Origin of the sequence: Shinella curvata, from assembly GCF_022899935.1 — a bacterium.
Taxonomy (GTDB): domain Bacteria; phylum Pseudomonadota; class Alphaproteobacteria; order Rhizobiales; family Rhizobiaceae; genus Shinella; species Shinella curvata.
The window spans coordinates 57,672-284,840 of the sequence record NZ_JALJCJ010000006.1; the positions used below are offsets into that span (position 1 = coordinate 57,672).

Annotated in this window: 213 protein-coding genes, 1 pseudogene and 1 other annotated feature (2 of these 215 running past the window's edge); of the genes and pseudogenes, 92 read left to right on the forward strand and 122 right to left on the reverse strand. The window is 62.9% G+C overall.

The genetic code is table 11. From position 1 onward, the window contains the following. On the forward strand, positions 1–252 hold the 3' end of the coding sequence (locus MUU55_RS21100; protein ID WP_244762756.1) for a quaternary amine ABC transporter ATP-binding protein. The gene continues 783 nt to the left of window position 1, outside the view; the window shows 252 of its 1,035 coding nt (coding positions 784–1,035); the start codon falls outside the window, past its left edge; its stop codon occupies positions 250–252. Positions 253–319: 67 nt separating this feature from the next. Here MUU55_RS21100 and MUU55_RS21105 read toward each other — a convergent pair whose 3' ends face one another. Then, positions 320–2,347, reverse strand: coding sequence for an oxidoreductase (locus tag MUU55_RS21105; RefSeq protein ID WP_244762757.1), 2,028 nt, complete (start codon positions 2,345–2,347; stop codon positions 320–322). A 66-nt stretch (positions 2,348–2,413) separates the two neighbouring features. Beyond that, a complete protein-coding gene (locus MUU55_RS21110; RefSeq protein WP_244762758.1) occupies positions 2,414–3,409 on the reverse strand; it encodes an ABC transporter substrate-binding protein in 996 nt (331 codons plus the stop codon). 171 nt (positions 3,410–3,580) lie between these two features. On the opposite strand from MUU55_RS21110, the gene MUU55_RS21115 reads away from it, so the two are divergent. The 5 genes from MUU55_RS21115 (at position 3,581) to MUU55_RS21135 (ending at position 9,587) form a co-directional block, all read left to right on the forward strand. After that, a complete protein-coding gene (locus MUU55_RS21115) occupies positions 3,581–4,606 on the forward strand; it encodes a GlxA family transcriptional regulator (RefSeq protein ID WP_244762759.1) in 1,026 nt (341 codons plus the stop codon). 191 nt (positions 4,607–4,797) lie between these two features. Beyond that, the gene (locus tag MUU55_RS21120) at positions 4,798–5,703 is read left to right on the forward strand and encodes a dihydrodipicolinate synthase family protein (RefSeq protein ID WP_244762760.1); all 906 of its coding nucleotides are present in this window, start codon (positions 4,798–4,800) and stop codon (positions 5,701–5,703) included. A 2-nt stretch (positions 5,704–5,705) separates the two neighbouring features. Then, complete coding sequence (locus MUU55_RS21125; protein ID WP_244762761.1) at positions 5,706–7,205, forward strand: aldehyde dehydrogenase; 1,500 nt, start codon at positions 5,706–5,708, stop codon at positions 7,203–7,205. Beyond that, positions 7,202–8,548, forward strand: coding sequence for an NAD(P)/FAD-dependent oxidoreductase (locus MUU55_RS21130; protein ID WP_244762762.1), 1,347 nt, complete (start codon positions 7,202–7,204; stop codon positions 8,546–8,548). Before MUU55_RS21125 ends, MUU55_RS21130 begins: the two co-directional genes overlap by 4 nt. Before the next feature lie 28 nt (positions 8,549–8,576). Then, positions 8,577–9,587, forward strand: a complete 1,011-nt coding sequence (locus MUU55_RS21135) for a GlxA family transcriptional regulator (RefSeq protein ID WP_244762763.1) — start codon at positions 8,577–8,579, stop codon at positions 9,585–9,587. Here the strand turns inward: MUU55_RS21135 and MUU55_RS21140 are convergent. Beyond that, positions 9,480–10,082: a histidine kinase dimerization/phospho-acceptor domain-containing protein gene (locus MUU55_RS21140; RefSeq protein ID WP_244762764.1), complete on the reverse strand. Its 603-nt coding sequence runs from the start codon at positions 10,080–10,082 to the stop codon at positions 9,480–9,482. The two genes, MUU55_RS21135 and MUU55_RS21140, sit on opposite strands and share 108 nt — an antisense overlap. Positions 10,083–10,368: 286 nt before the next feature. Next, on the reverse strand, positions 10,369–11,700 hold the full coding sequence (locus MUU55_RS21145; protein ID WP_244763124.1) for an NAD(P)/FAD-dependent oxidoreductase: 1,332 nt from the start codon (positions 11,698–11,700) through the stop codon (positions 10,369–10,371). A 135-nt stretch (positions 11,701–11,835) separates the two neighbouring features. Here MUU55_RS21145 and MUU55_RS21150 point away from each other — a divergent pair, with 135 nt between their 5' ends. Genes MUU55_RS21150 through MUU55_RS21170 form a run of 5 tightly spaced genes read left to right on the forward strand, consistent with a single transcriptional unit; the run spans position 11,836 to position 15,573 of the window. Then, on the forward strand, positions 11,836–12,474 hold the full coding sequence (locus MUU55_RS21150; protein ID WP_244762765.1) for a sigma-70 family RNA polymerase sigma factor: 639 nt from the start codon (positions 11,836–11,838) through the stop codon (positions 12,472–12,474). Next, positions 12,471–13,124 (forward strand): ChrR family anti-sigma-E factor, encoded by a 654-nt coding sequence (locus MUU55_RS21155; RefSeq protein ID WP_244762766.1) that lies wholly within the window; start codon positions 12,471–12,473, stop codon positions 13,122–13,124. Before MUU55_RS21150 ends, MUU55_RS21155 begins: the two co-directional genes overlap by 4 nt. Before the next feature lie 3 nt (positions 13,125–13,127). Then, positions 13,128–13,943, forward strand: coding sequence for a DUF1295 domain-containing protein (locus tag MUU55_RS21160; RefSeq protein WP_244762767.1), 816 nt, complete (start codon positions 13,128–13,130; stop codon positions 13,941–13,943). Continuing rightward, positions 13,940–14,977 (forward strand): SAM-dependent methyltransferase, encoded by a 1,038-nt coding sequence (locus MUU55_RS21165; RefSeq protein WP_244762768.1) that lies wholly within the window; start codon positions 13,940–13,942, stop codon positions 14,975–14,977. Before MUU55_RS21160 ends, MUU55_RS21165 begins: the two co-directional genes overlap by 4 nt. After that, on the forward strand, positions 14,974–15,573 hold the full coding sequence (locus MUU55_RS21170; protein ID WP_244762769.1) for a hypothetical protein: 600 nt from the start codon (positions 14,974–14,976) through the stop codon (positions 15,571–15,573). Before MUU55_RS21165 ends, MUU55_RS21170 begins: the two co-directional genes overlap by 4 nt. On the opposite strand, the gene MUU55_RS21175 is transcribed toward MUU55_RS21170, so the two are convergent. Next, positions 15,538–15,939, reverse strand: coding sequence for a DUF2177 family protein (locus MUU55_RS21175; protein ID WP_244762770.1), 402 nt, complete (start codon positions 15,937–15,939; stop codon positions 15,538–15,540). The genes MUU55_RS21170 and MUU55_RS21175 overlap by 36 nt on opposite strands. Positions 15,940–16,059: 120 nt before the next feature. Here MUU55_RS21175 and MUU55_RS21180 point away from each other — a divergent pair, with 120 nt between their 5' ends. Both MUU55_RS21180 and MUU55_RS21185 read left to right on the forward strand, forming a co-directional pair. After that, positions 16,060–16,440 carry a DUF2147 domain-containing protein gene (locus MUU55_RS21180; protein ID WP_244762771.1) on the forward strand — a complete coding sequence of 127 codons (381 nt, stop codon included), beginning with the start codon at positions 16,060–16,062 and terminating at the stop codon, positions 16,438–16,440. Positions 16,441–16,460: 20 nt separating this feature from the next. Further along, positions 16,461–17,285, forward strand: coding sequence for a DUF1365 domain-containing protein (locus tag MUU55_RS21185; RefSeq protein ID WP_244762772.1), 825 nt, complete (start codon positions 16,461–16,463; stop codon positions 17,283–17,285). Between the two features lie 131 nt (positions 17,286–17,416). On the opposite strand, the gene MUU55_RS21190 is transcribed toward MUU55_RS21185, so the two are convergent. Next, on the reverse strand, positions 17,417–18,454 hold the full coding sequence (locus MUU55_RS21190) for a LacI family DNA-binding transcriptional regulator (RefSeq protein ID WP_244762773.1): 1,038 nt from the start codon (positions 18,452–18,454) through the stop codon (positions 17,417–17,419). 103 nt (positions 18,455–18,557) lie between these two features. Here MUU55_RS21190 and MUU55_RS21195 point away from each other — a divergent pair, with 103 nt between their 5' ends. The 5 genes from MUU55_RS21195 to MUU55_RS21215 all read left to right on the forward strand — a co-directional run bounded on the left by MUU55_RS21195 (position 18,558) and on the right by MUU55_RS21215 (position 30,437). Then, positions 18,558–19,394, forward strand: coding sequence for a phytanoyl-CoA dioxygenase family protein (locus tag MUU55_RS21195; protein WP_244762774.1), 837 nt, complete (start codon positions 18,558–18,560; stop codon positions 19,392–19,394). A gap of 327 nt (positions 19,395–19,721) precedes the next feature. Then, a complete protein-coding gene (gene otsA, locus MUU55_RS21200) occupies positions 19,722–21,140 on the forward strand; it encodes an alpha,alpha-trehalose-phosphate synthase (UDP-forming) (RefSeq protein ID WP_244762775.1) in 1,419 nt (472 codons plus the stop codon). Positions 21,141–21,392: 252 nt separating this feature from the next. Beyond that, positions 21,393–22,673: a GGDEF domain-containing protein gene (locus tag MUU55_RS21205; protein WP_280519063.1), complete on the forward strand. Its 1,281-nt coding sequence runs from the start codon at positions 21,393–21,395 to the stop codon at positions 22,671–22,673. Between the two features lie 205 nt (positions 22,674–22,878). Further along, positions 22,879–28,665, forward strand: a complete 5,787-nt coding sequence (locus MUU55_RS21210) for a beta strand repeat-containing protein (protein ID WP_244762776.1) — start codon at positions 22,879–22,881, stop codon at positions 28,663–28,665. A gap of 159 nt (positions 28,666–28,824) precedes the next feature. Further along, positions 28,825–28,880 (forward strand) — a sequence feature (sul1 is cis-regulatory element that is thought to sense ions involved in sulfur or methionine metabolism; They are found in Alphaproteobacteria). Positions 28,881–28,949: 69 nt separating this feature from the next. Further along, on the forward strand, positions 28,950–30,437 hold the full coding sequence (locus MUU55_RS21215; protein WP_244762777.1) for a SulP family inorganic anion transporter: 1,488 nt from the start codon (positions 28,950–28,952) through the stop codon (positions 30,435–30,437). A gap of 331 nt (positions 30,438–30,768) precedes the next feature. Here MUU55_RS21215 and MUU55_RS21220 read toward each other — a convergent pair whose 3' ends face one another. The 8 genes from MUU55_RS21220 to MUU55_RS21255 all read right to left on the reverse strand — a co-directional run bounded on the left by MUU55_RS21220 (position 30,769) and on the right by MUU55_RS21255 (position 40,452). Beyond that, positions 30,769–32,244, reverse strand: coding sequence for a UdgX family uracil-DNA binding protein (locus tag MUU55_RS21220; protein WP_244762778.1), 1,476 nt, complete (start codon positions 32,242–32,244; stop codon positions 30,769–30,771). Beyond that, complete coding sequence (locus MUU55_RS21225) at positions 32,241–33,473, reverse strand: putative DNA modification/repair radical SAM protein (RefSeq protein WP_244762779.1); 1,233 nt, start codon at positions 33,471–33,473, stop codon at positions 32,241–32,243. Before MUU55_RS21225 ends, MUU55_RS21220 begins: the two co-directional genes overlap by 4 nt. A 372-nt stretch (positions 33,474–33,845) precedes the next feature. Continuing rightward, positions 33,846–35,009, reverse strand: coding sequence for an iron-containing alcohol dehydrogenase (locus MUU55_RS21230; RefSeq protein ID WP_244762780.1), 1,164 nt, complete (start codon positions 35,007–35,009; stop codon positions 33,846–33,848). An 18-nt stretch (positions 35,010–35,027) separates the two neighbouring features. Continuing rightward, entirely contained in the window at positions 35,028–35,864 is an 837-nt protein-coding gene (locus MUU55_RS21235) for an ABC transporter permease (RefSeq protein ID WP_244762781.1), read from the reverse strand. Then, a complete protein-coding gene (locus MUU55_RS21240) occupies positions 35,861–36,736 on the reverse strand; it encodes an ABC transporter permease (protein WP_244762782.1) in 876 nt (291 codons plus the stop codon). Before MUU55_RS21240 ends, MUU55_RS21235 begins: the two co-directional genes overlap by 4 nt. A 2-nt stretch (positions 36,737–36,738) precedes the next feature. Then, the gene (locus MUU55_RS21245) at positions 36,739–37,833 is read right to left on the reverse strand and encodes an ABC transporter ATP-binding protein (RefSeq protein ID WP_244762783.1); all 1,095 of its coding nucleotides are present in this window, start codon (positions 37,831–37,833) and stop codon (positions 36,739–36,741) included. Between the two features lie 77 nt (positions 37,834–37,910). Continuing rightward, entirely contained in the window at positions 37,911–39,068 is a 1,158-nt protein-coding gene (locus tag MUU55_RS21250; protein WP_244762784.1) for an ABC transporter substrate-binding protein, read from the reverse strand. A 40-nt stretch (positions 39,069–39,108) separates the two neighbouring features. Continuing rightward, the gene (locus MUU55_RS21255; RefSeq protein WP_244762785.1) at positions 39,109–40,452 is read right to left on the reverse strand and encodes a glutamine synthetase family protein; all 1,344 of its coding nucleotides are present in this window, start codon (positions 40,450–40,452) and stop codon (positions 39,109–39,111) included. 124 nt (positions 40,453–40,576) lie between these two features. On the opposite strand from MUU55_RS21255, the gene MUU55_RS21260 reads away from it, so the two are divergent. Further along, entirely contained in the window at positions 40,577–41,371 is a 795-nt protein-coding gene (locus MUU55_RS21260; RefSeq protein ID WP_244762786.1) for a helix-turn-helix transcriptional regulator, read from the forward strand. A gap of 9 nt (positions 41,372–41,380) precedes the next feature. Here MUU55_RS21260 and MUU55_RS21265 read toward each other — a convergent pair whose 3' ends face one another. The 4 genes from MUU55_RS21265 to MUU55_RS21280 all read right to left on the reverse strand — a co-directional run bounded on the left by MUU55_RS21265 (position 41,381) and on the right by MUU55_RS21280 (position 46,162). Next, complete coding sequence (locus tag MUU55_RS21265; RefSeq protein WP_244762787.1) at positions 41,381–42,268, reverse strand: branched-chain amino acid ABC transporter permease; 888 nt, start codon at positions 42,266–42,268, stop codon at positions 41,381–41,383. Positions 42,269–42,290: 22 nt separating this feature from the next. Then, positions 42,291–43,025 carry an ABC transporter ATP-binding protein gene (locus tag MUU55_RS21270; RefSeq protein ID WP_244762788.1) on the reverse strand — a complete coding sequence of 245 codons (735 nt, stop codon included), beginning with the start codon at positions 43,023–43,025 and terminating at the stop codon, positions 42,291–42,293. A gap of 88 nt (positions 43,026–43,113) precedes the next feature. Beyond that, positions 43,114–44,268, reverse strand: coding sequence for an ABC transporter substrate-binding protein (locus tag MUU55_RS21275; protein WP_244762789.1), 1,155 nt, complete (start codon positions 44,266–44,268; stop codon positions 43,114–43,116). A gap of 19 nt (positions 44,269–44,287) precedes the next feature. After that, positions 44,288–46,162: a branched-chain amino acid ABC transporter ATP-binding protein/permease gene (locus MUU55_RS21280; RefSeq protein ID WP_244762790.1), complete on the reverse strand. Its 1,875-nt coding sequence runs from the start codon at positions 46,160–46,162 to the stop codon at positions 44,288–44,290. A 168-nt stretch (positions 46,163–46,330) separates the two neighbouring features. Here MUU55_RS21280 and MUU55_RS21285 point away from each other — a divergent pair, with 168 nt between their 5' ends. Genes MUU55_RS21285 through MUU55_RS21305 form a run of 5 tightly spaced genes read left to right on the forward strand, consistent with a single transcriptional unit; the run spans position 46,331 to position 51,422 of the window. After that, on the forward strand, positions 46,331–47,212 hold the full coding sequence (locus tag MUU55_RS21285; protein ID WP_244762791.1) for a MurR/RpiR family transcriptional regulator: 882 nt from the start codon (positions 46,331–46,333) through the stop codon (positions 47,210–47,212). Positions 47,213–47,255: 43 nt separating this feature from the next. Further along, positions 47,256–47,918 (forward strand): cysteine hydrolase family protein, encoded by a 663-nt coding sequence (locus MUU55_RS21290; RefSeq protein WP_244762792.1) that lies wholly within the window; start codon positions 47,256–47,258, stop codon positions 47,916–47,918. Between the two features lie 21 nt (positions 47,919–47,939). Next, positions 47,940–49,283, forward strand: coding sequence for a glutamine synthetase family protein (locus MUU55_RS21295; RefSeq protein ID WP_244762793.1), 1,344 nt, complete (start codon positions 47,940–47,942; stop codon positions 49,281–49,283). A 10-nt stretch (positions 49,284–49,293) separates the two neighbouring features. Next, positions 49,294–50,109 carry an N-formylglutamate amidohydrolase gene (locus MUU55_RS21300; RefSeq protein ID WP_244762794.1) on the forward strand — a complete coding sequence of 272 codons (816 nt, stop codon included), beginning with the start codon at positions 49,294–49,296 and terminating at the stop codon, positions 50,107–50,109. A 2-nt stretch (positions 50,110–50,111) separates the two neighbouring features. Next, complete coding sequence (locus tag MUU55_RS21305) at positions 50,112–51,422, forward strand: aspartate aminotransferase family protein (protein WP_244763126.1); 1,311 nt, start codon at positions 50,112–50,114, stop codon at positions 51,420–51,422. Here MUU55_RS21305 and MUU55_RS21310 read toward each other — a convergent pair. Beyond that, positions 51,402–51,767: an ArsR/SmtB family transcription factor gene (locus MUU55_RS21310; protein ID WP_244762795.1), complete on the reverse strand. Its 366-nt coding sequence runs from the start codon at positions 51,765–51,767 to the stop codon at positions 51,402–51,404. The two genes, MUU55_RS21305 and MUU55_RS21310, sit on opposite strands and share 21 nt — an antisense overlap. Positions 51,768–51,780: 13 nt before the next feature. Between MUU55_RS21310 and MUU55_RS21315 the strand changes: the two genes are divergently transcribed. Both MUU55_RS21315 and MUU55_RS21320 read left to right on the forward strand, forming a co-directional pair. Further along, positions 51,781–53,040 (forward strand): MFS transporter, encoded by a 1,260-nt coding sequence (locus tag MUU55_RS21315; protein ID WP_244762796.1) that lies wholly within the window; start codon positions 51,781–51,783, stop codon positions 53,038–53,040. Positions 53,041–53,224: 184 nt separating this feature from the next. Further along, positions 53,225–53,512: an HAD hydrolase-like protein gene (locus MUU55_RS21320; protein WP_342346070.1), complete on the forward strand. Its 288-nt coding sequence runs from the start codon at positions 53,225–53,227 to the stop codon at positions 53,510–53,512. Between the two features lie 99 nt (positions 53,513–53,611). Here MUU55_RS21320 and MUU55_RS21325 read toward each other — a convergent pair whose 3' ends face one another. From MUU55_RS21325 to MUU55_RS21355, 7 genes are read right to left on the reverse strand one after another with little or no spacing between them, the layout of a single operon-like run. Then, positions 53,612–54,751, reverse strand: a complete 1,140-nt coding sequence (locus MUU55_RS21325; RefSeq protein ID WP_244763127.1) for a fumarylacetoacetate hydrolase family protein — start codon at positions 54,749–54,751, stop codon at positions 53,612–53,614. A gap of 14 nt (positions 54,752–54,765) precedes the next feature. Then, complete coding sequence (locus MUU55_RS21330) at positions 54,766–56,301, reverse strand: sugar ABC transporter ATP-binding protein (RefSeq protein ID WP_244762798.1); 1,536 nt, start codon at positions 56,299–56,301, stop codon at positions 54,766–54,768. Further along, positions 56,291–57,265 carry a sugar ABC transporter substrate-binding protein gene (locus tag MUU55_RS21335; RefSeq protein WP_244762799.1) on the reverse strand — a complete coding sequence of 325 codons (975 nt, stop codon included), beginning with the start codon at positions 57,263–57,265 and terminating at the stop codon, positions 56,291–56,293. Before MUU55_RS21335 ends, MUU55_RS21330 begins: the two co-directional genes overlap by 11 nt. 23 nt (positions 57,266–57,288) lie before the next feature. After that, positions 57,289–58,245: an ABC transporter permease gene (locus MUU55_RS21340; protein ID WP_244762800.1), complete on the reverse strand. Its 957-nt coding sequence runs from the start codon at positions 58,243–58,245 to the stop codon at positions 57,289–57,291. Positions 58,246–58,255: 10 nt separating this feature from the next. Further along, positions 58,256–59,026 carry an enoyl-CoA hydratase/isomerase family protein gene (locus tag MUU55_RS21345; RefSeq protein ID WP_244762801.1) on the reverse strand — a complete coding sequence of 257 codons (771 nt, stop codon included), beginning with the start codon at positions 59,024–59,026 and terminating at the stop codon, positions 58,256–58,258. Between the two features lie 8 nt (positions 59,027–59,034). Next, complete coding sequence (locus tag MUU55_RS21350; protein WP_244762802.1) at positions 59,035–60,183, reverse strand: type 2 periplasmic-binding domain-containing protein; 1,149 nt, start codon at positions 60,181–60,183, stop codon at positions 59,035–59,037. A gap of 2 nt (positions 60,184–60,185) precedes the next feature. Then, positions 60,186–61,379 carry a CaiB/BaiF CoA transferase family protein gene (locus MUU55_RS21355; protein WP_244762803.1) on the reverse strand — a complete coding sequence of 398 codons (1,194 nt, stop codon included), beginning with the start codon at positions 61,377–61,379 and terminating at the stop codon, positions 60,186–60,188. A 238-nt stretch (positions 61,380–61,617) separates the two neighbouring features. Here MUU55_RS21355 and MUU55_RS21360 point away from each other — a divergent pair, with 238 nt between their 5' ends. The 6 genes from MUU55_RS21360 (at position 61,618) to MUU55_RS21385 (ending at position 67,531) form a co-directional block, all read left to right on the forward strand. After that, positions 61,618–62,814, forward strand: a complete 1,197-nt coding sequence (locus MUU55_RS21360; protein ID WP_244762804.1) for a substrate-binding domain-containing protein — start codon at positions 61,618–61,620, stop codon at positions 62,812–62,814. Between the two features lie 74 nt (positions 62,815–62,888). After that, complete coding sequence (locus MUU55_RS21365) at positions 62,889–63,719, forward strand: ATP-binding cassette domain-containing protein (protein WP_244762805.1); 831 nt, start codon at positions 62,889–62,891, stop codon at positions 63,717–63,719. Further along, positions 63,712–64,473 carry an ATP-binding cassette domain-containing protein gene (locus MUU55_RS21370; RefSeq protein WP_244762806.1) on the forward strand — a complete coding sequence of 254 codons (762 nt, stop codon included), beginning with the start codon at positions 63,712–63,714 and terminating at the stop codon, positions 64,471–64,473. The genes MUU55_RS21365 and MUU55_RS21370 overlap by 8 nt, the downstream gene beginning before the upstream one ends. Next, positions 64,470–65,447 carry an ABC transporter permease gene (locus MUU55_RS21375; protein ID WP_244762807.1) on the forward strand — a complete coding sequence of 326 codons (978 nt, stop codon included), beginning with the start codon at positions 64,470–64,472 and terminating at the stop codon, positions 65,445–65,447. Before MUU55_RS21370 ends, MUU55_RS21375 begins: the two co-directional genes overlap by 4 nt. Next, positions 65,444–66,400 (forward strand): ABC transporter permease, encoded by a 957-nt coding sequence (locus MUU55_RS21380; protein WP_244762808.1) that lies wholly within the window; start codon positions 65,444–65,446, stop codon positions 66,398–66,400. Before MUU55_RS21375 ends, MUU55_RS21380 begins: the two co-directional genes overlap by 4 nt. A 9-nt stretch (positions 66,401–66,409) precedes the next feature. After that, complete coding sequence (locus MUU55_RS21385) at positions 66,410–67,531, forward strand: M24 family metallopeptidase (RefSeq protein ID WP_244762809.1); 1,122 nt, start codon at positions 66,410–66,412, stop codon at positions 67,529–67,531. On the opposite strand, the gene MUU55_RS21390 is transcribed toward MUU55_RS21385, so the two are convergent. The 11 genes from MUU55_RS21390 to MUU55_RS21440 form a co-directional block, all read right to left on the reverse strand. Then, positions 67,528–68,517, reverse strand: a complete 990-nt coding sequence (locus MUU55_RS21390) for a LacI family DNA-binding transcriptional regulator (protein ID WP_244762810.1) — start codon at positions 68,515–68,517, stop codon at positions 67,528–67,530. The genes MUU55_RS21385 and MUU55_RS21390 overlap by 4 nt on opposite strands. 53 nt (positions 68,518–68,570) lie before the next feature. Continuing rightward, positions 68,571–69,662 (reverse strand): lactonase family protein, encoded by a 1,092-nt coding sequence (locus tag MUU55_RS21395; RefSeq protein ID WP_244762811.1) that lies wholly within the window; start codon positions 69,660–69,662, stop codon positions 68,571–68,573. A gap of 78 nt (positions 69,663–69,740) precedes the next feature. Then, on the reverse strand, positions 69,741–70,538 hold the full coding sequence (locus tag MUU55_RS21400; RefSeq protein WP_425314211.1) for an SDR family NAD(P)-dependent oxidoreductase: 798 nt from the start codon (positions 70,536–70,538) through the stop codon (positions 69,741–69,743). Then, positions 70,535–71,716 carry an aldose 1-epimerase family protein gene (locus MUU55_RS21405; RefSeq protein ID WP_244762812.1) on the reverse strand — a complete coding sequence of 394 codons (1,182 nt, stop codon included), beginning with the start codon at positions 71,714–71,716 and terminating at the stop codon, positions 70,535–70,537. The genes MUU55_RS21400 and MUU55_RS21405 overlap by 4 nt, the downstream gene beginning before the upstream one ends. 77 nt (positions 71,717–71,793) lie before the next feature. After that, positions 71,794–72,708: a sugar phosphate isomerase/epimerase family protein gene (locus MUU55_RS21410; RefSeq protein WP_244762813.1), complete on the reverse strand. Its 915-nt coding sequence runs from the start codon at positions 72,706–72,708 to the stop codon at positions 71,794–71,796. Between the two features lie 22 nt (positions 72,709–72,730). Then, positions 72,731–73,825 (reverse strand): Gfo/Idh/MocA family protein, encoded by a 1,095-nt coding sequence (locus MUU55_RS21415; RefSeq protein ID WP_244762814.1) that lies wholly within the window; start codon positions 73,823–73,825, stop codon positions 72,731–72,733. Positions 73,826–73,851: 26 nt separating this feature from the next. Beyond that, positions 73,852–74,910: an ABC transporter ATP-binding protein gene (locus MUU55_RS21420; protein WP_244762815.1), complete on the reverse strand. Its 1,059-nt coding sequence runs from the start codon at positions 74,908–74,910 to the stop codon at positions 73,852–73,854. Between the two features lie 3 nt (positions 74,911–74,913). Continuing rightward, entirely contained in the window at positions 74,914–76,008 is a 1,095-nt protein-coding gene (locus MUU55_RS21425) for an ABC transporter ATP-binding protein (RefSeq protein WP_244762816.1), read from the reverse strand. A 3-nt stretch (positions 76,009–76,011) separates the two neighbouring features. After that, positions 76,012–76,962: a carbohydrate ABC transporter permease gene (locus MUU55_RS21430; RefSeq protein ID WP_425314217.1), complete on the reverse strand. Its 951-nt coding sequence runs from the start codon at positions 76,960–76,962 to the stop codon at positions 76,012–76,014. Between the two features lie 2 nt (positions 76,963–76,964). Continuing rightward, positions 76,965–77,825, reverse strand: a complete 861-nt coding sequence (locus MUU55_RS21435; protein ID WP_244762817.1) for a carbohydrate ABC transporter permease — start codon at positions 77,823–77,825, stop codon at positions 76,965–76,967. Positions 77,826–77,902: 77 nt separating this feature from the next. After that, on the reverse strand, positions 77,903–79,519 hold the full coding sequence (locus MUU55_RS21440; RefSeq protein WP_244762818.1) for an extracellular solute-binding protein: 1,617 nt from the start codon (positions 79,517–79,519) through the stop codon (positions 77,903–77,905). Positions 79,520–79,804: 285 nt separating this feature from the next. On the opposite strand from MUU55_RS21440, the gene MUU55_RS21445 reads away from it, so the two are divergent. After that, complete coding sequence (locus MUU55_RS21445) at positions 79,805–80,824, forward strand: LacI family DNA-binding transcriptional regulator (protein WP_244762819.1); 1,020 nt, start codon at positions 79,805–79,807, stop codon at positions 80,822–80,824. Between the two features lie 275 nt (positions 80,825–81,099). On the opposite strand, the gene MUU55_RS21450 is transcribed toward MUU55_RS21445, so the two are convergent. The 9 genes from MUU55_RS21450 to nirK all read right to left on the reverse strand — a co-directional run bounded on the left by MUU55_RS21450 (position 81,100) and on the right by nirK (position 88,936). After that, positions 81,100–81,804: a cytochrome c3 family protein gene (locus MUU55_RS21450; protein ID WP_244763130.1), complete on the reverse strand. Its 705-nt coding sequence runs from the start codon at positions 81,802–81,804 to the stop codon at positions 81,100–81,102. Between the two features lie 2 nt (positions 81,805–81,806). Next, positions 81,807–82,298: a nitrate reductase cytochrome c-type subunit gene (locus tag MUU55_RS21455; protein WP_244762820.1), complete on the reverse strand. Its 492-nt coding sequence runs from the start codon at positions 82,296–82,298 to the stop codon at positions 81,807–81,809. Further along, positions 82,268–84,772, reverse strand: coding sequence for a periplasmic nitrate reductase subunit alpha (napA, locus tag MUU55_RS21460; protein WP_244763131.1), 2,505 nt, complete (start codon positions 84,770–84,772; stop codon positions 82,268–82,270). Before napA ends, MUU55_RS21455 begins: the two co-directional genes overlap by 31 nt. Then, positions 84,747–85,034 (reverse strand): chaperone NapD, encoded by a 288-nt coding sequence (locus MUU55_RS21465; RefSeq protein ID WP_244762821.1) that lies wholly within the window; start codon positions 85,032–85,034, stop codon positions 84,747–84,749. Before MUU55_RS21465 ends, napA begins: the two co-directional genes overlap by 26 nt. Continuing rightward, complete coding sequence (gene napF / locus MUU55_RS21470) at positions 85,027–85,527, reverse strand: ferredoxin-type protein NapF (protein ID WP_244762822.1); 501 nt, start codon at positions 85,525–85,527, stop codon at positions 85,027–85,029. The genes MUU55_RS21465 and napF overlap by 8 nt, the downstream gene beginning before the upstream one ends. A 10-nt stretch (positions 85,528–85,537) precedes the next feature. Continuing rightward, the gene (gene napE, locus MUU55_RS21475) at positions 85,538–85,717 is read right to left on the reverse strand and encodes a periplasmic nitrate reductase, NapE protein (RefSeq protein WP_425314218.1); all 180 of its coding nucleotides are present in this window, start codon (positions 85,715–85,717) and stop codon (positions 85,538–85,540) included. Positions 85,718–85,980: 263 nt separating this feature from the next. Further along, positions 85,981–86,676: a Crp/Fnr family transcriptional regulator gene (locus MUU55_RS21480; protein ID WP_244763132.1), complete on the reverse strand. Its 696-nt coding sequence runs from the start codon at positions 86,674–86,676 to the stop codon at positions 85,981–85,983. Positions 86,677–86,747: 71 nt separating this feature from the next. Continuing rightward, on the reverse strand, positions 86,748–87,662 hold the full coding sequence (locus tag MUU55_RS21485) for an SUMF1/EgtB/PvdO family nonheme iron enzyme (protein WP_244762824.1): 915 nt from the start codon (positions 87,660–87,662) through the stop codon (positions 86,748–86,750). Between the two features lie 131 nt (positions 87,663–87,793). Continuing rightward, a complete protein-coding gene (gene nirK, locus MUU55_RS21490) occupies positions 87,794–88,936 on the reverse strand; it encodes a copper-containing nitrite reductase (RefSeq protein ID WP_244762825.1) in 1,143 nt (380 codons plus the stop codon). A 218-nt stretch (positions 88,937–89,154) separates the two neighbouring features. On the opposite strand from nirK, the gene MUU55_RS21495 reads away from it, so the two are divergent. After that, positions 89,155–90,372 (forward strand): NnrS family protein, encoded by a 1,218-nt coding sequence (locus tag MUU55_RS21495; protein ID WP_244762826.1) that lies wholly within the window; start codon positions 89,155–89,157, stop codon positions 90,370–90,372. Positions 90,373–90,409: 37 nt separating this feature from the next. On the opposite strand, the gene MUU55_RS21500 is transcribed toward MUU55_RS21495, so the two are convergent. Genes MUU55_RS21500 through MUU55_RS21515 form a run of 4 tightly spaced genes read right to left on the reverse strand, consistent with a single transcriptional unit; the run spans position 90,410 to position 92,895 of the window. Then, a complete protein-coding gene (locus tag MUU55_RS21500) occupies positions 90,410–90,709 on the reverse strand; it encodes a metal-sulfur cluster assembly factor (RefSeq protein WP_244762827.1) in 300 nt (99 codons plus the stop codon). Positions 90,710–90,714: 5 nt separating this feature from the next. Continuing rightward, on the reverse strand, positions 90,715–91,230 hold the full coding sequence (locus MUU55_RS21505; RefSeq protein ID WP_244762828.1) for a DUF2249 domain-containing protein: 516 nt from the start codon (positions 91,228–91,230) through the stop codon (positions 90,715–90,717). Continuing rightward, positions 91,230–92,588 carry a hypothetical protein gene (locus tag MUU55_RS21510; protein ID WP_244762829.1) on the reverse strand — a complete coding sequence of 453 codons (1,359 nt, stop codon included), beginning with the start codon at positions 92,586–92,588 and terminating at the stop codon, positions 91,230–91,232. Before MUU55_RS21510 ends, MUU55_RS21505 begins: the two co-directional genes overlap by 1 nt. 25 nt (positions 92,589–92,613) lie before the next feature. Next, positions 92,614–92,895, reverse strand: a complete 282-nt coding sequence (locus tag MUU55_RS21515) for a DUF2249 domain-containing protein (RefSeq protein ID WP_244762830.1) — start codon at positions 92,893–92,895, stop codon at positions 92,614–92,616. 225 nt (positions 92,896–93,120) lie between these two features. Here MUU55_RS21515 and hemN point away from each other — a divergent pair, with 225 nt between their 5' ends. Beyond that, complete coding sequence (gene hemN / locus MUU55_RS21520; RefSeq protein ID WP_244762831.1) at positions 93,121–94,473, forward strand: oxygen-independent coproporphyrinogen III oxidase; 1,353 nt, start codon at positions 93,121–93,123, stop codon at positions 94,471–94,473. A 75-nt stretch (positions 94,474–94,548) separates the two neighbouring features. Here hemN and MUU55_RS21525 read toward each other — a convergent pair whose 3' ends face one another. From MUU55_RS21525 to MUU55_RS21550, 6 genes are all read right to left on the reverse strand, one after another. Beyond that, entirely contained in the window at positions 94,549–96,447 is a 1,899-nt protein-coding gene (locus MUU55_RS21525) for a nitric oxide reductase activation protein NorD (protein WP_244762832.1), read from the reverse strand. Between the two features lie 9 nt (positions 96,448–96,456). Continuing rightward, entirely contained in the window at positions 96,457–97,260 is an 804-nt protein-coding gene (locus MUU55_RS21530) for a CbbQ/NirQ/NorQ/GpvN family protein (protein ID WP_244762833.1), read from the reverse strand. Positions 97,261–97,328: 68 nt separating this feature from the next. Further along, the gene (locus MUU55_RS21535) at positions 97,329–98,675 is read right to left on the reverse strand and encodes a nitric-oxide reductase large subunit (protein WP_244762834.1); all 1,347 of its coding nucleotides are present in this window, start codon (positions 98,673–98,675) and stop codon (positions 97,329–97,331) included. Positions 98,676–98,686: 11 nt separating this feature from the next. Beyond that, on the reverse strand, positions 98,687–99,139 hold the full coding sequence (locus tag MUU55_RS21540) for a c-type cytochrome (protein WP_244762835.1): 453 nt from the start codon (positions 99,137–99,139) through the stop codon (positions 98,687–98,689). A 157-nt stretch (positions 99,140–99,296) separates the two neighbouring features. Further along, a complete protein-coding gene (locus tag MUU55_RS21545) occupies positions 99,297–99,572 on the reverse strand; it encodes a cytochrome C oxidase subunit IV family protein (protein ID WP_244762836.1) in 276 nt (91 codons plus the stop codon). Between the two features lie 10 nt (positions 99,573–99,582). Continuing rightward, positions 99,583–100,143, reverse strand: a complete 561-nt coding sequence (locus MUU55_RS21550; protein WP_244762837.1) for a cytochrome c oxidase subunit 3 — start codon at positions 100,141–100,143, stop codon at positions 99,583–99,585. A 99-nt stretch (positions 100,144–100,242) separates the two neighbouring features. Between MUU55_RS21550 and MUU55_RS21555 the strand changes: the two genes are divergently transcribed. Together MUU55_RS21555 and MUU55_RS21560 are read left to right on the forward strand one after the other, a co-directional pair. Then, positions 100,243–100,398: a hypothetical protein gene (locus tag MUU55_RS21555; RefSeq protein WP_244762838.1), complete on the forward strand. Its 156-nt coding sequence runs from the start codon at positions 100,243–100,245 to the stop codon at positions 100,396–100,398. Positions 100,399–100,406: 8 nt separating this feature from the next. After that, complete coding sequence (locus tag MUU55_RS21560; protein ID WP_244762839.1) at positions 100,407–100,868, forward strand: hemerythrin domain-containing protein; 462 nt, start codon at positions 100,407–100,409, stop codon at positions 100,866–100,868. 8 nt (positions 100,869–100,876) lie between these two features. Here the strand turns inward: MUU55_RS21560 and ubiV are convergent, their stop codons facing one another. From ubiV to ubiT, 3 genes are read right to left on the reverse strand one after another with little or no spacing between them, the layout of a single operon-like run. Further along, a complete protein-coding gene (gene ubiV / locus MUU55_RS21565; RefSeq protein ID WP_244762840.1) occupies positions 100,877–101,809 on the reverse strand; it encodes a ubiquinone anaerobic biosynthesis protein UbiV in 933 nt (310 codons plus the stop codon). An 11-nt stretch (positions 101,810–101,820) separates the two neighbouring features. Then, positions 101,821–102,798 carry a ubiquinone anaerobic biosynthesis protein UbiU gene (ubiU, locus tag MUU55_RS21570; protein ID WP_244762841.1) on the reverse strand — a complete coding sequence of 326 codons (978 nt, stop codon included), beginning with the start codon at positions 102,796–102,798 and terminating at the stop codon, positions 101,821–101,823. Continuing rightward, positions 102,789–103,295: a ubiquinone anaerobic biosynthesis accessory factor UbiT gene (gene ubiT, locus MUU55_RS21575; RefSeq protein ID WP_244762842.1), complete on the reverse strand. Its 507-nt coding sequence runs from the start codon at positions 103,293–103,295 to the stop codon at positions 102,789–102,791. The genes ubiU and ubiT overlap by 10 nt, the downstream gene beginning before the upstream one ends. Positions 103,296–103,403: 108 nt before the next feature. Between ubiT and MUU55_RS21580 the strand changes: the two genes are divergently transcribed. Together MUU55_RS21580 and MUU55_RS21585 are read left to right on the forward strand one after the other, a co-directional pair. Next, positions 103,404–104,915 (forward strand): UbiD family decarboxylase, encoded by a 1,512-nt coding sequence (locus MUU55_RS21580; protein ID WP_244762843.1) that lies wholly within the window; start codon positions 103,404–103,406, stop codon positions 104,913–104,915. Then, positions 104,912–105,505: a UbiX family flavin prenyltransferase gene (locus tag MUU55_RS21585; protein WP_244762844.1), complete on the forward strand. Its 594-nt coding sequence runs from the start codon at positions 104,912–104,914 to the stop codon at positions 105,503–105,505. Before MUU55_RS21580 ends, MUU55_RS21585 begins: the two co-directional genes overlap by 4 nt. A 69-nt stretch (positions 105,506–105,574) precedes the next feature. On the opposite strand, the gene MUU55_RS21590 is transcribed toward MUU55_RS21585, so the two are convergent. Further along, entirely contained in the window at positions 105,575–106,210 is a 636-nt protein-coding gene (locus MUU55_RS21590; protein WP_244762845.1) for an NrsF family protein, read from the reverse strand. A 1-nt stretch (position 106,211) separates the two neighbouring features. After that, positions 106,212–106,766 (reverse strand): sigma-70 family RNA polymerase sigma factor, encoded by a 555-nt coding sequence (locus tag MUU55_RS21595; RefSeq protein WP_244762846.1) that lies wholly within the window; start codon positions 106,764–106,766, stop codon positions 106,212–106,214. A gap of 222 nt (positions 106,767–106,988) precedes the next feature. Here MUU55_RS21595 and MUU55_RS21600 point away from each other — a divergent pair, with 222 nt between their 5' ends. The 5 genes from MUU55_RS21600 (at position 106,989) to MUU55_RS21620 (ending at position 110,393) form a co-directional block, all read left to right on the forward strand. Continuing rightward, positions 106,989–107,270, forward strand: coding sequence for a BufA1 family periplasmic bufferin-type metallophore (locus MUU55_RS21600; RefSeq protein ID WP_244762847.1), 282 nt, complete (start codon positions 106,989–106,991; stop codon positions 107,268–107,270). 67 nt (positions 107,271–107,337) lie between these two features. Continuing rightward, the gene (gene bufB / locus MUU55_RS21605; protein ID WP_244762848.1) at positions 107,338–108,192 is read left to right on the forward strand and encodes an MNIO family bufferin maturase; all 855 of its coding nucleotides are present in this window, start codon (positions 107,338–107,340) and stop codon (positions 108,190–108,192) included. Beyond that, entirely contained in the window at positions 108,189–108,980 is a 792-nt protein-coding gene (locus tag MUU55_RS21610) for an HvfC/BufC N-terminal domain-containing protein (RefSeq protein ID WP_244762849.1), read from the forward strand. The genes bufB and MUU55_RS21610 overlap by 4 nt, the downstream gene beginning before the upstream one ends. Then, positions 108,973–109,452 carry a DoxX family protein gene (locus MUU55_RS21615; protein ID WP_244763133.1) on the forward strand — a complete coding sequence of 160 codons (480 nt, stop codon included), beginning with the start codon at positions 108,973–108,975 and terminating at the stop codon, positions 109,450–109,452. The genes MUU55_RS21610 and MUU55_RS21615 overlap by 8 nt, the downstream gene beginning before the upstream one ends. A 200-nt stretch (positions 109,453–109,652) precedes the next feature. Further along, positions 109,653–110,393 carry a response regulator gene (locus tag MUU55_RS21620; RefSeq protein WP_244762850.1) on the forward strand — a complete coding sequence of 247 codons (741 nt, stop codon included), beginning with the start codon at positions 109,653–109,655 and terminating at the stop codon, positions 110,391–110,393. 27 nt (positions 110,394–110,420) lie between these two features. Here MUU55_RS21620 and MUU55_RS21625 read toward each other — a convergent pair whose 3' ends face one another. The 5 genes from MUU55_RS21625 to MUU55_RS21645 all read right to left on the reverse strand — a co-directional run bounded on the left by MUU55_RS21625 (position 110,421) and on the right by MUU55_RS21645 (position 116,733). Continuing rightward, positions 110,421–110,849, reverse strand: a complete 429-nt coding sequence (locus MUU55_RS21625; protein ID WP_244762851.1) for a globin family protein — start codon at positions 110,847–110,849, stop codon at positions 110,421–110,423. Between the two features lie 82 nt (positions 110,850–110,931). After that, the gene (locus tag MUU55_RS21630; RefSeq protein ID WP_244762852.1) at positions 110,932–112,500 is read right to left on the reverse strand and encodes a hybrid sensor histidine kinase/response regulator; all 1,569 of its coding nucleotides are present in this window, start codon (positions 112,498–112,500) and stop codon (positions 110,932–110,934) included. A 133-nt stretch (positions 112,501–112,633) separates the two neighbouring features. Next, positions 112,634–112,987, reverse strand: coding sequence for a hypothetical protein (locus MUU55_RS21635; RefSeq protein ID WP_244762853.1), 354 nt, complete (start codon positions 112,985–112,987; stop codon positions 112,634–112,636). A 146-nt stretch (positions 112,988–113,133) separates the two neighbouring features. Further along, complete coding sequence (locus MUU55_RS21640) at positions 113,134–115,359, reverse strand: methyl-accepting chemotaxis protein (protein WP_244762854.1); 2,226 nt, start codon at positions 115,357–115,359, stop codon at positions 113,134–113,136. A 183-nt stretch (positions 115,360–115,542) separates the two neighbouring features. Beyond that, positions 115,543–116,733 carry a GGDEF domain-containing protein gene (locus MUU55_RS21645; protein WP_244762855.1) on the reverse strand — a complete coding sequence of 397 codons (1,191 nt, stop codon included), beginning with the start codon at positions 116,731–116,733 and terminating at the stop codon, positions 115,543–115,545. Between the two features lie 207 nt (positions 116,734–116,940). On the opposite strand from MUU55_RS21645, the gene MUU55_RS21650 reads away from it, so the two are divergent. Further along, positions 116,941–117,708 (forward strand): SDR family NAD(P)-dependent oxidoreductase, encoded by a 768-nt coding sequence (locus tag MUU55_RS21650; protein WP_244762856.1) that lies wholly within the window; start codon positions 116,941–116,943, stop codon positions 117,706–117,708. A gap of 44 nt (positions 117,709–117,752) precedes the next feature. Here the strand turns inward: MUU55_RS21650 and MUU55_RS21655 are convergent, their stop codons facing one another. Continuing rightward, positions 117,753–118,457 (reverse strand): SDR family oxidoreductase, encoded by a 705-nt coding sequence (locus tag MUU55_RS21655; RefSeq protein WP_244762857.1) that lies wholly within the window; start codon positions 118,455–118,457, stop codon positions 117,753–117,755. Between the two features lie 104 nt (positions 118,458–118,561). Beyond that, positions 118,562–119,467 (reverse strand): transcriptional regulator GcvA, encoded by a 906-nt coding sequence (gene gcvA, locus MUU55_RS21660; RefSeq protein ID WP_244762858.1) that lies wholly within the window; start codon positions 119,465–119,467, stop codon positions 118,562–118,564. Positions 119,468–119,598: 131 nt separating this feature from the next. Between gcvA and MUU55_RS21665 the strand changes: the two genes are divergently transcribed. Further along, positions 119,599–120,162: a pyridoxamine 5'-phosphate oxidase family protein gene (locus MUU55_RS21665; RefSeq protein WP_244762859.1), complete on the forward strand. Its 564-nt coding sequence runs from the start codon at positions 119,599–119,601 to the stop codon at positions 120,160–120,162. Positions 120,163–120,177: 15 nt separating this feature from the next. On the opposite strand, the gene MUU55_RS21670 is transcribed toward MUU55_RS21665, so the two are convergent. The 6 genes from MUU55_RS21670 to MUU55_RS21695 form a co-directional block, all read right to left on the reverse strand. Then, complete coding sequence (locus MUU55_RS21670; protein ID WP_244762860.1) at positions 120,178–120,675, reverse strand: hypothetical protein; 498 nt, start codon at positions 120,673–120,675, stop codon at positions 120,178–120,180. 62 nt (positions 120,676–120,737) lie between these two features. Beyond that, positions 120,738–121,490, reverse strand: a complete 753-nt coding sequence (locus MUU55_RS21675) for an ABC transporter ATP-binding protein (protein WP_244762861.1) — start codon at positions 121,488–121,490, stop codon at positions 120,738–120,740. After that, on the reverse strand, positions 121,487–122,320 hold the full coding sequence (locus tag MUU55_RS21680; protein WP_244762862.1) for an ABC transporter ATP-binding protein: 834 nt from the start codon (positions 122,318–122,320) through the stop codon (positions 121,487–121,489). Before MUU55_RS21680 ends, MUU55_RS21675 begins: the two co-directional genes overlap by 4 nt. Further along, complete coding sequence (gene nikC / locus MUU55_RS21685) at positions 122,317–123,234, reverse strand: nickel transporter permease (protein ID WP_244762863.1); 918 nt, start codon at positions 123,232–123,234, stop codon at positions 122,317–122,319. The genes MUU55_RS21680 and nikC overlap by 4 nt, the downstream gene beginning before the upstream one ends. Further along, positions 123,231–124,298 carry an ABC transporter permease gene (locus MUU55_RS21690; protein WP_244762864.1) on the reverse strand — a complete coding sequence of 356 codons (1,068 nt, stop codon included), beginning with the start codon at positions 124,296–124,298 and terminating at the stop codon, positions 123,231–123,233. Before MUU55_RS21690 ends, nikC begins: the two co-directional genes overlap by 4 nt. A 17-nt stretch (positions 124,299–124,315) precedes the next feature. Beyond that, the gene (locus MUU55_RS21695; RefSeq protein ID WP_244763134.1) at positions 124,316–125,965 is read right to left on the reverse strand and encodes an ABC transporter substrate-binding protein; all 1,650 of its coding nucleotides are present in this window, start codon (positions 125,963–125,965) and stop codon (positions 124,316–124,318) included. Between the two features lie 222 nt (positions 125,966–126,187). Here MUU55_RS21695 and MUU55_RS21700 point away from each other — a divergent pair, with 222 nt between their 5' ends. The 5 genes from MUU55_RS21700 to MUU55_RS21720 all read left to right on the forward strand — a co-directional run bounded on the left by MUU55_RS21700 (position 126,188) and on the right by MUU55_RS21720 (position 129,575). After that, on the forward strand, positions 126,188–126,562 hold the full coding sequence (locus MUU55_RS21700) for a CidA/LrgA family protein (protein WP_244762865.1): 375 nt from the start codon (positions 126,188–126,190) through the stop codon (positions 126,560–126,562). Further along, positions 126,555–127,253 (forward strand): LrgB family protein, encoded by a 699-nt coding sequence (locus tag MUU55_RS21705; protein WP_244762866.1) that lies wholly within the window; start codon positions 126,555–126,557, stop codon positions 127,251–127,253. The genes MUU55_RS21700 and MUU55_RS21705 overlap by 8 nt, the downstream gene beginning before the upstream one ends. 92 nt (positions 127,254–127,345) lie before the next feature. Next, positions 127,346–128,581: a DUF2325 domain-containing protein gene (locus tag MUU55_RS21710; protein WP_244762867.1), complete on the forward strand. Its 1,236-nt coding sequence runs from the start codon at positions 127,346–127,348 to the stop codon at positions 128,579–128,581. A gap of 86 nt (positions 128,582–128,667) precedes the next feature. Then, positions 128,668–129,147 carry a DMT family transporter gene (locus tag MUU55_RS21715; protein ID WP_244762868.1) on the forward strand — a complete coding sequence of 160 codons (480 nt, stop codon included), beginning with the start codon at positions 128,668–128,670 and terminating at the stop codon, positions 129,145–129,147. Then, the gene (locus MUU55_RS21720; protein WP_244762869.1) at positions 129,147–129,575 is read left to right on the forward strand and encodes a DMT family transporter; all 429 of its coding nucleotides are present in this window, start codon (positions 129,147–129,149) and stop codon (positions 129,573–129,575) included. Before MUU55_RS21715 ends, MUU55_RS21720 begins: the two co-directional genes overlap by 1 nt. A gap of 59 nt (positions 129,576–129,634) precedes the next feature. On the opposite strand, the gene MUU55_RS21725 is transcribed toward MUU55_RS21720, so the two are convergent. The 10 genes from MUU55_RS21725 to MUU55_RS21770 are packed head-to-tail and all read right to left on the reverse strand — an operon-like array spanning position 129,635 to position 138,895. Continuing rightward, positions 129,635–130,390 (reverse strand): SDR family NAD(P)-dependent oxidoreductase, encoded by a 756-nt coding sequence (locus MUU55_RS21725; RefSeq protein WP_244762870.1) that lies wholly within the window; start codon positions 130,388–130,390, stop codon positions 129,635–129,637. A gap of 15 nt (positions 130,391–130,405) precedes the next feature. Further along, positions 130,406–131,164: an SDR family NAD(P)-dependent oxidoreductase gene (locus tag MUU55_RS21730; RefSeq protein ID WP_244762871.1), complete on the reverse strand. Its 759-nt coding sequence runs from the start codon at positions 131,162–131,164 to the stop codon at positions 130,406–130,408. Positions 131,165–131,169: 5 nt separating this feature from the next. Beyond that, positions 131,170–132,201, reverse strand: a complete 1,032-nt coding sequence (locus MUU55_RS21735; protein ID WP_244762872.1) for a proline racemase family protein — start codon at positions 132,199–132,201, stop codon at positions 131,170–131,172. An 11-nt stretch (positions 132,202–132,212) separates the two neighbouring features. Further along, complete coding sequence (locus tag MUU55_RS21740) at positions 132,213–133,688, reverse strand: aldehyde dehydrogenase family protein (RefSeq protein ID WP_244762873.1); 1,476 nt, start codon at positions 133,686–133,688, stop codon at positions 132,213–132,215. A gap of 11 nt (positions 133,689–133,699) precedes the next feature. Then, positions 133,700–134,938 (reverse strand): NAD(P)/FAD-dependent oxidoreductase, encoded by a 1,239-nt coding sequence (locus tag MUU55_RS21745; RefSeq protein WP_244762874.1) that lies wholly within the window; start codon positions 134,936–134,938, stop codon positions 133,700–133,702. Positions 134,939–134,992: 54 nt separating this feature from the next. After that, positions 134,993–135,868, reverse strand: coding sequence for a dihydrodipicolinate synthase family protein (locus tag MUU55_RS21750; RefSeq protein WP_244762875.1), 876 nt, complete (start codon positions 135,866–135,868; stop codon positions 134,993–134,995). Positions 135,869–135,878: 10 nt separating this feature from the next. Continuing rightward, positions 135,879–136,544 (reverse strand): amino acid ABC transporter permease, encoded by a 666-nt coding sequence (locus MUU55_RS21755; protein WP_244762876.1) that lies wholly within the window; start codon positions 136,542–136,544, stop codon positions 135,879–135,881. A 10-nt stretch (positions 136,545–136,554) separates the two neighbouring features. Beyond that, complete coding sequence (locus tag MUU55_RS21760; RefSeq protein ID WP_244762877.1) at positions 136,555–137,217, reverse strand: amino acid ABC transporter permease; 663 nt, start codon at positions 137,215–137,217, stop codon at positions 136,555–136,557. A 9-nt stretch (positions 137,218–137,226) separates the two neighbouring features. Beyond that, complete coding sequence (locus MUU55_RS21765) at positions 137,227–138,003, reverse strand: amino acid ABC transporter ATP-binding protein (protein ID WP_244762878.1); 777 nt, start codon at positions 138,001–138,003, stop codon at positions 137,227–137,229. Between the two features lie 58 nt (positions 138,004–138,061). Next, positions 138,062–138,895: a substrate-binding periplasmic protein gene (locus MUU55_RS21770; protein WP_244762879.1), complete on the reverse strand. Its 834-nt coding sequence runs from the start codon at positions 138,893–138,895 to the stop codon at positions 138,062–138,064. Between the two features lie 202 nt (positions 138,896–139,097). On the opposite strand from MUU55_RS21770, the gene MUU55_RS21775 reads away from it, so the two are divergent. Both MUU55_RS21775 and MUU55_RS21780 read left to right on the forward strand, forming a co-directional pair. Beyond that, positions 139,098–139,817: a GntR family transcriptional regulator gene (locus MUU55_RS21775; RefSeq protein WP_244762880.1), complete on the forward strand. Its 720-nt coding sequence runs from the start codon at positions 139,098–139,100 to the stop codon at positions 139,815–139,817. A gap of 2 nt (positions 139,818–139,819) precedes the next feature. After that, positions 139,820–140,602, forward strand: a complete 783-nt coding sequence (locus MUU55_RS21780; RefSeq protein ID WP_244762881.1) for a pyrroline-5-carboxylate reductase — start codon at positions 139,820–139,822, stop codon at positions 140,600–140,602. A gap of 30 nt (positions 140,603–140,632) precedes the next feature. Here the strand turns inward: MUU55_RS21780 and MUU55_RS21785 are convergent, their stop codons facing one another. Next, positions 140,633–140,824 (reverse strand): hypothetical protein, encoded by a 192-nt coding sequence (locus MUU55_RS21785; protein WP_244762882.1) that lies wholly within the window; start codon positions 140,822–140,824, stop codon positions 140,633–140,635. Positions 140,825–141,089: 265 nt separating this feature from the next. Here MUU55_RS21785 and MUU55_RS21790 point away from each other — a divergent pair, with 265 nt between their 5' ends. From MUU55_RS21790 to MUU55_RS21800, 3 genes are all read left to right on the forward strand, one after another. Continuing rightward, a complete protein-coding gene (locus MUU55_RS21790; protein WP_244762883.1) occupies positions 141,090–141,578 on the forward strand; it encodes a hypothetical protein in 489 nt (162 codons plus the stop codon). A 172-nt stretch (positions 141,579–141,750) separates the two neighbouring features. Continuing rightward, on the forward strand, positions 141,751–142,626 hold the full coding sequence (locus tag MUU55_RS21795; protein WP_244762884.1) for a hypothetical protein: 876 nt from the start codon (positions 141,751–141,753) through the stop codon (positions 142,624–142,626). Further along, complete coding sequence (locus tag MUU55_RS21800) at positions 142,626–144,113, forward strand: glucosamine inositolphosphorylceramide transferase family protein (protein WP_244762885.1); 1,488 nt, start codon at positions 142,626–142,628, stop codon at positions 144,111–144,113. The genes MUU55_RS21795 and MUU55_RS21800 overlap by 1 nt, the downstream gene beginning before the upstream one ends. Here MUU55_RS21800 and MUU55_RS21805 read toward each other — a convergent pair. Both MUU55_RS21805 and MUU55_RS21810 read right to left on the reverse strand, forming a co-directional pair. Beyond that, positions 144,026–145,183, reverse strand: coding sequence for a glycosyltransferase family 4 protein (locus tag MUU55_RS21805; protein WP_244762886.1), 1,158 nt, complete (start codon positions 145,181–145,183; stop codon positions 144,026–144,028). The genes MUU55_RS21800 and MUU55_RS21805 overlap by 88 nt on opposite strands. Next, the gene (locus tag MUU55_RS21810) at positions 145,180–146,535 is read right to left on the reverse strand and encodes a lipopolysaccharide biosynthesis protein (protein ID WP_244762887.1); all 1,356 of its coding nucleotides are present in this window, start codon (positions 146,533–146,535) and stop codon (positions 145,180–145,182) included. The genes MUU55_RS21805 and MUU55_RS21810 overlap by 4 nt, the downstream gene beginning before the upstream one ends. A gap of 189 nt (positions 146,536–146,724) precedes the next feature. Between MUU55_RS21810 and MUU55_RS21815 the strand changes: the two genes are divergently transcribed. From MUU55_RS21815 to MUU55_RS21825, 3 genes are read left to right on the forward strand one after another with little or no spacing between them, the layout of a single operon-like run. Then, the gene (locus MUU55_RS21815) at positions 146,725–148,887 is read left to right on the forward strand and encodes a GumC family protein (RefSeq protein ID WP_244762888.1); all 2,163 of its coding nucleotides are present in this window, start codon (positions 146,725–146,727) and stop codon (positions 148,885–148,887) included. Next, a complete protein-coding gene (locus MUU55_RS21820) occupies positions 148,884–150,005 on the forward strand; it encodes a glycoside hydrolase family 5 protein (RefSeq protein ID WP_244762889.1) in 1,122 nt (373 codons plus the stop codon). The genes MUU55_RS21815 and MUU55_RS21820 overlap by 4 nt, the downstream gene beginning before the upstream one ends. A 1-nt stretch (position 150,006) precedes the next feature. Further along, positions 150,007–151,554: a hypothetical protein gene (locus tag MUU55_RS21825; RefSeq protein ID WP_244762890.1), complete on the forward strand. Its 1,548-nt coding sequence runs from the start codon at positions 150,007–150,009 to the stop codon at positions 151,552–151,554. On the opposite strand, the gene MUU55_RS21830 is transcribed toward MUU55_RS21825, so the two are convergent. The 3 genes from MUU55_RS21830 to MUU55_RS21840 all read right to left on the reverse strand — a co-directional run bounded on the left by MUU55_RS21830 (position 151,504) and on the right by MUU55_RS21840 (position 154,386). Continuing rightward, entirely contained in the window at positions 151,504–152,289 is a 786-nt protein-coding gene (locus MUU55_RS21830; RefSeq protein WP_244763135.1) for a WecB/TagA/CpsF family glycosyltransferase, read from the reverse strand. The genes MUU55_RS21825 and MUU55_RS21830 overlap by 51 nt on opposite strands. A 485-nt stretch (positions 152,290–152,774) precedes the next feature. Next, complete coding sequence (locus MUU55_RS21835; RefSeq protein ID WP_244762891.1) at positions 152,775–153,395, reverse strand: pentapeptide repeat-containing protein; 621 nt, start codon at positions 153,393–153,395, stop codon at positions 152,775–152,777. A gap of 79 nt (positions 153,396–153,474) precedes the next feature. After that, positions 153,475–154,386 (reverse strand): LysR family transcriptional regulator, encoded by a 912-nt coding sequence (locus MUU55_RS21840; RefSeq protein ID WP_425314212.1) that lies wholly within the window; start codon positions 154,384–154,386, stop codon positions 153,475–153,477. Positions 154,387–154,495: 109 nt separating this feature from the next. Between MUU55_RS21840 and MUU55_RS21845 the strand changes: the two genes are divergently transcribed. After that, on the forward strand, positions 154,496–155,362 hold the full coding sequence (locus tag MUU55_RS21845) for an aldo/keto reductase family oxidoreductase (RefSeq protein ID WP_244762893.1): 867 nt from the start codon (positions 154,496–154,498) through the stop codon (positions 155,360–155,362). A 42-nt stretch (positions 155,363–155,404) separates the two neighbouring features. Here the strand turns inward: MUU55_RS21845 and MUU55_RS21850 are convergent, their stop codons facing one another. Genes MUU55_RS21850 through MUU55_RS21870 form a run of 5 tightly spaced genes read right to left on the reverse strand, consistent with a single transcriptional unit; the run spans position 155,405 to position 160,659 of the window. Then, on the reverse strand, positions 155,405–156,061 hold the full coding sequence (locus tag MUU55_RS21850; RefSeq protein ID WP_244762894.1) for an SGNH/GDSL hydrolase family protein: 657 nt from the start codon (positions 156,059–156,061) through the stop codon (positions 155,405–155,407). Positions 156,062–156,088: 27 nt separating this feature from the next. Next, entirely contained in the window at positions 156,089–157,039 is a 951-nt protein-coding gene (locus MUU55_RS21855; RefSeq protein WP_244762895.1) for an ABC transporter permease, read from the reverse strand. 2 nt (positions 157,040–157,041) lie between these two features. Further along, positions 157,042–158,013 (reverse strand): ABC transporter permease, encoded by a 972-nt coding sequence (locus MUU55_RS21860; RefSeq protein WP_244762896.1) that lies wholly within the window; start codon positions 158,011–158,013, stop codon positions 157,042–157,044. 16 nt (positions 158,014–158,029) lie between these two features. Beyond that, positions 158,030–159,523, reverse strand: coding sequence for a sugar ABC transporter ATP-binding protein (locus MUU55_RS21865; protein WP_244762897.1), 1,494 nt, complete (start codon positions 159,521–159,523; stop codon positions 158,030–158,032). Between the two features lie 59 nt (positions 159,524–159,582). Further along, a complete protein-coding gene (locus MUU55_RS21870; RefSeq protein ID WP_244762898.1) occupies positions 159,583–160,659 on the reverse strand; it encodes an ABC transporter substrate-binding protein in 1,077 nt (358 codons plus the stop codon). A gap of 265 nt (positions 160,660–160,924) precedes the next feature. On the opposite strand from MUU55_RS21870, the gene MUU55_RS21875 reads away from it, so the two are divergent. The 4 genes from MUU55_RS21875 (at position 160,925) to MUU55_RS21890 (ending at position 165,794) form a co-directional block, all read left to right on the forward strand. Next, entirely contained in the window at positions 160,925–161,575 is a 651-nt protein-coding gene (locus MUU55_RS21875; RefSeq protein ID WP_244762899.1) for an SGNH/GDSL hydrolase family protein, read from the forward strand. Positions 161,576–161,628: 53 nt separating this feature from the next. After that, positions 161,629–162,702: an ROK family transcriptional regulator gene (locus MUU55_RS21880; protein WP_244763136.1), complete on the forward strand. Its 1,074-nt coding sequence runs from the start codon at positions 161,629–161,631 to the stop codon at positions 162,700–162,702. 126 nt (positions 162,703–162,828) lie between these two features. Beyond that, positions 162,829–163,722, forward strand: coding sequence for a DMT family transporter (locus MUU55_RS21885; protein ID WP_244762900.1), 894 nt, complete (start codon positions 162,829–162,831; stop codon positions 163,720–163,722). 116 nt (positions 163,723–163,838) lie between these two features. Beyond that, positions 163,839–165,794, forward strand: coding sequence for a methyl-accepting chemotaxis protein (locus MUU55_RS21890; protein WP_244762901.1), 1,956 nt, complete (start codon positions 163,839–163,841; stop codon positions 165,792–165,794). A gap of 52 nt (positions 165,795–165,846) precedes the next feature. On the opposite strand, the gene MUU55_RS21895 is transcribed toward MUU55_RS21890, so the two are convergent. Then, positions 165,847–166,854: a magnesium and cobalt transport protein CorA gene (locus MUU55_RS21895; protein ID WP_244762902.1), complete on the reverse strand. Its 1,008-nt coding sequence runs from the start codon at positions 166,852–166,854 to the stop codon at positions 165,847–165,849. Positions 166,855–167,186: 332 nt separating this feature from the next. Here MUU55_RS21895 and MUU55_RS21900 point away from each other — a divergent pair, with 332 nt between their 5' ends. Together MUU55_RS21900 and MUU55_RS21905 are read left to right on the forward strand one after the other, a co-directional pair. After that, positions 167,187–168,227 carry a glutamine synthetase beta-grasp domain-containing protein gene (locus tag MUU55_RS21900; RefSeq protein WP_244762903.1) on the forward strand — a complete coding sequence of 347 codons (1,041 nt, stop codon included), beginning with the start codon at positions 167,187–167,189 and terminating at the stop codon, positions 168,225–168,227. Positions 168,228–168,493: 266 nt separating this feature from the next. After that, positions 168,494–169,162, forward strand: a complete 669-nt coding sequence (locus MUU55_RS21905; protein WP_244762904.1) for a TetR/AcrR family transcriptional regulator — start codon at positions 168,494–168,496, stop codon at positions 169,160–169,162. Here MUU55_RS21905 and MUU55_RS21910 read toward each other — a convergent pair whose 3' ends face one another. Then, on the reverse strand, positions 169,163–169,486 hold the full coding sequence (locus MUU55_RS21910) for a hypothetical protein (RefSeq protein ID WP_244762905.1): 324 nt from the start codon (positions 169,484–169,486) through the stop codon (positions 169,163–169,165). It lies immediately after the preceding gene. 222 nt (positions 169,487–169,708) lie between these two features. On the opposite strand from MUU55_RS21910, the gene yghU reads away from it, so the two are divergent. Both yghU and MUU55_RS21920 read left to right on the forward strand, forming a co-directional pair. Further along, positions 169,709–170,620, forward strand: a complete 912-nt coding sequence (gene yghU, locus MUU55_RS21915) for a glutathione-dependent disulfide-bond oxidoreductase (RefSeq protein WP_244762906.1) — start codon at positions 169,709–169,711, stop codon at positions 170,618–170,620. A 5-nt stretch (positions 170,621–170,625) separates the two neighbouring features. Further along, positions 170,626–171,009 carry a hypothetical protein gene (locus MUU55_RS21920; RefSeq protein ID WP_244762907.1) on the forward strand — a complete coding sequence of 128 codons (384 nt, stop codon included), beginning with the start codon at positions 170,626–170,628 and terminating at the stop codon, positions 171,007–171,009. A 6-nt stretch (positions 171,010–171,015) separates the two neighbouring features. Here MUU55_RS21920 and MUU55_RS21925 read toward each other — a convergent pair whose 3' ends face one another. Genes MUU55_RS21925 through cyoA form a run of 5 tightly spaced genes read right to left on the reverse strand, consistent with a single transcriptional unit; the run spans position 171,016 to position 175,905 of the window. Further along, positions 171,016–171,753, reverse strand: coding sequence for an SURF1 family protein (locus MUU55_RS21925; protein ID WP_244762908.1), 738 nt, complete (start codon positions 171,751–171,753; stop codon positions 171,016–171,018). Positions 171,754–171,760: 7 nt separating this feature from the next. Continuing rightward, the gene (gene cyoD, locus MUU55_RS21930; protein WP_244762909.1) at positions 171,761–172,159 is read right to left on the reverse strand and encodes a cytochrome o ubiquinol oxidase subunit IV; all 399 of its coding nucleotides are present in this window, start codon (positions 172,157–172,159) and stop codon (positions 171,761–171,763) included. Continuing rightward, on the reverse strand, positions 172,156–172,779 hold the full coding sequence (cyoC, locus tag MUU55_RS21935) for a cytochrome o ubiquinol oxidase subunit III (protein ID WP_244762910.1): 624 nt from the start codon (positions 172,777–172,779) through the stop codon (positions 172,156–172,158). The genes cyoD and cyoC overlap by 4 nt, the downstream gene beginning before the upstream one ends. A gap of 3 nt (positions 172,780–172,782) precedes the next feature. Then, the gene (gene cyoB / locus MUU55_RS21940; RefSeq protein WP_244762911.1) at positions 172,783–174,786 is read right to left on the reverse strand and encodes a cytochrome o ubiquinol oxidase subunit I; all 2,004 of its coding nucleotides are present in this window, start codon (positions 174,784–174,786) and stop codon (positions 172,783–172,785) included. 60 nt (positions 174,787–174,846) lie between these two features. Then, positions 174,847–175,905 carry a ubiquinol oxidase subunit II gene (cyoA, locus tag MUU55_RS21945; RefSeq protein ID WP_425314219.1) on the reverse strand — a complete coding sequence of 353 codons (1,059 nt, stop codon included), beginning with the start codon at positions 175,903–175,905 and terminating at the stop codon, positions 174,847–174,849. Between the two features lie 322 nt (positions 175,906–176,227). On the opposite strand from cyoA, the gene MUU55_RS21950 reads away from it, so the two are divergent. Continuing rightward, positions 176,228–177,556, forward strand: a complete 1,329-nt coding sequence (locus tag MUU55_RS21950) for an MFS transporter (protein WP_244762913.1) — start codon at positions 176,228–176,230, stop codon at positions 177,554–177,556. A 399-nt stretch (positions 177,557–177,955) separates the two neighbouring features. Here the strand turns inward: MUU55_RS21950 and MUU55_RS29150 are convergent. Further along, positions 177,956–178,095: pseudogene (locus MUU55_RS29150) on the reverse strand (hydantoinase/oxoprolinase N-terminal domain-containing protein); the annotation flags it as partial. A gap of 348 nt (positions 178,096–178,443) precedes the next feature. On the opposite strand from MUU55_RS29150, the gene MUU55_RS21960 reads away from it, so the two are divergent. From MUU55_RS21960 to dhaL (MUU55_RS21995), 8 genes are all read left to right on the forward strand, one after another. Then, positions 178,444–179,922: a sugar ABC transporter ATP-binding protein gene (locus MUU55_RS21960; protein WP_244762914.1), complete on the forward strand. Its 1,479-nt coding sequence runs from the start codon at positions 178,444–178,446 to the stop codon at positions 179,920–179,922. 54 nt (positions 179,923–179,976) lie between these two features. Continuing rightward, entirely contained in the window at positions 179,977–180,981 is a 1,005-nt protein-coding gene (locus tag MUU55_RS21965) for an ABC transporter permease (protein WP_244762915.1), read from the forward strand. A gap of 84 nt (positions 180,982–181,065) precedes the next feature. After that, positions 181,066–182,052: a substrate-binding domain-containing protein gene (locus MUU55_RS21970; RefSeq protein WP_244762916.1), complete on the forward strand. Its 987-nt coding sequence runs from the start codon at positions 181,066–181,068 to the stop codon at positions 182,050–182,052. A 59-nt stretch (positions 182,053–182,111) separates the two neighbouring features. Continuing rightward, positions 182,112–182,885: an SDR family oxidoreductase gene (locus MUU55_RS21975; RefSeq protein WP_244762917.1), complete on the forward strand. Its 774-nt coding sequence runs from the start codon at positions 182,112–182,114 to the stop codon at positions 182,883–182,885. A gap of 11 nt (positions 182,886–182,896) precedes the next feature. Then, on the forward strand, positions 182,897–183,889 hold the full coding sequence (locus tag MUU55_RS21980) for a dihydroxyacetone kinase subunit DhaK (RefSeq protein WP_244762918.1): 993 nt from the start codon (positions 182,897–182,899) through the stop codon (positions 183,887–183,889). Positions 183,890–183,903: 14 nt separating this feature from the next. Then, entirely contained in the window at positions 183,904–184,545 is a 642-nt protein-coding gene (dhaL, locus tag MUU55_RS21985) for a dihydroxyacetone kinase subunit DhaL (RefSeq protein WP_244762919.1), read from the forward strand. Between the two features lie 135 nt (positions 184,546–184,680). After that, the gene (locus MUU55_RS21990; RefSeq protein ID WP_244762920.1) at positions 184,681–186,798 is read left to right on the forward strand and encodes a bifunctional sugar-binding transcriptional regulator/dihydroxyacetone kinase subunit DhaK; all 2,118 of its coding nucleotides are present in this window, start codon (positions 184,681–184,683) and stop codon (positions 186,796–186,798) included. 27 nt (positions 186,799–186,825) lie between these two features. Continuing rightward, a complete protein-coding gene (gene dhaL, locus MUU55_RS21995) occupies positions 186,826–187,461 on the forward strand; it encodes a dihydroxyacetone kinase subunit DhaL (protein ID WP_244762921.1) in 636 nt (211 codons plus the stop codon). A gap of 35 nt (positions 187,462–187,496) precedes the next feature. Here the strand turns inward: dhaL (MUU55_RS21995) and MUU55_RS22000 are convergent, their stop codons facing one another. The 3 genes from MUU55_RS22000 to oiaX all read right to left on the reverse strand — a co-directional run bounded on the left by MUU55_RS22000 (position 187,497) and on the right by oiaX (position 191,957). Beyond that, the gene (locus tag MUU55_RS22000) at positions 187,497–189,287 is read right to left on the reverse strand and encodes a diguanylate cyclase (protein WP_244762922.1); all 1,791 of its coding nucleotides are present in this window, start codon (positions 189,285–189,287) and stop codon (positions 187,497–187,499) included. 108 nt (positions 189,288–189,395) lie between these two features. Continuing rightward, a complete protein-coding gene (locus tag MUU55_RS22005; RefSeq protein WP_244762923.1) occupies positions 189,396–190,697 on the reverse strand; it encodes a four-carbon acid sugar kinase family protein in 1,302 nt (433 codons plus the stop codon). Between the two features lie 3 nt (positions 190,698–190,700). Next, on the reverse strand, positions 190,701–191,957 hold the full coding sequence (oiaX, locus tag MUU55_RS22010; protein WP_244762924.1) for a 3-oxo-isoapionate-4-phosphate decarboxylase OiaX: 1,257 nt from the start codon (positions 191,955–191,957) through the stop codon (positions 190,701–190,703). A gap of 150 nt (positions 191,958–192,107) precedes the next feature. Between oiaX and MUU55_RS22015 the strand changes: the two genes are divergently transcribed. After that, positions 192,108–192,824: a transcriptional regulator NanR gene (locus MUU55_RS22015; protein ID WP_244762925.1), complete on the forward strand. Its 717-nt coding sequence runs from the start codon at positions 192,108–192,110 to the stop codon at positions 192,822–192,824. Between the two features lie 3 nt (positions 192,825–192,827). Here MUU55_RS22015 and apnL read toward each other — a convergent pair whose 3' ends face one another. The 15 genes from apnL to MUU55_RS22090 all read right to left on the reverse strand — a co-directional run bounded on the left by apnL (position 192,828) and on the right by MUU55_RS22090 (position 211,580). Next, on the reverse strand, positions 192,828–194,690 hold the full coding sequence (apnL, locus tag MUU55_RS22020) for a D-apionate lactonase (RefSeq protein ID WP_244762926.1): 1,863 nt from the start codon (positions 194,688–194,690) through the stop codon (positions 192,828–192,830). Continuing rightward, positions 194,687–195,721, reverse strand: coding sequence for a Gfo/Idh/MocA family protein (locus tag MUU55_RS22025; RefSeq protein ID WP_244762927.1), 1,035 nt, complete (start codon positions 195,719–195,721; stop codon positions 194,687–194,689). Before MUU55_RS22025 ends, apnL begins: the two co-directional genes overlap by 4 nt. A gap of 2 nt (positions 195,722–195,723) precedes the next feature. Further along, entirely contained in the window at positions 195,724–196,791 is a 1,068-nt protein-coding gene (locus tag MUU55_RS22030) for an ABC transporter permease (RefSeq protein WP_244763137.1), read from the reverse strand. Continuing rightward, entirely contained in the window at positions 196,791–198,335 is a 1,545-nt protein-coding gene (locus tag MUU55_RS22035) for a sugar ABC transporter ATP-binding protein (protein ID WP_244762928.1), read from the reverse strand. Before MUU55_RS22035 ends, MUU55_RS22030 begins: the two co-directional genes overlap by 1 nt. 1 nt (position 198,336) lies before the next feature. Then, positions 198,337–198,975 (reverse strand): DUF2291 family protein, encoded by a 639-nt coding sequence (locus MUU55_RS22040; protein WP_244762929.1) that lies wholly within the window; start codon positions 198,973–198,975, stop codon positions 198,337–198,339. Between the two features lie 69 nt (positions 198,976–199,044). Next, positions 199,045–199,986 carry a D-ribose ABC transporter substrate-binding protein gene (locus MUU55_RS22045; RefSeq protein ID WP_117370182.1) on the reverse strand — a complete coding sequence of 314 codons (942 nt, stop codon included), beginning with the start codon at positions 199,984–199,986 and terminating at the stop codon, positions 199,045–199,047. 124 nt (positions 199,987–200,110) lie between these two features. Further along, a complete protein-coding gene (locus MUU55_RS22050; RefSeq protein ID WP_244762930.1) occupies positions 200,111–200,938 on the reverse strand; it encodes a phosphogluconate dehydrogenase C-terminal domain-containing protein in 828 nt (275 codons plus the stop codon). Between the two features lie 303 nt (positions 200,939–201,241). Further along, positions 201,242–202,942: a dihydroxyacetone kinase family protein gene (locus MUU55_RS22055; RefSeq protein WP_244762931.1), complete on the reverse strand. Its 1,701-nt coding sequence runs from the start codon at positions 202,940–202,942 to the stop codon at positions 201,242–201,244. Between the two features lie 90 nt (positions 202,943–203,032). Beyond that, complete coding sequence (locus tag MUU55_RS22060) at positions 203,033–204,697, reverse strand: glycerol-3-phosphate dehydrogenase/oxidase (protein ID WP_244762932.1); 1,665 nt, start codon at positions 204,695–204,697, stop codon at positions 203,033–203,035. Between the two features lie 14 nt (positions 204,698–204,711). Then, positions 204,712–206,232, reverse strand: coding sequence for an FGGY-family carbohydrate kinase (locus MUU55_RS22065; RefSeq protein WP_244762933.1), 1,521 nt, complete (start codon positions 206,230–206,232; stop codon positions 204,712–204,714). 68 nt (positions 206,233–206,300) lie between these two features. Continuing rightward, the gene (locus MUU55_RS22070; protein ID WP_425314213.1) at positions 206,301–207,155 is read right to left on the reverse strand and encodes a DeoR/GlpR family DNA-binding transcription regulator; all 855 of its coding nucleotides are present in this window, start codon (positions 207,153–207,155) and stop codon (positions 206,301–206,303) included. A 115-nt stretch (positions 207,156–207,270) separates the two neighbouring features. Then, positions 207,271–208,218, reverse strand: a complete 948-nt coding sequence (locus MUU55_RS22075) for a D-ribose ABC transporter substrate-binding protein (RefSeq protein WP_117370188.1) — start codon at positions 208,216–208,218, stop codon at positions 207,271–207,273. A gap of 119 nt (positions 208,219–208,337) precedes the next feature. Beyond that, a complete protein-coding gene (locus MUU55_RS22080) occupies positions 208,338–209,378 on the reverse strand; it encodes an ABC transporter permease (protein WP_117370189.1) in 1,041 nt (346 codons plus the stop codon). A gap of 13 nt (positions 209,379–209,391) precedes the next feature. Then, complete coding sequence (locus tag MUU55_RS22085; RefSeq protein ID WP_244762935.1) at positions 209,392–210,933, reverse strand: sugar ABC transporter ATP-binding protein; 1,542 nt, start codon at positions 210,931–210,933, stop codon at positions 209,392–209,394. Further along, positions 210,930–211,580, reverse strand: coding sequence for a DUF2291 family protein (locus tag MUU55_RS22090; RefSeq protein ID WP_244762936.1), 651 nt, complete (start codon positions 211,578–211,580; stop codon positions 210,930–210,932). The genes MUU55_RS22085 and MUU55_RS22090 overlap by 4 nt, the downstream gene beginning before the upstream one ends. A gap of 790 nt (positions 211,581–212,370) precedes the next feature. On the opposite strand from MUU55_RS22090, the gene MUU55_RS22095 reads away from it, so the two are divergent. From MUU55_RS22095 to MUU55_RS22145, 11 genes are all read left to right on the forward strand, one after another. Continuing rightward, on the forward strand, positions 212,371–213,921 hold the full coding sequence (locus MUU55_RS22095) for an FGGY-family carbohydrate kinase (protein ID WP_244762937.1): 1,551 nt from the start codon (positions 212,371–212,373) through the stop codon (positions 213,919–213,921). A gap of 50 nt (positions 213,922–213,971) precedes the next feature. Continuing rightward, complete coding sequence (locus tag MUU55_RS22100; protein ID WP_244762938.1) at positions 213,972–215,483, forward strand: glycerol-3-phosphate dehydrogenase; 1,512 nt, start codon at positions 213,972–213,974, stop codon at positions 215,481–215,483. A gap of 7 nt (positions 215,484–215,490) precedes the next feature. Beyond that, positions 215,491–216,426 (forward strand): sugar phosphate isomerase/epimerase family protein, encoded by a 936-nt coding sequence (locus tag MUU55_RS22105; protein WP_244762939.1) that lies wholly within the window; start codon positions 215,491–215,493, stop codon positions 216,424–216,426. 73 nt (positions 216,427–216,499) lie between these two features. Then, complete coding sequence (locus MUU55_RS22110; protein ID WP_244762940.1) at positions 216,500–217,444, forward strand: sugar-binding transcriptional regulator; 945 nt, start codon at positions 216,500–216,502, stop codon at positions 217,442–217,444. Positions 217,445–217,522: 78 nt separating this feature from the next. Then, positions 217,523–218,308: a DeoR/GlpR family DNA-binding transcription regulator gene (locus MUU55_RS22115; protein ID WP_244762941.1), complete on the forward strand. Its 786-nt coding sequence runs from the start codon at positions 217,523–217,525 to the stop codon at positions 218,306–218,308. After that, positions 218,305–219,075, forward strand: a complete 771-nt coding sequence (locus MUU55_RS22120; protein WP_244762942.1) for a triose-phosphate isomerase — start codon at positions 218,305–218,307, stop codon at positions 219,073–219,075. Before MUU55_RS22115 ends, MUU55_RS22120 begins: the two co-directional genes overlap by 4 nt. 14 nt (positions 219,076–219,089) lie before the next feature. Then, positions 219,090–219,548: a D-erythrulose-4-phosphate isomerase gene (gene derI / locus MUU55_RS22125; RefSeq protein WP_244762943.1), complete on the forward strand. Its 459-nt coding sequence runs from the start codon at positions 219,090–219,092 to the stop codon at positions 219,546–219,548. A 468-nt stretch (positions 219,549–220,016) separates the two neighbouring features. Beyond that, positions 220,017–220,772 (forward strand): septum site-determining protein MinC, encoded by a 756-nt coding sequence (minC, locus tag MUU55_RS22130; RefSeq protein ID WP_244762944.1) that lies wholly within the window; start codon positions 220,017–220,019, stop codon positions 220,770–220,772. A gap of 28 nt (positions 220,773–220,800) precedes the next feature. After that, positions 220,801–221,616, forward strand: a complete 816-nt coding sequence (gene minD / locus MUU55_RS22135) for a septum site-determining protein MinD (RefSeq protein ID WP_117370198.1) — start codon at positions 220,801–220,803, stop codon at positions 221,614–221,616. Further along, a complete protein-coding gene (gene minE / locus MUU55_RS22140) occupies positions 221,613–221,876 on the forward strand; it encodes a cell division topological specificity factor MinE (RefSeq protein WP_244762945.1) in 264 nt (87 codons plus the stop codon). Before minD ends, minE begins: the two co-directional genes overlap by 4 nt. 119 nt (positions 221,877–221,995) lie before the next feature. Further along, entirely contained in the window at positions 221,996–222,184 is a 189-nt protein-coding gene (locus MUU55_RS22145) for a hypothetical protein (RefSeq protein WP_244762946.1), read from the forward strand. A 52-nt stretch (positions 222,185–222,236) separates the two neighbouring features. Here MUU55_RS22145 and MUU55_RS22150 read toward each other — a convergent pair whose 3' ends face one another. After that, entirely contained in the window at positions 222,237–223,568 is a 1,332-nt protein-coding gene (locus MUU55_RS22150) for a dicarboxylate/amino acid:cation symporter (protein ID WP_425314214.1), read from the reverse strand. Positions 223,569–223,789: 221 nt separating this feature from the next. On the opposite strand from MUU55_RS22150, the gene MUU55_RS22155 reads away from it, so the two are divergent. The 3 genes from MUU55_RS22155 to MUU55_RS22165 form a co-directional block, all read left to right on the forward strand. Then, the gene (locus tag MUU55_RS22155) at positions 223,790–225,631 is read left to right on the forward strand and encodes a sensor histidine kinase (RefSeq protein WP_244762947.1); all 1,842 of its coding nucleotides are present in this window, start codon (positions 223,790–223,792) and stop codon (positions 225,629–225,631) included. After that, positions 225,628–226,983, forward strand: a complete 1,356-nt coding sequence (locus MUU55_RS22160) for a sigma-54-dependent transcriptional regulator (RefSeq protein WP_244762948.1) — start codon at positions 225,628–225,630, stop codon at positions 226,981–226,983. Before MUU55_RS22155 ends, MUU55_RS22160 begins: the two co-directional genes overlap by 4 nt. Positions 226,984–227,105: 122 nt before the next feature. Continuing rightward, a protein-coding gene (locus MUU55_RS22165) for a GNAT family N-acetyltransferase (protein ID WP_244762949.1) crosses the window boundary here: on the forward strand, positions 227,106–227,169 show its start. 473 nt of this gene lie beyond the right edge of the window; 64 of the gene's 537 nt are visible here — the first part of the coding sequence; it begins with the start codon at positions 227,106–227,108; its stop codon lies beyond the right edge, outside the window.

Consider the following 227,169-nt stretch of genomic DNA (forward strand, 5'->3'; position numbering starts at 1 on the left):
GATGACTATGTCGCCAACTTCGTCAAGGAAGTGAACCGCGGCCGCGTCGTCCATGTCGAAGCCGTCATGACGCCGGCCACGTCACCCGTCTCGGGCAAGCCCGCCATCCCTATCGGCACCACCGTCGAAGACACTCTGCGCATACTCTCGCGAGAAGTCGCCGACGAGGGCGTCGTCGTCTCGCCCACAGGCGCGCCCCTGGGCATCGTCAGCCTCCGCCAACTCTCTGGCGCCATGGTCAATGCCCACTAGCGCTAAATAAAATGACCGCCCCCGAAAGGGCGGTCATCGTCAATTCCCATCTCGCCAAGTAACCTTTTCAGGCGACACGGGTCTCGTTTAGGGTCTCCGCAGCCGCGGCCTTGATCGCCATGCCGGCGCGCCGCCCCTCGTAAAAGGCATAGGGCGCCTGGCGCGGCGCCACGCCGTCGCCGATCTCGACGAAGGGTATGCTCAGTTCCGCCAGTTCCAGCGCCAGCCAGTTCGCCGCGACATTGGTCGTAGCGAAGACCAGGCTGTCGGCTTCGATCGTCTCGTGTTTTCCCGTCAGATGCGAGACGAGTGTCGCCGCATCGCCATACCAGCTCTCGACGCTCGTTTCCGTGCGGAACACGACACCGAGCTGGCTCAGCGTGCGGCGCAGGGCAACATCGGCGGCGGTGCGTTGCAGTTCCTTGCCGACCAGCGCATCTGGCGTCACAATGGTGACGTCATGGCCCTGCTCGGCAAGCTTCCAGGCCGTGCCACACCCTTTCCATCCCCCGATTTCGTCCACCACCACCACGCGGCGGCCGAGCCGCGCCTGCCGGGCCATGACACTTTCGGCGGAAAACACGTTGCCGCGCGCGATACCGTCGAGCGACGGATGATCCGGCCGCGCCTTCTGGAAACCGGTTTCCAACGGCAGGGAGCCGGTGGCGAGGATGACGACGTCAGCGCCGATCTCCACGACGTCACCCCCTTCCAGATAGGCGTTCAGCCGAACTTCGACGCCGAGTTTTTCGAAGCGAGTTTCGTACCAGCGGATGAGATCGAGAATCTGCGCGCGGCGCGGCTGCTCGCCGGCAAGCCGGAAGGCGCCGCCGAGCTTGTCGGAGGCTTCCGCCAACACGACGCGATGCCCCCTTTCCGCCGCGACCCGCGCGGCCTCCAGCCCGGCCGGCCCACCACCGACGACCAGCACGGATTGCGGATCCGCCACACGCTCGAACCGGTCACCACCCCATTCGGCCTCCCGGCCGACCGAGGGGTTGATGAGACAGCTGATCCAGTAATCCCGCGACCGCCGCCCCCAGCACATCTGGTTGCAGGATAGACAGCCGCGAATGTCTTCCGGCGTGCCGGCCCTCGCCTTGTTGGCAAGATGCGGATCGGCGATCTGGCCACGCACGATGGAAACGAGATCGGCGGCCCCCTCGCCCAGCGTGATCTCGGCATTCTCGGGGGTCCGGATGTGGCTCTCGGCGGTGACCAGGGCGCGGCTGACGACCTTTTTCAGCCGTGCCGAAAGCTCGATCCCGAGCCGTTCCGGATAGAGGAAGGTCGGCATCAGGCTGCCATAGTCGAAATAGCCACCGGAACCGCAGGTGACATAGTCGATCAGCCCATCCGCATCCAGGCCGGCGACGATTTCCGTGATCTCGTCGCGCGCAACGGCGGTGGGACAGCCCGGCTCGTCGCTGACCGTCAGACCGACGATGAAATCCGGACCGCAGAGCCGGCGGATACGACTCAGGATTTCGCGGGAAAACCGCATGCGGTTTTCCAGGCTGCCGCCCCATTGGTCCTCGCGCCTGTTGTAGTAGGGCGTCCAGAACTGATCGAGCAGGCCGCCATAGGCCGCCCAGACCTCCACGCCATCGAACCCAGCCGCCTGACAGCGCCGTGCCGCATTGACGAAGGCCGCGATGGTCTCCTCGATCTCGGCTTCCGTCATCGCGTGGGAGCCGTCGCTGTCGTGGTAACTCGCAGCACCTGATGGCGACCAGTGCGCATGAAAGGACAGATCGGAATCGCCATGGCTGCCGACGTGATAGAGTTGCTGGATGACGACCGCGCCATGTCGCTTCACGCTCTCCGTCAATTTGCCGAAGGCTGGGATCACAGAATCGTCGCAGGTCCGAAAATTGCCGCGCGTCAGCACGGTCGCCGGATGCACCGGCATCGGCTCGACAACAATCATCGCCGCACCGCCAAGCGCCCGCTCGACATAATAGGCGATCGTCTGTTCACTCGGCAGTCCATCAATGGACATGTTGGCAGTGTGCGCACCGAAGACGATCCTGTTGCGCAGCGTATGGCCGGCGAGCTTGATTTCGGAAAAGGTCTTGGGAAACGGAGGAGTCATCTTGGTTCCTGAAAGATGTCGGGTACGATGCGGTTGCGCGGGCCCCGAAGGACCCGCGCCACGAACTCAAAGGGCAGCGGAAATCTTGTCCGCGACATCGGTGCTCAGCCAGGATTTCCAGAGGTCCGGATTCCCCTTGAAGAAATGCACCGCGCCATCCTCGCCGCTCGCCTGCGTATCGGTCATCCATGACATGACCGCGCTGACGGTCTGGTTGTCCCACGACCGCTTGCGAAGATAGTCGATCACACCAGCATTGCCACTGTCGGCGAGGCGTTGCGAGACAAGCGTCACGACATTGTCCTTCGGCCATTCGTTCTTCTTGGGATCGGCACAATCGGCGACGGTGTTGCAACGCTTCCACTCCGCCGCATCATGGGTCACGCCGGCATCGAGGCGCACCATTTCGTATTTTCCGAGCAGCGCCGTCGGCGACCAGTAATAGCCCATCCAGCCCTCCTTGCGCTCGTAGGCCTTGGCCATGGCACCGTCGAGACCGGCCTGGGTACCGGGGTCAACGAGGTCAAAACCCTTGGCCTCACCGCCATAGGCCTTGAACAGCTGCGCACTGACCACGGAACCGCCAGAACCCTGCGGGCCGTTGAACACCGCACCCCGCGCGGCATTCTCCGGCGCCGGGAAAAGCTCTGGATGGGCGAAGGCGTCGTCGACGGTCCTGATGGCGGGATGGGCGTCGACGATGAATTTCGGAATGTACCAGCCTTGGATACCGCCGTCCGAAAGCGCCGGTCCGATATTTACAATCCTTCTCTCGTCGACGCCGCGCTTGACGATTTCCGGAACGAGGTCCACCCAGGACTCGCCGGCAATGTCGGGCTGGCCCTTTTCAACCATGGACGTGATCGTCGGCACGGTATCGCCGGGCACGAATTCGACCTGACAGCCGAAGCCATGCTCCAGAATGAATTTGTCGACATGCGCGAGAAGTTCACCGCTTTGCCAGTTCATGTTCGCCACGGTGACCGTGCCGCAATCGGCATGGGCGCCATGGGCGAAACCAACGGTCAGCGCGACCGTCGAAAGTGCGAGAAGCTTGTTCATCCTGTTCCCCTATTCGCATTTTTGATGAATTTGCCTGGCGGGGCGGAAACGGCTGTTTCCGGGTCCTGCATCGCGCCTTTCCACGCCCTTCCAACGCGAAACCAATGCTATTTGCCTTCATCAGCGTCGTATTGTACGTTTAGGACAATTTCGGTGGCACGGAGACCCATCTTGCAGCGTGACTACGCCCCGCTGGGACCAAGCAAGCCACCACCGGATATCGCCCCACCGCTCCGGGTCGGCATCGTCGTCGCCCCGAATTTCACGCTGATGCCACTCGGCTGCTTCACCGATTTCCTGCGGCTGGCCGGCGACGAGAGCGACTACAGCCGGCGGATCTATTGTGACTGGGATCTGCTGTCGCACACGCTCGACCCCGTGCGCGCGAGTTGCGGGCTGGAGTTGACGCCCGGCCGGACCTATGGCGACCCGCGCGACTATGATGTCATCGTCGTACACGGCGGTATCCTGCATGGCGGGCATACGGTCCCGCAGGCACTTTACGAGTTCGTGCTTTCCGCCGCGCGCCTGGGTGTTCCCGTCGCCGGAAACTGCTCGGGGAGCTTCATTCTGGCAGAAGCGGGCTTGCTCGCCGGCAAACGGTGCGCGGTGCATTTCTCGCTGGCTGGCGCTCTGCGTCAGACCTTTCCCGATGTCATTCCCGTCACGGACAGGCCGGTGGTGGCCGATGGCAACATCATCACCTGCCCCGGCGGCCTGGCATCAATCCGGCTTGCCATGTATCTCGTCGCCAATGCCTGCGGCGAATCCCGTGCTCACAAGGCCTTCCACTATCTGCTCGGCAACCAGGGTTTCGAGCAGAATGCGGCGGTCGAGGAACAGGATATCGGCCTCAAATGCGAGGATCGCCGCGTGGCCAATGCCATCGGTCTGATGCGCCAGAAAATGTACGAGCTCTGTTCCGTCGCCGAGATCGCAGCAAGCGTCGGCACGTCGGAGCGGGAATTATCCCGCCTGTTCCAAAGGCACCTGCAGGTGGCGCCCAGTCAATACTGGCGGCAGATGCGGCTGAAAGCGGCAAAATGGATGGTTCTGAACAGCGACCGTTCCATCGCCCAGATCGCCTATGAATGCGGCTTCACGGATTGCGCTCACCTCGTCAACTGGTTCCGGCGTACCTATCACATCACACCCGCAAAGCTGCGCCGCGAACACCGCGAACTCGGCCTGCGCTGATCACTCTCCCAGAACCGAGAGCCGGCACCGAATGCACGCGCCTGCGCCGGTCGGCGCAGCGCGTCTCGATCTGTGTATTTTTATTGTAGACATTATGTCTTCTATCGCGCTACAGTAAGTCTATTCCGATTGACCGATGAAACGGGGAAACTCCGGCTCGGCTATCGAACCGACAATCCAGGAGGAAATCCATGAATTTTGACGGCATCTACACGCCGGTCATCACGCCGCATCGCGCGGATGGTTCGATCGATCGGGACGCCTTCGGCCGCATGATCGAGCACCTGATCGCTTCCGGCGTTCACGGCCTGATCAATGGCGGCTCGACGGGCGAATATTACGCCCAATCGATGGACGAGCGCGTGGAGATGGCCAAACTTGCCAAGGACGTGATCGGCGATCGCGTGCCGCTCGTGGTGGGCACCGTCGCAATCCGCCTGGAAGATTCGATCGTCATGGCAGAGACCGCAGCAAAGATCGGCGCAGCCGCCATCCTCGTCGGCTCGCCGCCCTATTCGGTGCCGACGGAGCGGGAGAATGCGTTGAACGCGCTGGCCATCGACCGCGCCGCCGACCTGCCGATCATGCTCTACAACTATCCCGGCCGCATGGGCATCAATATGGGCGAGGAATTCCTCGACCGCGTCGGCCGCAGCCGCAATTTCCAGTCGATCAAGGAAAGCTCGGGCGATATCAACCGCGTGCATCTGCTCGCCCGCGACTATCCGCATATCCAGATGTCCTGCGGCATGGACGACCAGGCGCTCGAGTTTTTCGCCTGGGGGGCCCGGAGCTGGGTCTGCGGCGGCTCGAACTTCCTGCCCGCCGAACACATCGCGCTCTACAAGGCCTGCGTGCTCGAAGGCAACTTCGCCAAGGGCCGCCGCATCATGTCGGCGCTGATGCCGCTGATGCGCGTGCTCGAACAGGGCGGCAAGTTCATCCAGTGCATCAAGCACGGCTGCGAGATGAACGGCTTCGTCGCCGGCCCGCCGCGCGCGCCGCTCAAACCGCTGAACAAGGATGACATGCGGCAACTGGAACAGGTGGTGCGCGTCGTCAAGCGCACGATTGCACAGATCGAAGCGGAGGCATGAGCATGGGCGATCTTATGACACACGACGAATACAAGGCGATTGCCGAAACACTCGAATTCCCGACGCAGGCCTTCATCGACGGCGCCTTCCGGCCGGCGATCTCGGGCAAGACCTTCGAGACGACCAACCCCGCCACCGGCAAGGTTCTCGCCAAGATCGCCGCCTGTGGCCCCGAGGATGTCGACTTCGCCGTGTCCAAGGCGCGCGATGCCTTCGAGGACGGTCGCTGGTCGCGCCTGCATCCGACGGCACGCAAGGAAATCCTCATCGGCTTCGCCAGGCTCCTGAAGCGCAATGCCCGCGAACTGGCGGTGCTGGAAAGCCTCGACAGCGGCAAGACGATCTATGACTGCGAGAATGTCGACGTTCCCGAGACCATCCATTGCCTGACCTGGCATGCCGAACTGATCGACAAGATCTACGACCAGGTATCGCCGGCTTCCGACAATCACATCGCCCTGGTGGTGCGCGAGCCCGTCGGCGTCGTCGGCCTCGTGCTGCCGTGGAACTTCCCGCTTCTCATGCTCGCCTGGAAGATCGGCCCGGCACTCGCCGCCGGCAACTCGGTCATCGTCAAGCCGGCCAAGGAGACCACGCTGACGGCGCTGCGCGTCGCCGAACTCGCCATGGAAGCCGGCATTCCGGCCGGCGTGTTCAACGTGCTGCCCGGTGGTGGCGCCGATGTCGGCGAACCGCTCGGCAAGCACATGGACGTCGACATGGTGTCGTTCACCGGCTCTACCGAGACCGGCCGCCGCTTCCCGCGCTATTCGGCCGAGTCCAACCTCAAGGAAGTCACCCTCGAAATGGGCGGCAAGAACCCGGCCGTGGTGCTTGACGATGCGGAGAACCTCGACCGCGTCGCCGCCCACCTCGTCAACGGCGCCTTCTGGAACATGGGCGAAAATTGCTCGGCCTCCTCGCGCCTGATCGTCCAGCGCGGCATCAAGGACGAACTCCTGAAGCGCATGGTGGCGCATGCCCGCGAGTGGCCGATGGGCGATCCGCTCAACCCGGAAAACCGCGTCGGCGCGCTCGTCTCCAAGGCGCATTTCGAGAAGGTCGCATCCTATCTCGAAAAGGGCCAGAAGATCGTGCTCGGCGGCAAGGCCAAGGACGGCTTCGTCGAGCCGACGATCATCGATGTCACCGACCGCGAGGCCAAGGTCGTTCGCGAGGAAATCTTCGGGCCGGTCCTGACCGTGCTGACCGTCGAGAGCTACGACGAGGCCATCGCGCTCGCCAACGACACGGAATACGGCCTTGCCGCCTCGATCTATACCGCCAATGCCAAGCGGGCGATCCGCGGCGCCCGCGCCATCCGCGCCGGCACCGTGACCGTCAACTGCTTCGGCGAGGGCGACATCACGACGCCGTTCGGCGGTTTCAAGTCATCCGGCTTCGGCGGTCGCGACAACGGGATCCATGCGCATGACCAGTACACGCGCATCAAGACGATCTGGATCGACCTCACCGACGATGTCGACGAGGCTGTGGCGTGACCACCCTTGAGGCCAGAAGACTGCCGGTCCATCGCGGGCCGGCAGCCTGGAGCGCTATCCTTCCCGATCAGCCGCTGCCGGTAAGGATCGAGGAAAATTACGCGGTCGACGTCGCTATCGTCGGCAGCGGCTTTGCCGGCCTCTCCGCCGCGCGCCGGCTTCATCAGATCGATCCCAAAATCCGTGTCGCCGTGATCGATGCGGGACGGCTGGCGGAAGGCGCATCGGGGCGCAATTCCGGCTTCATGATTGACCTGCCGCACGATGTCTCCTCTGAGGACTATTCCGGCAAGGGCCTAGAGGCCGACCGGAAGACCATCGATCTCAACCGAGCGGCTATCGCCTTCGCACGGTCCGCTGTCGAAGAATACGGCATCGATCCCGCCTGGTTCGACCCGGCCGGCAAGATCAACGGTGCGGCGAGCGGCAAGGCCCATGCCCTGAATGCCAGCTACGCCGCCCATCTCAGGCACCTCGGCGAGGCAAGCGAAATACTCGACGAGAAGGCGATGCTTGATGTGACCGGCAGCCGGCATTATCGCTCCGGCCTCTATACGCCCGGCACGGTCATGATCCAGCCGGCGGGCTATATCCGTTCCGTCGGCGAAGGGCTGCGCAAGGCGGGTGTTCTTATCTTCGAGGAATCCCCTGTCTCACGCATCGCCCAGACGGGACAGAGTTGGGAACTGACGACGCCGCGCGGGAAAGTCAGCGCCGCCAAGGTGATCCTCGCCAACAACGGCCACCTTGAAAGCTTCGGTTTCAAGCGCGGCCGGCTGATGCATATCTTCCTCTACGCCTCGATGACGGCGGAACTCGACCGCAGCACGCTTGCAAAGCTTGGTGGCCAGCCGCGCTGGGGCATCACGCCCTCCGATCCGATGGGCACGACCATGCGCAAAATCGATACCGCCCAGGGCGGCAACCGCATCGTCACCCGCACCTGCGCCACCTTCCTGCCGGGCATGGTCGCGCCGGAAGCCGCTCTCGCCCGCACCGCGCGCGTCCATCGGCGCAAGTTCGCCGATCGGTTTCCAGCTCTTGCCGATGTGCCGATGGAGTTCACTTGGGCCGGCCATCTCTGCCTGACCTGGAACGGCGTCTCGGTCATGCGGGAACTGGAGAAAGGCCTGTTCTCGGCCGTCGGCTGCAACGGTCTTGGCACCGTGCGCAGCACGTTGTTGGGCATCGGCGCGGCAGATCTCCTCGCTGGCAACCCCTCGGACGCCTCAGCCCATTTCCTCGCCGAAGACGAACCGGCAAAACTCGCCCCATCCCCTTTCGCCCAAATTGGCGCAAACCTCTACATGAAATGGCGGGAATGGCTGGCGCGCCAGCAATAGCGCCGCCTCTGCGAAGGGAGCCGCAACAATGATCAAAGCCGCCCAGAACGCGCCCGCCCTACGGATAGGTTTCGTCCTGGCCAAGCGTTTCACCCTGTCGGCCATGGCGCTCTTCGTCGACACGTTGCGCCTCGCCGCCGATCAGGACGACGGCTCCCGCAAGATCCGATGCGATTGGGACGTGCTGTCTCATGGCCGCGGTTTCGTCACATCAAGCTGCGGCGTGCAGGTCGCCTCCAACGCCGAATTGATCGACCCGCGCAAGTACACCCATATCGTTGTTGTCGGCGGCCTGCTGAAGGTCGAAGAGCCGCTCGACGCCGCAATGACCAACTATCTTCGCAAGGCCGCACAGACCGGCGTCGGCCTTGTCGGCCTGTGTACGGGCAGCTTCCTTCTCGCCGAGGCCGGGCTCTTGAAGAACCACACAGCCTGTGTCAGTTGGCTGCATCACAAAGAATTCACGCGGCGCTTTCCACATTTGAAGGTTACGAGCGAGCAGATTTTCAATCTCGACGATCGCCTCGCGACCTGTGCGGGAGGAAGCGCTTCGGCCGATCTCGCCGCCGCCCTTGTGCGGCGCCATATCGGCGAAAGCGCCGAGAGAAATGCGACCGAGATTCTGCAAATTTCACACCGGCGGGAAGCGACTGACGCCCAGGCGCGAAAACCCCTCGGCATCGAGGTTGGCGACCGCCGCGTGCACCAGACGCTGCTGCTGATGGAGCAGCATATGGAGGATGTGCTGCCGGTGGGCGCGCTTGCAACACTCATCGGTCTTTCACGACGCCAACTGGAGCGGCTTTTCCTCGAATGCCTCGAGGCGTCGCCCAGCGCGATCTATCTGCGCCTGCGCCTGGAGAGTGCGCGGCGCATGATGGTTGACGAACCAAAGCGCCCACTGATCGACATCGCGCTCGCCAACGGTTTCTCAGGACCGTCGCATTTCTCCATCCGCTTTCGCGCGCACTTCGCCATCAGCCCGACGGAAGCCCGACATCTCGACAGTCTGGGGAAGATGAAAAGCCAGACGCAGTGAGCAGACATTTCGCGACTCCGAGCCGCACCTCGCAGACAGAAAGGCTGGGCAACCTGTTTGTCCTTTGACAGACGCGCAGCCATGGTGCGCCGTCCGAGATCGGCGTTGTTGTTGCGGAGATGTCGGGGCTTCAGGCCGCTTAGATTTGAATCGGATGGTAAGTTGAGACACATCGCGCGGGTCGCTGACGCGATATCGCTTACCCCAGCTTATTGAAACTATTGACGAACAGCCCCTCAATGCGGAGATTGCCGCCCGACCGAGGTGGGAAAATGTCAGGAGGTCATCGACAAGCTCACCCGCGGCCAGAGCCGACTCGGAAATCATCTGAAGATAGTGGCGCGAGCGCTTGCCGAGATTCTTCTCCCGCTCCGTAAGGAGCTGGGAGAAGCCGACGATATGGCGGAACGGCGCCCGCAGGTCATGCGAGATCGAATAGGAAAAGGCTTGCAATTCCTTGTTGGACTTCTGGAGGTCAGCGGCAAGCCTGGCCATTTGCTCGGCCAGACGGCATCGCGAAGAACGTGATCCATCGCAAAGCGAAATCTGCCGAGAAAGGCGAGATATCGGCGATATTCCTCAACGCTTTCAAATGCGCCGACTGCGGAGTCTAGCTTCTCGTGCTTGTCTCGCGTTCGACCCCGAAGCGCGAACCGCCTTTCACTGTGCCTCATGTGCCCCCGTTGAGAGAAGCGGATCGTCCTTCAACTGCGTGGAAATATTTCCCACGCGATGATCTTACCAGAATGAAGGGCCGGAAGCACCTGAAAAGCTTAAACGATTAGGCGCTCTGCAAATTTCGGAATATTCGATCCGATTCCCCTCGGACGGACCAGGGCCGCATAACTCCACCCAGGCTTTCGCCAACAGCCAAGCCCGCCTGAATGGCATCCTCATGGAAGCCGGATCCGAAATAGGATCCGCAGAACCATGTATTGGCTTCGCCCTGCAGCGACCAGAGCTGCTTTTGCGCGGCAAGCGTCGCGGCATTGAAGAGAGGATGCTGGTAAAGCCCACGCCAGATCACCTTGTCTTCGGCGGGGGCATGTAGGGGGCTCAGCGTGACGAAGTAGGGATGCGGATCGGAAATTCCCTGCAAGCGGTTCATCCAGTAGGTGACACAGGGCTTGCGCCACGTCGCGCCATCACGTCCCGACTGCGCGAGGTAGTTCCAGCTTGCCCAGACACGCTTGCGGTTTGGCATCAGGGTTTGATCTCGGTGGAGGACCGTCTCGTTGTCGCCATAGGCGAATGTGCTCAACAGTTCTGCTTCGCGTTGAGAGCGATCGGCAAGCATTTTCAGCGCCTGGTCGGCATGAGCGCCGATCACGACATGATCGAACCATTCAGCCTCGGCGCCATCTATGGAAACCTCCACCGCGCCGTTGACGCGGCGGATCGCTCTCACCGGCGTGTTGGTCCGGATCCTCTCGCGGAATGGCTCCGTCAAGCGCTCGACATAGGCGCGGCTGCCGCCATCGACTGTCCGCCAGATGGGCCGCCGCACGAATTTCAGCAGACCGTGGTTCTCACAGAAGCGCACGAAGGAAAGCGCCGGATAGTTGCCGATCTCAAGCGCCGGCGTCGACCAGATTGCAGCCGCCATCGGGTAGAGATGGTCTTCTCGAAACGCCCTCCCGAAGCCGGCGCTGTCAAGATAGTCGTCGAGGCTCGCGGAAGGATCGAGTTCGCGCACGCCGCTTGGTGCCTGACGGTAGAAGCGCACGAGGTCGCGCAGCATTGACCAGAAGCGCGGGCTGGCAAGGTTGCGTCGCTGGGCGAAAAGGCCGGCAAGGTTCGTTCCGGCATATTCCAGTTGCCCGCCGTCCATCGACACGGCAAAGGACATATCCGACGCCTTCGTCGGCACCTCTAGATGCGCAAACAGAGCCGTGAGATTGGGGTAGGTCACTTCGTTGTAGACGATAAAGCCCGTATCGACCGGGGCGCCGCCCGTGTCCACCGTGTGAGAATGGCCGCCGATACGATTGTCGGCCTCGAAAACAGTGACTTCGTGGCGCTGCGACAGCAACCACGCCGCTGAAAGGCCGGCAATGCCCGTTCCGACAACCGCGATTTTGAGTGGCCGGTCCGATTGAGGAAAATGGCGCATGACGATCCTTTTGCGGCTTTCGAACTCTGGACATTTATCTGTATCCTTTACGAGCGCAGGGATCTGACGGATCACTGCGGAAGACCTATTTCGTGGCGTGTGATCCGCTTGCGAAACCGCCGCGTAGAAGGACCCATGAATGAAGTTTTCAGCCCGATACAGTTTGACCGCAAACCAGATGTGCCGACAGGCCGGCGGCTTGCCGTGGTGAGTTCAAGGGACGTACAACAGCCCCCCTCGCCCGATGCACTGGTTGAAATGATGCTGAAGGTCGCGCAAGCTCGGGACCGGCAGGCTTTTGCCCTTCTCTTCCGCTACTTCGGACCGAAGCTGAAGACTTTCTTCCTGCGCTGGACGATGTCGTCCCTCGTGGCGGAGGATCTCGTGCAGGAGACCATGCTGACCGTTTGGCGCAAGGCATCGTATTTCGATGCGGATCGTGCGGGAGTGGCGACCTGGATTTTCACGGTCGCGCGCAACATTCGCATCGACCACCTGCGACGGCACAGAGATCCATCGGCTCTGCCGCCAGATCCTGAGACAGCGATGGATACGGTCGAAGATGGAATGCTCGGAGCCGAACGGGATGCGGCGGTGCGCGACGCACTGACCGTCCTCTCGTCCGAGCAACAGACCATCATCCGACTGTCGTATTTCAGCGAGAAATCTCAGACCGAAATCGCCGATGAACTGGGTATCCCGCTCGGCACCGTGAAATCTAGAACACGCCTGGCCATGAACCGGCTTCGCGCGCTGCTGGAAGACAAATCATGACCACCACACATCACGCAACCGACGAGACCTTGATGCGCTATGCCGCCGGCACGCTTGCCGCGGCGCCCGCCATTGTCGTCAAGGCGCATCTGGCAAGCTGCCCGGCCTGTCGCGCCCGCGTCGGCGAATATGAGGCGCTGGGCGGCGCGCTCCTGGAAGAAACGGAACCGACGCAGATGTCGGCAACCGCGCTGAACGACGTGCTCGCCATGCTCGATGAAGAAGATGCCCCCGTCTCCTTCGCACCGCCGCCGCTGGCGCCGGTGGAGATTGAAGGCATTCGCCTGCCGGACGCTTTGCGCGGCTGCGATATCGGACGCTGGCGCTGGATTGGACCTGGCATGAAGATGAGCCGGGTTGGCGTGCCGCAGGATCCGGATGCCAATCTCATCCTGCTCAAGGTCGGCCCCGGTCGCGCTCTTCCCGACCACGGCCATGTCGGCACCGAGTTCACCTATATCGTTTCGGGATCATTTTCGGACCGTTTCGGCCGTTTTCTCCCAGGCGACCTTGCTGAAATGGATGAGGATGTCGAGCATCAGCCGATCGTCGACAAGGATGGCGAGTGCATCTGCCTCGCCGCCATGGAGGGCAAGATGCGCTTCAAGAACGTAATCGGCCGCATGCTGCAGCCGATCTTCGGAATCTGAATCATGTCGGTGGCGGCGCTCTTCCTCCTTCTCGCCGCTGCCGTCTCGCTGGGCATGACAGCTGTCTGGCTCGCGGTCATGAAGGGGGCGGGATCGGGCTGGGTCGATACCGTCTGGTCCTTTCTCGTCGGCGCGGTCGGGGTCGCCGCAGCACTTGTTCCGGTTTCGGGCTGGGAGGGCGACTGGCATCGACAGCTTCTCCTGGCCACGGTCGCAGCCCTCTGGTCCTTCCGGCTTGGCCTGCATATCCTGCGGCGCACGCTGAGGGGTGGTGAGGATCCTCGCTATGCGAAACTGCAGGAGGAATGGGGCGAACGCTGGCGCTGGCGTCTCTTCCTGTTTCTGCAGATCCAGGCCGCCGCCGCGTTTCTCCTCACCACGACGATCTTCGCCGCGGCACGCAACCCGGCGATGGGCTGGCAATGGAGCGATATCGCCGGCATTGCCATGATCTTCACTGCCGTCATCGGGGAAGGTATCGCCGATGCCCAGCTGGCGCGGTTTCGCGGTGGCGGCACCAACAGGGGCGAGGTTTGCGATATCGGGCTGTGGGGGCTGTCGCGCCATCCCAACTATTTCTTCCAGTGGCTTGGATGGGTGGGCTACGCGGTCGTGGCTATCGGCCCAGCCGGAGGTTGGGCCTGGGGCTGGCTCGCGCTTGCAGGCCCCGCCCTGATGTATTGGCTGCTGGTGCATGTTTCTGGAATTCCTCCGCTTGAAGCGCACATGCTCCGTTCACGCGGCGATGCTTTCGTCGCCTATACCAGGCGGGTCAATGCCTTCTGGCCTGGCGCGCAAAAAGGGGAGAAGACGACATGAATTTTGCCCTGACTGCCATCACCGCCGCCGAGCGGCTGCCATTGCCTGATCAGGCCCTGCGCTTCGGCATCAGCCAGCTGGTTGGCCGCACCCGCCGGCTCCTGGCGGATAGGGCCGGCCCGACGGACCGGGACTTTGCGCGCTCCATGAGCGAATGGCCCATCGCCGTGCACACAGATGACGCCAATGCCCAGCACTACGAGCTACCTGCGGCGTTCTTCTCGCTGGTGCTCGGCCCGCGCCGCAAATATTCATCCTGCCTCTATGCCTCGCCCGCCACGACACTCGCGGAGGCGGAAGTCGCGGCCTTGGAAGAGACGTGCCTTCACGCCGATCTCGCCGACGGGCAGGATATCCTCGAGCTCGGCTGCGGCTGGGGTTCCCTCTCGCTTTTCATGGCGGAGCGATTTCCGTCCAGTCGCATCGTCTGCGTTTCGAATTCGTCGTCGCAGCGTTCCCATATCGAAGTGGAGGCCACGCACCGTGGCCTTCGCAATCTGACCGTGATCACCGCTGACATGAACATGTTTTCACCGGTGGGCACCTTTGACCGTATCGTGTCGGTGGAAATGTTCGAGCACATGTCCAACTGGCACTCCCTGCTCAAGCGTGCACGCGGCTGGATCCGCGACGACGGCCGGCTTTTCCTGCACGTCTTTTCCCATCGCAAGACGGCCTATCGCTTCGACCACGCCGACAAGTCGGACTGGATTGCACAGCATTTCTTTACCGGCGGCGTCATGCCCAGCCACGGACTGGTCCGCGAATTCGGCGACAGTTTCACTGTCGAACAGGACTGGCGCTGGAACGGCAGACATTACGAGCGCACCGCGCGGGACTGGCTCGATAATTTCGACCAAAACCGCGGCGCTGTCCGCGCCGTCTTCGAAGCGACCTACGGCAAGGACGCCGCCGTCTGGATGCGGCGCTGGCGGATGTTTTTCCTCGCCACGGCCGGTCTCTTTGGCCATGCCGACGGGGAAGAATGGGGTGTGAGCCACTACCGCCTCATCCCGGCCGACGCAGGCCGGTGATCTCCACCTTTAAACGACTGACCGCGATGGCGCGGGCCTATGCGCACCACCCCGACCCGCGTGTCGCTGCGGCGAACATGATTTCCTTGCTGGTCGCGTCGAACCAGCCGTTTTACCCGCTCTATCTCTGGTGGCTGATGAGCGCCGACATCACAGCCGCCTGGTTCACGTTTCTGTCGACGCCTTTCTTTCTCGCCGTGCCGGCTGTGGCGCGCCGAAACAGCATTGCAGGGCGGGCTCTTCTGCCGCTGGCGGGGATCGGAAATACCGTGCTTTCGGCATGGCTCTTCGGCACCGCTTCGGCGGTCGAAATCTTCCTCGTCCCATGCGGGATCATCGCGCTGCTGCTGTTTCGTCCACACGAGCGCGTGTTTTCCCTGGCGCTTACAGCGCTCGCCTTCGGTGTTTTCCTGTTGTTGCACGACACTTACGGTCAGCCCCTCGCGCTCTACGACGCGACCGAATATGCGGCTCTTGCGCGGCTCAACCTCGTGAGTGCCAGCATGCTCACGGCCTTCGTCACCATCCTATTTTCGGGTATTCTTGCGCAGGCCGAACGGTCAGCTGACGCGACTGGCCACAAGAAAGCCGGCTGAAGCGCCGACGGCGGTGACCAAAGAACCCCATGGAATATCGGCGAGCGTAATGGAAAGCGGCCAGTCCCTGAGCGTTGCCTGATTGGTGAGGTCATAGGTCGCATATGCCACAAGGCCGAGGACCGCACCGTTCAGCGCAGCTTTGCCTAGCCCGCCCTCGCTGAGCGCGGGCATCACGGCGAAAAACACGATACCGGCAACATAGATCAGATAGAAGACAACGGCCGGCGCCAGATGAAACTGCGGTGCCAGCTTGTCACCCAAGAGCGGCCGGTAAAGCATATCCGCCATCGTGGAAAGCCAGATGGCATCGACGATCAGAAAGGCGATGCCGGTCGCCAGATAGGCGATGACGATGGTTTTCATACCGGTGTCTCCCAGGACGTTTCTCGACATTTCTACGACTTGATAGTCCTGACGGATCACCTCAAGTGAACCGATTCCCCAGCCCGTGCGTAGTCAACGGAGAGCAACGAGGATGGACCGATGAGGATAGCCGTTCTGACTGCATTTTCCGCCCTGATGTTGACTGCTGCGGAGTCCCACGCACAGCAATCCGCAGATCCAAGCGGCATATGGCTGCGCGACGACGGCAATGCCCGTGTCCGCATCGCGCCATGCGGCCGCAATATCTGCGCGACGAATCTCTGGATTCGGGACACCAGCAAGGGCGAAGAGGCTGGTGATCGTCTCGTCATGTCGCTTCAGCCAAAATCGTCGGATACCTTGTCCGGCACCGCCTATGATGAGAAACGCGAGCGGACCTATTCGATCACAGTGCAGGTTTCCGACAATTCGCTTCTGACGCGTGGCTGTATTCTCGGTGGCGTGCTGTGCAAGAACGTGCGCTGGCAGCCGGCACGATAACGAGCGGAAAGAAGCATGGCATGAAGCAAATCCGGATCACCAGCATGGGTGACAACGGTCCGCCGCCGTCAGCGGCCGGCACGCTCTATCCCGGAAAGGTGATGCACCAGAGGCTCCACCCCTTCGGCCATCGCTTCAGCTACAACGTCTTTTCCATCCTGGTCGATGTTGACCGGCTTGCCGATCTTGACGAACTGACCCGTCTTCTCGCAGTGAACCGTGCGGGGATCCTGTCGTTCCATGAGCGCGATCATGTCGAAGCGGATGGCGAGACGCTGCGGCAGTTCGCCGACCGTCTGCTGGCACGCGCCGGTCTCGAAAGGCCTGCGGCGCGAATTCTGCTGCTCGCCTACCCGCGCATGTTCGGCTATGTCTTCAATCCGCTCTCGACCTATTTCGCCTATGACGATGAAGGCCGGCCGATTGCCGTCATCTATGCGGTGAGGAATACCTTCGGTGAACGGCACAGCTACGTGGCGCCGGTCCTTGCGGGCGAGATCAGTGCCGCAGGCATCCGCCAGACGCGGACGAAGGTCTTCCACGTTTCCCCTTTCATGGACATGGGGCTGCGCTACCACTTCCGCATCCTCCCGCCCGGCAGGACTGTCCGGCTGCGAATTCATGAAACTGCAGGCGAAGAGCCGGTCATGGCGGCCACGTTCAATGCGGATGCGGTGCCGCTGACGGACGCCACGCTGGCGCGCTGCCTGATCCGGTTTCCCTTCATGACGATGAAGGTGGTCGCCGGCATCCATTGGGAAGCCTTGAAGCTGTGGCTGAAAGGCGCGCGCTTCCGGACAAGCCCCCCACCGCCGGAGACGGCAAGTTTCACGGACGCCGCGTGAAGACATCATCGTCGCGCCAGCATCCTGGACACGCGCACGCATCTCCCGCGAAAACCCTCAGTCTGGAGCAGCTTGCGGGAAAGATACGTTGTGGTTGATAGCTAGGCGCTTCCGAAGGCGATGGCGTCATATCAGGCCGGTTCGCGACCGATCGAGCCACGCGCGACAAATGTGCAACCAACCTTGTGAGGGCCGTGACGCCTCGTCTGGGGTTTCCTCGCGAGTTGCTCGATGGCCCAGGCCCCCATGGGCCGATGCGGAAGCTCAAGGGTCGTCAGTTGCGGCCGCAGATGACGCGACAGCTCGTCGTCATCGTAGCCGACGACAGAGATGTCCTGGGGGATGCGCAGGCCGGCTTCATTAATCGCGGTGAAGCAGCCCATTGCCATCTTGTCATTCTGACAGAATATCGCCGTTGGTGGATCACCAAGCGACAGGAGCTTTCGGGTAGCGTCGAATCCGGATGTCGGTGTCCAGTTTCCTTCGGCGACCAGGCCATCGTCGTAGATGAGCCCCGCCTCCATCAGCGCCTCGCGATAGCCGGCAAGGCGGTCCTGCGCTGCCTCCATGAAGCTCTCCCCGACAATCGTCGCGATGCGCTTATGCCCTTTCCTGATGAGAGCCGTCGTCGCCATGCGCCCACCAGTTACCTCGTCGGGGACCACAGCAGGAAACCGATTGTCACTGGTATAACAGTTGAGCAGGACGAGCGGCACGGGGAGACCGTCGAAGATCGTATCGAGCGATACGCGACGCGTGAACACCGACATGTAGACGATGCCCTGGGCCCCGGCTTGCAGAAGGCGGGCCACCGCCTTGCGCTCGTGTTCGGCCCGTCCTTGCGTCTGCGCCACGAGAATCGTGACATCGTTCTCCCAGGATGCATGTCGGGCGCCTTCGATGGCATTGACCGCCTCCGGCGTTGTCGCAAGTTGATCGACGATGAAGCCGATGCAGCCACCGCGAAGATCCTCAAGGCCCGCGCGGCGAATGGGGCTTGCGAGCCCGTAGCCGAGCTGTGCCGCGACGTCGAGAACGCGTGCGCGAAGATCCGGTGAGATCTTGATATCCATGACGTTATTGAGAACGACCGAGACCGTCGCCTGCGAGCAGCCCGCCGCCTTGGCCACATCCATCATCGTCACACGCTTCGTTTTCCCGCCGTTCATGTCGCCCCCGTTTCATCCCTTTCTACATCACCTAATAAAATTCGGCCATTGACTAATAATTATTAGTCAATGTAGCCTCCCGATAAATCGGGAGGAAAACCGCATGAACACGACATCAGCATTCGACTACGACATCACCGCGCAGATGGCGCAACTGACAGCCGACGGCATCATCGGCCTGAAGGGCGCCTTCAGCCCGGCCTGGGCCGACGAGATGCGCGAAGACATGATGACGGCCTTCTGGTCGGCCATACAAAGGCCCGGCGGCGCGGTGGGCCGTGGCCCCCGGCGCTGGTATGTCGAGATCCATCCGCAGGCCTTCCGCGGTTTCGTCGATCTCATCACCCATCCCTGGGTCGTGGATGTCTGTACCAACGTGCTCGGACCGGACTACCAGATCGTAGAGATCGGCCTCGACGTGCCGTTCCAGGGGGCAAAATATCAGCCGTGGCACCGCGACTTTCCCTCGCCCGTCGATACCTACCGCGACCGCCAGATCACGTCGCTTGCCTTCAATCTCACCGGCGTTGATGTCACCGAGGACATGGGACCGTTCGAAGTCTCACCGGGAACACAATATGATGACGGCCGCGAATGGAAACATGAGATGTTTCCTGACAAGGCGATATGGGGCCGTTTCCAGGAGCGTGCGACGCGGAAATATCCACAGCGCGGCGATATTTCCTGCCGCTCAGCGCTGACGGTCCATCGTGGTACGGAGCATCGGTCTCCGATTGCACGGCCCGTTATGGTGCTGGGTGTCGACAGGCCTGGCGCCGGGCATGCCGAGCTGCATGACATGATGGTCACGCAAGACTGGTACGATGCCCTTCCCGAGATCGGCAAGAAGCACCTCGTCTGCCGTGTCGTGGATGAGCTCGTGCCGATCACACAGAAGCACGATATCGAAGGCCTGGTGATGGGGGCGGACCCGGCATAGGACTTCTTGTTCCTATACCAGCCACGGCACCGAATGCCGATCCGGCAGAACCGCCCCGTCAGGCGCTGCACACTCGCTGTTGGGGCGACAGAGCCCGAAAGCCCGTGACCAAATGACTTCAACGAGCGTCCGCGTTTTCCGCGGCGGGCGCTCCCACCGCCGCCGCTAGAGCGATCAATGTGCGGTGATCGTGGAACTTTTTCGCCAGCGACAGGTTTTCGTTGCATTGCAATAAAACCGTAACGGCATACTCGCACCAGCGAAATCCCTTTTCGCAGACCACACATTCCGCGAGATTATGCCTTGCTCAAACTTGGTGCTGTGAGAATGAGTCGTCTAATCGTCGTTTCCAACCGCGTTCCCATTCCGGACGAAAAAGGGGCGGCGCCGGCCGGCGGACTGGCGGTCGCGCTTCAATCCGCGCTGGCCGCTCGTGGTGGATTATGGCTAGGCTGGTCAGGTGAATCCCGCGCGGATGACGCCATCGGACCGCTCAAGATGCTTCGAGACGGGAACATCGATTATGCGCTGACGGATCTGACCGAGCGCGATGTCGAGGAATATTACCAAGGCTTCGCCAATCGCGTTCTGTGGCCGATCTGTCATTACCGTCTGGATCTCGCCGAGTATGGCCGGCGAGAAATGGCAGGCTATTTCCGCGTGAACCGTTTCTTCGCCAGCCGCCTCCTGCCTCTCATCGCGGACGACGACCTTATCTGGGTCCACGACTATCACCTCATCCCGCTTGCGGCGGAACTGCGTCGGCAAGGTGTGAAGAACCGGATCGGCTTCTTCCTTCACATTCCCTGGCCAGCCCCTGATGTCTTCATGGCCATGCCTGTGCACGAGGAAATCCTTTCAAGTCTGACGGCATATGACGTCCTGGGCTTCCAGACCGAGCACGACCGCGAGAACTTCGCCGACTGCCTTGCCCGACAAGGTACTGGCATGCGGAGTGGTCCCGGGCGTTTTTCGGTTGGAGATCGGACATTCACGGCGAAGTCCTATCCGATTGGAATCGAAACAGAGGAATTCGCGACGCTTGCCCAGCGAGCAGCGGAGACCAGTCTCCACAAGCGCATGCTGCAAAGCCTTGACGGCAAGGGCCTCATCATCGGCGTCGATCGGCTCGACTATTCCAAGGGCATCACCCAGCGCATCGATGCCTTCGAGAGCTTCCTAAAGCGCAATCCCGACAGCCAGCGCAATGTCACGCTGCTGCAGATTACTCCGAAATCCCGCTCGGAAGTCCCGGAATACGAAGCAATGCAACGGGCGGTGGCTGAGCAGGCGGGACGGGTCAATGGTGCGGTCGGCACCGTGGACTGGGTGCCGATCCGCTATATTAATCGCTCCTTGCGACGACCCGCGCTCGCCGGGCTTTACCGAATGGCGAAGCTAGCCCTCGTGACGCCGCTTCGCGACGGCATGAACCTCGTCGCGAAGGAATTTGTGGCAGCGCAAAACGAGATTGATCCGGGCGTTCTGTTGCTATCCCGCTTCGCTGGCGCCGCGCAGGAATTGCAGGAGGCGGTGCTCGTCAATCCCTATGATGTGGAAGGGACGGCAGATGCGATGGCGCGCAGTTTGGCCATGCCGGTGGAAGAACGTCGTGACCGTTGGAGAGCGATGATGAAAACACTACGGGCCAACGACGTCTTTACATGGTGCGACACCTTTCTGCACGATCTCACGACAGATCAGAGCGAGCGGCCAACGCGATGGGTGGATACACAACGCGCCTAACGGGCATAAGCACATAGGCCTAGAACATCGCATGCATGACGCGGTTACAACGAACCAAGGGGTAAATTTCTGCTCGAAACTTGGAATCGTCGGTCGGTCATAAGGGGCTCACCATGCCGCACATGTATCGATCCGGAACACGGTTTCGCCTCATCGGCTCCCGAATATCGGTCGTTAAGCGAGATGGGGTCACCTATCCTTCGCCTGGATGACTGTTCTTGCCATCGGCACGCCGGCCTCTAATTCCGGAACATGGACACGCACCGAGCATCAAATGTCTTCAGCACCGGTGACAGCGACGCGCGAGCCGCGCTTCAACGCGTGACGCCGGAGGTCGCCTGTGAGGTCGACCGGCTTCTCGCGGGCCGGACGCGCGACATTCGTCTCAACGCCGAACTCGTTCGACTTTTCCGCATTCGATCGTGGCCGCAGACATCGAAAATCATTCGCGCCTGGATGCTATGGGTAGTCGTCCTCGATATCCTGACGCTGGCGGTGAATGCAGCCCTATTGCCACCGGATATCGTGATGGCAATGCTCCCGCCGGCCTCCATCCTGCCGCCTGCCGCTCTTGCAACCGCAACCGTGTTCTTGAAACCACGCCCGCCGTGGATCGAGGGCGTTGCGGTTCATTTGGGCGTTTTCCTGATCCTGCTGTCGGTTGCCCTGGTCGGGGTAAACGCCGGAGGCGAATACTATGAGCGCCACCTCACGATCATGCTCTTTGTCGCCGTGACGGCGATCATCATCTTTCCGATTCCGCTTGAGTGGTCGATCTCGATCGCCGTTTTAGCGCTCGGTCTTTACCTTATGCTTCAACTGCAAAACCATGATATCACTCCTGGAAACGCGGTTGCTGGCGCACTTTTTTTCGCAAGCGGCGTGGTCGCGACCGTGGTGGCACGTCGCACGGCAAACATTCTGGCGCACAAGACGTTTCTCCTTGAGTTGCGCGACCGGGCGCGCCTTGCGGAACTCACGGACGCCAATGCGCGTCTGGAATTGCTCGCGAGGACGGATCCTCTCACCGGCATCGCCAACCGGCGCTGGATGATGGAAACACTCAAAAAGGTCTGGAGCGAAGGGGTGAGCAAATCGGTGGGCCCTTCGATCTTGATGTGCGATATCGACCATTTCAAGCAACTCAATGACAGTCTCGGCCATGCCGAGGGCGATCGCTGTCTTGTGAAGGTCGCCGGCATCATCCAGAGCAGCTTGCGCGACGATCGCGATCAGGTCGCTCGTTATGGCGGGGAGGAATTTCTCGTTCTCCTTCCTGAAGCCGATGAGCAGGACGCCTTGTTGGTGGCCGAGCGCATTCGAAGCCGCGTGGAGACCGCGTTGTTGCCCAATCCGAGATCATCGGTCGGCGCTTACGTCACCGTCAGCATCGGCCTTGCGGTTCTAACGCAAGGAACAGAGGTGATATCCTCCGAAACGTTGCAGCGGCAGGCTGATGAAGCTCTCTACATGGCCAAGGCGAAGGGCCGCAATCAAGCATTGCTCCACGCGCCACCGTCCAACTCCGGTTAGTTCCGGCTGACCTTGGCATCCACCGCGCGGATGCCAAGCAACGGTTGCAAGCGGCATTTTGGCGGCGCTCGGGCGCTTTCGTTGGTATGTTAAGGCAATTGCGACAACTTTATCGCGAATTTCCGTGTACTTTCAAATAATGTGCAAAGAATCGTCTGTTATGCGGCGAGCGTATCTACGTGAAGACATTTCATTTTCGGGCGGCATGACGCTTGGCACCACGCTGCCTTGCCGGAGATGCGGAGCGCCTGCTGATTTCAGAATTGGTTTGGAGGGCGCTGTGAAGTTCAAAGGCACGGACAAGGTAGACACTTTCGTCGGAAAGGCCAATGTTGCCGACATCTTTCAGTTCACGCCGAAGACGCTGAGCGCCTCTGACACGGTATCGGGCGGTAGCGGGACGAGCATCGACAGATTGCAATTCACGCAAGCGGGCACGATCGCTGCCGCAAGCTTCGCCAAGGTTTCCGGCATCGAGCAGATCATGCTGGCCAATGGCAGCAACAAACTGACCATCACCAATGCGCTGGTCGGTTCAGCTTACGGCGATATGCTGAAGGTGACGGGTGGCTCGGGCAACGACGTGATCAATGCCGCCGGCGTGACCACAGCGACGAACCGCGTGCAGATCACCGCCGGCGAAGGCAATGACAGGTTGACTGGCGGCACGGGGGCAGACAGTTTCCGCGTCAAGGCGCATGATCTGACCGGCAGCGACAAGATCGTCGGTGGCGAAGGCAGCGCGGTAGACCAGCTTGTCTTCACCACGGCTGGAACGATCGCGACCTCCGCCCTCGCCAAGGTTTCCGGTATCGAGCAGATCGTGCTGGCCAACGGCGCCAACAACCTGACCTTGACCAACACACTGGTCGGCTCGGCTTACGGCGACATCCTGAGAGTGACGGGTGGCTCGGGCAATGATGTGATCAATGCCGCTGCGTTGACGACAAAAAGCCATCGGGTGATCATTTCCGGGGGCGCCGGGAACGATACGCTCATCGCCGGCAACGGTGCCGATAAGCTGGACGGCGGTGCCGGCGCGGACATTTTCAGATTTACTGCGGCAAGCCTCACCGGCAGTGACAGGGTCATCGGCGGCGAAGGCAGCGCAGTAGACCAGCTGGTCTTCACTACGGTCGGAACAGTCGCGGGCTCCGCCTTCGCCAAGGTTTCCGCCATCGAGCAGATCGTGCTGGCCAATGGCAGCAACAAACTGACCATCACCAATGCGCTGGTCGGCTCGGCTTACGGCGATATCCTGAAGGTGACGGGCGGCTCGGAAAACGACGTGATCAACGCCGCGGGCGTGACCACTGCGACAAACCGCGTGCAGATCACCGCCGGCGCGGGGAACGATACGCTGACCGGTGGTGCCGGAGCAGACAGCTTCAGCTTCACAGCCCCGAACCTGACCGGCAGCGACAGGATCGTTGGCGGCGAGGGCAGCGCGCAGGACCAGCTCATTTTCACGACATCAGGAACGATCACCGCAGTGGCCTTCGCGAAGGTTTCCGGCGTCGAGCAGGTCGTGCTGGCGAACGGCAGCAACAACCTGACCCTGACCAACGCCCTGGTCGGGTCGGCTTACGGCGACATCCTCAAAGTAACGGGTGGATCCGGCAATGACGTGATCAACGCAGCGGCCGTGACCACAGCGACAAACCGCGTGCAGATTATCGCTGGTGCAGGCAACGACACGCTGTCCGGTGGCGCCGGGGCAGACAGCTTCAGTTTCACGGCTTCGAACCTCACCGGCAGCGACAGGATCGTTGGTGGTGAAGGCAGCGCGCAGGATCAGCTTGTCTTCACCACATCAGGAACGATCGCCGCGGCGGCCTTCGCGAAGGTTTCCGGCGTCGAGCAGATCGTGCTGGCCAACGGCAGCAACAACCTTATCGTAACCAACGCCCTGGTCGGCTCGGCTTACGGCGACATCCTCAAAGTAACGGGTGGGTCCGGCAATGACGTGATCAACGCAGCGGCCGTGACCACCGCCGCCAATCGCGTGCAGATCACCGCCGGCGCGGGTAACGATACACTAACCGGCGGTGCCGGGGCAGACAGCTTTCGTTTCACCGCCCAAGACCTCACCGGCAGCGACAAGATCGTTGGTGGTGAAGGCAGCGCGCAGGATCAGCTCATCTTCACTGCCGCCGGAACGATCACCGCAGCGGCCCTCGCCAAGGTTTCCGGCATCGAGCAGATCGTACTGGCCAACGGCAGCAACAACCTGACCTTGACCAATGCTCTGGTCGGCTCGGCCTATGCCGATATCCTTAAAGTGACGGGTGGTTCGGGCAATGACGTGATCAACGCAGCGGGTGTGACGACCGCCGCCAATCGCGTGCAGATCGCTGCCGGCGCGGGCAACGACACGCTGACCGGCGGTGCCGGGGCAGACAGCTTCAGCTTCACGGTCACGAACCTGACCGGCAGCGACAAGATCGCTGGTGGCGAGGGCAGCGCGCAGGACCAGCTCATTTTCACGACATCAGGTACGGTTGCTGCATCGGCCCTCGCCAAGGTATCCGGCATCGAGCAAATCGTGCTGGCCAATGGCAGCAACAATCTGACCTTGACCAATGCTCTGGTCGGCTCGGCCTATGGCGATATCCTCAAAGTGACGGGTGGATCCGGCAACGACGTGATCAACGCAGCGGGCGTGACCACTGCGGCCAATCGCGTACAGATCACCGCCGGCGCAGGCAACGATACGATCATCGCCGGTAGCGGTGCCGACACGCTGGACGGTGGTGCCGGCGCGGACACTTTCAGGTTCGCGCCCGTGAACCTGACCGGCAGTGACACGGTCATCGGCGGCGAAGGTAGCGCAATAGACCAGCTGGCCTTCACGACGGCAGGAACAATCGCGGCCTCCGCCTTCGCTAAGGTTTCCGGCATCGAGCAGATCCTGTTGGCCAATGGCGGCAACAACCTGACCTTGACCAACGCCCTGGTCGGCTCGGCCTATGGCGACATCCTCAAAGTAACGGGTGGGTCCGGCAATGACGTGATCAACGCAGCGGCCGTGACCACCGCGACGAACCGCGTACAGATCACCGCCGGTGCGGGCAACGACACGCTGACGGGTGGTGCCGGGGCAGACAGCTTCAGCTTCACGGTAGCGGATTTGACGAGTTCCGATAAAGTCCTCGGTAACGTCGGCGACCGTACCGAACTCGTCACCCCGCGCGACCAAATTGTCTTTACCACAGCCGGCACGATCACAGCGGCAGCGTTTGCCAACATTGCCGGCATCGAACGGATTGTGCTGGCGAACGGCAGCAATCAACTGACCGTGAGCGATGCCCTGGTCGCATCGGTCGATTGGGAATGGACCGAGTCGGGTGGCTGGGGAACGCTCGTCTGGCTGCTCGACGTGGTCGGCGGCTCCGGAAATGATACCATCAATGCTGCGGGTGTGACCACGGACATGCACGCGCTACGAATCATCGCCGGTGCCGGTCACGACACGTTGACTGGTGGAGCGGGTTCAGACAGCTTCAGTTTCACCACCAAGGATCTCACCGGCAACGACAAGATCGTCGGCGGCAACGGGTGGGACCAGCTCGTCTTCACGACATCAGGAGCAATCACCGCGTCCGCCTTCGCCAATGTTTCCGGTATCGAGCAGATCGTGCTCGCAACTGGCAGCAACACCCTGACCGTAACCAACGCGCTGGTTGGCTCGGCCCATGAGGATGTGCTGAATGTGCTGGGCGGATCAGGCAACGATGTGATCAACGCTGCAGCGCTGACGACCGCTGGAAACCGTATGCAGATCACCGCCGGTGCCGGGAACGATACGCTGACTGGCGGGGCCGGCGCTGACAGCTTCAGCTTCACGGCAAAGGACCTTACTGCAAACGACACGGTCGTCGGTGGAGCAGGAAGCTCCGTCGATCGGCTCGTCTTCACCACCGCGGGAACCATCGCGGCTTCCGTTTTCAGTAAAGTGTCCGGCATCGATCAGATTGTTCTGGCGAATGGCACGAATAATCTTACCCTGGCCAATGCGCTGATCACCTCGGCGAAGGGCATGATGCTGGACGTGGCGGGCGGTTCAGGAAATGACGTCATCAATGCTTCGAATGTGACGGCAACCGGGCAACGGATAACCGTTTCGGGAGGTGAAGGCGACGACACGATCTTTGGCGGTGCCGGCGCCGACATCCTCGATGGCGGCAAGGGCAGCGATACGCTGGTGGTCACCGGCTCGGCCAATTTGATCGTCAGGCTGGATGTTGACGAGGAAGTCGACCAGACGGTGGGCGACACGGACATCGTGCGCAACTTCGAGAACTTCAACGGTTCAGGGATATCGGCCGCGTTGACGATCACCGGATCCGGCGACGCCAATAGGCTGACCGGCGGAAGCTCGCATGACATCATAGACGGAAAGGGCGGCGAGGATATCATTTCCGGCGGAGGTGGAGACGATAGAATATACCTTCGCGAATGGACGCTCAGCCTGAATGGCGGCTCTGGAAACGACATGCTGGTTTTCGATGCGATGTGGGTCGCGTCCATTGATTTTTCCGCTGCCAATCAAAGCCTTGATGACACTATGAGCATAACGGGTTTCGAGAACTTCGACGGCTCCGGTGCAAACAGTTCTGTATGGATTATCGGCAGTTCGGCGGCAAACTACCTGGTCGGAGGGGGCTATGGCGACACGTTCGTGGTCGGCGCCGGTGATACTGTCTTCGGCGGGGCGGGAGACGATACCGTGACCGTCAGCGCAAACGGCAGCGCTCCCGTCTACCTGCACGGCGGCGATGCCGCGTGGGACAGGCTTGTCTTGTCGGGCGGATACGATTTCTCCGCGAGTACAATTACAGGTTTTGAGGTCCTGAACCTGAAGGCCACGGCCAAAGTGACTTTCACGGCGGCGCAGTGGGGACAATTCGAGGCTCTCTCGATTGACGACTCGGCCCCGGTAACAACGTTCAACATCGTTTTCACGGAAGCCGGCACGCTTGACGTGTCGACCTCGGAGCCAAACGACAACAACAACAACTACAACATTACGGGATCAGCCGGGAACGACACCATTCGTGGCTCAACCTTGTCGACAAGCACAATCCGCGCCGGCGAAGGCGACGATGTCATCACACTGCGAGGCGGATACGCAAACGGTGTCCAGGACAAAATCTACGGCGAAGCCGGCAATGACAGAATCGAATTGGTTTTCGGGGTAGACGAAGCAACCGCGCCATTGTTCGATGGTGGAACCGGCAGCGATACTCTGACCTCGACACGGGACCCGGCGATCATTGACCTGAATTCACCTGCTGGCACCAGCCAGGTCACGACTGCATCTGCTTACGCATTTGTGAGGAACTTCGAAAATGTCGATTGGACGGGCAATACCCATTTCGTAAGGGCATATGGAAGCAGCGGCGCCAACACGCTGATCGGCGGCCTGGGCAACGACATTCTCGAAGGTCGGGGTGGCGACGATGCGATCGACGGCGGCGCCGGTAACAACACGATCGACGCAGGAGACGGTCAGGACATCATCACGATTTCGATCGTCAATGGCGCCACGACGATCACGGGTGGGAGCGGCTCGGACATTTTCAGCTTTACCGAGCCCAACTTCGTCGCAGGTTTGACGACGATCACAGACTTCACCGATGGCGAAGACGTATTCCGGTTCAAGTACATGGCCTATATATCGGACGGGCCGTTTGTCACCACGGACGGAGCATCACTCGCAGGCGAAGTCGACATCAGCGACACCGACCTGCTGCGTATCGATGGCGGAGGCGTGGCCCAGGATACAATAAAGACATATCTTGAAGAGAATTCGACGACGGCGGATGGCGAGGGCTTGTTCGTAGTGGGTCGCATTGGCGGCGTCGGCAGCAGTGTTCATCTGTATTTCGTTGCCGATGCGGGAGATCCTACAGAGATTGTGCAGGTTGCCTCCTTGGGCGCGAACTTCAATCCAGGAACGCTCGACGGAGCGGATTTCCAGTTCCTCTAGCCCCTTTGGCCGATTGACGGGGCCGGCCGGCAACGCCTTCCTGCGGAGTTTCCAAAGCACGCCCCGGTCTTGGTTCCAGCGTCTCACTCCGCATCGCGACGGGCGTGGCCGACGCGAGTTGCTCTTCCACGCCCGACACTCTATACGTCAAGCATTCGCCCCGGACCCGGTGAAACTCCGGGTGGCTCTTCTGGCCGCCGATCCGCCAGACAACGCAAAGCATCAAACCTGTTCACGAGGCCGGATCACGTCCGGTCCGGATGCGCTTCTTTGCGGACTTCTTCATGTTCAATCTGACGGCCTACAAGCGCGAGTGGTTCTCCAACATTCGCGCCGACATTCTCTCCGGCGTCGTTGTCGCGCTTGCCCTCATCCCCGAAGCCATCGGCTTTTCCGTCATCGCCGGCGTCGATCCTAAGATTGGCCTCTTCGCCTCCTTCGCCATCGCCTGCGTCTCCGCCTTTCTCGGCGGACGGCCCGGCATGATCTCCGCCGCAACGGCGGCAACCGCCGTGCTGATGGTCACGCTCGTAAAAGAGCACGGCCTCGAATATCTCTTCGCCGCCACGCTCCTGATGGGCTTGCTCCAGATCGGCGCAGGCTTGCTGAAGCTCGGTCGCGTCATGCGCTTCGTCTCGCGCTCCGTCATCACCGGCTTCGTCAACGCACTGGCGATCCTCATCTTCATGGCGCAGCTGCCGGAACTCGTCGGCGTGCCGGGGCTGACCTATGCGATGATCGCGGCGGGCCTCGCGATCATCTATCTCTTTCCCTATGTCAACAGGACCATCCCGTCGCCGCTGGTCGCCATCCTCGTCCTGACCGGGATCGCCTATTGGGGTGGCCTGGACCTTCGCACGGTCGGCGATCTCGGCGAACTGCCCTCCGCGCTGCCGATCTTCGCCCTGCCGCAGGTGCCACTGACCTTCGAGACGTTGCAGATCATCTTCCCCTATTCCATCGCGCTGGCCGCAGTCGGCCTGCTGGAATCGCTGCTGACGGCGCAGATCGTCGACGACATGACGGATACGCCGAGCTCCAAGAGCCAGGAATGCATCGGCCAAGGGGCGAGCAACATCGCCTCCAGCCTCATCGGCGGCATGGGCGGCTGCGCCATGATCGGCCAGTCGGTGATCAACGTCACCTCCGGCGGCCGTGGGCGCCTCTCGACCTTCGTCGCCGGCGCCTTCCTGCTGTTCCTCATCCTCGTGCTGGACGATCTCGTGCGCATCATCCCGATGGCCGCCCTGGTCGCCGTCATGATCATGGTCTCGGTCGGCACCTTCTCCTGGCGTTCCATGCTCGATCTGCGCCGCAATCCGCTCTCGTCTTCTATCGTCATGCTGGCAACGGTCGCGACCGTCGTCGGCACGCATGACCTTGCCAAGGGTGTATTGGTCGGCGTTCTCCTCTCCGGCGTGTTCTTCGCCGGCAAGGTCGCCAAGCTCTTCCACATCCGCTCGACACTGAGCGCGGACGGCACGGAACGCACCTATCATGTCGACGGCCAGATTTTCTTCGCCTCGACGGAAAGCTTCACGGCGGCTTTCGATTTCACCGAGACGCCGCGCAAGGTGACGATCGATGTCACGCAAGCGCATCTCTGGGACATTACCGCAGTCGGCGCACTCGACAAGATCGTCCTCAAATACCGTCGCCAAGGCGTCGAGGTCGCCGTCGTCGGCGTCAATGAAGCGAGCGCACATATGATCGACCGCTTCGCCCTGCACGACAAGGAACATGCCGCTTTCTCCGCATCGGGCGGACATTAAGGCGTGATGGATCGGTCCAGAGCCCAGAGTCGCCTACGTTGGCATTGAGAACGCTCAAAACCACCGTCGTAGTGGTTTTGAGCCATGTCACGTATATGCCCGGTGGTTCGGGAACTTGACCAATTCCGGGAAGACTGCCATCGCCAATGCTCGAAACGGGTTCAACTACCCTGATCAGCGTCATGAAAGCAAAAAGACAACGGTGTGCATTGGGAATATGAGATCATCTTTCGCATGACGCGACGAGAGCGAGAGTTCCCTTCCCCTTGAAGCGTTGGAAGCGGCTTCGTGTCTGGCCGAAAGCCGCCGATCAGACAGTGACGCATACGCTTCACGCTGCAAGCCTGCCGATCTGGCACATATCCTCTCGGAAGCGTTTTATCTCTTCGTCGCGTCGCATCTGATCGGGGATGCGCAACAAGTAGGATGGATGAACCGTGACGAACAGAGTTCGCGTCTCATCCATGACAAGTGGCCGGCCGCGGATATCCTCCAGACGATCCTTGCGATCTGTCAGGGAAAATAGCGCTGTCGCTCCCATGGCAACCACCAGACGGGGCTGGACCAAATCGATCTCGCGCGTCAGCCACCATCGGCACCGCTCGACCTCGCCCGCATTCGGTCGTTGGTGGATACGACGCTTGCCCCGTGGCTCGTATTTGAAATGCTTGACTGCGTTGGTGACGTAGAGTGCGCGCCGATCCAGGCCGGCAAAGGACAGAGCCTCGTCGAATACCCGGCCGGCGGGTCCGACAAACGGCCGACCCACGAGGTCCTCGTGATCGCCCGGCTGCTCACCGACGATCATGACCTTCGCGTCGGCAGGACCTTCCCCGAATACAGTCTGCGTTGCACGAAAGCAGAGGTCGCATCGTGTGCAGCGCCTCGCCTCCCGGCTTAACGCCTCGATCGTACCTGCCTCGGCCACCGGCGCCTCCGGCACACGTGCTGCTGCTTCCTGCAGACGATGGTAGAAAGGAAGCGGTTCGGTTGGTTGCCGCCGTCCCATATCGATAAGCTTCGCCTCGGCGCGGGCTATCAGGTTCGGAATAAGTTCCGCCTCCGGCAGGTTCTTCCAGTACTTCTTCGGCATCTCCGTCATCATCATCTTCACCTTCAACCGTGCAGGATTGAAAATGGAAGCGTAATAAGTACGCCAGAGCTCGTCGGTCTCGTCGGAAATGTCAGGCTTGTGCGCAGGTTCCTTCGAGGTCAGCAAGGTTTCGCCATCCCAGGACGCCGACCCGCGTGGCGTCGCAATGATCCAGTCCATGTCGTTGAAACGGCGCTGAAAGAATGGTGCAACGCGAGCGACAATGAAGTGATCTGGCTCGAACCAGGCAAGGAAGCGCCTCCGCCCGGCGACCTCCACAGGCAGTGGCATTTCCTTGAACCGCACGAAGGCCGTCATCTTGTGATAGTCGCGACCCACGGATTTTTGCATGCGATGGGCCAGACCTACGTCGATATCCGTCTTGACGTCGAGCAAATGGCGCTCCTGCCCGAGACGAAAAAGAAGCCGGTAAAGCAGCGCAAACCGGCCCGGATCGGAGTGACATACGACGGCGTCCGCAAGCCGAATGAAGGCGGGTGGGACCGACATTTGTGCCGTGACTTTTGTGGCCACAGGCGCGGCGCCGCTTTCATTGGTTGTCAGGCTTCCATCATCGCCGAACAATTGTTGCTCTTCACTTATCAATCGCCATTCGATTGCCCAGGGTTCGATCCTTGCTGCCAGGAAACGTCGTGCGGCATCGCGCCATTCAGATAGATCGCCACGACCTTCCAGAAAGCAAATTTCGGTCATAGCAATGACAGTTGTTCCGGTTTCGGCATGAACATCGATCGCAGGTCAGCACGATCGATCAGACGATGCGGCGTCCAGCCCTCGGCGGTGATGAAGGCCTGCACCTTTTTCACCGATACACCGAGCCTCCCCAAATCCTCCAGCCGCAGTCGTCTGAACCGGCGTGTCGACAGAATGGACTTCACCGTCTTTGTGCCAAAACCAGGCACGCGTAGCAGCGTTTCCTTGTCGGCGCGGTTAACATCGACCGGAAAGCGATCACGATGGCTGAGTGCCCAGGCCAGTTTTGGATCGAGGTCGAGATCGAGCATCCCGTCAGGTCGGGACGATGTTATGTCTGCGATGTCGAACCCGTAGAAGCGGTAGAGCCAGTCTGCCTGATAAAGGCGATGCTCTCGCATCAACGGCGGTTTGATCAACGGAAGGTTTTTTGTTGAGTCGGGAATCGGGCTGAACGCGGAATAATAGACCCGCTTCAGACCATAGCTGCCGTAGAGCCGCGCGCTTGTGCCGAGGATGGTCGCATCGTTCGCAGCGTCGGCGCCGACAATCATCTGCGTGCTTTGCCCAGCCGGCGCGAATTTCTTCCGCCGCTTGGTCTGCAGCGTCGGCTCCCCCATCTCTTCAATCTTCAGACGCAGATTGCCCATCGATTGACGAATGTTGTCCGGGCGCTTTTCCGGCGCCAACTTGCCGATGCCAGCATCGGTCGGCAATTCGATGTTGATCGAAAGCCGATCGGCATAGAGCCCCGCCTCCTCGATCAAATGCGGCGATGCCTCGGGAATGGACTTCAGATGAATATACCCCCGGAAATTATGCGTCGTGCGCAGTTCGCGAGCAATCCGCACCATCTCCTCCATTGTATGGTCGGAAGAGCGAATGATACCGGAGGACAAAAAGAGGCCCTCGATGTAGTTGCGGCGGTAGAATTCCAGCGTCAGCCAAACGACCTCCTCGGCTGAAAACCGTGCCCGCTCCACATTGCTCGAGGACCGATTGATACAATACGCACAATCGTAAATGCAGAAGTTGGTCATCAGGATCTTGAGAAGAGAGATGCACCGCCCGTCCGGAGCGTAGGCGTGACAAATGCCGGATCCTTCGGTCGAACCCAAACCGCCGGACGCGGAAGAATTTCGCCTCTCAGTCCCGCTGGACGCACAAGACGCATCGTACTTTGCTGCATCTGACAGGATGGCCAGACGTTCGTTTAGCGACTTCTTCATGCTATGTTCACTAAATGTTCTCATGCCGTTTGTCAATGAAACCGGAGAGGACATCCGATCGCATGACGTCGGGGCCATCGCAGATCTGAAAGATCTGTGCTGCAATCGACGCCATCAATACGGACGCAACAGCGGAGCTCATGCTGGGCAGCGGCGGTAGGAATGAAGATGATCCTGGCCCGGTTTGCCGGCTTTCGGTCTTTTTTAGCATGGCATGAGAAGCGCGCCGGCGGCTGGGGTCTAGAAGGGCAATCTGGCAATGCAGACCCAATTCTGCTGACGCTCCTTCGACCCCACTCTTCGTTGCAACATGAACAAAGAGTGGATGCCGAGAACATCATGATGCACCCTCGCCGCATGCGAGAAATGCAATCACAGCGCTGCGGACAGAAGCTGCCGGATGTTTTTCTCGTCCAGCTTGACGGGATTGCCGCCGGCACAGGGATCGAGCAGGCTCATCGTCGCAACCCTGTCGATATCGACATTTACAACGCCCATTCCGGAAAGCTTTTCCGGGATGGAGAGATCTCGACGAAGTTCGATGATCCAGTCCACGACGCCCTGCGCATCCTTGCGCGGCAGGTCGATGACACGCGCCAGCAATTCGAGCTTGTCCGCGATGGCCGGGGTGTTGAACTCGACCACGTAGGGCATGAGCACCGCGTTCAGAAGACCATGATGGGCATCGTGAAGGGCGCCGAGCGGATGGGCTAGCGCGTGGATGGCGCCAAGTCCCTTCTGTAGGGCCACGCAGCCCATTCCCGAAGCGATCAGCATCTGGCCGCGCGCCTCGAGATTGCCACCATCGTGCGTGGCGACCGGCAGCCATTTGCGGATCAGTCGCAGCGCGTTGAGCGCGATGCCCTCCGCCATAGGATGGAAGGATGGTGCGCTCAGCGCCTCCAGCGCATGCGACAGCGCATCCATGCCCGTGGCTGCGGTGATGTGCGCCGGCAAACCGGTGGTGAGTTCGGGATCCATGATCACGATGTCCGGCATCATGCGCGGATGAAAGACGATGACTTTGCGTTTTTCGATTTCATGCGTGATCACCGAGGAGCGGCCGAGTTCGGAACCGGTGCCGGCGGTAGTGGGAATGGCGATGACCGGCACGAGGCCCACGGTATTGGCGCGCTTCCAGTTGTCGCCGATATCCTCCAGTTCCCACATGGGGATCGTCTGGCGGGCCATGAAGGCAATCGCTTTTGCCGCATCCAGCGCGCTCCCGCCGCCAATTGCCACGACCAGATCGTGGTTTCCGGCGCGAAACGCATCAACGCCGTCGGTGACATTGCCGCCGGTGGGATTGGGCTTCACGTTCGAATAGAGTTCCGCGGCAAGGCCCGCACTTTTCAGCGTGTCAAGGGTGCGCTGCACCGGATAGAGATCCTTCAGCCCCGCATCGGTAACGACGAGCGGGCGGCTGGCGCCGAGTTCCCGCACCATGTCGCCGAGCCCGGCAATACGGCCGTTGCCGAAGCGCACGGCGGTGGGAAAGCTCCAGTTGCTGGTAACGGCGGGCGTGTCGATGGGCATGGGTGCGGACCTTGCTTGTTAGGATGCGGAAATGCCGGAAGCCTGTCGCTTCAGTGCCCGGCGGCGCAGCACTTCGGCGATGATCACCAATAGAAGTGCCGGTACGAGATTGATGGTGGCGAGCGCCGGATAGATCGGCGAGGAGCCGACAGCGATGCCGCTATAGACAAAGATCGGCAGCGTGCGCGCCGTGCCCGCAAGCGAATAGGAGACGTAGAAATTCCCCCAGGACAGCAGGAACGCGAAAATGGCGGCCGAGAAAATGCCGGGCCAGAGCAGCGGGAAGGTGATTTCGCGAAACACCTCCCACCCGCTCGCGCCCGCATCACGCGCGGCATCCTCGAGCGTTTCATCGAAGCCGTAGACCTGTACGGCGACCACGACGAGCGCGAAAGGCGTGATGTAGACGACATGACCGATAATGACGGTCACGAGGCCCGTCGAGAACCCAAGCCAGCTGCCGAGCACCGAGAACCACAACAGCATGACCACGCCGAGCAGCAGTTGCGGAAACAGCAGGGGTGCGAAAGTCAGCGCACGGAATGGTCCCTGCAGGCGGAAACGATACCGGATCCAGGCGACGGCGCCTGCTGTGCCGAGCACGGTCGCGAAGAGGGTTGAGACGGTTGCGACAGCCGCAGAATTTCGAACGGCGGGCCAAAAGTCCGGCTTGCTGAACAGGTCGCCGTACCATTGGAGGGAAAACCCTTCGATCGGCAGCGTGAGCACGCGGCTGGACGTGAAGGAAAAGGCGACCAGCGTGGCGATCGGCGCATAGAAAAACACCAGCAGAAGGACGACCGTGCCGACGAGCATCGTATCGACAAGCGCGTTGCGCATGCGTTGCGACATCATGCGGACCTCCCGGTTGCAGACGTGCGGCGAAGGGCGAATGCCGCGCAGGCGACAAGCATCAGCGCGCCGATCGCGATCAGCACTACGGTGAGGGCAGCACCGAGCGGCCAGTTCACCCGCGTCTCGAAACTCTGGCGGATCAGTTCGGAGGCGAGCGGCGACGTGCCGCCGCCAAGCACCTTGGGCTCGAGAAACGCGCCGAGGCTGAGCACGAACACCAGCACCGCGCCTGAATACAGTCCCGGCCGAGAAAGCGGCAGCGTGACTTCGAAAAAGGTCCGGACGCGCGAAGCGCCCGCATCATAGGCGGCCAGGATCAGGTCGCGGTCGATACGCACCAGCGAGAGATAGATGGTGAACATCGGATAGGCCACGAGATTGTAGACCATGCCGATCATCGTACCGGCCGGCGTGAACAGGAGGTTCAGCATTTCCGGCGGAAGGCCGACATGCATCAGCAGCCAGTTGGCGACACCGTTTTTATCGAGAATGAGGATCCAGCCGAAGGTCTTGAGCACCGCATCGGTCAGGAAGGCGAAGATGATGAGGATCTGGATCTGCGTCTTGAAGGTCCTCAGCCGGGTCGCCAGCGCATAGGCGGCGGGAAAGGCGATCAGCACCGTCAGCACGACGCAGACGAGCGCCATCGCCACCGTGCGTATCATGATCGTCCAGTAATGCGGCTTGGAGAACACTTCGGTCCAGATCTTCAGGTCCCATGTCCAGACAAGACGGTAATATTGCGTGGTCTGGAAGGTCAGAACTGCCGTCATCAGCAGGGGAACAAGAAGGAACGCGACCATGACCAACGCCAAAGGCGCGACGGTTGCGACGAGAACCGGATCATTCCAGGATTTGCGTTCGATCCTCATGCTCACTCCGACAGCAGGAAGGCTTGCGCGGGATCGAAACCGATACGCACCGCCTCGCCGACGATAGCCGGCAGCACAATCGATCCGGGAAGGTCCATGATGACGGCGGCGTCGAGCCCATGGATGCGAATGCGGTATTGGGTGGACGCCCCCTTGATGAAATGCTCCTCCACCTGCCCATCCAGCAGCCATTCGCCGGGCGCGGCGTCTCCCCTCACAAAACGGATTGTTTCGGGACGCACGAGAAGCGCCGTGCCGTTGGTGGAGAGCGACGGCGACACATGCTCGGGCGCAATGGTCGTCTTGCCGGCGGCAACCAGCGGCGACACGACATCCATGCCTTCGCCCGAGGCGGTTGCGGTCACAGGCAGAAAATTGGTCTCGCCGATGAACCCTGCGACGAACATATTGGCCGGGCGATAGTAGATGTCCGTGGGCGTTCCGACCTGAACGACATGCCCTGAGCGCATCACGCAGATGCGGTCGGCCAGCATCATCGCTTCTTCAAGGTCATGTGTGACGAGCACGAAGCTCGTGCCAAGCTCGCGGTGCAGCTTCTTGAGCTCCGCCTGGAGGGACTTCTTGAGCTTGGCGTCGAGTGCGCTCATGGGTTCGTCCAGCAGCAGAACGCCCGGCTGAGACACCAGCGCGCGGGCAAGAGCCACGCGCTGCTGTTCACCGCCGGAAAGCTGTGCGGGATAGCGTTCGAGATAGTCCGGCTTGAGATGCATCAGGTCGAGCATCGCACGAATGCGCCTTTCGGCTTCCGCCTTCTCCACCTTCTGGAGCTTCAGGGAAAAGCCGATGTTTTCGGCAACCGTCTTGTGCGGAAAGAGCGCGAGCTTCTGGAAAACCATGCGCGTGGGGCGGCTTGCGGCCGGCACGCCGTGCATGTCCCTGCCCTGGATTTCCAGCCGCCCGCCGGTCGGATCCTCGAACCCAGCGAGAATTTTGAGGAGTGTCGTCTTTCCGCAACCGGAAGGACCGACAAGCGCGACGAATTCGCCGGTGCCGATCTGTAGCGAGACGCCGTGCAGCGCGCGCACCGCTCCGTAGTCTTTCACAATGCCGGACGCGTCGATGATGGGGCTGGTCAAGCGCAATTCCTTGAGTCTGCAATGGGAACGGACAGGCCGACCCTTCGGGACAGCCTGTCGTTTGCTTTCACGCGAAATCAGCGCGCGGCGAGCTCTTCCTGCCAGATCGCCAGCATGTCATCGATGTTGGGCGCCACGGTGTGGAACTGGCTGTTGTCCCAGGCCGTCCACATGTAGTCCATCTGGAGGGCCTTCTTCTCCTCATCGGAGAACAGGGCTTCCGCCTTGCTGTTCGGCACCAGATTGCAGGTGGCCTCGGTGATCGCGAGCTGCTTGGCCACATCCGGCGAGACGATGTACTTCAGGAAGTCGGACGCGATCTGCGAGTTCTTGCCGTTGTCGATCAGACCGGTCGCCTCCATCCATATGATGCCCTGCTTCAGGCCGTTCTTCGGCTCGGGCACGATGGACTGGATGTAGTCGTGCCCCTTCATGCGAAGGGCCGAGGTCGCATAGGTACCACCACCGATGAGGGCACGGAACGAGCCGTCGATCAGCCCCTTCTGCGCCACGGCCAAGTCCGCGACGATGGCGCGCGTGTTCTTGAAGGCAGCACGCAGAACTTTGCGGACCTCTTCGAGTGCGGCCGCGTCCAGTTCCTCATAGGGATTGACGCCGGCGTAAAGCGCGAGCGGCATGATCGGCCAGTCACCCCAGTCCAGAAGGCAAATCTTGTCCTTGTAGGCGCTGTCGAACACCGGCGCGTAGCTCGACCAGGTTTCTAGCTTGTCGAACTTGGTGTTGACGGTGGGGCCAACCCAGCCCCAGCGGGTCGGAAGGCCGGTTGCCTTGCCCTCGAAGGCGAGCGGCTCGAACGGCGCGCGGAACTGCGGATAGAATTCCGCGAACTGATCGGCGAAATCCGCCTCGTCGATGTAGCGGCAGAATCCTGCCGGCCCCATGCGCTGGATCCAGGGGCTGTCGGACGAGACGAGGTCGAAATCGCGTGACGCACCGGCAGCGAGTTTGGCAAAGCCGCCGGCGGAATCGGTGATCAGGTCGATCGAGATCGAGGCATCCTTCGATTTCTGGAAGGGCTCGATGATGCTCGGGGCATTGTAGCCTTCCCAGCACATGTAGTTGAGGCTTTCGGCCGCCGACGCATAGCGCCGCGACGCCAGGAAGCCGCTGCCTGCGGCGGCAAGGCCGAGGCCAAGACCGCCCATGCCCTTGAGCACGGACCGGCGCTTCATGGCGGCGATGGTTGAACTGATATCTGCTGTTCCCTTTTTCATTTTTTCTTCCTTTCTTTAAGTCATCAAATAAGGCGTGCCCTTAAACCACGCCCAGATAGCGCCGGATCTCCCACTCACTGACCTGTCTCTGATATTCGGCATGTTCCACAGTACGGCTTTCGGCAAAACCGTCGACGAAGTCGCTGCCGAAGAGCTCCCTCGCCTTGTCGCTCGCGCGCAGGCGTTCGGCGGCCTCGTGGAGGTCTCGCGGGAAGATCGCCTCCGGCGCCGGCTTGGACGCGTAGAAGTCCTCACCGCTGCCTACCGGTGGTTCGATGGCTTCGCGGATGCCGGCAAGACCGGCGCCCAGCATCATCGACAATGCCAGATAGGGATTGGTGTCCGCAGACGGCACACGGAACTCGATGCGGGTGCTCGCCGGCTGGTCATTGACGACGCGCACGGCCGCGGTGCGGTTCTGCACCCCCCAGTTGGCAGCCGTCGGCGCCCAGGCACCCGGCACCAGACGCTTGTAGGCGTTGACGGTGGAGGAGCACATCGCCAGAAATTCCGGCATGAATTTTAACAGGCCACCAAGGAAATGCCGCGCCGTTCTGCTGAGACCGTCGGGCGACGATGGATCGGAGAAGACCGGGTTCCCTTCGCGGTCGCGCAGCGACAGATGCAGGTGGCCGGATTGGCCGGAAAGCTTCGGCGACAGCTTCGACATGAAGCTCACCGTCTTGCCGTTGCGGGCGAAGTAGGCGCGCGCGAAATTCTTGAAGAGCATGGCATCGTCGGCCGCCTTGATGCCCTTTGCGTGATAGAGCGGCGCCTCGAAGCAGCCGGGGCCGAGTTCGGTATGGATCGCATCGAGCTTCACGCCCATGGTTTCCATCGTCGTTTCCAGACCTGCCAGAAGATCGCCGTGCAGCGCCGCCGTCTGGAGCGAATAGGTCCGATTTCCCTGAGCGAAATGCGTCAGATCGCGATACTGCTTCGCCCGCATGCTTTCCGCCGTCTCATCAAAGACGAAGAACTCGAATTCGAAGGCGGCATGCACACTGAAGCCGAGTTCGGCGGCCTTTTCGATCTGCGCGAGGCAGATATTGCGCGGGGAACGGCGCCCGAAGTCGCCTTCGAAATCGGCAAGGCAGAGCGCCATGTCATCGGCAAACGGATATTTGCGGATCGTATCCGCGTGCAGCTTCGCGGGCCGATCAATGAACGAGCCGTCGCGGTAGGTGCTTTCCGCAATATCCCAGAAATAGAGCACCTCACAAAACGGATAACCGTCTTCGGCAAGCTTTGCCGCCTTCTGGGCTGAGACCAGCTTGTCGCGGAACTCGCCTTCCGGGTCCACCATGCCGATATGCACCGAGCGGGCACCGATCTCCTGCAGTTTGGTTTCGAAGGTTTTGTTCGTTTCTTGTGATTTCGACATGACTTGTTCCCAGCATTGAGGGTAGCCTACGGCCGGGTGCTGCGGCATGAAAATATCCCCACGGGGATAGAGGGTGACTGTCGGGTTCCGCCTGCGGATCTCGACGGAACAGTGGGAAGGGAAAGTGTTGGAGCAAGGATTTGCGGCGTGGAACAGCGCGGCCGCCGCGGCCGTGGAGGCCGTCGGCACGAACGCGTTCGGCAAGCGCCTCGATGCCGCGCTCGCATCCATTCTCGACTTCGATGTCGTGATGGTCTTCGGCTATCGCGGCGCTGAGAAACCGGTGTGCTGCTATCACAATATCGACCCGCAGCGCGCGCAGACGATCATCGACGCCTATATCGCCGGCCCCTACCTGCTCGATCCCTTCTACAGTGCCGCCATGGACACCAGAGGCTCGGCGATACGCCGGCTGAAGGACATGGCACCGGATCATTTCTACAGCTCGGAATATTACCGGCGGCACTATGTCCTGACCGGCATACGCGACGAGATCGGCATCGTGTGCCGCCCGACAAACTGGACGGGTGTCGTCGTCAGCATCACGCGCCCGGTTACCGCGCCGGCCTTCGGGCGGCGGGACCTCTCGCTGATCCGTGCCGCGGAACCCCTGCTGCGCATCATCGGCGAAAAACACTGGGGCGGTGCCAACGGTGATCGCTCTGCGGACGGTCCGGTCCCGGGGCATGACCCGATCAACGATTCCCTGAACAGGATGACGGACGGTGTCCTGACACCGCGCGAGGTCGAGGTCACCTCCCTGGTGTTGCGCGGCCACTCCAATTCGTCGATTGCCGCAGCGCTCAAGATCACGCCCGGCACCGTGAAAATTCACCGCAAGAACATCCACCACAAGTTGAGGATTTCCAGCCAGGCCGAGCTTTTCGGCCTGTTCATCCGGCACCTGTCCGCCAGCTGAGCGGCTGCCTCAGAGCTTCACCGTCGTCTTCCGGGCCAGCAGACCTTGCGGCGCGAAGAGGAGCACGACGATGACGAGGAGAATGGTGAAGGCATCACGGTAGCTGAGCAGGTTTTCCGGCAGATAGGCCTGCAGGAAGACTTCGATGAAGCCCAGCAGGAACCCGCCGGCGACGGCGCCGGAAAGACTGCCGAGACCGCCGATGATGGCGGCAATAAAGGCCTTCAGCACCGGCAGGAAGCCCATCAGCGGATCGACGCTGCCGCGCTGCGCCACCCACAGGATGCCCGCAACGCCCGCCAGCAGGCCGGAGATTGCGAAAGCCGTGGCGACGACAGCATTGGCGCGGATCCCCATCAGGCGAACGATGGCGAAATCTTCGGAGGCGGCCCGCATGGCACGGCCGAGCACGGTGGTGCGCAGAAAGAGGTTGAGGCCGACCAGCATGATGACGGTGACGAGAATAGAGATCGCCTGGATGACGCCGATGTGCAGGCCGCCAATCTCGATGGTCCCGGACAGGCTCATCGGCATCGGCACCGGCTTGGGGCGGGCCGAGATGAAATTCTGGAACAGAACGCGCAGGATGGCGCTGACGGCAAAACTCGTCAAAAGCAGTGTCGTGCCGCTTGCTCCGCGCACTGGCCGGAAGGCTGTGCGCTCCATCAACAGGACCAGCACGATCGCGACCGCAAGGGCAAAGACGATGGCAAGGCCGAAGGGCAGTCCAAAGAGAAGCGCAAAGCAGAGCCCATAGCCGGCGGCGGTCATCAGTTCGCCATGAGCGAAATTGATGAGGCCCATGATCGAGAAGACGACGGCGAGGCCCAGTGCCAGCAGGGCATAGGTGCCGCCGAGGCTCAGCGCGTTGACCAGCTGCTGCAGGAACATGTCCATGGATGGTTTTCCTTCTTGCCGGTCACGCGCCGAGATAAGCGCCCTGGATTTCGGTGGAATTGCGCAGATCGGCAGCCGAGCCCGACAAAACGATACGGCCGTTCGCCATGACGTAGCCGGTGTCTGCGATCTCCAGCGACAGCGACACGTTCTGCTCGACGAGCAGGATCGTCAGCCCGCGCTGGCGCAGGCCCGCGATCAGCTCGAAAATCTGGTCGACGATCTGCGGGGCAAGGCCGAGCGAGGGTTCGTCGAGCAGCAGAAGATCGGGCGAGGACATCATGGAGCGGGCGATGGCCAGCATCTGCTGCTCTCCACCCGAGAGCGAGCCCGCCTTCTGGTGCAGCCGCTCCTTCAGGATGGGAAAGCGAGAGAGCATGTCCTCACGCACCACATCGATCCGCCCCCTGCCCTTATGCATGGCGCCGCCGAGGAGAAGATGCTCGTCGACCGTCAGCGTCGGGAAGATACGGCGTCCTTCGGGCGTCAATGTCATGCCCATGCGCACGATCATCTCCGGCGGCAAGGCGGAAATATCCTTGCCGGCAAAGGTCACGCGGCCCGCTTTCTTGGCGGCGAGACCAACAAGCGCGTTGAGCGTCGAGCTCTTGCCGGCGCCGTTAGCGCCAAGCAGCGTGACGATCTCACCCTTGCGGACCTTGAGGTCGACACCCTTCAGCGCCTCGACCGGCCCGTAGGCGACCTTGAGGCCACTGACCTCGAGCAAGGGAGGCTCGTCGGAAATGTCACGCGTCATCGGGCAGATCCTCGCCGCGGCATGTCCGCCCCGGCCAACAACAGGAAGACCGCCCTCCGGCCGAAGCCGGAGGACATCGTTTGGAAGATCACGGTGCGGGAACGTCTTCGGCGGCCGGCACGCCCTGGCTGACCAGAGAGCGGTTGCCGCCCTCGATGCGCACCAGCGAGACGGAGCGCAGCGGCATGCCCTGCGTGCCGACATAGCTGATCTTGCCGGTCACGCCCTCGACACCGTCGAGCGAGGCGATGGCCTCACGAATGGCAGTGGGCTCGACGCTGTCGGCCTTGGTGACGGCCGCCTCGATGACCTTGCCGAGATCGTAGCCGTTGGCGATGTAGACCGTATCCGGGTCCTGGCCGAACTTCGCCTTGTACTTCTCATTGAAGGCGGCGAGCGGGCTGCCCTCCGTCGCGAAGCCGGCCGTCGTGAAGACCACGCCATCGACGAGCGGGCCGAGGCCGAAGGTCGTCGGGGAATCGATACCGTCGCTGCCGAGGATGGGGGTTGCGACGCCCGCACCGCGCAGCTGGCGGATGAAGGCGGGGAAATCGGGCTCATAGGCGGCAGTCATGATGACGTCGGGCGCCGGGTTCAGTGCCTTGATCTTGGTGACTTCGGCGCTGAAATCCTGCTGGCCCATGCTGTAGGTACCCTCGCCGATGACCTCGCCGCCCTTGCCCTTGAAGCTGGTGGCGAAGTATTCCGGCAATTTCAGCGTATAGGCCGTATCCGGTGACTTCAGCACATAGGCTGTCTTGAAGCCCTTTTCCTTTGCGTAGTTCGCCAGAACGGCGGCCTGCACATTGTCGGCCGGGTAGTTGCCGAACATGTAATCGCCCACGGCAAGCGGCATGGTCGGGGTCGTGGCGCAGAAGGAGAAGGCCGGGATCTGGGCGGCTTGGGTGATCTGACCGGCTGCGATCGACGGGTCGGCGTCGCAGGGGGTGATCAGGATCTTGATACCCTCGTCGACCAGTTCCTGTGCGACAAGCGCCGTCTGCGCGGCATCAGAACGAGTGTCCTTGGTAATGAGCTTGATCGGGAATTTCCCGGCAACACCACCCGCCGCATTGATTTCATCGACGGCCATTTGCAGGCCCTTCAAGGACGGCTGATCATAGGGGGCGAGACCGCCGGTCTGAGCAGTCGCCAGGCCGACGACGAGGTCTTCGGCAAGGGCGGGGAATGCGAGTGCGCCAAGAGCGGTAGACAGGAATAATGCCTTCAATGTCGTTTTCATTTTTATACTCCTCTGGTGGTTATGCCGGCTTGCCGGCGGCATGCGGATCGAAATCCGACAGCCCGGCGTCGATTGCGGGCTTGATCTGCTGAGTGGCCGAGCGGCGGCGGCCGATATAGGCCTCGATGACGGCGGGGTTGGCCTGAATTTCCGCCGGCGTGCCGATGGCGATCTGCTGGCCCTTATTGAGCACAACGACCACGTCGCAGAGGCGCATGATGAGCTTCAGGTCATGCTCGACGACAAGGAGACCCAAGCGGTGTTTCGTGCGGATACGGTCCAGCACGGTCATCAGCTCTTGGGTTTCCGCCGGGTTCATGCCGGCAGCCGGCTCGTCGAGCAGCAGGTAGCGAGGCTTCAGGGCAAGCGCTCGTGCGATTTCCAGCCGCCGTTGCGCACCGTAGGACAGCGTACCGGCGAGCTGGCCGGCGACGTCGCCAAGACCGACCTCAGCAAGGGCCTCGCGGGCCAGATCTACCGGATCGCGCTCGCCCGCAACGGCGCTTGCCGCGACGGTGACGTTCTCCAAAACCGTGAGATTCTTGAAGAGGCGGATGTTCTGGAATGTCCGCGCCAGGCCGGTGACCGGCACCCGATGGACCGGGAGGGACGCGACGTCAGTACCATCGATCATCACCCGGCCGCTCGACGGCGGCACGACGCCGGAAACGCTGTTGATGAGCGTCGACTTGCCGGCACCGTTCGGGCCGATCAGGCCGGTAACGAGGCCGGGGCGGATTTCGAAATCGGCCTTTTCCAATGCAACCAAACCCGAAAAACGCTTGCCGACATTTTCGACACGGAGCAAACCGCCTTCCGTGGCCACACTTTGTGCCGCCTGCTCAACCGCTAGCTTTGCCGCGCCGGCGGCAAGGCGCTTGAGAAATGGCACCTGTTCATCGACCTCACGCACGCCGAGCAGCCCATCCTGCAGGCGGTACATGACAAGCAGGATGGCAAGACCGATGCCGATATCGGTGAGACCGAACACCGTCGGCAGCGAGAGGAAGCCGAGATCGACGCCGCCCTCCAGTTTGCGCAGCAGTTCCACGATCAGCATGATGACGGCCGACCCGACAACCGCACCGGACACGGTTGTGATGCCGCCGAGGATGAGCATGGCGAGCAGCATGAAGGTGAAGTTGAAATAGAAATCCTTCGGCGAGAAAGCGCCGATGAAATGGGCAAACAGCACGCCGGCGACCCCGGACAGGATCGCCCCCAGCACCCATGCGATGAAGCGATGTAGCCGCACATTGACGCCGACCGCCGTCGAGGCGATCTCATCCTCCCGCGACGCACGCAGCTTCATGCCGGCAGCGCTGTCGCGATAGATGCGGGCGATGGCGACGGCGAGTACGGCAAAAGGCAACGCGACCCAGATATTCACCGCACGCGGAATACCGAAGAAGGTCTGGCTACCGCGGGTGAAATCGCTGGATGCGACCAGCACGACATGCACGATGACGAGAAAGCCGAGCGTGCAGATCGAGGCGGAGGAGCCGCCGAGCCGTGCGACCGGAATGCCGATGGCAACCGCAACCACAGCCACCACAACCAGCGCGACAAGAAGCGCCGGGAGGAAAGACATGCCCCAGCCCATCAACCAATCCGGCAGATGCGGCAGCGCCGTCTTCTGAACGATCGGATTGATGGTCAAAAGGCCCGATGCATACGCGCCGACGGCCATGAAGCCGACATTGCCGAAGGAAATGATGCCGGAATTGCCGCTATAGACGCCGATACCGATGACAGCGATCACGTTGATCAGGAACAGCGTGACGAGCCGCTCCCCGGCCCCCGGGAAGAAGCCTTTCGCCACAAGGGCGGCGATCACCAGGGGGAGCACCGTCGCGACGATCCCGACGACGGTTCCGCGCCTTATGCGCACCATCAGCATTCTCCCGATTTGCGGCTTCGTTTTGTCGAGCCCGTTCCCGCAACAAACGTTAATCGAGAAAACACATATGTCAATCTTGTTTCATTTTTTATTGTCTGATAGCAAGAATGTAACAAAATTAAAATTGCGCCACGAACGCCGATCATGAGGGGGAGGCAAGGAATGGCCATTCGAGACCGTCTGACGGACGGGGAAATCCCCTTCACTCGCGCAGAGCTGAAGATCGTGCGGCAATTGCTGTCGAACTATCCGGCCGCCGGCCTCAACACGGTCGCGCATCTTGCCAGCGCCGCCGGCGTCAGCAATCCGACGGTCGTGCGTTTTGCCAACAAGCTTGGCTACGAGGGCTATCCGGAATTCCAGGCAGCCCTCCTCGGTGAGGTGCAGGAGCGCATGAGTTCGCCGCTCTCCATGCTCGACACGCGCAAACCCTCGCTGGAGCAGGAGAATTTCTATCAGTACTTTTTGCGCGCCAGCATTCATGCGCTGGAATCGTCTATGCAGATGCTGCCTCCCGACGATTTCGAGGCCGCCATCGATGCCGCGGCCGATCTCGGCATGCGCGTCCATTGTCTTGGCGGGCGCTTCAGCGGCTTCCTCGCAGGCCTCCTCTGGTCACATATGAAGCAGCTGCGCGGCGAAACGCGCTGGATCAACGGCTCGCAGGCCGATCAGGTCGATCAATTGGTCGATCTCGGCAAGCGCGACGTACTCTTCGTCTACGACTACCGCCGCTATCAGATCGACACGATCCGCTTCGCGCGGCAGGCGGCCAAACAAGGCGCGCGTATCGTGCTCTTCACCGACCGCTGGGTTTCGCCGATAGCCGAGTTCGCCTCGGTCACGCTGATGGCGCCGGTCGATACGGTCTCGCCCTATGACACGATGGTGCCTGCCATTGCCCAGACAGAGGCGCTGATCGCGGGCCTCACCGCTCGCCTCGCCAACCAGTCTCGCGGCCGCATCGAGCGCATGGAGGAGCTGCGCCGAAGCTATGGCATCACCGAAGACGCTTACAACCCGCCGGTCGACGGCAACAAATGAGATTGCGCCCTGATGGGCGACCAGACACCCTTGGAGGACAGACATGACTGCGATTGAAGTGCGATATGGCAAGGACCTGCTGCGGCGCGACAGCGACTACGAAGCCGGCATGACGGCTCTGCTCTATGTCGACATGCAGCGCATCTGGTGCGAGCCGAATCTCGATCCGACGCATCCGCAGGACGCCGACAGCTACTACCACCGCCGCCTGCGCGAAAAGGTCATCCCCAATCAGGTCCGCATTCTGGAAGCGGGCCGCAAGGCCGGCTGCAACGTGCTGCACACGATCATCGAAAGCCTGACGCTGGATGGCCGCGACCGTTCGCTCGATCACAAGCTCTCGGACATGCATGTGCCGAAAGGTTCGCCTGAAGGGCAGGTCATCCCCGCGCTGGCGCCCATCGACAACGAGATCGTGCTGCCGAAGACCTCGTCCGGCGTCTTCAATTCAACGAATATCGACTACGTGCTGCGCAATCTCAACACACGCTACCTCATCATCGCCGGGGTCGTCACAGACCAGTGCGTCGACATGGCCGTGCGCGATGCGGCCGACCGCGGCTATCTCGTGACCGTCGTCGAGGATGCCTGCGCCACCTACAGCCAGGAACGCCATGACGCCGCGATGCGCGCCTATTCCGGCTACTGCTGGATCACCGACACCGAAACCGTCGTCAGCCGCCTTGCCGCACTCGGCCAGGCCTGATCGTTTCACAAGGGGATCATCATGAACGACAGCAACGGCAAGGCTCTCGCCAGCCTCACGGAACTTGCAACCTTCGTCACGACCGACATTGCCGGCATCACCCGTGGGCGCAGCTTCGCGGCCGCCGAAATCGAGGACTATCTGCGCAAGGGCGTCGGCTGGGTGCCGGCGAACCTCGCCTTGACGCCGTTCGATCTTATCGCCGACCCCAACCCATGGGGCTCGGCCGGGGATCTGCGCCTGATGGCCGACCCCGCCAGCAAGGCCCGCGTCACCTGCCTGCCGGACGAAACGCCGCTGCACTTTTACCATTCCGATATCACCGACCTTAAGGGCGAGCCTTGGGACTGCTGCGTGCGCAGCGTCCTGAAAGCGACGCTGGCCCAGTTCGAAAAGGAAGCCGGCCTCAAGGTTATCAGCGCTGTCGAGCAGGAATTCCAGGTGCTCGGAGCAGACTGGCCCGCAGCACCCGCCTTTGGCCTGCGCGCACAGCGCCGCGCCGAGCCTTTCGGCTCCCTGCTGATGACCGCGCTAAAGGAAGCGGGCGCCGAGCCGGAAATGTTTCTGCCGGAATACGGCAAGGACCAATTCGAAGTTACCTGCCGACCGGCCCCTGCCCTTGTTGCCGCCGATCGCGGTGCCACGATCCGCGCCGTGACCCGCGAAGTTGCGGCCCTCTTCGGCTGGATTGCCAGCTTTGCACCCAAGACCGATCCCAACGGTGTCGGCAACGGCGTGCATCTGCATGTCAGCTTCACCGATCTCGACGGCAATCCGGTCACCTTCGACGCATCGCGCCCCGGGCGACTTTCCAAGGTTGCCGGCTCCTTCGCCGCCGGCGTCATCAAGCACCTGCCGGCCCTCGTCGCCTTCACGGCACCATCCGTGCTCTCCTACATGCGGCTCGTGCCGCACCACTGGAGCGCGGCCTATACCTGCCTTGGCGAAAAGAACCGCGAGGCGACGCTGCGCATCTGCCCGACACTCGACCTGCCCGGCAGCAATCCGGCAAAACAGTTCAATTTGGAGTACCGCGCCGCCGATGCCTGCGCGAGCCCGCACCTGTCGCTTGCCGTCGTCCTACGCGCCGGTCTCGAGGGCATCCGGGCAGGGCTGGAACAGCCGCCGCTGATCAATTCCGATCCATCGGAGTTCTCGGCCGACGAGCAGGCCAGGCTCGGCATCCGTCGCCTGCCTGCAAGCCTCTCCGAAGCACTCGACACGCTTGCCGCAGACCCGGTGGTGACGGGCTGGTTCTCGAAGGATTTCCTCGACTGCTACTTCGCCATGAAGCGCAAGGAGATCGAGATCGTCGAGGATCTTTCGCCGGAGGCCCTCTGCGCGCGTTACGCGACCGTCTACTGAGCACGCAGACATGACAACAAGCAAAGTCATTCCGCGCACAGAGAACCGATGGCGGCACGATCCTGCCCAGCCGCTGCTCGCCATAGACGAGCCACCGCCCTATGCCGTCGTCAATCCGGACGGGACATCGCCCTATCTTTTGCTTTGCGAGCACGCGTCCAATCGCATTCCCCGGGCGCTGGGCGATCTGGGCCTTCCCGAGACCGAACGCCGACGCCACATCGCCTGGGACATCGGCGTCAGTGCGCTGTCCCAGCACTTGAGCCGCGCCCTCGACGCGCCCCTGTTCATGAGCAACTATTCGCGCCTCGTCATCGATTGCAACCGACCGCTCGGCGTGCCCTCGGCGATCCCTGAAATCAGCGAGACGACGGAAATTCCCGGCAATCTCGATCTGACGGACGCAGAGCGTCAGCAGCGCATCGACACGCTGTTCACGCCATACGCCGACGTCGTCGCAAGACGGCTCGACCTGTTGCAACAGCAGGGCAAGCGCCAGATCATCGTCGGAATCCATTCCTTCACGCCGGTCTATTTGGGCAGGCAGCGCCCCTGGCATGCCGGCATCCTCTATGGCGAGGCGGCGGGTTTCGGCCGGGCGCTGATCGATCAGTTGCAGAGGGAGGATGCTCTCACCATCGGGGACAACGAGCCCTACACCATCCATCGCGACGAAGACTATACGGTACCCGTGCACGCCGATGCGCGCGGCCTGCCGGGTGCCTTGATCGAGGTGCGCCATGACCTCATCGACACGCTTGCCGGCGTCGACGAATGGGGCACACGCCTGACCCGCTGTTTCGAAAACATCTTGAAGGAACTTTGATGATGGCGCACGACCTCTACAGTCGCGATGCGGCAGCGATCGGCAACCTGCAGAAATTGCGGTTTTTTCCGCTTGCGATTGCCGGTGGAAAAGGCGCGCGACTTGTGGAGGAGGGTGGCCGCGAACTTCTTGATTTCTCGGGTGCATGGGGTGCGGCAAGCCTCGGCTACGGCCATCCGGCAATCGTTGAGGCCGTCTCCGACGCCGTTGCCAATCCGGCCGGCGCCAGCATCCTTTCGGGCTCGAATGCACCGGCGGTCACGCTCGCCGAAAGGCTGCTGGAAACATTTCCCGACCGGAGCACACACAAGGTCTGGTTCGGTCACTCCGGCTCGGACGCCAACGAGGCGGCCTACCGGGCGATCACCCGGGCGACCGGTCGCAGCGGCGTCGTCGCGTTTGTCGGCGCCTATCACGGCTGCACGGTCGGTTCGATGGCTTTTTCCGGACACAGCGTGCAGGCCGATGCCGCAAAGGCGGACGGCCTGATCCTTCTGCCCTACCCCGACCCCTACCGCCCCTACGAGGGCGACCCGACGGGCGACGCCGTCCTCACGCTCTTCCGCGAAAAGCTGGCGGCGCTTCCCGCCGGCGCGGTTGCGGCCGCCTTTATCGAGCCGATCCAGTCCGACGGCGGCCTGATCGTGCCACCCGACGGCTTCCTGCGGAAATTCGCCGATATCTGCCGTGCGCACGGCATTCTCGTTGTCTGCGACGAGGTGAAGGTGGGGCTTGGTCGCAGCGGCCGCCTGCATTGTTTCGAGCACGAAGGCTTTGTTCCCGACATTCTGGTGCTCGGCAAAGGACTGGGCGGCGGCCTGCCGCTCTCAGCCGTCATTGCGCCGGCCGAGATCCTCGATTGTGCAAGCGCCTTTGCCATGCAAACCCTGCACGGTAACCCGATCTCCGCCGCCGCTGGGATTGCCGTGCTTCAGACGATCCATCGGGAGGGCCTTGCCGCCGCGGCCGAGCGCAAGGGAAAGCTTCTGCGCGAAAGGCTTGCTGGCCTCGCAGAGCGACATCACCTGATCGGCGACATCCGTGGCAGAGGCCTTGCTTGCGGCGTGGAACTTGTTCGCGACCGCAACACCCGCCAGCCCGCGCGGATGGAAACGGCAAAGCTGATTTATCGTGCCTACGAACTGGGCCTCGTCCTCTACTATGTCGGCTTGAACGGCAACGTCCTCGAAATTACGCCGCCCCTGACGGTGTCAGAGGACGAAATTCACCAGGCGGTGGATTTGCTCGACAAGGCGTTCTCCGAAAGCGCCACGGTTTTGGACGAAGTCATATCAGGGTTTGCCGGCTGGTGACCCTGGTTGACCAGCGTCACTCTCAACGCCGCAAGCGGAGAGCACGGACGCGATCAAACCGGGAAAGCGTGCCTCGAGGTCGTGGTACCGCAAGCTGAGGCGGCGACCGCGTCCGAACGGCTCGTTGCGGATGATGCCAGCCTCGCGCAGCACTTTCATCAGATGCGACTTGGTCGACTTTGGTATCGAAGGGTCAGAGAGATGACATTGCGCCATTTCAAGCGGACCGCCGGCGAGCTGACGCACAATGGCCAGGCGCTCGGGATCGCTCAATGCAAAAAGCACGTCGGTCAGCCGAAGGTCGTTACGACCGGGATGGGACAGTTCGGTGTTCTCGCTCGTCATGGTTCGAAATTAGTTGAACCGTCAGCAGATTGATAGTAGAGATTGGTTCGAAATTATTCGAACCATCAGGTGCGCCGTGACCGATACGACACTCTCCATACCGCTGCGCAGCCTTGCGGGCTTCCGCATCACGCTCTCGGGCATGGCGGTAATGATGGCGGGTGCGAGCGCACCCTCGCCGTTCTATCCCTTGCTGCAGCAAGAGATCGGCTTCTCACCGGCAATGCTGACCGGCATCTTCGCGGTCTATACCGTTGCGCTCCTGGCTTCCCTGCTCATCACGGGCTCGCTGTCGGACCATGTCGGCCGGCGACCAGTCATCTCGGCCGGTTTCGGTCTGATGGCATTGAGCCTGTTGCTGTTCTGGCAGGCGGACGATGTGGCTGGATTGATGATGGCCCGCGCATTGCAAGGTGTCGCGGCCGGCCTGCTTCTCTCCGCGCTGTCTGCGACCGTGGTCGATCTCGAGCCGAAAGAAAGGCCCGGCAGTGCTTCCATCTGGAACTCGGTCATTCCGCTGGGCGGACTTGCCGTGGGTGCTCTGGTAGCGGGCATTTTGATGGACATCACGCCGATGGCGGAGGCCGACGTGTTCGGCACGTTCGTCGCGGCCTATGCACTGTTTGCCGCCGTGATCTGGTTTATTCCCGAGACCGCACCGCGGCATGAAGGTGTCTGGGCCTCGCTTAAACCACGGATCGGCATACCCGCAACCGCTGCCAAACCTTTCTGGCGCAGCGCCCCGGCGGTGATCGCCGGCTGGGCGACGGGCGGCCTTTATCTCTCGCTCGGCGCACCGATCGTCCGGCACGTTTTCGATGCGCAGGATCATCTGACCCAGGCCGGCGTGATCGCGCTGCTCTGCGCTCCGGGTGCCCTCGCCTGCTATATCGCACGCGGGCACACGTCGCGACAGGTAACCCTGTATGGAACAGCGGCGCTCTCCGTCGGCACCGCACTCACGCTTGTCGCAATCGCGTGGCAATCGCTCCCCGCCTATCTCGCTGCGCTCGCGATTGCCGGAACGGGTTTTGGCACTTGCTTCTACGGGGTGCTGCGGTCAATCGTTCCGACCGTGCGCCCGGACGAGCGCGGCGAACTTTTTGCCGCGCTGTTCACGCTGAGCTATCTCGCCTTCGGTCTGCCCGCCCTGTTGGCCGGCATGGCCGTCGGTGCCTTTGGTCTGACATCAACAGCGCTGGGCTACGGCACGCTGATCGTTCTGTTCTCAGCGGCCGCAGGCCTGTTGCGGCGGTTCGGGACGTCCGATTGAAGAGACGTCTTGAACCTGCGGGCACGGAAGTCGGGTCGAAAAACGGCCTACTGCCCGCCAAGGATACGATTATCGTGTGTGAGCCCGAGGGCCTATTTCCGTATTCCCATTTACTACGCCGGCAGGTGGGCTTGGCGAACGAGCTCACCCTTGAGACGCGCCGTCTCAAGACCCCGCCCGCAGCATCGCACTTGCATATGAAGCACTCGGGGGCCCGGTCCGCATGTTCGGCAAACCCCATCCCGCAATATACCGTCACGCCCAATCCCTGGTTTCTAGCATCGCCGCGGATCGGATTGTCTTCATCGGAGACAGCATCGAACACGACATTGCAGGCGCCGCCGGCGCGGGCCTCGCGTCGCGCCTTGTTCGAACGGGTGTGCTTGCGACCCGTTCTGAAGACGACCTTGCGCGTCTCTCCGGAGAACACGGGGCGCCTCCGGATTTTCTGATGGAGCGCTTAACACTATGAATGCCAGGTAAGCGTTCGCGCGGATCACGCGCGTCGGCGGAAACGCTGATCCTGTCCATACATGATGCCGGCACATCGCCGGCATCATGCAGCTAGGCTCTACAGGAGATTGCGCGAGGCAAGGTTGCGCATCAGATGCGAAGCTCCGAAAACCCAAGGCGGGCATTCCGTTGCGAGCTTCACCGTATTGACGAGCGCGCCGAGCTTGTCGTTGGAAATCGTCACGACGTCGCCGACCTTGTGCGTAAAGCCCTGTCCGGGCGCGCCGCGGTCCTCGACCGGGGCGAACAGCGTGCCGAGAAACAGAACGAAGCCGTCCGGATACTGATGATGGGCACCGCGCGTCTGGGCCACGAGATCCAGCGGATCGCGGCTGATCTCCTTCATCGAACTCTTTCCAAGCAGCACAAAACCGTCCTTGCCCTCGACGCGCAGGTCCAGCTCGGCATTGCGCACATCATCGATCGTATAGGTTTCGTCGAACAGGCGGATGAACGGGCCAATCGAGCAAGAGGCGTTGTTGTCCTTGGCCTTGCCCAGCAGCAGGGCCGAGCGCCCCTCCACATCGCGCAAGTTCACGTCATTGCCGAGGGTTGCACCCTTGACGCGACCTTCGCTATCCACCGCAAGCACGATTTCCGGCTCGGGATTGTTCCACTTCGAAATCGGATGCAGGCCAACGGCGGCACCCGCGCCAACGGAAGACATGATCTGCGATTTCGTGAAGACCTCGGCGTCCGGACCGATGCCGACTTCGAGATATTGCGACCACAGGCCTTCCTCGATCAGCGCGGACTTTACCCTCTGGGCGTCTTCCGATCCCGCCCTCAGATCGCGAAGGCTGGCGCCGATGATCTGCGAAACCTTCTCACGGATGTTTGCTGCACGCTCGGGATTGCCCGCCGCACGTTCCTCGATGACCCGCTCGATCATCGAGCGGGCGAAGGTGACACCGCAGGCCTTGATCGCCTGGAAATCGATCGGCGCAAGCAGATGAAGCCGGGAGCCGTCCGGCTCGCTCAGCGACAGCAGGCTTTCCAGAGAGCCGAGATCGCGGCCTTGCGCATTGCGGACGAAATCCGCCGGCGCCTCCAGTTCCAAAATATCCCGAACGGTAGCACAGCCCTTCGCAGTGATATCGTAGAGACGACCGTCGCGGATCGTCACAACGACCGGCCCATCCACGTCCGGCGACCACGCCCGGCCGATGAAACATCCTGTTGCAAAGCTTGAAATAATATCGGTCACGACGATCAATGCTCCCTGAAAGCCAATGTCAGTATGCGGTCTTCACTCATCTCGCTACGCTCGAGAATGCCGGCAAGCCGCCCCTTCGACAGGACCGCGACTCGATCACAAAGGGCGAGAATTTCCGGCACCTCGGACGAGGCCATGAGCACGGTCAAGCCCCGTTCGGCGGCCTGCGCGATGATGGTGTAGAGATCAGCCTTTGCGCCCACGTCCACGCCATGCGTCGGTTCGTCGAGAAGCAGCAATTGCGGCTCGGCCATGAGCGCGCGGGCGAAAATGACCTTCTGTTGATTGCCGCCCGACAGCGTCGAGATCGGCTGCATGTCGTTCGCCATTCGAATGCCGAGGCTTTTGGTGAAGGCCGCTATGCGACTGGCCTCCCCGCTGCGATCCGAGAAGAACCGACTGGCGAAGCGCCTCAGGCTCGAAATGGCCGCATTGTCGCGCACGGAATGCTGCGGCAGGATTCCTGCCGTCTTGCGCCCCTCCGGCACCAGTACCACGCCGCTTTTCACAGCCTCGCTTGGATCGCGCGGTGAGAAAGTCCGCTTGTTAAGCGTAAGATACCCGGATTTCAGCGGCCGAACGCCATGGATCACATCCAGAAGCTCCGTGCGCCCGGCTCCGACAAGACCGAACAGGCCGAGAACCTCGCCGCGGCGCACCTCCAGGCTGATATCCTCGATATGCACACCATCGGAAACGTTGCGCAACGACAGTGCGACGGCGTTCTCATCAATGGCACGCGGCTTATAGTCGTAGATCGCCGGTTTGCCCGTCATGTCGGCGATCAGTTGTTCCCGGCTCGTTTCGGCCGGCTTGCGCTCGCTGACGATGGCGCCGTTGCGCAGAACCACCAGACGGTCGCAGAGACCGAGCGCCTCCTCCAGACGGTGCGTGATGAAGATGATCGCGGTGCCTGCCTCCCGCGCATTTCGCACGTATGAAAAGAAGCTTTCCACCTCGTGCGGTGTAAGCGAAGACGTCGGCTCGTCAAGGATCAGCAGGCGCGGCTGTCGCCCGGCCGCCTTGGCGATCTCGATCAGTTGTTGCTCGCCGGCACGAAGCGAGCCCGCCTCCCGCGCCGGGTCCAGGGCGCCGGCCCCGACACGCTCCAGCAAGGCCTTCGATGAGGCGCGCATCAGCACCTTGTCGACAAAGCCGAGCGGCGTGCGCGGAAAGCGCCCGAGATAGAGGTTTTCCGCAACCGAAAGTGCCCCGACGACGGAGAGCTCCTGGTGGACGAAGCTGATGCCGGCGGAAATTCCGTCACTGACATTGCCGAAGCGAACAGGCTCGCCGGCAAGATCGATCGTGCCGGAATCGGCGACAAGGCCGCCCGACAATATATGCATCAGCGTCGACTTTCCGGCACCGTTCTCACCTAGCAGCCCGACCACCTCGCCCGGATAGAGGTCCAGATCGACGGAATGCAGGACCGCATTGCCGGAAAAGGCCTTGGCCACCCCGCGGGCGCGAACGAGCGGCTGACCGGCGCGAGAAGCGCCGGTCGCATTTTCAACGATGTTACTTGGCATCGGCGGGGGTCAGCAGGTTACCGACGACGGGAATGACCTTGGCAGGCGGCTCAGTGCCGGCGACGAGGTAGTTGTAGAGCATGACGCTGGCATCGAGCGCCTGCTGGTAGGGCGCCTGATCGAGCAGGCCGACCATCTCGCCGGTCTTCAGATACTGCATGTTGTCGGGCGTGTGGTCGAAGCCGACAACGCCGACCTTGCCGGTCAGCCCGAGATCCTTGACAGCCTTTGCGGCGCCGAATGGGCCACCCGCCGTGACATAGACCATCGACAGATCGGGATTGGACGTCATCATGTCCTGAACCAGCGAATAGGCCTCTTCCGCCTTGTCCTTGTTCTCGAACGGGCCAACGATCTGAATGTCGGGAGCGTTTGCCTTGAGATAATCGACCGCGCCGTTCATGCGCTGTGTATGTTGCGTGGCACCGAAGTAACCGGTGATGACGCCGAGCTTGCCTTTGCCGTTCATCTTTTCCTGGATGAATTTGCCGATCTGTTCGCCGGCCGATGTCGCGTCCTGACCGATGAAGGCGAGGCGTTCGGAGGGCGCAGCGCCTTCCGCAACGATGTTGAAGACCGGCACGCCGGCTTCCGTCGCTTCGTTGATGATGCGCGCCGTGCCATCGAAGATCGGAACGACGACGATGCCGTTATACTGCTTGGCGAGTGCGCCTTCGATGCCGGCGACAACGGCTTCGGCAGAGAGTTCGTTGCCGAGATCGACGAAATCGACCGTGGCGTTGAAGCCCTTCAGATAGTCGTTGGCGGCCTTGGCGCCATCGGTCACCGGCGTCCAGAACGGATTGTTCTGGAAGGAAAGGAAGGCGATCTTGATAGGTCCCTTCGTGTTTTCCACAGCGGCGACCGTGCCGCCCTTCGGCGGCTCCGCCGCATTCGCAACCGACAGTACCGATGCCAGACCGAAGGCGGCCGCAGCCGTCAGTTTCGTGATTTTGCTGATCATGTTCTTCTCCTCCACAGGGTTGATCACTCGTCTTCACCGCCGCGCTGCAGGCCGTCCAATGCCACGGCGAAGATGATCACCAGACCCTTGGTGACGACCTGCCAGTAGGCGGAAATGCCGAGCAGCACGAAAGCATTGTTGAGCAGCGCCATCAGCAGCGCACCGATGACGACACCGGCAATCGAGCCGCGCCCGCCACTGAGCGCCGTACCGCCGAGGATGACGGCGGCGATGACGTCGAGCTCGTAGCCGACGCCGAGATTGGGGTCGGCGCTGGCGAGGTTGCCGGACAGGATGATCCCCCCGAGACCGGCAAGCAGGCCGCAGAAAGCGAAAATGAAGAGGCGCGTTGCCTTGAGATCGACACCGGCGAGACGCGAGGCCTTCGGGTTGTCGCCGATCGCGTAGATTTCGCGGCCCCGTACGGTGCGCACGGAAAAGACATGCACGGCGATGGCGAGCACAATCATCAGCAGGAAGGACACCGGGATGCCCGCAATGCGACCCGCACCGACGAATTCAGCAATACCACCCATCGGCACGGGAATGCCGCCCGTCATCAACAGCGCGATGCCGCGCGCGACCGACAGCGTGCCGAGGGTCGCGATGAACGGATTGATCTTCAGCCGTGTATAGAGCAGGCCGTTGACGATGCCGCAGCAAAGGCCGGTGAGCAGGCCCGCGAAGAGGCCGACGCTTTCAAGCCCCGTGTCCCGGATGACGACGGCCGCGACCACGGCGGACAGACCGATCACCGAACCGACCGACAGATCGATGCCACGGCCGATGATGACCAGCGCCTGGCCGAGCGCCACGATGGCGACGACCGAGGCCTGCCGGCCAACGTTCAAAAGATTGCGCGGGGCCAGAAAATACTCGCTGGCAAAGGAAAGATAGACGGCAACCACCAACAGCATCAGCAGAACCGATGCTTCGCGGTGGCGTCCGAGACGCTTGAGCGCGACAAGACCCGTGTTCATGCGTCTTCTCCTATCGCCGCCGGAAGACTGGCGGGCGCTTTTCCTTGAAGGCCTGACGGCCTTCCTGCGCGTCGGCGGTGGCAAAGCAGATCGTCTGGAGATCGCGCTCGTATTCGACAGCCTTTTCATGCGGCATCGAGGCTGCGGCCTTGAGATTGAGCTTGGCGGTTTCCGCCGCGATCGGTGCGCGGGAAGCGATCGTCTCCGCGATTTCGCGTGCCCGCGGCAGCAGTTGCGCGGAGCTCACCACATCGCTGACGAGGCCCCATTGCTGCGCCTTCTCGGCACTGACGGGATCGCCCGTCATGATCATCAACGCCGCATTCGACGGACCAATCGAATGGGCGAGACCTGCCGCCATGCCCCCGCCGCCGATCCAGCCGAGCTTGATTTCAGGCGCGGCAAACTGGGCATTCGAGGATGCGATGCGGATATCGCAGGCCATGGCCGTCTCCAGCCCTCCGCCGAAGGCATAGCCGTTGACGGCGGCAATGGTCGGCTTCAACAGCGCATGGATGGCGTCGCAATAGTCTTCACGGTTGCGGAACTGCCAGGGTGTCTCGTAGGTATCGAGTTCGCGGATATCGGAGCCTGCGCAAAACGCACGCTCGCCGGCCCCCGTCAGGATGACGCAGCGGATCGTATCGCTGTCGTTACATTCCCGAACCGCCGCCACGATGGCATCCGCCATTTCAGGCGTGACCGCGTTCAGTTTGGCCGGGCGGTTCAGGGTGATGGTCGCGATCGCGCCATCCACCTCGAAAAGGATCTCCTCCGTCATGTCGTCTCCTATCGCTCCTCACCGCCACGCCGATGGGCGCGGTAGAGGTCCTGCAGTTGGGCAAGCACGCTCGCGGCCGCCGCCTTTGCTTCGAATGCGTCGCGCAAGAGGGCAGATGCCCTGCTCTGGAAGGCGATGTAGCCATCGTGGCGGGGGCGCACATAAGCCGCCTCGATCGTCTCGGCCGTCTGGCGGTAGAAACCGTTCCAGCGCCGGTTGACGCCATTGTCGAACCAGGCCTCGCGCCGCGAAGGCTGGCCATCATGGGCTGGAATGAAATGGATCTGTGCCTCGCGGCTCATCAGCCAGAGCAAATGCGCCTTGAGTTCCGGGCTCGGATCGCAACGCTTCGAGATGCCGATACCGGTTCCGCCGAGCGTGGATCCGGGACGACCGCCGGCGACGCGACGCGGCGCATCCGCGAAGGTGACCGGCTTGCCGGCGTCGGGGGCCGAATAGTTCACATAGCCATAGATGAGCGGGCATAGCATCACATCGTCGAAAGCGGCCATATGGCCGAGAATGCCGATCGGGTTCTTGTCCCTGACGACACGCGGGCTCAGCGACGCCAGCTCCGCCATCAGTTCATAGACGATCGTTCCGGTCTCGCTGGAAACGAGGACATCCGGGTCCGCCTCAGCGGGCGGCTCGCCATAGGCGGCAGCAATAGACAGGAAGCTCAGGACCGCATGCGGCCCTGCCAGCGAGAGCGCAACCTTGCCGGTGCGGCGGGAGAGATCGGCGACTGCCGCCCATGTCTCCGGCGCCCCGCCGTCGACGAGATCGGCGCGCAACGCCATCACCTGCGTTGCGGCATCGAGCGGCAGCGCCCAATGCTTCCCGGCATAGTGGTAGCTCGACAGCGACGGCCCGATGCTTTCAGCGCCGAGCGCCTCGACCACATCGGCGCCGAACACGCTTTCGAGCGATTGCAGGCAGTCGCCGCTAACGGCTTCACCGACATGCGGATGATCGATCACGACGAGATCGTAACGCGCGCAGAGATCGGCGATCGGGTGCGACTCGAAGCCTTCGAGCGGCTGCTTGTCCCATTGGATATCGAGGCCGGCGGCGATCACCTCGTCGCGCCGTGCGGCAGCGGCGAGCGCATTGAAGCCGCGCGGATGGTCCCAGGTCAGGGCCTTGATCGTCGCCATGGTCAGATCGTCCCCTTCGCGACGGCGCCGTTTTCCACGAGCGAGGCGATCGTCGCGTCATCGTAACCGGCCTCCTTCAGGATTTCCTGCGTGTGCTGGCCGGTGACAGGCGCACCGCGCTCGACGGTGGAGGGGGTCTTCGAGAACTTGATCGGGAAGCCCGGCGTCTTGACTCGGCCTTCGGTCGGATGGTCGTAATCGACGAAGGTGCCGTTGTGCTTGATCTGCTCGTCCTCGACGAGATCGGCATAGCCGTAGACGGGGCCGCACCAGATATCGGCAGCGCGCAGCAGGTCGAGCCATTCGGCCGAAGTCCTGGTTTTCAGCCGGTCGCGGGTCTTGGCGAAGATTTCGTCGCGCCGCGCCCAGGTATCGACCTCGTCGTCCATCGTCAGGAAACTGTCCTCACCGATCACTTCACCCAGCGTTTTCAACTTGGGGAAGGCGACGATGATGAAGCCATCGCTGGTAGCGAAAGCGCCGTAGGGTGCGCGGATATAGACATGTGCATGCGGCTCTGCGGAGCGCTGCTGCGGCTTGCCGCCCACCGTATAGACGGACAACTCCTGCATCTGGATCGTCGTGATGGCATCCAGCATGTTGACCTGAACGAGCTGCCCCTCACCGGTCCGTTCGCGATGAAACAGCGCTGCGAGCGCCCCTTCGAAGGCCGTGTAGGCGGTGATCGCATCGACGAGATACTGGCCTGCGGCCGTCGGCGGCTCGCCCTCGCGTCCGGCCGACAGCATGGCGCCGGACATGCCCTGGAGAACGAGATCCTGTCCAGGACGATTCACATAGGGGCCATCCTCGCCATAACCGGACATCGACACATAGACGAGGCGCGGATTAATCTTCGACAGCGTTTCGTAATCAACACCCAGGCGCTTGGCGACACCGGGACGATAGTTCTGCAGGAAGACGTCGGCGGTCTTCACGAGATCCAGCAGAACCTTCTTGCCGGCTTCCGACTTGAGATCAACGGCAAGCGAACGCTTGTTGCGGTTGAGCGACAGAAACGAGACATTGACGCGATTGCCGCCCGCGCCGCCAGCCGCCACATGACGCTGCCATTCTCCAGTCGTAGGCTCCACCTTGACCACATCGGCACCCAGATCGCCCAGCCGCTGGGCCGCAAACGGCCCCGCCATGGCGATGGAGCAATCCAAAACCCTGATACCCGACAAAACACCCATATGCGGTCGCTCTCCTGCAAGTCCTCAAATTGGCCGCAACTTATCGGATAAATTCGCCCTGTCTAGAGTTAGCGCTAACTATTTTTGAGTTGTCACTTGCCGTTTGTTTGCCCAGGATGGTTTCCGCTACCCGCAACTTGATGAGCGCTAACTTTGGTATTGACCATCGCTCAAATGATGAATAGATAATTCATTGGTAAAGGTGGAGCGGCCGCAGTGCCGTTGGAGGAGGAAATCGATGAAGACGTTTCAGTCAGGCTTTCGCCTGAGCTTGCTTGCCGCTGCGCTGCTTTCGTCTGCCGCAGTTCCCGCTTACGCGGATGCCCGGTCCGACGCGCTTCAGGCGCTGCCGGAGAATGTGCGCGCGCTCTACACCGAGGCCGTCGACGTAGCACCGGCCGCGCTGGGCGAATTCAAGGCGCCGGCCAAGCCGTGGCGCTGGTGCCATTCGGAATCCTATATGGGCAACCCCTGGCGCGTGACGTTCAACGATGAACTTGCCCGCCTCGTCAACGGCGCCAAGGAAGCCGGCGCCGTCTCGGAATTCATCGTCTCCGACTCGAACGGCGACGCCACGCAGCAGATCTCGCAGATCCGCTCCTTCATCGAACGCGGCTGCTCGGTCATCACCACGATTGCCGGTTCGTCGACGGCGCTCAATGCCGTCATCGAGGACGCGCAGAAGGCAGGCATTCCCGTCATCACATCCGCAGGCGCGGTAACGACGCCCGCAGCAATCAATGTCATGCACAACCAGAACCTCTGGGGTTACCAGATGGGCAAGGGCATCGCCGAGGCGCTGCCCAACGGCGGTGCAATCCTGCAGGTCGAGGGAATTTCCGGTCACCCGCTGGTTCAGCAGGAAAATGCCGGTCTCGACAAGGCCGTGGCCGAAAGCGGCAACCTGACGATTGCCCGCAAGGTCAGCGGCGAATGGACTGGCACGACCACGAAATCCGCCGTTCTTCAGGCGCTGGCAACGACGCCGCAGCAGATCGATGCGGTGTGGTCCACGGGCAGCGAGGCGCGTTTCATCGCAGAGGCCTTCCAGCAGGCGGGCCGGCCCCTGCCGCTGATCGCAGGCTCCATTTCGGGAGATGCACTCGGCTTCTGGCATGAGAACGAGGACAGCTTCAAATTCTACGGCGGCGAGGTCTCGCCGCATGTCGCTGCACAGAATGCCTTCCGTGTCGCGCTCCGCATCATCGAAGGCCAGAAGCCGATCGTAAACACGATCATCGCGCCGATGCCCACCATCACGCAGGCTGATCTGCCGACCTGGTACAAGGACTGCATGAAGCCGGATTCGGCCGCGATCTTCCCGATTCCGCCGCAGGATCCCTTCCCGGAAGAACTGCTCAACGGCTACTTCTCGAACGGTCAGGCAACCCCGCTTTACGATTTCGCCAAGGTCCCGGCCTCCTGCGCGAAATAATCGCCTGAATGGTGACCACCGCCGGCCCGCCGGCGGTGGTCGTTTCGCGTTTGGCAATGAGAAGGCCGTCCCGCATGCTTGCTACGACACATCCGCAATCCGGAATGGTCGCGACATCACGCATCCACCGCGTTGTCACCGGGAACGGCGGGGCCGCGCCCTCGCGCGGGGATACTGTCGAACTGACGGTCAGCCACCTGACCAAACGCTATGGCGAGACGCTGGCACTGAGCGACGCATCCGTTACGTTCAAGCCCGGCATCCACACGATCCTTGGCGAGAACGGCTCGGGAAAGAGCACGATGCTCAAGATCCTCTCGGGCGTCGTGTCGCCAAGCGAGGGGACGATCGCCCTGAACGGCCGCGCCATCAGCCCGCGCACGCCGCACGACATGCACGAACTGGGCCTCTCCACGGTATTTCAGGAGGTGCTGATCGCGCCGCATCGCACCGTCGTCGAAAACATCTTTCTCGGCTATGACGGACCGCTGAGGCGGCGGATCGAGAAATCCGCACGCGCGCCGCTTGCACAGGCGCTGCTCGCCGAAATCTCCCGCTTCCCCATTCCACTGTCCGCCCCTGCGGGTGAACTGCCGCTCGCCAGCCAGCAACTCATCGTTCTCGCCCGCGCGCTCGTGCGCCTGCCGTCCATCCTGCTGCTCGACGAGGCGACGGCCGCCCTCGACTATGCCGACCGCGATCTTGTCTTCGATGCGATCGAAAACTATGCCGCTGCCGGCAACATCGTCATCTTCATCTCGCACCGTCTTGAAGAGGTGCGCCGCCTTTCCGATCGCGTCACCGTACTCAGAAGCGGACACATCGTCGAAACGCTCGAGAGAGACGGCATTACCGCCGAGAGGCTCCTCAAGCTCATGGCCCCGGAGGCGGCGATCCATGCCTGACGATACGATCCTTTTGCGCTACGACGACCTCGTGCTCGCCCCCGGACGGGCGCCACTGTCGGGCGCCATCCGTGCCGGCGAGATCACCGGTATCGCCGGCCTCGAAGGCCATGGCCAGGAGCAATTCCTCTTGGCACTGGCCGGCCTCGGACGATACCGGGAAGGCGCAATCACCGTCGAGACGACCGATCGCGGTCCGCTCTTCTATCGCGACCACTACGAGGCGGCGCGCCATGGCGTCGTCTACCTGCCGCGCGACCGGCGTGCGACCGGCATCTTTCCCGTGCTCTCCGTGCTCGACAATTTCGCAATCCCGTCCATGCCGCGTTTTTCGCTGGCCGGCATTCTCAACCGCAAGCGCCTGAAAGACGAACTCGCCGCCTATACGGACTTCCTGTCGATCCGCTATCCCTCGGCAGATGCGCCGATTTCCGCGCTCAGTGGCGGCAACCAGCAGAAGGTATTGCTGGCGCGCCTGCTTGCACTCAAGCCCCGCGTCATGCTGCTCAACGACCCGACCCGCGGTGTCGATCTCAACACCCGTCTGAAGTTTTACGAAGCGTTCCGTAAGCTCGCGGCCGAGAGCGGCATCGCCCTCGTCATTCTCTCAAGCGAGATCGAGGAAATCCTCACACTTTGCGACACGGTCTCGATCTTCCGGGATTTCGAATGCAGCACGGTTCTCGATCGCGATTCCATGTCGATGGAGCGCGTCATGGCTGCCATGTTCGGTCAGGAAGGAGAGCGCGCATGAGCGCTGAACCGATGAATTTTCACAAGCCGCGCTTCTGGGCGCGCAGCGAGACGCGTCTTGCGGCGATCCTTTTCGTCGTGCTCGTTCTGCTCAACGCCGCACTGAACCCCGTTCGGTTCTCGCCGGTAAACTGGCCGACCGTGCTCGGCCTTGCCGCTCCGATGATCCTTGCAACCATGGCGACGACACTGCCGTTTCTGGCCGGTCGCGGCTCGATCGATGTCTCGGTCGGCCCCCTGATGGGCCTTATCAACGTCATCCTCGTCAAAGTGGTCATCGGCGATCTCGGCATTTCCTCGCCCTGGATCATCGTTCCGGCCGCGCTCATGCTCGGGCTTGCCTCCGGCGCCCTGAACGGCTTTCTGGCTGCGATCCTGCGCATTCAGCCGATCGTCGCGACGCTCGCCACGTATCTCATCTACAGCGGGCTTGCACTCTCCATTCTGCCCTCGCCGTCCGGCACCGTGCCGGCATGGCTGTCCGCTCTTGCCGGTCCGCTGTCCTTCATACCCGTCGGCATCGTCATCATCGCATGGCTCTTCTTCAAGCGGCTGCCGTTCTACGAGCTTCTGATGGCCGTCGGCAGCGATGACCGCGCAGCGTTTACCGCCGGAGTGAACGTCCCGGTCATCCGCTTCTTCGCCTATGTATTTTCCGGCCTCGTCGCCGGTGTCGCAGCCCTTGCACTGACCGCGTTGATCGGCTCCGGTGACCCCAATATCGGCCCCGGCTATACGCTGATCGCCATTGCAGCGGCCGCCCTCGGCGGCGTCAGTCTTGCCGGCGGCGTCGGCGGGCTGGCGGCGGCCTTTATCGGTGCAGCCGATATCTTCCTGCTGCAGAACGTGCTGACATCCTTCAACGTCTCCACCTTCATGCTGCAGGCCGCCTATGGCGTCGTGCTGGTGCTTGCCGTTTGCCTCAACTCCGAAAAACTCAAAGCAAGGTTCCAGACCAAGAGGGCCAGCCGATGACGACCGCCCTCTTCTCCAACCGCGCCGTGATCGCCTTCATCGGCGTGATCATCGTATTCCTGCTCGGAACGATCCTCATTCCCGGCTTCGGCAGTGTGTTTTCGGTGCGCGCCATGCTGATCCTTGCATCGCTGCTGGCGATTGCCGCACTTGGCCAGACGCTCGTCATGATCCTTGGCGGCATCGACCTGTCGATCCCTTTCATCATCGGCTTCGCCAATGTCGTCTTCGCCAGCCTTTACGGGAGCGGCATGCCGGCCTTGCCTGCCTTCCTCATCGTCATCGCCTGTGCTGCTGCCATCGGCGCGCTCTCCGGCGCCCTTTCCGCCGGCCTCTCGATCCACCCGCTGATCGTCACGCTCGGCGTCGGCACGGTGGTTCAGGCCGCCGTGCAGCTGTGGACGCGTGGCCTGCCCACCGGCTCGGCACCGCCTTTCATCAATGATTTTGTGTCGCTCGGCGGCACAATCGGCCCCCTGCCATTCCCCTGGCTGATCCCGTTCACGCTGGCGCTCACGCTCGGCTGCGTCTTCGTGCTGCACCGAACGGTTTATGGTCGCCGGCTCTATGCGCTCGGCTCTAACCTGAAGGCGGCGGAACTTGCTCTCGTACGTCCCGTCGCCATGTGGACGACGACCTTTGCGCTGAGCGCCGTCTTCGCCGCTCTTGCCGGCATCCTGCTGGTCGGCTTCACCGGCTCTTCGAGTGCGACGGTCGGCACGCCCTACCTGTTCCAGACCGTTTCGGCGGTGGTGATCGGCGGCACGGCGCTCATCGGCGGGCGCGGCGGCTTCGTCGGCACGGTCGCCGGCGCCATCGTGCTCGTCGAGCTGCGCACGCTGCTGATCGGCCTCGGCCTTTCGGAAGCTCTGGTGCAGTCCGCGCTTGGGCTTCTCATTCTGCTGCTCGTCGCCGCCTATGGACGTGACCAGCATATCCGCAACCTGATCTGAGGAGATCCCATGGACGAACGGCTTGCAAAGACCATTGCCGCCATCAGGGAGACTGGCGCGGACTGGGGCCTGTTCACCAGCCCGGACGGCGTCGCCTATGCGCTTGGCCATATCTCCGGCATCGAGGCCGGCCCTTCACCCTTCGCGGGTGGTCCGAGCCTCGGGATCGTTGGCGTGAATGGTGAAACCGCGCTCCTGGTCACCAATCTGGAAGCAGGCACCGGAAGCTGGGCCGATCTCGTCATCACCTATACCGGCTTCTCCTTCAAGGAGGCGACCGACATCTTCGCGAACTATGTTTCGCAGGCAAACGCACTGCTGCGACGTCTCAAGGTCGGTGGAAAGATTGCGGTCGAGCCGCATGCCCTACCCGCCTCCATCCTCCCGCTGCTGGAAGACAGCGTGGTCGTTTCCGTTGAACCGGCCTTCCGCCGCCAGCGCGCGATCAAGACCAAAACCGAGATCGGACTGTTGCGCGAAGCGGCGCTGACGGCTTCCGCTGGGCAGCAGGCCTTCCTTTCGGCAACCCGCGCCGGGATGAGCGAACTCGACCTCTTCGCCACCATCCGGCTTGCCATGGAAACCCGCGCCGGCGAACGCCTGCCTGTCACCGGCGACCTCATTTCCGGGCGGGAGCGCACGTCTCAGTTCATGGGGTGGCCCGGCAACCGCATCCTGGAAACGGGCGATCCGCTGATCTGCGATCTGGCGCCGCGCGTCGCCGGTTACTGGGGCGACAGCTGCGCGTCGGCCATGATCGGGACGCCGTCCGCCGGCTTCGAAAAGCTCTTCGGCGCCGCCCGAAGCGCATTGGACATGGCAATCGAAACCATTCGTCCGGGGCTTGGCATCGACGCGCTCGACCAGAGCCTGCAGGCGACGATCAACCGGCACGGCTATTCCTACGCGCACCATTCCGGCCACTCGATCGGAACCGGCGTGCATGAATGGCCGCGCCTTGTCGCCTATGAGCGAGAGTCCCTGAAGGAAGACATGGTGATAATGGTGGAGCCGACCGCGCTCGATCCTGATGTCGGCGGTGTGCGGCTCGAATATATGCTGCGGGTGACGGCAACGGGCTGCGAAGTGCTGACCGACTTCGCCCATCGGCCGGATATTCCATCTTCCTAGCCGCTGTCGCGGATCATCAGCTTGAACCCCATATCGATGAGCGTGGTTTCGGATTGGATGCCGCGCATGCCCTCCAGGAGAAGGCGCCCGGCCTCGCGGCCGATTTCCGCCGAAGGTACGGAGACTGTCGTCAGCGATGGAATGAGATGCCGGGCAAGCTCGAAGTCGCCGAAGCCGGTAATGGCAAGACGCTCCGGCACCTTCAGGCCGATACGCACGCTTTCCTGTAATGCGCCCGAGGCGATGATGTCGCTCGAAAACATCACGGCATCAGCTTCAGGATAACGCGCGAGTGCCTTGCGCAAGAGATCCGCACCGGATGCCATGGTCAAGGGCAGGTCCCGCGAGATGGAAATCCGTGGCGCCTTGCCGGGAAACAGCTCCTCCATGGCCGCGGCAAAGCCGTCCCGCCGCTCGGCTGCGCGGCTATCGCCCTTGCGCAGCACACCGGCAAAGACGATGTTCGTCCGACCGGAGCGCACGAGATGCCGTGCCATTTCGGCAATCGCGTCCGTGTTGGAAAAACCGACGAGCCGATCGATCGGCTTTTCCGTCATGTCCCAGCCCTCGACGACCGGAATGCCGGCACGTTTCAGCATGGTCACGCTGGCGCGGGTATGGTGCGTGCCGATCAGGAACACGCCATCCGGCCGCCGCCCGAGCAGACTGCGGATCACGTCTTCCTCGCGGTCCAGCCGGTAATCGGTGTTGCCGAGGAAGATCTGGTACCCCTCGCGGTGCAGCACCTCGGAGAAGTGCTGCATGGTTTCAGCGAAGACGGAGGCCGAGAGCGTTGGGATGACGGCGGCGACGGTGTTGCTCTTGTTCGATGCAAGATGGCTCGCCGCGAGATTGTGAACGTAGTGCGTCTTCCTGATCGCATCATCGATGATCTTGCGGTTTTCCGGTGTCACCGTGTCGGGAAAGCGTAGCGCGCGCGAAACCGTCTGCATGGAGACGCCGGCGGCGGCGGCGACATCCGCCATCGTCACTCCAGCGCCTTTCCGACGGCCGCGTTTTGCAGGCTGCTTGTCGTCCGTCACAGGATGAAGGGCCTCACGCATACGGGGGTACCGATTTCGATGCGCTTTCCGCTATCCGTCAAGGCACCTGTTTCCTCGTTCCGCCGGAAGATCACGATCGCATCACCGTTCTGGTTGGCGACCAGCATATGACGGCCACTCGGCGTGAACGCGAAATTGCGCGGCGTCTTGCCGCCAGAAGGGACAATGTCCCGCAGCGTCAAATGACCCGTCGCCTGATCGACCATGAAACACGCTATACTGTCCTCGCCCCGGTTCGAACAATAGAGGAAACGCCCGTCCGGCGACAGATGAATATCCGCGCCATGGGATTCCACGCCGGGACGGATGGTCGATAGCGTCTGCTGGAGCGTTATCTTGCCGGTCTCGCGCAGGACGAAGGATACCGTGGAATCCAGCTCGTTCGAAACATAGACAAAACGACCGTTGCCATGCTGGGCGATATGGCGAGGGCCAGCGCCTGGCGGGAGCGCAACGCTGGCGGACCGCGCGAGCGCACCATCGCTCGAAAGCGTATATTCGACAACCTGGTCGAGACCGAGATCGGCAATGAGCACCGCGCCGCCCTCGGGCACCTCTGTCACAATATGGGCATGCGGCCTTTCCTGGCGGTCGGCGACCGGGCCGAGCGCACCGTCAAGCCGAACGGACGCCGCAGCCGGCGCAAGACGGCCATCCTCCTGCACCGGAAAAACCGCCACCGACCGGTCCGGTCCATCGCCGCCCATCGCATAGTTCGCGACCAGCACGAAACGCCGGTCGCGCGACACCATGTTATGCGCTGCGATACTGCCGAGCGTCGGCTGTTTGTTGAGATAGGTCAGGGCGCGCGTTCCGGGCGAGAAGCGGAAAGCGCTCACGGTGCCTTCATGCCAGCCGAACACTTCCGAATTGGCATAGACAACGCCGCTTGCGGCATCGACACTGAGAAAGGTCGGGTTGTCGATGGTCGACGTGCCGGCAAGGCGCGTCCATTCCAGCGCGCCTTCGTCGAAGGAGAAGATGGTGAGACCCTCGCCGCGGGCACCCTGAAAATAGGGTGCCTCGCGATTGAGTGATCCGACGGCAAGGTAGAGAGACTGGCTCACGCGAAAACTCCGAGGCGACAGGCATCATGGGGCACGGCCATGCCCTGTGCCCGACATGGCATATTCGCACTCGCGGCGCTAGTTCATCACCCAGCCGCCATCGACGTTCAGCGTCTGTCCTGTGATGAAGCCCGCGGCATCGGAGGCGAGAAACATCAAGGCGTTGGCGATGTCGCTGGCGCTGCCGCGCCGCTTGATCGCCTGATGATCCAGCACAAAGCCGGTATAGCCTTCCGGATCGGGATGGATCTTTTCCGCGTCCGTCGGGAAGGCGCCGGGCGAAACCGCGTTGACCGTGATGCCATAGGCGCCGAACTCTCGCGCCCAGGCGCGTGCAAGGCCGATAAGCGCGCCCTTCGACTGGACATAAGGTGACAGATTGGCCCAGCCGCCATTGGACGTGACGCTGGCGATGTTGATGATGCGGCCCCAGCCCCGTTCACGCATATGCGGCAAGGCCACCTGAACGCAGACGATGCCGGCATCGACATTGATGCGCTGCACCCGCTGCATTTCTTCGAGAGCGTAATCCTCGAACGGCTTCGAGGGATAGATGGCGGCGTTGTTGATCACCACGTCGAAGCCGCCGACCTCACGCGACAGGTCTTCGAGCGACGTGCGCAGGGCCGCAAGATCGGAGAGATCGACGGCCCGGATGACCAGATTGGCAAGCCCCTCCTTGTCCGCAGAGGTCTGCAAGGCGGTGTTCTTCACGGGATCGTTGTCGAGCGCGACGACGGTCGCACCGGCGCGCAGGAAGTTCAGCGTGGTCTCCGCGCCGAGCCCACCAGCCGCGCCTGTATACAGAATGACCTTGCCGGCAACCGAGATCATGGTGTTCTCCTTGTGCGCGGGCTGCTTCGCCTGCATGTTCATGACCGGCCCTCCAGAGCGACGTGATTGCCCGAGGGCTGCGGGAAGTCGATCTCCGGCTGACGCGCGATGGCGGCAATCCTCGCCTCACTCGCAGCAATCGCCTCGGCATCGGGAAGGATGCGGAACGTCGTGTCGTAGTGCCGCTCTTCGCCGTGTTCGAGCCAGATCAGCTCGCCGCGCTCGCGCGCAGCACCGTGGCCGAGCACATGGTTGGTCGAGGGTTCGATACCAACAGCATATTGCCCGGCCTGCAGGTTCTGCCATTCATACATGCAGGGGAACTGATCCTTGCGGGTGACGACCTCAAAGCCGATGCCGAGGCGATCGTTGACCAGCGCCACGGGCACCTCACCCTTCGCATCCGCCGCCATCTCATGTTGCCAGACCTGCTCGTGGAAGCCGAACTGCGGTGCGGGCATGGTGCGGTAGCCGACACCCTGCCTCTCATAGTCAGCCCCGGCATGCGCGGCCCAGACAACGTCGCGCACGGGTGCGAGATAGCGCGAACCTTCGGCCAGAACGGGGTGGCCGACATTGATGTGGTAGCAGAACATGTGCGGCGTGCGGTAGAAGCCGCGATTGACCACCGTATCCGAAATGCGGATATCGTTGGTGCCCGCTTTGATCTCGATGCGGCGCTTCAGCTCGAGATGCTCGCCGAACACCGTGCCCTGCGTGACGGTGCCCTCGCACCAGAGATAACAATCGTCGCCGTCCCAGCGCTCACCGTAACCGTCCAGCTTGCCGGGAATGGTGCCGACACGGCCGTGTATGGAGTGCTTTACCGTCTTCTTCGGACCGTAGACATAATGGTCGGCCGGCTCGTCATACATGAAGAGGATATGGTCGAGGCCGCAGGTGATCATCAGGCCGGAGAAGGAGCGCATCCAGCCAAGGCCGCCCTCACCCTCATATTCGTGCAGGCCCGGATGGCGGAAACCGGAGGGAGAGTGCCATCCGATCGCCATGCCGCGGTATTCGCAGTCCGCAATATCAAGGGCACGGTCCACCAGCACGGTGAAACGCAGACCCGTGCCACTGCGGAATTCGAGCATGCGAATGCCGTTTTCGAGGCCGTCCGACAAGGTCATCAGCCGCACACCGGCAAATTGCGAAAAACGTCCTGCACTGGCAGCAATGTCGCGCCGCGACTTCGCTTCCCCGAATAATTCGACCATCGTGTTGTTCCTTCTCCCTGCCAGGCAGGTCATGCTGTCTCAAGAGGCGGCCGGGCCAAAACCCGGCCGCCGGATTTTCAAAGCCCCTGAGCGCGCAGCTTGCCGTCGAGGAATTTCTTGGCGCGCGGCACATCGCTCTCATCGAGATGCTCGATGATCATGGGAATGTTCGGGTGCTTCTCGCTGAGGCGCTTGAGATAGAGATCATAGTTCAGCGAACCGAGGCCGGGTGCTGGCAGCTCGATTTCGCCGACGCCGCGGAAGGTGTGGCTTTCCAGCGCGTCCGCATCGCCGATATCGGCATGTTTTTCCGACTTGTCGTCGCCCGAGCGCTTCACGTCCTTGGCATGGCCGATCTTGATCTTGTCGGCGAGCGTATCGAACACCTGGTTCAGGATCTGGTCCATGCGGTCGATATTGTGCGTCTCGAAATAGTTGGTCGGGTCCATCAGCAGACCGAGGCCCGGATGATCGACCTGCGCGAACATCTTCACGGTCTCCTCGACGGAGCCGACGACATTGTTCACATAGGTTTCGAGCAGGAAGACGGCGCCGTGGTCATAGGCATGCTGGGCAAGATCCGCGATGACCTTGCGGCATTCCTCGAAGCCCTCTTCCGTCTTGTTCTTCGGGTGATGCACCCAGTCGGATTCCGTGTTGTAGGTGCCGGTTTCCGAGATGACATAGGGCGTGCCGAGATGGCGGGCGTTGCGGATGATTTCCTTGAGGTAGCCGACGCGGCGCTCGCGCTCGGCCTTATCCGGGTGGATGATGTTCGTGTAGCCGGAAATGCAGGAGATCGGCAGGTGATGATCGCGGAAGGTTTCGCGGATCTTCACGCACTTTTCCTTGGTGATCTGGCCGGCCGAGAGATCGATGTCCTTGAAGTGCATGTCCAGCTGCACGGTATTGAAATCGAGCGCGCGGATCTTCTTCGCCGTTTCTTCCAGCGCATAGGGGAAATAGCCGGTGAAAATACCAGTTTGCATCATGATGAGAATCCTCCCTCGTTGTTCATGAATTGATGGAAATTTCGGAAAGCCTGACCGTGCGGCCCTCGTCGATCGACTTGTAGCCGGCCTCGATCAGCGCAACGGTCTTGACGTTGTCGGCAACGGAGAGCGCCGGCGGCTCGCCCGATTTCACCGCATATTGCAGCTGCTCCATGACGCCGACGAAGGCATGCGGGAACCACATCGTCTCCCAGGTCGGCGTGACCCACTTGCCGCCGGTCGTCGTCTTGGAGGCATAGGTCAGCGTCGAGGGCGAGCCGTCGGGCCAGCCGATCGTGCCCTGCGCCACGCCGTCCGTGCCCTCGACGCGCCACTTGATGTAGATGTCGCTGTCGAAACCCTCTTCGCGCGGGCCGGACCACACGTCCTCCATCGAAACCGCCATCACACCGCTCGGGAAAGTCAGCGTCGAAACGGTGATGCCATCCTTGTGGGCGAAGGTCGTGCGCGGGTCGGTACGGGTCAGCGTCGTGATCGTCTCGGGGTCGCCGAACAGGAAGCGCAGGACGTCGAGATGGTGCACGCTCATGTTGGACAGCGTCAGGCGGTCGTAATCCTCAAGGAAGGTCTGCCAGTGCGGAATGGCACGCATCTCGATCGTCACCATGACCGGCGTGCCAAGTTCACCCCTGTCGAGGATCTGCTTGAGCACACGCATCGACTGGTCGTAGCGCATGTTCTGGTTGACCGAGAGGATCTTGCCGGCCTTGGCAGCGGCATCGCGCAGCTCGATGGCGTCTTCCAGCGTCAGCGCCAGCGGCTTCTGTGCGAGGATGCCCTTGATATGCGGTTGGGCGAGCGCCTTGCGGATCAAGTCTGGCTGCTGGTCCGGCGGGAAGGCGATGTCGAGGATATCGATGGTGGGATCAGCGATCAGCGCGTCCGGCGTGTCGTGTACGGTGGCGATGCCCCAGCGCTCGGCAACTGCCGCCGCCTTGTCCTTCGTGCGCGAAGCGATGGCGACAACCGGAAAGCCCGCCTCCTTGTAGGCCGCCAGATGGCATTCCGCCATGATCATGCCGGCGCCGATGCAGCCGATCTTGTAATCCCTTACCCGCACCTGTGGATCGGGCGCAAAACCCCTGGCTTCGCTCATGGTAACCTCCCGTTTGATATGCTCGTTCACAGGCTGACGGCCTCCCCCGCCTGATTGAAGAAATGCGCCCTGGCCGGGTTGCAGCTCAGTGCCACCGCACTGTCCAGCCGAATATCCGGCTGGCCACGCATCAGCGCCTTCAGCTTCTCCGCGCCGGTATCGACCGTAACGACTGTGTAGCCGCCCAGCGGCTCGACTTCATAGACGGTTGCCGGCCGGCCCGGCCGCGCATCGTTCCACGGTTCGATCTTGAGATCTTCCGGACGCACGCCGAGATGCGCAGCACCGTGAGGCACGGCCTCGAGCGGCAGGCTGATCGTGCCGTCGCCCGCTTCCAGCGCCTCGCCACGCACCGCGGGCAGGATGTTCATCATCGGCGCACCGAGAAGGCGCGCGACGTAGCGGCTGACCGGGGTATCGTAAATCTCGGTGGGCGAGCCGATCTGGCGGATCTCACCCTCCTCCATGATCGCCATGCGGTCGGCAATCGACATGGCCTCTTCCTGATCGTGCGTGACATAGAGCAGCGTCTGGCCGAGATCGCGCTGGATACGCTTCAGCTCGACGCGGGTTTCCTCGCGCAGCCGCGCATCGAGCGCCGAAATCGGATCGTCCATGAGATAGGCGACGGGGTCGCGCACGAGCGCACGGGCGATCGCCACGCGCTGGCGCTCGCCTCCGGAAAGCTGTGCCGGCGGCTTGTGCAGCAGATGCGAAATATGAAGCTTCGCGGCAACAGCCTCGACACGCGCACGGATCTTCTCTTCCGGCACCTTGCGCTCGACGAGCGGGAACCGGACGTTCTCGCCCGCCGTCATGTGTGGGAAGAGCGCGAGGTTCTGGAACACCATCGCCACGTTGCGGTCTGCCGGCGAGACCCTGTTGACCGGCTTGCCGCCGATCAGGATTTCGCCTTCGTCCGGCGTCTCCAGCCCGAGGATCAGCTTCAGGACTGTCGATTTTCCCGAAAGGGGCGGACCGAAAAAGCAGAAGAACTCGCCCGGCTGGATATCGAAGCTCGCATTGTTGACGGCGAGCGTCTTGCCGAAGCGCTTGGTGACATTGCGGAAGGAGATACCGGCCATGTCTCACACCTCCCGGATCGCGACGCCGGTAGCGGCATCGAACAAACGGGCAAAACCTGGCTCGACCGCGACATGGACGGTCTCACCCGTCTGAACGGCGACGTCGTTGTCGAACACCGCCTTCACGCGTTGCTCTCCGTCACCGAAGTGCACGACGGTTCGTGCGCCGATCCGCTCGATGAAGGTCACAGGCATAGCGATCCCCTGCCCCGCGCCCGCCAGCACGACGCGTTCCGGACGGAAACCATAGACGACTTCGCGGATGCCGTGCTTGCGCGCAGTGGCAGAAAGTGCGGGGTCGATAGGCGCGGTAATCCCAAGCGCTCCGAGATCGGCCACCAGCCCGCGGTCGCTATCGGCAAGCACACCCTTGAGCAGGTTCATGCCCGGCGAGCCAATGAAGTCGGCCACGAACAGATTGACCGGATCGTTGTAAACCTCCAGCGGCGTGCCGACCTGCTGCAGCACGCCATGATCCATCACCGCGATGCGATCCGCCATGGTCATCGCCTCGAGCTGGTCGTGCGTGACATAGACCATGGTCTGGCGGAACTGGCGCTGGAGATGCTTGAGTTCGGTGCGCATGACGGCGCGGAAGGCGGCGTCGACATTGGAAAGCGGCTCGTCGAGCAGGAAGATCGCCGGTTCGACAATGGCCGAACGGCCAATCGCCAAGCGTTGCAGGATATTGACCGACAGCTTGGCCGAGGGCTTGTCGAGCATCGGCGTCAGTTGAAGAAAGTCCGCCATCGCCTTGACGCGGCGATCTATTTCGGACGCCGGCGTTCCGCGGACCTTCAGGCCGTAGGCCAGATTGTCGTAGACGTTCATGTGCGTGAAGATCGCATAGTTCTGGAACACGAAGCCGACGCCGCGTCTGCCCATGGCGACGCCGTTCATGTCTCGGCCGTCGAAAGTGATGCGGCCCTCGCTCGGCTGCTCCATACCCGCGATCATGTTCATGGTCGTGGACTTGCCGCAGCCGGAGGGGCCGAGCAGCGCCATGAACTCGCCGTCGCGGATTTCGAGGTCCATGGTCTTCAGCGCCGTGAAGGCCCCGAAACGCTTGACCAGGTTTTCAAGATGAATGGCGGTCATGGCTCAGGCCTCCTTCGCCGCATTCATGCGGCTGATGGCAAGCGATACGAGAATGGAAAGCGCGATCAGGATGACCAGTGCGATGGCCGCGACATAACCCCAGATCAGGTCCTGCTGCGTCACCTTGTAGATGTAGACGGAGATGGTTTCCGTCGCGACGCCCGGTCCGCCGCCCGTCATGATGTAGAGCGTGTCGAAGATCTTGAAATTCTCGATGACGCGGATCGACAGGGCGATGATGATGATTGTCTTCATCTTCGGCATGACGATGGTGCGGAAGCGCTGCGACCAGCTTGCGCCCAACAAAGTTGCCGCCCGCATCTGGTCTTCCGGCACGCCGACAAGACCGGCAAGCAAGATGAGGAACATCAGCGGCGTCCACTGCCAGATGTCGGCGATCATAACGGCGATCAGCGCCGTGCCGGGGCTCGACAGCCAGGCGAGCGCGAAGGGCCGGCCGATCAGCGTCGAGATGATGTCGTTCACCGGCCCACCGGACTGGAACAGCATGAAGAACATGTAGCCGGCGACGGCAGGCACGACCATCATGGGAATGAGCATGATCGAGTAGAACACCCGCTTGCCGGCGAAATTGTCCATGAAGAGGATGGCGAGGCCAAGCCCGAGCAGGAACTCGGCGGGCACGCAGATCAGCATCACCAGAGCCGTGCGGCCGAGTGCATCCCAGAAGCGGCTGTCGACCGCGAGGTCGGTGTAGTTAGCGAAGTTGTTCCACAGTTCATAGGCCTGCCACCAGCCGATACCGTCGAGCGGCGACCAGTCGGTGAGGCTGATATAGAGCTGCATCAGGAGCGGAAAGACCGCGATGAACAGCACCAGCAATTGCGCCGGCAGCGTCAGCATCAGGCCAAGACGGCGCCCGCCATCCTCGATGCGGGTCCCTGTCGTCGAAAGATCGCCGGTCACGGAGATTTTCTCCTCGGTTGCGAGCATGCTCATTGCTTGAGGGCTCCGAAGGTCAGACCCCGGACCAGATGCTTCTGGATGGCGATGCCCATGATGACCGGCGGCACGGCGGCGATGAGGCCAAGTGCTGCCTTGGCACCATAGAGCTGTCCGGTCATCGAGGATGACAGCGAGGCCATGTAGACCGGGATCGTCACCCATTCGCGCGTCGTCAGGAGCAGCGCAATCAGATAGTCCGACCAGTTCAGGATGAAGACGAAGAGCGCGGAGCTGGCGAGCGCCGGGCGCATCATCGGCAGCGTGATCTTCATGAAGACGCGCAGGCGCGAGCAGCCTTCGACCAGTGCGGCATCCTCGATTTCGCGCGGCATGTCGTCGAAGAAGGTCTTCATAAGCCAAAAGGCGAAGGGCAACGTGACGATGCCGTAGATCAATGCCAGACCCCACCAGGTATCGACGAGGCCGAAGAAGGCCCACATGATCATGACGGGGATCATCACCGCCATCGGGGGGAAGAGCCGGAGCTGTATGAGCGCGAGCGGCAGGTTCTGGCCCGAGCCGAAGCGCGACAGGCCGTAAGCACCGGCCGTGCCCGCCGTCATGGCGATCAGCGTGCCGAAGACGGCCGAGAGCAGCGACGCCAGGATCGGCTTGCCGGCCGTGCGGTCGAGCGCGACGATGAGATCGGAGGTCGAGGTGCCGAAGATGAAGCGGAAATTGTCGAGCGTCGGGCTCTTCGGCCACCAGGTCAGGTCGGCGCCAGCGGCGGACCATTCGGCAATCGGCTTGAAGGCCATCGAGGCCATCCATAGCGTCGGGATGAGCGTGACCGCCAGCGCCAGAAGAATGGCAGCGTAGCGGAAAATCTCGAAAGGCAGCGAGCGGTTCATGATCGCAAAGGTCACTTATCGAAAACAGTCAGAAGGCGCCGGGCGAACAGGCCGCCCGGCGGTCGGGTCATGTCGGCTCAGCCGGCCAGCGGATCGAGCACCGTCGGCCAGGCCTCCTTGTTCGACTTGATGGCCTCGAGCAGTTTGTCCTCGCCGGTGCGCCGCGCGATGCGCTGCCATTGCTTCTCGGTATCGGCCATCGCCTCCTCCGGCGTCTTCGCCTTGGTCAGGGCGGCCATGAGGTTTTCGTCAAGCGCGTTGTGGAAGGCAGTCGCACCGGGATAGTTGATCGAGGGCACGGTACGCGCCACCGTCTCGCGAACGACGTCCATGTGGTAGTCGTGATACGTCTGGCGCACGAGCGGATCAGCGAAATTCGACAGCTGGAACGGATCGAAATAGCCGCCCGGATTGGCCGTCATCCACGAATAGATGCGGCTGGAGCCCAGCCATTGCAGCAGCAGATAGCAGACCTCCGGATGTTTGCTCTGCGCCGAGACCGAAGCCGACAGGTTGAGCCACAGCACCGAGCGGCTGACGAGCTGGCCGCCGACATCGCGGCCGGGCGGCAGCATGGAGCCAATCTTGCCCGTGACCTTCGAGCCCTCGTTCGCCTTGTTGTCGAGGAATTTCGGCAGGTTGGAGAAGGCGCAGGTCATCGCCGCACCGCCCGAGGCGAAGTTGCCGTACTGCTCCGGCCAACCCCAGGAAATCGCATCCGGTGAGTGGTGGCTGAGCGATTCGACATATTCCTGCGTGGCGAGATATCCCGCTTCGGAATTGATCAGCGCCTTGCCGTCGTCACCGAACAGGAACTGGTTGGGCGAGCCCATCGAGACGAAGCGCTGGTACCAGTTGGTATAGCCCCAACCCTGATTGCGCAGGTCCGTCGAGCCGAACAAGCCCTTATCCGGGCGGTGGAAGAAGGCCGCGACGTCGGCATGTTCCTTCCAGGTGCGCGGCGGCGCGAGCGCATAGCCGTACTTGTCGGAGAAGGCCTTCTTCTCGGTCTCGTCATTGAACAGGTCGGTTCGGTAATTCCAGGTCTGGAAGTCGCCGTCCAGCGACACGCCATAGGTCGAACCGCGATACTGGTTGAGCAACGACACGCCCTTGGCGCCGTTGACGTAACCGCGCTCCGGATCGTCCCACTCCGGCTTGTGGGTGGCGACATAATCGTCGAGCTTGATGATGCCCGCTGTCTCGGCAAGGTCGCCCAGACGGTTCCATTCCACCGCATAGATGTCGAACGCCCCGCCCTTGGTGGAGATGTCCTGCATCGTCTTGGTGAATTCCTGACCGTTCGGCACGCCGACGATGTCGAGCGTGATGCCGGTCTCCTTTTCCCACAGTTCCTTGATGGACGGTGCGCCGGCCGGGAAGGCCTGCGTCAGCTGGCCGATCGAGCCGTCGGACAGGCCGAGCACGATGCGCTCTGGAGCCTTGCCGGCGGCCTTCAGCGCCTTGGCGGCCTCAACGGCGCGCCCTTCCGGCGTGTCGGCGCCATACTGATAGCGCTCGGCCCCTTCGAAGCCGGTCGGGCCGCCGATCATGCCTGGCGCGAGCGCGTCAGCCGCGAAGGCCCGGCCCGGACGGATGAACTGCGGTGCGATGCCGATGGCAGCAGTCAATGCAAATGTCTTCGCGCCGGCTGCCAGAAGGCCACGGCGCGAGACCGTCAGAATCTCGCTCATTGATGTTCTCCTCCATGCCGAGAGGTCTCCTCACCCGTCAGCGTGATGAGTAATGGCGAGGGCGATGATGTGTGTCAACATCAAAATCAATCATATTGCATCTTTTGGCGGCCTTGTTTACGTGTTGCAGGGCTAGTGACGCCATAAACTGACGGGAAATGATGCGATCACCAGCCAGCGCCTATGCGGATTTCTGAGGAAAAGACGCCTGGAATATGCGCACCACCTTGTATTTACGCCGCAGGGAAATACATCATTTCCCATCATTTCGTGAAAGGACAGGTTTTGCGTTCGACATTGATGGACATTGCCCGTGAAGCCGGGGTCTCGCCGGCGACGGTGGACAGGGTCCTCAACAACCGCCAGGGCGTGCGGGAGCGAACCCGCGATGCCGTTCTGGAGACCGCCCGGAAGCTCGGCTATCTCGCCGCGCCCTTTTCGAACAGCGTGGAAAACACCGGAAAGATCCGGCTCGATTTCGTCCTGCCGGCCGGCACGAACACCTTTATCGCCAATCTCCTGTCGCAGATCGTCAGTCAGGGCGCGCTGCAGGACGATCTCGACATCCGCATCCAGTCGATCGAAGGCTTCAACCCGGATACGCTTGCGCGCACGCTGCACGCTCTGGTCGGCGTGACGCAGGGCGTCGGCGTCATCGCACTCGACCATCCGACAGTGCGAGAGGCCATGCGGGCCCTTTCGCTGTCCGGCGTGCCGATCGTCACCCTCGCTTCCGACATCCTCCACGTTCCCCGCGCCGGTTATGTCGGCATCGACAACCGCGCAGCGGGCCGGCTGGCCGGTTATCTGCTCGGGCGTTTCCTTGGCGAGGGAAAGAAGCGAAAGATCGCGCTGTTTGCCGGCTCGCTATCCTATCGCGGCCACGAGGAACGCGAGATGGGTTTCCGCCACGTCATCATGGAAGAGTTCCGCGATCTCGATATCGTCGAATTGCGCGAAGTCCGCGACGACAGGCAGCGCGCCTATGAGGAAGCGGTCGCCCTTTTCAAGCGCCACCCAGACCTCTCCGGCATCTACAATATCGGCGCCGGCAATGCCGGCATCGGGCAGGCCCTGCAGGAGGCCGGTATGGCCTCCTCCGTCATCTTCGTCGGCCACGAACTGACCGACAGCACCAAGCGATTCCTTCTCGACGGCACCATCGATGCCGTCATCGACCAGAATCCGCGCGTGGAGGCGCGCGAGGCGATTTCCGTGCTGAAGAACACCATCCTGGACCGCAAATTCGAGCACCATCCTCCACGGCTTCAGGTCATCTTCCGAGAGAACATTCCGGAATCCTGAACAAACGGGCAGCACCCATCGCGCCGAGTGCCGTGACCAGCGCGGGAGCCTTCGTTTGCTACGAGCAATTCGTTCAGACCGCACCCGCCGGCATGCCTCAGCATACCGAGATCGAGTCGCCCCGATCCTTGTCCGAGACGTCGTCAGACGTTTTTCCTGACCGGATTTTCCAAGGTCATCAACTCGCGACCGACAGTCGGCCCCCTACACGTTCCACGCCCTTGAAGGCCTAGGAGTGCCGCCGAGAAACAAACGTCTTGCCGAAGCGAGCGCTTTCAAAACGTCATAGCACCATGCGCGCTGGCCACGGCCCTTCGCAGGTCGCCGATGGCATCGTTCGACGCCGCAGGCAACTCCTGGCCTTCGAGATCCTTCGGCATCTTCCAGCCGGGATCGACGCCCTCCATGTTCGGCAGTTCGTGCGCGATGCCCTTGTGACAGTCGATGCAGGTAGCCTTGCCCGTCAGCAGATATTTCGAGTGGATGTCGGCGGCGCGTTGCGTCTGCTTGGTGAAGTCCATCGCCACGGCGGAATGGCAGTTGCGGCATTCAAGGCTGTCATTCGCCTTCAGACGCGCCCATTCGTGTTTTGCCAGCTCCAAACGCTTGTCCAAGAATTTCTCGCGCGTGTTGATCGTGCCGAAGATCTTGCCCCAGACCTCTTTCGACGCCTGCATTTTGCGGGCGATCTTGTCGGTCCATTGATGCGGCACATGGCAATCCGGGCAGGAGGCGCGCACGCCGGAGCGGTTGGTGAAATGCACCGTATTGGTCAGCTCCTGATAGACGTTGTCCTTCATCTCATGACAGGAGGTGCAGAACTTTTCCGTGTTGGTGAGTTCCAGCGCCGTGTTGAACGCACCCCAGAACATCACGCCGCCAACGAACCCGCCGAGCGTCAGGAAGGCGAGGCTGAGCGTCGCCGCCGGCGTCGTCAGAATGGTCCAGACCCAGAGCAGGATTGCCTTGATGCGCGCCATCATCATTCGCTTCCTGCACCAGTGACGCCGAGCTCGCTCATGTCCTTGAACGTGCTGCCGACCAGCGGCTTCTTGTCCGCCTGCGGCACATGACAGGCCGTGCAGAAGTAGCGCCGCGGCGAGACGTCGGCGAGCATCTGCCCCTCGCGCGTCATGTAGTGGGTGACGCTGATCATCGGTGCACCGGCATCCTGCGAGAACTCGCGCTTGTGACAGGACAGGCACCGATTGGCATTGACGGACAGCTGGTAGCCGTCGATCGAATGCGGAATGATCGGCGGCTGCTCGGGATAGGCGCGCATGCGCCTGATATCGTCGATGATCCACTTCGGCAGCGGATCGGCCGGCACTTCCTGCATCTTGTCTCCATCAGGACCGGAGAGCTGCGGCACCATCTGCGCCATGGCGCTGGTGGCGATGACGGCGGCGCTGAGCGCGGCCAGCACCCATCCTCTCGGGAGGGTTATGCGACGGGTTCGATCTTGACTGCGCATTTCTTGAAATCCGTCTGTTTCGAGATGGGGTCGGTGGCGTCAAGCGTGACCTTGTTGATGAGCTGGCTGGCATCGAACCACGGCACGAAGATCACACCCGGCGGCATGCGATTGCGGCCACGGGTCTCGACACGGGACCGGATTTCGCCGCGCCGCGAGATGATGCGGATTTCCGAGCCTTGATTGAGGCCGCGCTTGCGCGCATCGTCGGCATTCATGAAGCAGCGCGCGCCGGGAAACGCCTTGAAGAGTTCGGGCACGCGCATCGTCATCGAGCCGGAATGCCAGTGCTCCAGTACGCGGCCGGTGACGAGCCAGGTATCGAATTCGGCATCCGGCGATTCCGCCGGCGGCTCGTAAGGCACAGCGATAATCGCCGCCCTGCCGTCCTTATTGCCGTAGAACTTCACCCCTTCGCCCGGCTTCACATAGGGGTCGTAGCCCTCGCGGTAGCGCCACAGCGTTTCCTTGCCGTCGACGACCGGCCAGCGCAGCCCGCGCACCTCGTGATAGGTGTCGTAGGGTGCAAGGTCATGACCATGGCCGCGGCCGAAGGCGGCATATTCCTCGAACAGTCCCTTCTGGATATAGAAGCCGAAATGCTGGGCCTCGTTGTTGGCGTGTTCGGCCTTGACCTCGCTGATCGGAAACTTCGCAACATCGCTGTCAGCGTAGAGCACCTGATAAAGCGTCTTGCCCTTGTAATCGGGGTTCGCAGCGAGAATTTCCGCAGGCCACACCTCGTCGGTCGTGAAACGCTTGGAGAACTCCACCAACTGCCAGAGATCTGAGCGCGCCTCGCCCGGCGCCTGCACCAGCTGGTGCCAGACATGGGTGCGCCGCTCCGCATTGCCGTAGGCGCCCTCCTTCTCCACCCACATGGCAGCGGGCAGGATAAGGTCGGCGCTCATAGCCGTGATCGTCGGATAGGCATCCGAGACGACGATGAAATTCTCCGGATTGCGATAGCCCTGATAGGTTTCGTTGGAAGTGTTCGGACCAGCCTGGACGTTGTTGTTGACCTGCACCCAGTAGAAATTGAGTTTGCCGTCGCGCAGCATGCGGTCCTGCTGCACGGCGTGGTAGCCCGGCTTTTCCGGGATAATGCCGTGCGGGATGCGCCAGATCTCTTCTGCGTGTTTGCGGTGCTCGGGATTGGTCACCACCATGTCGGCCGGCAGGCGGTGGGCGAAGGTGCCGACCTCGCGTGCCGTACCGCAGGCCGACGGCTGTCCGGTCAAAGAGAAGGGACTGTTGCCGGGCTCGGAGATCTTTCCCGTCAGCAGGTGCAGATTATAGACCATCTGGTTTGCCCAGACGCCACGCACATGCTGGTTGAAGCCCATCGTCCAGAGCGACATGACCTTGCGGTTCGGGTCGGCGTAAAGCTCGGCAAGCTGCTTGAGAAAGCCGGCCTCGACACCGGTCATCTCGACCGCCTTTTCCAGCGTGTATTCGGCGACGAAGGCTTTGAAGGCCTCGTAGTCCATCGGCTCCGTCTTACCGGGATCGGCGGCATTTGCCGCCTTGACCTCCAGCGGATTGTCCGGCCGGAGGCCGTAGCCGATATCGGTGACGCCGCGCACGAACTTCGTGTGGTTCTTCACGAAGTCCTCGTTCACCCGGCCGGTCTGGATGATATGGTTGGCGATGTAGTTGAGGATGACGAGGTCGGTGCCCGGCTTGAAGACCATCGGGATATCGGCCAGGTCCATACTGCGATGGGTAAAGGTGGAAAGCACCGCCACGCGCACGTGTTCGTTGCCGAGCCGCCGGTCGGCGATGCGGGTCCACAGGATCGGATGCATCTCCGCCATGTTCGAGCCCCAGAGCACGAAGGCGTCGGCATGTTCGAAATCGTCGTAGCACCCCATCGGCTCATCCATGCCGAAGGTGCGCATGAAGGCGACGGCGGCCGATGCCATACAGTGGCGGGCGTTCGGATCGAGATTGTTCGAGCGGAAGCCGGCGCGCATCAGCTTCGTCGCGGCATAGCCCTCGAAGATCGTCCACTGGCCGGAGCCGAACATGCCGAGCGCCGTCGGACCCTTTTCCTTCAGCACCTTCTTGGCCTGCTCGGCCATCACGTCGAAGGCTTCTTCCCAGGTCACCGGCTCGAACTCGCCGTCCTTGGCATAGGCGCCGTCGCGCTTGCGCAGGAGCGGCGTCGTCAGGCGATCGGCGCCGTACATGATCTTGGAGAGGAAATAGCCCTTGATGCAGTTCAGGCCGCGATTGACTTCGGCCTGCATGTCGCCATGGGTGGCAACGACCTTGCCTTCCTTGACGCCCACCATGACGCCGCAGCCCGTGCCGCAGAACCGGCACGGCGCCTTGTCCCATTTGATTTCCAGCGCGCTCACGCCGCCCGGCACCGGCTGGGCGGCCGCCGGCAGTGCAATGCCGGCCGCCGCCGCAGCGACGCCCGCCGCCTGGGCCTTCAGGATGTCACGCCGCGTCAGTTCGCTGCCCATCATCAGCCTCGTTTCCTTCCATTTCGACATGTTCGAAAACCATGTTTGCCGCGATTACGCCGTCGAGGAGCGAGATGCGCATCAGCGTATCGCCCAGCACTCCGGTCGACGGCCCCTCGATGACGATAACGATCTTGCCCTTGTCCGCTGCGTGCACCTCGACATTGTCGAGGGCGGCAAGGGCCGCCAGAACGCCGTCGATCCCGCCGGGTTTGGTGGCGATAACAGCGCTGGAAATATGATGTCGCCGCCGTTCAGGCATAGACCGCCTCCGCTTCTCGCGGCGCAGTCGTGACTGCGCCGACGGGACAGACGGAAATACACGCACCACAGCCCGTACAGGCTTGCGTCATCAGCTCCGGCACGAAGGGGCCGCCAAGCATCGGGCGAAACCGGATTGCGCCGGTGGGACAGACATCCCGGCAGGCCTGACAGTCGACACGCTGGAAGGGCAGGCAAGAGGCGGCGATGGCGACGACGTGATCGAAGCGGGTTACCGCGTCCGCGGAAAAGACCGGTTCGGGACAGTGCTCCGCGCAGGCGCCGCAGAAGGTGCATTCGCCTGCGGTAAAATCGAGTGCGGGGAGGTTGTCGACGAGGCTGACAATGCCGGTCGGACACTGTTCGACGCAGGCTCCGCACCCAGTGCAGTCGGCAAGCGCTTCATCCAGCATGCCTGGCGGCCGGAGAGAGAGAGCCACGCTCCGCCTACTGCCTTTCAGAAAATCACGCCGGGACAATTCTTCATGCCGCATGGCCACACCCTCAATGACCGGGCGGGCCGGGGGGCCCATAGATGATCTGGAATCCCCAGACGAGAAAACCGTAGCCCCCCACGATACCAACGGCAATGATGGGCCAGATGCCGAAAGCCAGGATGAAGAATGTCAGCAATTCGCGGCGCCGACTGGATTTCGGCGCAGGCGACGGGGGATGATCTGCCAAGACGTCGGACAAGGATGATTACCTCCGGCGACAATTCATTGCAGCGATACTAGCATCCATCCCACAGAAAGAAAGAATAATAAACTATACTTTTCTAATCATGATTTGATCTGCGTAATGTCAAATCCGGATATATCGAATAAAATACACCGACATCATGAAGCATCCTCGAAAAGCATCGAAAATTTGAGATAAATAATACGCACGCCAAGAATAATTCAGAAAATGCTGAATAATGACGCAATAAAATAAACACCGACTCGTTAGTCGCGACCACCGTCGGCGAGAGTGGCAAGACCGGCCATGTCCCGCACCAGGAGCTTCTGGCGCCCGCCCTCCACAAGGCCCTGCGATTCCCAGGCGCTCAGGATGCGCGACACGGTGTGCAGCGTCGTGCCGGTCATTTCCGCAATATCCTGGCGGGAAATCGGGAAATCGATACGCACACCCTCGCCTTCCTTGCGACCGGCCTGCTTGGAGAGCCTGAGCACGGCATGCGCCACGCGGCGCTCGACCTCCTGCGTCGACATTTCGCGGATACGCGTGTGCGCCTCTTCCAGCCGCTGACCGATCGTCTGCATAGCTGTGACGGCAAGGCGGGGGTTCTGCTCGACGAAATGCGGCCAGAGATCCGTCGGCCAGCCGAGGATGACGCTTTCCGTCGCGGCTTTCGCGGTGCCCGGATAGTCGGAGCGCTGCAAAGCCTTGGCAAAGCCGAAGAGATCGCCGGGATGCACGACGCGCACGATGATTTGCTGGCCGTCCTCCGTCACCTGCGTCACCTTCAGACGACCGTGCAGCAGGAGGAAGAAGCTCGCCGCCTGCTGGCCCTGCTCGAAGACGGCGTCACCCTGCGGCACGCGGCGCGCGGTCGCGTGGTTCAGCAGCCTGTCGAGATCCTCGTCGCTCATCCTGTCGAACAGGGCGAGCGACCGGACGACGGTCCGGTCAATTTTCACAATCATGTCCCTTTGCGTGCGCCTTCATCGGCGCACCTGGCTTCTATCACGCCTCTCCGCCGACAGAAAGTTCAGAACGCAAGTCCCTTCTCTCTCAGCGTGGCAAGAAGCGGCGCATACCAGCGCGTATCCTTGACCAGCCGGAAACCGACATTGTCGGGTGGAACCCCGACCGCACAGCCGCCGCCCTTCGGGTTGCGCACGAACGAGCTCATCGCCGCCCGGTGCTTGCCGCTCGCGACATAGATGCCGCAGGACGAAACGTCGTTCACCACCCGTCCGGCCTTGTCGAGATTGACCCGCCGGTTACAGGTCGTCGTCCACTCCCAGACGTTGCCGGCGAAATCCGCAAAGCCGTATTCGTTCTCGCCGAAACGGCCGAGCGGCTGCGGTACCGGATCGCGCGACGCCTTGCGCGCCGCCTCGCGGTTATAGTCGGCCAGCCACCGGTCGGCCGGATTGGTGCTGTTGATATCGACACCAAGCGCATCGTCGGGAAACCGCGAGCCCGCGGCAAAGGCAAGGTCCTGATCGCTCGGCAACACCCAGACTTCGCCGGTGCGCGCACTCAGCCAGCCGGCATAGGCGGTGGCATCGTCATAGCTGACGCCGGTCGCCGGTGTCGTGGTGGCATCGTGAGGCGCAAAGCCCGGCTCAGCCGCCGGGCAAGCGCCGTCGGCCACGCAGCGACCATAGTCCGCAGCCGTTACCTGATACTTCATGATGGTGAGCGCACGGCGCATGGTGACGCTCTTCACCGGCCCGTCGACGGCAAAGCCGTTGCGGAAGAATTCGCCGCTGTCGCGATAATCAAAGGTGCGCGGCGCGATCTCCACCGTCAGCGGCTCATCCAGCACGGGGCCGGTAGCGGCCGCTCCGATAAGATCGGCCTTGATGGCGAGCGTGCCCGCAAGTGCCGCCAGCAGCACTATGGGAATCGCAAGCGATGTCAGGGGAATGCCGGGTTTCGATGTCAGCGCAGCCATGACGGCCTCCTCACGCCTCGCCCGGACGATCGTTCGACGTCCGGGAAAGGCGTCGATTGGTATGTGGATTGCAGCCTTGCGATCCGGAAGCGCGCCCGCCCAAGGAGCGGGCGCACCATTGTCGGACAGTATCAGGCACCGCTGGGCGGTGTGACCGAGGTCATCAGGTCGTCGTTCCAGTCCCCGGTGACGGCGAAGTGGCCGGCGGCACCGAGTTCGAAGGCCTCGATGAGGTTGTGGTTCACATAGGCGTAGATGCCGGGCTGCTGGAAGGTGTAGTAGGCCGCGCCGGCCGTGCCGCCCGGAATGAACCAGGTTTCCTGGTCGACATCCGGCGGGTTGTGGAACTTGCCGGTCTGCCAGACATAGTCACCATGGCCACCGATCAGGTGCGGGCGAGTGTCGCGGTTGGCCTGCGAATGCACGACGAGCACCCTGTCGCCCACCTTCGCCTTCAGCGCATTGTCGCCCGTCAGTGCGCCCACGGCGCCATTGAAGACGATGTGGCTCGGGGTGAGGGTCCGCATGACCGCAAGCGTATCGTCGTAGGCTTCGCCGACGCTGGCATATTTCTTGAAGTTGCCCTCGGCATCACGGGGGACATAAAAGTCCTGCTCGCCGACATAGTAGATGTGGTCATAGGTCAGCTCCTTGCCGTGGCCATCGCTCAGGCCTTCGCGCGGCAGCACCATGATAGCGCCGTTCATGCCCGAGGTGACGTGCCACGGCACCATTCCGGGAGGTGCGCAATGGTAGACGAAGACGCCCGCCTTGGTAGCCTTGAAGCGCAGCACGGTGCGCTCGCCGGGATTGACCACCGTCAGCGCACCGCCGCCGAGCGCACCAGTCGCCGCATGGAAGTCGATATTGTGCTGCAGTTCGTTTGTCTCGGGGTTGATCAGCGTCAGCTCGACATAATCGTTCTGGTGCACCACCATCAGCGGGCCGGGAACCGAGCCGTTGAAGGTCATGGCGTGCACTTCCGTGCCCTTGTCGTCGAGGATCATCTTCTTTTCCTCGATCGTCATGGTGAACTCATAGACCTTCGGGCCACCTTCGGCTTTCTGGGTGTGGGCATGCACGAAGGGCGGCTTGACGAGCTCGACCTTGACGCGCTCCAGCTTGGCGATATCGGCCGCAGTCGCTGCGGCGTTCGTTTCAATCGCGCCGCCTTCGGCGCGGGCCATCGACGCCGCAATGATCGGCGTCAGGACGCCGGCAAAAGCGGCACCGCCGAGGATCGTGCGGCGGGTCATCTGAAACTGCTCGGTCATTGAATTTCTCCTTTTCGAAAGGACGGAGCGATGTGTCTATCGCCCGGTCCTCTCTGTTGTAGGAGCATTCGCGCCAACCTCTTTGTGGTGGGACAAACAGGTCTTTCCGGCCGCTGCGGCATTTTGGCAGATGCTGATTTGCTCTTTGCCATCTCGCAAAGAAAACACCCCGCCGAAGCCCTAGAAACAGCTGACGATTGCAAAGGAAAGTGACACCAATGTCGGCAAATCCCCCCGTCAGTCCATCCGTCAGCCGCCCCGTACCGCGTGGGCTTTCCCGCACCGGACCGGTGCTCTTCTCCTATGGGTTCCGGCCGTTCTTTCTCGGCGGCGCGCTCTGGGCCATCGCAGCCATGGGCCTGTGGATCGCCGCGATAACAGGCCATATCACGATTGCCGAAACCTACGGCGCGCCCAACTGGCACGCCCATGAAATGCTGTTCGGCTTCGCCTCCGCCGCGCTCGCCGGCTTCCTGCTGACGGCCGTGCCGAACTGGACGGGGCGTCTGCCGGTATCCGGCTGGCCGCTGGCGGGCCTCTTCGCGCTCTGGTGCGCCGGGCGCATCGCGCTTCTCGCTTCGGATGCGATCGGCGTTGCCGTTGCCGCCACCATCGATGCGCTCTTCCTGCCCGTTCTGCTCGCCATCTGCACGCGAGAGGTGGTGGCCGGGCGCAAGTGGAAGGACCTGAAGGTTCTGGCCGGGCTCGCCGCCCTGTCGCTCGCCAACGCGCTCTATCACGTGGCGGCCATTCACGGCGGCCATCACCATATGGCGATCCGGCTGGCCGTCGCCGCCTATGTCGTGCTGGTCATGATCGTCGGCGGGCGCATCATTCCAAGCTTTACGCGCAACTGGCTCAACAAGTTCGGGCGAACGGATTTTCCGGTGCCCTACAACAACTACGACATGGTCGCGATCCTCGCAGGCGCCGGCGCATTCGGCCTCTGGGCCGTATTGCCCGAGCACCCCGCAACCGCTGCAGCGGCCGCAGTCGCCGCCGTCCTCCATTGCATCCGCCTGCATCGCTGGCGCGGCTGGACGGTGGCGCGGGACCGAATCCTCGTCATCCTGCACATCGTCTATGCCTTCATCCCGCTCGGCCTCGTGGCCCTCAGCCTCAGTGCGCTTGGATATCTCGAAGAACGCTCGGTACTGCATCTGCTCTCGGTCGGCGCCATCGCCTGCATGATGCTGGCGGTCATGACGCGCGCAAGCCTCGGCCATACCGGCCGTGCCTTGGTCGCCTCCAAGATCACGGTGGCCGCCTACACCGCCCTCATCCTCTGTGCGCTGGTGCGTCCGCTTGCGGAAATCCTGCCGGACCTCAGCCCCACCCTCTATGCCGCCTCCGGCCTGCTCTGGATCACCGCCTTCGGCCTCTATTGCCTGGAGTATGCACCGATGCTCGCGCGAAAACGCCGGGCGCCGCTCTGAAACACGAAAGGCCCGGAGGTTTTCTCCGGGCCTTCTTTCATGCGACATCCAGCATCATCTGAGGCGTCCACGGCGGCTCGTAGGTCAGCCGCACCTCGGCATATTCGACGCCCGGCACATACCAGACACAGGCCTGAACTGCCTCCTTCAGGAAATCCGTCGCCGGGCAGAAGCGTGTCGTCGTGGTCATGGTGACATAAACGACACCGCCCTCCTCCACCACGATATCGTAGACCAGGCCGAGATCGACGATGTTCTTACCGATCTCGGGGTCGATGATCATGCGCAGCGCCGTGCGGATCTCCTCCGTCAGCGTGGCCTTGTCCATCTCGTTCATCGCCGTCAAGCCTCCCCGATCCGCACAAGGATGCGGTAAGCCGAGCCCGCCTCATCGAAATTACCGGCCCATTGATGGCCGCGCTTGGTCAGCTCCGGAAAGAGGAACAGCGGTTCGCGCGCCAGCACGGCGAAGAGCACCTCGCCCGGCTCCAGCGCCTCGGCGGCGGCGAGAATGCGCACCATCGGCTCCGGCGGGTCGAGATCGGTGAGGTCGAGATGTTCTGACGGATCCGGCCAGGTTTCGGGGCGGTCGGCATCGACGGAGGTCTCGACGGGTGCAGTCTCCTTCCGCGGCGTGAACAACACCTCCCAGTCACCACCGTCGATCTCGCGCGCTTCATGATCGAAGCCGCGCCCTTCCATTACACGAAACAGCGGTTGCGGGCGAAACGTCGCAAGCAGCGTCAACCCCTGTCCGGGCCGCAGATCCTGCACGGCTTGCATGATCGCCTGGAACGGTTCGCCGCCGCTGCGCAGGATCGGCCGCACGTCGAGCACCTTCGGTGAAATCTCGGACATCATTTATCTCCTTGGAAAGCGGATAGAGGCAGAAAGAGGTGCGGCCGCACCATGCCGGCAGGCGCACGTAGCGCGGCCGGCACGATGGAAAGGCGGCGCGCCCGGATGAATTCGCGGATCAGGCAGAGCGTCACGAAAAGCTGCCCTGCGACGGCCATCCGGAAAAGACCGTTTGTGCCGGCAACAAGGGAGAGCGTCGCGACGACGACGGCGCCGTAGTAGAGCCGGAACAGGATATCCGCATGGCGTTCATTGACGAGATCCTGCACCCGCGGCACGGGTGCGCGGCCCAGGACGGGGCCATAGGCCTCCAGCCAGGTGAGAAAGGCAACGATCTTGTAAAGCTGTGCAAGGCCGAGCCCCGTGAGCCAGCCGAAGACGAAAAGATAGACGACCGCTGCCACGATATCGCCAGTCCTGAGGGCGGGGACGTTGAGAAAGAGGATAGACAGGGCAAACAGGCCAAGCGCCGCGAAACTCGCGCGAATGTTCAGCTCCGCCTGCTTGCGTTTGCGCCCACGATAGATGTTCAGGACATCGGCGCCGTAAAAAAACACAGCCAGCAGCGTGAACAGCAGCGCGGCAGCGAAAAGTAGCTCAGCACCAAAAAATCCGGACAGTACGAAGATCGCCGCCGCCGCAACAAGCCCGACCGCCAGGCTGGCGCCCCACAAGGCGGCGCGGCTGGTCGAACGCTCGACCTCCGGCGCCAGAAGGAACATCGAAAACAGCCGATAGCTGACACCGATCGCCGTCGCACTCAGCCAGCCGCCGAGGCCGAGGGCGGCATGCAGCGCGACGCCATCGGCGACGAGCCGGTCGAGCAATGGACCTTCCGCAAGACCCGATAAAGCGACCGTGAAAGCAGAACCGATGAGCGTCGCGCCAACAAGCGCGGCTAAGCCGGTGGCGACGAAACGGGCGGGTAACGGCAGAGGCCGTGCAGAATAAAGCGTGACGACGAGGATGCCGGCAAACAGGCCGAAACCCGCCAGAAGCATCACGCCGCCGACGGGCAGTAGAACAAACGGTGGGTCCAGTGCCCCGGACAGGGCAACGAACCCACCCAAAAGCAAGCCTAACCCGCCAAGCAGCAGCAAAAGGGCCGGCACGGCGAAACGCCCGCCGATGACAGGCCGGGCGATGAGCACCGGCACGAATTGCAGCAGCGCCCCGGCCATCAGCAGGCTCAGCCAGCCGATGGCGACGAGATGAACGACGACAAGCGTCTCCGGCGCGCCGCGATCGGCGAAGGGATAGCCGTAACCGGCGACCATCAAACCTTGCGCCGCAACGAGCATGAGGCAGGCGGCGGCGAAGTAGGACATGGTCCAGCGGGAGAGGGTTGCGCCCGGCATGTCGGTTTCCTTCGCCGCGTCCGGTTCAGTGCTCGGAACCGCAGCAGCAATCGCAGCTGCCGCCGTCTTCCAGCCGGTCGATCTCGACGCGCCAGACTTCCGGACCCTGCTCGAGATAATCCCAGCCGAACTGGCCGGGGAAATTGGTCTCGAGCTGATAGTGCAGCGGCCGCGGATCGTGATCGCTGGTGATCAGCATGGATTTGCCAGGCATCAGGGCGCCGAGCATGCCGAAAATGCGCGGATGGCGTTCGCGCGGCGGAATGGTGCGCACATCGATCAGGGGCTTGTCCAGGGTCTCAGACATGGTTTGATGTTTCCGTCCCGGCCGTTCCGATACCGTTCCGGAAGGGCACGGCCCGACCCGACCGGAACCACCTGACGCTAACCTCGCGCGCCGCCGGGCACTTTGACCCTGCGCAAACAATTGACGATTTTCAGGACTCCTGCCGCGCTGCTTGGCTTTTCGCAAAGAAGGGGGTGTCTGCCGCTCCTACCCTTTCCGCAATCGAAACACGGAAAGGAATGCGCCATGCAACAGGCCCTGATCGAGAAATACGGCGAGGCGCGGCTGCCGCGCTATACGAGCTATCCGACGGCGCCCGCCTTCGCCCCGGTCGTTGGCGCCGGCACCTATGGCGACTGGCTTTCCGGCATCAAGCCGGGCACCGAAGCCTCGCTCTATCTGCACATCCCCTTCTGTCGCTCCATGTGCTGGTATTGCGGCTGCCACACCACGATCACCCAGAAGGACGCGCCGATCCTCGACTATCTCGACATGCTGCGACAGGAGATCGGCCTCGTCTCGGACCGGGTGGAAAACCGCATCAGGGTCCGGCACATCCATTTCGGCGGCGGCACGCCGACGATCATGCAGCCGGAGGAGTTCCGCGATCTCATTGGTCTTCTGCGCGCCCGCTTCGGCCTCGTCGCCGGCGCAGAGATCGCGGTGGAGATCGATCCGCGCACGCTGACGGCGGAGATGGCGGCAGCGCTCGGCGAAGCGGGCGTCACCCGCGCCAGCCTCGGCGTGCAGAGTTTCGATCCCGTCGTGCAGAAGGCGATCAACCGCATGCAGAGCGAGGCGCAGACCGCCGAGGCTGTGACCCGGCTGCGCGCGGCCGGCGTCGGCGGCATCAATTTCGACCTCATCTACGGCCTGCCGCACCAGACGGTACAATCCTGCATCGACACGGCAATGGCGGCGGTCGCCATGCGGCCGGAACGGTTCGCGGTGTTCGGCTACGCCCACATCCCCTCATTTAAGAAGCACCAGCGGCTGATCGACGAACGCGCGCTGCCGGATGCCGCCACACGTGCCGCGCAGGCGGAGGCGATTGCCGAAACGCTCGTTGCCGCCGGCTATGTGCGCATCGGCCTCGACCATTATGCGCTGCCGGGCGATGATCTCGCGATCGCCGCAAGACGCGGCCGGCTGCGCCGCAATTTCCAGGGCTATACGACGGATGCCTGCGAGACGCTGATCGGCTTCGGCGCCTCGTCCATCGGGCGCACGCCGAATGGTTATGTCCAGAACGAGGTGCCGCCCGGCCTCTATGCCCAGCGCATCGCCTCGGGTCGGCTGGCCACCGTCAAGGGTTACCGCCTCACCGCCGAGGATCGGCTGCGCGCCGAGATCATCGAACGACTGATGTGCGACTTCCGCGCCGATATCACCACCATCGCCGCCCGTCACGGTTTCGATGCAGCCCCCCTGCTCGACGGCAATGCGCGGCTGGCAGCGCTCGCCGAAGACGGTGCGGTCGATATCCGCGGTGGTACAGTAAAGGTGCGGCAGGATCATCGTTTCATCATCCGCGCCGTCGCCGCCGCCTTCGACGCGTATATCGACCAGTCGGCCCGCACCCACAGCAAGGCCGCCTGAAACCAATTATCCAAAATATGCAAAAGGCCCGGCGTGGTGCGGCACGCCGGGCCTTTCTCGCAGATCCCGTGTCCTCTATCCCACGAGACCGCGATAGATCGCCGGCAGCGCCGCAGGCAGCCGGGCGATATTGCTGACGATGGCGTAGCCGTTGCGGCCGAAGATCGCCGGCACATAGGCCTGCGCCTCTCGGTCCACCGTCACCCCGAAGACGCTGAGGCCGGTCCGCCGGGCCTCATTGACGGCGCGGCGACTGTCCTCCAGCGCGAAACGCCCCTCGTAATGATCGACGTCGTTCGGCTTGCCGTCCGTCAGGATCAGCAGCAGCTTGCGCCGGTTCGGCTGCTCCCGCAGCTTCGCCGCCGCATGGCGGATCGCCGGGCCGATGCGGGTGTAGAAACCCGGCTTCAGCGCCGCGATGCGCGCCTCGACGCCATGGCCCATCGGCTCGCCGAAATCCTTGACCGTCTCGACGCGCACCCAGGAGCGGCGGCGCGAGGTGAAGGTGAGAATGGAATGGCTGTCACCGCAGGCCGCGAGGCCATGGGAAAGCACCAGCAGCGCCTCCTTCTCCACGTCGAGCACCCGGCGATTGTCGAACCAGGCATCGGTGGAGAGCGAGACGTCCACCAGGATGGTGACGGCGAGGTCATGCGCCTGCGGCCGGCTCATCAGGTGGATACGGTCGCTGCCCTGCCCGCCGGCGGCGAGATCGCTGCGCGCCCTGACCACCGCATCGAGATCCAGTTCGGCGCCGTCGAGTTGTGCGCGCAACATTTCATGGCGCGGCCGCAGCACCTCGAACTGCCGGCGCACGCGGCGGATGAGGCTTTTCGTATCGGGATCGGTTTCCAGCACCACGGCCGTATCCGGTGCGGGCGCGGCCAGCACGCGGCAATGGTCCGGCAGATAGGTGGCCGTGCAATAATCCCATTCGGGATAGGTGAACTCGCCCGTCAGCCGCGTGCGGTCGAGCGCTTCCGGCGGCAGGTCGAGATCGAAGCGGAAGCGCGCGGCGGGACGGCCCTTGCGCTCGCCGAGCGTCATGTCGTCGAGCTCGTCGGCGGCCGAGGAATCGTGGTCGTCGCTGTCGTCGCCGGGGCGGTCTACATTGACCATCTCGGCCATCGCCAAAATCTTCTCGAAGCGGTTGAGGATGAACGGGCTGCGCTCGGTCTTGCGGTTCTCCGCCTTCTCGCGCAGCGCCACATGGCGCTCCGTCTCCGGCGCGTCGGGGTTTGCCCCGGTGGCCGGCTGGTCTTCCTCACCGCGCCCCTCGCCCTCCTCGCGCCACAGCGCATCCGGCCAGAGCGGTACCGGCAGCATCGGCAGATAGCCGGCCGGGGCGCGATGCGGGAAAATCACCGGCAGCGTCTCGTCGGCAAGCCCGGCACCCCTGCGCAGCAGGCTGAGAATACGGTTCTCGACATGGCGCTCGACGGAGGGAAGCGGGCGGGGCTGGCGCGCTGCCAGCATGGCGGACGAAAGCCGATAGTAGCGTCTTGCGAGACCGGGAAAGGCCGCGAGCACCGCTTGCGTCGTCGCTTCCGCGCGCCGGAGTATCGCGAGATCACGCAGCAGCGGGTCGCTCTCGGCAACCGGCTCCAGCGGCATCAGGGCCATGGCGGCGGCGAGCCAGACATAGAGATCGCGGTTGAGCGCACGCTCCGGGAAAAGATCGATCACGCCTGGCAGCATGACGGTCGCATGGTCGCGGCCGGGCTGCACCAGCTTCTCCTCGCCGAGCCCCATGCGCTGACGCAGCCGCAGGCGATGGGTCGAGGTGCGCCCGCGCGCCGGCGCGATCTGCACCGCGCCCTCCCCGCCGAATCCGCGAAAGCAGACCGCGAGCACCGGGCGGATATCCTCCAGCCGCACCGCCTGGTCCAGGTGGCGCGGCCAGCTGCCGGTATTGCCGACCAGCCGGTGCCAGGCGCGGCCGACGGTTTCCTCAAGCTCCAGGAAATCCAGCATGGCGCGGCCTCACCGGATCATCGCATCGGCGATTTCGAGAAGGGCGGCGCGCACGTCCGGTTCGTCGGTCAACGGCTCGATCATCGCGGCGCGCACGGCCTCGCGCACGCTCATGCCGCTGTCGATGAGGCAGGCACAATAGACGAGCAGGCGCGTCGAGACACCCTCTTCGAGGTCGTGCCCCTTCAGCGCGCGCAGCCGATGCGCCAGCGCGACGAGCGGCGCGACGCGCGCCTCGTCCAGGCCGCTTTCCGTGGCGACGACGGCGATCTCGGCGGCCTTCGGCAGGAAATCGAACTCGATGGCGACGAAGCGCTGACGGGTGGAGGGTTTCAGCGCCTTCAAGAGGTTCTGATAGCCAGGATTGTAGGAGACGACGAGCATGAAGCCGGCCGGCGCTTCCAGCACCTCGCCGGTGCGCTCCAGCGGCAGGATGCGCCGGTCGTCGGTGAGCGGATGCAGCACGACAGCCACGTCCTTGCGGGCCTCCACGATCTCATCGAGATAACACACGCCGCCCTCGCGCACCGCGCGCGTCAGCGGGCCATCAACCCAGACCGTATCGCCGCCCTTCAGGAGGTATCGGCCGGTGAGGTCGGCGGCGGAGAGATCGTCATGGCAGGAAACGGTCGAGAGCGGCAGGTTGAGTTTTGCCGCCACGTGGCTGACGAAGCGGGTCTTGCCGCAGCCGGTCGGGCCTTTCAGGAGCAGCGGAAGCTGGCGCACCCAGGCCTTCTCGAACAGCTCGCATTCGTTGCCGGAAGGGCTGTAGGCGGGGATGTCAGCATGGGCGGCCTTGAGCATCACGTTCATTGTGGTCTCCAAATCCATAGAGGAAGAAAAAGGTGCCGGCCCCGTGGGATGACGGGGCCGGCCGGCACTCACTCGGCGGGTTGGACCATCCGGGTAAGGCTGTCGGTACGCTCACGGCCGGGCACCAGCACGGCCCAGATGAACATCAGCGCCGAGACGAGCACGACCACGCCCGAGCCGAGACGGACCCAGTAGAACAGCGCCAACTGGTCCTGCACGTCCATGAAGCTTTCGCCGAGCACGCGCTGGAGATGGATCTGGACCACACCCGCGAAGGTGAGCGCGAAGGTCATGACCGACATGGCGGTGCACATGATCCAGAAGCTGACGATCGAGAGCCACTGGTTGTAGGGCTGGCGGCCGCGGATCTCCGGGATGGCATAGGCCATCATGGCGAGGTTCAGCATCACATAGGCGCCGAAGAAGGCGAGGTGTCCGTGCGCCGCCGTCATCTGCGTGCCGTGGCTGTAATAGTTCACCGACGACAGCGTGTGCAGGAAGCCCCAGACACCGGCGCCGAAGAAGGCCATGACCGAGCAGCCGATCGACCACAGAAGTGCTGCCTTGTTCGGATGGTTGCGGCCGGCCTTCCAGGTCATCACGAAGGTGAAGATGACCATGGTGAAGAACGGTGCCACTTCCAAAGTCGAGAACAGCGAGCCGATCCACTGCCAGTAGCCCGGCGCGCCGATCCAGTAATAGTGGTGGCCCGTGCCGAGAATGCCCGAGAACAGAGCCAGGCCGACGATGACATAGAGCCACTTCTCCACAACCTCGCGGTCGATGCCATTGAGCTTGATCATCAGGAAGGCGAGCACGGAGGCCATGATCAGCTCCCAGACGCCCTCGACCCAGAGGTGGATGACGTACCACCAGTACATCTTGTCGAGCGCCAGGTTGATCGGGTTGTAGAAGGCGAAGAGGAAGAACAGCGCCAACCCCCAGAGACCGAAGAGCAGGATATTGATGACCGTGGTCTTGCGACCCTTCAGCGCCGTCATGGTGATGTTGAACAGGAACATCAGCACGACCACGACGATCCCCACCTTTGCAATGAAGGTCTGCTCGAGGAACTCGCGGCCTTCATGGATGCGGAACATGTAGCCGACAACCGTGAGGCCCGCCGCGACGAAGAACATCCAGAACTGCGCGACCGCGAGTTTCGGGCTGTAAAGCTCCGTCTCGGTCTCCTCGGGGATCATGTAATAGGTGGCGCCCATGAAGCCCATGAGCAGCCATACGACGAGCGCATTGGTGTGGATCATGCGCACGATGTTGAAGGGCAGGAGTTCGGACAGGGTGTTGGGCAGCACATAGATCGTGCCGGCCACGACGCCGAACAGCACCTGGGCGAGAAACAGGCCGAGCGCGCCGTAAAAATACAGCATCGCGACCTTTTGCGTTTGATATTTCATGTTGTCTCTCCTTAACCGGCGTCGTTCGGCGGCCAGTTCTGGGTCTTGATCTTGCTCGTCCATTCGAGGAAGTCGGCGAGATCGTTGACCTCCTGTTCGGTGAGATTGAACTGCGGCATCTGCCGCCGGCCTTCCGCGCCGCTCGGCTGGGCGGCCATCCAGGCTTTCAGCGCCTCGCGGGCACCTTCCGGGTCTTCCGCGCCACCATAGCGCTTCCACACATTGCCGAGTTCGGGCGCGAAATAGGCACCCTCGCCGAGCAGCGTGTGGCAGTTGATACAGGCGTTCTTTTCCCAGACGTGTTTGCCGCGCGCGACGCTGTCGGTCAGCGTGGTCTCGTCGGTGGAGACCGTGCGCATGTAGTAATGCGAATGGGCGGTCAGCCCCACGAAGATCGTGAAGAAGAAGATGGACCCGCCATAGAAGACGTTGCGGGCCCCGGTCTTGGTTAGGCGCTCTGCCATCCCCTGGTCCTTTCCTTGGCCAGAACCCCTCGGGCACCGGCGTCAAACCCCGCGAAACTGGGTGCCGGCGATCCCCTCGCCGACGATGCGGGACGCTTCCGTTCTAGCGCCGCGGGAAAAGGCTTCTTTGCGCGCAGGCAAAGATCCGCGCGGTTCGTCAGCCGATGAGCGAAACGGTGACGGCGCGCATGAGCGCCAGCGACAGGAGAACCGCCGGCCAGGCAAGCAGCGCGGACTTCAGGATGCTCCGGCTTGCGCGCAGTTCCATGAAATCGAGCACGATGAAGCGACCCTTGGCATAGGCCATGACAAGCACGGCGGTGATCGGCACCAGCAATCCGCCTGAAAGGCCGCCGACAAAAGCGCCGCCAGCGGCGAGCGTCAGCAGCATGGCGAGGGTGGCGAAAAACTGTTCGCGGGCCTGTCGGTTCATCGGGAAATCCTCAGGTAAGATAGACGATGGGGAACATGACGAGCCAGACGAGATCGATCGCGTGCCACAGTGTAGCGATCATCACGACATTGCCGCGCGAAGGCCTCCAGGCGACGAGAAGCAAGATCGCCGCGCCGAAGACGACATGCAGCAAATGGAAGCCCGTCACGATGAAATAGAGTTCGGCGAGCGTGCCGAGGCCACCGATGCCGGAGCGGATCTCCAGCGTGTATTCGAAAGCCTTCACAGCCGCGAAGGCGAGACCGAAGAGTGCCGCCAGTAACAGTGGGCGGCAGACGGCCCTACCTTCGCCGCCGAGCCGGACGGCCAGTGCGGCCTGCCAGCCGCTCAGCACGAGGATGATCGTGTTGGCCGCAGCGAGACCCGGATGAAGATGACTGCGGAACAGCGCCGCACCGTCCGGGTTCAGCATCATCATGATCATGAAGGCAATGAGCAGCACACCGAAGGCGGCAAGCTCGCTCCAGACCAGAATCCACAACAGCAGGCTGTCGCCCTCGCCGCCCTGTGCCTTCGTCCCCGCCATGCTGAAATCATCCGTCGTCGCCATGGCCTTTTCTAGCCGGTCGTGCCGCTGCCTTCTTTGCGCCGGCACAAAGATCGGCGCGCGCGGACACGGCAGGATGGCAACAAAGGAAAGGATACTCTCATGACCGACGCGCAGATCGGCCTTGTCGTCGCGGCCCCCGTCATTATCGGCTTCGCCCTGATGCTCTACCGCATGGGCGTGCTTCAGGGCGCCGGCACACTCTCGGCCGTCGGCGCCTCTCTCGTCATCGCCGCCGTGCTGTTCTTCGGGCAGTAGGAGAACGCATGAGCGAACAAACCCTCGCCGCCTCCGATATCGGCCAACTGGAAGCGCTGCACGGCCGCCTGCTCGATCTTTGCCTGCGTCTCGAAGAGGCTGCGAGCGACCTCGATATTGCCGGAGACCTGGCAGACCTCGCCGACGCCATGCCGCCTCTCCTGGAATCCGTGCACGATCTTGAGGAGCGCCTGCTCTTTCCTGATTTCGACCGCCATGCCGGCTCCTGCTTCGCCGCCCTCGCCATAGAGCGCCTCAAGGCCGAACACCGCTGCGACCGGCTTGCGGCGGAAGAGTTGTCCCTCACCCTCAAGGCCGTCGCGGACGGCCAGTGCGGGCTTTCGCCCGACACGATCTCCCGTATGCTTGGCGGCTTTCAGGAAAGCCTGCGCCGCCACGTCTTCTCCGAGAAGATTGTTCTCGAAAGCCTGCTGGCGGCCAAGGCGGAAGCGCGCGATATCTTCGGCTGAAATGCCCGTCACGCCCCCGCGGTCGTCACATTTCGCCCCCGCGCGACCCAGGTTGCCCCTTCCCGTTGGTGCAGGAAGCCGTTCGAGAAGCGCACGCCAGGATAGACCGTTGCCAGTTCCACCAGCGCTTCGTCGCCCCCTATCCGGCCATCGAGCACCGCCCGATAGAGCGATGCGACGCGGACTATGTCGCAATCCTGCGGCGAAAGGCGGATGCGGGCGAGGCCGGCCTCGACCAGCGGCAGGAGATCGTCCAGCAAGACGGCACAGCTGCTCGACATGGTCTGCACACCATTGAGCACCAGGAACGACTGGCGGTCGAGCGTGCGTAGCGGCAGGCCATCCGGGTCCTCGCCGCAGATGAATTGACAGCTGTCCTTTGTGAGACCCTTTGACCGGGCATGGGCGCATCGCGCCGAAATGGCGAGCGGCATGCGGCCGAACGCAAAAAGCTCAAAGGAAAAGTCCGGCATGGCGTTCAGCATCCGCTGGATGGAGGCGGCGGGAAGTTCTGGCGGCAGGCAGATGTTTTCCGCCCCGCGCGCGGCAAGCGTACGTGCCGTCGCGGCATTGTAGACATTGACCAGCGGGCCGATCGAATGCGCCACCCCCTTGAGGAGACCAAGCGCGGAGAGATCGTTCGCTTCCACCGAATGAGCGCTGTCACGGATGAGCTCGCGAACATGCCGGCTTTCACGTTCCAGCGTCACCATGGCAAGGGTCGAGAACGTCACCCGCTTGCCGGCGGCCTCCAGCCGCTCAATGACCTCGGCGACATGCGGCTCGCTGAAATGCTGGCGCTTGAAACAGACCGTCTCGCCGATCGTGACATGTTCAACCGCGGCTTCATCGGCAATGCGAAAATAGAAATCCCGCCATTTCGGCCCATCCCACAGATAATAGATCGGCCCCAGGCTCAACGCCGCGCGCTTCGTTTCCATCCAGTCGTCTCCTATCGCCAGCGTTTGTCGTAAGCGCCAGAGGTCGTGCGCTGCCCCTCGCTCATCACCCGCAGCCGGGAAACCAGCTTGGCCCGTTCTGCCGGGCCGGCGTCGAGTGCCCTCTTCAGGGACGACACGACCTCCGCGACATAGGCCTTGCCACGTTGCCGCCCTTCGATCTTCAACGCCGAGACGCCGGCCGCCCTGAGAGCGTCGATCTCGTCGATCACATCGAGCGAAACCGGATCCTCGAAAGCGTATCCCTCCGTGCCGCCGACGTCGAAGCGTCCCTTGCACAATGTGGGATAGCCCGAAGCCTCGCCGGGACCGAACCGGTTGATCGTATAGGCGCCAAGTTCGGAGACCAGCGTCCCGCCCTCCTCCCGGTAGCGAACATGGCTCGCCGGCGAGCAGACACCGGACATGTTGGGTGACTTGCCCGTCGCATAGGAGGAAAGCGAGCAGCGCCCCTCCGCCATCACGCAGAGGCCGCCGAAGGCGAAGACTTCGACCTCGCAATCGATCTGCCGTGTCAGCCGGGCGATATCCTGCACCGTCAGCACGCGCGGCAGCACCACGCGCTTCACCCCGAAGGCCTCGACGAGAAAACGGATCGCATCCGGGTTCGAAGCCGACGCCTGGACGGAGACGTGCAGCCGCTGCTCCGGATATCGCTCCGCCACGTAGGCCATCAGCCCGAAATCGGCGAGGATGAGCGCATCCGCCCCCATCTCCACCGCGTCGTCGGCAGCGCGGTACCAGAGCGCTTCGTCGCCCGCCCGCATGAAGGTGTTGAGTGCGATGAAGGTCTGCACGTTCCGGCCGTGGGCGAGTGCTATGGACTGGCGCAGTTCGTCGCGGCTGAAGTTGAGACCGGGAAAGTTGCGGGCATTGGTCTCGTCGCGGAAGCCGCAATAGACGGCATCCGCGCCGGCATCCAGCGCTTCGCGGAAGGCTGCAGGCGTACCGGCGGGGCAGATCAGTTCCATGTCGCCTGCCTTTCTGCGAGCATGTGGGTGCGGATATGACGCGCCGCGCCGGTCACCAGCGGCGAGAACGGCCCGGCCAGCGCACCGAGTTCGCGTGGCAGATCGATCGCGCTGTCATCCAGCGCGTTGCGTAGCGCCAGCATCGCCTCCATGTCGCCGATGACGGAAAGATCGCGAGAAAAGAACAGCGCATCGGCATCGCAGCGCCCTTCCAGCAGGCCGAGAAGAAGCGCGAGCGGCCCCTCGATACGCGCATCAGCCGGTGGAGGTTCGCCGCGCGAGACGGAAAGCGTCTGCGCCGCCGGCACCACGCGAAAATGCAGCGACAGATCGGATGGTGAAAAGCAGTAGCATGTCTGCCGGTAGTCGCCGAGCCTCTCGAAGAGACCGGGGTGGGCCTTCAGTACACCGGAAAATATCCCGCGCGCCGCACGCTCGACAAGCCAGAGCGGTAAGAATTCGACGGGTTTGGCAAGGAGCGGGGGGAGCTTGGGCATGCGGGCTCGCTTTGGCGGGACTGGATGTGCAAAGCCTAGGGAGCGTCGGCTCGCGGGAATTTGCGCCAGCACAAAGACCGGGACGTTTTTCCCCGGCAGAGGTTCGGCATGAAAGCCGATGTCCGCATTCCACGCCGCTACGACAGCCTGCAGGATTTCGTTGCCCTGCTCGAAGACCGGGCGCGGTTGAAGCGTATTCGCGAGCCCGTCTCGCTGGTGCACGACGTTACCGAAATCCATCGCCGCGTGCTGATGGAGGAGGGACCGGCCCTGCTTTTCGAGCGGCCCGTCGATGGCGCCGGCAACGTCCAGCCGATACCACTGCTTGCCAATCTCTTCGGCACCCGCGAGCGGATCGAATGGGGTTTCGGTCTCGAAGCCGGTACGCTGCCGCGTCTTGCCGCCTTTCTTGCGGATCTGCGTGAGCCCAAGCCGCCGCGTTCGGTGCGCGATGCCTGGCAGAAGCTGCCGCATTTGAAGGCGGCGCTTTCGATGAATCCGCGCACCGTCTTGCGTCCACCCTGCCAGCAAACCATCTGGCAAGGCGAGGCCATCGATCTCGACCGGCTGCCGATCCAGACATGCTGGCCCGGCGAACCCGCCCCGCTCGTCAGTTGGCCGCTTGTCATCACGCAGGCGCCCGATGATGCATCCGATATCAATGTCGGCGTGTACCGCATGCAAAAGCTCGGTAAGGATAGGCTGATCCTGCGCTGGCTCGCCCATCGCGGCGGCGCGCGCCATCATCGGCTCTGGCAGGCGCTTGGGCGAAACATGCCGGTCGCCGTCGTCATCGGCGCGGACCCGGCGACCATCCTCTCCGCGGTGATGCCGCTGCCGGACGGTATGAGCGAGCTCGCCTTTGCCGGCGTCCTCAGCGGCCGGCGACAGCAGACAGCGCCGGGTGTAACCGTACCCATCCCCATCCCCGCCAGCGCGGAGATCGTGTTGGAAGGCATCGTTTCCGCACACGAAACCGCCGAGGAAGGTCCCTACGGCGATCATACCGGCTACTACAATTCCGTCGAAACCTTCCCGGTCCTGACGCTATCGGCGATCACCATGCGCAAAAACCCGCTCTATCTCTCCACCTATACCGGCCGGCCGCCGGACGAGCCGTCCCGTCTCGGCGAGGCGATGAACGAACTCTTCGTGCCTTTGGTGCGCCGTCAGTTTCCCGAAATCCGGGGCCTCTGGCTGCCGCCCGAAGCCTGCTCCTACCGCGCCATGGTCGTCTCCATCGACAAACGCTATCCGGGTCAGGCGCGGCGAGTGATGATGGGCCTCTGGTCGATGCTGCCGCAGTTCAGCTACACCAAGTTGATCATCGCCGTGGATGACGACATCAATGTCAGGAGCTGGGGGGATGTCATCTGGGCGCTTTCCACCCGGTTCGACGCCAGCCGCGACCTTATGCTCGTCGACAACACGCCGATCGACTATCTCGATTTCGCCTCACCAAAATCCGGCCTCGGCGGCAAACTCGGTCTCGACGCCACCACGAAAATCGGCGCCGAAACCGACCGGGAATGGGGCCGTGCTCTCACCATGACGCCGGACGTGACGGCGCGGGTCGACGCACTCTGGAACCGGCTTGGCCTCGGGGAGACGACAACATGACCATAGAGCGCATCATCGTCGGCATTTCCGGCGCCTCGGGTGCTGCACTCGGCGTGCGTATCATCGAACGGCTCGCAGCGCTTCCCGACATAGAGATCCATCTCGTCGTCTCCGACCCGGCACGGCGCACGCTCGCGCTGGAATGCGGGATCGATACGATCGAGAGCCTGACACCCCTTGTCCATCACCATCACCCGATCGGCGACATCGGCGCCTCCATCGCCAGCGGCTCCTTCCCCGTGCGCGGCATGATCGTGGCACCCTGCTCGATGCAGACCCTGTCGGCTATCACCACCAGCCGGGCCGATACCCTGCTCACCCGCGCGGCCGACGTGCAATTGAAGGAACGCCGCCGTCTCGTGCTGCTGGCACGGGAGACCCCGCTGCATCTGGGTCATCTGCGGGCGATGGTCGCGGCAAGCGAGATGGGCGCCATCATCATGCCACCCGTCCCGGCTTTCTATCATTGCCCCGGCTCCGTTGCCGACATCGTCGACCACCTTGCCGCCCGTGCGATTGATCTCCTTGGAATTCCGATCGACCCTCTGGCGCGCGCCTGGACCGGATCTGACGCGGCGAATAGCCGATAGATTTGCAGACGCCTTCTTTCCCGATCTTGCTGCGGGAAGAGCCTCATGAGCAAACGCCGGCTTCGCAATCTACCAGCGTAGCCAGCGGTGACCAGCGGCCGCGCCTGCAGCCGTTACGATAGAGATCGCGAGTGTGTACCAGGTCGCAAGGAACAGCGGGCTGTCATCGGGGCAGTGCCAGGCATAGATGGCAGCGGCCATAGCGCCGGCGGCAAGTCCCGCAGCAGCACCGGCCGCCATCGGATTTGCAGGAGCGCCTTTTTTCAGCGCCCAGAACAGGCCCACCAAGGGCACCAGCGACAGGACCGGAACGAAAAACAGGCAGAACAGGGCATTGCGGCCGAGGAGATTGGCCCGCCAGGTATCGACCGGCAGCACGACAAGCTCCGCGATAACGGCAGAGACGACCATCAGCACCGGTACAGCGAGCAGGCACACCGGGACACGCAGCTCTTCGCCCGGTCGGCCGACGCGCATGGCGAGACGCATCGCAAGGATGGCGAGGAGGATCGTCACGACGATCTTGAAGACCACCCGGGCAGTCTCGAACACCGTTGCCAAATTGTGCCGCAGGCCGACGGTGAAGACGAGCAGGAGAGCGGAAAAGACGAAGCCGGCGGCGAGTGCGATGACGATCGCGCGGCCATAGCGCATGCCGACCGGGGCATCTTGCGTCATCAGAGTGATCAGGTCATCCGTCTTCATGTCATTTGCTCCGATAAAGCGCGGCCAGGGATTTCAGCGCCCGGTGAAGGGATACGCGCACGGCAACCTCCGTCATTTTCAGCCGTGCCGCCGTTTCCCGGATCCCCGCCCCCTCAATCGAGATGGAGCGCACGATGTCACGCTGAGGATCCTTCAGCCGTGCCAGCACCGTCTCGGTGTCGAGCCGATCGGCGGCCTCGTGCGTTTCGCTTTCCGCCTCCAGAAACGCCGAGACGTCATCGATCGGCACATTCAGGTGCCGCCCACGCCGGCGCAGGCTGTCGATCAGCTTGTTGCGCACGATCGTCGTCAGCCAGGGGCCGAGCGGACGGGTGGGATCCCAGGTGCCGCGTTTCAGATGGATGGCAAGCAGGACCTCCTGCACGACATCCTCCGCCTCGCTCGGCGGCGCGCCAAACTGATCACAGCGCCGCCGCGCCATGCTGCGCAAATGCGGGGTCACTGCGAGAAGGAAACGGTTGTAGGCCTGCGCATCGCCCTTCATGGCGAGGCGCAGCCAGGCGGCCCATTCCTCTTCGCGCATCGACTGTTTCACCACTGACTGCTCTACGTCCGGCAACACGACTTTGTTACCACGTCCGCAAGAAGAAATTCTTAGTGCACATAACCATTTGAAGCGATTGTGATTTTTTGTCGAACACCGACATGCCGGAGCAGTCGCTCAAAAAAATCGACACCCTGTCCTGTAACATCGGGCAGGCGCCCTCCGTAGCCGTCGATGCACAGCTAAACACGGTTGCACCAACGGAGACGAAACATGAAGACCACGATCGCCACCCTCGCCCTTGCCGGTTCGCTTGCGTCCGCTCTTGCCGCCATCGCCACGCCTGCCGCCGCGGAGGATGCCAAGGAAAAGTGCTACGGCATCGCGATGAAGGGGCAGAACGACTGCGCCGCCGGTCCGGGCACGACCTGCGCCGGTACGTCGAAGATCGATTACCAGCAGAACGCCTTCAAGCTGGTACCCAAGGGTACCTGCGTCTCGATGAAGACCCCCACCGGTCACGGCATGCTGGAACAGGGCCCCGCTCCGGCCTGAGGCCCGCCCGGCGCCCCTCACGGACGACGCCCACGGGCGTCGTCGCTTCGCTCCAGAAAGGCATCTCATGATCCCCTCCGCTCTTCCACGCCGCGCGGGCGTCGGTTTCAAGCCCGAGCATTTCGCCGACATTCTTGCCGAACCGCAGACGATCGGCTTCTTCGAGGTCCATGCCGAGAACTACATGGGCGCGGGTGGTCCGCCACATGCCCAGCTTGGCAAGTTGCGGGAAGACTATGCGCTTTCCATTCACGGCGTCGGCCTTTCGATTGGTTCGATGCAGCCGCTCGACCGCGACCACCTCGCCCGGTTGAAGACGCTGTGCGACCGTTACCGGCCTGAAAGCTTTTCCGAACACCTGGCGTGGTCGAGCCATGACGGCGTGTTTCTCAACGATCTCCTGCCGCTGCCCTATACCCGGGAGACGCTCGACCGCGTGATCGAGCATGTCGACCAGGTGCAGGCGACGCTCGGCCGGCAGATGCTGCTCGAAAACCCCGCCACCTATCTGCTGTTTGCCGAAAGCACGATCGAGGAAACCGACTTCCTTGCGGAGATCGCGCGGCGCACCGGCTGCGGCCTGCTGCTCGACGTCAACAATGTCTTCGTCGCGGCAACGAACCACAATCTCGATCCTCGCGACTATATCGCCCGCTTCCCGCTGGAAGCCGTGCGTGAAATTCACCTGGGTGGCCATTCGGAAACCATCGACGACCACGGCGCCTGCCTTCTGATCGACAGCCACGACACCCCCGTCAAAGATCCCGTCTGGGCGCTTTACGAAACCGTGATCGGCCGTCTCGGGCCGGTTGCAAGCCTGGTCGAGTGGGACAATGATCTGCCCGCCTGGCCGATGCTGCGCGCCGAAGCCGAAGCCGCGCAGCACATTCTCGATCGCGCCGCGCAACAGAGGGCAGCATGACGATGTCAGCCGCCACCCAAAACGCCTTCGCGATAGGCCTTTTCTCCACCACCCCACCACCGTCCAGCCTTACGGCATGGAACGGCACGGCCCTGGAGCGGCGCTACTCAGTCTACCGAAACAATATCATCGCCAGCCTGACCGAGGCCCTGGTCTCCCGTTTCCCTGCAGCCCTCAACATTGTCGGGCCGGATTTTTTCCGCGCCATGGCACAGGCCTTCATTCGGCTCCATCCACCTCGCTCGCCGCTGCTTTTGGCCTATGGCGATGATTTCCCGGATTTCGTCGCCGGTTTCGAGCCAGCGCGCGAGCTTGCCTACCTGCCGGATGTGATGCGGCTGGAAGTCGCCAGGGGGCGTGCCTATCACGCGGAAGAAGCGGTACCGCTCGAAGCGCGGACCCTAGCGGATGTTGAACCGCACCGGCTTCGGACGCTCATCTTCAAGCCGCACCCTTCCCTTTCGGTCATCTCGTCCCCTTACCCCGTTGCAACCATCTGGGCCATGAACAGCGGTGGCCGGCCGCTCGCGGCATTGGACGACTGGCTGGGCGAGGATATCCTTGTCGTGCGTCCGCGCATGACCGTCGAGATGTCCGGCCTGCCGCCGGGCGGCGCAGCCTTCTTCCGGCACCTCGCTGCCGGCGTAAATCTTGCCGGCGCAGCAGACGCCGTGCAGCACGCAGAAGCGCGTTTCGATCTTTCAGCCAACCTTGCGATCCTGCTCCGCTCAGGAGCATTCACCGCCTTCAGCCAGGGGACCAGCGATGAAAACCGACACGATGCCTGACCTCGCCCCATCCCTGCCGCGACGGCTTTTCTGTCTGGGGCTTCCCGCATTCGAGCGCATTCCCAACGATCTCATTGCATTGATCGCGCGGTTCTCGATTGCCGCCGTCTTCTGGCAATCCGGACAGACCAAGGTCGACGGCTGGATGCTTTCCGAGAATGCGCTCTATCTCTTCGAGAACGAATACAAGCTGCCATTGATCGATCCGTGGCTCGCCGCACATCTCGCTGCCTTCGCGGAGCATTTTTTCCCGGTGCTGCTCGTCATCGGCCTCGCCAGCCGCCTGTCCGCGCTGGCTCTGCTCGCGATGACACTCGTGATCCAGATTTTCGTCTATCCCGGTGCCTGGCCGACCCATGGCACCTGGGCAGCCTGCCTGTTGCTCATCGCGGCGCGTGGTCCCGGCATGGTTTCCCTGGATGCAGCCCTCCTTCGCGCCTTTCCGGTGCGAACGCTCAAACAGCTTTTGTAAAGTCACCGGCACAATCGCTACGCTCACCACGCGCACTGGTTATCAAATCCGGCCCGACACAACCAAGTCGCGGCAACAACGCCACTATTGGAAAAAATAGGTTGGATTTGCTCTGTCAGACCAGCGGATCGACCGCGACAGACGTCATACTTCGCGCTATGTTCAACTAGAGGAAGAACAGAACACGCCGGGCCACACCCTTGAACGAACATGCGATTTCGCCCCACGTCATCGTCACCGATGACGACGAGGACCTGCGGGAGATGGTCTCGGACTATCTCGCCGGCCAGGGATTTTCCGTGCGTGGCGTGGCAAGCGGCGCAGCTCTCGATGCCGCGCTGTGCGAACGGCCGGCAGATCTGCTGATCATCGACCTCAACCTGCCGGCCGAAGACGGTTTTTCCATCGCCCGGCGCATCCGTGCCGGGTCCGCCGTTCCCATCATCATGCTCACTGGCGCCACCGATGTGGTGGACCGGGTCGTTGGGCTGGAAATGGGCGCGGATGACTACGTGACCAAACCCTTCGACCTGCGCGAGCTAAAGGCCCGCATCCGCGCCGTCCTGCGCCGCGGCACGAACCAGCCGCCCGAGCCCGTCGCCCAGTCTGCCCCCGCAGCGGGCAAAGGCCTCGTAACCTTCGGCCGGGCACAGCTCGACCTCGAAGGTCATTGCCTCATTCTCGAAGGCGGGACACGCGAGACGCTGACTGCCATGGAGTTCGACCTGCTGCGTGTGCTGGCCCAGCATCCCAACCGGGTGCTGAGCCGCGACCGCCTGCTCGACCTTGCCCACAACCGCGACAACGAGCCGTTCGACCGATCGATCGACGTTCGCATCACGCGCCTGCGCAAGAAGATCGAAGCCGATCCCGCCAAGCCGGCGACCATCAAGACCATCCGCGGCGTCGGCTACATGTTCGTCACCAATCGCGGCACCTAGAGCGTTTGCACGTTCGCCGGGCCGGCTTCAAGCCGGCACGGTCTCGGGTTCATAGGCCGCGCGCATCATCACAGCGGCGACGAGTTGGTACGTCTCCGTCCAGGCATTGCGGACCTCGGCGGTGAACCGCTCACCGAAGGAAAGCGACAGGGTCTCGATCAGCGCCTTGCCCACCGTCTCATAGTGGCCACGCTCGACGCCATAGGTGACGTGCTTGACGGCAAGGCCCTCCAGCACGGGCACGAGCGCATCGAGCTTGCGCAGCGAATTGACGGCAAGCGCCAGCGCCGCCATCAGCTTGCGACCCTGTGCGGACATGTCGGACCCCGTGAAAAGCCGCCGCAGCGACGGATCGTTGACGAAGAGCCGTTCATAAAACAGCGCAGCGGCGGTTTCCTGCGAGGCCCTGACCTCGGCGAATGTGGTTTCAAGCAATGCGATCTTGTGGTCATCCATGATACGGGCTCCAGCGGTTGTTCGATGGCGCCACTCTAGACGACGGTGGTTTCCGGCCTCGATCCGGCATGTTTCAACTGTTTCAGCGCGGCGTCGTCAGATCGTCAAGGAAAGCCTCGATATCGCCGGGCGTGAACGGTTTCTCGATCATCGGACAGCCCGAGCGGGCGAGGAAGCGGCCGGCGAGCGGTCCGAGGGTGTCGCCCGTCACGAAGCCGATCCGCCCGGCCAGTGCCGGATGGCTCTCCTGGAGCCAGTCGTAGAGGCCGGGGCCATCGCCGGCGGGCATACGGATATCGCAGAGGATCGCGTCGAACTCGCCACCCCGCGCGGTAATCCGGCCCCGCGCCTCGTTTCCGCCATGGGTGACGGTGACGGCGTAGCCGAGGCGTCCGGCAATCTCCGCCAGTAGTTCGGCGATCGCCACGTCGTCATCGACCACCAGAAGGTGTCGGTCGGGCGCCGGCCGATCCGCCTTTGCCGCCGGCCGGGCGCTTTCCGCCTCGTTCGGCTGCACCGCTTCACAAGGGAGCCGGATGATGAAGCGTGCTCCACCGCCGGGCGCGTCGCCGAGCATCAGGCTGCCGCCATGAGCCTCGACAAGCCCTTTCGATACCGCAAGGCCGATACCGGTGCCCGCCCCCTGCGGCTTGGTGGTGAAGAACGGATCGAAGATACGGCTGCGGATGGCCTCGGGCACGCCGGGACCGTTGTCATCGATGGTGAGCGAAACCGCGCTTTCTGCCCGATCGACAGCAATACCAACCGTGATCTTTCGGTCCACACCGCCCCCCTGCTCCAGCGCCTGCTGGGCGTTGACGAGCAGATTCAGCACGACCTGATGGATCTGGCTGGAATCGAGCGCCAGCACCGGCAAGTCCTGCGCCCAGCGGCGTTCCACCGTGATGCCGGCGGCACCCATCGTATAGCCAAGAAGTTCGACGGCCTCGTTCACCACGGTCTCCAACCGCGTCGGCGTGCGTTCCGCCTCACGCTGCCGCGCCATGTCGAGGAAGCTGCGCACGATGCGCGCACAACGGTCGGCCGCCGTCGAGATGCGCTCGCAGCGGCGCACGAGACCGTTCCAGTCGGCGACGGTTCGCTCTTCCATCGCCTCGCGCATCATCAACGCCTGCCCGGTGATGATCGACAGGGGATTGTTGAGTTCATGGGCGACGCCTGCGAGAAGCGAGCCGAGCGCCGCCAGTTTTTCCTTCTGATGGAGCGCGTTCCGCTGCTCGCGGATTTCCGCCTCGGCACGCCGGGCTGCCCGCAGGTCGCGGATATGGGCAGCAAACAATCGCCGGCCGCCGAGCGTGACATCCGTGATGGCGAGCTCGATGGGGATCAGCTCCCCCGTCGAAAGCATCGCCGGCAATTCCAGCCGCTTGCCGAGCACACGACCGGCGCCTGTCGCAAGATAGGTGGAAAGACCGTGCTCATGCGCGGCGCGATGTTCAGGCGGAATAATCAGGTCCGCGATGGGGTCGCCGATGACGGCGTTTCTGTCGTACCCGAAGATCGCTTCCGCCGCCGGGTTGAAATCCACCACAAGTCCATCACCGTCGATGACGACGATGCCGTCGAGCGCCGTGCGAACCACCGCCGCGTGATAGGCTTCAAGTTCACGGAACTCCGACGGTGTATTCATGCGCAGTCCTTCCGGGAAGCCGGGCGCGCCCGAAAGAACCGGGTTTGCCACGGAATGGTGGCGGGGTCACGGAAGACTAGCCGGCAAGTGTTTCGCTTGTGTTTCAGGCGCCGAACGGACGGTGCAGGCAGGCTTACTGCAAAGGCACCACGCGCAGCGGCGTGGCGTAGGGTTCGACCCGCAAATTACCCTGCGCCGACAGGCTGATCTTTGCCAGCGGCGCGTGCTCCAGCGCGCCATCCTCCGCCTTGCGCACGGCATAGCGCCAGACCGTCATCGTGCCGCGATCGTGCAACGCCTTGCCGATAGCACCGGCGTCCTCGCCGAGCACCGCATCCTCTGGCGTCAGGGCCGCGACGATCTCCTCGTTCTCACGGACAAAGTTGAAAAGCTTGGTGCCCTCTGCCGCGAAGACGGGCGCGGCGAAACCCAAGGCAACGCCCAGGACGAGGGCGCGGGTAAAGACGGGTCGAATGGCTGCAAACATCGGATGATCCTCTCCTTGATCTGCCGACACTTTGCCAGACGACGGTTTCAACCATTTGTGCCGCGTATTTCAGCCAGGTTTCAACGACCGGAAACGCTCGCCCCGCGAATGCGCACGACGGCACCCGCAGGACAACCGATTTCATCTCAGGCGGCGGCACGCCGGTGTTGCACCACGCCGTCGTTGCTGACGGAGAAACGCATCACCATGTCGCGCAGACCCTGCGCCTCCTCGTTGAGCAGGTTCGCGGCAGCGGTGGTTTCCTCCACCATCGCGGCATTCTGCTGCGTCACCTGATCCATATTGTTGACGGCGACGTTGATTTCCTGAAGTCCGGACGACTGCTCGCGCGAAGACGCCGAAATATCCTGGATCAGCTTGTTGACCGAGAGTATCTGCTCGGCAATGCGTGTCAGCGCACCGCCGGTCTCGCCGACGAGCGAAACCCCTTCCTGAACCTGCGCGCTGGAAGCGGAGATCAGCGTCTTGATCTCCTTGGCCGCCTGGGCGGAGCGTTGCGCAAGCTCGCGCACCTCCTGCGCCACCACGGCAAAGCCCTTGCCGGCCTCCCCGGCGCGTGCGGCTTCAACGCCGGCATTCAACGCCAGAAGATTTGTCTGGAAGGCGATCTCGTCGATCACGCCGATGATCTGGCTGACCTTCTTCGAGGAATCCTCGATACCTTCCATGGCAGTGATCGCCTTGCGCACGACGGCGTTGGAACGGTCGGCATCCGAACAGGCCTCGTCGACCTTTGCCGCAGCTTCGCCGGCATTGCGCGTGCTGGTGTGCATCTGCTCGGCGATCTCGTTCATGGCAGCAGCGGTTTCCTCCAGGCTTGCGGCCTGCTGCTCCGTACGGCGAGAGAGATTGTCCGAACTGCGGCTGATCTCGCCGATACCGGCATTCAGCGATTGGACCGTCTGGTTGAGCTGCAGAATGGTGTGCTCGAGGCTGTCCATCGTGTCGTTGAAGTTGTCGCGCAGTTCCACATAGGATGACGGGAACGCCTCCGTGATGCGGCAGGTGAGATCGCCGCGGGAGAGATTGGCAAGGCCGCGACCGAGTGCTTCCACGACCTTGCGCTGCTCCTCGGCGCCGCGGGCACGCTCTGCCTCGGTCTGCCGCCGCTCGTTTTCACTCAGTTCACGCTGTTCGACGCTGGCGGCCTCGAGGCGGCGGCCAGCGTCGAGGCGATGGCGGAAGGCTTCGAGAGCGACGGCAACCTTTCCGATCTCGTCGCTGCGTTCCTGGCCGGCGACCGGCTGCTCCAGCTGGCCCTCCGACATGCGCGCGACGTCGCCGAGCAGCGAGGCCATGGGCCGCTGCACGAAAGTGCGCACCGCCAGCAGCAACGCCCCGATGACCGCGGCCAGAATGAAGACGCCGCCGATCACGAGGATTTTCGTCTGGTCATTGACGACGGAGGACACCGCCGCGACCGGCACATCGACCGCCACGGCCCAGCGGGCATTGAGACCCGGCAGGTCGAACGGATAGACGACGCGATAGACCGAGCCGCCATCGCTGCCGACGACATCGTGTAGCGTCACGGTCTTGCCATCGCCGAGAGCCGCCTTCACCTGATCGGTGCCTTCGGCCGCATACTCCTTCATCACCTGCGATGCATCCGGTGCTGCCAGCCATTTGCCGGTGCCTGAAAGCAGGTAGACGCGGCCCTCCCCAAAGGGACGTTCCGTCTTGAGCGAGTCCGCCAGTGAACCGAGGGCGACGTCAAGACCGGTGACCGCGGCAAGGCGCCCATCGACGATGATGGGCTGCGTGACAGTCATCATCAGGAGATTGTTGGCGGAAGGCTCCTCGTAGGGCTCAGTCGCAGCCCCTTTCTGGCTCGTGGCGGCAAGGCGGTAATACTCCGCGTTGCGGTCGACGGTGGGACGCATCAGCTCCATACCGCTTGCTCCACGGACCCAGTAGGGCGTGAAGACACCGTCCGCATTGGTTCCCTGGACTGCGTCATCCTTCGGCCCGAGCTTGCCATCCAGGCCCTGCTCGGTATCGACGATCCAGGCGCCGAAGACCAGATCGAATTTTTCGACCTGCGCCGGCAGCATGGTCGTGATCATGGCCCGGTCGAGCTTGCCGGCGGCAACGCCACGCTCGATGAGACCCGCGAGGCTTCGCGTGGCGCCGGAAAGCGCGTCTATCTTGCCGCTCATCGCCTGTGCCGTCGCCTCGGCCTCTGCTTCCGCCTGCTTGAGTGTGATGGCCACGGTGCGTTCGCGCACCTGAAGAATGACGACGAGGAAGGTCAGCGCCAGAACGCAGGCAATGGCGACAGCGCTGACGGAGAGCAACTTGACGGCCAGTGAGCGGGATGATTTCGAACGCGCAGCGGAAGTTGAGGCCATGGGGTGGATCCTGTTTCGCCGCCATACCGGCGATGGTTGCAGTTGGATGCCCTGACGCTGCGGTATTTAACTTAATAAGTAATAAAATTTTTACGGGAAATCAGGCTAGACCGCCGGCCACGCATCGGTTTTGCAGACGGAACGTTTCGCAAATCCCTAGAACGCGACGGTTGTATCCGGTCGTCAGGCCGCGACCCAATCCTTCCGAAGAGGTGGGACCAGTCCCGGGGCCAGCGCCACCGTGTTTCGTCCGCTGCGCTTGGCTTCATAGAGAGCGGCATCCGCATCCTGCAGAAGGCGCTCTAAGGTAACCTCCGTGGGAGACGCCAGCGCAACGCCAAGGCTGACCGTCACGCAGCTATCCTCCAGACCACGATGCGGAATGGCGAGGGCTTCGATCGCCTTGCGGATGCGCTCGGCCTGCGCAAGGGCCTGCAAGGACGACTGGCCCACCGACAGCACCAGCATTTCCTCACCACCGAAGCGGAACACATGGGCGCCCTTGTCCGCAGCGCCGTGAATGCTCTGTGAAATGGCACGGATGCAGGCATCGCCCTCGATATGGCCGTGCACATCGTTGAAACGCTTGAAGTGATCGATATCGAGCAGGATCGCCGCGACGCTGGTCGGGGCACCGCTCCACACCGCATCGCGGACGCGGGAAAGCGAGCGACGATTGAGGAGACCGCTCAGTTCGTCGCGGTCGGCCTTGTGCTCCAGCTGCTCGTAAAGCAGGCCACCGCGCAGCTGATTCAAAAAATTCTGCCGGTCTTTCTGCTCGAGAAAATAGGCGCTCACCGCGAGGAAGATGGACAGAGTCACGTAGAAGGTGATGATGCCCGAATAGGTGACGGCATCGAAAGCGCCGGTGAGCGACGTCGTGGTGAAATGCGAGGCGCACATCAGCGCAAGGCCGGCGAGAAGCGCGGGGAAGCGCGGCCGGAGCGCGATGACGAAGAACAGAAACGCGGCGGAATTGCCGTTCTGGTAGACAAAAAGATAGGGGCTGTCGCTATGGACGGCGACGGCCATCGGCAGCGTGACGCCGAGCACGGCAATGGCGACCGCAAGCCCGTCATAAAGAGCCGCGTTCGGCCAGCGGCGCACCGCGAGGATGCAGCCGATTACGAAAGGCGTGAAGATAAAGAAACGTGCCGTGACGAGGTCGGAAAAGACATCCGCCATCATGGTCCGGTCGCCGAAATAGACGAGATCGTAGATCAGCGTGCCGACAATGCCCCAGATCACGGCGAGCCGCACCCGCTCGGCGGCATATTCCTTACGGAAACACGCCTCGATTTCGGGGGAAAAACGCAGGAAGCGGAAACCCCGCGCCCTCTGGCGCTCCACCTGGTCCAGCGTCACGACGGTCATCGTCGAAGTCCCCGTATGCGGAATGATTGCCTGACGTTAGGCAAGAATACTGAACAAGTGCCTAAAGTTGCAAGGCATCCTTGCCAAACGGGACACGATTGCGCCGCCCCATTGACTCCTGCGGCGAGAAGACGAGGAATCTGCGCGGGTTAAATCCCGGCGGCTTAGAAAGACCGCCCTATCCGGAACCTGAAGGAACAGATGACCATGGCGGGCAGACTTGAGGGAAAAACGGCAATCATTTCCGGCGGCGCGACGGGCATGGGCGGAGCAGCCTCGCGCCTTTTCGCCAGGGAGGGCGCGCGCGTCGCGATCGTCGACTACAACCTGGCGGCCGCCGAGGAGACTGCCACCGACATCCGTGCCAACGGCGGCGATGCCCAGGCTTTCATGGCCGACGTTTCCGACGAGGCTGCCGTCATCGCCGCCATCAAGAAAGTCGAGGACCACTACGGCGCGGCCAACGTACTGTTCAACCATGCCGGTTCGATCATCGTGAAACCCTTCCTCGAAACAACACTTGAGGAGTGGGAACGGCTGACGGCGATCAATGTGCGGTCGATGTTCCTCGTCACGCGCGCCGTGCTGCCGGGCATGATCGCGCGCGGCGGCGGCTCCATCGTCTGCACGTCCTCGATTTCGGCCGTGGCGGCGACGCCGATGGAGGTGCTCTACGGCACGACAAAGGGTGCCGTTCACATGTTTGCCCGTGCCATCGCCGTCGAATTCCGCGACCGCAACATCCGTTGCAACGCCGTCTGCCCCGGTTTCGTGCGCACACCGCACGGCAACCGTGAAATAGAAGCCTTGAACCGCTACGGCGTCGATGTCTCGGATGCAGCGCTCGCCGCACAGCAGGGCCGCATCGGCGAGCCCGAAGATATCGCGCGCGCGGCGCTTTATCTGGCAAGCGACGAGTCGGAATTCGTCAGCGGCACGCATCTCTTCGTCGACAACGGTTTCACCGCCATCTGACATTTGATGACGGCGCCTCCACGGCGCCGTCACCTCTCAGCGCATCAGATGGCGCGCGTGATGCCGCCATCGACGCGGATGTTCTGGCCAGTGATATAGGCCGCGCCGTCGGAGGCGAGGAATGAGATCGTCGCGGCGATTTCCTGGCTCGTGCCGTAGCGCTTCATCGGCACGCCATCGCGCCGCTCTTCCGTCGCAGGGAGGCTGTCGATCCAGCCGGGCAGCACGTTGTTCATGCGGATATTGTCGGCCGCATAGGTGTCGGCAAAAATCTTGGTGAACGAGGCAAGGCCGGCGCGGGCGACGGCCGAGGTCGGGAACATCGCGCTCGGCTCGAAGGCCCAGGCGGTGGAGATGTTGATGATGACACCGGACTTCTGCTTCTGCATGATCGGCGTCACGAGACGTGTCGGGCGCACGGCATTGAGGAAATAGACATCGATGCCGGCGTGCCAGTCTTCGTCGGTCAGTTCGAGGATCTGCTTGCGTGGGCCGTGGCCAGCGCTGTTGACCAGGGCATCGACCCGGCCCCAGCGCTCCATGGCGCCATCGACGAGGCGCTTCAGGTCGTCGTTCGACTGGTTGGAACCGGTGACGCCGAAGCCGCCGAATTCCGCCGCCAGCGCCTCGCCCTTGCCGGACGACGAGAGCACGCCGATCTTGAAGCCATCCGCCGCCAGCCGTCGTGCGGCTTCCGCGCCCATGCCGCTGCCGCCGGCGGTGATCAATGCGACCTTCTGTTCTGCCATCGGATGATCCTTTCCCGAATGATTGCTTGCCCGCATTCTGGCACGGCGACCCCATCCGCGACCAAACAAAAATGCACCGTTCTTCCTGTAGAAAATCTATCGGTTTAAGTCCCCTTGAATGCCGCACTCTCCTGTAGAAGCCAGTTGCGCACGGCATGGACCGAGGCGGCGTGCCGGGATTTTCGCGGCGCGACGACGTAGAAATCCACCCCGACCCGCAATTGCGTGCCAAACAGCGGCACGAGACGGCCGGCCGCGATATCCTCCTCGATGAAGAAGCTGCTGGCGAGCGCCAGCCCCTGCCCGCCGATCGCGGCCTCCAGCGCGAGCGAGGTCTGGTTGAAGCGGATGTTCTTCGCCGCCATGACCGGCGCGGCCTGCCCCATGGCAAGCTCCAGGAACTGCGGCCAGAAATTATGCGCGTCGTGCAGCAGGGCGTATCGGGCGAGATTGTCGGGCAATTCCGGCGCGCCGAATTTGTCGATGAGCAGCGGACTGCCGAGCGCGATCACGACGTGTTCGAAGAGCAGATCGGCTTGCAGGCCGGGCCCGAATGGCGGGCGGCCGTAGCGCACGGCAAGATCGACGGCATCCGTCTGGAAATTGGCGATCCTATCCGTGGCGAGGATGCGCAGGTCAATGTCGGGATGCGCTGCGGTAAATTCCGGCAGGCGCGGGATCAGCCATTTCGAGGCAAAGGTCGGGGTGACGCTGATGGTGAGATGCTGCGGCTCGGGCCGCAGGGTCTCCGTCGCCTCGGAGATCAGTTCGAACGCGCGGCGGATGCTGCCGACATAGCTGCGCCCCGCTTCTGTCATCGCCAGGGTTCTTGGGTGGCGCTCGAAAAGCTTCAGGCCGAGTTCCGCCTCGAGCCCACGGATCTGCTGCGCCACCGCGCCCTGCGTCACGCCAAGCTCTTCCGCCGCGAGCCGGAAATTCAGATGCCGCGTCACGACTTCAAAGACGCGCACCCCATTGAGAGAGGGCAGTTTTCCGATGCGGTCGGCCATGACGGGAATCCGGAACGAGAACGTGGTTCGCCCTCGTAGCAGATTTTCTATCGCATGGGAAAAGAGGAACTCTTTCGACAGCACGCGGACCGCATGCTAGAAAATCGCAAACACATACAGCGGAGCAAAGCGTGACGGAAACCCTTCTGGCGAAAATCTGGGACCAGCTCGGGGCTGCCGCGACCAGCCGCTCGCCGTTCAATTTCCTCCAGCTCGCCACAGCGGGGCTCGACGGCGCGCCGCAGCTTCGCACCATCGTGCTGCGGCGCTGCGATGCCACCAAAGGAGCGCTGTCCTTCGTCACCGACATGCGCTCGCCGAAAATCCAGGAGATCCGCAACGATCCCCGCGTCGCCCTTGTCGGCTTCGATCCGGCCGCGTCGGTTCAGCTGCGCCTTTCCGGTGAAGCCGAAATCAGCGACGATGAAGCGGAAAGGCTGGAGATGTGGCAGTCGCTTCGGGAGAGAACGCTGATCCTGTTCAGCGCGCCGCATGCGCCGGGATCCATTCTCGACGACAACGGCCAGCCCTTGCAGGCCGGCGAACCATTGAATGAAGAGCCCTACAAGCGTTTTGCGCTCGTGACGGTGAGGCTGAACCGGCTAGAATGGCTCGACCTGTCCTCGGAACACCATATCCGCTGCACCTTCGATCGGGATGGCGCGACTTGGCGCGGCGCGTGGCTTGCGCCGTGAACGAACGCTAACGCGTCACTTCCATTCGTAAGCCTTCGCCGAAGTATATGGACGCCGGGAAATGAAGGCCGCGGGGTTTTCCGACTTGGCGACATAGGCCGCGGCATCCGCCTCGTCGTTGAACCCTACGAAGACCATCAGCATGGAGCGTGCCGCCGGGTGCCCCTTCTTACGATAGGAGAAATTGACGGCGCAGTGCGGGTATTGCGTATCGAGCGCCTGCCCGCCCTCGCCCGTCAGGGCAATGAACTGGCCGAGCGCGAAAAAGCGGTCGATGGCGGCGAAGGCCGCGGCCTGCGAAATCTGGCGATTGGCATCGTCCGCACCCGGCCGGCCGTAATAGAGGCTGTCCGTCTGGCCCTTGCGGCGCTTCGTTTCGTAGACGACGAGACTGCCGGAAGCCGCCAGTTCCAGACGCACGTCGAAGGTCTGGAAGAGGTCGGGATTGCGGTCCAGCTCTGCAAACAGGGTGCGCAGCTCCGCGATAGCGTCGGCGTATAAAGAAACGGTCATCGGCTTCATCCGGTCAAAAAGTGCCGCCTGCCTAGCATGCAGGCCTCCGGCGGCAAACCGCTTTAAGCACTATCGCGCCGAAAACCCGCGCTCGCCGTGAGAAGGCCCCGCGTATAATCCTGCGTCACCCTGCGGGCGGCGAGGTCGCTGGAAGCGAGCTCTTCCACGGTGCGGCCGCTTTGCATGACCATCAGCCGGTCACACATATGCGTGACGACGGCGAGGTCGTGGCTGACCATGACGAAGGTGAGGTTGCGGGTGGCGCGCAGCTGTTCGAGCAGGTTTAGCACCTCCGCTTGCACCGAGGCATCGAGCGCCGACGTCGGTTCGTCGAGCAGCAGGATGGAGGGTTCGAGGATCAGCGCGCGGGCAATCGCCACGCGCTGGCGCTGGCCGCCGGACAACTGATGAGAGTATCGGAAGCGGAAACTCGCGGGCAGTCCCACCTCATCAAGCGCCCTTATGATGCGGCCTTCGGTACCAGTGAAACCATGGATCGCCAGCGGCTCCAGCAGCAGCCGATCCACCGTCTGGCGCGGATGCAGCGAGCCATAGGGGTCCTGAAAGACCATCTGAACCTTGCGGTAGAAAGCCTTGTCACGTTTGGCTCCGAGCTTTTGGCCATCGACGGTGATAGTGCCGGAGGAGACGGGCGCAAGGCCGGCAACGGCGCGCAACAGCGTCGACTTCCCCGAGCCGGATTCACCGACCAGCCCGAAGGATTCGCCCGGCGCGACCGTCAGGCTGACATCGTCGAGCGCCACGAAGTCGTCGTATTCGACGCTGAGGCCGTCGATGGCGAGAGCCGGCGTCATGTTCTCCACTCCGGTTTGCGGTCGAGCACCGGCAACGGGTGCCGGTCCGCGCCGATCTGAGGCATGCAGTTGAGCAGGCCGCGCGTATAGGGATGCTGCGCCTCGGAGAGTTTTGCCGCCGGCAGCTCCTCGACGATGCGGCCGGCATACATGACGATGACGCGGTCGCAGAAGGACGACACGAGACGCAGGTCATGCGAGATGAAGATCAGCCCCATGCCGCGCTCGGCGACCAGCCGGTTGAGGATATCAAGCACGTCGAGCTGCACCGTCACGTCGAGCGCGGAGGTCGGCTCGTCGGCGATCAGCAGTTCGGGGCCGGCGATCAGCATCATGGCGATCATCGCCCGCTGGCCCATGCCGCCGGAGACTTCGTGCGGGTAGAGATCGAAAACCCGTTCGGGATCGCGGATCTGCACGGCGGCAAGCATGTCGAGCGCGCGTTTGCGGGCATCGGCCTTGCCGACCGGCTCGTGGGCGCGCAGCGTCTCAACGATCTGCCGGCCGATGGTCATGACCGGGTTCAGGGAATATTTCGGATCCTGCAGGATCATGGCGATACGCTTGCCGCGCAGCGCGCGCCGCTCAGCCTTTGAGGCCGTGAGAAGATCGATGCCGTTGAAGTCCAGCCGTTTGGCATCGATGACGCCGTGGTCGGCGGTGAGGCCCATGATGGCACGGCCGGTCTGCGACTTGCCGGATCCGCTTTCGCCGACAATACCGAGCCGTTCGCGGCCGAGCGTGAAGGACACGCCGCGCACCGCTTCGATGACACCCGTGCGCGTCGGAAAGGTGACGCGCAGGTCTTCGACGTTGAGAAGCGCATTCATTGGCCGCTCCCGCGCGGATCGAGCGCATCGCGCAGGCCGTCGCCGAGCAGGTTGAAGCCGAGGCTGACGATGAGGATGGCGACACCTGGAGCGGCGGCCACCCACCATTGATCGAGGATGAAGCGGCGGCCCGACGCGATCATCGCACCCCATTCCGGCAGCGGCGGCTGTGCGCCGAGCCCGAGGAAGCCGAGACCGGCCGCCGTAAGGATGATGCCCGCCATGTCGAGCGTCACGCGCACGATGAGCGAGGAAATGCAGAGCGGCATGATATGGCGCAGCACGATGCGCCAGGGCGATGCGCCCATCAGCTGCACCGCCTGAATGTAATCGGAATTGCGCACCGTCAGCGTCTCGGCGCGCGCGATACGCGCATAGGGCGGCCACGAGGTGATGGCGATGGCGATGATGGCATTGCCGATGCCCGGCCCGAGCGCGGCGACGAAGGCGAGCGCCAGAACGAGCTTCGGGAAAGCGAGGAAGATATCGGTGATGCGCATCAGCACCGCGTCCACCCAGCCGCCCGCATAGCCGGCGACCGTGCCGACGAGGAGGCCGATAGGCGCGGCGATGACCGCGACCAAAAGCACGACCTGCAAGGTCAGCCGCGAACCGTAGATGAGGCGCGAGAGGATGTCGCGGCCCTGATCGTCCGTGCCGAGCCAATGCCCTGCTCCGGGCGCCAGCAGCCGCGCTTTCGCGAGATCGCCGATATAGGGCGAATGGGGTGCCAGCAGCGGCGCGAAAATCGCCAGGAAGACGAGGCCGAGAATGATGACAAGGCCGATGACGGCGAGCTTGTTGGCGGTAAACCGCCGCCAGGCAACATACGCACGGCCGAGTCTCGCCTGCAGGCGCGATTGCGGCCGGTCGGTCAGGAGCCATTCGCGGCGGGTCATGGTGGCCTCGCTCATCGGGACCTCGTTCGGGGATCGAGCATGCGGTAGAGCACGTCGGAGAGCAGGTTGATGGCGATGAAGACGGAACCGATGACGATGGTGCCGCCGAGCACCGCGTTCATATCGGCGTTTTGCAGGGAATTGGTGATGTAGAGGCCAAGGCCCGGCCAGGCGAAGACGGTCTCCGTCAGCACCGAGCCTTCGAGCAGGCCGGCATAGGACAGCGCGATGACGGTCACCAGCGGCACCGCCGCATTGCGCAGCGCATGGCCCCAGATGATGCGGGTCTCCGACAGGCCCTTGGCGCGGGCGGCGACGATATATTCCTGGCCGAGTTCGTTCAGCATGAAGGAGCGCGTCATGCGGCTGATATAGGCGAGCGAGAAATAGCCGAGCAGCGAGGCCGGCAGGATGATGTGCGAGACGATATCCCGGAAGGCCGCCCAGTCGCGGTTGAGAATCGCGTCGAGCAGGAAGAAGCCGGTTACGGGCGTGAACGTATACTCAAACACTACGTCGATGCGGCCGGGGCCGGAAACCCAGCCGAGACGCGCATAGAACACGAGCAGCGCCAAGAGGCCGAGCCAGAAGATCGGTACCGAATAGCCGACGAGGCCGATGATGCGAACCACCTGGTCGGTGAAACTGCCGCGCCGGACAGCGGCGAGCACGCCAAGCGGAACGCCGATCAGCGCGCCGATGATCGTGCCAACGCTGGCAAGTTCCATCGTCGCAGGAAAAACCCGACGGATATCGGTCATGACGGGATTGGTCGTCAGCACCGAGGTGCCGAAATCACCGCTGAGCACGCCTTTCATATAAAGCCAGAACTGCTGGTAATAGGGCAGATCCAGCCCCATCTCCAGCCGCACGCGCTCGACGACATGAGCAGGCGCCCGGTCGCCGACGATCGCCAGCACCGGATCGATCGGCACCACGCGGCCGATGAAGAAGGTGACGGCGAGCAGGCCGAGATAGGTGGTGGCGACGACCACGAGGAAACCCGCCACCGATTTCAGCCTCGCAAAGGCGCGCCGTTTGGCGCGCCTTGCAGACTTCTGACTTGCAACAGCGCTCAAGGAGCTTGTCCTTCAGCTCACTGCTTGGTCACGGAGGCAAGGAAATTCGTGTCCATGGAGGGACCGAGCTTGTAGTTCTTCACCGCGCCACGCAGGCCCGCCGCTTCGATCTGCTGGAAGATCATGACGAAGGGGCTGGTCTCCAGCGCTTCCTGCTGCAGCTTCTGGTACATTTCGGCGCGTTTGCCGTTGTCACGCTCCAGAAGGGCGGCCTTGGATTGCGCCGTCAGCTCCGGAATGTCCCAGGCATTGCGCCAGGCGAGCGTCTTGACCGACGCATCGTCGCCATTGTCCGGATTGGATGTGAAGGCTTCACCGTTGGAGTTCGGATCCCAATAGTCCATGCCCCACTGGCCGATATACATATCGTGGTTGCGGGCGCGGTACTTGGTCAGCGTCTGCTTGCCGTCACCGGGAATGATCTCGATCTTCACGCCGGCCTGGCCGGCGGTCTGCTGGAAAGATTCGGCAATGCCCGTCACCGGCTGCGTGTTGCGCACGTCGAAGGTCACCGAGAAGCCGTCCTTCAGGCCGGCCTTTTCCAGCAGTTCCTTGGCCTTCGCCACGTCGAACTTGTAGGGGCTGGCCTCCAGCGCGCCGAGCACGCCCTTGGCCTGGTAGGTCTGGCGGATTTCGCCGATGCCCTTGAGCAGGGTTGAGCCGATCGCGTCGTAGTCGACGAGATACTTGAAGGCCTCGCGCACCTCGGGCTTGGCGAGGTTGGCGTTCTTCTGGTTGAGGCTGATATAATAGACCGTGCCCTTCGGCGCGCTGGTCGTCGCCAGATCGGCGTTCTTGGAAACGGCGTCGAGATCGCCCGGCTCCAGATTGCGCGCGATGTCGACGTCGCCGGCTTCCAGCATCAGGCGCTGCGTGGCGCTTTCCTTGACGTGGCGGTAGATGACGCGGGCGAGCGCGGGCTTTTCGCCGTAGTAATTGTCGTTGCGCTCCAGCACGAGGATTTCGTTGGCGCGCCAGTCGCGGATCTTGAACGGCCCGGAGCCGGCATAGTTGGTCTTCAGCCAGCCATAGCCGAAATCGGTGTCGTATTTGTATTCGTCGCTCGGCGTCTTGGCCTCGGCATGCTCCATCACCAGCTTCTTGTCGATGACGGCACCGACGGTGGCTGTCAGGCAGTTCAGCACGAAGCTCGGCGCATAGGCCTTGTCCACGGTGAAGACGAAGGTGTTTTCGTCGGCGGCTTTGGCTTTTTCCGCGACATTGTCGCCCGTCAGGCCGAACTGGGTGAGGATGAAGGCGGGGCTCTTGTCGAGCTTGACGACGCGCTCGAAGGACCAGGCGACATCCTCGGCGGTGACCGGGTTGCCGGAAGCGAACTTGATGCCCGGCTTCAGCTTGAACGTATAGGTTAGGCCGTCGTCGGAGACGGTCCAGCTGTCGGCGATGCCGCCCTTGACCTTGGTCGTGTCGGCGATATCAAGACGCACCAGCATGTCATAGGCGTTGCCGATGAATTCGGCCGGCGACAGTTCGAAGGATTCGGCCGGGTCGAGCGTGATCGTATCGTCGATCGCCCAAGCCTGGACGAGTGTGTCGGCCGGCGTTTCGGCGAAAGCCGGCGCCATGCCGCCCGAGACGAGCAGCAGCGAGAAGGCGGCACCAGCAAGCAGCGGACGCATGCGGCTCGAAATCGTTTCCCTGTTCATTTCCGTTCCCCGTTCGTTGACGATGACCTTCGGCATCCGATGTCCGGATGTCATTTTCGTAAGTCAATCATACTATTGACGGGAAAGACAACCCCTCTTTCTAGCCGTCCCCATCCATGAAAAACAGCCGTCCGAGCACCATGGATTTCACGGCAAAACGCCTTTACTCCTTCCATGGACCGGAGCCCTGCCGCGCCGGGCACAGGGAACGAGGGGAAACGCATGCTTGTCGGAATAACGATCCTGCTGGTCTTTCAATTGATCGGCGAAGTGGCGGCCTACTTTCTCGGCGGCTTCGTGCCGGGTCCGGTGATCGGCATGGCGATGATCGCCGTGGTGCTGAAGCTGACGGGCGGCGTGAAGACGCTCGAGCCGGCGCATCAACGGACCCTGGAGACGTCGCGGTCCATCCTCGCCAATCTCGGCATTCTCTTCGTGCCGGCCGGTGTGGGCATCATCCAGCATCTCGATCTTATCCGCGACCGGGGTTTTGCGCTGCTCGCCATCGTGTTGCTGTCGACGGTGATCACGCTGACGGTGACCGTCTGGGTGTTCATCCTGGTGAAGCGCCTTTCGGGAGGCTATGCCGATGAATAGTGCACTCTGGGTCTATCTCGCCACCTCCCCCCTGCTCTGGCTGACGGGGACGCTGGTCGTCTGGCTTGCCGCGACCGCCATTGCGAGCCTGCGTCCCGGCAATCCGCTGCTCAACCCGATCATGCTGACGATCGCCGTCATCGCCATCGTGCTCTGCCTCGCCGGCATCGATTACAAGACCTATTTCGAAGGTGCGCAGTTCATCCATTTCCTGCTCGGGCCGGCCACCGTTGCGCTCGGCATTCCGCTTTACGAAAAGCTCTCGTTGGTGAAGAGCAACCTCGTGCCGATGCTGGCCGCCCTCATCGCCGGCAGCCTCACCGCGGTCGGCGCGACGGTGTTCTTCGCGCATCTCTTCGGTTTCTCCTCGTCCGTCGTCGCCTCGCTCGCGCCGAAATCCACCACGGCGGCCGTCGCCATGGCCATCTCCTCCGGCCTCAACGGCGACCCGGCACTGACTGCCGCCGTCGTCGTGCTCACCGGCATCTGCGGCGCCATCATCGTCACGCCGATGATGAATGCGATGCGCATCAAGGATTACAGCGCCCGCGGCTTCGCCGTCGGTCTTGCCTCGCATGGCATCGGCACGGCGCGCGCCTATTCCGTCGATCCGGTCGCGGGGCTGTTTTCCGGCATAGCCATGGGCCTCAATGCTGTCCTGACCTCGCTGATCGTGCACCTCTTCCTCTAGGTCCCGGTGGCGAAGGCGAATGCCCTGCGCGGTAGCCGCATGCTCTTCCCAATCGTTATATTTCATGAGATATAACGTTAAAAGGATACGCCATGCCGACCCAGCCCCGTCTTCTGCCACCCGCCGCGTCTGTTTCGCTGCTTGTTCCGCCCGCCAGCCGTCAGGCGCAGGTCATCGGAGAGAAGACCGGGGCACAGCGTCTGAAGACCTGGGACATTCCCACGACCTTCCATTGCTCGATCATCGGCACCTGTCTGACGAACGGCGAACTGCGCCAGATCCTGCTCAAGGCCGGCCAGGAGGACGCGAAGACAGCGACCGATCACAGCCTGCATGGCCGCGGCGTGCGCCTTGCCGGTCAGCGCGACCAGGCGGCGAAACTGCTCAACAAGGCGCTCGACAAGCGCCATGAAGCCGCCATCAAGCGCATTCCCCGGCAGGCGGACGAGGCCGCACTCCGGTGCATCTGGCGCGAAAGCTTCGACCGTGGCGACATTGCCGGCCCCTACTGGGCGCTGATGAGCCACCCGGCCACGCCGCCCGCCCTCGTGCGCGACATTTTTGGCGAGGTGCACATGCTCTCGCATCTCGTCGGCAGCGCCAGCCGCCTCGATATCGCCCGCCTCACCCAATTGGAAAAGGAATTGGGCATCGAGCGGGACAAGACTGCCCGGCAGGAAATGCGTCTGAAGGCCGCCGCCGAGGAGCGCATCGCCTTGCAGCAGCGTCTCCGCCAGATGGAAGAGCGCGCCGTCAACGCAGAAGCGCTGGCGGCCCATGCCCAGCGCCCCCGTAGTGAAGACATCGCCCTCCCCGGCCGTGCCGATACCGAGGATACGCGCGCCGGCCTGCTCGCCCGGCGCCTGAAAGAAACCGAGGACCGCTACGGCGCGCTGCAACGGGAACTCGAACAGTTGCAGGATCTGTCACACTCGATCCTGCGCGAGAACGAGACGCTCGAAGCCATCATCGCCGCCGAGGATGGTCACGGCGCCAAACACGTCATCCCCCAACAAAGCGGCCCCGTGCTCTATGTCGGCGGCCGGCGCAACCTGTTCGATCACCTCAGGGCCTGTGCGGAAAACCGGAATGTCGATCTCCTTCTGCATGACGGCGGCATGGAGGACAGCACGACGCTGCTGCCCGCCCTTGTCGGACAGGCGGCGACCATCCTTTTCCCGGTCGATCACATCAGCCACGCGGCCGTCGGCCTCGTGAAGCGCCTGTGCCGCGAGCAGGGAAAATCCTATCTCCCCCTGCGCTCGGCCGGCCTTGCAAGCTTCCTCGCGGCCATATCCGGCGCGGGCGGCGCCTATGGCCGCCTTTAGCGAAGAGCCGGCTTGATCTTCGGCCGCTTTGCTGACAGGAGCCGGGAGGTGCGGACGATCGGGTCGGCACCATCAGGAGGCCGATGATGCATTCCACGCCCCAGAACCATGCCCACCCGCTCGGCTTCCTCATAGCCTTCGGCACCGGCGGCCTGCTGGCGCTGATGGTGCAGTTCAACGGTGCGCTCGCCCAGTACGGCAATTCGCTGTTTTCCTCCTGGACCGCCCATGCGACGGGAACGGTCGCCGCGCTGCTGTTTCTCCTCGTGCTGCCCCGTCGCCCAAAGCCTTTCGAGCCGCGGCCGCCCGCGCCGCTCTGGGCCTATCTCGGCGGGGTCTCGGGTGCGGCAACAGTCATGCTCTCCTCCATGGCCGTCAACTCGCCCGCCGGCCTACCCGGCACGCTTGCGCTCGGGCTTGCCGGCCAGCTGCTCTTCGGCCTGATCGCCGATGGCTGGGGCCTGTTCGGTCTGCCGCGGCGGCGCATTTCTCTCCGTGATTTCGCAGCGCTCGCCCTCGTTCTGGCCGGCAGTCTGCTCATCCTTCTTGCCGGGAACCTCGCCTGATGAGCCCGTTCATCCTGATCGCCTGCGCCGCTGGCCTTTTCGTCGGTCTCAGCCGCCAGCTCAATGGCCGGCTCAGCCTTTCGACTTCCCCGCTGATCGCCTCCTTCTGGAACCACCTGGTCGGTTTCGCCGCCCTCACCGTGCTTGGACTGGTCGTCGGCGACCTGTGGCCAGCAAGTGCGGCAGATGCACCGTGGTACGCCTATATCGGCGGCCCGATCGGCGTCGTCTTCGTGGCACTCAGCAGCTGGCTCGTCGCGCGCATCGGCGCCGTAAACACCGCCCTCCTCATCATCGGCGGGCAGATGGTCTGCGGCCTTGCGATCGACCTTCTGCAATCGGGAAAACTGTCGCTCTGGCTTTCGAGCCTCGGGGTCGTGCTCATCATGGCCGGCATGCTGGTCGCGCAGCGCCGGCCGCGCGGCTAACGCCCCGAACGTCGCCGCGCCACGCGCGTTGGAGACCGCAAAAACCATCACGCCCCGTGTCAGGCGACAGCCTGCGCGCCGGTTATCTCCACCAGCGACCCGCACATGAACGCCGCCTCCTCCGAAGCGAGGAAGGCGACGAGGGCGGCAACCTCCTCCGGCTTGCCGATGCGGCCGTAGGGAACGAGCTTGTCGAGATCAGCAATGGTGCGGCCGGCGCGCTTGACGCCAGCCTCCAGCATCGGCGTATGGATTTCGCCGGGGCAGACCGCGTTGACGCGCACCCTGCCCGGCGCATAGTCGCGGGCAAGGTTCTGCGTGAAGGCGGCGACGGCAGCCTTGGTCGTGTTGTAGGCGATATGATTCGGCGCCGGGTAGAGTCCCCATTGCGAGGCGGTGTTGACGATGGCACCGCCGCCCGCTGCAATCATATGGGGCAACACCGCGCGGCACAGATGGAACATCGAGTCCAGATTGACGGTGAAGCTGATCTCCCAGTCCTCGTCCGACAACGAGAGCAGGTTGCCGCGCCGGTTGATGCCGGCATTGTTGACCAGCACGTCGATGCGGCCCTCCAGCGCGAAGGCCTGTTCGATGAGGGAAAGGCAGGCATCCTTCTTCGCGATATCGGCGGCGATTACCGCCGCCCGGCCGCTCTCGGCCTCGATGCTGCGAACCACGACCGCCGCAGCCTCCACATTGACATCGGTCACCACCACCAACGCGCCCTCTGAGGCAAGCCGCCGTGCGATGGCCGAGCCGATGCCGCCGCCAGCACCCGTAACGATCGCGACCTTGTTTTCGAAACGCTTCATGAAATCCTCCCTGGACTACCGGATATAGCTGCCGCCATTGACGTCGAGCGTCGCGCCGTTCAGCGAGGCCTGGGACGGACGCAACACGAAGGCGACGAGCTCCGCCACCTCGGCGGGTGACGCCATTTTACCGATCGGAATATCGGCGACGGCCGCTTGCTTGCCATGGGTAGCGATAAAATCTTCGGCCATATCGGTGCGCACCCAGCCGGGTGCGATGGCGATGGCCGTGACCCCCTCGGCACCGAAACTGCGGGCGATGGATTTGGTCAGATTGACCAGTGCCGCCTTGCTCGCGCCATAGGGCATGGCATCGGCCGCATAGCCGCGCTGGCCGGCACGGCTCGCCATGTTAACGATGCGACCACCACCCTCGGCCGTGAAATGACGGACGGCTTCCTTGCAGAGATCGGCAGCGGCGAAGACATTGACCTGGAACTCCCGCTGCCACGCGGCCTTCCAGTCCTCCGGCGACGCCTCGACCGAAATGTCCGTGCGAATGCCGGCATTGTTGACGAGACCGTGGATGCGGCCTGCCGTGCCGAGTGCCTTCCGCCACAGCGCGAAGGGGCCATCCGGCGTAGAAAGGTCGGCCTGCGCCAGCATCCCGTTGCCGCCGATGCGGGCAAGAAGCGCCTCTGCGCTGCTTGCGTCGCGCCCATAGTGAATGATCGGCCGCGCGCCCTCCCACGCCAGACGCTCGACAATAGCAGCACCGATGCCGCCCGAAGCGCCGGTGACGAGAATGGTCTGCCCCTGCAATGGCTTGTCCATGTTTGCTACCTCAGAAGATCGACCTGCGGGCCCCACGTATCCGACAGCGCAAAGCCGCGGGCGAACGGGTCGTCCGGATCAAGACGCAGTTCCGTCCGACCATAGACACAACCGCGCCCCGTGATCCGCGGCAACACGGCGCGGCGTCCGCCGACCTCCGTATCGCCGATGACTTCAGCGAGAAACTCGCCGCCGATGATAGAGCGCGACGTACGGACGTCGCCCACCGAAACCTCTCCCCGCGCAAAGAGCGTAGCGAGGTTTGCGGAACTGCCGGTGCCACAAGGCGACCGGTCGACCCGACCGGGCGGGAGCGTGGTGCACGTCCGCACGGCACCATCCGGCTCGCGATCGCGGAACATGACATAGGCGATCTCATCGACGCCGGGCAGCGTCGGATGTCGCACCGTCACCTGCTCGGCAAGCAATCGCTTCAGTTCGATACCGGCCTCGGCGAGCAGCCGGGCATTTTCGGGCCTGATGGCAAGACCGAGCTGGCCGACATCAACCAATGCATAGTAGACGCCGCCAAAGGCGATATCGACCTTGATGTGCCCCCAGGGTGTATCGATCTCGTGATCCAGCAGCTCCGCAAAGCTCGGCACGTTGTCGAGACTGACGGAAAGGCAGCGTCCGGCGTCGCAACGCGCCCGCGCCACCACGAGGCCCGCCGGCGTATCGAGGCGGACCAGCGTCTCAGGCTCCCGCATCGTAACACGGCCGCTTTCGAGAAGCGCCGTGACGACGCAGATGCAATTGCTGCCGGACATCGGATGTGCCCGGTCGGCCTGGAGCACGATGAAGCCCGCGTCCGCATCCGGCCGTGTCGGTGCGACGACGAGGTTCACCGACTGGGCGACGTGGGCGCGTGGCTCGAAGGTGACGAAGCGGCGCAGGCTGTCGTCAACGGTGTTGATGTGGTTCATCTTGTCGAGCATGGTCGCGCCGGGAATATCCGGTGCGCCACCGACCAGCACATGACCAAGCTCGCCCTGGCAATGGACAAGCAGGAGATCGAGGGATTTTTCGAAGCGCATGGCGCCGCCTCCTATTTGATATACCAGCCCCAGGGATCTTCGCTCACATATTTTGTGATCTGCTTGGTCTCGAGATAGTTATCGAGCCCCCAACGGCCGAGTTCGCGGCCGATGCCGGACTGCTTGTAGCCGCCCCAGGGGGCCTCGGTGAATGTCGGCTGCGAGCAATTGATCCAGACGATGCCGGCGCGGAACGCTTTTGCAACGCGCTCGGCCCGGGCGTCATCCTTCGACATGACGGCGGCGGCGAGGCCGAAGCGGGAATCATTGGCGAGTTCGACGGCTTCGTCTTCCGTCTTGAAAGACCTGACGCAGACGACCGGACCGAAGATTTCCTCCACCCATGCCGCACTGTAGAGCGGCACGTCGGTGAGAACGGTCGGGCGCAGATAATAGCCTTTTTCGAAACCCTCCGGCCGTGTGCCACCGCAGGCGAGCGTTGCTCCCGCTGCCGTCGCAGCCTCGATGGCCGCCACGACCTGCTCGTATTGCTTCTTCGAGCCAAGCGGCCCCAACAGCACGCCCTCTTCCAGACCGTTCCCGATGCGGATACGGTTGGTTTCCTCGACCAATCGCTTCAGCAGCGGCGCGTAGATCCCCTCCTGCACCAGTACCCGCGAGGTTGCCGAGCAGACCTGGCCCTGGTTCCAGAAGATGCCGAACAGGATCCACTCTACGGCCTTTTCGATGTCGCTATCATCGAAGACCACGAAGGGCGACTTGCCGCCGAGTTCGAGGCTGATGCGCTTGATGTCGCGGGCAGCCGCGGCCATGATCTTCGAACCGACCGGACCTGAACCGGTGAAGGCCAGCTTGTCCACCTGCCCGTGGTCGATGATCGCCTGACCGGCGACGGAACCCGCACCGGTGACGATGTTGAGCACACCCCGCGGCAGGCCGGCCTCGTCGGCGATGGCGGCGAGCTCCAACGCGGTCAGCGAGGTGACCTCCGCGGGCTTCAGCACGACGGTGCAGCCGGCGGCGAGTGCCGGAGCCACCTTCCAAGACGCCATCAGCAGCGGATAATTCCAGGGAATGATCGCACCGGCGACGCCGATCGGTTCCCTGACGGCCTTGGAGGTGAAACGTCCGTCGGCCAGCGCAATCGGCTCTTCCGGGTTGCTGTCGAGCTGTTCGGCAAGACCCGCATAGAAGTCGAAGCAACCGGCGGCATCGGCGATGTCCCAGTCGGCCTCGGGAAAGGGTTTTCCGTTGTCGATCGTTTCGAGACGGGCGATCTCGGCCTGGCGGGCACGGATGCCCGCCGCTATGGCGCGCAGATAGCGGGCCCGCTCGGCACCGGACATCTTCGGCCAGCCGCCGGTGTCGAAGGCGCGGCGGGCGGCTTTCACGGCCAGATCGACGTCCTCCGCCGTGGCGGCGGCGATATGGTGGACGACCTCTTCCGTCGCCGGGTTGACAACCTCGAAGGTCTTGCCGTCGGACGCGGTTTTCCACGATCCGTCGATATAGAGTTCGCTTCGCATGGATAAGCCTTTCAGAAACGGTCGATACGGTAGGGTTTGAGATCGATGGGCGGGGTTGCACCCGTCACGAGATCGGCCATCAGCCGGCCCGTCGTCGCGGCATAGGTGAGACCGAGATGGCCGTGACCGGTGGCGTAGAAGACGTTTTTCCGCTTGGCCGAGGGGCCGATGACCGGCACCGTGTCCGGAAGCGCCGGTCGGTGTCCCATCCATTCGCTGATGTCTTCGACCTCCAAATCGGGCAGCGCTTCCTTCGCACGCTTCACAAGCACCTTGGCGCGGCGATAGTCCGGCGAAGCATCCAGGCCAGCCATCTCCACCGTGCCCCCGACGCGGATGCCACCGGCCGTCGGCGTCACCATGAAGGCGCGAGCGGGCCAGATGATCGAATGGCGCATGGAAATGCCCGGCGACAGGATCTGCGTGTGATAGCCGCGCTCGGTTTCAAGCGGGATGGGTTCGCCGAGCAATCTGGAGAGGCGCCCGGTGAAGGCACCGGCCGCGAGCACGATGCGATCGGCGGCAAGGCGCCGGCCATCGGCAAGCCGCAACGCCGAAACACCGGTTTCCTGCTGTTCAAATCCGACGACATCGCCGGTCTGGATGGTGCCACCCAGCGCCTGGAACCGGTCCGCAAGCGCCGTCACCAACCGGTAAGGATCGGCGATGGAGCGATTGTCGGGGAAGAGCACGGCCTTGGCGATCTTCGTCGTCAAGGCCGGCTCGAGATCGTGGATGGCATGGCCGCCGATTATGTCGTGACGGAAGCCGAAACGCTCGAGGATCTCGATATGCGCGCGGTCGGCACGGAACTCCGCCTCGTCGGCATAGAGGCTGAGGCAGCCTTCGGCGCTCAGCATGTGGGTCAGGCCGGTTTCCCGCAGCAGCGCATCGAGATCCTCATGGACGCGCCCGCAGAGGGCCGCGCCGGCCGCTTCCAGTTCGCGCAGCTTCGACGGACGGCTGGCGGCAAGGAAACGCAGAAACCACGGCACCAGCTTCGGCATGTAGGCTGGACGGATGCGCACGGGCCCTTCGGGGTCGAGCAGCCATTTCGGCATGTGAGCCCAGACGCCCGGTCGCGAGGCCGGCATGAACTCGGTTACCGCTATGCTCGCCATGTTGCCATAGGAAGCGCCCTTGCCGGGCGTATCGCGGTCGATCAGCGTCACGGCAAAACCGCGGCGCTGAAGCGCGTAGGCGATGGTGGTGCCGATGACGCCGGCGCCGATGACCGCGATGGATGACACGGGAGTGTGCTCCTGGAAAAGTACCGGAGGCACAAGCCTCCGGTCCGGGTTGTATCAATTGAGGACCGGCGCGATAGCCGCGCGAAAATCCGCCTTTTCCTGCTCGGTGAGCTCCCCCAGCGGTGCACGGCAGGTGCCGACAGGAGCGCCCTGCAGCTCGCAGCCATACTTGATCTTCTGCACGAACTTGCCGCTTTCGAGGATGTTCATCGCACGGTAGAGCACCGTCATCTTCTCGCGCGCCGCGGCGAGGTCGCCCGAGCGGAAGGTGCGGTCGAGATCGACGCAGGCGGCGGCCATGCAATTCGCCGGACCGCAGATCCAGCAGTCAGCTCCCCAGAACATGAAGTCGAGTGCAATATCGTCCGAGCCCGAAATGAGATCGATGCGCCCCTTGTAGCGCGCATGGATATCGACCGCGCGCTGCAGCACGCCCGAGCTTTCCTTGATGCCGATAACACGCGGATCGTCGGCGAGCGCATCCATCAGGTCGAAGCCGATCTCGATGCCGTCTTTCGGCGGATAGTTGTACAGGATGAGGTTGATGTCGGTCGCATCGAGCACCGCGCGATAGTGCGCCAGCAGTTCGTCCTGCGTGGGGCGCGTGTAGAAGGGCGTGGCGAGCAGGACGGTGTCGTAGCCGATTTCCTTGGCGCGCAGTGTGTTCTCGATGACTTCGCGGGTGGCGGGCGCGTTAGTGCCGGCGATCAGCGCTTCACCTTCGATGGCGAAATCCCTGACGAATGTCAGCACGTCCTCGCGCTCCTCGTTCGAGAGCGAAAAGTATTCTCCGGTCGACCCCATCGGCACCCAGCCGGTGACACCGGCGGCGCGCAGACCGGTGAGGTGCTTTTCGAAAGCCTTGAAGTCGACGCGGTTGTTGGCGTCGAAGGGGGTGACGAGGGCAGGCATGACGCCGGACAGTTTCATGGTTTTTCTCCTAGATGGCGAGTTTCTTGAGGATACGGCCTTCGACGAGCGTGACGGCGCGCGTCAGCGGAAAGGCGATGGCGAAGTAGATGAGCGCGACGACGGTCAAGACCTCGACGGGACGGGCCGTGTTGTTGGAAATGTTCTGGCCGACGAACATCAGGTCGGCCATTCCGACGGCCGAAACCAGCGCGCTTTCCTTGAACAGGCTGACGCAGTTTGACAGCAGCGTCGGGACGGCACGCAGCACCGCCAGGGGCAGGATCACATTCATGACCTGAACCCGGCGCGGCAGGCCGAGCGCGATGCAGGCGTCCATCTGCTCGCGACCGACGGATTTCAGCGACGCGCGAAAGGTCTCGCTGGTGATGGCGCCCATATAGAGCGTCAGCGCAATGACGCCGGAGGCAAGGTTCGACAGCTCGATACCGAGGATCAGCGGCAGGCAGAAGAAGATCCAGAACAGCTGGATCAGCACCGGCGTGCCGCGGAAGAACTCGACATAGACACTGGCGATCCCGCGCACGATGGCGTTCGGCGCGGTGCGGGCAAGGCCGACGAGGAAACCGAGCGAGCAGCCGAGCACGATGCAGATCAGCGTCAGCTTGACCGTTGTCCAGAGGCCCAGCGCAAGCGCCTCCTGGAAGCGCAGAAGTACGGAGAAGTCGAGCGACATGGCTTTTCTCCTAGCTCGTCAGGATCTGGCGGCGGCGTTCAAGCCAGCCGACGACCTGCGAGACGGGGAACGATACGGCAAAGTAGATGAGCGCGGCGATGGTGAAGGTCTCGATCGGCCGGTAGGTTTCGGTCGCAAGCGTCTTGGCCTGATACATCAGGTCCTGTACGGCCACGATGGCGACCAGCGCGCTCTGCTGGAAGATGACGATGCCGTTGGTCAAAAGTACCGGAACGGAGGCGCGCAGCGCACTCGGCAGCACGATATGAAACACGCGCTGCAGCGGATTGAGGCCGAGCGCGATACCAGCGTCGATCTGTTCGCGCGGCACGGCCTGGATGGCGGCGCGGTAGGCCTCCGCGTTGAAGGCCATGAGGTTGAGGCCGAGCGCCAGGATACCCATCGTTACCGACCCGAGGAAGACGTTGAACAGCATCGGCACGCAGTAGAAGAACCACACGATCTGCACGATCGCCGGCGTGCAGCGGAAGAATTCGACGAAAAGCGTCGCCGGCCAGCGGATGACGGCCAGGCGGCTCATCAGAAGAAGCGCCAACGGAAAGCCAAGGATCACGCCGATGAGATTGGCCGCGATCGTCAGTTGCACGGTGACGACGAGCCCTTCGATCAAGGGACCGAGCGAGACGGCATTGAAATCGAACGTATAGTTCACCGCCCGCCCCTATTGCTTGATGTGGAAGACACGGTCGATGAACTCGCGGGTGCGCTCCTCCCGTGGAGCGCCCAACACCTGTTCCGGCGGGCCGTCCTCGACCACGACGCCGCCGGCGCAGAAGATGACGCGCGAGGCGATGTTCCGCGCAAACCACATGTCGTGGGTGACGATCATCATCGGCATGTTCTGGTTGGCGAGCTGAAGGATTACCTGCTCGACCTCCGCCACCAGCTCCGGGTCGAGCGCCGAGGTCACTTCGTCGAACAGCATCAGTTTCGGATCGAGCATCAGCGCGCGGGCGATGGCGACGCGCTGCTTCTGGCCACCCGAAAGCTGGGCTGGGAAAGCATTCGCCTTGGCGCCGAGGCCGAAGCGCTCCAGCAGCGCCTGCGCCCGCCGCATCGCGCTCGCCTTCTTCTCGCCGCGGACCTTGCAGGGGGCGAGCACGAGGTTCTGGATGACGCTGAGATGCGGAAACAATGTGTAGTGCTGGAACACCATGCCGATGGAGCGGCGCACCTCGGTATCGATGACCGTTTTCGCGTCGGGGCCGGCAGAGGATATGTACGGCTTTCCGCCGAAGGTGACAGCGCCGCTGTCGATCTTTTCAAGGCCCATCATCACGCGCAGGAGCGTCGACTTGCCGCCGCCCGAGGGGCCGATGACGACGACGCGTTCACCGGGCTTCATCTCGATATCGAGACCCTTCAGCACCTGGATATGCGGACCGTAGCTCTTGTGCAGCGCGCGGATGGCGACAAGGGGAGCGGATGCGGAGGTCATGCGGGGTCTCCAGCCTGGACGTTGGCGGGAAGCCGAGAAAACCCGGCTTCCCGATCGATCACTTGGAAGCCTTGAGAACGTCGTCGACGGCCTTCTTGATCAGCGCGTCCACATGGCCCGTGGCAACACGCTCCTCAAGGAAGATGTTGACCACCTCGACGTCGGACGCCGACAGCTGGTGCGGCAGACCGAAGGCGACGCCCTGCTTGGCGAGTGCGGGCGTCGGATTGAGCGCGACGGCCCAGTCCGGGTTCGACTGCGTGAAGAGCTGGTTCGTGTCGGAGGCATCGACAAGGATATCCGCACGGCGTGAGACGACGGCAAGGCGCGTCTCGTCATTGCCGGGCAGGCGCAGGATCGTCGCGTTCTTGACGGCTGCCGAGATCGCCTTGTCCTGCGCGGTGCCGGACATGACGGCGAGCGTCACGTCGGCCTTGTCGATGTCGGCAACTGAAGCTGCGCCGGCCGGGACCTTCGGGTTCTCCTTGTTGTAGGCAAGCGAGATCTGGTACTCCATCGCAGGAATGGAGAACTGCACGGCCATGGCGCGGGCAGGCGTCCGGTTCAGCGCCAGGGAAACATCCCACTTTCCGGCCTGAAGGCCTGCGACGATATTGTCCCAGGTCGTGTCGACGAATTCGGGTTTCACCTTCAGGACATCGGCGAATTCACGGCACAGATCGGCGAAGAAGCCGGAATATTCGCCGCTTGCCGGATCCCGCATGATGTAAGGCGGGGCAACAGCCGCGCCGCAGCGCAGCGTGCCGTTCTTCTGGACACCCTGCCAGTATCCCTCCGTCTCCTGGGCCAATGCGGCCGTAGCAGAAAGACCCGCCAACAAGGCGAGCGCGGCCGTGGTCCGCAGAGCGGACGTCATCACGTTCGAAAGCATGTGCATCTTCCCATTTTTGAGCGCGTAAGACGCGCGGTTCCACCCGTCGGCTTTGGCCGTTCTTGCGGTCTTTTTCTGTCGGCTCCGTGTCGACTGATTAATTTATGTCGCCACCGTGTCGACAAAGTCAAGCGGAAATTTTAAGATTGCTGCGACGCGGATTTTCTGGCCCAATGGCCATGAAATGCGGAAAGGGACGTAAGTGTCTGAGGAAATTGAATCGAAACGCGTGCGCGGCATGGGCTCGAAAAGCGTGTACGACACGCTGCGCAACGAAATCCTGGCGCTCACGCTGCCCCCCGGCCAGCTGCTCGACGAAACGACGCTGGCCGAGCGCTTCGACATGTCGCGCTCACCGATCCGCGAAGCGCTGATCCGGCTTGCCGGTGAAGAACTGGTGATCACGCTGTCGAACCGCAGCACCATCGTCGCGCCTATCGAAGTGGCGAGCTTTCCGAAATATGTCGAAGCCCTCGATGTCGCCCAGCGCATGAACACCCGCCTTGCCGCGGCACTGCGCACCGAGGCCGACCTGAAGATCATCGCCAAGCGCCAGAAAGAGTTCGAGACGGCGGTGAAGACCGGTCAGCACCTCAGGATGTCGGAAGCCAACAAGCAGTTCCACATGGCTGTCGCCTATGCCGGCAAGAACGCCTATCTCGCCTCGTTCTACGAACGGCTGCTCAACCAGGGCCAGCGCATGCTGCACCTGCATTTCGAGTATCTGGAGCGCACCGGCGACGGCTATCTCCTGACCGACGAGCACGAATTGATGCTGGAGGCGATCCGCCTCAAGAACGTTGATCTCGCCGACGAACTGGCGCACGCCCATACGCGGCAGTTTCAGGACAACTTCATCGCGTTCCTGCGTGAAAACTACACGACCGACGTCTCCTTCGGTCCCCTTGCTGCCGCGGAATGATCATGTCCCTGCCCCAGAAAATCGGTTTCATCGGCACCGGCGCCATCACCGACGCCATGGTGCGTGGCCTGCTCGCAAAGCCTACGGCCGTGCCGCACATCCTGGTCTCGCAGCGCAGTGCAGATATTTCGGCAGCACTCGCGGCCGACTTTCCGCAAGTTCTCGTCTCAAGCGACAACCAGGCGATCGTCGACGGCTGCGACACGGTGATGCTGGCAATCCGCCCGCAGATTGCCGAGGAAGTCATCCGCCCCCTGCGGTTCCGAGATGGACAGCGTGTGATCAGCGTCATCGCAGCGACGGGTCGTGAGGCGCTGCTCGACTGGATCGGCGCGGATGTGCTTCTTTCGCAGGCAGTTCCTCTGCCCTTCGTCGCCCACCGCAAGGGCGTCACCGCCATCTACCCAACCGACGCCGACACGGCCGCCATCTTCAACGTGCTCGGCGATGCCGTCGAATGCGAAACCAAAGCGGAGTACGACCTGCTTGCCGCCGCAAGCGCCCTGATGGCCACCTATTTCGGCATCATGGACCGCACGGCGCAATGGCTCTCGGAAAATGGCCTGCCGGAAGAAAAAGCCCGTGCCTATCTCGCGCCTCTCTTCGCCGGCCTCTCGAACACCGCGCTGCGCGACCACAAGCACGTCGATTTCATGGACATGAGCCATGAGTTTGCGACCAAGGGCGGCCTCAACGAACAGGTCTTCCGGGACTTCGATGTCGAGGGTGGCTCGGATGCCTTAAGGCTGGCGCTGGACCGCGTATTGAAGCGCATAACCGGGTGACAGACCTCCACCGCGATCGGCCGGCCACCCTTAGGCCGCTTTCCAGGTGAGGCCGCGGCGGCGCCATTCGCTCTCGAGTGCGGCGATGACCTCGGTCTTTGCATACTGGGGAAACCGTGCGTGAAGACGCAATGCCAGATCGGCAATGTCGGCATCGTCAGGCGCAACCTTTTCGCCTTCGTTGCCCAGCCGGCGGATTTCCATTTCGAGTTCCGTTTCCATTTTCCCGCCTTCCTTGTTTTCTGACACGGTAGGACGCAACTGTTCTCCGGGGTTCCGGCATCGCGAGCGACGTCTCGAAAAGAAACACAACGCGAGGCGCAAGACGGGCAGAAGCCCGATATCTGGCATTCGATTCAAATCTTCGGTCGGCTGGTGAGCACTCATCCACCGCAATGCGCCTCGCAATCACGAGTATCTTGGATCAAGCGACAGGCCCGCTACGGTCTGAGCGGCTCCATGACGGAGCCGATTCGAGGATATGAACATGCCATTGCGACGCTTCCGCCTGCCCCTGCCCGAGTTGCCGCCCATCGAACGCCTGGTGCGCGCGATCCGAGCCATCGACAGGCGCATCGAGCAGGCCCGCTGCGCCAACCAGCCTGCCCCGCTCAGTGCCTACCGCGCCCGCAGCATCTTGCAGGAAGCACTTCAGCGCTGTCTGGAAGCGGGCGATCCAGTCCAGGCGACGGCGCACCGATTGTGCCGGGCGCTTCCGGAACCGCCCGAAGCAAACGCTCCCGCCACAGATCGAGAGCCCCAAGATTTCAGGGGTTGCCGTAACGTCACGTTGAAGACAGATTTACCCGCTCGTGAATGCAGTCACGACAGGCATGCAAATGAGGGTAAGAGTATGGCGTACGACTGGACCGGTGAAGCGACCCGAAAGCGCAACCGCCTCAAGGTGGTGTCCGCCGTGTTCGTGAGTCTGATCATCGTCGTGGCCCTGCCCATCGCCGTCACACCCTTTCTTTGATGCGTCTACAGGCGCCGATGATCGGTGACGACCCTGCAGCCGAGGAGTGCATCCGTCTGCCCGGTGCACATCGTTCAGCTCCAATTTCCAATAGAGGTATTCACTTGGATAAAATCAACCTGTAATAGCTCATTGTAATTTATACAATCCTAGATTTATAAAGGCGGGCCTCATGAGCGTTATTGGTGCCCTTCCGGAAGGTTTCATTTGCCGCCCGATCGAGGAGCGGGATTTCGAGAGCGTAATGGACTGTCTTGAACGGGGTTTTCCCGGACGGCCGCGACGGCATTGGCAGGAGGCGCTTGCCCGCATGGGCTGCAGACCCGCGGTTGAGGACCTACCGCGATACGGTTATGCCCTCGACAATGCGGGGCAGATCGTCGGCGTCATGCTGACCCTGTTTTTTCGCCGTGCGGAGGGCGAAGCCGTTCGTTGCAATCTGTCGAGCTGGGCGGTCGACGAGTCGTTTCGCGCCTATGCCGGCAAGCTGATCATGACCGCCATGCGCCGCCGCGACATAACATATCTCAGCATCACGCCGGCTCCGGTGACATTGAAGGTAACAGAAGCTTTGCGTTTCAGACGCTTTGCCGACGGCCAGCACGCTTTCGTGCCGCTGTTGAGCCCGGCGGGTAACGGCAGAACGATCGTCGTGCGGCCGGATACGCCCGAACTCGCAGACCTCACGGCAGGCGAACGCCATATTCTGCTCGAACATGCCGCGCTCGGCTGCGACGCACTGATCTGCATCAGGAACGGTAGGGCACATCCTTTTGTCTTCAAGGCACGGCGGGTGCTGCGCGGGCTCGTGCCGTGCAGCCAGGTCATCTATTGCCGATCCCATGCCGATCTCAGCCACTGCGCCGGCGCGCTCGGGCGGCATCTTCTGCGCAAAGGGCAGATCCTCGGCCTCGTCGACGCCTGCGGGTCGGTACCCGGACTGGTTGGCCGCTATTTCGCCGGGGTCGGCCCCAAATACGCCAAAGGACCGAACCCGCCCTGGCCGGGCGATCTCGCCTTTACGGAATTCGTCGTTTTCGGCTCGTGATGTCCCACAGGCTCTCAATCGATATCATCGTCCCGCGTGAACGGCCGCGCCGCTGGCACGAACTGATGATCGAGCGCCTAGCCGCACAAGGGCACGATATCGCCGTGCTGCACGATGCCAAGGCAAAACCATGGCCAACCCAGGTGAGCGCCCTTCTCGCCCTGGAGCGGGCTGCCCTGCGCAAGCGCAAAACCGCACTCTCGGCGCCCGTCGACGGCATGTGGCAAACACACCGCTGCCGTTCGCCCGCCTTGCGTCTCGATCTTGCGGGTACCGCAATACCGGTGGGCGTACCGACGCTCGCATTAAGCTTCGACGGAACCGCCTGCGATTTGTCCGCGGCCGCCGCCGTCGCGACGGGGCGGCTTCCGACACTGGAAGCCATCCTCGACGGGAAGACGGTGGTTGGACGGGCCTTTCCCATGGTCGACCGACGCGAAACGACCTCGCTCGGCCTCGACGACGTGCTTGCCCGGGCGGTGACGCTGCTCGCATCCGTCGTGCAGGCCCTTGCCGAAGGGCGCCTGACGCCCCTCGGCACGCCGGCGCCGGCGGATGAAAAAGTGGATTTCACACGCGCCTATTTCTCGCGTTCCTTGCCCCGGTTCGGCCGTGAAGCATGGCGCCGCGCCTGCTTTCTCCATGCCCACTGGCGCGTCGGCTATCGCTTTCACGACGGGCCCGGCGTCGCCGCGACCGGACAACTCGGCACCGGCTGGCGAGTGCTGCCGGATAGTGGCGACCGCTTCTATGCCGATCCCTTTCCCTTCCATTGGCAGGGGCGCGCCTATCTCTTCGTGGAAGACTATGTTCACGCCATCGGCAAAGCCGTGATCTCCGTGACGTCCTTCGATGGGGAGCGACAGACACAAACGCCCCGGGTCGTTTTGGAAGAACCGCACCATCTTTCCTATCCGCAGGTCTTCGCGCGGGACGAAGCGGTCTGGATGTTGCCGGAAGCGAGCGCCGGAGGGCGGCTGGTGCTCTACCGTGCCCTGGATTTCCCGGACCGATGGACGCCGGAGACCGTGCTGCTGGAAGGAGAGATTTCCGATGCAACGTTGCTCGAACACGACGGGAAACTCTGGCTGTTCGCCACACATCGCGATGGTTTCGGCAGCACCTCCGATACGCTCGTGGTTTTTTCCGCCCCCGCGCTGACAGGCCCCTGGCGGCCGCATGCCCTGAATCCGATCCTGATCGATCGGCGGCGTGCCCGGCCGGGCGGGGCGTTCATCCGGGATGCGGCGGGGCGCCTTCTTCTGCCTGTCCAGGATGGAACGCTCGGCTATGGCGAGGGCCTCGGCCTATCGGAGCTTCTGGTGCTCGACGATACCGAGATCAGCCTTTCAGAACCGCGCGCTATCAGGACGGACGGCGACTGGCCCTATCCGCGCATTCACACGCTCAATCGCTGCGGGGCGCTGGAGGTGATCGACGGGATCGTGGCGGTGCCGAGATGGCCGGCAAGCAGAAGGGCTTCATAGGCTGCGCACATCGCCTCCGGCGCATATTGTTCCCGGAGCTTACGGCCGGCGCTGGAAAGCGCGGCGGCACGCGGCGGGCTCGAAAAAAGTTCTACAAGCCCGCCGGCGATGCCTTCCGCATCCGGCGACACGAACAGTGCGGCCGGCTGGCCATCCACCGTGGTCAGCACCTCTTTCAGCACATCGAGAGCGCCGGCCACGACCGGCAATCCTGAAATCGCAGCCTCGACGACGGCGAGGCCGAAGGTCTCCGTCGTCGAGGCAAATGCATAGGCATCACCCGCCGCGAGAAATTCGAAGATGCGAGCCGGCGGCACCTCTCCGACGAGATGCAGGCGGCCGCGCACGTGAAGGACGTCGGCGAGCGCCAGAAGGTTGCCCTCCTCAGGCCCGGCACCGGCGATCGCAAGGTGCACTCCGGGCATCAGCGCCAGCGCAGCCACGAGAGCAGCCTGGTTCTTGGAAGAAGCGAGGCGACCGGACGAAAGCACGATCGTCGCACCAGCAGGTAGGCCGAAGCCCGCCCGTGCAGCCAGCTTGTCGAAGGAACCGACGGGACTGGCGACACCGTGATCGATGCGGTTAAGGCGCTTGCGATAGGCGGCGGGGAAGCGTGCGAACTGCGCGCCGGTCCAGAGGGAATTGACGACATTGACATGATAGAGACCGGCCACACCCATCAACCGGTCGATCCAGGTCAATATCCCGCGAATGCCGCGCCTCTGCGGCGCACCGCTCTGGTTGACGACGATGGTGCGAACGCCACAAAGCCGGGCGGCAAAAGTGCCGGCGATGTTACCGTAGTGCTGGAAGGAAAGTACCGCATCCGGACGGGCTTTGCGCATATAACCGACAAGGCCGAGTACGGCGCGTATCTGCCCGACCGGCCCGTTCGGCGGGCGAGGCAGGATGAAGTCTGCATGCGGATTGCCATCATAGACATCGGTCTTGCGATAAAGGAACACAGTCCTGGCCTCGTGTCCGCGGGCGCGAAGTCCCTCGCCCAGCATGTCGGAGATGCGCTGCGCGCCACCGGCCTCCGCCTGTGTCTGTACCTGGATGATCTTCATGAGCGCCCTTTCAGGATAAGGCGGACAGCGGCTGCGTCCTGCCCGGCGAAGAACCCGAAGATCGACGGATCGATGCCGATGCGCCGGCGGGTTGTAGCGGCGCCGGTCACACACCAGACCGCCATCGTGCCTGCCATGCCGAGCGCAGCGCCGATCGGTCCGAGGGAAAGGGTGAGCCCGGCCATGGCGGCGAGACCGAGCGTATTGACCGCGATGAGCGTGCGGAAAAGCTCCTTTTGCAGGCCGGTCAGCTGCATTGTGAGCTCCGTCGGCCCGCAGGCCGTGCCGATGAGGGCACCGAGGCCGAGAATGATCAGCACTCCATGCAGCGTACCGGTCGCATAGGCGGGGTCAAAGATCGCGAGGATCGGCCGGCCGAACAGCACGAAGACGATGAACATGGCAAGAGCCAGCGCAAAACCGCCAATGGCCGCAAAGCCCGTCAGGCGCTGCACGTGCTCGCGCTCGCCACGGTGGAACGTGCCCGAAATCTGCGGCGCCAGCGCCTGGTTGATGCCGTTCAGCGCCAGCACCGCGAGGCGCATGATGCGGTCCGCGACGAAAATTCCGCCGGCCGCCTCCGGCCCGAGGATCGCGGCTACCAGCAAGGTGCTTGCCTGCGCGAGCGCCGGCGGCAGCGCCGTGACGCCCCAGAGGCTCAACGTCACCGCCTTGAACTCGGCCTCCTGTGGCTTGGTCAGCGGTCCGCGCGGTTCGCGGCGCGTATCGCGAAGCAGAACAACGGTCTGAGGAAGGACGCAGAGGAGAAGAAGGCCGGCCGCAAGCATGGTCGCTGCGACGGCGCTCAAGCTTGCAGCAAAAAGACCGGATATCGCGAAGGCGACAATGGTCACCACGCGCCAGGTAATATCGCGCGGCGACAGGCCGCCGAACAAATTGCCCCTGGCGCGCAATGCGCAGGCGGTGAATTCCGACCAGCCGAGCGCGAAGGTAAGCGTCGCGGTCGCAAACACCAGCGGTCGCCATTCCGGCACGCCTTCGACCGACGGCATGCCAACCACCAGGACGAGCAACGTGGAAACGGAAAGGCCGAAGATGGTGAGCCGGATCGCACGGGCCATCACGCCGTTTGCCGACGCGATGTCTCCAACACCCGCATATTGCGGCCAGAAGCGCATGACGACGGCATGCTGACCGACGATCGAGAAGAAGGAGACGAGACTTGCCCCCGCATAAGCCGTGCTGAACAATCCGAATTGCCGCTCGTCCGTCACAACGGCAGCAGCGACAAAAAGCAGGAAGGTGAGGCTTGCGCTGGCAAGCTTGATGACGCCAGCGGCTGCGCCGTGGCCGAGAAGCGTGCGGATCGGAAGTCGGTCGCCTTTGCTCACGAAATACCCTATAGATTGAATCGCAGTGCCACACCCTCAATGCGCGCATTTCTGGATAGACCCAAACACGCCACCATGCCACTACAAATGCGCGCAATGGTTACTTTCTGAATCTTTAACAATACCTGTGGTAGTTGTCTTTTGGCGACCTGCCCGTTCCGGCGGGTATAAAAGGCAGAGACGGCAGGAATGGTCACGCTGGATTCGACTGGAAACACGCTTCCGCCCCTGTTTGACGTGGGGATCGTTTGGGCACGGCTCTGGCAACGCCGCCTTAGGATTTTAGCACTGACCATCACGGCACTCGCACTTGCACTCGTGTATCTTGCCGTGACCAAGCCGACCTATACGGCGACGGCTTCGCTTTTGATCGACCCACGCGACACGCGCTCCACCAATTTCGAAACCGTGCTGCCCGGTATCGGTCCGGACAGCGCTGCAGTGGCAAGCCAGGTCTTCGTCATCCAATCGCGCGATCTCCTGATGGCGGTCTTCGACGCCGAAGGCATCGCCACGGATGACGAATTTGCCGACGGCGGCCTTCTTTCCCTCCTGGGCAATGCGCAAAAACCGGAAAAGGATACGATCTTCCGGCGCTTCGAGAGGCGCGTGACGGTCGAGCGGGCGGGGCTCACCTATGTCATCGATGTCAGCTTCAAATCCTCCTCCGCGCAAAAGGCCGCGCGCATCGCCAATGCGATCGTCGAGCGCTACAGGGCCGATCTCGCCGACGAGCGGGAAAACGCGAATGCCGACACGAACGGCCGCCTCGCCGAGCGAACGGCCGTCCTCCAGCGGAACGTCGCCGCCGCCGACCGCACCATCGGCGCCTTCCGCGTCGCGCATGAACTCCTCGATCCCGCCGCGGGCGGTACGCTGAAGGATCAGATCGACCAGCTCACCACCCAGCTGACCGAAGCGCGCGCCGGTGCCAATCTGGCGAAAGGACGCTACGAGCAGGCCGCTTCCGCCGGCACCTCGCCCGAGACGCTGGAAAAACTGTCGGAAATCGTTTCTTCCCCCGCGATCGATCGCCTGCGCGCCGACTACAACCAGCGTGCGGCCGAACTCGCCAATGCCGAGGCCGTCTATCAAGCACGTCATCCCACGATCCGCCGCCTGCGCTCGGAGCTGTCCCGCACGCAAACGCTGATGGGACGCGAGGCGGAGCGCATAACGCGCGAGCTGAAAGCGAAACACGATCTTGCCGGCGGAGCTGTCGCAACCACGGAAGCCAAGCTTGCGGCACTGCGCAACCAGTCACAGGCCGACGACGACGCGCGGGTGGAGTTGCGACGGCTGGAGGCGAAGGCCGAAGCTGCCCGCGCTGTCCTCGACGACGTCCTGAAACGGGCAGAAGAAACGGCGCAAATGCGTGGGCTTCAATTCTCCGAGGCCCGGGTGATCGGCTTCGCAGCGCCGCCCGCGCAGCCGACCTGGCCGACACCGGCTCTGCTTCTGCCCGTCAGCGCCGCGCTCGGCCTGTTGGCCGGCTGCGGGCTTGCGGTGGCGGGCGGAGGTGGGCGAACTTTCAAGCAGAACGAAACCGGCAATAGCCACCGCACACTCGATGGAATGCCATTGCATGTGGTTTCATCTCTCCGTCGGGAGGAAGAGAAGGCGACAAAACCCGATCTAATCGGAAGACACCGCACGGCAGACGGCGGAAAACGAGACGACGCGAATGCCTTGCCCGAAACGCGTCCCGAAAATCTTGGTCGCTATGACCTGCCCGGTGTGCCGGGCATGTCCGTACCAGCCCGTATCCGCGCCCTGCGGCGGCGTTTTCTCCGGCAGGGTGGAGAGGCCTTTTCCCAGGCCATACTGGCGCTTGTCCGGCGCATCGCCACTCGCCTCACCGAACACGCCACGCCCTATATGCTTCTGGTCTCCTCGCTGCGCGATCCGGCCGAGGCGAGGCTTGCGGGCGCAATGATCGGTATTGCCTTGCAGCAGGCGGGCCGAAACGTGCTGGTCGTCGAGTTCGCCAGTCATCTGCGCCCGGATGACGGCAAGAGCGACATTTTCATCAACGGGGCGAGCGGCCTGCCGACGATCCTGCGCCGGCTTGGCGGCAACGCCCCCTTTGCGCTCGAGGAATCGTTCGCCCGCGACTTCGATTTCGTGCTGCTGCTCGGTCCATCGCTCGATAACCGCGATTGGAATGCAGCTTTCTTCGCCCCGGCCGATCTCATGCTTTTCGCCCTCCCTCCTGCCGAACCACCGGCAAAGGCACACATCCTGCTGCGCCGACACCTCGAGACTGTCGACATCGCGCGGAGCGTTACGCTTGTGATTGCCGCAGGGGACACAACCGGCATGGCCTTTCACCTGACCGGAGCGGCGCAGTGAAGCCGCCGGGCCGCCTCGGCGGGTCCGGCCTCTTCACGCGCCGCAACCTGCTTTCACTGGCCGGTGCCTCCGTTCTCGCGATGGCCGGACAGCACGGCCCCGCCCGGACAAAATCCTCCGTTCCAACACGCGGCATCAACATGCCCGGTTGGTTTGATCGGCCAGATGGCGTCGCCCCGACCCCTGCCGTGCTCGAAAAGCTCCGCCATCGCGGCTTCGAGACCGTGCGGCTGCCCATCGACGGCGATTTGGTCCTTGCGGGTGCTTCGAACTTGCTGGCCATCGGGAAGGGCATCGAGAGGCTTGTTGCCACAGGCTTTGCCGTGCTCGCGGACCTGCATCCCGCCGCCGCTCTCTACACCACGCTTCGCGCCACGCCCCTGGCGGGCGGGAAAAGAGTGGTCGAGGCGTGGCGGGTGCTGAGCACCGTGGTCGCAGACCTGCCGGAGGACAAGGTCTATCCGGAACTCCTCAACGAGCCGCCGGTATCCCCGGCGGACTGGCTTGTTCTTCGCGGCCGGCTGGCCGAAATCGTTCGTGCCGCCTGCCCGAAGCACACCATTGTGTGGGGGCCTGCACCCGACCAGGGGATCTGGCAATTGGCCGGCATGCCTCCGCTAGACGACGACCGACAGATCGCCGCCGTGCATTTCTACGCGCCAACGGCCTTCACTCATCAGTGTCAGCCCTGGGGCGCCTCGCCCCTCGCCCGCATCCACGACCTGCCCTTTCCGGCAACCCGCGACATGCCTGCTGTCAGAAAAACCATCGCGGCGCTACGCTCCACTGGAGACATGGATGCTGCCCTCCTTGTCGAAGAGCAAATGACCGGCGACTGGACGCAAGCCGCCATCCACGCCGAGTTGCGCCGCGCGGCGGAATGGTCCGCCGCGACCGGCTGTCCCCTCATGCTCAATGAATTCGGCGTCCTCGATTTTTGCGTCGGTGCGATCAGTCGCCAGACCTGGATACGTGCCGTGCGCCGCGCCGCGGAGGAAAACGGCATCGGCTGGGCGGTCTGGGAACTCGACCAGGGATTTGGGGTGATCGCGGATCGCACTGATATCGAGGGCTTCGACGACGCGATGTTCGAGGCACTGTTCAGGGAAGGGGAATAAAATGACGGCAGCAACAATCCCGCTTTCCGACAGCCCCCAGCGATCCGATGCCCTCTTCCACCTCTTCATCGCCTTTTCCACGATCATCGCGGCGGTCGCCGCCTTCGCAGTCTGGACACCGCTCGGCTTCGCAGCAACCTTTCTGCTGACAGCCGTGCTCGCCGTCAGCATCCCGGCGGGCATGCCAACGGTCATCGCCTGCGCATTCCTGTTCCAGAATCTCGTCGTCGCCTGGTTCACACCCTTCGTTCCGGACGACGATACGTTCGATGCGCTGCGCGGCGCCAATTTCGTCATCCTGATGACGATCTTCGGCCTCTTCCTGGCCGCCTCGCCGCAAGCACGCGTGCGCGCCCTGCCGGCGCTCCGGCCTTGGCTCATCTTCACGTTCGCACTTTGCGGCATCATCACGCTCTATCTGGCGCTTGGCGCGGTACGTGGCAGCCCGAAGGACGCGATCATCTATTTTCGCAACAACATCACCCCGGTCGCCTGTTTCCATATCGCCCTTATCGCCGCCAGTCTCTACCGGCTCGACATGCGCGTGCCGGTCGCCTGCCTCTGCACTATCGCAGTTGGCTACGGCTATCTGGAGCAGATTTTCCGCATGGATTTCCTCGCTATTTTCCATGGTGACCTCTATGTCCAGCGCGGTCTCAAGGAGCAGATCGAGGCTGGGGTCTGGGAAAAGGCGTTGCGCGAAACCGGCTTCGTGCTGCGCGGCCTGGAAGACACGATGACCGCAACCGTCTTCAACACCGCCTTGTTCGGCGATGCACTGCCCCGCATCTTCCGTAATGGCGGACCAAATTTCCATCCGATCAGCTATGCCTACGCGTTGAGCCTGTCTTCCGCCTGGTTGCTCTTTCGCGGACGGTGGCTTTTGCCGCTTGCCGCCTTTCCGCTGCTGCTGGTCATCGGTTCGAAGGGTGCGGCTTTCCTGCTCGCGGTCGCACTTGCTGCGCGCATGACCTATCGGCCCTCCCACGCGAGGCTGACACTCCTGATCGTCACTGTTCTGGCAACCGCCTGGACGGTTGCAGCAATCGCCTATGGTGCGCGGCACGGTGACTACCATGTACTCGGCCTCATCGCCGGCCTGCGCGATTTTCTCGGCAATCCGCTCGGACAGGGGCTTGGTATCGGTGGCAACCTGTCGAGTACCAGCGTCAATCTCGATTGGGATCGAGCACAGGGCGAAGGGGCGGCGGCCGTACCGGTGGAAAGCGCCGTCGGCGTGATGCTCTATCAAATGGGGATCGGCAGCTTCGTATTCTTCGGCTTTCTGGCCACGCTTGCCGCCACCGCAGCACGACGGCTCACGGAGACCGGCCGCTCGGATTTCCTCTTCGCCTTCGTGGCCGTCGTCACGATCTCCGCCAATGCGGTGCTGCAGGAGGAAGCGTTCTTCTCGCCGCTGGCACTTGGCCTTGCCCTTCTCCTCACCGGTGTTTCCTTCGGCAACTCCATCCGGGAGGCATCCGATCCCGAACCGATGTCACTGCGAATACCGCAGGAGCACGTAGAGTGCGCGAGGATTGGTCGATAGATAGCGCCAGAGCAGCCGGCGCGGCTCCATTGACGCCCGCCAGAGCCATTCGAACCCGGCCTGCTGCATCCAGAGGGGCGCGCGCGGCGTCTTGCCCGCGAGATGATCGAACAACCCGCCGGCAGTCTTGATCACCCCGACGCGATCGAGACGGCTCAGAAAATCACGCACGAACAGCTGTTCGCGCGGCACGCCAAGGCCAAGCCACAGAATGTCCGGCGCCAGACGGTTGATCTCCTCGACCTTCTGCTCCAGCGCGGCGCCTGTCAGATATCCATGGCTGCGCCCGGTGATGAGAAGAGCGGGGTAGAGCCGCTGGATCGCCGCGGCGGCCCTGATGTTTTCCACCTCGCCCGCTCCGAAAAGATAGAAGCTCACCCTTTCCCGCTCCGCTATTTTCGCCACGTCATGAAAAAGGTCGGTCGTTGCGACCCGCTCCGGCAACGTCCGCCGGCAAAGCCAGCGCGAGGCGAAGACCAGCGGTTGGCCATCCGCGAGGATCTGGTCGGCACATCGGAAGAGCTGGGCCACAGTCTTGTCGGCATGGACCCGGGCAAGAACCTCGCCATTGGCGGAGGTGGAATAGAACGGTTTTCGTCCGCGCCGGTGGGCCGCGGAAATCAGGAGGGCTGCAGCCATCTGGCGATCCACGGCGGCAATCCGCAACCCTCCCAGCGTGATCTCGGGCACCGGCGCCGCCGTGTCGGCTTGCCGCGCCTTCTCCCCTGACAGCATGTTCACGCTCTCCGCGATATCCCCTGCCGGACAGAGAGACGGCGCGGCAACTTCAATTCTACCAAAACGTGTATTTTGCGATGAAATTCCGCTCTGAACGCCTTTGTCGATCTTGCCCATGAAAATCACCTCCGGTTGAGATGATTTAATTCATGCTACCATAAGAGTTAAGCCAATCGTCAATATCTGGTTAATGTATAAAAATCGACTAAAACATTAAAAATCTTATGGTTGCAATGGAGAAATCTTTCGAAAATTGAAAACCGACATCATTCCATTGTTATTACTTATATATCTACAATACACTGTCTCCACACGCGAAAACAGAAGCCTTGCAATCGGCCTCGCAAAAAACAAATGCAATCAAATGGCGAATATGGCGTCAAAATGAGCCACCGCGAGCAAAGCGACAGCGCCAAGCCGTTTGCCGACTGCAGCTTCTAGAACAAAAACCCTCATAACGTGCATTCGCGATACATAAAAAATCACTTCAACCGCACGTCGAGGCCAAGCGCCTCGGCGATGGCGATCGTCTGGTCGATGGTGATGATCGCATCCTTCAGGTGGACGTTGGCCGGGTCGATGGCGCTGAGGTCGCTGCCCCGCAGATCACAGGCAGTGAAGTCGGCGGCGTGCAGCCACGCGCCGGAGAGATCGACATCGCGCATCGTACCGCCTTTGCAAAAGGCGCCCGTGAGATCGGCTTCGCGCAGGCGCGTGCCCTTGAAGACGGCGCGGCCGAGTACCGCACCCGGCAGACCGGTGAAGGACCAGTCGCCGCCCGAAACCTGCATCTGGTCGAAATCACAAGCATCGAACATGCTGCCGACCAGTTTGCACTCCGTAAACTGGCTGTCGAAGAACCGGCAGGAAACGAAGGTGCAGTTGACGAAGGCGCTCGCCTGATGTGACGAGGCATTGAAGCGGGCGCGGCGGAAGGTACATTCGTGGAAGACCGCGCCAAGTGTCTGCGCCTCGCTCATGTCGAGATCGGCAAACAACGTGTTCTCATGACGCTCGCGCTCGATCTGGCGGCCATACCAGTCCGCACCGGCAATGGTGACATCGGTTTTCGGCGGTGCCTCGCCATATCGTCGTTCTGCCATCGTTGCCTACATGGTGATTCTCCTGGGAGCACGATAGGCGCAACGCAAAAGGCGATGAAGGAAAATCCGGCCCGAAGGCTCAGTCCCCAGGCATCGCTTTTACGAAATCGATAAAGGCCCGCAACGGAGCCGGTACGAGCCTGCGTCCGGGATAATAGAGAAACGGGCCGGAAAAACTTTGCCACCAGGGCTCCAGCACCGGTTCCAGTGCACCACTTTCGAAATGGGGACGCAACCAATCCTCGAAGAGCGATACGATCCCCGTCCCGGCGATCGCGGCAGCGACACCAAGATCCGAACCGCCGCCGGCCTGCACCACGAGCGCTGCCGGCGGGTCGATGCGCACCATCTCGCCGCTACGCTCGAACTCCCAGGGCGTGATGGCACGGCCGGCGAAACGGCCGCGGATGCAGACATGCGCCAGCAGGTCGCGCGGATGCCTCGGCCTGCCATGGGCGTCCAGATAGGCGGGAGAAGCGCCGCTTGCGAAACGCTGCAGGCGCGGGCCGATCGGCACCGCGATCATGTCCTGTTCCAGCCGCTCGTCGTAGCGGATGCCGGCATCGCAGCCCGCAGCGAGGATATCGACGAAATTCTCGTCGGTCATGATCTCCAGCCGAATATCAGGATAGGATGCCAGAAAGGCCGGCACGATGCGCGGCAGGACCAGTCTTGCGGCGCTGACGGGAACATTGAGCTTCAGCGCGCCGGCCGGACGATCGCGCGCATCCTTCACGCTGGCAAGCGCGGCATCGATCTCACCAAAAGCCGGGCCTAATCTCTCCAGCAGGCCGCGCCCCGCCTCCGTCGGCACGACGCTGCGCGTCGTGCGGTTGAGAAGGCGCACGCCGAGCCGGGTTTCCAGCCGCCGCACCGCATCGCTGAGAACGGACGCGCTGACGCCACCAATTCGCGCCGCCTCGCGAAACCCGCCGGCACGGGCGACGGCGAGGAAGGCGCCGAGATCGCCCATATCGGGTTTGTTATCCATCATTGCCTCCACAATTGTACGAAAACCCGTACGCCCCATACGGATTATAGACAATTATCATGACGGTGAAACAGCCCTATCTCCGTCTCGCAATCAAAGGAGATGGATCATGCCCAATCTTGAAAAACCCGGTATTTTCACTCTCGGCGACCGCTCTGTAAAGCGCCTGGGCTATGGCGCCATGCAGCTTGCCGGCAAGGGCGTTTTCGGCCCGCCTGGAGATCGTACGGAAGCGCTTGCCGTGCTGCGCGACGCCATCGAAAGCGGCGTCGATCATATCGACACAAGCGATTTCTACGGCCCCCATGTGACCAACCAGATCATCCGCGAGGCACTGCATCCCTATCCCGGCGGTATCACAATCGTCACGAAGGTCGGTGCGACGCGGGGGCCGGATGCCTCCTGGAACCCGGCATTCTCGAAAGAAGCCTTGACCCAGGCCGTCCACGACAATCTGCGCAACCTCGGCCTGGATGTGCTTCACGTCGTCAATCTGCGCGCCATGTTCGACGTGCATGGCCCGGCGGAAGGATCCCTGGAGGAACCGCTCTCGGTGCTGGCCGATCTTCAGCGCCAAGGTCTTATCCAGCATATCGGCCTGTCGAACGTCACGGCCAGACAGATCGCTGATGGCCGCAGGATCACAGACATCGTCTGCGTCCAGAACCAGTACAACGTCGCCCATCGCGGCGATGATGCGCTGATCGAGCAGCTGGCGGCGGAAGGCACGGCCTATGTGCCGTTCTTCCCGCTCGGCGGCTTCTCGCCGCTGCAGTCCTCCACGCTCTCGGCCGTCGCCGCACGCCTCGGTCATACGCCGATGCAGACAGCGCTTGCCTGGCTTTTGCAGCGCGCGCCGAACATTCTGCTGATCCCCGGCACCTCGTCACGGCTTCATCTTCGGGAAAACCTTGCCGTCGCCGACATCGTCCTGCCAGCCGATGCCGTGGCGGAACTCGACGCCATCGCCGACTGAAGGAATGCCACTCCGGCAAGGGAGGCGCCGGAGTGGCTTCGCTCAGAACAGTGCCATAACCTTGTCCGCAATGGCCTGTCCGAGCTTGATGTTGGTTTCCGCAGAAAAATGGATGCCATCGACGCCGTCGGTGGCGACGTGGTCGCCGGCGGCCAGGAACTCCACCTTGGTGAAATCGGCGAGCGCCTTGTAGAGGCCGGCGAGCTGCTTCGATTTTTCGTAGCCGCCGCCGAACATGCCTTCGAACCATGGATCAGGCATCGGCGCGAGCGGCGGCGGGGCGACGACCAGCACCTTGGGCGCCGGATAGGGCGTGCCGACACCGCCGGCGGAGGTCAGCACCTGACCGACCAGCTTGCCCATGCCGTTGGCGATCTCGTAGGGCGTGCGGTGGAAATAGGACTTCGTGTCGTTCGTCCCGAGCATGATGATGACGAGATCGAGCGGCAGGTGGCTGGCAAGTGCCGAAGGAAGATAGGCGCTACCGTTCAGCCGCGCGTCGTTCGGATCATCAAGGCTGGTGGTACGGGCGCTGAGGCCTTCCTCTATGATGTGGTAACCCTCGCCAAGCTTTGCGGCCATGGCACCGGTCCAGCGCTGTTCGTAGGGATAGCGCAGGGTGGGTGCGGATTCCTTCACGGGAATCCAGCCCCAGGTCAAAGAATCTCCAAAGCACAGGATTGAGCGCTTTTCGGCCATTTGGTCCTCCTTGAATGGCTGTTGATGTCACTTGTCGGCGCGAAGGCCGTAGAAGATGGCCGCAAACAGGATGATCAGGCCCTGGGCGACGAGTTTTCCCGCATCGCCCACGCCGAACATCGTCATCACGACAAACAGGAAGGCGAAGCAGAGCACGCCGAAGAACGGGCCCCAGACGCCCCCCTCGCCCCGTCCGAAGACCACGCCGCCGAGAATGGTCGCGGCGACCGACAGGATCGGCAGATCCAGCCCGACACGCACGCTGCCGACGGCGATCGACGCCGTCTGGACGAGCGCCGCGATGGCCGCCATCAGGCCGGCAAGCGTATGGGCAAGAATGACTGTGCGCTCGACAGGCACGCCGGAAAAATGCGCGGCCGGCATGCTTTCCCCGACGGCGGTGACGAAGCGGCCGAAGACCGTCTGCGACAGCAGCAGCGCCATCAATGCGGTGAGCGCGATCCAGAACACGACGGGGCTCGGCAGACCGGCAAAGCGGGTGTTGAACAGCTCAGCGAAGATCTTCGGCACATCGCCCGGCGGCTTGCCGCTCGACAGATATTGCACGAAGCCGATCAGCACGATGGAAAGCGCCAGCGTGACGATGACGGCAGAAACACGGCGCTTGGCCACCATCACACCGTTGAAGAGGCCGATGACGAGTCCCGTCGCCAGCGCCAGTACCACGTAGAAACCGAGCGAGGCACCGGGGAAGATACCGGACGAAATGCAATAGTTGATCAGCAGGATGACGCCGCCGCCCGAAAGGTCGATCGACTTCACCCGCATCACGAGCAACTGACCGAGCACGAGGATGCCGAGCGGCACGACCTGGCGCACGAAGACACCGAGCACATTGGCGTTGAGCATTTGCGGGCGAGCCACGAACAGGATCACCAGCAGCACGACGAGCAGGTAGTAGGACGGCGGAACTTTGGAGACACGCCGGAAGAGGGTCGAATTGACGAGAGCCGACATGATCACAGTCCGATCTTCTTGCGCGACTGAAGTGCCACGACGGCCATGAGCAGGATGCCCTTGACCGCCGTCTGCACGAAAGGCGTGACATTGAGCAGGTTCATGCCGTTGGAGAGCAGCGCCAGCACCACCACGCCGATGACCGTGCCATGCAGGCTGCCAACGCCGCCCGACAGCTGCGTGCCGCCGATGGCGACCGCCGTGATCGCATCGAGCTCCATCAGCAGACCCACATTCGGATCGCCCGAGACGATGCGCCCCGCCAGGAAGACGCCGGCAAGAGCGGCGAAGAGCGAGCAGATGACATAGGCCAGCAGGATATTGCGGCTGGCGGGAATGCCGAAATTGCGCGCCGCGTCGTCCGAACAGGCGGCCACGCCGCCGCCGATGGCAAAGAGATGCAGACCGTAGCGTGAGCCGTAAAGCAGCTTCCAGGCGACGAGAAGCGTGGCGATACCCCACAAGATCGGCAACGGCAGACCGAAAAGCGAACCCTCGACCAGCCAGCGCACGCCCTCCGGCACCGTGCCGCCGGAGACCGGCCGCAGCACGCGGGTTATGCCGAGCACGACATATTGCATGGAGAGCGTCGCGACGATCGGATGCACGTTGAGCCGGGTGATGCAATAACCATTGGTGGCGCCGATGAGGCCGGCGAACAGGAAGACGCCGGGAATGGTGACGTAGCCCGGCAGGTCGAGCGCGAGGATCGCCGTGGTGAAGCTGACGACGGAGCCGATGGACAGGTCCAGCCCGCCGACGAGCACGACGAACATCTGCCCGACGGCTGTAATGAGCAGCGGCATGCCCTGCGCGACGAGATTGGCAAGATTGCTCCATTGGCCGAACTGGCTGGTCGTGACCGCCAGCCACAGCGCCATGGCGAGCGCGATGGCGAACGGCAGCAGCCACAGGCCCTGCCGGCTGCCGCGACCGGTGAGCAGTTTCCCGAAAGTGGAGGAAGAAAAATTCATCTGGACGTCCGCTTCGTCATGCGCTCAGGGCTGCGTCGAGAATGCCGTGCTCGGTTGCTTCCGCAGCGCGCATTTCCGACACGGCGGTGTTGCCGTGGATCACGTAGAGGCGATCGCAGAGACCGATCAGCTCGACCGTCTCGCGCGACAGCAGCAGCACGGCACCGCCTGCTTTCGCGAAATCGCGCAGGATACGATAGATTTCCGCCTTGGCGCCGACATCGACGCCGCGCGTCGGCTCCTCGATCAGGAGCAGGTCCGCATCGGTCGCAAGATAGCGGCCGAGCAGCACCTTCTGCTGGTTGCCTCCGGAGAGTGCGCCGACCGCGGCCGAAGGGCCTGACGCCTTGACGTTCAGCCGGCGCATCGTCTCGGCGATGACCGCCCCATAACGCTTCGCCGCCTTCAGCGCCGGCCGGGCGGCGTGCAGCGCCGCGACGATGTTCTGGCCAACGGAATGACCGAGAAACAGGCCCTCGTCCTTGCGATCTTCCGGCACGAAGGCGCCGCCCAGCGCCTGCCAGCGCCGCACGCCGCTTTCCTTCGGCACAGGCAGCCTGACGGTTTCTCCGCGCCTAGACACCGTTCCCTCGACAGGCGCGAACTGACCGACGAGCGCGCGCAGCGCTTTCTGCTGCCCCTGCCCTTCGAGCCCGGCAAAGCCGACGATCTCGCCCTTCCTCACCGTGAAGGAGAAGGGTGTGGAATCCATCTGCAGCCGCAGGCCGGACACGGAAAGCGCCGCAGCGCCTTCCCCTTCACCGCGCTCCGGAAAAAGGTCTTCCAGTTCGCGCCCGACCATCATCGCGATCAGCGAGGCCGGCGCCATTTCCGAGAGCGGACGCGTACCGACCCGCTGACCATCCTTCAGCACCGTCACCACGTCGCAGATGGCAAAGATCTCGTCCATGCGGTGGGAGATGTAGACGATGGCCTTGCCGGCTTCGCGCAGTGCCCGAATATGCCGGTTGAGAACTTCGACATCGGCAGCATTCAGCGCCGCCGTCGGTTCATCGAGGATGAAGACATCGGCATCCGCGTCGATACCGTGGGCGATCTCGACAAACTGACGCTCGGCGATGGAGAGTTCCGAAACCAGCGTGTCAGGATCGAGCGTCAGGCCGAGACGGGCAAGCGCACCCTTCGTTTCCTCGCGCATGCGTCGCCGGTCGATGCCACCGAGGCGACCGACCGGTTCGCGGCCCAGGAACATGTTTTCGGCAATCGTCATGTTGGGCAGCAGCGAGAGTTCCTGGAACACCGTCGATATGCCGGCCGCAAGCGCTGCGCGCGGATTGGCGAAACTGACGGCCCGCCCCGCGCGAAAAATCTCGCCGCTATCGGGCTGGTGGACGCCGGCAAGGATCTTCATCAGTGTCGATTTTCCTGCGCCGTTCTCGCCCATCAGCGCGTGCACGGTTCCCGGCGCCAGCGTCAGCGACACGTCACGCAGCGCGACGCTGCCGCCGAAAGCCTTGGATATGCCGGCCATTTCAATGAGATGCGACATGGATTTCCTCTACCGGATAACGAGAGGCAGGCAGGCGCCCGCCTCTCGTAATGATCCGCCTACTGCTTGGCGTAGAACTCTTTGAGCTGTTCTTCAGAGAGTTCCGACGGCCACCAGACATTGGCCGAAAGGTCGTCGCGGTAGTATTTCTTGACCTTTTCGAGGTCCCAGCCCGGCGGGTTGTAGTCGTAGTGCTTGTGAAGCGCCTTGCCCTCCAGAAGAGCGACCGCAGCGCGGATGCCGGCAGCGCCCTGGGCGGGGCTGTATTCCGAGGAGACCGATTTGAAGCCGTCGGCGATCCACTGGCCGAAGAAGCCGTTGTTGCCTTCGCCCGAGATCGGCGGGATGGCCGCGCCGAACTGCTTGAAGACGTCGACGCAGGCGCGCGTCATGTCGGCGCCCGAGGACCAGATGCCGGCGACATTGGGGTCGTTGAGATAAAGCGTCTCGCAGACCTTCTTGGCCTTGTCATATTGCCAGTCGCCGTGCTCCTCCGCGGCGATCTTGATCTCGGTGCCTTCGAGCGACTGTTTGAGACCGTTGTAGCGGTTGGCATCCTCCGGGTGGCCGGCAAGGCCGCGCAGCACCCAGATGTTGCCTTTGCCGCCAAGCTCCTTGACGAGGAAGTCGCCCATGACCTTGCCGAAGTGCTCGGCGCCGCCCTGGATTTCCGTCGTATAGGCCTCGGATTCGATGCGGCCGGTGTGCAGCACGACCGGAATACCCGCGGCGATGGCCTTCTCAATGCTGGCATTGGCCGAGGTCGAGGTGACCGGCTGGACGATGATCGCATCCACCTTCTGGGCGATCAGGTCCTCGATATCGGCAACCTGCTTCTTCTGGTCGAAGCCGGCATCGAGCAGAACGAACTTGGTGATGCGCTTGTCGCGGTCGGCGGCGGCCTGTGCCTCATGTGCCACCTGCACCGTCCACGTGTTCGCGTTGACACCGAAACTGCTCATGCCGATGACCCAGGGCGCGTCCTTCTTGTACTTGCCCTCCTCGACCGTCGGATTGTTCTCCGCACGGACCGTGACGCCTTCGAGCAGCGGCACCTCCTGCGCAAAACCGTTCGTTGCGAAGACCACGCCGGCCAACAGGACCGACAGGCCGATTTTCTTGATGATGCTGCTCATACTTCTCCTCCAAAAGCAGGCGTCCAACGGGGGATTTCGCCGGCCGGAAGGCATGCGGCACCGGCAGCCCGCGACACGTGTCCGGTGCTCGTGCACAGCCTTTGCGACGACCTGAAATTCTCCTCCGGCCGATACAAAATCACTGGCGCTTTCAGCTGTCAATAGTTATTCAGACTGAATGAATAATAGACCATCCTTGCAAATCGCCCTTCCGGATGCGAAGTCTGAGCCCGAAAAGCGGGCATCCGGCCCGGTGGAGGAGACAGTGACGCGGACCGTTCTATGCTTCGGGGATTCCAACACCCATGGCCAGATTCCCGGTCGCGGGCCGCTTGAACGCTATCGGCGGGAGCAGCGCTGGGGAGGCGTACTGGAAGGCCTGCTCGGCCCGGGCTGGCAGATCATCGAGGAGGGGCTGAGCGGCCGCACGACCGTTCATGACGACCCCATCGAGGGATCGCTGAAAAACGGCCGCACCTATCTGCGACCCTGCCTGCAAAGCCATACGCCGCTCGACCTCATCATCATCATGCTCGGCACCAACGACCTGAAGCGGCGCTTCAACATGCCGCCTTCGGAGGTCGCCATGGGCATCGGCTGCCTCGTGCACGATATCCGCGAGCTCTCGCCCGGTCCTGCCGGCCACGATCCGGAAATCATGATCGTCGCTCCGCCACCGATGCTGGACGATCTTCGCGAATGGGAATCGATCTTCTCCGGGGCCCAGGAAAAATCCCGCAAGCTGGCGCTGGAATTCGAGATCATGGCGGATTCGCTGGAGGCCCATTTCTTCGATGCCGGCACCGTCTGCCAATGCTCGCCGGCCGACGGCTTCCATATCGATGAAGCAGCACACCGCCAGCTCGGCGAAGCGCTTGCGCAGGAGGTTCTGGCGATCGGGTGGGCAGATGCGTAAGTCCTGCTTTCTGACTGCCGCCTTTTCCGGGAAGGATCGCCGCCTTGCCTGATATGCGTTTCGCACCACCCAATCCGCTTCGCATCGCCGACCGCGCGAGCGGGCTCAACTCGCTGAGCGTGCGCAGCCACAATGAGCGCCTCGTGCTCTCGCTGCTCCTCCAGAACGAAGCGACGACACGGCTCGAAATCGGCGAGAAGACCGGCCTGTCGGCCCAGACCATCTCGGTCATCGTGCGCTCGCTCGAACAGGAAGGCCTCGTTGTGCGTGGTGAGGCACAGAAGGGCCGCGTCGGCCCGCCCACTACGCCGCTGATGCTCAACTCGGAGGGCGCCTATTCCGTCGGCGTCAGCGTCGGCTATCGCAACACCCATATCGTCGTCGTCGATTTCATCGGCAATGTGCAGCATCAGCGGGTGATGCCGCACAAGACCGCCGATACGTTTGACGCACCGGAAGCCCTGGCACTCGAGATCCACCAGGCGATCGCGGGACTTTCGCAAAGCCGGCAGACGCGCATTGCCGGCGTCGGCCTTGCCCTGCCCACGCCGCCGATCCGCTCCGGCCCGGATCATGACGTGCTGCACCGCTATCTGGAGGCCGAACTCGGCCTCCCTGTCTTCGTACAGAACGACATCACGGCCGCGGCCGGCGGCGAGAGCCTGTTCGGCGCGGCGCGCCAATTGCAGGATTTCCTGTTCTTTTATCTGGGCGCCCGACTGCACGGGCGACTCGTGCTCAACCATCAAATCTACAACGGCAATTCCCCCCTGAGCTACGATGTCGGCGTGCTGGCGCTGGAGCGCGCCCTGCCGGCAGGCGATGCAACGGCAGAAAAGCTTTGGGGCCAAGAGCCATCCTGGCCACCCATGGGGGCGCCGCTCGCCGCCTGGCAGCAAGCCTGCGCGGAAAGCCTTGTTCAGCTCACGCAATCGCTGCTGCAATTCATCGAACTCAAGACGGTCGTGCTCTCGTCCTTTGTTCCGGCCGATATCTGCGCGGCCCTCTGCACGCTCATTCGGAGGGAAATTCCCTCGGTGAACGCCGTCGTAGGCAGGACCTCCGCGGCCCCGAAGGCCGTCGGCGCCGCGAGCCTCCCCTTCAGCTCCCGCTTCATGGTCAACTGACGATCTTTCATCGCCGCAACAGAAGGCTGTTGATCCAGCGCCGCGGCTCTGGACGAAAGCCGTTCGATCGCGTTTTAACGAAGCGGATGGAACGTCGTTTCCGTGGTGGCTACCGATTGGACTGCAATGCCTATTCATGAACTTGCCGCACTCGGCGCCGCGACCTGCTGGGCCCTGACCGGGTTGATCTCCGCAGGCCCTGCCGGCCATCTCGGCGCACCGACCTTCAACCGCGTCCGCCAGATTTTCGTTACGGGACTGCTGACGATCTATGTGCTCGCCACGGGAGCATGGCGTGAACTGGATATGGCGACGATCGGACCGCTGCTGCTGTCGGGCTTCATCGGCATCTTCATAGGCGATACCCTGCTTTTTTCCGCGCTCAACCGGCTCGGGCCGCGCCGTTCCGGCATCATATTCGCGCTGAATGCACCGATCGCCGCCCTGCTCGGCTGGCTGGTACTGGATGAGGCGCTCTCGGTCCCGGCGGTTGCCGGCATCGCCCTGACGGCAACCGGTGTTTTCCTCGCCATCATCTTCGGCAAGCGCAAGGCGCAGATGCATGAGTGGGAGACGATCAAGGGACCGCTCTGGATTGGCGTCCTCCTCGGGCTCGGCGCGGCGACCGGTCAGGCCATCGGTTCGATCGTCGCACGCCCCGTCATGGAGACCGGCCTTGATCCCTTTGTCGCCTCACTGCTGCGCGTCGGGATCGCGGCCGCCTGTCTCAGCGTGATGGCGCAACTGCCCATCGCCTCCGTCAAGCCGAAAGGGCCTTTGACGTGGAAAGTCCTTGCGATGACCGCGCTGACCGGCGTGACAGCCCTTGCCATCGGCATGACGCTGCTGCTCTTTGCACTTTCGGGCGGCAAGGTCGGCATCGTCTCGACGCTCTCGGCCACCTCCCCTGCTATCATCCTTCCCATGTTGTGGCTGCGGACGGGAGAACGGCCGGCGGCCGGCGCCTGGGCGGGGGCTGCGCTTGTCATTCTCGGCATGGGCCTGATCTTCATTCGCTAACGCTCATTCATGCCGTTGGCGAAAAACTGCTGTACCCATCAGGGGATAAAATTTTAAACGAAATCTAACGGTCAAAACCTAGGACTGGAGCAGTTTCTCCAGCTTAGGCAGCCGCCATGCGCAACATTCCCATCATCGGCAAGTTCCTCGTCATCCTCTGCGCCTTCGGCCTGTTCGTCGCCGGCGTGACCGCGTACAGCACCTCGCGTATCTCCTTTATCGATACGTCCTATTCCACGCTGCTGGACAACGAATCCACCGCGACGCTGATGCTGGCGCGGGCAAGCCGCAGCCTCGTCTCCATTCGCTCCGCCATCGCCGACATTCTGATTGCGCGCACGCCCGAGGCAAAGGAAGCGGCCGTTGCGGACATGACGTTGAGCGAGGGCTTCTTCTCCAAGCAGATGGATACGGCCAGCGCCGCCGCTCCCGCCAACGACCGGATCAAATCCATCAAGACAGCGGCACTCGATGCCCTGAACAGCCAGTGCGGCGCGCTGATCGCCGATGCGAGCGCAGCTCTGGATGACGCCGCGATCACCCGCACCCAAGGGGATTTCGCGGCGACGTGCAAACCGGCCTTCACCACCGTCATCAACGATATCACCGATGAGATCGGCAAGATCACCGCCGCTGCGGAAGCGCGCCAGGCAGACCTCAGGGAAACCACGCACACGACCATTCTGACAACGATCCTCAGCGTCATCGTTGGCCTCGCCGTCATCCTCGTCGCCGGCTTCTTCGCCATCCGCGCCTGGATCGCCCGCCCGTTGAACACGCTTGCCGGCACCATGACGACGCTTGCCGATGGCAACCTCGACGTCGCCATCGCCGAAACCGAACGCCGCGATGAAGTGGGCGGCATGGCGCGCGCCGTGCAAGTCTTCAAGGACAACGGCCTGCGCACCCGCGCGCTCGAAGCCTCCTCCGAGGCGCAGCGTAGCGCGGCGGAGGCCGAGCGCGAACGCAGCGCCGAAGTCGATCGCGTGCGCGCTGCCGCCATGACCGAGGCGACCGAAGGTCTTGCTGGCGGCCTGAGGCGCATGGCCGGTGGCGATCTCACCTGTGAGCTGAACCAGTCCTTCGCGCCGGAATTCGAGGCGCTTCGCCAGGATTTCAACGCCGCCGCGGGCCAGTTGCGCACCACGCTGCTGTCGGTTTCCGAAACCACCCGCTCCATCGATAGCGGTTCGCGTGAACTCAGCCAGGCTGCCAACGACCTGTCGCGCCGCACCGAACAGCAGGCCGCGGCCCTCGAAGAGACCGCCGCCGCCCTCGACGAGATCACCGCCAACGTCTCCAACGCCTCCAAGCGCGCCGAAGAGGCTCGCGCCAAGGCATCGGAAGCCACCGGCTCGGCCGACCTTTCGACCAGGGTCGTCTCGGATGCCGTCTCGGCCATGCAGCGCATCGAGGAATCCTCGCGCCAGATCTCCAACATCATCGGCGTGATCGACGAGATCGCCTTCCAGACCAACCTCTTGGCGCTGAATGCCGGTGTCGAAGCGGCGCGCGCCGGTGAAGCCGGCAAGGGCTTTGCGGTCGTGGCGCAGGAAGTGCGCGAACTCGCCCAGCGCTCGGCGCAGGCGGCAAAGGAGATCAAGGAGCTGATCCGCCATTCGGCAACGGAAGTGGAAGGCGGCGTTCGCCTTGTGACTGAGACCGGTGAGGCGCTGAAGATCATCGGGCAGCACGTCAACGACATCAACGGTCAGCTGAACGCCATTGCGACCTCGGCTCGTGAACAGTCGATCGGACTTGCCGAGGTCAATGCCGCCGTCAACCAGATGGACCAGACGACGCAGCAGAATGCCGCCATGGTTGAGCAATCGACCGCTGCCAGCGCCTCGCTTGCCACGGAAGCCGAGCGGCTGCGCCAGCTCGTCGGCCAGTTCCAGGTCGGTGTAGCTTCGAGCCGCACTGCGGCACCGGCAAGAGCACCCGTCGCAGCGGCGAATACCGCCTCACGCGCCGTCGCCTCGCCCGCCCGCCGGATGGTCGGCAAGATCGCCAGCGCCTTCGGCGGCGGTGCGGCCGCGCCCGCGGCCGAAGCAGGCTGGGATGAATTTTAGGCGGAAGTGGTCGTCTCGCCGGGGCCTGTCGCCTCGGCGAGACCCCCCGTTTCTACAGCCAGCCGTTCTTGCGGAACCGCCAATAGAGAAAGCTGCACGTCGCCACGATGGCGGTGAGCACCATCGGATAGCCGTACTCCATCCTGAGCTCCGGCATGTCGGAAAAATTCATGCCGTAAATGCCGGCGAGCGCCGTCGGCACGGCGAGGATCGCCGCCCAGGAGGCCAGCTTCTTGGAGATCGCTGTTTCCTGGCTCTGGCCGACCAGCAGGCTTGCCTCGAAGGCGAAGGCCAGCACTTCACGCAGGCTGTCGATCTTTTCCTGCACCGTGCGGATATGGTCGGTCACATCGCGAAACAGCGGATGCATGGCTGCCTGAATTTGCGGCAGGTCGGAACTCGTCAGCCGCCGGCAGACCTCCACCAGCGGCAGCGCGGCGTTGCGCAGGCGTAAGAGATCACGCCGCATCATGTAGAGCCGCTCGATTTCCGGCCCCGTCATCGGCTTGAGCAGCACCTTGTCCTCGATCTCCTCGACCTCATATTCGAGCTGCTCCAGCACCGGCATGTAGTTGTCGACGATGAAATCGAGGATGGCGTAGAGCACGAAGTCCTCGCCCTTCGCCAGTGAATGCGGACAGCTCTCCCAATGCTGGCGGACGGAGGCATAGGAGGTGGACGGCCCGTGCCGCACGCTGACGATATAGCCCTTGCCGACGAAGAGATGCGTTTCACCGAAGATGACACGGCGTTCGATCAGCTGCGCGGTGCGCGCCACGATGAACAAGGCGTCGCCATATTGCTCCAGCTTGGGGCGCTGGTGGGGGTGCTCGGCGTCTTCGATCGCCAGATCGTGCAGACTGAACTGCGCCTGCACGCGCAGCAGAAGCTCGCGGCTCGGTTCCAGCAAGCCGATCCAGACGACATGCCCGTCCTTCGCCGCCCAGGCGCCGGCTTCCTCGATAGGAATATCGGCAATCCGCCGGCCGGCCGTGTAGACGCTGGAGGCGACGATCCCCTCCTCCGGTGCGACGGGTTCGAACTTGCGGACATGATCCATCACCACCTCCCGTCTGCAAATCACCGTCGAGGCGGACCGGATCGCAGGCCGCTAATTTAGCGCAGTTTCGCAGATGCTGCGAGAAAAAGCTTGCCGTTTGCCAAGAACCAGGCCGCGTGCCTCCACCCAACGATCAGCCTATTTTTTAATCAATTCGCCTCTTCCTTGCGCGATTGCTGCACCCCCAGGACCTCCAGCATCCTTGAGAACAGGAAATTTCAGCCGTTTTTCAAGGCAATCTCAAACTGGCACGCCTCATGCATATGACAGATCAGTGACCACCGGACAGGATGCCCGGCGGTCTTGGAACCAGCGTCACGTGAGAGAACGAAATGACCAAGTTTAAGCTCGAATATATCTGGCTCGATGGCTACAAGCCCACCCCGAACCTGCGCGGCAAGACCCTCATCAAGGAATTCGACGCTTTCCCGACGCTTGAACAGCTTCCGAACTGGGGCTTCGATGGTTCTTCGACCCTGCAGGCCGAAGGCTCGAGCTCCGACTGCGTGCTGAAGCCGGTTGCTTCCTATCCGGACCCGGAGCGCAAGAACGGCGTTCTCGTGCTTTGCGAAGTCATGATGCCCGACGCCAAGACGCCGCACCCGTCCAACACCCGCGCCTCGATCCTCGACGACGACGGCGCCTGGTTCGGCTTCGAGCAGGAATACTTCTTCTACCAGAACGGCCGCCCGCTCGGCTTCCCGGATGCCGGCTTCCCCGCTCCGCAGGGTCCGTATTACTGCGGCGTCGGCTTCAGCAATGTCGGCACGATCGCCCGCAAGATCGTCGAAGAGCATCTCGATATCTGCCTGGCCGCCGGCATCAATCACGAGGGCATCAATGCCGAGGTCGCCAAGGGCCAGTGGGAATTCCAGGTTTTCGGCAAGGGCTCGCGCAAGGCCGCCGACGAAATCTGGCTCGCCCGCTACCTGCTGCAGCGCCTGACGGAAAAGTACGGCATCGACGTCGAGTACCATTGCAAGCCGCTCGGCGATACCGACTGGAACGGCTCGGGCATGCATGCCAACTTCTCGACCGCCTACATGCGTGAAGTTGGCGGAAAGGCCTATTTCGAGGACCTGATGGCGGCGTTCGCGGAAGCCCGCGCCGACCACATCGCCGTCTACGGCCCCGACAACCACATGCGCCTCACCGGCAAACACGAAACCGCTTCGATCCACCAGTTCAGCTACGGCGTGGCTGACCGCGGCGCCTCGATCCGCGTTCCGCACAGCTTCGTCAACAATGACTACCGCGGCTATCTCGAAGATCGCCGCCCGAACTCCCAGGGCGACCCCTACCAGATCGCCTCGCAGATCCTGAAGACGATCGCGACGGTCCCGACCGACGTCGAAACCCGCGAAGCCGCCTGAGCCTTACCCCGATCACCGAAACAGAGACGCCCCGCATTTTGCGGGGCGTTTTGTTTGTGCGCCACCGCCGGCCCGTGAGGCATACCCTTTCGCAATGACCACGAAGACGATGCCGGGCACGGTCACCGCGAACCGGAACATAGACACCAGCATCCTACACAGCAGGCAATTCATGCCGCGCGCTCGCATATTTACAAAACCTATAAGTACCAATAAATTCCTCGCCTATCGGCATTGTCACTGCGCTTCCTTTTCGAGAAAATCCCATGCCTGAATTGCCCACCCCAAGACGTCCGGCCGAACGCAGGCCGCGCGGTCGCCCGAAACTCGCAACGGCGGCACAACAACAGGCAAAGATCGTCGACGCCACCCGCCGACTGTTTCTCGCGCAAGGTTACGGCGGAACCACGATGAACGAGGTTGCCGCCCATTGCCGCGTCTCCAAGCGCACGCTCTACGAGCTCTTCCCTTCCAAGGCCGACCTGCTGGGCGCGATCATCGAGCGGCACCGGACCAGTATGCTGGCGCTTCCGGGCGACTATGCGGGCCTGAGCCTCTCCATCAGCCTCGAACGGATATTCCAGATCGATATCAGCGAGGAGGACGATGAAGCGCGGGCGGCATTTCTCAATCTGACCATTGTGGAGGCTGCGCGCTATCCGGAGGTCGGCGAGATGCTGCACCGGCTCGGCGGTCAGCGGGCGCATGCCTTGCTTGCCGAATGGATGGAGACGGAAAGGCAGGCGGGGCGGCTCTTCATAGATGACACGCCGAGCGCCGCAAGAATACTCATGGACATGATGTTCGGCGCGATCGTGACAAAAACGGGCGCCCATGCCGAGTGGCCGGGCCTCGACGCGCGCAAGGACTACATGCGGCGTTGCATCCGCATCTTCGTCCACGGCACCGGCAATCGCCCGGCATCGGAAACCTGATCAGACGTATATTTCGCGTTCACCGAAGGGATCGCCATCCTCGAAATTGCGCGTTCCGATGCGCGACGTGTTTGCATCCTCGGCGGTCTGCACCACCTGCTGCTGCGTGGAACTGGCCGTCTTTGCGGCTTTCAGCGCTGCAATCTCGGCCTTCAATGCGGCGATCGCGTCCTTGAGCTCGGCCTTCGCATCCTCGTCCTGTGCCTGGGAAAGCTCGCTTTCCTTGCTCGACAGCTGCGCTTCGAGCGCGGATAGGCTGTTGCCACCAGACGAGGATGTCAGCGTCAAGGCTGCCGACGCCGATGAGGAAACTGCTGCGACCATGTCGATCCACCCAATCGTTTTCGAGAGGCCGGACAATAATCGTAAACAAATTGAGATACTCTCAGCGCGCGTTTTGTACCGCTTTGACAGCCATTCGCCACCGATCTGAAAACATCCACTTGAAAGCGGACGCGCGAGGGGTGAGTAAAGCTGTTAGCGTTCCTATATGGAGATTGCCGATTCCGGCAGATGGATCTCCTCCCGCCAAACAAGGTTGAACTGATGACCGAGAAATCCCCCAGCGACAATTTTCCCGCCGGCTACCAGCCACCCAAGGTCTGGGAATGGGAACAGGGCAATGGCGGCGCTTTCGCCAATATCAACCGGCCGATTGCCGGCCCGACCCATGACAAGGACCTGCCGGTCGGTAAACATCCGCTGCAGCTCTATTCGCTCGCCACGCCGAACGGTGTGAAGGTCGGCATCATGCTGGAGGAACTTCTGGCCGCCGGCCACAGGGATGCGGAATATGATGCCTGGCCGATCCGTATCGGCAATGGCGACCAGTTCGGTTCCGGCTTCGTCGACGTCAACCCGAACTCGAAAATCCCGGCATTGATGGATCATGCACCCAAGGGCGGCGGCGAGCCGGTGCGCATCTTCGAATCCGCTTCGATCCTGCTCTATCTCGCCGAAAAATACGGGGCCTTCCTGCCGAGTGACCTTCGCGCCCGCACGGAAACCTTCAACTGGCTGTTCTGGCAGATGGGCTCGGCGCCCTTCCTCGGCGGCGGCTTCGGCCATTTCTATGCCTATGCACCGATCCACATCAAATACGCCATCGACCGCTACGCCATGGAAGTGAAGCGCCAGCTCGACGTGCTCGACCGCCATCTGGCCGACAACCAATATGTGGCCGGCGCCGAATACACGATCGCCGACATGGCGATCTGGCCGTGGTATGGTGGCCTCGCACTCGGGCAGGCTTACGGCGATGCCGGGACGTTCCTTGACGTTCAGATCTACAAGAACGTCCAGCGCTGGACGGCCGAGATTGCCGCCCGCCCCGCCGTCAAACGCGGCCGCATGGTCAACAAACTGACCGGCGATCCGTCCGAACAGCTGCATGAACGCCACGACGCCTCCGACTTCGAGACGAAGACGCAGGACAAGATCGGCCAGAACGGGACCTGAGGACAATGGGAAAAGCGACCCTGCCCGACATGATCAAACACCGCGGCTTTCCCTCGGGCATGCCGGGCACCGGTGTCCAGTTCACCATCCGCCGCGCCAACCCGCGCGGAGTGACGCCCGTCAAGGCGCTGCCCCGCAAGGCACGGGCCGGAACGGCCGAATACCGGATCGACGCCGCCTTCCTGCATGCGCTCTGGCATCATTTCGGTGCCGAGCCTTTCGAGCGCGGCAATCTCGATGCCGCACGCCTCAGCCTGCTGTTCGGCCGTGAGGTCGTCGCAGCCGACAAGGAATTCGATCCCCTGTCCTACGAGGCGATGCTGCAGATCAACGAGCGTGTCGCCCGCCAGAGTTTTCCGGAATCCTTCGAGGACGTGTTCGAGGTATAACCGTCTCTAAACCAGCCGCCGGCGCATTGCGGCATAGGCCGCGCCGGCGCTCATCGCTGCAAGGGCATACCAGGTCAGTGCATAGACCAGATGGCTGTTGCGGAAGGTCACGACGGTAAGCCCGCCGACCGGCAGGCCGCCCGGATTGGGCGTCGCGTCCGCGTCGATGAAATAGGTCTCGACATCGGCCAACCCTTTCGCCGCTGCGATAGCCTCCACATCGCGCGAGAACCAGCGATCGTTTGGCGGATCGTTTGAGCGCAGGAACCCGCCGCCGGGCTCGGTAAGACGCAGCAGGCCTGTCACTGAAACGGGACCGGCGGCCAGCTCGCTGGCGATGCGCGCATCGGGAGAACGTTTGTCCGTGGGGACGAAACCGCGATTGACGAGGATCGCCGATCCATCGTCTCGCCGGAGCGGCGTCATCACCCAAAAGCCCGCACCACGGTCCGTGACCGCCTGCACGAGCACCGATTTGCCATGGTCGAAAAGCCCGGTGGCGACAACGCGGCGGTATTCGTCCGCCACCGGGTCCACCGTGCCTGACGGCGCTGGTACCGGATCGGCGTGAATGCGGGCGTCCACGCGAGCGATGAGGTCGAGCTTCCAGAAGAGACGCTGCATCTGCCACGTCCCAAGCGCGATGAAAACCGCGGCAAGCACCAGCAGAAAAGCGATCAGCACCACCCGCGAACGGGAGGACGGCGTCGCGCCCTCCCCGTCCGGCCGTTGATCCGCGCGCATTGTCACGTCAGGGCATATTCTTCATCATCTCGTGGGTCATCGGCATCATGTTCGCATTGAGGTGATGCATAACCCAGAGCGAACCGGCGAGCGCGATGCCGACGATGATGAGTGTGAAGATCAGCGCCATCAGCGTCCAGCCGCCTTCGGAGCGTGTGTTCATGTGCAGGAAATAGACCATATGCACCACGATCTGCACCACGGCGAAGCCCATGACGAGCACCGCGGTGAAGAGCTTGCTGTCGAGCACTCCGCCCATGACCAGCCAGAACGGAATAGCCGTCAGGATGATCGAGAGAACGAAGCCGGTCATGTAGCCCTTGAAGGAGCCGTGTCCGGCCCCGTCATCATGGCTGTGCGCATGGTGGGTGTCGTGTGCGCTTTCATGCGTGGGGTGCGCGCTCATCCGAGGACTCCCAGAAGATAGACGAAGGAGAAGACGCCGATCCAGATGACGTCGAGGAAGTGCCAGAACATGGAGAGGCACATCAGCCGGCGGCGGTTCTCAGGATTGAGACCGTATCTCCTGACCTGCACCATCAGCGTGATCAGCCAGATCATGCCGAACGTGACATGCAGGCCGTGCGTGCCGACCAGCGTGAAGAACGACGACAGGAAGGCCGAGCGCGTCGGGCCGGCGCCCTCCAGGATCAGGTGATAGAATTCATAGAGTTCGAGCCCGAGGAACGCTGCGCCGAAGACGCCTGTGATGCCAAGCCAGACCAGCGTCTCCATCTTGGCGTTGCGCTCCATCTGGAGCATCGCGAAGCCATAGGTGATGGAGGACAGGAGCAGCATCGCAGTGTTGATGGCGACGAGATTGAGGTCGAAGAGATCGGCCGGCGACGGGCCAGCCGCGTAGCTGCGGCCAAGCACGCCATGGGTTGCGAAAAGCACGGCGAAGATCAGGCAATCGCTCATCAGGTAGAGCCAGAAACCCAGCATGGTGCTGTTTTCAGGGTGATGCTCTTCCTTCAGGTAGAAGACCGGTTTTTCGTCGGTGTTTTGGACTTGGGTCGCGCTCATGGCTCAGGTCCGTTCTGCAAGCAGCGTCGTGCGCGCATCTTCCGTCGCCGTCACGGTCTCGGCGGGGATGAAGAAGTCACGGTCGTAGTTGAAGGTATGGGCAATCGACACCGCGATGATGGCAATGAAGGAAACCGCCGCCAGCCACCAGATGTACCAGATCAACGCGAAGGCGAGCACGATACTGATGCCGGAGAGGATGATGCCCGTGCCGGTGTTCTTCGGCATGTGGATCGCCCTGAAGCCCTCCGTCGGACGCTCGTAGCCGCGGTTTTTCATGTCGTACCAGCCGTCATGGTCATGCACGACGGGCGTGAAGGCAAAATTGTAGTCGGGCGGCGGCGAGGATGTCGACCATTCGAGCGTGCGGCCGTTCCACGGATCGCCGCTGTCGCAGCGCAGCTGGTCGCGCTTCAGGAAGCTAACGACGAGCTGGATGACGAAGGAGGCGATGCCGATCGCGATCAGGCCCGCGCCGAAGGCGGCGATAATGAACCAGATCTGCAGCGATGGATCCTCGAACTGGCTGACGCGGCGGGTCACGCCCATCAGACCGAGCACGTAGAGCGGCATGAAGGCAACGAAGAAGCCGATCTGCCAGAACCAGAAGCTCATCTTGCCCCAGAAGGCATCGAGCTTGTAGCCGAAGGCTTTCGGCCACCAGTAGACGACACCCGCCATCAGTCCGAACAACACGCCGCCGATGATGACGTTGTGGAAGTGGGCGATGAGGAACAGCGAATTGTGCAGCACGAAATCGGCCGGCGGGATGGCAAGCATCACGCCCGTCATGCCACCGATGACGAAGGTGATCATGAAGCCGATCGTCCACAGCATCGGCAGCTCGTAGCGGATGCGGCCGCGATACATGGTGAAGAGCCAGTTGAACATCTTCGCGCCCGTCGGGATCGAGATAATCATGGTCGTTATGCCGAAGAAGGCGTTGACCGAGGCGCCCGAGCCCATCGTGAAGAAGTGGTGCAGCCACACGAGGTAGGACAGGATCATGATCACGCAGGTCGCATAGACCATAGACGTGTAGCCGAAGAGGCGCTTGCCGCAGAAGGTGGCAACCACCTCCGAGAAGATGCCGAAAGCCGGCAGCACGAGGATGTAGACCTCCGGGTGCCCCCAGATCCAGATGAGGTTGACATACATCATCGGGTTGCCGCCGAGGTCGTTCGTGAAGAAGTTCGTGCCGACATAGCGGTCGAGCGAGAGCAGCCCGAGCGTGGCGGTCAGGATCGGGAAGGTCGCGACGATCAGGATGTTGGTGCAGAGCGACGTCCAGGTGAAGACCGGCATCTTCATGAAGGTCATGCCGGGCGCGCGCATTTTCACGATGGTCGCGATCAGGTTGATGCCCGACAGCGTCGTCCCCACGCCCGCCACCTGCAGACCCCAGATGTAATAGTCGACGCCGACGCCGGGACTGTAATCGGCGCCCGAAAGCGGCGGATAGGCGAGCCAGCCGGTCCGCGCGAATTCACCGACGAAGAGCGACATCATGATGATGACGGCGCCGGCCGTCGTCATCCAGAAGGAGAAGTTGTTGAGGAACGGGAAGGAGACGTCGCGCGCGCCGATCTGCAGCGGCACGACATAGTTCATGAAGCCGGTGACGAAGGGCATCGCCACGAAGAAGATCATGATCACGCCGTGCGCGGTAAAAATCTGGTCGTAGTGATGCGGGTTGAGATAGCCCTCGTTGCCATTGAAGGCGATCGCCTGCTGGATGCGCATCATGATCGCATCGGCAAAGCCGCGCAGCAGCATGACGATGGCGAGGATGATGTACATGATGCCGATCTTCTTGTGATCGACGCTGGTGAACCACTCGTTCCAGAGATAGCCCCAGAGCTTGAACTTCGTGATGAGCGCCAGGATCGCAAGGCCGCCGACGGCCACCGCCGCGAAGGTCACGACGAGGATGGGCTCGTGATAGGGGATCGCTTCAAGGGAAAGCCGACCGAAGAGGAATTTCGTGAGGCTGATGTCACCGAACATGGGATCGTCCAATAGCTTATCGAGTGCGCGCCCGCCGTGACCGGCGGACGCGATGAAATTCTAGTGCGACTGGTGCGCGTCGTGGTTCATCGCGGCCGGCTCCTCCTGCCGCTCCTCGACGCCTTCGGCGGGCTCTTCGCTGCGCGCGGGGTTGCCGGTCTCCGGGAAGGTGGCGGCAGGCGCCTCCTCCGCGACATGCCGGTTGTCGTGCTCGAGCCTGGCCTTGTTCTCGTGGCTCTCCTTGCCGGCACCGCCCATCATGTCGATGTGCATCATATCCTTCATGCACATCTGGTTGGCGCGCACGCACATGTTGAGAATGGCCTGATACAGTCCGTCATCGACCGAGGCGAAATAGCGAACAGGTTCCCTCGCGCTGGGCTTTTCAAGCTTCAGGTAGGCATCCCGGTTAAGGACGGTACCGGTCTGCTTCACGCGGGCGATCCAGGCGTCGAAGCCGGCCTGATCCACGCCGTGGAACTTGAAGCGCATGTGCGAGAAGCCGTCTCCGCTGTAGTTCGAGGACAGTCCTTCGTACTCGCCGGCCTTGTTGATGACGGCGTGCAGCTTCGTTTCCATGCCGGGCATGGTGTAGATCATGCCGGCGAGCGCTGGAACGTAGAAGGAGTTCATCACGGACGAGGCGGTGAGCTTGAAGTTGATCGGCACATCGACGGGGGCCGCCATCTCGTTGACGGTCGCAATGCCGTAGTCCGGATAGAAGAAAAGCCACTTCCAGTCGAGCGCCACGACCTCGACGGTAACAGGCTTCACCGCATCGGTGACGGGGCGAGCCGCGTCGATTCGGTCGAGCGGACGATAGGGATCAAGCTTGTGTGTGCTTACCCAGGTGATGGCGCCAAGCGCGATGATGATGGCGAGCGGCGCCGACCAGATGATGACCTCGAGACCGGTGGAGTGGTGCCATTCCGGATCGTAGGTCGCCGCCGTGTTCGACTGACGGTATCGCCAGGCGAAGAATACCGTCAGGAAAATCACGGGAATGATGATGACGAGCATCAGGATCGTCGAGATGACGATAAGGTCCCTTTGCTGCGCCGCGATATCACCCGAGGGTGACATGACGACCATATTGCACCCCGAAAGGGCACCCAACATCAGGGCAAAAATGATGAATCGTCGGGCTAAACTGAATTGCTTCGGCATTTCGGCCTCAACTTGCGTTCTGTCTAGTCGGCAATAATCGGGCACCACGGCACTTGAAATGAGGTGGTTCGTCGCAGCGCAGCATTCTGTCGCAGGAGGTTAGTCAATCAGGGGCTATCTGTCGATGCGCGTTTGTACTAGCGCAATAGAAATGCCCGATGTCAATTTCAGGCACCGAAGGCAAATCGGCGGCGATCGCGTATCCAGTCCTTGATCTCCGGCGCCGATTGATCAACATTCTAACCACATGACGCAAATCCGCGCGGAGGAGTTCATGAGTTCGGCCATCCATCATCCCACATCATCAGGCATGGAGCGGGACGCCCGCCGCATGCATGACGACGACAAGCCGCTCTCCCCGGGCAGCATCGCCATCGGCGTGGTCATCGGCCGCACCTCCGAGTTCTTCGACTTCTTCGTCTATGGCCTTGGCTCGATCCTCGTCTTCCCGAAGCTGATCTTCCCGTTCGCGTCGAGCGCAATGGCGGCGACGCTGATGTCATTCGCGCTCTTTCCGCTCGCTTTCATCGCCCGCCCGATCGGTTCCTTCGTCTTCATGTGGATCGATCGCCACTACGGACGCGGCACGAAGCTGACGGCAGCGCTTGTCATCCTCGGCGGGTCCACTGCCTCGATCGCATTCCTGCCCGGCTACGACACGATCGGCTACTGGGCCGTGGCACTGCTCGCGCTCTTCCGGCTCGGCCAGGGCTTCGCGCTCGGCGGCGCCTGGGACGGGCTGGCGTCGCTGCTCAATCTCAGCGCACCGGAAAACAAACGCGGCTGGTATGCGATGATCCCGCAGCTCGGCGCGCCGTTCGGCTTCGCGCTGGCCAGCATCCTCTTCGCCTATTTCGTCACGAACCTTTCGGAGGCCGACTTCCTCGCCTGGGGCTGGCGCTATCCGTTCTTCGTCGCCTTCGCCATCAACGTCGTGGCGCTGTTCGCCCGCCTGCGAATCGTCGCCAGCAAGGAGTTCGGCGCGGCAATGGAGGCGCAGGAGCTGCAGGCGCGTCCAATCTTCGAGATGCTGAGCAAGCACAGCCTGGATGTCGTGCTCGGCGCGTTCGTACCGCTCGCAAGCTTCGCTATGTTCCACCTCGTCACGATCTTTCCGCTCTCCTGGGTCACTCTCACCGGCACCCAGTCGACGGAGCAGTTCCTCTGGATGCAGGTGGCGGGCGCCGCCCTCGGCGCGGTCGGCATCGTGTTGTCCGGCTTCATCGCCGACCGGATCGGCCGGCGCAACGAGCTGATGCTCGGCGCGATCCTGATCGCCATCTTCTCCTTCTCCGCTCCCTTCCTGCTCGATGCCGGCCGCAGCGGCCAAGACGCCTACATCCTGATCGGCTTCTTCGTGCTTGGCCTCACGTTCGGCCAGTCCTCAGGCGCGGTATCCTCGCGCTTCACGCAGCAGTACCGCTACACCGGTGCGGCACTGACCTCAGACCTTGCCTGGCTGTTCGGCGCAGGCTTCGCGCCCCTGGTGGCGCTCGGCCTCGCCAGCACCTTCGGCATCATCTTCATCGGTGGATACCTGATTTCCGGCGCCATCTGCACCATCGCGGCGCTGACGCTGACGCGGGCCACCCACAATCCCTGACGCGGCAACGCGGCGGGATGCCCCTCAATCGTCCGGCGGGCTGTGGAAGCCGGGCGGCAGAGCAAAGCCCATGCCGGCGCGCGGCGGTTCCGTATGGACCTCCGCCCGCGGCTTGGGGATCATCGCGTGGGCGGCAACGACGGAGCGGATCGCGACCGGGCGATAATGGCGCAAGAGGTCCGGCTTTTCGCCGGCTCCTTCCTTGTCAGTCCGCTCGTTCATGCGTCCCTCCCGGCACATCGTCATCCTGCCTCGACCTTGACCATTGTACCACCACCCGTCGCCTTGTCGTCGGGAAGGCTTCGACGCGGCGACATCGACATAGACCGGCGCCGCGATCACGTCGTTGACGATGCGACCGGTCACCTTGGGCGCATATGGCGCACCGTCGCCACCATCAATAAGAGCCGGCGGCAGGACGATGTCGAGACCGTACTGCCTAAAACGATTTTCCGTGAGCATTCCAACACATCGCGAAAAACCTCGGTCGTGATGAAAGCGGTCTTGGCACCCCGGCGCTCGATCAGCGCATTGGGAGCGTCGTGCCGCAATCAGCAGACAGATCTGCGCGAGTGCGATGCCATTTCGGCCCCCGAGTAGACGCCTCTGGGCGCTCAATTCCAGCCCCCTGCTGGCCACCGCGCCACGCCGGCCTGATCAAGCCCATCTCCGCCAAGGCTGAACGCAACCACTCAACCATCTCTCGCGGCAACCCTCGGATAAAATCGAGCATTAACAATGATATGATAGCGAAAAGATTATCAATTTTACAAAAGACAGAAATAGATCATCGTTTGTCGTTTCCCAACATTGACATTTGTCGATCATTATATGTATTTTGTAAAAATGCGATGGGAGAGCATCGCCCGATGTACCGGGAGGAATGCATGCAGCCACTTCTGAAAGTGGAGGGACTGAAAAAGTCCTTCGGCGGCGTTGCCGCGCTTCGTGACGGTCGCTTCGAACTGGAGGCCGGCTCGGTACATGCATTGTGCGGCGGCAATGGCGCCGGAAAATCGACGTTCCTTTCCATTCTCATGGGTATTCACAAGCGCGACGGCGGCACGATCCTGCATCGCGGCAATCCGGTGGAGTTCGGCAGCCCGGCCGAGGCACTTCGCTCGGGCATCGCCATCATCGAGCAGGAACTGAGCCCGGTTCCGCACATGACGGTGGCGGAGAACATCTATCTCGGCCGCGAGCCTTCGGCCCGCTTCGGCGGCATCGACTTCAAGACGATGAACCGCGACGCACAGGCGCTGCTGGACCGCCTCGAATTCCGCATTTCCGCCACCCAATACATGATGAACCTCTCGGTCGCGCAAATGCAGCTGGTCGAGATCGCCAAGGCGCTGAGCCACGAGGCGGATGTCATTTTCATGGACGAGCCGACGTCGGCGATCGGTGAAAAGGAGGCCCAGCACCTCTTTTCCGCGATCGAGCGCCTGAAGGCCGAAGGCAAGGGCATCGTCTATGTCTCGCACCGCCTCTCCGAGATCTTTCAGATCGCCGATAGCTACACGGTGTTCCGCGACGGCGGCTTCGTCGGTGCGGGCAAGCTTGCGGACATCGACCGACCGGGTCTGATCCGCATGATCGTTGGCCGCGAGCTTGGTGAGGAATATATCAAGACCAACACGCCGACCGAGATCGCCGGCCTCGAAGTGGCGGGTCTCTCCGCACCGGGCAAGGTCGAGGACATTTCGTTCACGGCGCGCAAGGGTGAAATCTTTGGCATCTACGGTCTGATGGGGTCGGGCCGCACGGAGATTTTCAACTGCCTGTTCGGCATGGACCGCCCCTCGACGGGTGAAATCCGCCTCGACGGCCAGACCGTTACGATCCGCCAGCCGTCCGACGCGATGGCCGAGGGCATCGCCTTCGTCACCGAGGACCGCAAGGTCACAGGCCTCAACCTGGCGGACAGCGTGCGCAACAACATTTGCCTCGCCAGCCTGCCGGAAATGAGCCCCGCCTTCGTGATGCGCAAGCGCGACGAGCAGGCCGCCAGTGCCGACATGATCGCCCGCTTCTCCATCAAGGCGGCACGCGACACGATGCCGGTCTCCGGCCTCTCGGGTGGCAACCAGCAGAAGGTCGTGCTCGGCAAGTGGTTCCTGCGCCAGCCGCGCGTGCTGCTGCTCGACGAGCCAACCCGCGGCGTCGATGTGGGCGCCAAGCGCGAGATCTACCGCATCATCTGTGACTTCGCCGCGGCCGGCGGCACGGTCGTGATGATCTCCTCCGAAATCGACGAAATCCTGGGAATGTCCGACCGCATCCTTGTGATGCGGCAGGGACGGTCCGCCGGCATCCATGACCGCCGCGAGACCGATGCCCAGTCCCTCGTGCATCTGTCGACCTGACGGAAACGAGATCCCGAGCGACGCATCGACCCCCGCATGGCAAGAGGTGATACCGTGTCCAGTGCAGAAAACAACACCGCCAGCAGCTGGCTGAATTCCGACCGCCGCAAGCTGATCCTGCAGGAATACGGCATCTTCCTCGCCTTCCTGCTGCTCGTCGGCATACTAGCGCTGTCGAACGAATTCTTCCTCACGCCGGGCAACATTTCCAACGTGCTGCTGCAGACGTCGATCAACGGCATTCTCGCCATCGGCATGACCTTCGTCATCCTGACGCGCGGCATCGACCTGTCGGTCGGCTCCGTCGTGGCGCTGGCCGGCATGGTGAGCGCAAGTTTCGTCACAAGTTCGGCAACGGCAGGCATAGCCGGCGCGCCCTACCCGATGGTCGTGGCACTCGCTGTCGGCATCCTCGTTGGCGTCGCCTGCGGCGGCTTGGTCGGCTTCATCGTCTCGCGCTTTTCCGTACCCGCCTTCGTGGCGACGCTCGGCATGCTTTCGGCCGCGCGCGGCGCCACGCTGATCTATGGCGGCGGCAAGCCGGTGCCCGGCCTCAGCCCGGAATTCCGCTGGATCGGCACGGGCAACATTCTGGGCATTCCGATGCCGGTCATCCTGCTCGCCCTGGTCTTCGGCATCTCCTGGTGGGTTCTGACGCGTACACGCTTCGGTCGCTACATCTATGCTGTCGGCGGCAATCCGCACGCAGCCAAGACCTCGGGCCTCAACGTCACCCGCATCCGCTTCATGGTCTATGTCATCTCGGGAGCGCTGTCGGGCTTGGCCGGCATGATCCTCTCGGCCCGTACGGGTTCGGCCCTGCCGCAGGCCGGCATCGCCTACGAACTCGACGCCATCGCGGCGGTCGTCATTGGCGGCACCAGCCTTTCGGGCGGCGTCGGCCGGGTGACGGGAACGCTGATCGGTGCGCTCATCATCGGCGTCATGAACAACGGCCTCGATCTCATGGGTATCCAGTCCTACTACCAGCAGGTCCTCAAGGGTGCCCTCATCGTCGGCGCCGTGATGCTCGACCAGAAACGAAATCAGGGCCTCTAGCCCGAAGAAACCGGGCGTCTCCCCACGCCCGTGGACGAACGGCACGCCGGAGAGCGGCCGAAATTCTCAAAGGAGGAGAATGACATGAAAAAACTGATGATCGCGCTTGCCTCTGCGACGGTGCTGCTCGCCTCGTCCGCCCTGGCCCAGGAGAAGCTGAAGATCGGCGCGGCCCCCTACGGCCTCAACGCGGAATTCATGCAGATCTGGTCCGCAGCGCTGGAGGAACACCCGGCCGTGAAGAGCGGCGAAGTCGAACTGACCGTCTTCGACGGCCGCTACGACGCACTGGTCCAGCAGGAACAGTTCAACACGATGATCACGCAGAAGTTCAACGCGATCATCTTCGTGCCGATCGACATCGAAGCTGGCGCGACCGCCGTGCAGGCTGCCAGCGACGCCGGCATTCCGGTCGTCGGCTCCAACACCCGCGTGAATTCCGATCTGCTCGCCTCCTATGTCGGCTCCGACGACACGATCTCCGGCTACATGGAAGCCAAGGCCGTGCTCGACAAGATCGGCTGCAAGGGCAATGTCGTGATCATCGAAGGCCCGATCGGCCAGTCCGCGCAGATCTCGCGCCTCGAAGGCAACCAGAAGGCGCTCGCCGAGTGCCCTGACGTCAAGGTCCTCGAACAGCAGACCGCCAACTGGTCGCGCGCCGAAGCCCAGACGCTGATGGAAAACTGGCTGACCGCACACCCCGGCCAGATCAACGGTGTAATCGGCCAGAACGACGAGATGGCGCTCGGCGCCGTCGAAGCGATCAAGTCCGCCGGCCTGAAGACCGAGGACTTCGCGATCGCCGGCATCGACGGCATCACGGACGCGCTGACCGCCGTCAAGGAAGGCACGATCACCTCGATCCTGCAGGATGCCCGCGCTCAGGCGCAGGGTGCGCTGGATCTTGCGATCTTCCACGCCAAGAAGGGCGACTACAAGCCGCAGTCCGACATCTGGGCGCAGTATCCGGACATGCCGTTCAACGACGGCAAGGACAAGGAATACAATGTTCCGTGGACGCCGGTCACGAGCGACAACGTCGACAAGCTCCTGGACATGCGCAAGTAACAACCATCCGCGGGGCGGCCGTGCCGCCCCGTTCTCCCAACGCTTCGAAGGCTGAACCGATGACCGACACACCTCCCAAGATCGATCTCAACTTCCCGCTCGACGGCAAGGTCGCGCTCGTCACCGGCGGCGCCTCCGGCATCGGCGCGGCCATCGCCGCCGCCTTTGCGGCCAAGGGCGCCAGGGTCGCCGTGCTCGACATCAATTCCGATGTCGCCAAAACCAAGGCGGACGAGCTTGGCGGATCGGCAAAGCCTTTTGTCTGCGACGTCTCCAATCCCACCTCCGTCGAAAAGGCGGTGGCCGATGTGGTCGAAGCCTTCGGCGGCATCGATATCGCGGTCAACAGCGCCGGCATCGTCGCCCTTGCGCCGGCTGAAGAGCTGACGCTTTCGCAGTGGGACAGGACGATCGACATAAATCTCAAGGGCAGCTTCCTGATCACCCAGGCGGTCGGCCGCCGCATGATTGCGGCCGGCAAGGGCGGCAAGATCGTCAACCTCGCCTCGCAGGCCGGCACGGTCGCCATCGAGGAGCATGTCGCCTATTGCGCCTCCAAGTTCGGCGTCATCGGCATGTCCAAGACCTTCGCCGCTGAGTGGGGCAAACACGGCATCACCGTCAACACGATCTCGCCCACCATCGTGCTCACCGAGCTCGGCAAGCAGGCCTGGGCCGGCGAGAAGGGCGAAGCCGCCAAGAAGCGCATCCCGGCAGGCCGTTTCGCCTTCCCGGAAGAGATCGCCGCCGCCGCGGTTTTCCTGGCCTCGCCGGGCGCCGACATGATCAATGGCGCCGATCTCCTGATCGACGGCGGCTACACCATTCTGTGAGAGGATTTACCATGCAGCGTTTCATCAACGATCCGGATCTGGTGGTCGAAGACACCGTCAAGGGCTTCGTCAAGGCCCATTCGGACATCGTACGCCTTGCGGAAAACCCGCGCGTCGTCGTTGCCAAGGATGCCCCCTTTGCCGGCAAAGTTGGTGTGGTGACGGGCGGCGGTTCGGGCCACGAGCCCGCCTTCATCGGCTATACCGGCAAGAACATGCTGGACGCCGTCGCCGTCGGCGAGTTGTTCTCCTCGCCGACTGCAAAAAGCTTCCATGATGCCATCCGCGAAGCCAATGGCGGCAAGGGCGTCGTCGTGCTCTACGGCAACTATGCCGGTGACAACATGAACGTGAAGATGGCGGCGAAGCTGGCCGCCAAGGACGGCATCGAGATCGCGACCGTCGTCGCCAACGACGACGTCTGCTCCGCCCCGCCGGAGGAGCGCGAGAAGCGCCGCGGTGTGGCCGGCGAGATCTTCATGTGGAAGATGGGCGGCGCCAAGGCCGCGACCGGCGCAAGCCTTGAAGAGGTCCGCGCCACCGCGCAGAAGGCCATCGACAATTGCCGTTCGATCGGTGTGGGACTCGGCCCCTGTACGCTGCCGGCTGTCGGCCATCCGAATTTCCAGATCGAGCCGGGCACGATGGAGGTCGGCATCGGCCACCACGGCGAGCCGGGCGTGCGCGTCGAAAAGCTGAAGACGGCCGAAGAGGTCGCCAGGGACATGGTGAAGATCGTGCTCGACGATCACAACCTGCCGGAGGGAACCGAGGTCGCCGTGCTCGTCTCGGGCCTGGGCGCCACGCCGCTCAACGAACTCTACATCCTCAACGACACGATCGAGAGCGAGATTTCGGCGCGTGGCCTGAAGATCGTGAAGACCTGGATCGGCAACTACTTCACCTCGCTGGAAATGGTTGGCGCGACGCTGACCGTCATGGCGCTCGACGACGAACTGAAGACGCTGCTCGAGGTCGAGACGCGTTGCACGATGGCTCTATAACGGAGGAAGACAAGATGCAGACGTTCGACAATGCTTCCTCCGGCGCCATCGTTCTGTCGATGGCCGAGCGGATCGTCGAGAACCGCGCCTATCTCAGCGAAATCGACGGCAAGATCGGCGACGGCGACCATGGCGTGAACATGGCCAAGGGTTTCGGCATGGCCGCCGAACGCCTGAAGGGCAAGGACGCCTCTCTTGCCGTGTCGCTCGATACGCTCGGCACCGTGCTGATGACGGAGATCGGCGGCTCGATGGGCCCGCTCTACGGCGTCATGTTCACGGAATTCGCCGAGACCATCGAAAGCGTCGAAAAGATCGATGCGGCGGCCTACAGCAAGATGCTGCATGCCGGCCTTGCCGGTATCCAGTCGATAGGCTCGGCCAAGGTCGGCGACAAGACGCTGCTCGACACCTTCGTTCCCGCGGTCGAAGCTTTCGACACGGCGACGGCGGGGGGTAAGTCCTTCGACGAAGCGCTGGTGGCACTCGTCGCCGCCGCAGAGGCCGGCCGCGATTCGACCATCAACCTCGTGGCCAAGATCGGCCGTGCCAGCCGTCTCGGCGAACGCTCGCTCGGCGTGCTCGATGCCGGCGCCACCTCCTGCGCCATCATCCTCAAGGAGTTGTCCGACGGCGCGCGCGCCCGTCTTGCCTGAAACAGGCGAAAGTTCCTCCCAGGATGCGCGGCCTGTCCTTCGTGACGGGTCGCGCACCGCTTTTTTGCCGTGGCATGTTGCAAACCGGCGGCGTTGCTTTCATCTTCGCCGCCTGATGGGGGACCGGCGAAACCGATGGCATTGAAGACTTCCGCACCGCGCAAGAGCGGCCCCGGCCGGGCAAACGGATCCGAGGGCATCGATACGATTCCGCTGCGCTACGGTGACGACCCCTATGTCTGGGCGTGCTGGCTCTACTACGAAGACGGCATGACGCAGGGCGAGATCGCCGACGCGATGGGCGTGTCACGCGCAACCGTCAACAGCTACCTCGCCGACGCCCGCGAGAAGGGCATCGTCAACATCTCCATCGAGCCCGCTCGCCTCGCCTCGCTGACCATCGCACAGGAACTGAAGCGCCATTTCGGCCTTGCCGACTGCCTGGTCGTGCCCAACGACGACGACACACGCCCGCTGATCGGCCGGCTGGGAGCCGCCGGCGCGCAGGCGCTCTCCAAGATGATCAAGTCCGGCGATACGCTGGCCGTCGCCTGGGGCCGCACGATCCTTTCCGTCGGCGAACATCTGGAAATGGGCGCCCTGCAGGATGTCACCGTCGTGCAGGCGACAGGCGGCACCACCGCGAGCTTCGCCTATACGCCGGAACTGACGACCGCCGCGGTCGCGCGCGCCATCGCCGCACGCTGCGTCAACATCACGGCCCCCGCCGTCGTCGGCTCGGCGCAGATGCACGACATGCTGCTTGCCGAACCGTTGATCCGCGAGCAGTTCGACACGCTTGCCCGCGCCAACCGCATCGTCTTCGGCATTTCGTCGCTGCGGCCCAACTCGACCATCCACACCAGCGGCTTCTTCGAATCCGTGCCGCTGCAGCACTATCTCGCCAAGGGCGCCGCGGGCGTGCTCGCCGGGCGCTTCATCGATGAGCGCGGCCGCCCCGTCGCGGGGCCGCTCGACGATCGCACCATCGGCATCTCGCTCGAAATGCTGCGCGGTATCGGCACGCGCGTTGCCGTGGCCGGCGGGTTCGACAAGGTGCCGGCCCTGCTCGCCGCCCTGCGCGGCGGCTATGCCAATGTGCTGGTGACCGACGCGGCGACCGGCGCCGGGATCCTGCGCGCCGATGGGGTCACCAGCCTCGACGGCAAGCTTTCGCAGCGCCAGAAGAGCACGCCGGTCGCCAACAGCTACCGCACCCACGTCAAGAAGTTCCTCAACAACCCCAATGACGTGGTCGAGGAAATGCTGGACGGCCTGATTGCCTCGCACAGGTCCTACCTCCAGCCGGTCGGCACGTCGCGCCGCGCGCTCGTCGCCCGCAACGGTCCACGCCCCGGCAAGGTCGGCCTCGTCATCGGCGGCGGCACGGGCCATGAACCCTGCTTTGTCGGCTATGTCGGCAAGGGGCTCGCCGATGCGGTGGCGCTCGGCAATATCTTCTCCTCGCCGCCGCCGGACCCCATCGTCAAATGCGCCGTGGCGGCGTCCGGCGGTGCTGGCGTGCTCTTCGTCTACGGAAACTATGCCGGCGACGTGATGAATTTCGAGATGGCTGCCGAACTGGCCGAGGAACAGGGCATCCCGATCCGCACGGTGCTGACGACCGACGACATCGTCTCATCACCGGTCGAGGACAGAGAGGGACGGCGCGGCGTCGCCGGCAATTTCTTCGTCTTCAAGGTGGCAGGGGCCGCCTGCGATCTCGGCATGACGCTCGGCGAATGCGAAACGGTCACGCGCAAGGCAAACGACCGCACCTATACGGTCGGCGTCGCGCTCGAATCCTGCTCCATGCCGCAGACGCGGCGGCACAATTTCGAAATCGGCCCCGACGACATGGAGCTCGGCATGGGTATCCATGGCGAACCCGGCGTGTCACGCGAGCGCGTGCGAACGGCCGATGAGATCGTCGACACGATCATGGACAACATCTTCAAGGAAATGAAGGCTGAACCCGGCGACAGGGTGGCGGTTCTCGTTAACTCCTTTGGTGCGACCCCGCTGATGGAACTCTATATCCTCTATCGCCGGGTCGAGCAGCGGCTCGCCGCCAAGAACATCGAAATCGAGGCGAACTGGGTGGGGCACTACTGTACATCGCTCGACATGGTCGGCGCCTCAATCTCGATCCTGCATCTCGACCGCCAGCTCACCGAACTGCTGCACCATCCGTGCCGGACGGCGATCCTGACTATCAATGCGCCAGAGGCGGACGGCGCGGCAAAGAGCTGAAACGGCTTGCGCCAAGGGGAGGAAGACATGTCGGAAACTGCGGCACGCGCGCTGGCCCAAATGTTCGAACGAATGTCCGGGGTGATCGAGACGGAAAAGGACCACCTTTCCGAGCTCGACGGCGCCATCGGCGACGGCGATCATGGCATCACCATGTCGATCGGCTTCAAGGCCGTGACGGCGGCACTGGCCGCGCTGGATCTCGATAGCGCGAGCCCCTCCGACGTGATGTCGACTGCGGCAGGCGGTTTTCTCGATGCCGTCGGCGCATCCACCGGTCCGCTTTATGCGACGGGCTTCCGCCGCGCCGCCCAGGCGCTTGCCGGCCGCGGCCACCTCGATCTTGCCGCCTGCCGCGACATGCTCGCCGCCATGTCCGAGGGCATCCGCGACCGCGGCAAGGCGCAGCGCGGCGACAAGACGATGCTGGACGTCTGGATGCCTGCCGCCGAAGCCGCCGCGACAGCTGTCGCCAACGGGCGCTCGAAACCGGAATTCTGGAAAGCCGTCGAAATCGCCGCCGAAAACGGCGCTGCCGCCACCGCGACCATGGTCGCCACCAAAGGCCGCGCCGCGCGTCTGCGCGAACGCTCGCTCGGCCATACCGATCCGGGCGCCGCCTCCGCCGCCATGCTGATCAAGGCGATGGCCGCAATGCTCTAACGTCCCGTTTCATCGCTTTTTTTGCTGGAGAGGTTCTAGGGGAGAGCCCTTTTCACCGTGCTTGCGGCAACCGTCCTGTTGCGCCCCTTCGCCTTGGCTTCCAGCAATGCGGCGTCGGCACGCGTGACCAGCGTTTCGACGGAGCCGTCTGAGGGAGAGGCCGCCACGCCCACGGAGACGGAGACCATGCCGAGAATCTGACCGGCATGGGAGAGCGCGACGCTGCTGATCCTCTCACGCAAGGCGTCAGCAAGATCGGCCGCCCCCTGCTCGTCGAGAGACGGCAGCAATGCGGTGAATTCCTCTCCGCCGAACCGGAACGCATTGCCGATCGCACCACAGGTTTCGCGCAGCGTCTGCCCGACGAACTGCATGACGAGGTCGCCCGCATCATGTCCGAACTGGTCGTTGAAGCGCTTGAAATGGTCGATATCGATCATCAGGCAGGCGAGCGGGTCTGCCCTGTGGTCGCGGGCGTGCCGTTGCAGCGTCTCGTCCAGGAAGCGACGATTGAAGAGACCGGTGAGCGGATCGCTGACGGCAAGCATCGTCAGCTTTTCCCGCAGTTGCAGATTGGCAAGGGCGAGACCGATATTCTCCGCGATGAGCTCAAGATAGAGCCGTGGCCCCGCCGGCCCGAGCGCTTCCGCCTCACGTTCCTCGAAATAGAGAAGCCCGATCATGTCGCCCTGGGCCGTCAGAGGCACGCAAAGCGCCGCAATGCCGGGTGGTGCGATGTGTTGGCACGGCACGTCGGACCCATTGGTGCTGCTTTCATGGGATCGGCCGCGCCTGAGACCCCAGCACTCCGTCGCGGGAAACGCGGCCGCCGAATGCTGCGGTTCAAGCCAGGCGCCGGCGCGCGTCAGCGACATGTTGGCCTCGCCCAACACGTAGAGCCCGCCGGCAAGACCCGGGAAAATCTGCGGGGCGAAGCGGACGATGACATCCGTCAACTCCGCCTGGTTCTGGCAGGCCTGCACGCGGTGCATCATCTGCAGGATCAGGTCCTTCGTGTGCTGGTCCGCCCGCCGCTCGGCATCGAGCCGTTCGCGCTCGATAAGGTTGGCGCGGAAAACCTCGATGGCCTCGTTCATCTCGCCGATTTCATCGCTCCGGCGATCGACCGGCACTTCCACCGTGTAGTCCTGATTGGCGAGACGGCTGACAATGCCCGTCATGCGCTTCAATGGCATCGCCACCCGTCGCCGCAGGACGAAGTAGAGTACGGCCACGAAGAGCGCGCCGGTCACCGCCAGCATGATTTTGGCAACGAGGCTCCACATGTTGCTGCGCGCCCGCGCTGCTTCCAGTTCACCGGTCGTGCGTGCCGCGGTCAGATCGCGGAAATGAGCGACGGTCTGGAGAAGCGCCTCCTGGATCCGCTCGTGCTCCGGTCCGAACAGGAGGTCCTGCGCGGCAGCCTTGTCACCGCGCTGGTAGGTCTCGATGGCGGAGCGCTCGATCTTGTCCAACTCCTCCGCGTCCGCATTGATGGCAAGCAGGGCCTGCGCCTCGGCCGGCACCAGGCCGTGCGATGCAAGCCTGGCGGCCGCCGCCTCCCGGCGCCGCTCCTCGCCTTCGCGGACCTGAAACGCCTGCAGATGGCGTGCCTCACCTCGCATGACATAGAGCCGGGCCTCGTCACTGGTCACCTCGGCGCCAAGTGCCAGTTCCTCCGCCAGCGTATCGAGCATCAGATGCTGCTCGGCGGCTGCTCGCTCTTCAAGCGCGCTGCGCGACGACAGGATGAATGCGGCACCGGACAGCGCGGTCAAAACGACCGTTATGCCATAGGCCCAGTTGGTGATCGTGGTTATCCTCATGCCCCCACATTGCCAGCGGCGGCTTGAGCGAAGATTAAGAAACCATTGCAGATTGCAGCTATGGGCAGCACGGATGAAGAAGAGACAAGGAGAAGCTGAAGCCCAGAATCAGGCCGCGCCCGCCCGGATCATGCTGAAATAGTCGTCACCCCCGACCTGACCGCCCTTGAGCGCGATCTGCAAGCCATCTGCAGGACCGCCATGAGCGATGCAGAGCGGCGAGCCCGGCGTCTGCGGCAGCGGCATCTTCAGCGTGAGAGCAGCAATGCCCATCTCGCCAAGCGCATGGCTGGATGTATCGCCGCCCGCCACGACGGCTCGCAAGAGGCCGGCGCGCGCGACGAGTTCCGACTGGATGCGCCCAAGCGCCCGACCAAGGCGGTGGCGCGCACCGAGGGACGAATCCAGCTCGCCGCCCCGATCGGCCGAAGGTCCGAGCGCAGTGTAGAGCACGACACTCTCCCCGCTTTCCAGGATCTTGAGGCCGGCTTCGATGGCGGTCGCGATCGTCGCGTCATTGTCCGGGCTGGACAGGGCGAGCGGATCGAGCGTCACGCCGGCAAAACCATGGGCAAGCGCGTGGCGAATCTGCCGCTCGGTCGTCGGCGACACGCTGCCGGAGACGACGGCGATACGCTCGACCGGACCTGCATCGGCAAAGGCCGGCTTTTCGCCGATCAGCCCGGCATCCCGCCAAGCGGGGATCAGCGCGTATTCGACGCCCGAGGAACCACAGACAAAACGGCTTTCTCGGCGAAGCCGGTTCCAGAGCAGGTTACCCGCTGCCGCCTGTGTTGCCGTATCGAGCACGTCGAGCAACAGGATATCGGCCGCATCAGGCTCGGGCACGTCCAGAAGCGCGACATTGTCCACCAGCGCGGAGGAAAGCGTCGTCTGGCGCGCGAGGTGCAACAGCATGTTCGCCTCGTCCATCGGCGTGACGGGATGGCGCGACATGACGGGATGGCGGTCGATCCGGTAATTTCGGCCCTGATAGGCGGCAAAGAGTTCGCCGAACGCGGTGTAGCGGCGGATCTGCGGCGCGCCGACGATGAGCGGCACCGTCGCCGGACCGAAGACGGCGCGACCGATCTCGATGGCGCGGCCGATATTGCCAACGGCGGGAGCGGAATCGAAGGTCGAGCAGACCTTGTAGTGGCAGAGTTCGGCATCGAGCGCCCTCAGCCAATCGAAAGCCGCTCGGAGATGCACATCCATCCAGTCGGGCGTTTCACTGCGGCTGGTGCCGGCCAGGCCGAAGGCGCGCGCGCCAGAGAAGCGCGACAGCAGGTCCGCATTCGGCAGTTTCAGGAAAAGTACGGTCTCGGCGCCGTTCGAGGCCAGCGCCTCCATGACATCGGTCGAACCGGTGAAATCGTCGCCATAGTAGCTGATCAGAGGACGCGTCATGTCTCAGGCCGCCTTGCCGTCGGCAAATTTTTCGATGGATTGCGCAAGTTCAGGATGGTCTTTCGCATAGGTCCCGAGCGGCACGCCGGCGACCGCCGCCTCCCAGGCCTGCTTCACGGCCTTCACCCCTGCGCCGGGTCCCCCCGGATGGCTGACGATGCCGCCACCGCAGAGATAAAGCAGGTTCGTCGAGCCGCCCGTCGCCGCAATCGTATCCGGCGCCTGTCCGCCCCACTGGCCCGAGCCGACGACCGGAAGTGCGACGTCCGCGCCGGAAAACAGCGGTGACGTGACGGCCTGATAGGAACGGACGAAGCTCTCGTCGGGCTCCCAGTATTTCACGCGGATACCGTTGATCTGGAACTGATCTATTCCGAGAAGCCGCCAGAACTGCTGCCAGACGGAAAATTCGAAGCCCAGGCCGGCGTGGCGCGTGAGAACGTCCCAGCCATTGCGGTGAGCGTGCAGCACGAGGCCGGAGCGCTTGCGCAGGAAGGCGAGCCCGCCGAAACCGATCGAGTTGATGTTGACGACGGCGCAATTGCCGCCGGCTTCCAGCACCATGTCGTGATTGCGCATCATCTCGTCCGGATCGGCATGGCTGATGCCGAAGGCATACATGACCTTCTTGCCGGTCTTCTGCTCATGGTCGAGGATTTTCGGCATGATCGCCGCCACACGCTCCTTCAGCGGAGAATAGGCCGGGCTCATCAGCTTCTCGTCGTCCTTGACGAAATCGACACCGGCATCGATGAGTTCGTCGACCATCTCCGCCGTCTCATGCGGAAGGAGACCGAGCGCCGGCTTGACGATGGTGCCGATGATCGGTCGGTTCTTGACGCCCGTCAGCGCAAAGCTGCCCGACACGCCGAATTGGGGACCGGGATGTGCGGCGGCGAATTCGGGCGGCAGCTTCATATCGACGATGCGGATGCCCGTCATGCCCTTGATGGAAAAGACACCGCCGACGGCAATCGTCATCAACGCAGACAGGTCCGTGCCGATGGCATCCAGCGGGAAATCGATATCGACATCCGCCCGGTTGAAGCTGACGGCGTCGCCCGCCTCATCGGGAAAGGAAGCACGGGCGGTCGGCGGCAGCGGACGAATGGCGACGACACGCGCGGCGACGCGCGCCTTCAGTTCCTCCGTCTCGCCCGGCAGCGCCACGAAGGTTCCGGTCGACTGGTCGCTGGCGATCTTCGTCGCCATTTTCTCTACCGAGCCCGGCGTCTCTATCCGATAGGTCAGACGGATCACGTTTTCTCCTCCCTAGGCTATGCCATATCCCTTGTTAAGGCGCCGCAACTGGTATAATGAGTATTTATGTTATTGCAAGCTGATTGCTGCGAAAGCTGTTGCGGCGAAGGCACTTGGTGCATATTCAAACCTGTCGAAATCAGGTGACTCATGAACGTCGTTTCCGAACCGATCGTCCGCAAGAAACTCTCCGATGAAGTTTTCGCGCGATTGAAGGCCATGATCGAGACCGGCGAGCTGAAAGCCGGCGACGACATGCCCTCCGAGCGCGAACTGATGGAGCGCTATGGCGTCGGACGCCCGGCGATCCGCGAAGCCATGCAGGCGCTTGCCGGCAAGGGCCTCGTCGAAATTTCGCAGGGCGAGCGCGCCAAGGTGCTGCGCATCACCGCCGAATCCATCATCCGCCAGGTCGATCTGCCGGCCAAGATGATGCTGTCCGGCTCTTCCGACTCGCTCGAGCACCTGAAGAGCGCCCGTATCTTCTTCGAACGCGGCATGATCCGTGAGGCCGCCACCAAAGCGACACGCGAACATATCGCCGAACTGCGTGCCCTGCTCGACAAGCAGAAGGCCAGTCTCGGCGACGCCGACGCCTTCATCGATGCCGACATGGAATTCCACCAGTGTATCGCCCAGATCTCGGGCAATCCGATCTTTGCGGCCGTCAGCGGCGCGATGCTGGGCTGGCTGAAGTCCTATCATACCGAAATGCTCATCTGGACCGGCCGCGAGACTTTCACGCTCGCCGAGCACGAGGAAATCATCCGCACCATCGAGAACGGCAATGCGGACATGGCCGAGAAGGCGATGATCAAGCACCTCGAACGCTCCCGCGCGCTCTATGCCCTCAAGGGCCAGAAGTAAGGCTCAGAGTACGATTTTAACGCAGCCATAAGGCGGCAGGGGAACCTTCCTGGCCATAGGCAAAGCGTCTCCGCCGATCAGCGTAACCGCACGCGGCAGCGACGGCAGGATCACCGTCTGCACCTCCGGCGTGATGTTTGCCATGAGCAGGCAATCCTTCGAGGCGAGACCAAGCACCGCATCCGGGCGCGATGTCTCGACGGCGTAAACCGCCTGCCCCATCAAAGCGCCAAGGCGAGCCAGAACATGTGCGAGCGGCCGCAAAGCGCCCTGAGCCGTCGGCTCGCCTTCACGCGCGACAAGCCCGAACGATCCGGCGAGCGTCGAGAGCGTCAGGACCTCCAGCCCCGTCGTCGCAACGGTCGCGGCATAGGCCAGCGTCCAGGCGGCTCCGAACTGGCCGTTATGCCTGGCATCGACATTCGCCATCGGAATACGGCCGCCGGAGGGGTTGTCCTTCGTCGCGCTTCCATAGGGGTTCTGGCGCATGGCGATCGTCGAAGGGCCGATGCGGTAGGGCTTTTCGCCATAGATCGCGCGGGTGGAGCTGACGACGAAACGCAAGGCCTCGAAGGTCTGCATGACCGAAAGATCGTCGGCCGCATGCACGATGGGATTGGTGCAATGGCTGACATAGTCGATGCGGTCGCCCGGCACACGCTTGCGGTTGAGCTCGGTAAAATAACTCATCATGCCGCCACCAAGGCGCACGCCCGGAAAGGCCGCCCGCGCCGCGGCATAGACATCCTCCAGCGGCGGGCAGTCCGGCCAGATGCTGCCCGGCGGCGTCGATTGGCGATCAACCGCGGGGCAGACGAACAGCGTGTCGAGCACCAGCCCAGCCTCACGCACGAGCGCGGCAAGCTCGGCCATCTCCGCGTTCAGCGACCCTTTGCAGGGCACCGCGACCTCGAGCGTCACCTTGAGGCCGGATCGTTCGGCAAGCTCGGCATACCCTTTCAGGGCAGGAAGGTCGTGGCCGGCGCCGGGATCGAAATGCACAATCAGGTGTCGTGCGCCGATGGTCTGCAGGACGCCGAGTGTGGCCCGTTCTTGCGCCAGGCATTCCGGTCGCAGGCCGACGCCGATCTCCGGAAAACGGCGCCTCGTCGGCGTCAATTGCAGCGTGATGGCGCCCGATGTACTGGCAACCGGAGCCGCATCGTTCGCGGCCTCAATTGCGACCACGACCTTCTGGCTAAAAGGTTTACCCTCCGGAACACGATAGGGCCAGGGAAGTGCCAGCGGGCGCACATAGGTCTTGTAGGAGCCATCGGTCCAGTTACGCTGGTCTTCCATCTCGAAGATATCACCGACGAATTCCGTCATCGCGGAAATACCCGGCGCCACCTGATGGGTGATCGCGGAAATTTCCTTGAACGGCTGCCAAGGCTCGATCTGGTCGGGCCAGTGCGCATGCTCGACGTTGCCATCGCCATGACGAATCGTGACGGGCTGCCCCGCCACGCCGATCACGGGATGCAGCACCACGAAGCCCGCGCGCGCCGTCTCGAAATCTGCATCGCTGATGCAGTCAGCGGAAAAGGTGACGGCCTTTTCCGTCCCGGCAATCTTGATGGTGCAGTCGAGGTTGGCACCGGACGGAGCCGTGAAACGGGCCTTGTAGGAAACGGAAAAGTCCTGCCCTGCGGCCTCGATCCAGAGATCGGCAATTGCGGCGCTGCAGGTGCCCCAGTCCTTGTCGCGCACGAGGAACGCCACGGCGCGCAGCACCTCATGCCCGCGAAAGCGCAGGGTGCGCAGATTACCATCCTGAAGCGTCACACTCAGGTCGCCGGCAACGAGCGTGCGGCTTTCAGGCTCACGCTCGTTCGTGCCGTAGAGCCTGAGCAGGTCGCCGCTCATGCCAGCAGATCCGCAATTGCGATGGTCTCGCCGCGCTCGGCGCTGAGATAGGCGGCCTTGACGAGGGCGAAGGTCTTCAGATTGTCGCGACCGGATGTATCCGGCTCGCGGCCTTGCGACAGCCGCTCCGCCCAGTGTTTCTGGATGAGCGCAACGCTCTCCTGAATGTTGTGCCAGGGCCGCGACGCCCAGGGCAACAGGTTCGGCTCGACAACGCTTTGTACCGTGCCTTCACGGCCGTGAACCGTCAGCTTGTAATCCTTGCCGAGACGCAGCGTGCCCTTGGTCCCATCAATCTCGACGAAGGTCTCCGGGAACGGTTCTTCCGGCAGCTTCGACGCGTAGCTGACATCGACGATGGAGGTTATGCCATTGTTATGGTCGAGCAACATGGTCGCGACATCCTCGCCGGCGATGTCCGGGTTGATGCGGCGTGTGCGGGCAGTCATGCGGCTCGCATCGCCGAAGAGAAAGCGGGCGATGTCGAGCGAATGAATGCCGAGGTCTTCGATGATGAAGCGCTTGCCCTTGGCGAGATAAGGCTGGCCGGAGAAGACATCGAAGCCGGAGCGGAAGGAGACACGGCCCCAGAACGGCTCGCCGATCGCGCCGCTGTCCAGCACGGCCTTGACCGCGAGGATCGGGGTCTGCCAGCGGAAATTCTCGTGGATCATCAGCGGAATGCCGGCTGCATCCGCGGCGGCGACCATGGCCTTGGCATCGGCGAGCGTCGGCGCGAAGGGCTTCTGGCAGATCGCCGGAACCTTGTGGCTGGCCGCAAGCTCGACTAAGGCACGATGACTGCCGACCGTCGTCGCGATATCGACGAAATCGAAGCCACCATCGGCGAACATCTCTTCCGCCGACTGGTAGCGCCTTGCAACACCAAACTGCTCGCCGACGATGCGCAGGCGCTCGGGGTCACGGTCGCAGATGGCGACGATCTCGACATCGGCGAGATCCTGCCAACCATGCATCTGGTTGACGGCGAAGAAGCCGCAGCCGATCAGCGCACCCTTGGTCTTCGTCATGCTCAGCCTGCCTTTGCCATCTGCATCAGGGTGACGCGCTGCTGGAGGCGGCGCTGCGCCTGGTCGACGACCACCGCCACGATGATCACGAGACCCTTGATCACCATCTGCCAGAAGGAACTGACACCCATCATCACCAGACCATCCGAGAGAATACCGATCACGAAGGCGCCGATGATCGTGCCGCCGATCGTGCCGCGCCCGCCCGACATGGATGTACCACCGAGAACGGCCGCCGCAATGGCATTCAGCTCGAGATTGGTGCCGGTCGCCGGATGCGAGGCCATCAGTTCCGAGGAGATGACGAGGCCGACGATCGCCGCGCAGAAGCCGGAGAACATGTAGACGAACATTTTCACGCGGTTGACGCGGATGCCGGACATGCGCGACGCGCGTTCATTGCCGCCGACCGCGAAGATATGCCGGCCGAGCGGCACAAAGCGGGCGAAATAGGCCGCACCCAGCGCCACCACGATAAGGATCCAGACGGAGACCGGCAGACCGAGGATCGAACCGGAACCGAGATAGGAAAAGCCCTGGTTGCCGAGGTCTTCGCGGCCGGTGAGATTGGGCAGCGTCTGACCATCGGAATAGAGCAGCGCCATGCCGCGCGCCACATAGAGCGTGCCGAGCGTCGCAATGAAGGGCGCGACGTTGAGGCGAGTGATCAGGAGGCCGTTCACAGCACCGATCACGATGCCGACGATGGCGACAATGATCGCCACCTCGACCACATTGAAATAGACGGTGTAGCCGAGCGGCAGCGCCACGCCATACATGATGAGGCCGCCGGCGATCATGCCACACAGGCCGACGATGGAGCCGACCGACAGATCGATGCCGCCGGTGATGATGACGAAGGTCATGCCGATGGCGAGGAAGGCGTTCTGCGTCGCATGCTTCGACATCAGAATCATGTTCGCGGTCGACAAAAAATTCGGCGCGAAGATCGAGAAGAAGATGATGACCGCAAAGAGCGCGATGAAGGTTCGAAGCTTCATCAGCGTGAGCAGGGCGGCGCCGGTGGAGAGGTGGTTGCCGGTGGCGGCAGTTTGCGTTGCTGTCGTCATCACGCATGCATCCTTTTGGTTTTATGTCCCTCTGCGGAGGCCGAAATCACCATGTCCTCGGTGGCGTCCTTTCGGTCCACCACCATCACCAGCCGGCCATTGCTCATGACAGCGATGCGGTCAGAGAGCGCCATGACCTCTTCGAGGTCGGAGGTGGAGAACAGGATGGCAAGCCCCTCGCCCGCCAACCGCCGCATGGTGCGGAAAACATCCGCCTTGGCGCCGACATCGATGCCGCGGCTCGGCTCGTCCATCAAAAGCACTTTCGGCCCGGTCATCAACGCCTTGCCGATGACGACCTTCTGCTGATTGCCGCCGGACATGGAGGTGACGTCGAGATCGGGGTTCTTCGCCTTGATCGAGAGGTTGCGGATCGCGTTGGCGATCGCCTCCTTCTCGCGCTTCAGGTCGATATGGAAGCCGGCTTTCAGGAACTGACTCAAACTCGCCATGGAGAGATTGTCGGCAATCGACATGGATTGCACGAGGCCTTCGCGCTGCCGGTCTTCCGGGATCAGCGACAGGCCCTCGCGGATGCGCCGGGTCGTGTCGCGCCCCTTCAGTTCCTCGCCCTCGACGAAGATTTTCCCTGTGTAATGCTCGTGGCGGCCCATGATGCATTCAAATAGTTCGGAGCGCCCCGCGCCCATCAGACCGTAAATGCCGAGTATTTCGCCCTTGCGCACGCCGATCGAGACATGATCGACGGCATAACCACCCTGCGCGCGCGGCAAGCAGATGTCTTCCGTTCGAAACACTTCCGCACCCGGCTCGTGCTCGACCTGCTTGGCAAAGTCCTTGGCATCCGAACCGATCATCGAGCGCACGATCCAGCGCGTGTCGATGTCCTTGACCATGGCATGGCCGGTGATCTGACCGTCCTTGAGAACGGTGATGTAGTCGCCGATGCGCATCAGCTCTTCCAGCCGGTGCGAAATATAGACGATGGCTACGCCGCGCGCCTTGAGATCGGCGATGACGCGGAAGAGCACGTCGACTTCCGCAGCACTCAGCGCCGATGTCGGTTCGTCCATGATGAGGATGCGCGTGTCGAGCGAGACGGCGCGGGCGATCTCGACAAGCTGTTGCTGGCCGATCGGCAGATCCTCGGCAAGTGTGTCGGCGGAAATACCGGCTTCCAGGCGGTTCAGGAATTCGTTGGCCTTCTCGACCTGCGCCTTGTGGTCGATGCCGCGCAGGCCGCGCGTTATCTCGCGCGTGGCAAAGATGTTTTCGGCGACCGAGAGATTGCCGAACAGGTTCAGCTCCTGGAAGACGATGCCGATGCCGTGGCGCACCGCATCCGCCGGGCTGTTGAGATGGATGCGCTCACCATCCATCCAGATCTCGCCCAGCGTCGGCCGTTCCACGCCGGCGATGATGCGCATCATGGTGGATTTGCCGGCGCCGTTTTCGCCGACCAGCACGTTGACCGCGCCACGACGCAGCTTGAGGTCCGCCTTCTTCAGCGCCACGATCCCGGAATAGGCCTTGGTGATGTCCTTCAGTTCGAGAATGACGTCGCCGTCGTCAGTGGCGTTCATGTCAGCCTCCGACCGTGATGGTAACCGGCACGAAGAGCGGCAGCTGACCCTTGGCCGGCAGCGGATAGGCGCCGAGCGCCTTGATCGTCTTGCCCGTTAGCCCCTCACGCGGCAGCTTTTCGAGCAGCAGGCCGTTCACATGGGTGTTGAACGACTTGCCGTACTGCGCCCATTCGATCTGGTTCTTGAACTCGTTGAAATTCACGAATTTCAGGCTGTCTCGGATCGCCGTGCCGCGGACGGCAGGACCGATCGCGACGCGCATATCGGCCTTCTGGTCACCATCCACATCCACATCGACATAACCCGCGCGGGATTTGGTTTCCTCGGCGACGATTACGCCGTCGATCTTCGCGGCGAAGGTCCAGGGCGCATTGCCCTGCTTTTCCTTGTGGCCGTATTTTTCGGCCGCCGCATCGAGATTGCTGGTCGCAAGGGCAGAAACCTCCTGGAAGGTGCCCGCGCGCTCCTGAAGGAAGGGCACGACCTTTGAATCCCAGATATCGGCAACCAGCTTGTCCGGATTGAAAGCGCCGGCCGCGGCCTGCTTCTGTTCGTCCTCGGTCTTGACGAATTTGCAGCCGGAAAGCGCAAGCGCGCCGGCGAGCACAAGTGTACAGGCAGCCTGAAACCGTGGCATTCCCAATCTCCGTCTTGAATAGAAAACGCGAGGCAGGGACAAGCCCCGCCTCGCGCCATCGCGGGAGGATTACTCTGACAGTGCGAAGGTTTCGAGCTTGCCGGCGTTGTCGGCCGTGATGAGCACGCAGTCCATCAGCTGCTTCTCTTCGGCCGGGCCCTTACCGGTCTTGATGTAGGTGTCCGCCTGGGTCACAGCGAGCTGGGCCTGGGCATAAGCCGGCTGCATGACGGTCGCCTTGATGCCACCCGCCTTGATCGAGTCACGCACGTCGTTCGAACCGTCGAAACCGACGACGATGACGTCCTTACGGCCCGCAGCCTGAAGGGCGGCGATCGCACCCATAGCCATCGTGTCGTTGCCGGCGATCACGCCCTGGATATCCGGGTTGGCCTGAAGGATGGTCTCCATCTTGGAGTAGCCTTCGGTCTGGCTCCAGTTGGCCGACTGCTGGGCGACCATCTTCATATCAGGATATTCGTCGATGACGTCGTGGTAGCCCTTGGAGCGGATGCCGGCATTGAGATCGGCTTCGCGGCCGAGCAGCTCGACATAGTTGCCCTTCTCGCCCATCAGCTTGACGAACTCTTCGGCACCGAGCTGCGCGCCCTGGTAGTTGTTCGAAACGATCTGCGAGACGGCAACGCCGGTAGCGTTGATTTCGCGGTCGATCAGGAAGGACGGGATGCCGGCATCCTTGGCCTTCTGAACGGCGGCGATCGAGGCTTCCGAGCCGGCATTGTCGAGGATGATCGCCTTGGCGCCGCGGCCGATGGCCGTATCGATCAGCTGCGACTGCTTGTTGGCGTCGTCATCATGCACCAGAACCAACGTGTCGTAGCCGAGTTCCTTGGCCTTGGCTTCAGCGCCGACGGCTTCCGCCTTGAAGAACGGGTTGTCGTGGCTCGGCGTGATGATGGCGATGAGGTCAGCCGCGAAGGACGGCATGGCGACGCCTGCAGCCATGACGGCAGCAAAACCGACGGTGATCAGTCTACGGGTAATGTTCATATGTCTCCTCCCGGTTAGACACCGGCTCCCTGCGACCATCCCTCCATTGAACATGGCCGCGCCGGTGCAATCTTTGTCCGGCACGCTAGGGCGCCGGCAGCGGCGGGCAAAACCCGCCGGAAAATCAGGTGATGCGCTGGATGCTGGCCGCGATTTCCGCAGGCTCGAACACGCGCTTCCAGTCGTCCTTCATCAGCACGGGCTTGCCGAACTCGATGGCCTTGTTGCAGGCATCGGAGAACACGCCGGGCGTCTCTTCGAAGATGACCGCGCCGAGTACGTTCATGTGGCCGAGCAGGAAGTCGCGGGCAGCTTCCTTGGCAACGCCCCGGCGCACACACTCATCCATGGCTTCGCGCATGACGACGAGCAGCGAGGCGCAGACCGTTTCGGAAAGGCCAGGCTCCAGCAGCGCCATCTGCTCGACGGTGACGCGGTGCGAGCGCATGACCGGCGCCCAGATGACCTTGGCGATTTCCTCACCGAGGCCGTAGGCCTCCTCCGGACCCTGCATCAGGGCGGACACGATGTGCTGCTTGGCGGCGATACCGCCGAAGAAATCGCGCTTGGCGGCCGGGTCCGTCTCGTCGTTGAAGATCGGCGGATGGCAGGGATGCGTGACGAAATAGGTAAGGTCAGCGCGCTCCGGCAGATGGCCGGCAAACGGCGCGGCGGCATCGAGCGCCACGACCATCGTGCCCGGCTTCAGCTTGTCGGCAATGCCGGCGGCAACCTTGCCGATCGCCGTATCCGGCACGGCGAGAATGACGACGTCGGCGCCTTCGAGGCCCTCATCTGCCGAAACGCAGGAGAGGCCGAGATCGTCGGAAAGACGCTTCTTGCCAGCGTCGCTTACCTCGATATGGCGAACATCGAAGCGCGAACCCTTGAGATTCTTGGCGAGCCGATAGCCCATTTTGCCGCCGGCGCCGAACAACGCGATCGATGTCATCGAAGATCTCCCTAATGCGCGCGGCTGGAACGAAACCTGTCCAGCCGGAAATTCCCTCCACCGGTCGCCCGGTATGGGCCTATATTTCTCAACTGGTATAACAAGTCAATAACTATCTGTGTGGATATGTGATGTTCATGTGAATACCACACGGCGGCGACGCGCTCGCCGTCATCGAAAGAGTCGCTTAAGAATTTGAAATATTTAATCTTCTCAGCGATCCGCAAACGGTAAAGAGCCGAACGTCACGCGACTTTCAGCTCAATGTCACATCAGACATGGGATATTGGCGCCGAAAAACCGTCAGAGACGGGCAGCAATCGTCGTGGCGATAAGAGCCAGCGAGACGGCGCCGGCATCGGGATGGCCGATACTGCGTTCGGCAAGCGGGCGGGCGCGGCCAAGGCGCGGCGAGAGCGGCGCGGTCGCCTCCGCCGCCTGCCGGCACGTCGCGCTCGCCTTCTGCCAGGCGTCCTTCAGCGAGAGGCCATCGGCCTTGGCGGTTTCCAGCGCGGCGACAAAGGGCACGAAGGCATCCACCAGCGTCTTGTCGCCGGGCTTCGCGCCGCCCAGGCGCATCACATCGTCGAGGGCGATGCGCGCACCGCGGATCACATCGGCATCCTCGAATGCCGCCTCGTCAGAGAAGGCGGAACTCCAGGAGCGCAGCAGCAGACCCCAGATGGCGCCGGAGGTGCCGCCGGCACGGTCAGCCCAGGCGTCGCCGGCGACCGCAAGCGCGCTTCGGGCACCAGCACCGGCCGCCACGGCCTGATGGATCGCCTCGCGGGCGGCGGTCGCGCCGCGGCGCATGCCCTGTCCGTGGTCGCCATCGCCGGCAAAGGCATCGATCCGGCCAAGCTCGATCTCCGCCTCGCTCAGCGCCGAGACCATGGCATCGAGAATGCCGGCAAGGCAGCGGGCGCTCTCACGCGACGCCGAGGATGCGGGCCCAAAAACCGGTGCTTCGTCATCGGTACCCGGACGAACCGCGGCCGGCTCCGTGCGGAAGGTTTCGCCGCGACAGAAGACAGGTGTGTCGCATGGCGCGAGCCAATAGTGCTCCAGTTCCACATCGAGCCACAGGACCGTCAGCGAGCAACCCTGCATGTCGAGGCTCGTCACATATTCGCCGACCTCGGGCGCCACGACATCAACACCTGATGCCTGAAGCAGGGTTTCCACCGCACCCCAGAGAACGAAAAGCTCTTCATATTTGGTGGCGCCGAGACCGTTCAGCAGCACGGCCGCACGGCGCGCGCCGACCGGGCGCTCGGCCAAAATGGTCTCGACAAGCAACTCTGCCAGCACCCGCGCGGGCACGATTTCGGCATCGCGGATGCCCGGCTCGCCATGGATGCCGAGGCCGAGCGCCATCGTGCCGCGCGGCACGGTGAAGAGCGGTTCCGTGGCGCCCGGCAGCGTGCAGCCGCCAAAGGCGACACCGAAGGAGAAGGTCCGGTCATTGGCATGCCGGGTGATGCGTTCAACGGCGTCGATTTCGAGCCCCGCCTCCGCCGCAGCGCCCGCGACCTTGAAGACGACGAAATCGCCGGCGATGCCGCGCCGGCGCAGATGCTGATCCGCCGGAGCGCTCGCCACATCGTCCGTGACGGTGACGATGCGCACATCGATGCCCTCGGCGCGCAGGCGCTCAGCCGCCACGCCGAAATTCAGCACGTCGCCGGCATAATTGCCGAAGCCAAGCAGGATGCCACCGCCGCAATGCGCATTGCGGCAGACGCGGGCAACCGCCGCCGTCGACGGCGACGCAAAGATTTCCCCCGCGACGGCCGCATCCGCCATGCCCGGCCCGACATAGCCGGCAAAGGCCGGATAGTGCCCGGAGCCGCCGCCGACGATAACCGAAACCTTGCCTTGCGGCACCGCCGTGGAGCGCACCACGCCGCCCTTAACCAGCCGGACATAGCGCCCGTAGATACGGGAAAAGCCCGCAAGTGCTGCAGCAGCAAAGGTTTCGGGGTCGTCGACGATCTTGGTCACTGGTTCCTCCCGCAGGCGATCATGCCATGAAGATGCAACAGGGACAGCGCGGAGAAAAGAGCGAAGACGCAGTCTCCGGACCGTGAAACCTCAAAGGTTTACACGGTTGAAGGCCGTCAGATGCTCGGCAGTCGCGGCAATCTCCGTGGCGCGGCGGGCCTCATCCCAGCCGAGCGCTGCCGCCGCGACATCGGCAATCTCGTTCAAGCCGGCCGCAGTTACCTTGCCTTCGATGGCGAGCGTCGTGCGGCGCAGAACGATGTCGGCGAGATGGCCGACCATTTCGTTGCGCACGATCCAGTCGATTTCCGCGCGCCCATAACCATCGACATGGGGCAGCGGCGCATCGCCGACCTGCGCGATATGGGTGAGCACCGCGTCGGCCGTCGTGCCGTAGCGGGCGAGAAGGGCTTCGATGCGCTGAGCAGACAGGCCGCTGTTCGCCGCGCGCTCGGAAATCCAGCTACGGCGCGCCGTATCATCGACAGGAAAACCGCGCCCGCCGCCGATCGGCAGCATCTGCGTGCTGGTCTTTCGGCTGCGCCCGATGCGCGCGAGGATCGTGTCGGCCACCTCCTCGGCAAAGCCGCGGAAGGTCGTCCATTTGCCGCCGACGAGCGAGATGACCGGAAACGGCCGCCCCTCGCCTGGCTCCGCGACGGGTGCGGAATGGTCGCGACTGATCAGTCCGGGATTGCTGGCGTCCGACGCCGGGAGCGGACGGATGCCGCTATAGGCATAGACGATCTGGTCGCGGCTGAAATCCAGCTTCGGCAGGAGCGAACTGAGACTGGCGAGGAAATAATCGACCTCGTCCTCCTCGCAGCGCACCGTCTCCGGGTTGTCGGCCTTGATATCCGTCGAGCCGACCAGCGCGAGACCAAGGAAATCATAGACAAGGCAGATACGGCCATCGTCCGCCTCGAAATAGATCATCCGGCCTTTCAGGCTCTTCACCAAAGCGGGGTGCCTCAGCAGGATATGCGAACCCTTGGTGCCGCCGATCAGTTTGCCCGAAATGCCGAGCGTCGCATTGACGGCATCGATCCACGGCCCCGCGCCATTGACCGCGATGCCGGCGCGAACGTTGCGCTCACCGCCACGCGGATCCTTGAAGCGCAGCACGCCGTCGGCCTGCCCGAGCAACGTGGTGTCGTTCATCGCGGACGAGGCCGGGCTGGCATCGAGACCGTCGCGCACCAACTCCCAGACGAGACGTTCCGGCCGGCTGATCTTGGCGTCGTAATAGATTCCGCCCGCGACGATGCGCGGGGTGATTTCCGGCATTTCCGCAAGCGCCTTGCGGCGGAAGAAGAACTGGTGCTTCGGCATGACGCGGTGGCGGGCACCATAGAGATCGTAGAGTGCAAGGCCGATCTTAATGAGCACGGCGCCGCGGCTGCGCGGTGCCGTCGTCGAGCCGAACAGCGTGCGCAGGGCCGCAAACGCTCCCTTCATCAGCGAGAAGGAGGGAATGAAGGTCGGCAGCGCCTCGACGCAATGCGGCGCGTTGCGCAAAAGCAGGTTGCGCTCCAGCGTCGATTGCGCGACGAGGCCGAGTTCGCCGGTCTCCAGATATTTGATGCCGCCATGGATGAGGCGTGAGGGGGCCGCACTCGTGCCCGAGCCGAAATCGGCCTTGTCGACAACAAGGCATTTCAGGCCCTGCAGGCAGAGATCGCGAAAGAGCCCCGCCCCGTTGATGCCGGCGCCGAGGATGATGACGTCGAAAGTTTCGACCGTGGGATCCGTCATGATGGGCATTCCTGTCAGTTCTTTGCGCCCAGGCGCCGCAGCACCGGCCAGAGCGGCTTCATGGCCCCGGCGAGATCGAGGAAGACCCGGTATTTCTCGTCATAGGCTCTCCGCCGGTCGGGATCCGGCTGGTAGGTGGTTTCGATCGACGCGAGATCGCGCGGATCGTCGGTCGGCGAGGTAAAGAGCCCGGCGCCGGCACCCGCGCAGAGCGCAGCCCCCCAGGCGGCGGCCTCCTCTGTGCGTGTCGCCGTGACCGGCAGGCCGAGGATATCGGCAAACAGCCCAGCCATGGCGGGATTGCGCGAGATACCGCCGGTCAGGCGGGCCGATTTAGGCGCAAAGCCGTCCCGCAGCGCATCGACATGGACGCGGTGATTGAAGGCGATGCCCTCTAGCACCGCGCGCACAAGATCGCCGCGGTCGTGCCAGGCGTTGAGACCGTAAAAGCCGGCGCTGGAGGCGCCGCCGAAGGGCGAGCCGAAGAGATAGGGGTGGAAGAAGGCGCTGGAGGAACGGTCGCGCGCGACTTCAAATTCCTTGCCGAGGATCGCATGGATGCTCTCGCCGGCGGCTTCCGCCGCCTTTGCATCGGCAGAGCAGAATTGGTCGATGAACCAGTCGTAGTTGGCGGTCGACGCGGGCGAGATGGACATGTTGTTCCACTCACCCGGCAGAATGCCGTTGCGGCAGAACCAACGGCCATCGACCTTCGGCACCGGCGAGACCGTCTCGTTGATCGAATAGGTGCCGGCGATGACCGCCACCACGCCCTCACCATACCCGCCCATGCCGAGCGCCGATGCCGTGACATCGTGCAGGCCGGCCATGACGGGCGTGCCGGCGACAAGCCCGGTCTGGCGCGCAGTCTCCGCCGTCACGCCGCCGACGATCTCGGTCGAGCCGGCCATCGGCGGCTGCCGCCCGGCAAGCCGATCCAGCCCGAAAAGGCGGAAGGCATCATCGGCATAATCCTGCGTCAGGACATTGGTGAAGGATGTGCTGGCTTCCGTGCGGTCGGTACCGATCGTCCCGCACAGGCAAAAGCGCAGCCAGTCCTTCGCGGCGATGAAATGCGCGATGCGATCATAGCGCTCGGGCTCGTGATCGCGGATCCAGCGCAGAAGGGCGGAGGGCGCGGAGGCATGCGGCTTCTGGCCGGTCAGCGTCAGCGATTGCTCACCGATCTCGCTGTCGTTCCATGCATCGGCGATCGCATCGGCGCGGGTGTCGAGCGACACGATGGCATTGCCAAGCGGTCGTTTGTCACCGTCGAGCAGATAGATGCCGTCGCCATGCGCCGTCGCGGCAATCGCCACGATATCGGAGGCCGGACGACCACAAGCGGCGACTGCTTCGCGGATGGCATCCGCCGTCGCGGCCCACAGGCCGTCCATGTCGCGCTCGATATGCTGGGGGGCCGGAATGAGCTGGGGAACGCGGCGACGGGCAATCGCCAGCACCGTTCCATCCGCATCGAAAATCACGGCCTTGGTCACCGTCAGGCCGCTGTCTATACCCATGATGCAGGGCATCGCTGTCTCCATTCTCAAGCGAAGGAGAGATGGCACCGAGCATCAAGGTATCCGCAACAGCGGAACCCTCAGCCGGACCGCTCCCCGTCCGCCACAATGACGTTGATCCCCTTCGAGCGCATGCGCGACAGGTGGGAGATCGGGATATCCTCATCGACGATCACGGCGTCGAATTCCTCGAGCGTCGCGAAGTGGTGCAGCGCGCGCCGTTCGAACTTGGTGCGGTCGGCCAGCAGCACGCGCTTCGACGAGCTTTCGAACATCGCCCGCTTGGTCGCGACCGTCTCCGGCGACTGGTGGTAGACCACGTCGTCGACGATGGCCGAAAGCGACATGAACACGGTGTCGGCGCGCAGCCGGCGGATTTCGTTGCTGGTGATGTGCCCCATGAAGGCATTGCACCAATGGTAGAACTGCCCCCCGAGACAGATGAGGTTGAGATCAACGACCTCCTTCAGCTCGTTGATCAGCACGAGCGAATTGGTGATGACCGTCAGCGGCACCTTGGCCGGCAGGAAGCGCGTCATCTCGTGCACGGTGGTGGCGTCATCCATGAAGATCGCCTGCCCCGGCTCGACGAACTGCATGGCGGCCTTGGCGATCGCCTTTTTCTCCTTGGCCTGCTTGGTCGCGCGGTAGGCATCGGAGGATTCGATCAGGCTGGTGGGTGCCGCCGAAACGACACCGCGCGTCTTGCGGAAAAGGCCGCGGCTGACGAGGTCATCGACATCGCGGTGCGCCGTCATGAGGCTGATGCCGAAGCGCTCGGTCAGGTCCTCGATGCGGATGGAGCCCTCGGCGATCACCGTCTCGGCGATCATCTGGCGCCGCACGAGCTGGCGCGCATGCCGGCTGTCGCTCGGAAGCTCTTCCGAGAGCAAATCCTTGACGTCGACTTTCTTGTTCACGGGAGATCCTGCCATGCTTCGAGGTGAGAGCTTTCGTATCTCGTATCGGGCGGCAAGGAAAATGCCAAGCTGGGCCGGGAGGCCCGGTCCGGAGGGTGGGAGCGCCCCGAAGAGGCGCTCCCGGTATCGATTACTCGCTCAGAACGAAGGGAGCGGTGTACTTGTCGACATTGTCCTTGGTGATCAGCAGGCAATCGAAGAGCTGCTTTTCGGTATCGACACCGGTCGAGCCGTTCTTGATGACGTTGTCAGCCTGCTTGACGGCTGCTTCCGAGAACACGGCAACCGGCTGGAGGACGGTGTACTGCAGTTCGCCCGCCTTGATGGCAGCAACCGCGTCCGGCGAACCGTCGAAGCCGCCGACCTTGACCTGCTCGAGCTTGCCGGCTTCCTTGAGCGCTGCAATGGCACCGAGCGCCATCTCGTCGTTGCCGCTGATCACGCCGATGATATCAGGGTTGGCCTGAAGCAGAGACTGCATCTTGGCATGGCCCTTGGTGCGATCCCAGTCAGCCACTTCCTTGCCGGACTTTTCGAGATCCGGATACTGCGTCAGCACGGTTTCGTAGCCGTTCGAACGCGTTGCGGCGTTGTTGTCGGAAGGAGCCCCGAAGAGTTCGACATACTTGCCCTTGTCGCCGACCGCTTCGACCCACTGCTGGGCACCGAGGGCCGCGCCCTGGGCGTTGTTCGAGACGAGCTGCGCCTTGGCAAGGCCTTCCTGGTTGATTTCGGCATTGACGAGAATGACCGGGATACCGGCGGCAACGGCCTTCTTCACCGCACCGACCGAACCGTCAGCATTTGCCGGATCGAGGATGATCGCGACAGACTTGTTGGTGATGGCGGTGTCTACGAGGTTGCTCTCGGTGTTCGTGTCACCCTTGTGGGCGCCGACATTGGCCGTGTAGCCGAGGCTTTCAGCGGTCTTCTTGGCAACTTCGCCTTCCGTGAACCAGTAGGGGTTCGACGGATCGTTGACGATGACGGTGATCAGGCCTTCAGCCCAGGCAGAGCTGAACAGCAGCGGCATGACGGCAGTTGCCGCGAAGAGTACACGCATACCTTTTTTGAACATGGTCTCACTCCCTTTGTTGAGTTCGGTTACGCCGATTTTCGGCAATACTTTCCGCTACCGGGCCACTGGATGGTCCGCCTCTCCCGATAGCAGTCAGTTGGTGTCGGTCGTCGCTGGTCTCAGCGGCGGCCGTATTTCACGCTGTTCAGCAGAACGGCGGTAACGATGACGGCGCCGGTGAAAACCGTCTGCCAGTAGGCCGAGACGCCGATGATCACGAGGCCATCCGACAGGAAGCCGATCACGAAGGCGCCAAGCATGGTGCCGATGACCGTGCCGCGACCGCCCGTCAGCGCGGCACCGCCGATGACGACGGCGGCGATCGCCGTCAGTTCATAGGTGGTGCCGGCGGTCGGGCCTGCGGAGGTCAGCTGCGAGGAGAGAACGAGGCCGGCGACGGCGGCGCAGATGCCGGAGAGAACATAGACCGTGATCTTCACGCGCTTGACCGGGACACCCGACAGTTCCGCCGCACGCTCATTACCGCCCGAGGAATAGAGCCAGCGACCGAAGGCCGTGCGGGCGAGCAGGATGTGGCAGGCGATGGCGAAGACGAAGAGCACGAGGACACCGATCGGCACGCCGGCCAGACGGTTGAAGCCGAGCCAGTCGAAACCGGTATTGCCGAGTTCCGGGCGGCCGCCGAGATTGTTGTAGGTGAGGCCATTGGTCATCAGGAGCGCGATGCCGCGGGCGACATAGAGCACGCCAAGCGTCGCGACGAAGGCCGGTACACGGAGATAGGCGATGAGTACGCCGTTGACCGCCCCGACGACGGCGCCGAGCAGGCAGGTCAACACTACGACGACCCAGACCGAGGGATAGAGGATGATGCCGAGCTGCGGCAGCGTCACGCCCTGCATAAGGAAGCCCGCCACGACGCCGGCAAGGCCCAATGTCGAGCCGACGGAGAGATCGATGCCACCGTTCAGGATGACCAGCAGCATGCCGATGGCGAGCAGGCCGAAGATGGCGACATGCGAGGCCATGATCAGGAAGTTGCTGACCGTGAAATAGTTGGGCGACATCAGCGAGAAGACGACGATGATGGCGATCAGCGCGAAGAAGGCGCGGCCTTCGAACAGGAGCTCGATCAGGCTCTTCTTGCGCTTGCCGCCGCTTGCCGCTGCCTTGGTCTGGATTGCAGGTGTGACTGACATGGCTTCAGCGCTCCTAATGGGCATGCACGGCTTCGCCCGAGGCGGCCATGATCTGTTCTTTGGTCACGTCGGGACCGAATTCGGCGGAGATGCGGCCGCGCCGCATGACGATGATGCGATGCGCGATGCTGAGGCATTCGCCGACTTCCGAGGTCGTGTAGACGACGGCGAGCCCCTGCCTGGCGCGCTCGGCGAGCAGCTTGAAGACCTCGGCCTTGGCGCCGATATCGATGCCGCGGCTCGGCTCGTCGAGCAGGATGACATCGGGGTCCGTCGCCAGCATCTTGCCGATGACGACCTTCTGCTGGTTGCCGCCGGAGAGCGAGCCGATCGGGGCTGCACCGCCATCCGTCTTGATATGCACCTTGCGGATCGCGCTATCGACGAGCCCGCCTTCGCGCGACGTGGAGGTGAAGAGACCGCGCGTGAAAGCGCCGAGGCTGGCAAGCGAGAGATTGCGGCCGACGGTCATGGTCTGCACCAGGCCGTCGCGCTGCCGGTCTTCCGGTACCAGCACGAGACCGTCACGGATGCACTGTGCGATCGTCTGGCCGGTGACATCCCTGCCCTTCAGCACGACCTTGCCGGCCGTGGCCTTCAGGCGGCCCGCGACGGTTTCGAGCAGTTCCGTGCGTCCGGCACCCATCAGGCCGTAGATGCAGACGATTTCGCCCGCGCGTACCGACAGCGACATGCCATCGACAACCGAATAGCCGGCACCGCCCGGATCGGGAACCGTCAGCCCCTCGATGGCGAGCGAGACATCGCCCATATCATAGCCGGTCGGCGGGGAGCCGAGGTCGAAATTGTCGCCGACCATGTGGCGGACGATCCATTCGAGATCGATGTCCTTGCGCTCGGCATAGGCCGTCATCGTGCCGTCGCGCAGCACCACCGCATGGTGGGTGATCTGCAAGGCTTCTTCGAGATGGTGCGAGATATAGACGATGGACACGCCGCGGCTGGTGAGGTCGCGAATGACCTTGAACAGCACCTCGACTTCGGAGGCCGAGAGCGCCGAGGTCGGCTCGTCCATGATCAGGATGCGCGAATTGACCGAGAGCGCGCGCGCGATCTCGACGATCTGCTGCTGGCCGAGGCGAAGGTCCTCGACAGGCGTCAGAGGATCGATGTCCTCTTCGAGTTCTTCCATCAGGAGGCGCGTCTGGCGCTCTTCCTCAGCAAAGTCCACGCCCGTGGAGGTCATGATTTCGCGACCCATGAAGATGTTGTCGCGAACATTCATGTTCGGGGCCAGGCTGAGCTCCTGATGGATGATGGAGATACCGCGGTCACGTGCTTGGGAGGATGACGCGAAAACGACCGATTCCCCATCGAGAATGATGTCGCCCGATGTCGGCTTGACCACACCGGACAGGATTTTCATCAGCGTCGATTTGCCGGCGCCGTTTTCGCCGAACAGGGTCGTCACCTGCCCGCGATGGATATCGAAATTCACGCCCTTGAGGGCATGCACGCTGCCATAGGACTTCGCCACGTTGCGCGCGGCAAGAACGACTTCGCCTTTCGGGCCGGCTTCCGGGATCGCGCTCATTGGACGTCGAACCTCACGGGGGTGACGATCCAGCTCTTGGGATTGACGAGCTTGAAGACGCCGATGACGGAAACGGTCTTGCCGGAAAGGGCGGCCGGGTCGATGCCGCCGAGAACAACCTTCTTGACCTCGTTGTTGATCGCCGAGCCAGCATCCTGGTATTCGATCTGGTTCTTGAACTGGCCGAATTCGATCTGGCCGGTCGCGTCGCGCAGATCCGTGCCATTTAGCGCCGGGCCGGTCTGGACGCGCACCGTCAGTTCGGCCGGAAGGCCTTCGACGGCGACGACATTATAGTTCGCCTTGCGCTCGCCGATCACACCGGTGAACTTGACCGGGAAGACTGGGCCGGTGGAGGTCTTGACGCCGTACTTCTCGCTGGCCGCCTTCTTGTCGGCAGCGATGGCCTGTGCCAGCTCGACCGCATCGGCCGCGCGCGTCTCGACGCTCTGCTTGATAAGCGGGAACTGCTCCGTGCCGAAGGCTTCCGGCGAGAATTTCTGAACCTGAACGTCGGCTTCCGAGCCGATCTGCACGATCTTGGTATCGAAGGCCATGGCGCCGACCAGCACGACGGCGGCGGCGATGCCGATCCAGCCGTAGCTGCGGGCGGGCTGAGACGATTTCTGGAGCGTGGCGTCAGTCATGTCGGTTGGCCTTGCGGTTGAACGATGGAAGCGTCAGCGGTTGCGCCGGGAGGGGTTCGGCGACAGGAACGGGCTGAGAGGCACATCTATGGCGCTGCGGCCTGATATCGATGTCTTCCAAACAGAACATGTCATGATGTCCTCCCCATGAACGGCGCCGGCCTGATCTCCTCATCCGCCTTGCGCTGCAGTGCACACTTTTTCGCAGTTGCGATATATGTGTGTGATATGTCCCGATATGTATGTTAACTTATCACAGGCTGTCAATCGATGTTTTTCGGCTACCTTAAAACAATTCAGTTTCTTTTTTCGTACCACCACCCACGCCGCACAGGCACACAACGCAGACAATCGCCCAATTGGTCGAGATATCAAGCAAACCTTATTCCGCATCAGCGAAGATAAACCAGAGCTGTTTTTGCTCGATAAATTTCGGAGTTCAGGCGCCCAGACGAAATCAAGAGACCCACCAATCCCTGAATTGGAGCGAAAAGCACCCACGGTCGGGACGTGGCTCGCCTTCCGCAACAGCGGCTATCTTTGACATCAAGCATATCTGAAAAATAATTCGATGTGCGAAAAATTTTACGAGACATGTGATAACTTTATGGTATGTTTTCTCGTGAGGTTCGCGAGATCTCGTGGTACATTCCTTGAAAGGTCGCCATGACCTTGGCCGAGACGGCCGGAACACCATGCGCTTCAGCGAAAGACGATCGGGAGGATGGAATGCTTTGTTTCGGATCAGGCGAAGCGACGCTTGCTGTCGCAGGCTGCGCGGGTGCGCATCATGACTGAGACGGCAGACCTGATCATCGGCATCGACGCAGGCACCTCCGTCATGAAGGCCGTCGCCTTCACGCTTTCCGGCCGCCAGATCGCCAGCGCCTCCGTGCGCAACAGCTACAAGACCAGCGACGACGCTTCCGTCACGCAATCCCTCGACCAGACTTGGCTCGATTGTACGCGCGCCTTGCGCGGTCTCGGCGAAAAGGTCCCCGACCTTGCGGGCCGCGCTGCCGCCATTGCCGTCACCGCCCAGGGCGACGGCACCTGGCTCGTCGGCGCCGGCAACCGCCCTGTCGGCGATGCCTGGCTGTGGCTCGATGCCCGTGCCGCCCCGACCGTCGAGCGCCTTGCCGCCAGCGCTGCCGATCGCCAGCGTTTCGAGGCGACTGGTACCGGCCTCAACACCTGCCAGCAGGGCACGCAACTTGCCCATATGGACCGCCATTTTCCGGAATTGCTTGCTGGCGCGGAAGCCGCGATGCACTGCAAGGACTGGCTTTACCTCAACCTGACGGGCGTGCGCGCCACCGACCCCTCCGAGGCGAGCTTCACCTTCGGCAATTTCCGCACCCGCTGCTATGATGGCGACGTGCTCGCCGCGCTCGGCCTGACGCACCGCCGCAACCTGCTGCCCGAAGTCCTCGAGGGCACCGAAACCACGCATCCCTTGACGGCGGAAGCCGCCGCTGCGGCTGGTCTCAAGGCCGGCACGCCGGTTTGTCTCGGTTATGTCGACATGTGCATGACGGCGCTTGGCGCCGGCGTGCGCAGCGAGGGCCGCAACGCCGCCTGCTCCGCCATCGGCTCGACAGGCGTGCATCTCCAGGCGAAATCCGTGGCCGACGTCGTGCTGAACGCCGAGCGCACCGGCTATGTCATCGCGCTGCCCATCCCCGGCATCGTCACCCAGGTGCAGACCAATATGGGCGCGACGATCAATCTCGACTGGCTGCTCCAGCTCGGCGCCGATCTGCTCGGCGAATTCGGCGTGACCGTCGCCCTCAACGATATGATCGGCCGCGTCGACCGGTGGATTGCCGCAAGCAAGCCGGGCAATGTGCTCTATCACCCGTATATTTCCGAGGCCGGCGAACGCGGCCCCTTCGTCAATGCCCGTGCGCGCGCCAATTTCACCGGCCTCGCCAGCCGCCACCGCTATCCCGATCTCGTCCGCGCCGTCGTCGAAGGCCTCGGCATGGCGACGCGCGATTGTTACGCTGCCATGGGGGCGCTGCCCTCCGAACTGCGCGTCAGCGGCGGTGCGGCCCGCTCGGCCTCGCTGCGCAACACGCTGGGTGCCGCCCTCGGCGCGCCGGTGCGTGTCAGCACCCGCGAGGAAGCGGGTGCGGCCGGTGCCTCGATGATGGCGGCTGTCGCCATCGGCGCCTACCGCACGATGGACGATTGCATCGCCGACTGGGTGACCCCGGAGCTTGGCGATGCCGAGCAGCCGAAACCGGAAGACACCGAACGCATGAACCGCCTCTTCGCCGCCTATTCCGAGGTGCGCCGGGGCATCGCGCCGGCCTGGGACATCCTGGCCGCACGCTGACGAAACGACAAGTGCGCCGCCCTATCCGGCTGGCGCTGAAGGAGACCCAAATGAACGAGCCCGAGCTTATTGACCTCTTCGTGATCGGCGGCGGCATCAACGGCGCCGGCATTGCCCGCGATGCGGCGGGCCGCGGATTGAAGGTCGTGCTCTGCGAGAAGGACGACCTGGCCGAGGGCACCTCCTCGCGCTCCGGCAAGCTGGTGCATGGTGGCCTGCGCTATCTCGAATATTACGAGTTCCGCCTGGTGCGCGAGGCGCTGATCGAGCGCGAAGTGCTGCTCAATGCCGCCCCGCATATCATCTGGCCCATGCGCTTCGTGCTGCCGCATAGCCCTGAGGATCGTCCGGCCTGGCTCGTGCGCCTCGGCCTCTTCCTCTACGACCATCTCGGCGGCCGCAAGAAGCTGCCGGGCACCCGCACGCTCGATCTCAAGCGCGACCCCGAGGGAACGCCGATCCTCGACCAGTACACGCGTGGCTTCGAATATTCCGACTGCTGGGTGGATGACGCCCGCCTCGTCACGCTGAACGCCATAGGCGCCGCCGAAAAGGGCGCCGTCGTGCTCACCCGCTCGCCCGCCACTTCCGCCCGCCGCGAAAACGGCGCCTGGACGGTCACGACGAAGAACAGCACGACCGGCGAAACCAGAACCTTCCGCGCAAAATGCCTCGTCAACTGTGCCGGCCCCTGGGTCTCCGACGTCATCAACCGCGTCGCCGGCTCGAACTCGTCGCGCAATGTGCGTCTCGTCAAGGGCAGCCATATCATCGTGCCGAAGTTCTGGGCCGGTGCGAATGCCTATCTCGTACAGAACCACGACAAGCGCGTCATCTTCATCAACCCCTATGAGGGCGACAAGGCGCTGATCGGCACCACCGATATCGCCTATGAGGGCCGCGCCGAGGATGTCTCGGCCGACGAGGCGGAGATCGACTACCTGCTGAAGGCGGTGAACCGCTACTTCAAGGAGAAGCTACGCCGGCAGGACGTGCTGCATTCTTTCTCCGGCGTGCGCCCGCTGTTCGACGACGGCAAGGGCAACCCCTCCGCCGTCACCCGCGACTATGTCTTCGATCTCGACGAGACCGGCGGCGCGCCGCTGCTCAACGTGTTCGGCGGCAAGATCACCACCTTCCGCGAGCTCGCCGAGCGTGGCATGCATCGCCTCCAGCACATCTTCCCCAAGATGGGCGGCGACTGGACGGAAAAGGCCCCGCTGCCGGGTGGCGACATGCCGGGGGCCGATTACGAGACCTTCGCCAACAGCCTGCGCGACAGCTACCCCTGGATGCCGCGCAAGCTCGTGCAGCATTACGGCCGGCTCTACGGCACTCGCACCAAGACGATCGTCGGCAATGCGACCAGCCTTGACGGCCTCGGCCGGCATTTCGGTGGACAGTTCTATGAGGCGGAAGCACGTTACCTCGTCGCCAGCGAATGGGCAGAGCGCCCGGAAGACGTGCTCTACCGCCGCACCAAACATTATCTGCACCTGACGGAAGCCGAACGCGCGGCCTTCGCCGACTGGTTCAATGCTGCCCGCCTTGCTGCGGCCTGAGGTTCCCATGCCGCTGACACTCTCGCTCAACACCAATCCGCTGGTCAACCGCTTCGCCGATCCCGATGATCTCATCGAGACCGTCGCACGCGACCTGAAGCTGCGCGACCTCCAGCTCACGCATGAATTCATCAATCCGAGCTGGAACGCCGCGACGATCCGCCGGCTGACTCACCAGATGGACAAGGCGCTTCAGCGCACCGGCGTGCGCATCACGTCAGGCATGACCGGCCCCTATGGCCGCCTCAACCATTTCGGCCATCCCGATGCGGATGTACGCCGCTACTATGTCGACTGGTTCAAGACCTTCGCCGACATCATCGGCGATCTCGGCGGCACCTCGGTCGGCACGCAATTCGCCATCTTCACCTACAAGGATTACGACGATCCGGTCCGCCGTGAGGAGCTGATCCAGATCGCCATCGACTGCTGGGCCGAGGTGGCTGAGCACGCGAAAGGTGCCGGCCTGTCCTATGTGTTCTGGGAGCCGATGAGCATAGGCCGCGAGTTCGGCGAAACCATCGCCGAATGCATCAAGCTTCAGGACCGCCTGACCGCCGCCGACATGGCGATCCCCATGTGGATGATGGCCGATATCGACCATGGCGACGTCACCTCCAGCAATCCCGACGATTATGAACCCTATGCCTGGGCGCGCGCCGTGCCGAAAGTGTCGCCGATCATCCACATCAAGCAGAGCCTGATGGACAAGGGCGGCCACCGTCCTTTCACCGCCGAATTCAACGCCAAGGGCCGCATCCAGCCGGAACCGTTGCTGAAGGCCTTTGCCGAGGGCGGTGCTGATGACAACGAGATCTGCCTCGAACTCTCCTTCAAGGAGCGCGAGCCGAACGACCGGCAAGTCATTCCGCAGATCGCCGAAAGCATCGCCTTCTGGGCGCCGCATATCGATACCGGTGCATCCGATCTCAAGCTGGGCTGACCGTAACAGGGCTGCTTGCTAAGACTGGACCTGAAAGCGCTTTCGCTTGCTCGAGCAGGACAGGACATCGCCGATGACCGACAATGAAGATTCCCTCGCCGTCCGCGCCGCCTGGCTGCATTACATCGGGGGCTTCACCCAGTCCGCCGTCGCCAAGCGCCTCGGCATTCCCTCAGTGAAGGCGCACCGGCTGATCGCGCGCGCGGTCGCAGAGGGCGTGGTGAAGGTCAGCATCGACGGCGATATCGCCGAATGCGTCAATCTGGAGGTCGAACTCTCCAAGCGCTACGGCCTCGATTATTGTGAAGTCGCGCCCGATGTCGACGACGATGCGTTGGCGTTGACGACGCTCGGCCATGTCGGCGCGGATTTCCTGCGACGCGAAATCGAGCGCGGCGAAGTCGCCGTGATCGGGCTCGGTCATGGGCGCACACTGTCGGCCGCCGTGCATCACCTGCCGCGCATCAGCGCCGGCGGCACCCGCTTCGTCTCGCTGCTCGGCGGTCTCACCCGCAATTATGCCGCCAATCCCTACGATGTCATGCACCGTCTGGCGGCCAAGACCGGCACACAGGCCTATGTGATGCCCGTGCCCTTCTTCGCCAATACGGAGGAAGACCGCGAGGTCCTGCTCTCCCAGCGCGGCGTCAGCGAGGTGTTCAATCTCGCCCGCAATGCCGATCTGAAACTCGTCGGCATCGGCACGGTGGATAACCAGGCGCATCTCGTCACCTCCGGCATGCTGCAACCGAACGAGCTGGAGGAGATTGTCGCCCTCGGTGGTGTCGGCGAATTGCTCGGGCATTTCTTCGACGGCAAGGGCCGCATTCTCGAGACATCGGTGACGGCGCGCACACTGGCGGCCTCCTTTTCGGAAGAAGGCGGCGACCGGGTCGTCGCCATTGCCGGCGGCCGGTCCAAGACGGAAGCGATCCGCGCCGTTCTGCACAGCCACAAGCTCCATGGACTGATCACGGATGAACGGACAGCGCGCACGCTGCTACAAAGCTCCGCATAGAAAATCACAAAATCACAATTTCTATGTTATATTCTGCCAAGAATGATGTTATAGAACTGCGGACAGCGGGAGGACGCGGTGAAACGGGAAGAGCGCAGGCAGGAGATCATCAATCTGCTCGTCGAAAGCCGTGCCGTCGAACTCGATGATATCGCCGAGCGTTTCGGCGTCTCCAAGATGACCATCCACCGCGATCTCGACGACCTCGAACGGGCTGGCGTGCTGCGCAAGGTGCGCGGCGGCGCGACGATCGATGCCGGCACGCAGTTCGAAAGCGATTTCCGGTTCCGGGAATTGCAGGAGGCCGATGTCAAGCGGGCCTTGGCCGAGACGGCCGCCGAGCTTGTAGAGCCCGGCATGACCGTGATGATCAACGACGGCTCGATGGCCTCCGTGCTCGGCGACGTGCTCGCGGACAGGAAGCCGATCACCATCATCACCAACAATGCTGCGATCATGGAGCGCGCCAAGGGTCTTTCCGGCGTGACGCTGATTGGCCTCGGCGGCGTCTACTCCTCCAAGTTCAACGCCTATTTCGGCATCGTCACGGAAGAAGCGCTGTCGCGCCTGCGCGCCGACATCGCCTTCATCTCTGCGCCTGCCGCATCCGGCCGGCTCGCCTACCATATGGACGAGGCCGTCGTACGCACCAAGCGGGCGATGATGGCCTCCAGCCGCCAGACCTGCCTCATGATCAACAGCAGGCGCTTCGGCCACACGGCACTGCATGTGCTCGCCGATATCGCCGAATTCGATACCGTCATTTCCGACAAACCCCTGCCCCACGACACATCGGCCGAACTTGGCGCCCAAGTCGACGATAGCAAGACCGTGGTCCGCATCGCCAAGGAGACAACACCATGAGCCAAGGCCGGAATTTCTGGGTCGGCACGAGCTGGAAGATGAACAAGACGCTTGCCGAGGCGAAACGCTTCGCCGAGGGCCTGAAGGCGGCCGACGGCGGCCGCAATGCCCGCATCCAGCGCTTCGTCATCCCGCCGTTCACCGCCGTGCGCGAGGTTAAGGCGCTGCTCGCCGACACCTCCGTCAAGGTCGGCGCGCAGAACATGCACTGGGCCGACGACGGCGCCTGGACCGGCGAAGTCTCGCCCGTGATGCTGAAGGATTGCAATCTCGATCTCGTCGAGCTCGGCCATTCCGAGCGCCGTGAACATTTCGGCGAGACGGACGAGACGGTCGGCCTCAAGACGGAAGCCGCCGTGCGCCATGGCCTCGTGCCGCTGATCTGCATCGGCGAGACCCTGACCGACCGCGAAAGCGGCCGTGCGGACGAGGTGCTCGCCAAGGAAGTGCGCGGCGCGCTCGGCGAGCTCCAGGGCGCCCAGAAGCAGGCTGAAATCCTTCTCGCCTACGAGCCTGTCTGGGCGATCGGCGAAAAAGGCATTCCCGCCACCGCCGACTATGCCAATGCCCGCCATGCGGAAATCGCAAAGGTGGCGGAAGATGTGCTCGGCCGCCGCATTCCCTGCCTCTATGGCGGTTCGGTCAACCCGCAGAATTGCGAAGAACTGATCGCCTGCCCCGACATCGACGGGCTCTTCATCGGCCGCTCGGCCTGGAAGGTCGAAGGCTATCTCGACATCCTGGCGCGCTGCGCCACCACCATCTGAAAAGGAGAACTCCCATGAAACTCGCTATTGCCGGTGACAGCGCAGGCAAAGGCCTTGCCAAGATCCTTGCCGACCACCTGAAGGCCAGCCATGACGTGCACGAAATCTCGCGCACCGATGCCGGCCCGGATGCCTTTTACGCCACCCTCTCCGATCGCGTCGCCTCGGCCGTCATCGCTGGCGAATACGACCGCGCCATCCTCGTCTGCGGCACCGGCATCGGCGTCTGCATTTCGGCCAACAAGGTGCCGGGCATTCGCGCCGCGCTGACGCACGACACCTATTCGGCCGAGCGCGCCGCCCTTTCCAACAATGCCCAGATCATCACCATGGGCGCCCGCGTCATCGGCTCGGAACTGGCCAAGGCCATCGCCGACGCCTATCTCGCCCAGACCTTTGACGAAAACGGCCGCTCGGCCGGCAACGTCCAGGCGATCAACGAAGTCGACGCCAAGTACAACGCCGGAAAATAAGACCGGCATAGGCCGGCGCGCCTCATCGGACGCGCCGGCCTGAGCGATACGAATCGCTGCCTCCCGAGGCAGCCCCGAATCATCTTTCAAAAGCGCGATTGCCCGAGATGGCTCCGCCTTGGCGCGGAATGCGGCTAAAGCAGCGGCCCGAGCCGGCCCGTCCAAGCCTCGCGACGGCCGGCCTTTCGCGTGCCGACCGTGTTTCCCAGCCTCCGCTTACCACCATGGCAGCATCGCGAGGGCCGCCTGTTCGCCGCCATGATGGCCGCCACGCGACGGCGCATTTCAGTACTTCCAGAAGAACACAATATTTTCAAATATTTAAATTAACGTTCCGGCTTCGGCATCGCGCGCGCATGCGCCAAACAGCACATTGTGGCACGGCATGCCTCGCACCAGCCAGCGCTGTAAATTAACCATTTGTTAACCATTTCACAGCTACACCGGAGCAACCGAAAATTAACCAAGATGACTGACGTGTTAACTCAACCCCGGCCGATCCGCCTCAAGGGGCGCTCCTTCCTTGCGCTCGCATTGACCCCAGAGCTGCCCGTCCAGGACTGGCTGGTGCGGCTCGACGATCTGGCCGCCCGTTCGGCCGGGTTCTTCCTTCGCCGGCCCGTTGTGCTCGATGTCGATGGCCTCGATATCGACCGTCAGGAACTGCGCGATCTCGTCAGCGAACTCTCGACCCGCAATGTGCGCGTCATGGGCATCGAGGGCGCCCGCACCTCGCAGCTTGGCCCCGACATGCCGCCCGCCATGACCGACGGCCGCCCGGCCGCCGATTTCGAGGCACCTGCGGAAGAGGAGAAGGCAGCCACCGGTAAGGCGAAATCGGCCGAACCGGTCCAGACCGCCATGGTCGAGCCGGTCGTCACCCCGGCCACCGTCACGCCGTCGCTCGTCGTCTCGCGGCCGGTGCGTTCGGGACAGTCGATCTTCTTCCCGGAAGGCGACGTCACCATCATCGGCTCGGTCGCCTCGGGCGCGGAAGTCGTCGCCGGCGGCTCGATCCACGTCTATGGCCCGCTGCGCGGCCGCGCCATGGCCGGCACGACCGGCAATGCCAGCGCCCGCATCTTCTGCCGCAAGCTGGAAGCGGAACTCATTGCCATCGACGGCTTCTACAAGACGGCCGACGACATGGAAGAGACCCTGCGCGGCAAGCCGGCGCAGATCTGGCTCGAAGGCGAAAAAATCACGGCCGCGACACTCGGCTGAACAGAATTCCCAACCACTGGAGAGGTACATGGGTAAGGTAATCGTTGTCACATCGGGCAAGGGCGGCGTCGGCAAGACGACGTCGTCGGCAGCCCTCGGCGCCGCGCTGGCGCAGAATGGCGAAAAGGTCGTGGTCGTGGATTTCGACGTCGGCCTGCGCAATCTCGATCTCGTCATGGGCGCCGAGCGCCGCGTCGTCTATGACCTCGTCAACGTCATCCAGGGCGAAGCCAAGCTCACCCAGGCGCTGATCCGCGACAAGCGCGTCGAGACGCTCTACCTGCTGCCGGCCTCCCAGACACGCGACAAGGACAACCTCACGCCTGAGGGCGTCGAGAAGGTCATTGCAGCGCTGAAGAACGCCTTCGACTGGGTGATCTGCGACAGCCCGGCCGGCATCGAACGCGGCGCAACGCTTGCCATGCGCCATGCCGATATCGCCATCGTCGTGACCAACCCGGAAGTGTCGTCGGTTCGCGACTCTGACCGCATCATCGGCCTGCTCGATTCCAAGACGCTGAAGGCGGAAAACGGCGAGCGCGTCGAAAAGCACCTGCTGCTCACCCGCTACGACGCCGTGCGCGCTGAGCGCGGCGACATGCTGAAGGTCGACGACGTGCTGGAAATCCTCTCCATCCCGCTGCTCGGCATCATTCCCGAGAGCATGGACGTGCTGCGCGCCTCCAACGTCGGCGCCCCCGTGACGCTCGCCGATACCCGCAGCGCCCCGGCGCTCGCCTATTTCGAAGCGACCCGTCGCCTGAAGGGTGAAAACCTGCCGATCACCATTCCCGGCGACAAGCGCGGATTCTTCGGCAAGATCTTCGGAAGGAAGGCGGCATGAACCTGTTCCGCTTCTTTTCCAAGGGCCAGTCGGCACCGGCCGCCCGCGAGCGGTTGCAGGTGCTGCTCGCCCATGAGCGCGCCGCCACCGGCGACATCGATCTTGTCAACAAGCTGCGCGACGAAATCCTGAAGGCGATTTCCAAGCACATGCAGGTCGACGACGAGAAGGTTTCGATCAAGATGGAGCGCGGGGCACAAGTCTCGACGCTTGCCGTCGACATCGAGATCCCGTTCGACGCCGGCAAGAAGGCCGCCTGATCGACCACAGCTTCAACCGCCGCGCCTATGCGGCGATGGGCAACCCCGAAGAAGGACCCAGCCGACCACCGGTCTCCCACAAGGAGGCACACGCCAAAACCACTGAAAAGGAGAGTGTCATGAGCCGTCTAGCGTTACTGGAAAGACTGAAGGTCGCCCAGCAGATGCCCAAATATCAGGGCCGTGACATCACCACGATCAGCGCCATCCTCTCCAATCAGGCGCTGGCACGGCATGTGGAGGTGTGCGAGCAGGCAGCGGGCATCGTGCAGCAACCGGCGGGCGATACCGCCCGGCAACAGGCTTAGGCATGGACAAACAACCCCGCTCATGCGGGGTTGTTGCTTTTCGGACTCCGGATCACTCGGCCGGCTGGAGGACCGGCGTCTCGACAAATGTCTCCGTGACGCCGCCATTCAATGCCGCATTCAGCTTTTCGACATCAAGTTCGTTTTCCCAGCGAGCGACGACGATCGTCGCGACTGCATTGCCGACAAAGTTGGTCAGTGCGCGGCATTCGGACATGAAGCGGTCGATGCCGAGGATCAGCGCCATGCCGGCAACCGGTACGGAGGGCACGACCGAGAGGGTCGCAGCCAACGTGATGAAGCCCGCGCCGGTAATACCGGCAGCGCCCTTCGAACTCAGCATCGCGACGAGCAGCAAGAGGATCTGGTCGCCGATCGACAACGGGATATCGACAGCCTGCGCGATGAAGAGTGCTGCCAGCGTCATGTAGATGTTCGTGCCGTCGAGATTGAACGAATAGCCGGTGGGAATGACGAGGCCCACGACCGAGCGCTTGCAGCCGGCCTGCTCCATCTTCTGCATCAGACCCGGCAACGCCGCCTCGGAGGAAGAGGTGCCGAGGACCAGAAGCAGCTCCTCCTTGATGTAGCGGATGAGCGCTAGGATCGAGAAGCCGTTGTATTTTGCGACCGCCCCCAGCACCACGAAAACGAAGAGGAACGCGGTGAGGTAGAAGGTGGCGATCAGGAAGGCGAGGTTGGCGACCGAGCCTATGCCGTATTTGCCGATGGTGAAGGCCATGGCGCCAAAGGCGCCGATCGGTGCCGCCTTCATGAGAATGGCGACCAGACGGAAGATCGGCGACGTCAGCGACTGCAGGAAATCGACGACGGGCCTGCCCTGCTCGCCGACCATGCCGAGCGCGATGCCGAAGAGCACCGAGAAGAACAGCACCTGCAGGATGTCTCCCTCGGCAAAAGCGCCGACGATGGTCTGCGGAATGATGTTCATCAGGAAGCCGGTAATGGTCGATTCATGCGCTTTGGTGGCATAGGTCGCGACCGCGTCGGCATCGAGCGACGCCGGGTCGATATGCATGCCCGCTCCCGGCTGCACGACATTGGCGACGAGCATGCCGACCACGAGCGCCAGCGTCGAGAATGTGAAGAAGTAGATCATCGCCTTGCCGGCAACACGGCCGACCTTCTTCAGATCCGACATGCCGGCAATGCCGGTTGCAACGGTCAGGAAGATCACCGGGGCGATAATCATCTTGACGAGCTTGATGAAGGCATCGCCAAGCGGCTTCAGCCCGGCGCCGAAATCGGGATAGAAATGGCCGACAAGCATACCGGCGACGATGGCGACGATCACCTGGAAATAGAGGTGGGTGTAGAAAGGCTTCGGGTCACGCGTTTCCGTGACGGCGGACGAGATATGCACGGCTTCCTCCTTTCGCACCCCAACCGGAAAACCGGCTCTTCCCGGGGTGACTTGCTGTAACTGCGATAAGTTCAGCAAGCGGCGTGCCAAGTGACAAAGCGCGAATTAAGCCTTTGCTATGATTGGCATATTTTTGAAATCACAGAATTCGGCGCCAGGAATGTGCGGAAATTCGCACTATTCGCATTGAGAATAGTGCGGCTTTATGCTCAAATCCAATCATGGATGTGTTTTCGGCCAACCACAGGTCCGCGGACCTCTCCCGCTCGACACGTCGGCAGTGGTTTGCCTTCGCTGCCCTTCTCCTTGTCCTGTCGCTCGGCGCGCTTTATGCGGCTGGTCTCTATGGGCGGGCCACGGCGCTTTCATCCCTGGAGGAACAGGGACGAACCGAGGCGAACCTCAAGGTTGCCCTTCTGCGCGCCGTTCTCGAACGGCCACGCGCGCTGCCTTTCCTGCTTTCCCGCGACCGGGACGTCACGGATGCGCTGACGAACACCGCGGCCAGCAAACGTGAATTTCTCGACCGAAAGCTGGAGGAGCTCGTCACCGGCACGAGCGCGGCGGTGATCTACGTCATCGACACCAAAGGCGTCGCGGTCTCGGCCAGCAACTGGCGCGAGCCGACCAGTTTTGTCGGAAACGACTATTCCTTCCGCGCCTATTTTTCCCGCGCGATGAAAGACGGCACGGCGGAGCATTTCGCGCTCGGCTCGGTCAGCAAACGGCCCGGCCTTTACATCTCGCATCGGATCGGCCCGGCGGCCGCACCGCTCGGCGTGGTCGTCGTCAAGATGGAATTCGACCAGCTCGAAAAGGACTGGCACGAAACGCAGCGCCCTTCCTATGTGGTGGATGCCAACCATGTCGTGCTGATCAGCAGCCTTCCGTCCTGGCGCTTCATGACCACCGAGCCGCTGCCGGCCGACAGCCTGGCTGCCATCCGCGAAAGCCTCCAGTTCGGCGAGGCGCCGCTCGCGCCGCTTCCCTTCGAAAAGCAGGCCGGGGACAATCTTCTTCGCGTCCTGCTGCCCGGCGGTGGCGCGCAGTCCTACCTGCGTATCGCCGCCCCAGTCTCCACGACGCCGTGGCAGTTCGAATATCTCGTCCCGACGGGCGAGACCGTTGCCGCAGCCGTGCGCGAGATCCGGCTCCTGGCACTTCTTCTGCTCGGCGCGATCAGCCTTGTCGCCGCATTCTGGCTGCGGCGCCGCCAGAGGGCGTTCGCCAATATGGCGCACGAACAGACAGCACGCGAGGAACTCGAGCGACGTGTCGCCGAGCGGACGCAAGATCTGAGCCTGGCACGCGACCGCCTCCAGGCCGAGATCGCCGACCACCGGGAGACCGAGACAAAACTTCAGTTCGTGCAACAGGATCTGGTGCAGGCAAACCGGCTTGCCATCCTCGGCCAGGTCGCGGCCGGCGTGGCGCATGAAATCAACCAGCCGCTCGCCACCATTCGCGCCTATGCCGACAATGCGAAAGTGTTCCTCGGCCGCAGCAAACCCGAGCCCGCTCTCGAAAATCTCGACCACATCGCCGGCCTGACGGACCGCATCGCCACCATCACGGAAGACCTCAAGGCACTGGCGCGCAAGGGCCGCACCGCCGAGGAGCCGGTCGCCGTGCGCGAGGTCATCGACGGAGCGGTCCTCCTGCTGCGCAGCCGCTTCACCGGCCGGCTGGAGCGGCTCGTCATCGCGCCCTTGCCAGCGGATCTTCGCGTTCGCGGCAACCGGCTGCGGCTGGAACAGGTGCTGATCAACCTCTTCCAGAACGCGCTGGAAGCCGTCGAACTCCGCGCCGACGGTCGCGTCGACGTCATCGTGGAAGTCCAGGAGCGCATCGTGTCGATTACCGTTAGCGACAATGGCCCCGGCCTGTCGGACGCGATCCTCACCCAGCTCTTCGAGCCCTTCAACACCTCGAAAGAAAAGGGCCTGGGGTTGGGTCTCGTCATCGCCAAGGACATCGTTTCCGACTATGGCGGGCAATTGGAGGTCGAGAGCGATTCCGGCGGTGCCAGCTTCCGTATCCATCTCAGAAAGGTGGACGAATGATCACGCCCGTTCTTCTCATCGACGACGACAAACCGCTGCTGCGCGCCACGGCACAGACGCTGGAACTCGCCGACTTCGCCGTCAAGGCCCTCAGCTCCGCACCCGAAGCCCTGGCGCTTCTTGGTGCGGATTTCTCCGGCGTCGTCGTCTCCGACATCCGCATGCCGGGCATGGACGGCCTCCAGCTCTTCGAGCGCATCCGCCAGATCGACGCGGAAATTCCCGTCATCCTCGTCACCGGCCACGGCGACGTTCCCACAGCCGTAAAGGCTATTCAGGATGGTGCCTACGACTTCATCGCCAAACCCTTCGCCGCCGAACGACTGATCCAGTGTGTGCACAGAGCGGCGGAAAAACGCGGCCTTGTGCTGGAGAACCGCCGCCTTCGCGACGCCGCCCGACAGGCGGAGGACGATTTCCCCCTGATCGGCCAGACACCCGTGATGGATCGCCTGCGCCAGACGCTCCGCCAGATCGCCGATACCGATGTCGATGTGCTGGTGACCGGCGAAACGGGTAGCGGGAAAGAAGTCGTGGCGCGCCTGCTGCATGGCTGGAGCCGGCGCGCGAAGGGTAATTTCGTGGCGCTCAATTGCGGCGCCCTGCCCGAGCAGGTCATCGAGAGCGAACTCTTCGGCCACGAGCCCGGCGCCTTTACCGGCGCGCAGAAGAAACGCATCGGCCGCATCGAGCATTCGAGCGGCGGCACGCTCTTCCTCGACGAGCTGGAGAGCATGCCGCTCTCGACCCAGGTCCAGTTGCTGCGTGTGCTGGAAATGCGCGAGGTAACGCCGCTTGGCACCAACGAGGTGCGCCCCGTCGATATCCGCATCGTTGCGGCCGCCAAGGTCGATCTTGCCGATCCAGAACAGCGCAGGGCATTCCGCGAGGATCTCTATTACCGCCTCAACGTCGTCTCTCTCACCATCCCGCCGCTGCGCGAACGGCGCGACGACATCCCGCTGCTCTTCAGTTATTTCGCCGAACGCGCCGCCCGGCGTTTTCAACGTGCGGCACCGACGCTGTCGGGCGGCATCCTGCGCCACCTGCGCGATCACAACTGGCCGGGCAACGTGCGGGAACTCTCCCACTTCGCCGAACGCGCCGTGCTCGGCATGATGCCACCGACTGCCACATCAACGACACCTTCCGCAAGGGCACCGGAAACCGCCTCGCTCCCCGAAAGGCTGGAGCGGCTGGAAGCGGACATCATTCGCGAAACGCTCACCACCCATGGCGGCAACGTGCAGGAAACGATCGCAGCGCTCGGTATTCCAAGAAAAACCTTCTATGACAAACTCCAGCGTCACGGCATCGTCAGGAAGGACTTTTCCGCAAGCGATGATCCCTAGGCATCCCTCTCCGGCACCATCCGGGCCCCCAGGCTTCCCGATGGTTGCCGACAGGAAACAGCGGGACGTACTGTGCGTTCCTCTCGCAACCGCTTATGCCGCTTCACCTTTCCGGATATCCCATGCTGACGCTGACACCTTTCACGCCCGCGCATTTCAACCTGCTGCTCGACTGGTTCCCGACCC

What these genes read in the sequence shown, in the direction of transcription:
- MUU55_RS21105 (WP_244762757.1), bottom strand. Translation starts at nt 2,347, where the DNA reads ATGACTCCTCCGTTTCCCAAGACCTTTTCCGAAATCAAGCTCGCCGGC.
- MUU55_RS21110 (WP_244762758.1), bottom strand. Translation starts at nt 3,409, where the DNA reads ATGAACAAGCTTCTCGCACTTTCGACGGTCGCGCTGACCGTTGGTTTC.
- MUU55_RS21120 (WP_244762760.1), top strand. Translation starts at nt 4,798, where the DNA reads ATGAATTTTGACGGCATCTACACGCCGGTCATCACGCCGCATCGCGCG.
- MUU55_RS21125 (WP_244762761.1), top strand. Translation starts at nt 5,706, where the DNA reads ATGGGCGATCTTATGACACACGACGAATACAAGGCGATTGCCGAAACA.
- MUU55_RS21135 (WP_244762763.1), top strand. Translation starts at nt 8,577, where the DNA reads ATGATCAAAGCCGCCCAGAACGCGCCCGCCCTACGGATAGGTTTCGTC.
- MUU55_RS21140 (WP_244762764.1), bottom strand. Translation starts at nt 10,082, where the DNA reads ATGGCCAGGCTTGCCGCTGACCTCCAGAAGTCCAACAAGGAATTGCAA.
- MUU55_RS21145 (WP_244763124.1), bottom strand. Translation starts at nt 11,700, where the DNA reads ATGCGCCATTTTCCTCAATCGGACCGGCCACTCAAAATCGCGGTTGTC.
- MUU55_RS21150 (WP_244762765.1), top strand. Translation starts at nt 11,836, where the DNA reads ATGAATGAAGTTTTCAGCCCGATACAGTTTGACCGCAAACCAGATGTG.
- MUU55_RS21155 (WP_244762766.1), top strand. Translation starts at nt 12,471, where the DNA reads ATGACCACCACACATCACGCAACCGACGAGACCTTGATGCGCTATGCC.
- MUU55_RS21160 (WP_244762767.1), top strand. Translation starts at nt 13,128, where the DNA reads ATGTCGGTGGCGGCGCTCTTCCTCCTTCTCGCCGCTGCCGTCTCGCTG.
- MUU55_RS21165 (WP_244762768.1), top strand. Translation starts at nt 13,940, where the DNA reads ATGAATTTTGCCCTGACTGCCATCACCGCCGCCGAGCGGCTGCCATTG.
- MUU55_RS21175 (WP_244762770.1), bottom strand. Translation starts at nt 15,939, where the DNA reads ATGAAAACCATCGTCATCGCCTATCTGGCGACCGGCATCGCCTTTCTG.
- MUU55_RS21180 (WP_244762771.1), top strand. Translation starts at nt 16,060, where the DNA reads ATGAGGATAGCCGTTCTGACTGCATTTTCCGCCCTGATGTTGACTGCT.
- MUU55_RS21185 (WP_244762772.1), top strand. Translation starts at nt 16,461, where the DNA reads ATGAAGCAAATCCGGATCACCAGCATGGGTGACAACGGTCCGCCGCCG.
- MUU55_RS21190 (WP_244762773.1), bottom strand. Translation starts at nt 18,454, where the DNA reads ATGAACGGCGGGAAAACGAAGCGTGTGACGATGATGGATGTGGCCAAG.
- MUU55_RS21195 (WP_244762774.1), top strand. Translation starts at nt 18,558, where the DNA reads ATGAACACGACATCAGCATTCGACTACGACATCACCGCGCAGATGGCG.
- otsA (WP_244762775.1), top strand. Translation starts at nt 19,722, where the DNA reads ATGAGTCGTCTAATCGTCGTTTCCAACCGCGTTCCCATTCCGGACGAA.
- MUU55_RS21205 (WP_280519063.1), top strand. Translation starts at nt 21,393, where the DNA reads ATGGACACGCACCGAGCATCAAATGTCTTCAGCACCGGTGACAGCGAC.
- MUU55_RS21210 (WP_244762776.1), top strand. Translation starts at nt 22,879, where the DNA reads ATGACGCTTGGCACCACGCTGCCTTGCCGGAGATGCGGAGCGCCTGCT.
- MUU55_RS21215 (WP_244762777.1), top strand. Translation starts at nt 28,950, where the DNA reads ATGTTCAATCTGACGGCCTACAAGCGCGAGTGGTTCTCCAACATTCGC.
- MUU55_RS21220 (WP_244762778.1), bottom strand. Translation starts at nt 32,244, where the DNA reads ATGACCGAAATTTGCTTTCTGGAAGGTCGTGGCGATCTATCTGAATGG.
- MUU55_RS21225 (WP_244762779.1), bottom strand. Translation starts at nt 33,473, where the DNA reads ATGAAGAAGTCGCTAAACGAACGTCTGGCCATCCTGTCAGATGCAGCA.
- MUU55_RS21230 (WP_244762780.1), bottom strand. Translation starts at nt 35,009, where the DNA reads ATGCCCATCGACACGCCCGCCGTTACCAGCAACTGGAGCTTTCCCACC.
- MUU55_RS21235 (WP_244762781.1), bottom strand. Translation starts at nt 35,864, where the DNA reads ATGATGTCGCAACGCATGCGCAACGCGCTTGTCGATACGATGCTCGTC.
- MUU55_RS21240 (WP_244762782.1), bottom strand. Translation starts at nt 36,736, where the DNA reads ATGAGGATCGAACGCAAATCCTGGAATGATCCGGTTCTCGTCGCAACC.
- MUU55_RS21250 (WP_244762784.1), bottom strand. Translation starts at nt 39,068, where the DNA reads ATGAAAAAGGGAACAGCAGATATCAGTTCAACCATCGCCGCCATGAAG.
- MUU55_RS21255 (WP_244762785.1), bottom strand. Translation starts at nt 40,452, where the DNA reads ATGTCGAAATCACAAGAAACGAACAAAACCTTCGAAACCAAACTGCAG.
- MUU55_RS21265 (WP_244762787.1), bottom strand. Translation starts at nt 42,268, where the DNA reads ATGGACATGTTCCTGCAGCAGCTGGTCAACGCGCTGAGCCTCGGCGGC.
- MUU55_RS21270 (WP_244762788.1), bottom strand. Translation starts at nt 43,025, where the DNA reads ATGACGCGTGACATTTCCGACGAGCCTCCCTTGCTCGAGGTCAGTGGC.
- MUU55_RS21275 (WP_244762789.1), bottom strand. Translation starts at nt 44,268, where the DNA reads ATGAAAACGACATTGAAGGCATTATTCCTGTCTACCGCTCTTGGCGCA.
- MUU55_RS21280 (WP_244762790.1), bottom strand. Translation starts at nt 46,162, where the DNA reads ATGGTGCGCATAAGGCGCGGAACCGTCGTCGGGATCGTCGCGACGGTG.
- MUU55_RS21285 (WP_244762791.1), top strand. Translation starts at nt 46,331, where the DNA reads ATGGCCATTCGAGACCGTCTGACGGACGGGGAAATCCCCTTCACTCGC.
- MUU55_RS21290 (WP_244762792.1), top strand. Translation starts at nt 47,256, where the DNA reads ATGACTGCGATTGAAGTGCGATATGGCAAGGACCTGCTGCGGCGCGAC.
- MUU55_RS21295 (WP_244762793.1), top strand. Translation starts at nt 47,940, where the DNA reads ATGAACGACAGCAACGGCAAGGCTCTCGCCAGCCTCACGGAACTTGCA.
- MUU55_RS21300 (WP_244762794.1), top strand. Translation starts at nt 49,294, where the DNA reads ATGACAACAAGCAAAGTCATTCCGCGCACAGAGAACCGATGGCGGCAC.
- MUU55_RS21305 (WP_244763126.1), top strand. Translation starts at nt 50,112, where the DNA reads ATGGCGCACGACCTCTACAGTCGCGATGCGGCAGCGATCGGCAACCTG.
- MUU55_RS21310 (WP_244762795.1), bottom strand. Translation starts at nt 51,767, where the DNA reads ATGACGAGCGAGAACACCGAACTGTCCCATCCCGGTCGTAACGACCTT.
- MUU55_RS21330 (WP_244762798.1), bottom strand. Translation starts at nt 56,301, where the DNA reads ATGCCAAGTAACATCGTTGAAAATGCGACCGGCGCTTCTCGCGCCGGT.
- MUU55_RS21335 (WP_244762799.1), bottom strand. Translation starts at nt 57,265, where the DNA reads ATGATCAGCAAAATCACGAAACTGACGGCTGCGGCCGCCTTCGGTCTG.
- MUU55_RS21340 (WP_244762800.1), bottom strand. Translation starts at nt 58,245, where the DNA reads ATGAACACGGGTCTTGTCGCGCTCAAGCGTCTCGGACGCCACCGCGAA.
- MUU55_RS21345 (WP_244762801.1), bottom strand. Translation starts at nt 59,026, where the DNA reads ATGACGGAGGAGATCCTTTTCGAGGTGGATGGCGCGATCGCGACCATC.
- MUU55_RS21350 (WP_244762802.1), bottom strand. Translation starts at nt 60,183, where the DNA reads ATGGCGACGATCAAGGCCCTGACCTGGGACCATCCGCGCGGCTTCAAT.
- MUU55_RS21355 (WP_244762803.1), bottom strand. Translation starts at nt 61,379, where the DNA reads ATGGGTGTTTTGTCGGGTATCAGGGTTTTGGATTGCTCCATCGCCATG.
- MUU55_RS21360 (WP_244762804.1), top strand. Translation starts at nt 61,618, where the DNA reads ATGAAGACGTTTCAGTCAGGCTTTCGCCTGAGCTTGCTTGCCGCTGCG.
- MUU55_RS21365 (WP_244762805.1), top strand. Translation starts at nt 62,889, where the DNA reads ATGCTTGCTACGACACATCCGCAATCCGGAATGGTCGCGACATCACGC.
- MUU55_RS21370 (WP_244762806.1), top strand. Translation starts at nt 63,712, where the DNA reads ATGCCTGACGATACGATCCTTTTGCGCTACGACGACCTCGTGCTCGCC.
- MUU55_RS21375 (WP_244762807.1), top strand. Translation starts at nt 64,470, where the DNA reads ATGAGCGCTGAACCGATGAATTTTCACAAGCCGCGCTTCTGGGCGCGC.
- MUU55_RS21380 (WP_244762808.1), top strand. Translation starts at nt 65,444, where the DNA reads ATGACGACCGCCCTCTTCTCCAACCGCGCCGTGATCGCCTTCATCGGC.
- MUU55_RS21385 (WP_244762809.1), top strand. Translation starts at nt 66,410, where the DNA reads ATGGACGAACGGCTTGCAAAGACCATTGCCGCCATCAGGGAGACTGGC.
- MUU55_RS21390 (WP_244762810.1), bottom strand. Translation starts at nt 68,517, where the DNA reads ATGGCGGATGTCGCCGCCGCCGCCGGCGTCTCCATGCAGACGGTTTCG.
- MUU55_RS21400 (WP_425314211.1), bottom strand. Translation starts at nt 70,538, where the DNA reads ATGAACATGCAGGCGAAGCAGCCCGCGCACAAGGAGAACACCATGATC.
- MUU55_RS21405 (WP_244762812.1), bottom strand. Translation starts at nt 71,716, where the DNA reads ATGGTCGAATTATTCGGGGAAGCGAAGTCGCGGCGCGACATTGCTGCC.
- MUU55_RS21410 (WP_244762813.1), bottom strand. Translation starts at nt 72,708, where the DNA reads ATGATGCAAACTGGTATTTTCACCGGCTATTTCCCCTATGCGCTGGAA.
- MUU55_RS21415 (WP_244762814.1), bottom strand. Translation starts at nt 73,825, where the DNA reads ATGAGCGAAGCCAGGGGTTTTGCGCCCGATCCACAGGTGCGGGTAAGG.
- MUU55_RS21420 (WP_244762815.1), bottom strand. Translation starts at nt 74,910, where the DNA reads ATGGCCGGTATCTCCTTCCGCAATGTCACCAAGCGCTTCGGCAAGACG.
- MUU55_RS21425 (WP_244762816.1), bottom strand. Translation starts at nt 76,008, where the DNA reads ATGACCGCCATTCATCTTGAAAACCTGGTCAAGCGTTTCGGGGCCTTC.
- MUU55_RS21430 (WP_425314217.1), bottom strand. Translation starts at nt 76,962, where the DNA reads ATGCTCGCAACCGAGGAGAAAATCTCCGTGACCGGCGATCTTTCGACG.
- MUU55_RS21435 (WP_244762817.1), bottom strand. Translation starts at nt 77,825, where the DNA reads ATGAACCGCTCGCTGCCTTTCGAGATTTTCCGCTACGCTGCCATTCTT.
- MUU55_RS21440 (WP_244762818.1), bottom strand. Translation starts at nt 79,519, where the DNA reads ATGAGCGAGATTCTGACGGTCTCGCGCCGTGGCCTTCTGGCAGCCGGC.
- MUU55_RS21450 (WP_244763130.1), bottom strand. Translation starts at nt 81,804, where the DNA reads ATGGCGCGCATCAAGGCAATCCTGCTCTGGGTCTGGACCATTCTGACG.
- MUU55_RS21455 (WP_244762820.1), bottom strand. Translation starts at nt 82,298, where the DNA reads ATGCGCAGTCAAGATCGAACCCGTCGCATAACCCTCCCGAGAGGATGG.
- napA (WP_244763131.1), bottom strand. Translation starts at nt 84,772, where the DNA reads ATGGGCAGCGAACTGACGCGGCGTGACATCCTGAAGGCCCAGGCGGCG.
- MUU55_RS21465 (WP_244762821.1), bottom strand. Translation starts at nt 85,034, where the DNA reads ATGCCTGAACGGCGGCGACATCATATTTCCAGCGCTGTTATCGCCACC.
- napF (WP_244762822.1), bottom strand. Translation starts at nt 85,527, where the DNA reads ATGCGGCATGAAGAATTGTCCCGGCGTGATTTTCTGAAAGGCAGTAGG.
- MUU55_RS21485 (WP_244762824.1), bottom strand. Translation starts at nt 87,662, where the DNA reads ATGGCTGCGCTGACATCGAAACCCGGCATTCCCCTGACATCGCTTGCG.
- nirK (WP_244762825.1), bottom strand. Translation starts at nt 88,936, where the DNA reads ATGACCGAGCAGTTTCAGATGACCCGCCGCACGATCCTCGGCGGTGCC.
- MUU55_RS21495 (WP_244762826.1), top strand. Translation starts at nt 89,155, where the DNA reads ATGTCGGCAAATCCCCCCGTCAGTCCATCCGTCAGCCGCCCCGTACCG.
- MUU55_RS21500 (WP_244762827.1), bottom strand. Translation starts at nt 90,709, where the DNA reads ATGAACGAGATGGACAAGGCCACGCTGACGGAGGAGATCCGCACGGCG.
- MUU55_RS21505 (WP_244762828.1), bottom strand. Translation starts at nt 91,230, where the DNA reads ATGTCCGAGATTTCACCGAAGGTGCTCGACGTGCGGCCGATCCTGCGC.
- MUU55_RS21510 (WP_244762829.1), bottom strand. Translation starts at nt 92,588, where the DNA reads ATGCCGGGCGCAACCCTCTCCCGCTGGACCATGTCCTACTTCGCCGCC.
- MUU55_RS21515 (WP_244762830.1), bottom strand. Translation starts at nt 92,895, where the DNA reads ATGTCTGAGACCCTGGACAAGCCCCTGATCGATGTGCGCACCATTCCG.
- hemN (WP_244762831.1), top strand. Translation starts at nt 93,121, where the DNA reads ATGCAACAGGCCCTGATCGAGAAATACGGCGAGGCGCGGCTGCCGCGC.
- MUU55_RS21525 (WP_244762832.1), bottom strand. Translation starts at nt 96,447, where the DNA reads ATGCTGGATTTCCTGGAGCTTGAGGAAACCGTCGGCCGCGCCTGGCAC.
- MUU55_RS21530 (WP_244762833.1), bottom strand. Translation starts at nt 97,260, where the DNA reads ATGAACGTGATGCTCAAGGCCGCCCATGCTGACATCCCCGCCTACAGC.
- MUU55_RS21535 (WP_244762834.1), bottom strand. Translation starts at nt 98,675, where the DNA reads ATGAAATATCAAACGCAAAAGGTCGCGATGCTGTATTTTTACGGCGCG.
- MUU55_RS21540 (WP_244762835.1), bottom strand. Translation starts at nt 99,139, where the DNA reads ATGGCAGAGCGCCTAACCAAGACCGGGGCCCGCAACGTCTTCTATGGC.
- MUU55_RS21545 (WP_244762836.1), bottom strand. Translation starts at nt 99,572, where the DNA reads ATGAACCGACAGGCCCGCGAACAGTTTTTCGCCACCCTCGCCATGCTG.
- MUU55_RS21550 (WP_244762837.1), bottom strand. Translation starts at nt 100,143, where the DNA reads ATGGCGACGACGGATGATTTCAGCATGGCGGGGACGAAGGCACAGGGC.
- MUU55_RS21555 (WP_244762838.1), top strand. Translation starts at nt 100,243, where the DNA reads ATGACCGACGCGCAGATCGGCCTTGTCGTCGCGGCCCCCGTCATTATC.
- MUU55_RS21560 (WP_244762839.1), top strand. Translation starts at nt 100,407, where the DNA reads ATGAGCGAACAAACCCTCGCCGCCTCCGATATCGGCCAACTGGAAGCG.
- ubiV (WP_244762840.1), bottom strand. Translation starts at nt 101,809, where the DNA reads ATGGAAACGAAGCGCGCGGCGTTGAGCCTGGGGCCGATCTATTATCTG.
- ubiU (WP_244762841.1), bottom strand. Translation starts at nt 102,798, where the DNA reads ATGGAACTGATCTGCCCCGCCGGTACGCCTGCAGCCTTCCGCGAAGCG.
- ubiT (WP_244762842.1), bottom strand. Translation starts at nt 103,295, where the DNA reads ATGCCCAAGCTCCCCCCGCTCCTTGCCAAACCCGTCGAATTCTTACCG.
- MUU55_RS21580 (WP_244762843.1), top strand. Translation starts at nt 103,404, where the DNA reads ATGAAAGCCGATGTCCGCATTCCACGCCGCTACGACAGCCTGCAGGAT.
- MUU55_RS21585 (WP_244762844.1), top strand. Translation starts at nt 104,912, where the DNA reads ATGACCATAGAGCGCATCATCGTCGGCATTTCCGGCGCCTCGGGTGCT.
- MUU55_RS21590 (WP_244762845.1), bottom strand. Translation starts at nt 106,210, where the DNA reads ATGAAGACGGATGACCTGATCACTCTGATGACGCAAGATGCCCCGGTC.
- MUU55_RS21600 (WP_244762847.1), top strand. Translation starts at nt 106,989, where the DNA reads ATGAAGACCACGATCGCCACCCTCGCCCTTGCCGGTTCGCTTGCGTCC.
- bufB (WP_244762848.1), top strand. Translation starts at nt 107,338, where the DNA reads ATGATCCCCTCCGCTCTTCCACGCCGCGCGGGCGTCGGTTTCAAGCCC.
- MUU55_RS21610 (WP_244762849.1), top strand. Translation starts at nt 108,189, where the DNA reads ATGACGATGTCAGCCGCCACCCAAAACGCCTTCGCGATAGGCCTTTTC.
- MUU55_RS21615 (WP_244763133.1), top strand. Translation starts at nt 108,973, where the DNA reads ATGCCTGACCTCGCCCCATCCCTGCCGCGACGGCTTTTCTGTCTGGGG.
- MUU55_RS21625 (WP_244762851.1), bottom strand. Translation starts at nt 110,849, where the DNA reads ATGGATGACCACAAGATCGCATTGCTTGAAACCACATTCGCCGAGGTC.
- MUU55_RS21630 (WP_244762852.1), bottom strand. Translation starts at nt 112,500, where the DNA reads ATGAATACACCGTCGGAGTTCCGTGAACTTGAAGCCTATCACGCGGCG.
- MUU55_RS21635 (WP_244762853.1), bottom strand. Translation starts at nt 112,987, where the DNA reads ATGTTTGCAGCCATTCGACCCGTCTTTACCCGCGCCCTCGTCCTGGGC.
- MUU55_RS21640 (WP_244762854.1), bottom strand. Translation starts at nt 115,359, where the DNA reads ATGGCCTCAACTTCCGCTGCGCGTTCGAAATCATCCCGCTCACTGGCC.
- MUU55_RS21645 (WP_244762855.1), bottom strand. Translation starts at nt 116,733, where the DNA reads ATGACCGTCGTGACGCTGGACCAGGTGGAGCGCCAGAGGGCGCGGGGT.
- MUU55_RS21650 (WP_244762856.1), top strand. Translation starts at nt 116,941, where the DNA reads ATGGCGGGCAGACTTGAGGGAAAAACGGCAATCATTTCCGGCGGCGCG.
- MUU55_RS21655 (WP_244762857.1), bottom strand. Translation starts at nt 118,457, where the DNA reads ATGGCAGAACAGAAGGTCGCATTGATCACCGCCGGCGGCAGCGGCATG.
- gcvA (WP_244762858.1), bottom strand. Translation starts at nt 119,467, where the DNA reads ATGGCCGACCGCATCGGAAAACTGCCCTCTCTCAATGGGGTGCGCGTC.
- MUU55_RS21670 (WP_244762860.1), bottom strand. Translation starts at nt 120,675, where the DNA reads ATGACCGTTTCTTTATACGCCGACGCTATCGCGGAGCTGCGCACCCTG.
- MUU55_RS21675 (WP_244762861.1), bottom strand. Translation starts at nt 121,490, where the DNA reads ATGACGCCGGCTCTCGCCATCGACGGCCTCAGCGTCGAATACGACGAC.
- MUU55_RS21680 (WP_244762862.1), bottom strand. Translation starts at nt 122,320, where the DNA reads ATGAATGCGCTTCTCAACGTCGAAGACCTGCGCGTCACCTTTCCGACG.
- nikC (WP_244762863.1), bottom strand. Translation starts at nt 123,234, where the DNA reads ATGAGCGAGGCCACCATGACCCGCCGCGAATGGCTCCTGACCGACCGG.
- MUU55_RS21695 (WP_244763134.1), bottom strand. Translation starts at nt 125,965, where the DNA reads ATGAACAGGGAAACGATTTCGAGCCGCATGCGTCCGCTGCTTGCTGGT.
- MUU55_RS21700 (WP_244762865.1), top strand. Translation starts at nt 126,188, where the DNA reads ATGCTTGTCGGAATAACGATCCTGCTGGTCTTTCAATTGATCGGCGAA.
- MUU55_RS21705 (WP_244762866.1), top strand. Translation starts at nt 126,555, where the DNA reads ATGAATAGTGCACTCTGGGTCTATCTCGCCACCTCCCCCCTGCTCTGG.
- MUU55_RS21710 (WP_244762867.1), top strand. Translation starts at nt 127,346, where the DNA reads ATGCCGACCCAGCCCCGTCTTCTGCCACCCGCCGCGTCTGTTTCGCTG.
- MUU55_RS21715 (WP_244762868.1), top strand. Translation starts at nt 128,668, where the DNA reads ATGCATTCCACGCCCCAGAACCATGCCCACCCGCTCGGCTTCCTCATA.
- MUU55_RS21720 (WP_244762869.1), top strand. Translation starts at nt 129,147, where the DNA reads ATGAGCCCGTTCATCCTGATCGCCTGCGCCGCTGGCCTTTTCGTCGGT.
- MUU55_RS21725 (WP_244762870.1), bottom strand. Translation starts at nt 130,390, where the DNA reads ATGAAGCGTTTCGAAAACAAGGTCGCGATCGTTACGGGTGCTGGCGGC.
- MUU55_RS21730 (WP_244762871.1), bottom strand. Translation starts at nt 131,164, where the DNA reads ATGGACAAGCCATTGCAGGGGCAGACCATTCTCGTCACCGGCGCTTCG.
- MUU55_RS21735 (WP_244762872.1), bottom strand. Translation starts at nt 132,201, where the DNA reads ATGCGCTTCGAAAAATCCCTCGATCTCCTGCTTGTCCATTGCCAGGGC.
- MUU55_RS21740 (WP_244762873.1), bottom strand. Translation starts at nt 133,688, where the DNA reads ATGCGAAGCGAACTCTATATCGACGGATCGTGGAAAACCGCGTCCGAC.
- MUU55_RS21750 (WP_244762875.1), bottom strand. Translation starts at nt 135,868, where the DNA reads ATGAAACTGTCCGGCGTCATGCCTGCCCTCGTCACCCCCTTCGACGCC.
- MUU55_RS21755 (WP_244762876.1), bottom strand. Translation starts at nt 136,544, where the DNA reads ATGTCGCTCGACTTCTCCGTACTTCTGCGCTTCCAGGAGGCGCTTGCG.
- MUU55_RS21765 (WP_244762878.1), bottom strand. Translation starts at nt 138,003, where the DNA reads ATGACCTCCGCATCCGCTCCCCTTGTCGCCATCCGCGCGCTGCACAAG.
- MUU55_RS21770 (WP_244762879.1), bottom strand. Translation starts at nt 138,895, where the DNA reads ATGCTTTCGAACGTGATGACGTCCGCTCTGCGGACCACGGCCGCGCTC.
- MUU55_RS21780 (WP_244762881.1), top strand. Translation starts at nt 139,820, where the DNA reads ATGTCCCTGCCCCAGAAAATCGGTTTCATCGGCACCGGCGCCATCACC.
- MUU55_RS21785 (WP_244762882.1), bottom strand. Translation starts at nt 140,824, where the DNA reads ATGGAAACGGAACTCGAAATGGAAATCCGCCGGCTGGGCAACGAAGGC.
- MUU55_RS21790 (WP_244762883.1), top strand. Translation starts at nt 141,090, where the DNA reads ATGCCATTGCGACGCTTCCGCCTGCCCCTGCCCGAGTTGCCGCCCATC.
- MUU55_RS21795 (WP_244762884.1), top strand. Translation starts at nt 141,751, where the DNA reads ATGAGCGTTATTGGTGCCCTTCCGGAAGGTTTCATTTGCCGCCCGATC.
- MUU55_RS21800 (WP_244762885.1), top strand. Translation starts at nt 142,626, where the DNA reads ATGTCCCACAGGCTCTCAATCGATATCATCGTCCCGCGTGAACGGCCG.
- MUU55_RS21805 (WP_244762886.1), bottom strand. Translation starts at nt 145,183, where the DNA reads ATGAAGATCATCCAGGTACAGACACAGGCGGAGGCCGGTGGCGCGCAG.
- MUU55_RS21815 (WP_244762888.1), top strand. Translation starts at nt 146,725, where the DNA reads ATGGTCACGCTGGATTCGACTGGAAACACGCTTCCGCCCCTGTTTGAC.
- MUU55_RS21825 (WP_244762890.1), top strand. Translation starts at nt 150,007, where the DNA reads ATGACGGCAGCAACAATCCCGCTTTCCGACAGCCCCCAGCGATCCGAT.
- MUU55_RS21830 (WP_244763135.1), bottom strand. Translation starts at nt 152,289, where the DNA reads ATGCTGTCAGGGGAGAAGGCGCGGCAAGCCGACACGGCGGCGCCGGTG.
- MUU55_RS21835 (WP_244762891.1), bottom strand. Translation starts at nt 153,395, where the DNA reads ATGGCAGAACGACGATATGGCGAGGCACCGCCGAAAACCGATGTCACC.
- MUU55_RS21840 (WP_425314212.1), bottom strand. Translation starts at nt 154,386, where the DNA reads ATGGATAACAAACCCGATATGGGCGATCTCGGCGCCTTCCTCGCCGTC.
- MUU55_RS21845 (WP_244762893.1), top strand. Translation starts at nt 154,496, where the DNA reads ATGCCCAATCTTGAAAAACCCGGTATTTTCACTCTCGGCGACCGCTCT.
- MUU55_RS21850 (WP_244762894.1), bottom strand. Translation starts at nt 156,061, where the DNA reads ATGGCCGAAAAGCGCTCAATCCTGTGCTTTGGAGATTCTTTGACCTGG.
- MUU55_RS21855 (WP_244762895.1), bottom strand. Translation starts at nt 157,039, where the DNA reads ATGTCGGCTCTCGTCAATTCGACCCTCTTCCGGCGTGTCTCCAAAGTT.
- MUU55_RS21860 (WP_244762896.1), bottom strand. Translation starts at nt 158,013, where the DNA reads ATGAATTTTTCTTCCTCCACTTTCGGGAAACTGCTCACCGGTCGCGGC.
- MUU55_RS21865 (WP_244762897.1), bottom strand. Translation starts at nt 159,523, where the DNA reads ATGTCGCATCTCATTGAAATGGCCGGCATATCCAAGGCTTTCGGCGGC.
- MUU55_RS21870 (WP_244762898.1), bottom strand. Translation starts at nt 160,659, where the DNA reads ATGAGCAGCATCATCAAGAAAATCGGCCTGTCGGTCCTGTTGGCCGGC.
- MUU55_RS21880 (WP_244763136.1), top strand. Translation starts at nt 161,629, where the DNA reads ATGCGTTTCGCACCACCCAATCCGCTTCGCATCGCCGACCGCGCGAGC.
- MUU55_RS21885 (WP_244762900.1), top strand. Translation starts at nt 162,829, where the DNA reads ATGCCTATTCATGAACTTGCCGCACTCGGCGCCGCGACCTGCTGGGCC.
- MUU55_RS21890 (WP_244762901.1), top strand. Translation starts at nt 163,839, where the DNA reads ATGCGCAACATTCCCATCATCGGCAAGTTCCTCGTCATCCTCTGCGCC.
- MUU55_RS21895 (WP_244762902.1), bottom strand. Translation starts at nt 166,854, where the DNA reads ATGGATCATGTCCGCAAGTTCGAACCCGTCGCACCGGAGGAGGGGATC.
- MUU55_RS21900 (WP_244762903.1), top strand. Translation starts at nt 167,187, where the DNA reads ATGACCAAGTTTAAGCTCGAATATATCTGGCTCGATGGCTACAAGCCC.
- MUU55_RS21905 (WP_244762904.1), top strand. Translation starts at nt 168,494, where the DNA reads ATGCCTGAATTGCCCACCCCAAGACGTCCGGCCGAACGCAGGCCGCGC.
- MUU55_RS21910 (WP_244762905.1), bottom strand. Translation starts at nt 169,486, where the DNA reads ATGGTCGCAGCAGTTTCCTCATCGGCGTCGGCAGCCTTGACGCTGACA.
- yghU (WP_244762906.1), top strand. Translation starts at nt 169,709, where the DNA reads ATGACCGAGAAATCCCCCAGCGACAATTTTCCCGCCGGCTACCAGCCA.
- MUU55_RS21920 (WP_244762907.1), top strand. Translation starts at nt 170,626, where the DNA reads ATGGGAAAAGCGACCCTGCCCGACATGATCAAACACCGCGGCTTTCCC.
- MUU55_RS21925 (WP_244762908.1), bottom strand. Translation starts at nt 171,753, where the DNA reads ATGCGCGCGGATCAACGGCCGGACGGGGAGGGCGCGACGCCGTCCTCC.
- cyoD (WP_244762909.1), bottom strand. Translation starts at nt 172,159, where the DNA reads ATGAGCGCGCACCCCACGCATGAAAGCGCACACGACACCCACCATGCG.
- cyoC (WP_244762910.1), bottom strand. Translation starts at nt 172,779, where the DNA reads ATGAGCGCGACCCAAGTCCAAAACACCGACGAAAAACCGGTCTTCTAC.
- cyoB (WP_244762911.1), bottom strand. Translation starts at nt 174,786, where the DNA reads ATGTTCGGTGACATCAGCCTCACGAAATTCCTCTTCGGTCGGCTTTCC.
- cyoA (WP_425314219.1), bottom strand. Translation starts at nt 175,905, where the DNA reads ATGTTGGGTGCCCTTTCGGGGTGCAATATGGTCGTCATGTCACCCTCG.
- MUU55_RS21950 (WP_244762913.1), top strand. Translation starts at nt 176,228, where the DNA reads ATGAGTTCGGCCATCCATCATCCCACATCATCAGGCATGGAGCGGGAC.
- MUU55_RS21960 (WP_244762914.1), top strand. Translation starts at nt 178,444, where the DNA reads ATGCAGCCACTTCTGAAAGTGGAGGGACTGAAAAAGTCCTTCGGCGGC.
- MUU55_RS21970 (WP_244762916.1), top strand. Translation starts at nt 181,066, where the DNA reads ATGAAAAAACTGATGATCGCGCTTGCCTCTGCGACGGTGCTGCTCGCC.
- MUU55_RS21975 (WP_244762917.1), top strand. Translation starts at nt 182,112, where the DNA reads ATGACCGACACACCTCCCAAGATCGATCTCAACTTCCCGCTCGACGGC.
- MUU55_RS21980 (WP_244762918.1), top strand. Translation starts at nt 182,897, where the DNA reads ATGCAGCGTTTCATCAACGATCCGGATCTGGTGGTCGAAGACACCGTC.
- dhaL (WP_244762919.1), top strand. Translation starts at nt 183,904, where the DNA reads ATGCAGACGTTCGACAATGCTTCCTCCGGCGCCATCGTTCTGTCGATG.
- MUU55_RS21990 (WP_244762920.1), top strand. Translation starts at nt 184,681, where the DNA reads ATGGCATTGAAGACTTCCGCACCGCGCAAGAGCGGCCCCGGCCGGGCA.
- dhaL (WP_244762921.1), top strand. Translation starts at nt 186,826, where the DNA reads ATGTCGGAAACTGCGGCACGCGCGCTGGCCCAAATGTTCGAACGAATG.
- MUU55_RS22000 (WP_244762922.1), bottom strand. Translation starts at nt 189,287, where the DNA reads ATGAGGATAACCACGATCACCAACTGGGCCTATGGCATAACGGTCGTT.
- MUU55_RS22005 (WP_244762923.1), bottom strand. Translation starts at nt 190,697, where the DNA reads ATGACGCGTCCTCTGATCAGCTACTATGGCGACGATTTCACCGGTTCG.
- MUU55_RS22015 (WP_244762925.1), top strand. Translation starts at nt 192,108, where the DNA reads ATGAACGTCGTTTCCGAACCGATCGTCCGCAAGAAACTCTCCGATGAA.
- apnL (WP_244762926.1), bottom strand. Translation starts at nt 194,690, where the DNA reads ATGAGCGGCGACCTGCTCAGGCTCTACGGCACGAACGAGCGTGAGCCT.
- MUU55_RS22025 (WP_244762927.1), bottom strand. Translation starts at nt 195,721, where the DNA reads ATGACGAAGACCAAGGGTGCGCTGATCGGCTGCGGCTTCTTCGCCGTC.
- MUU55_RS22030 (WP_244763137.1), bottom strand. Translation starts at nt 196,791, where the DNA reads ATGACGACAGCAACGCAAACTGCCGCCACCGGCAACCACCTCTCCACC.
- MUU55_RS22035 (WP_244762928.1), bottom strand. Translation starts at nt 198,335, where the DNA reads ATGAACGCCACTGACGACGGCGACGTCATTCTCGAACTGAAGGACATC.
- MUU55_RS22040 (WP_244762929.1), bottom strand. Translation starts at nt 198,975, where the DNA reads ATGCCACGGTTTCAGGCTGCCTGTACACTTGTGCTCGCCGGCGCGCTT.
- MUU55_RS22045 (WP_117370182.1), bottom strand. Translation starts at nt 199,986, where the DNA reads ATGAACATTACCCGTAGACTGATCACCGTCGGTTTTGCTGCCGTCATG.
- MUU55_RS22050 (WP_244762930.1), bottom strand. Translation starts at nt 200,938, where the DNA reads ATGACATCGATCGCGTTGTTCGGCGCCGGCGGCAAAATGGGCTATCGG.
- MUU55_RS22060 (WP_244762932.1), bottom strand. Translation starts at nt 204,697, where the DNA reads ATGACGGATCCCACGGTCGAAACTTTCGACGTCATCATCCTCGGCGCC.
- MUU55_RS22065 (WP_244762933.1), bottom strand. Translation starts at nt 206,232, where the DNA reads ATGCCCTGCATCATGGGTATAGACAGCGGCCTGACGGTGACCAAGGCC.
- MUU55_RS22070 (WP_425314213.1), bottom strand. Translation starts at nt 207,155, where the DNA reads ATGGCAGGATCTCCCGTGAACAAGAAAGTCGACGTCAAGGATTTGCTC.
- MUU55_RS22075 (WP_117370188.1), bottom strand. Translation starts at nt 208,218, where the DNA reads ATGTTCAAAAAAGGTATGCGTGTACTCTTCGCGGCAACTGCCGTCATG.
- MUU55_RS22080 (WP_117370189.1), bottom strand. Translation starts at nt 209,378, where the DNA reads ATGTCAGTCACACCTGCAATCCAGACCAAGGCAGCGGCAAGCGGCGGC.
- MUU55_RS22085 (WP_244762935.1), bottom strand. Translation starts at nt 210,933, where the DNA reads ATGAGCGCGATCCCGGAAGCCGGCCCGAAAGGCGAAGTCGTTCTTGCC.
- MUU55_RS22090 (WP_244762936.1), bottom strand. Translation starts at nt 211,580, where the DNA reads ATGACTGACGCCACGCTCCAGAAATCGTCTCAGCCCGCCCGCAGCTAC.
- MUU55_RS22095 (WP_244762937.1), top strand. Translation starts at nt 212,371, where the DNA reads ATGACTGAGACGGCAGACCTGATCATCGGCATCGACGCAGGCACCTCC.
- MUU55_RS22100 (WP_244762938.1), top strand. Translation starts at nt 213,972, where the DNA reads ATGAACGAGCCCGAGCTTATTGACCTCTTCGTGATCGGCGGCGGCATC.
- MUU55_RS22105 (WP_244762939.1), top strand. Translation starts at nt 215,491, where the DNA reads ATGCCGCTGACACTCTCGCTCAACACCAATCCGCTGGTCAACCGCTTC.
- MUU55_RS22110 (WP_244762940.1), top strand. Translation starts at nt 216,500, where the DNA reads ATGACCGACAATGAAGATTCCCTCGCCGTCCGCGCCGCCTGGCTGCAT.
- MUU55_RS22120 (WP_244762942.1), top strand. Translation starts at nt 218,305, where the DNA reads ATGAGCCAAGGCCGGAATTTCTGGGTCGGCACGAGCTGGAAGATGAAC.
- derI (WP_244762943.1), top strand. Translation starts at nt 219,090, where the DNA reads ATGAAACTCGCTATTGCCGGTGACAGCGCAGGCAAAGGCCTTGCCAAG.
- minC (WP_244762944.1), top strand. Translation starts at nt 220,017, where the DNA reads ATGACTGACGTGTTAACTCAACCCCGGCCGATCCGCCTCAAGGGGCGC.
- minD (WP_117370198.1), top strand. Translation starts at nt 220,801, where the DNA reads ATGGGTAAGGTAATCGTTGTCACATCGGGCAAGGGCGGCGTCGGCAAG.
- minE (WP_244762945.1), top strand. Translation starts at nt 221,613, where the DNA reads ATGAACCTGTTCCGCTTCTTTTCCAAGGGCCAGTCGGCACCGGCCGCC.
- MUU55_RS22145 (WP_244762946.1), top strand. Translation starts at nt 221,996, where the DNA reads ATGAGCCGTCTAGCGTTACTGGAAAGACTGAAGGTCGCCCAGCAGATG.
- MUU55_RS22155 (WP_244762947.1), top strand. Translation starts at nt 223,790, where the DNA reads ATGGATGTGTTTTCGGCCAACCACAGGTCCGCGGACCTCTCCCGCTCG.
- MUU55_RS22160 (WP_244762948.1), top strand. Translation starts at nt 225,628, where the DNA reads ATGATCACGCCCGTTCTTCTCATCGACGACGACAAACCGCTGCTGCGC.